This window comes from Hyphomicrobium denitrificans ATCC 51888 (assembly GCF_000143145.1).
Lineage (GTDB): Bacteria > Pseudomonadota > Alphaproteobacteria > Rhizobiales > Hyphomicrobiaceae > Hyphomicrobium_B > Hyphomicrobium_B denitrificans.
Genome location: NC_014313.1, coordinates 2,501,792 through 2,728,125, shown reverse-complemented (window position 1 = coordinate 2,728,125; position 226,334 = coordinate 2,501,792). Strand labels below are relative to the sequence as shown.

208 protein-coding genes, 2 tRNA genes and 2 pseudogenes (1 of these 212 cut by a window edge) are annotated in these 226,334 nt (G+C 61.9%); 107 read left to right on the top strand and 105 right to left on the bottom strand.

Annotated elements, in window-relative coordinates; translation table 11 throughout:
* Nucleotides 1–1,188, top strand: the 3' portion of a protein-coding gene (locus tag HDEN_RS13125) for an outer membrane beta-barrel protein (RefSeq protein ID WP_013216613.1). It extends 480 nt beyond the left edge of the window; only the last 1,188 of its 1,668 coding nucleotides appear in the window; its start codon lies off the left edge, out of view; it ends in the stop codon at nt 1,186–1,188.
* Nucleotides 1,189–1,194: 6 nt separating this feature from the next.
* Here HDEN_RS13125 and galU read toward each other — a convergent pair whose 3' ends face one another.
* Nucleotides 1,195–2,088 (bottom strand): UTP--glucose-1-phosphate uridylyltransferase GalU, encoded by an 894-nt coding sequence (gene galU, locus HDEN_RS13120; RefSeq protein WP_013216612.1) that lies wholly within the window; start codon nt 2,086–2,088, stop codon nt 1,195–1,197.
* Nucleotides 2,089–2,357: 269 nt separating this feature from the next.
* Here galU and HDEN_RS13115 point away from each other — a divergent pair, with 269 nt between their 5' ends.
* From HDEN_RS13115 to HDEN_RS13105, 3 genes are all read left to right on the top strand, one after another.
* Nucleotides 2,358–3,611 (top strand): lytic murein transglycosylase, encoded by a 1,254-nt coding sequence (locus HDEN_RS13115; protein ID WP_013216611.1) that lies wholly within the window; start codon nt 2,358–2,360, stop codon nt 3,609–3,611.
* 105 nt (nt 3,612–3,716) lie between these two features.
* Entirely contained in the window at nt 3,717–5,069 is a 1,353-nt protein-coding gene (locus tag HDEN_RS13110) for an SGNH/GDSL hydrolase family protein (protein WP_013216610.1), read from the top strand.
* A 74-nt stretch (nt 5,070–5,143) separates the two neighbouring features.
* Complete coding sequence (locus HDEN_RS13105; protein ID WP_013216609.1) at nt 5,144–5,977, top strand: EamA family transporter; 834 nt, start codon at nt 5,144–5,146, stop codon at nt 5,975–5,977.
* Between the two features lie 16 nt (nt 5,978–5,993).
* Here HDEN_RS13105 and HDEN_RS13100 read toward each other — a convergent pair whose 3' ends face one another.
* The 3 genes from HDEN_RS13100 to HDEN_RS13085 form a co-directional block, all read right to left on the bottom strand.
* Nucleotides 5,994–7,433 carry a glutamate synthase subunit beta gene (locus HDEN_RS13100; RefSeq protein WP_013216608.1) on the bottom strand — a complete coding sequence of 480 codons (1,440 nt, stop codon included), beginning with the start codon at nt 7,431–7,433 and terminating at the stop codon, nt 5,994–5,996.
* 47 nt (nt 7,434–7,480) lie between these two features.
* The gene (gene gltB, locus HDEN_RS13095; protein WP_013216607.1) at nt 7,481–12,205 is read right to left on the bottom strand and encodes a glutamate synthase large subunit; all 4,725 of its coding nucleotides are present in this window, start codon (nt 12,203–12,205) and stop codon (nt 7,481–7,483) included.
* Between the two features lie 600 nt (nt 12,206–12,805).
* A complete protein-coding gene (locus HDEN_RS13085) occupies nt 12,806–13,258 on the bottom strand; it encodes an Hsp20 family protein (RefSeq protein WP_013216606.1) in 453 nt (150 codons plus the stop codon).
* Between the two features lie 200 nt (nt 13,259–13,458).
* On the opposite strand from HDEN_RS13085, the gene HDEN_RS13080 reads away from it, so the two are divergent.
* Nucleotides 13,459–14,427, top strand: coding sequence for an alpha/beta fold hydrolase (locus HDEN_RS13080; protein ID WP_013216605.1), 969 nt, complete (start codon nt 13,459–13,461; stop codon nt 14,425–14,427).
* Here HDEN_RS13080 and hisN read toward each other — a convergent pair.
* Both hisN and HDEN_RS13070 read right to left on the bottom strand, forming a co-directional pair.
* Complete coding sequence (hisN, locus tag HDEN_RS13075; RefSeq protein ID WP_081446242.1) at nt 14,424–15,236, bottom strand: histidinol-phosphatase; 813 nt, start codon at nt 15,234–15,236, stop codon at nt 14,424–14,426. The genes HDEN_RS13080 and hisN overlap by 4 nt on opposite strands.
* 543 nt (nt 15,237–15,779) lie before the next feature.
* The gene (locus HDEN_RS13070) at nt 15,780–16,676 is read right to left on the bottom strand and encodes an N-formylglutamate amidohydrolase (protein ID WP_013216603.1); all 897 of its coding nucleotides are present in this window, start codon (nt 16,674–16,676) and stop codon (nt 15,780–15,782) included.
* 265 nt (nt 16,677–16,941) lie between these two features.
* Here HDEN_RS13070 and cpdR point away from each other — a divergent pair, with 265 nt between their 5' ends.
* The 4 genes from cpdR (at nt 16,942) to HDEN_RS13050 (ending at nt 18,441) form a co-directional block, all read left to right on the top strand.
* On the top strand, nt 16,942–17,328 hold the full coding sequence (cpdR, locus tag HDEN_RS13065; protein ID WP_013216602.1) for a cell cycle two-component system response regulator CpdR: 387 nt from the start codon (nt 16,942–16,944) through the stop codon (nt 17,326–17,328).
* Nucleotides 17,329–17,417: 89 nt separating this feature from the next.
* Nucleotides 17,418–17,492 (top strand) — tRNA-Val (locus HDEN_RS13060).
* 19 nt (nt 17,493–17,511) lie between these two features.
* Nucleotides 17,512–17,637, top strand: a complete 126-nt coding sequence (gene ykgO, locus HDEN_RS13055) for a type B 50S ribosomal protein L36 (RefSeq protein ID WP_013216601.1) — start codon at nt 17,512–17,514, stop codon at nt 17,635–17,637.
* Between the two features lie 84 nt (nt 17,638–17,721).
* A complete protein-coding gene (locus HDEN_RS13050) occupies nt 17,722–18,441 on the top strand; it encodes a tetratricopeptide repeat protein (protein WP_013216600.1) in 720 nt (239 codons plus the stop codon).
* A 301-nt stretch (nt 18,442–18,742) separates the two neighbouring features.
* Here the strand turns inward: HDEN_RS13050 and pyk are convergent, their stop codons facing one another.
* The 3 genes from pyk to HDEN_RS13035 all read right to left on the bottom strand — a co-directional run bounded on the left by pyk (nt 18,743) and on the right by HDEN_RS13035 (nt 21,996).
* Complete coding sequence (gene pyk / locus HDEN_RS13045; protein ID WP_013216599.1) at nt 18,743–20,188, bottom strand: pyruvate kinase; 1,446 nt, start codon at nt 20,186–20,188, stop codon at nt 18,743–18,745.
* The gene (locus HDEN_RS13040) at nt 20,185–20,631 is read right to left on the bottom strand and encodes a DUF1036 domain-containing protein (protein ID WP_013216598.1); all 447 of its coding nucleotides are present in this window, start codon (nt 20,629–20,631) and stop codon (nt 20,185–20,187) included. The genes pyk and HDEN_RS13040 overlap by 4 nt, the downstream gene beginning before the upstream one ends.
* Nucleotides 20,632–20,700: 69 nt before the next feature.
* Nucleotides 20,701–21,996, bottom strand: a complete 1,296-nt coding sequence (locus HDEN_RS13035; RefSeq protein ID WP_013216597.1) for a glycerate kinase type-2 family protein — start codon at nt 21,994–21,996, stop codon at nt 20,701–20,703.
* 183 nt (nt 21,997–22,179) lie between these two features.
* On the opposite strand from HDEN_RS13035, the gene HDEN_RS13030 reads away from it, so the two are divergent.
* The 3 genes from HDEN_RS13030 to HDEN_RS13020 all read left to right on the top strand — a co-directional run bounded on the left by HDEN_RS13030 (nt 22,180) and on the right by HDEN_RS13020 (nt 24,316).
* Nucleotides 22,180–22,488, top strand: a complete 309-nt coding sequence (locus tag HDEN_RS13030; protein WP_013216596.1) for a DUF1244 domain-containing protein — start codon at nt 22,180–22,182, stop codon at nt 22,486–22,488.
* Nucleotides 22,489–22,792: 304 nt separating this feature from the next.
* Entirely contained in the window at nt 22,793–23,086 is a 294-nt protein-coding gene (locus tag HDEN_RS13025; protein ID WP_013216595.1) for a DUF2312 domain-containing protein, read from the top strand.
* A 300-nt stretch (nt 23,087–23,386) separates the two neighbouring features.
* Nucleotides 23,387–24,316, top strand: a complete 930-nt coding sequence (locus tag HDEN_RS13020; protein WP_013216594.1) for a LysR substrate-binding domain-containing protein — start codon at nt 23,387–23,389, stop codon at nt 24,314–24,316.
* Nucleotides 24,317–24,352: 36 nt separating this feature from the next.
* On the opposite strand, the gene HDEN_RS13015 is transcribed toward HDEN_RS13020, so the two are convergent.
* Nucleotides 24,353–25,897, bottom strand: coding sequence for a peptidoglycan L,D-endopeptidase MepK (locus HDEN_RS13015; protein ID WP_013216593.1), 1,545 nt, complete (start codon nt 25,895–25,897; stop codon nt 24,353–24,355).
* Between the two features lie 224 nt (nt 25,898–26,121).
* Nucleotides 26,122–27,981, bottom strand: a complete 1,860-nt coding sequence (locus tag HDEN_RS13010) for a L,D-transpeptidase family protein (protein WP_245256640.1) — start codon at nt 27,979–27,981, stop codon at nt 26,122–26,124.
* On the opposite strand from HDEN_RS13010, the gene HDEN_RS18390 reads away from it, so the two are divergent.
* Nucleotides 27,968–28,213, top strand: coding sequence for a hypothetical protein (locus HDEN_RS18390; protein ID WP_169305469.1), 246 nt, complete (start codon nt 27,968–27,970; stop codon nt 28,211–28,213). The two genes, HDEN_RS13010 and HDEN_RS18390, sit on opposite strands and share 14 nt — an antisense overlap.
* Nucleotides 28,214–28,414: 201 nt before the next feature.
* On the opposite strand, the gene HDEN_RS13005 is transcribed toward HDEN_RS18390, so the two are convergent.
* A complete protein-coding gene (locus HDEN_RS13005) occupies nt 28,415–29,923 on the bottom strand; it encodes a sigma-54-dependent transcriptional regulator (protein WP_013216591.1) in 1,509 nt (502 codons plus the stop codon).
* Between the two features lie 349 nt (nt 29,924–30,272).
* Here HDEN_RS13005 and HDEN_RS13000 point away from each other — a divergent pair, with 349 nt between their 5' ends.
* From HDEN_RS13000 to HDEN_RS12960, 9 genes are all read left to right on the top strand, one after another.
* The gene (locus tag HDEN_RS13000; RefSeq protein WP_013216590.1) at nt 30,273–32,120 is read left to right on the top strand and encodes a M3 family oligoendopeptidase; all 1,848 of its coding nucleotides are present in this window, start codon (nt 30,273–30,275) and stop codon (nt 32,118–32,120) included.
* 184 nt (nt 32,121–32,304) lie between these two features.
* Nucleotides 32,305–34,215, top strand: a complete 1,911-nt coding sequence (locus HDEN_RS12995; protein ID WP_013216589.1) for a potassium transporter Kup — start codon at nt 32,305–32,307, stop codon at nt 34,213–34,215.
* A gap of 171 nt (nt 34,216–34,386) precedes the next feature.
* Nucleotides 34,387–34,530 (top strand): aa3-type cytochrome c oxidase subunit IV, encoded by a 144-nt coding sequence (locus HDEN_RS12990; protein ID WP_013216588.1) that lies wholly within the window; start codon nt 34,387–34,389, stop codon nt 34,528–34,530.
* Between the two features lie 103 nt (nt 34,531–34,633).
* The gene (locus tag HDEN_RS12985; protein ID WP_013216587.1) at nt 34,634–35,776 is read left to right on the top strand and encodes a Re/Si-specific NAD(P)(+) transhydrogenase subunit alpha; all 1,143 of its coding nucleotides are present in this window, start codon (nt 34,634–34,636) and stop codon (nt 35,774–35,776) included.
* A 104-nt stretch (nt 35,777–35,880) separates the two neighbouring features.
* Entirely contained in the window at nt 35,881–36,309 is a 429-nt protein-coding gene (locus tag HDEN_RS12980; RefSeq protein WP_013216586.1) for a proton-translocating transhydrogenase family protein, read from the top strand.
* Complete coding sequence (locus tag HDEN_RS12975) at nt 36,306–36,860, top strand: hypothetical protein (protein WP_013216585.1); 555 nt, start codon at nt 36,306–36,308, stop codon at nt 36,858–36,860. The genes HDEN_RS12980 and HDEN_RS12975 overlap by 4 nt, the downstream gene beginning before the upstream one ends.
* Nucleotides 36,861–36,912: 52 nt before the next feature.
* Complete coding sequence (locus HDEN_RS12970) at nt 36,913–38,328, top strand: NAD(P)(+) transhydrogenase (Re/Si-specific) subunit beta (protein WP_013216584.1); 1,416 nt, start codon at nt 36,913–36,915, stop codon at nt 38,326–38,328.
* A gap of 119 nt (nt 38,329–38,447) precedes the next feature.
* Nucleotides 38,448–39,827, top strand: coding sequence for a YiiX/YebB-like N1pC/P60 family cysteine hydrolase (locus tag HDEN_RS12965; protein WP_013216583.1), 1,380 nt, complete (start codon nt 38,448–38,450; stop codon nt 39,825–39,827).
* Nucleotides 39,828–39,891: 64 nt separating this feature from the next.
* Nucleotides 39,892–40,710, top strand: a complete 819-nt coding sequence (locus tag HDEN_RS12960; protein ID WP_013216582.1) for an alpha/beta hydrolase — start codon at nt 39,892–39,894, stop codon at nt 40,708–40,710.
* Nucleotides 40,711–40,794: 84 nt separating this feature from the next.
* Here the strand turns inward: HDEN_RS12960 and rpsU are convergent, their stop codons facing one another.
* The 6 genes from rpsU to HDEN_RS12930 form a co-directional block, all read right to left on the bottom strand.
* Nucleotides 40,795–41,187, bottom strand: coding sequence for a 30S ribosomal protein S21 (gene rpsU / locus HDEN_RS12955; RefSeq protein ID WP_013216581.1), 393 nt, complete (start codon nt 41,185–41,187; stop codon nt 40,795–40,797).
* Between the two features lie 201 nt (nt 41,188–41,388).
* Complete coding sequence (locus tag HDEN_RS12950) at nt 41,389–42,483, bottom strand: 5-(carboxyamino)imidazole ribonucleotide synthase (RefSeq protein ID WP_245256639.1); 1,095 nt, start codon at nt 42,481–42,483, stop codon at nt 41,389–41,391.
* Nucleotides 42,484–42,494: 11 nt separating this feature from the next.
* Complete coding sequence (gene purE / locus HDEN_RS12945; RefSeq protein ID WP_013216579.1) at nt 42,495–42,989, bottom strand: 5-(carboxyamino)imidazole ribonucleotide mutase; 495 nt, start codon at nt 42,987–42,989, stop codon at nt 42,495–42,497.
* A gap of 404 nt (nt 42,990–43,393) precedes the next feature.
* A complete protein-coding gene (locus HDEN_RS12940) occupies nt 43,394–45,373 on the bottom strand; it encodes a cisplatin damage response ATP-dependent DNA ligase (protein ID WP_013216578.1) in 1,980 nt (659 codons plus the stop codon).
* 2 nt (nt 45,374–45,375) lie between these two features.
* Nucleotides 45,376–46,395, bottom strand: coding sequence for a ligase-associated DNA damage response exonuclease (locus tag HDEN_RS12935; RefSeq protein ID WP_013216577.1), 1,020 nt, complete (start codon nt 46,393–46,395; stop codon nt 45,376–45,378).
* A gap of 56 nt (nt 46,396–46,451) precedes the next feature.
* The gene (locus HDEN_RS12930; protein WP_013216576.1) at nt 46,452–46,658 is read right to left on the bottom strand and encodes a DUF465 domain-containing protein; all 207 of its coding nucleotides are present in this window, start codon (nt 46,656–46,658) and stop codon (nt 46,452–46,454) included.
* Nucleotides 46,659–46,910: 252 nt separating this feature from the next.
* On the opposite strand from HDEN_RS12930, the gene HDEN_RS18010 reads away from it, so the two are divergent.
* The 3 genes from HDEN_RS18010 to HDEN_RS12915 all read left to right on the top strand — a co-directional run bounded on the left by HDEN_RS18010 (nt 46,911) and on the right by HDEN_RS12915 (nt 48,176).
* Nucleotides 46,911–47,087 (top strand): YdcH family protein, encoded by a 177-nt coding sequence (locus tag HDEN_RS18010; protein ID WP_013216575.1) that lies wholly within the window; start codon nt 46,911–46,913, stop codon nt 47,085–47,087.
* Nucleotides 47,088–47,335: 248 nt separating this feature from the next.
* Nucleotides 47,336–47,692, top strand: coding sequence for an ArsR/SmtB family transcription factor (locus tag HDEN_RS12920; RefSeq protein WP_013216574.1), 357 nt, complete (start codon nt 47,336–47,338; stop codon nt 47,690–47,692).
* Nucleotides 47,670–48,176 carry an SRPBCC family protein gene (locus tag HDEN_RS12915; RefSeq protein WP_013216573.1) on the top strand — a complete coding sequence of 169 codons (507 nt, stop codon included), beginning with the start codon at nt 47,670–47,672 and terminating at the stop codon, nt 48,174–48,176. Before HDEN_RS12920 ends, HDEN_RS12915 begins: the two co-directional genes overlap by 23 nt.
* Nucleotides 48,177–48,243: 67 nt before the next feature.
* On the opposite strand, the gene HDEN_RS12910 is transcribed toward HDEN_RS12915, so the two are convergent.
* The gene (locus HDEN_RS12910; protein ID WP_013216572.1) at nt 48,244–49,224 is read right to left on the bottom strand and encodes a catalase family peroxidase; all 981 of its coding nucleotides are present in this window, start codon (nt 49,222–49,224) and stop codon (nt 48,244–48,246) included.
* A 200-nt stretch (nt 49,225–49,424) separates the two neighbouring features.
* A complete protein-coding gene (gene zigA / locus HDEN_RS12905; RefSeq protein WP_013216571.1) occupies nt 49,425–50,684 on the bottom strand; it encodes a zinc metallochaperone GTPase ZigA in 1,260 nt (419 codons plus the stop codon).
* Between the two features lie 309 nt (nt 50,685–50,993).
* Here zigA and HDEN_RS12900 point away from each other — a divergent pair, with 309 nt between their 5' ends.
* Entirely contained in the window at nt 50,994–51,266 is a 273-nt protein-coding gene (locus HDEN_RS12900) for a hypothetical protein (protein ID WP_013216570.1), read from the top strand.
* A 58-nt stretch (nt 51,267–51,324) separates the two neighbouring features.
* On the opposite strand, the gene HDEN_RS12895 is transcribed toward HDEN_RS12900, so the two are convergent.
* Complete coding sequence (locus HDEN_RS12895) at nt 51,325–52,950, bottom strand: acyl-CoA synthetase (RefSeq protein ID WP_013216569.1); 1,626 nt, start codon at nt 52,948–52,950, stop codon at nt 51,325–51,327.
* A 308-nt stretch (nt 52,951–53,258) separates the two neighbouring features.
* Here HDEN_RS12895 and HDEN_RS12890 point away from each other — a divergent pair, with 308 nt between their 5' ends.
* Both HDEN_RS12890 and HDEN_RS12885 read left to right on the top strand, forming a co-directional pair.
* Nucleotides 53,259–53,579, top strand: a complete 321-nt coding sequence (locus HDEN_RS12890) for a helix-turn-helix domain-containing protein (protein ID WP_041921664.1) — start codon at nt 53,259–53,261, stop codon at nt 53,577–53,579.
* Between the two features lie 50 nt (nt 53,580–53,629).
* A complete protein-coding gene (locus tag HDEN_RS12885) occupies nt 53,630–55,348 on the top strand; it encodes a SulP family inorganic anion transporter (protein WP_013216567.1) in 1,719 nt (572 codons plus the stop codon).
* 9 nt (nt 55,349–55,357) lie between these two features.
* Here HDEN_RS12885 and HDEN_RS12880 read toward each other — a convergent pair whose 3' ends face one another.
* Nucleotides 55,358–56,149 (bottom strand): DUF1013 domain-containing protein, encoded by a 792-nt coding sequence (locus HDEN_RS12880; RefSeq protein WP_013216566.1) that lies wholly within the window; start codon nt 56,147–56,149, stop codon nt 55,358–55,360.
* Nucleotides 56,150–56,401: 252 nt separating this feature from the next.
* On the opposite strand from HDEN_RS12880, the gene HDEN_RS12875 reads away from it, so the two are divergent.
* The 9 genes from HDEN_RS12875 to mutL all read left to right on the top strand — a co-directional run bounded on the left by HDEN_RS12875 (nt 56,402) and on the right by mutL (nt 69,101).
* Nucleotides 56,402–56,839 carry a MaoC family dehydratase gene (locus HDEN_RS12875; RefSeq protein WP_013216565.1) on the top strand — a complete coding sequence of 146 codons (438 nt, stop codon included), beginning with the start codon at nt 56,402–56,404 and terminating at the stop codon, nt 56,837–56,839.
* Nucleotides 56,840–56,897: 58 nt separating this feature from the next.
* On the top strand, nt 56,898–57,824 hold the full coding sequence (locus HDEN_RS12870; RefSeq protein ID WP_013216564.1) for a bifunctional riboflavin kinase/FAD synthetase: 927 nt from the start codon (nt 56,898–56,900) through the stop codon (nt 57,822–57,824).
* 337 nt (nt 57,825–58,161) lie between these two features.
* Nucleotides 58,162–61,314 (top strand): isoleucine--tRNA ligase, encoded by a 3,153-nt coding sequence (gene ileS, locus HDEN_RS12865; RefSeq protein WP_013216562.1) that lies wholly within the window; start codon nt 58,162–58,164, stop codon nt 61,312–61,314.
* Between the two features lie 364 nt (nt 61,315–61,678).
* The gene (lspA, locus tag HDEN_RS12860; protein ID WP_013216561.1) at nt 61,679–62,203 is read left to right on the top strand and encodes a signal peptidase II; all 525 of its coding nucleotides are present in this window, start codon (nt 61,679–61,681) and stop codon (nt 62,201–62,203) included.
* 66 nt (nt 62,204–62,269) lie between these two features.
* Nucleotides 62,270–62,743, top strand: coding sequence for a hypothetical protein (locus HDEN_RS12855; protein WP_013216560.1), 474 nt, complete (start codon nt 62,270–62,272; stop codon nt 62,741–62,743).
* Nucleotides 62,744–62,997: 254 nt separating this feature from the next.
* A complete protein-coding gene (locus HDEN_RS12850) occupies nt 62,998–64,413 on the top strand; it encodes a M16 family metallopeptidase (RefSeq protein ID WP_013216559.1) in 1,416 nt (471 codons plus the stop codon).
* A 4-nt stretch (nt 64,414–64,417) separates the two neighbouring features.
* Nucleotides 64,418–65,830 carry a M16 family metallopeptidase gene (locus HDEN_RS12845; RefSeq protein WP_013216558.1) on the top strand — a complete coding sequence of 471 codons (1,413 nt, stop codon included), beginning with the start codon at nt 64,418–64,420 and terminating at the stop codon, nt 65,828–65,830.
* A gap of 106 nt (nt 65,831–65,936) precedes the next feature.
* Entirely contained in the window at nt 65,937–67,289 is a 1,353-nt protein-coding gene (locus HDEN_RS12840; RefSeq protein WP_013216557.1) for a glucose-6-phosphate isomerase, read from the top strand.
* A 30-nt stretch (nt 67,290–67,319) separates the two neighbouring features.
* Nucleotides 67,320–69,101 carry a DNA mismatch repair endonuclease MutL gene (gene mutL / locus HDEN_RS12835; RefSeq protein ID WP_013216556.1) on the top strand — a complete coding sequence of 594 codons (1,782 nt, stop codon included), beginning with the start codon at nt 67,320–67,322 and terminating at the stop codon, nt 69,099–69,101.
* Nucleotides 69,102–69,347: 246 nt separating this feature from the next.
* Here mutL and bfr read toward each other — a convergent pair whose 3' ends face one another.
* Nucleotides 69,348–69,839, bottom strand: a complete 492-nt coding sequence (gene bfr, locus HDEN_RS12830) for a bacterioferritin (RefSeq protein WP_013216555.1) — start codon at nt 69,837–69,839, stop codon at nt 69,348–69,350.
* A gap of 140 nt (nt 69,840–69,979) precedes the next feature.
* Nucleotides 69,980–70,315 (bottom strand): (2Fe-2S)-binding protein, encoded by a 336-nt coding sequence (locus tag HDEN_RS12825; protein ID WP_013216554.1) that lies wholly within the window; start codon nt 70,313–70,315, stop codon nt 69,980–69,982.
* A gap of 385 nt (nt 70,316–70,700) precedes the next feature.
* On the opposite strand from HDEN_RS12825, the gene HDEN_RS12820 reads away from it, so the two are divergent.
* Both HDEN_RS12820 and HDEN_RS12815 read left to right on the top strand, forming a co-directional pair.
* Nucleotides 70,701–71,996, top strand: coding sequence for a sugar MFS transporter (locus HDEN_RS12820; protein ID WP_041922031.1), 1,296 nt, complete (start codon nt 70,701–70,703; stop codon nt 71,994–71,996).
* Nucleotides 71,997–72,070: 74 nt separating this feature from the next.
* Nucleotides 72,071–72,631 carry a DUF2239 family protein gene (locus HDEN_RS12815; protein ID WP_013216552.1) on the top strand — a complete coding sequence of 187 codons (561 nt, stop codon included), beginning with the start codon at nt 72,071–72,073 and terminating at the stop codon, nt 72,629–72,631.
* Here HDEN_RS12815 and HDEN_RS12810 read toward each other — a convergent pair.
* From HDEN_RS12810 to HDEN_RS12800, 3 genes are all read right to left on the bottom strand, one after another.
* Nucleotides 72,586–73,542: an alpha/beta fold hydrolase gene (locus HDEN_RS12810; protein ID WP_013216551.1), complete on the bottom strand. Its 957-nt coding sequence runs from the start codon at nt 73,540–73,542 to the stop codon at nt 72,586–72,588. The two genes, HDEN_RS12815 and HDEN_RS12810, sit on opposite strands and share 46 nt — an antisense overlap.
* A 140-nt stretch (nt 73,543–73,682) precedes the next feature.
* Nucleotides 73,683–74,240: a 16S rRNA (guanine(966)-N(2))-methyltransferase RsmD gene (rsmD, locus tag HDEN_RS12805; protein WP_013216550.1), complete on the bottom strand. Its 558-nt coding sequence runs from the start codon at nt 74,238–74,240 to the stop codon at nt 73,683–73,685.
* Nucleotides 74,237–75,082, bottom strand: coding sequence for a pseudouridine synthase (locus HDEN_RS12800; protein WP_245256637.1), 846 nt, complete (start codon nt 75,080–75,082; stop codon nt 74,237–74,239). The genes rsmD and HDEN_RS12800 overlap by 4 nt, the downstream gene beginning before the upstream one ends.
* A 63-nt stretch (nt 75,083–75,145) precedes the next feature.
* Here HDEN_RS12800 and HDEN_RS12795 point away from each other — a divergent pair, with 63 nt between their 5' ends.
* Nucleotides 75,146–75,583 (top strand): nucleoside deaminase, encoded by a 438-nt coding sequence (locus tag HDEN_RS12795; RefSeq protein ID WP_013216548.1) that lies wholly within the window; start codon nt 75,146–75,148, stop codon nt 75,581–75,583.
* 140 nt (nt 75,584–75,723) lie between these two features.
* Here the strand turns inward: HDEN_RS12795 and HDEN_RS12790 are convergent, their stop codons facing one another.
* Both HDEN_RS12790 and purD read right to left on the bottom strand, forming a co-directional pair.
* Nucleotides 75,724–76,713: a patatin-like phospholipase family protein gene (locus HDEN_RS12790; RefSeq protein ID WP_245256636.1), complete on the bottom strand. Its 990-nt coding sequence runs from the start codon at nt 76,711–76,713 to the stop codon at nt 75,724–75,726.
* Between the two features lie 47 nt (nt 76,714–76,760).
* Nucleotides 76,761–78,035, bottom strand: coding sequence for a phosphoribosylamine--glycine ligase (gene purD / locus HDEN_RS12785; protein ID WP_013216546.1), 1,275 nt, complete (start codon nt 78,033–78,035; stop codon nt 76,761–76,763).
* A gap of 68 nt (nt 78,036–78,103) precedes the next feature.
* Here purD and xseA point away from each other — a divergent pair, with 68 nt between their 5' ends.
* Together xseA and HDEN_RS12775 are read left to right on the top strand one after the other, a co-directional pair.
* Nucleotides 78,104–79,570, top strand: coding sequence for an exodeoxyribonuclease VII large subunit (gene xseA, locus HDEN_RS12780; RefSeq protein WP_013216545.1), 1,467 nt, complete (start codon nt 78,104–78,106; stop codon nt 79,568–79,570).
* 112 nt (nt 79,571–79,682) lie between these two features.
* Entirely contained in the window at nt 79,683–79,919 is a 237-nt protein-coding gene (locus tag HDEN_RS12775) for a DUF2093 domain-containing protein (protein ID WP_013216544.1), read from the top strand.
* On the opposite strand, the gene lpxK is transcribed toward HDEN_RS12775, so the two are convergent.
* Both lpxK and HDEN_RS17790 read right to left on the bottom strand, forming a co-directional pair.
* Entirely contained in the window at nt 79,916–80,944 is a 1,029-nt protein-coding gene (gene lpxK / locus HDEN_RS12770; protein ID WP_013216543.1) for a tetraacyldisaccharide 4'-kinase, read from the bottom strand. The two genes, HDEN_RS12775 and lpxK, sit on opposite strands and share 4 nt — an antisense overlap.
* A 3-nt stretch (nt 80,945–80,947) precedes the next feature.
* Complete coding sequence (locus HDEN_RS17790) at nt 80,948–82,951, bottom strand: glycosyltransferase N-terminal domain-containing protein (RefSeq protein WP_013216542.1); 2,004 nt, start codon at nt 82,949–82,951, stop codon at nt 80,948–80,950.
* Nucleotides 82,952–83,282: 331 nt separating this feature from the next.
* Between HDEN_RS17790 and HDEN_RS12760 the strand changes: the two genes are divergently transcribed.
* The gene (locus tag HDEN_RS12760) at nt 83,283–83,891 is read left to right on the top strand and encodes a protein tyrosine phosphatase family protein (protein ID WP_245256635.1); all 609 of its coding nucleotides are present in this window, start codon (nt 83,283–83,285) and stop codon (nt 83,889–83,891) included.
* A 27-nt stretch (nt 83,892–83,918) separates the two neighbouring features.
* Here the strand turns inward: HDEN_RS12760 and HDEN_RS12755 are convergent, their stop codons facing one another.
* The gene (locus HDEN_RS12755) at nt 83,919–84,197 is read right to left on the bottom strand and encodes a DUF4170 domain-containing protein (RefSeq protein ID WP_013216540.1); all 279 of its coding nucleotides are present in this window, start codon (nt 84,195–84,197) and stop codon (nt 83,919–83,921) included.
* A 272-nt stretch (nt 84,198–84,469) separates the two neighbouring features.
* A complete protein-coding gene (ubiA, locus tag HDEN_RS12750) occupies nt 84,470–85,432 on the bottom strand; it encodes a 4-hydroxybenzoate octaprenyltransferase (protein ID WP_013216539.1) in 963 nt (320 codons plus the stop codon).
* A gap of 114 nt (nt 85,433–85,546) precedes the next feature.
* On the opposite strand from ubiA, the gene HDEN_RS12745 reads away from it, so the two are divergent.
* The 12 genes and pseudogenes from HDEN_RS12745 to HDEN_RS12685 all read left to right on the top strand — a co-directional run bounded on the left by HDEN_RS12745 (nt 85,547) and on the right by HDEN_RS12685 (nt 99,861).
* Complete coding sequence (locus HDEN_RS12745) at nt 85,547–86,293, top strand: 16S rRNA (uracil(1498)-N(3))-methyltransferase (protein WP_013216538.1); 747 nt, start codon at nt 85,547–85,549, stop codon at nt 86,291–86,293.
* A 106-nt stretch (nt 86,294–86,399) separates the two neighbouring features.
* Nucleotides 86,400–87,782 carry a glutamate--cysteine ligase gene (locus HDEN_RS12740; protein WP_013216537.1) on the top strand — a complete coding sequence of 461 codons (1,383 nt, stop codon included), beginning with the start codon at nt 86,400–86,402 and terminating at the stop codon, nt 87,780–87,782.
* Between the two features lie 627 nt (nt 87,783–88,409).
* Nucleotides 88,410–89,882 (top strand): FAD-binding oxidoreductase, encoded by a 1,473-nt coding sequence (locus HDEN_RS12730; protein WP_013216536.1) that lies wholly within the window; start codon nt 88,410–88,412, stop codon nt 89,880–89,882.
* 14 nt (nt 89,883–89,896) lie between these two features.
* Entirely contained in the window at nt 89,897–91,120 is a 1,224-nt protein-coding gene (locus HDEN_RS12725) for an FAD-binding protein (protein ID WP_041921661.1), read from the top strand.
* A gap of 26 nt (nt 91,121–91,146) precedes the next feature.
* Entirely contained in the window at nt 91,147–92,511 is a 1,365-nt protein-coding gene (glcF, locus tag HDEN_RS12720; protein WP_013216534.1) for a glycolate oxidase subunit GlcF, read from the top strand.
* Nucleotides 92,508–93,548, top strand: coding sequence for a nicotinate-nucleotide--dimethylbenzimidazole phosphoribosyltransferase (gene cobT, locus HDEN_RS12715; protein ID WP_013216533.1), 1,041 nt, complete (start codon nt 92,508–92,510; stop codon nt 93,546–93,548). Before glcF ends, cobT begins: the two co-directional genes overlap by 4 nt.
* Nucleotides 93,545–94,312, top strand: a complete 768-nt coding sequence (gene cobS / locus HDEN_RS12710) for an adenosylcobinamide-GDP ribazoletransferase (RefSeq protein ID WP_013216532.1) — start codon at nt 93,545–93,547, stop codon at nt 94,310–94,312. Before cobT ends, cobS begins: the two co-directional genes overlap by 4 nt.
* A 162-nt stretch (nt 94,313–94,474) precedes the next feature.
* A complete protein-coding gene (locus HDEN_RS12705; RefSeq protein WP_013216531.1) occupies nt 94,475–95,668 on the top strand; it encodes a GNAT family N-acetyltransferase in 1,194 nt (397 codons plus the stop codon).
* Nucleotides 95,669–95,784: 116 nt separating this feature from the next.
* Nucleotides 95,785–97,380, top strand: coding sequence for a histidine--tRNA ligase (hisS, locus tag HDEN_RS12700; protein WP_013216530.1), 1,596 nt, complete (start codon nt 95,785–95,787; stop codon nt 97,378–97,380).
* Between the two features lie 145 nt (nt 97,381–97,525).
* On the top strand, nt 97,526–98,704 hold the full coding sequence (locus HDEN_RS12695) for an ATP phosphoribosyltransferase regulatory subunit (protein WP_013216529.1): 1,179 nt from the start codon (nt 97,526–97,528) through the stop codon (nt 98,702–98,704).
* A pseudogene (gene hisG / locus HDEN_RS12690) lies at nt 98,698–99,405 on the top strand (ATP phosphoribosyltransferase); the annotation flags it as partial. The gene HDEN_RS12695 and the pseudogene hisG, both read left to right, overlap by 7 nt.
* A 123-nt stretch (nt 99,406–99,528) precedes the next feature.
* Entirely contained in the window at nt 99,529–99,861 is a 333-nt protein-coding gene (locus HDEN_RS12685) for a hypothetical protein (RefSeq protein ID WP_013216527.1), read from the top strand.
* On the opposite strand, the gene recQ is transcribed toward HDEN_RS12685, so the two are convergent.
* From recQ to meaB, 4 genes are all read right to left on the bottom strand, one after another.
* Complete coding sequence (recQ, locus tag HDEN_RS12680; protein ID WP_013216526.1) at nt 99,833–102,019, bottom strand: DNA helicase RecQ; 2,187 nt, start codon at nt 102,017–102,019, stop codon at nt 99,833–99,835. The genes HDEN_RS12685 and recQ overlap by 29 nt on opposite strands.
* A gap of 330 nt (nt 102,020–102,349) precedes the next feature.
* Entirely contained in the window at nt 102,350–103,705 is a 1,356-nt protein-coding gene (locus HDEN_RS12675) for a TIGR03808 family TAT-translocated repetitive protein (RefSeq protein ID WP_013216525.1), read from the bottom strand.
* 57 nt (nt 103,706–103,762) lie between these two features.
* Nucleotides 103,763–104,401: a pyroglutamyl-peptidase I gene (locus HDEN_RS12670; RefSeq protein WP_081446241.1), complete on the bottom strand. Its 639-nt coding sequence runs from the start codon at nt 104,399–104,401 to the stop codon at nt 103,763–103,765.
* Between the two features lie 54 nt (nt 104,402–104,455).
* Complete coding sequence (gene meaB, locus HDEN_RS12665; RefSeq protein ID WP_013216523.1) at nt 104,456–105,457, bottom strand: methylmalonyl Co-A mutase-associated GTPase MeaB; 1,002 nt, start codon at nt 105,455–105,457, stop codon at nt 104,456–104,458.
* Here meaB and HDEN_RS18495 point away from each other — a divergent pair.
* The 4 genes from HDEN_RS18495 (at nt 105,456) to HDEN_RS12650 (ending at nt 108,701) form a co-directional block, all read left to right on the top strand.
* Entirely contained in the window at nt 105,456–105,899 is a 444-nt protein-coding gene (locus tag HDEN_RS18495; protein ID WP_245256634.1) for a hypothetical protein, read from the top strand. The two genes, meaB and HDEN_RS18495, sit on opposite strands and share 2 nt — an antisense overlap.
* Nucleotides 105,889–107,286 carry an alpha/beta hydrolase gene (locus tag HDEN_RS12660; protein WP_245256633.1) on the top strand — a complete coding sequence of 466 codons (1,398 nt, stop codon included), beginning with the start codon at nt 105,889–105,891 and terminating at the stop codon, nt 107,284–107,286. The genes HDEN_RS18495 and HDEN_RS12660 overlap by 11 nt, the downstream gene beginning before the upstream one ends.
* A 158-nt stretch (nt 107,287–107,444) precedes the next feature.
* Nucleotides 107,445–107,870 (top strand): hypothetical protein, encoded by a 426-nt coding sequence (locus tag HDEN_RS12655; protein ID WP_013216521.1) that lies wholly within the window; start codon nt 107,445–107,447, stop codon nt 107,868–107,870.
* 165 nt (nt 107,871–108,035) lie between these two features.
* Entirely contained in the window at nt 108,036–108,701 is a 666-nt protein-coding gene (locus tag HDEN_RS12650) for a Spy/CpxP family protein refolding chaperone (RefSeq protein WP_013216520.1), read from the top strand.
* A gap of 117 nt (nt 108,702–108,818) precedes the next feature.
* On the opposite strand, the gene HDEN_RS12645 is transcribed toward HDEN_RS12650, so the two are convergent.
* A complete protein-coding gene (locus HDEN_RS12645) occupies nt 108,819–109,247 on the bottom strand; it encodes a hypothetical protein (protein ID WP_013216519.1) in 429 nt (142 codons plus the stop codon).
* A gap of 317 nt (nt 109,248–109,564) precedes the next feature.
* On the opposite strand from HDEN_RS12645, the gene pip reads away from it, so the two are divergent.
* Nucleotides 109,565–110,506, top strand: coding sequence for a prolyl aminopeptidase (pip, locus tag HDEN_RS12640; RefSeq protein WP_013216518.1), 942 nt, complete (start codon nt 109,565–109,567; stop codon nt 110,504–110,506).
* 9 nt (nt 110,507–110,515) lie between these two features.
* Here the strand turns inward: pip and HDEN_RS12635 are convergent, their stop codons facing one another.
* Entirely contained in the window at nt 110,516–110,974 is a 459-nt protein-coding gene (locus HDEN_RS12635) for a hypothetical protein (RefSeq protein WP_013216517.1), read from the bottom strand.
* A gap of 291 nt (nt 110,975–111,265) precedes the next feature.
* On the opposite strand from HDEN_RS12635, the gene HDEN_RS12630 reads away from it, so the two are divergent.
* On the top strand, nt 111,266–113,173 hold the full coding sequence (locus tag HDEN_RS12630) for a DEAD/DEAH box helicase (RefSeq protein WP_013216516.1): 1,908 nt from the start codon (nt 111,266–111,268) through the stop codon (nt 113,171–113,173).
* A gap of 64 nt (nt 113,174–113,237) precedes the next feature.
* Here the strand turns inward: HDEN_RS12630 and scpA are convergent, their stop codons facing one another.
* Nucleotides 113,238–115,412 (bottom strand): methylmalonyl-CoA mutase, encoded by a 2,175-nt coding sequence (gene scpA, locus HDEN_RS12625; RefSeq protein ID WP_013216515.1) that lies wholly within the window; start codon nt 115,410–115,412, stop codon nt 113,238–113,240.
* A gap of 203 nt (nt 115,413–115,615) precedes the next feature.
* On the opposite strand from scpA, the gene HDEN_RS12620 reads away from it, so the two are divergent.
* The 4 genes from HDEN_RS12620 to HDEN_RS12605 all read left to right on the top strand — a co-directional run bounded on the left by HDEN_RS12620 (nt 115,616) and on the right by HDEN_RS12605 (nt 118,287).
* Nucleotides 115,616–116,554 carry a DUF817 domain-containing protein gene (locus HDEN_RS12620; protein ID WP_013216514.1) on the top strand — a complete coding sequence of 313 codons (939 nt, stop codon included), beginning with the start codon at nt 115,616–115,618 and terminating at the stop codon, nt 116,552–116,554.
* A gap of 75 nt (nt 116,555–116,629) precedes the next feature.
* On the top strand, nt 116,630–116,905 hold the full coding sequence (locus tag HDEN_RS12615) for a hypothetical protein (protein ID WP_013216513.1): 276 nt from the start codon (nt 116,630–116,632) through the stop codon (nt 116,903–116,905).
* 246 nt (nt 116,906–117,151) lie between these two features.
* Entirely contained in the window at nt 117,152–117,352 is a 201-nt protein-coding gene (locus HDEN_RS12610; RefSeq protein ID WP_013216512.1) for a hypothetical protein, read from the top strand.
* Between the two features lie 281 nt (nt 117,353–117,633).
* Complete coding sequence (locus HDEN_RS12605; protein ID WP_013216511.1) at nt 117,634–118,287, top strand: hypothetical protein; 654 nt, start codon at nt 117,634–117,636, stop codon at nt 118,285–118,287.
* Here the strand turns inward: HDEN_RS12605 and HDEN_RS12600 are convergent.
* Both HDEN_RS12600 and HDEN_RS12595 read right to left on the bottom strand, forming a co-directional pair.
* The gene (locus HDEN_RS12600) at nt 118,276–119,676 is read right to left on the bottom strand and encodes a chloride channel protein (protein ID WP_013216510.1); all 1,401 of its coding nucleotides are present in this window, start codon (nt 119,674–119,676) and stop codon (nt 118,276–118,278) included. The two genes, HDEN_RS12605 and HDEN_RS12600, sit on opposite strands and share 12 nt — an antisense overlap.
* Before the next feature lie 52 nt (nt 119,677–119,728).
* A complete protein-coding gene (locus tag HDEN_RS12595; RefSeq protein ID WP_013216509.1) occupies nt 119,729–121,609 on the bottom strand; it encodes a methylmalonyl-CoA mutase family protein in 1,881 nt (626 codons plus the stop codon).
* A 223-nt stretch (nt 121,610–121,832) separates the two neighbouring features.
* Between HDEN_RS12595 and HDEN_RS12590 the strand changes: the two genes are divergently transcribed.
* Together HDEN_RS12590 and HDEN_RS12585 are read left to right on the top strand one after the other, a co-directional pair.
* Entirely contained in the window at nt 121,833–123,269 is a 1,437-nt protein-coding gene (locus tag HDEN_RS12590) for a helicase HerA-like domain-containing protein (RefSeq protein ID WP_013216508.1), read from the top strand.
* Nucleotides 123,270–123,393: 124 nt separating this feature from the next.
* A complete protein-coding gene (locus tag HDEN_RS12585; RefSeq protein WP_013216507.1) occupies nt 123,394–123,690 on the top strand; it encodes a DUF4236 domain-containing protein in 297 nt (98 codons plus the stop codon).
* A gap of 12 nt (nt 123,691–123,702) precedes the next feature.
* On the opposite strand, the gene HDEN_RS12580 is transcribed toward HDEN_RS12585, so the two are convergent.
* From HDEN_RS12580 to HDEN_RS12570, 3 genes are all read right to left on the bottom strand, one after another.
* Nucleotides 123,703–125,052, bottom strand: coding sequence for a patatin-like phospholipase family protein (locus HDEN_RS12580; protein ID WP_013216506.1), 1,350 nt, complete (start codon nt 125,050–125,052; stop codon nt 123,703–123,705).
* Nucleotides 125,053–125,189: 137 nt separating this feature from the next.
* Nucleotides 125,190–127,025: a cyclic nucleotide-binding and patatin-like phospholipase domain-containing protein gene (locus HDEN_RS12575; RefSeq protein WP_013216505.1), complete on the bottom strand. Its 1,836-nt coding sequence runs from the start codon at nt 127,023–127,025 to the stop codon at nt 125,190–125,192.
* An 86-nt stretch (nt 127,026–127,111) separates the two neighbouring features.
* Nucleotides 127,112–127,702, bottom strand: a complete 591-nt coding sequence (locus tag HDEN_RS12570) for a superoxide dismutase (protein WP_013216504.1) — start codon at nt 127,700–127,702, stop codon at nt 127,112–127,114.
* A gap of 483 nt (nt 127,703–128,185) precedes the next feature.
* On the opposite strand from HDEN_RS12570, the gene HDEN_RS12565 reads away from it, so the two are divergent.
* From HDEN_RS12565 to groL, 3 genes are all read left to right on the top strand, one after another.
* Nucleotides 128,186–128,515: an H-NS histone family protein gene (locus HDEN_RS12565; RefSeq protein WP_041921657.1), complete on the top strand. Its 330-nt coding sequence runs from the start codon at nt 128,186–128,188 to the stop codon at nt 128,513–128,515.
* A gap of 410 nt (nt 128,516–128,925) precedes the next feature.
* Nucleotides 128,926–129,240, top strand: coding sequence for a co-chaperone GroES (gene groES, locus HDEN_RS12560; RefSeq protein ID WP_013216502.1), 315 nt, complete (start codon nt 128,926–128,928; stop codon nt 129,238–129,240).
* A 45-nt stretch (nt 129,241–129,285) separates the two neighbouring features.
* Nucleotides 129,286–130,932, top strand: coding sequence for a chaperonin GroEL (gene groL / locus HDEN_RS12555; protein ID WP_013216501.1), 1,647 nt, complete (start codon nt 129,286–129,288; stop codon nt 130,930–130,932).
* Nucleotides 130,933–131,098: 166 nt separating this feature from the next.
* Here groL and HDEN_RS12550 read toward each other — a convergent pair whose 3' ends face one another.
* A complete protein-coding gene (locus tag HDEN_RS12550) occupies nt 131,099–131,536 on the bottom strand; it encodes a DUF7282 domain-containing protein (protein ID WP_013216500.1) in 438 nt (145 codons plus the stop codon).
* A gap of 339 nt (nt 131,537–131,875) precedes the next feature.
* On the opposite strand from HDEN_RS12550, the gene HDEN_RS12545 reads away from it, so the two are divergent.
* Together HDEN_RS12545 and HDEN_RS12540 are read left to right on the top strand one after the other, a co-directional pair.
* Complete coding sequence (locus tag HDEN_RS12545; protein WP_013216499.1) at nt 131,876–132,727, top strand: hypothetical protein; 852 nt, start codon at nt 131,876–131,878, stop codon at nt 132,725–132,727.
* A 179-nt stretch (nt 132,728–132,906) separates the two neighbouring features.
* On the top strand, nt 132,907–133,089 hold the full coding sequence (locus HDEN_RS12540) for a hypothetical protein (protein ID WP_013216498.1): 183 nt from the start codon (nt 132,907–132,909) through the stop codon (nt 133,087–133,089).
* 23 nt (nt 133,090–133,112) lie between these two features.
* Here HDEN_RS12540 and HDEN_RS12535 read toward each other — a convergent pair whose 3' ends face one another.
* The 7 genes from HDEN_RS12535 to HDEN_RS12505 form a co-directional block, all read right to left on the bottom strand.
* The gene (locus tag HDEN_RS12535; protein ID WP_013216497.1) at nt 133,113–133,757 is read right to left on the bottom strand and encodes a class I SAM-dependent methyltransferase; all 645 of its coding nucleotides are present in this window, start codon (nt 133,755–133,757) and stop codon (nt 133,113–133,115) included.
* Between the two features lie 10 nt (nt 133,758–133,767).
* Entirely contained in the window at nt 133,768–135,012 is a 1,245-nt protein-coding gene (locus HDEN_RS12530; protein ID WP_013216496.1) for a BtaA family protein, read from the bottom strand.
* A 44-nt stretch (nt 135,013–135,056) separates the two neighbouring features.
* Nucleotides 135,057–135,869, bottom strand: coding sequence for a UDP-2,3-diacylglucosamine diphosphatase (locus tag HDEN_RS12525; protein WP_013216495.1), 813 nt, complete (start codon nt 135,867–135,869; stop codon nt 135,057–135,059).
* A 128-nt stretch (nt 135,870–135,997) separates the two neighbouring features.
* Nucleotides 135,998–136,231, bottom strand: a complete 234-nt coding sequence (locus tag HDEN_RS12520) for a hypothetical protein (RefSeq protein WP_013216494.1) — start codon at nt 136,229–136,231, stop codon at nt 135,998–136,000.
* A gap of 92 nt (nt 136,232–136,323) precedes the next feature.
* On the bottom strand, nt 136,324–137,580 hold the full coding sequence (locus HDEN_RS12515) for a CCA tRNA nucleotidyltransferase (RefSeq protein ID WP_013216493.1): 1,257 nt from the start codon (nt 137,578–137,580) through the stop codon (nt 136,324–136,326).
* 3 nt (nt 137,581–137,583) lie between these two features.
* On the bottom strand, nt 137,584–137,880 hold the full coding sequence (locus HDEN_RS12510) for a hypothetical protein (protein ID WP_013216492.1): 297 nt from the start codon (nt 137,878–137,880) through the stop codon (nt 137,584–137,586).
* Entirely contained in the window at nt 137,877–138,533 is a 657-nt protein-coding gene (locus tag HDEN_RS12505; RefSeq protein WP_041921656.1) for a CoA pyrophosphatase, read from the bottom strand. Before HDEN_RS12505 ends, HDEN_RS12510 begins: the two co-directional genes overlap by 4 nt.
* Nucleotides 138,534–138,652: 119 nt before the next feature.
* On the opposite strand from HDEN_RS12505, the gene HDEN_RS12500 reads away from it, so the two are divergent.
* Nucleotides 138,653–139,885 carry a hypothetical protein gene (locus HDEN_RS12500; RefSeq protein WP_013216490.1) on the top strand — a complete coding sequence of 411 codons (1,233 nt, stop codon included), beginning with the start codon at nt 138,653–138,655 and terminating at the stop codon, nt 139,883–139,885.
* A gap of 28 nt (nt 139,886–139,913) precedes the next feature.
* Here HDEN_RS12500 and HDEN_RS12495 read toward each other — a convergent pair whose 3' ends face one another.
* From HDEN_RS12495 to hemF, 3 genes are all read right to left on the bottom strand, one after another.
* Nucleotides 139,914–140,984, bottom strand: coding sequence for an alkene reductase (locus HDEN_RS12495; RefSeq protein ID WP_013216489.1), 1,071 nt, complete (start codon nt 140,982–140,984; stop codon nt 139,914–139,916).
* 152 nt (nt 140,985–141,136) lie between these two features.
* Nucleotides 141,137–142,312, bottom strand: coding sequence for a DUF2235 domain-containing protein (locus tag HDEN_RS12490; protein ID WP_013216488.1), 1,176 nt, complete (start codon nt 142,310–142,312; stop codon nt 141,137–141,139).
* A gap of 230 nt (nt 142,313–142,542) precedes the next feature.
* Nucleotides 142,543–143,451 carry an oxygen-dependent coproporphyrinogen oxidase gene (gene hemF, locus HDEN_RS12485; RefSeq protein WP_013216487.1) on the bottom strand — a complete coding sequence of 303 codons (909 nt, stop codon included), beginning with the start codon at nt 143,449–143,451 and terminating at the stop codon, nt 142,543–142,545.
* Nucleotides 143,452–143,593: 142 nt separating this feature from the next.
* Here hemF and HDEN_RS12480 point away from each other — a divergent pair, with 142 nt between their 5' ends.
* Nucleotides 143,594–145,471, top strand: a complete 1,878-nt coding sequence (locus HDEN_RS12480; protein ID WP_013216486.1) for an ABC transporter ATP-binding protein — start codon at nt 143,594–143,596, stop codon at nt 145,469–145,471.
* Nucleotides 145,472–145,484: 13 nt separating this feature from the next.
* On the opposite strand, the gene HDEN_RS12475 is transcribed toward HDEN_RS12480, so the two are convergent.
* Both HDEN_RS12475 and HDEN_RS12470 read right to left on the bottom strand, forming a co-directional pair.
* Nucleotides 145,485–146,141 carry a methyltransferase family protein gene (locus HDEN_RS12475; protein WP_041922027.1) on the bottom strand — a complete coding sequence of 219 codons (657 nt, stop codon included), beginning with the start codon at nt 146,139–146,141 and terminating at the stop codon, nt 145,485–145,487.
* Nucleotides 146,142–146,225: 84 nt separating this feature from the next.
* Entirely contained in the window at nt 146,226–146,702 is a 477-nt protein-coding gene (locus tag HDEN_RS12470; RefSeq protein WP_013216484.1) for a tRNA (cytidine(34)-2'-O)-methyltransferase, read from the bottom strand.
* A 251-nt stretch (nt 146,703–146,953) separates the two neighbouring features.
* Here HDEN_RS12470 and petA point away from each other — a divergent pair, with 251 nt between their 5' ends.
* The 4 genes from petA to HDEN_RS12450 all read left to right on the top strand — a co-directional run bounded on the left by petA (nt 146,954) and on the right by HDEN_RS12450 (nt 150,707).
* The gene (gene petA, locus HDEN_RS12465; protein WP_013216483.1) at nt 146,954–147,526 is read left to right on the top strand and encodes a ubiquinol-cytochrome c reductase iron-sulfur subunit; all 573 of its coding nucleotides are present in this window, start codon (nt 146,954–146,956) and stop codon (nt 147,524–147,526) included.
* Nucleotides 147,527–147,537: 11 nt separating this feature from the next.
* A complete protein-coding gene (locus HDEN_RS12460) occupies nt 147,538–148,851 on the top strand; it encodes a cytochrome b (protein WP_013216482.1) in 1,314 nt (437 codons plus the stop codon).
* A gap of 14 nt (nt 148,852–148,865) precedes the next feature.
* Nucleotides 148,866–149,729 (top strand): cytochrome c1, encoded by an 864-nt coding sequence (locus tag HDEN_RS12455; protein WP_013216481.1) that lies wholly within the window; start codon nt 148,866–148,868, stop codon nt 149,727–149,729.
* 99 nt (nt 149,730–149,828) lie between these two features.
* Nucleotides 149,829–150,707: an S-methyl-5'-thioadenosine phosphorylase gene (locus tag HDEN_RS12450; RefSeq protein WP_041921655.1), complete on the top strand. Its 879-nt coding sequence runs from the start codon at nt 149,829–149,831 to the stop codon at nt 150,705–150,707.
* 97 nt (nt 150,708–150,804) lie between these two features.
* On the opposite strand, the gene HDEN_RS12445 is transcribed toward HDEN_RS12450, so the two are convergent.
* Nucleotides 150,805–151,236 carry a hypothetical protein gene (locus HDEN_RS12445; RefSeq protein ID WP_013216479.1) on the bottom strand — a complete coding sequence of 144 codons (432 nt, stop codon included), beginning with the start codon at nt 151,234–151,236 and terminating at the stop codon, nt 150,805–150,807.
* Between the two features lie 121 nt (nt 151,237–151,357).
* On the opposite strand from HDEN_RS12445, the gene HDEN_RS12440 reads away from it, so the two are divergent.
* From HDEN_RS12440 to HDEN_RS12415, 6 genes are all read left to right on the top strand, one after another.
* Complete coding sequence (locus HDEN_RS12440; protein ID WP_150103260.1) at nt 151,358–151,897, top strand: adenine phosphoribosyltransferase; 540 nt, start codon at nt 151,358–151,360, stop codon at nt 151,895–151,897.
* A 226-nt stretch (nt 151,898–152,123) separates the two neighbouring features.
* Nucleotides 152,124–152,843 (top strand): alpha/beta fold hydrolase, encoded by a 720-nt coding sequence (locus tag HDEN_RS12435; protein WP_013216476.1) that lies wholly within the window; start codon nt 152,124–152,126, stop codon nt 152,841–152,843.
* A complete protein-coding gene (gene mtnA / locus HDEN_RS12430; protein WP_013216475.1) occupies nt 152,833–153,933 on the top strand; it encodes an S-methyl-5-thioribose-1-phosphate isomerase in 1,101 nt (366 codons plus the stop codon). The genes HDEN_RS12435 and mtnA overlap by 11 nt, the downstream gene beginning before the upstream one ends.
* A complete protein-coding gene (locus HDEN_RS12425) occupies nt 153,930–154,604 on the top strand; it encodes a class II aldolase/adducin family protein (RefSeq protein WP_013216474.1) in 675 nt (224 codons plus the stop codon). Before mtnA ends, HDEN_RS12425 begins: the two co-directional genes overlap by 4 nt.
* Before the next feature lie 149 nt (nt 154,605–154,753).
* Nucleotides 154,754–156,229, top strand: coding sequence for a catalase (locus HDEN_RS12420; RefSeq protein ID WP_013216473.1), 1,476 nt, complete (start codon nt 154,754–154,756; stop codon nt 156,227–156,229).
* A gap of 157 nt (nt 156,230–156,386) precedes the next feature.
* Nucleotides 156,387–156,692, top strand: coding sequence for a hypothetical protein (locus tag HDEN_RS12415; protein ID WP_013216472.1), 306 nt, complete (start codon nt 156,387–156,389; stop codon nt 156,690–156,692).
* A gap of 13 nt (nt 156,693–156,705) precedes the next feature.
* Here HDEN_RS12415 and HDEN_RS12410 read toward each other — a convergent pair whose 3' ends face one another.
* The 5 genes and pseudogenes from HDEN_RS12410 to HDEN_RS12390 all read right to left on the bottom strand — a co-directional run bounded on the left by HDEN_RS12410 (nt 156,706) and on the right by HDEN_RS12390 (nt 160,550).
* Nucleotides 156,706–156,948 carry a DUF3297 family protein gene (locus HDEN_RS12410; protein ID WP_013216471.1) on the bottom strand — a complete coding sequence of 81 codons (243 nt, stop codon included), beginning with the start codon at nt 156,946–156,948 and terminating at the stop codon, nt 156,706–156,708.
* A gap of 23 nt (nt 156,949–156,971) precedes the next feature.
* Nucleotides 156,972–158,069, bottom strand: a complete 1,098-nt coding sequence (gene ychF, locus HDEN_RS12405) for a redox-regulated ATPase YchF (RefSeq protein WP_013216470.1) — start codon at nt 158,067–158,069, stop codon at nt 156,972–156,974.
* Nucleotides 158,070–158,183: 114 nt separating this feature from the next.
* Nucleotides 158,184–158,918 carry a hypothetical protein gene (locus HDEN_RS12400; RefSeq protein ID WP_013216469.1) on the bottom strand — a complete coding sequence of 245 codons (735 nt, stop codon included), beginning with the start codon at nt 158,916–158,918 and terminating at the stop codon, nt 158,184–158,186.
* Between the two features lie 238 nt (nt 158,919–159,156).
* Nucleotides 159,157–159,705: pseudogene (pth, locus tag HDEN_RS12395) on the bottom strand (aminoacyl-tRNA hydrolase); the annotation flags it as partial.
* Nucleotides 159,706–159,821: 116 nt separating this feature from the next.
* Nucleotides 159,822–160,550, bottom strand: coding sequence for a 50S ribosomal protein L25/general stress protein Ctc (locus HDEN_RS12390; RefSeq protein WP_013216467.1), 729 nt, complete (start codon nt 160,548–160,550; stop codon nt 159,822–159,824).
* Between the two features lie 283 nt (nt 160,551–160,833).
* On the opposite strand from HDEN_RS12390, the gene HDEN_RS12385 reads away from it, so the two are divergent.
* On the top strand, nt 160,834–161,247 hold the full coding sequence (locus tag HDEN_RS12385; protein ID WP_013216466.1) for a Fur family transcriptional regulator: 414 nt from the start codon (nt 160,834–160,836) through the stop codon (nt 161,245–161,247).
* Between the two features lie 32 nt (nt 161,248–161,279).
* Here the strand turns inward: HDEN_RS12385 and ahr are convergent, their stop codons facing one another.
* The 7 genes from ahr to lgt all read right to left on the bottom strand — a co-directional run bounded on the left by ahr (nt 161,280) and on the right by lgt (nt 168,560).
* Nucleotides 161,280–162,284, bottom strand: a complete 1,005-nt coding sequence (gene ahr / locus HDEN_RS12380; protein WP_013216465.1) for an NADPH-dependent aldehyde reductase Ahr — start codon at nt 162,282–162,284, stop codon at nt 161,280–161,282.
* 105 nt (nt 162,285–162,389) lie between these two features.
* Entirely contained in the window at nt 162,390–163,295 is a 906-nt protein-coding gene (locus HDEN_RS12375; protein WP_210160327.1) for a hypothetical protein, read from the bottom strand.
* Between the two features lie 146 nt (nt 163,296–163,441).
* On the bottom strand, nt 163,442–164,437 hold the full coding sequence (locus HDEN_RS12370) for a ribose-phosphate pyrophosphokinase (RefSeq protein ID WP_244466213.1): 996 nt from the start codon (nt 164,435–164,437) through the stop codon (nt 163,442–163,444).
* A 108-nt stretch (nt 164,438–164,545) separates the two neighbouring features.
* The gene (locus HDEN_RS12365) at nt 164,546–165,592 is read right to left on the bottom strand and encodes a hypothetical protein (RefSeq protein ID WP_013216462.1); all 1,047 of its coding nucleotides are present in this window, start codon (nt 165,590–165,592) and stop codon (nt 164,546–164,548) included.
* 202 nt (nt 165,593–165,794) lie between these two features.
* Complete coding sequence (gene pgeF / locus HDEN_RS12360) at nt 165,795–166,568, bottom strand: peptidoglycan editing factor PgeF (RefSeq protein WP_013216461.1); 774 nt, start codon at nt 166,566–166,568, stop codon at nt 165,795–165,797.
* Between the two features lie 16 nt (nt 166,569–166,584).
* Entirely contained in the window at nt 166,585–167,724 is a 1,140-nt protein-coding gene (locus tag HDEN_RS12355) for a class I SAM-dependent methyltransferase (RefSeq protein ID WP_013216460.1), read from the bottom strand.
* A complete protein-coding gene (gene lgt, locus HDEN_RS12350; protein ID WP_013216459.1) occupies nt 167,721–168,560 on the bottom strand; it encodes a prolipoprotein diacylglyceryl transferase in 840 nt (279 codons plus the stop codon). The genes HDEN_RS12355 and lgt overlap by 4 nt, the downstream gene beginning before the upstream one ends.
* Before the next feature lie 178 nt (nt 168,561–168,738).
* Between lgt and HDEN_RS12345 the strand changes: the two genes are divergently transcribed.
* The 3 genes from HDEN_RS12345 to proC all read left to right on the top strand — a co-directional run bounded on the left by HDEN_RS12345 (nt 168,739) and on the right by proC (nt 170,626).
* Nucleotides 168,739–169,002, top strand: coding sequence for an accessory factor UbiK family protein (locus tag HDEN_RS12345; protein WP_013216457.1), 264 nt, complete (start codon nt 168,739–168,741; stop codon nt 169,000–169,002).
* A gap of 265 nt (nt 169,003–169,267) precedes the next feature.
* Nucleotides 169,268–169,765: a type III secretion system chaperone family protein gene (locus tag HDEN_RS12340; protein WP_013216456.1), complete on the top strand. Its 498-nt coding sequence runs from the start codon at nt 169,268–169,270 to the stop codon at nt 169,763–169,765.
* A gap of 33 nt (nt 169,766–169,798) precedes the next feature.
* Nucleotides 169,799–170,626 (top strand): pyrroline-5-carboxylate reductase, encoded by an 828-nt coding sequence (proC, locus tag HDEN_RS12335; protein WP_013216455.1) that lies wholly within the window; start codon nt 169,799–169,801, stop codon nt 170,624–170,626.
* Nucleotides 170,627–170,863: 237 nt separating this feature from the next.
* Here proC and HDEN_RS12330 read toward each other — a convergent pair whose 3' ends face one another.
* From HDEN_RS12330 to HDEN_RS12320, 3 genes are read right to left on the bottom strand one after another with little or no spacing between them, the layout of a single operon-like run.
* Nucleotides 170,864–172,279, bottom strand: coding sequence for an ATP-binding protein (locus tag HDEN_RS12330; RefSeq protein ID WP_013216454.1), 1,416 nt, complete (start codon nt 172,277–172,279; stop codon nt 170,864–170,866).
* 49 nt (nt 172,280–172,328) lie between these two features.
* Complete coding sequence (locus HDEN_RS12325; protein ID WP_150103258.1) at nt 172,329–173,045, bottom strand: response regulator transcription factor; 717 nt, start codon at nt 173,043–173,045, stop codon at nt 172,329–172,331.
* Nucleotides 173,042–173,623, bottom strand: a complete 582-nt coding sequence (locus HDEN_RS12320) for a MarR family winged helix-turn-helix transcriptional regulator (protein WP_013216452.1) — start codon at nt 173,621–173,623, stop codon at nt 173,042–173,044. Before HDEN_RS12320 ends, HDEN_RS12325 begins: the two co-directional genes overlap by 4 nt.
* A gap of 203 nt (nt 173,624–173,826) precedes the next feature.
* On the opposite strand from HDEN_RS12320, the gene HDEN_RS12315 reads away from it, so the two are divergent.
* Entirely contained in the window at nt 173,827–174,723 is an 897-nt protein-coding gene (locus tag HDEN_RS12315) for a branched-chain amino acid aminotransferase (RefSeq protein WP_013216451.1), read from the top strand.
* A gap of 392 nt (nt 174,724–175,115) precedes the next feature.
* Here the strand turns inward: HDEN_RS12315 and HDEN_RS12305 are convergent, their stop codons facing one another.
* Complete coding sequence (locus tag HDEN_RS12305; protein ID WP_013216449.1) at nt 175,116–175,367, bottom strand: hypothetical protein; 252 nt, start codon at nt 175,365–175,367, stop codon at nt 175,116–175,118.
* 259 nt (nt 175,368–175,626) lie between these two features.
* On the opposite strand from HDEN_RS12305, the gene HDEN_RS12300 reads away from it, so the two are divergent.
* A complete protein-coding gene (locus tag HDEN_RS12300) occupies nt 175,627–177,243 on the top strand; it encodes a phytoene desaturase family protein (protein ID WP_013216448.1) in 1,617 nt (538 codons plus the stop codon).
* 92 nt (nt 177,244–177,335) lie between these two features.
* Complete coding sequence (gene arfB, locus HDEN_RS12295; protein ID WP_013216447.1) at nt 177,336–177,755, top strand: alternative ribosome rescue aminoacyl-tRNA hydrolase ArfB; 420 nt, start codon at nt 177,336–177,338, stop codon at nt 177,753–177,755.
* A gap of 156 nt (nt 177,756–177,911) precedes the next feature.
* Here the strand turns inward: arfB and HDEN_RS12290 are convergent.
* The 3 genes from HDEN_RS12290 to mnmA form a co-directional block, all read right to left on the bottom strand.
* Nucleotides 177,912–177,988: transfer RNA gene (locus HDEN_RS12290), tRNA-Met, on the bottom strand.
* A gap of 137 nt (nt 177,989–178,125) precedes the next feature.
* The gene (locus tag HDEN_RS12285; protein ID WP_013216446.1) at nt 178,126–178,860 is read right to left on the bottom strand and encodes a class I SAM-dependent methyltransferase; all 735 of its coding nucleotides are present in this window, start codon (nt 178,858–178,860) and stop codon (nt 178,126–178,128) included.
* Between the two features lie 34 nt (nt 178,861–178,894).
* Nucleotides 178,895–180,088: a tRNA 2-thiouridine(34) synthase MnmA gene (gene mnmA, locus HDEN_RS12280; RefSeq protein WP_013216445.1), complete on the bottom strand. Its 1,194-nt coding sequence runs from the start codon at nt 180,086–180,088 to the stop codon at nt 178,895–178,897.
* Nucleotides 180,089–180,495: 407 nt separating this feature from the next.
* On the opposite strand from mnmA, the gene sciP reads away from it, so the two are divergent.
* Nucleotides 180,496–180,774 carry a CtrA inhibitor SciP gene (gene sciP / locus HDEN_RS12275; RefSeq protein ID WP_013216444.1) on the top strand — a complete coding sequence of 93 codons (279 nt, stop codon included), beginning with the start codon at nt 180,496–180,498 and terminating at the stop codon, nt 180,772–180,774.
* Nucleotides 180,775–180,857: 83 nt separating this feature from the next.
* Here sciP and HDEN_RS12270 read toward each other — a convergent pair whose 3' ends face one another.
* The gene (locus HDEN_RS12270) at nt 180,858–181,571 is read right to left on the bottom strand and encodes a hypothetical protein (protein WP_013216443.1); all 714 of its coding nucleotides are present in this window, start codon (nt 181,569–181,571) and stop codon (nt 180,858–180,860) included.
* A gap of 210 nt (nt 181,572–181,781) precedes the next feature.
* A complete protein-coding gene (locus HDEN_RS12265) occupies nt 181,782–182,162 on the bottom strand; it encodes a hypothetical protein (protein ID WP_013216442.1) in 381 nt (126 codons plus the stop codon).
* Between the two features lie 676 nt (nt 182,163–182,838).
* On the opposite strand from HDEN_RS12265, the gene ctrA reads away from it, so the two are divergent.
* On the top strand, nt 182,839–183,537 hold the full coding sequence (ctrA, locus tag HDEN_RS12260; RefSeq protein ID WP_013216441.1) for a response regulator transcription factor CtrA: 699 nt from the start codon (nt 182,839–182,841) through the stop codon (nt 183,535–183,537).
* 107 nt (nt 183,538–183,644) lie between these two features.
* On the opposite strand, the gene HDEN_RS12255 is transcribed toward ctrA, so the two are convergent.
* Entirely contained in the window at nt 183,645–185,132 is a 1,488-nt protein-coding gene (locus HDEN_RS12255) for an outer membrane protein (protein ID WP_013216439.1), read from the bottom strand.
* 226 nt (nt 185,133–185,358) lie between these two features.
* Between HDEN_RS12255 and HDEN_RS12250 the strand changes: the two genes are divergently transcribed.
* Nucleotides 185,359–186,021 carry an MBL fold metallo-hydrolase gene (locus tag HDEN_RS12250; protein ID WP_013216438.1) on the top strand — a complete coding sequence of 221 codons (663 nt, stop codon included), beginning with the start codon at nt 185,359–185,361 and terminating at the stop codon, nt 186,019–186,021.
* Nucleotides 186,022–186,125: 104 nt separating this feature from the next.
* Here the strand turns inward: HDEN_RS12250 and HDEN_RS12245 are convergent, their stop codons facing one another.
* Nucleotides 186,126–186,497 (bottom strand): hypothetical protein, encoded by a 372-nt coding sequence (locus tag HDEN_RS12245; protein WP_013216437.1) that lies wholly within the window; start codon nt 186,495–186,497, stop codon nt 186,126–186,128.
* Between the two features lie 47 nt (nt 186,498–186,544).
* Nucleotides 186,545–187,057: a hypothetical protein gene (locus tag HDEN_RS12240; protein WP_013216436.1), complete on the bottom strand. Its 513-nt coding sequence runs from the start codon at nt 187,055–187,057 to the stop codon at nt 186,545–186,547.
* A gap of 449 nt (nt 187,058–187,506) precedes the next feature.
* Here HDEN_RS12240 and HDEN_RS12235 point away from each other — a divergent pair, with 449 nt between their 5' ends.
* Nucleotides 187,507–188,010, top strand: a complete 504-nt coding sequence (locus tag HDEN_RS12235) for a hypothetical protein (RefSeq protein ID WP_013216435.1) — start codon at nt 187,507–187,509, stop codon at nt 188,008–188,010.
* A 21-nt stretch (nt 188,011–188,031) separates the two neighbouring features.
* On the opposite strand, the gene HDEN_RS12230 is transcribed toward HDEN_RS12235, so the two are convergent.
* Entirely contained in the window at nt 188,032–188,721 is a 690-nt protein-coding gene (locus tag HDEN_RS12230) for a SixA phosphatase family protein (RefSeq protein WP_013216434.1), read from the bottom strand.
* A gap of 233 nt (nt 188,722–188,954) precedes the next feature.
* On the opposite strand from HDEN_RS12230, the gene HDEN_RS12225 reads away from it, so the two are divergent.
* A complete protein-coding gene (locus tag HDEN_RS12225) occupies nt 188,955–189,263 on the top strand; it encodes a hypothetical protein (RefSeq protein ID WP_013216433.1) in 309 nt (102 codons plus the stop codon).
* Between the two features lie 11 nt (nt 189,264–189,274).
* Here HDEN_RS12225 and HDEN_RS12220 read toward each other — a convergent pair whose 3' ends face one another.
* On the bottom strand, nt 189,275–189,853 hold the full coding sequence (locus tag HDEN_RS12220) for a type 1 glutamine amidotransferase domain-containing protein (RefSeq protein WP_013216432.1): 579 nt from the start codon (nt 189,851–189,853) through the stop codon (nt 189,275–189,277).
* Nucleotides 189,854–189,957: 104 nt separating this feature from the next.
* Nucleotides 189,958–192,885 (bottom strand): excinuclease ABC subunit UvrB, encoded by a 2,928-nt coding sequence (uvrB, locus tag HDEN_RS12215; RefSeq protein ID WP_049775312.1) that lies wholly within the window; start codon nt 192,883–192,885, stop codon nt 189,958–189,960.
* Nucleotides 192,886–193,167: 282 nt separating this feature from the next.
* On the opposite strand from uvrB, the gene HDEN_RS12210 reads away from it, so the two are divergent.
* Entirely contained in the window at nt 193,168–193,404 is a 237-nt protein-coding gene (locus HDEN_RS12210) for a PsiF family protein (RefSeq protein WP_013216430.1), read from the top strand.
* A 101-nt stretch (nt 193,405–193,505) separates the two neighbouring features.
* Nucleotides 193,506–194,246, top strand: coding sequence for an SDR family NAD(P)-dependent oxidoreductase (locus HDEN_RS12205; protein WP_013216429.1), 741 nt, complete (start codon nt 193,506–193,508; stop codon nt 194,244–194,246).
* 39 nt (nt 194,247–194,285) lie between these two features.
* Here HDEN_RS12205 and HDEN_RS12200 read toward each other — a convergent pair whose 3' ends face one another.
* Complete coding sequence (locus HDEN_RS12200) at nt 194,286–194,771, bottom strand: hypothetical protein (RefSeq protein ID WP_013216428.1); 486 nt, start codon at nt 194,769–194,771, stop codon at nt 194,286–194,288.
* A gap of 97 nt (nt 194,772–194,868) precedes the next feature.
* A complete protein-coding gene (locus HDEN_RS12195; RefSeq protein ID WP_013216427.1) occupies nt 194,869–195,315 on the bottom strand; it encodes a hypothetical protein in 447 nt (148 codons plus the stop codon).
* Between the two features lie 321 nt (nt 195,316–195,636).
* Here HDEN_RS12195 and HDEN_RS12190 point away from each other — a divergent pair, with 321 nt between their 5' ends.
* Nucleotides 195,637–196,839 carry a pyridoxal phosphate-dependent aminotransferase gene (locus HDEN_RS12190; RefSeq protein WP_013216426.1) on the top strand — a complete coding sequence of 401 codons (1,203 nt, stop codon included), beginning with the start codon at nt 195,637–195,639 and terminating at the stop codon, nt 196,837–196,839.
* Nucleotides 196,840–196,938: 99 nt separating this feature from the next.
* Here HDEN_RS12190 and HDEN_RS12185 read toward each other — a convergent pair whose 3' ends face one another.
* Nucleotides 196,939–197,184 (bottom strand): hypothetical protein, encoded by a 246-nt coding sequence (locus HDEN_RS12185; RefSeq protein ID WP_041921654.1) that lies wholly within the window; start codon nt 197,182–197,184, stop codon nt 196,939–196,941.
* Nucleotides 197,185–197,553: 369 nt separating this feature from the next.
* On the opposite strand from HDEN_RS12185, the gene HDEN_RS12180 reads away from it, so the two are divergent.
* Complete coding sequence (locus tag HDEN_RS12180) at nt 197,554–199,638, top strand: elongation factor G (protein WP_013216425.1); 2,085 nt, start codon at nt 197,554–197,556, stop codon at nt 199,636–199,638.
* A 71-nt stretch (nt 199,639–199,709) separates the two neighbouring features.
* On the opposite strand, the gene HDEN_RS12175 is transcribed toward HDEN_RS12180, so the two are convergent.
* The 7 genes from HDEN_RS12175 to HDEN_RS12145 all read right to left on the bottom strand — a co-directional run bounded on the left by HDEN_RS12175 (nt 199,710) and on the right by HDEN_RS12145 (nt 207,853).
* A complete protein-coding gene (locus HDEN_RS12175; protein ID WP_013216424.1) occupies nt 199,710–199,991 on the bottom strand; it encodes a formate dehydrogenase subunit delta in 282 nt (93 codons plus the stop codon).
* Between the two features lie 41 nt (nt 199,992–200,032).
* The gene (gene fdhD, locus HDEN_RS12170) at nt 200,033–200,842 is read right to left on the bottom strand and encodes a formate dehydrogenase accessory sulfurtransferase FdhD (RefSeq protein WP_245256632.1); all 810 of its coding nucleotides are present in this window, start codon (nt 200,840–200,842) and stop codon (nt 200,033–200,035) included.
* 39 nt (nt 200,843–200,881) lie between these two features.
* Nucleotides 200,882–203,779: a formate dehydrogenase subunit alpha gene (fdhF, locus tag HDEN_RS12165; RefSeq protein ID WP_013216422.1), complete on the bottom strand. Its 2,898-nt coding sequence runs from the start codon at nt 203,777–203,779 to the stop codon at nt 200,882–200,884.
* Nucleotides 203,780–203,835: 56 nt separating this feature from the next.
* Complete coding sequence (locus HDEN_RS12160; RefSeq protein WP_013216421.1) at nt 203,836–205,401, bottom strand: formate dehydrogenase beta subunit; 1,566 nt, start codon at nt 205,399–205,401, stop codon at nt 203,836–203,838.
* The gene (locus HDEN_RS12155) at nt 205,398–205,928 is read right to left on the bottom strand and encodes a formate dehydrogenase subunit gamma (RefSeq protein ID WP_013216420.1); all 531 of its coding nucleotides are present in this window, start codon (nt 205,926–205,928) and stop codon (nt 205,398–205,400) included. The genes HDEN_RS12160 and HDEN_RS12155 overlap by 4 nt, the downstream gene beginning before the upstream one ends.
* Before the next feature lie 177 nt (nt 205,929–206,105).
* The gene (locus HDEN_RS12150; RefSeq protein ID WP_013216419.1) at nt 206,106–207,041 is read right to left on the bottom strand and encodes a LysR family transcriptional regulator; all 936 of its coding nucleotides are present in this window, start codon (nt 207,039–207,041) and stop codon (nt 206,106–206,108) included.
* A 65-nt stretch (nt 207,042–207,106) separates the two neighbouring features.
* Entirely contained in the window at nt 207,107–207,853 is a 747-nt protein-coding gene (locus tag HDEN_RS12145) for an SDR family oxidoreductase (RefSeq protein ID WP_013216418.1), read from the bottom strand.
* Nucleotides 207,854–208,196: 343 nt separating this feature from the next.
* Between HDEN_RS12145 and HDEN_RS12140 the strand changes: the two genes are divergently transcribed.
* Both HDEN_RS12140 and HDEN_RS12135 read left to right on the top strand, forming a co-directional pair.
* Nucleotides 208,197–210,242, top strand: coding sequence for an EAL domain-containing protein (locus HDEN_RS12140; protein ID WP_245256631.1), 2,046 nt, complete (start codon nt 208,197–208,199; stop codon nt 210,240–210,242).
* A gap of 133 nt (nt 210,243–210,375) precedes the next feature.
* Nucleotides 210,376–211,230, top strand: coding sequence for a TIGR01459 family HAD-type hydrolase (locus tag HDEN_RS12135; protein ID WP_013216416.1), 855 nt, complete (start codon nt 210,376–210,378; stop codon nt 211,228–211,230).
* A gap of 282 nt (nt 211,231–211,512) precedes the next feature.
* Here HDEN_RS12135 and HDEN_RS12130 read toward each other — a convergent pair whose 3' ends face one another.
* Nucleotides 211,513–212,508, bottom strand: a complete 996-nt coding sequence (locus tag HDEN_RS12130) for an NAD(P)H-quinone oxidoreductase (protein WP_041922025.1) — start codon at nt 212,506–212,508, stop codon at nt 211,513–211,515.
* A gap of 33 nt (nt 212,509–212,541) precedes the next feature.
* Here HDEN_RS12130 and HDEN_RS18385 point away from each other — a divergent pair, with 33 nt between their 5' ends.
* The 3 genes from HDEN_RS18385 (at nt 212,542) to rcdA (ending at nt 213,778) form a co-directional block, all read left to right on the top strand.
* Nucleotides 212,542–212,682 carry a hypothetical protein gene (locus HDEN_RS18385; protein ID WP_013216414.1) on the top strand — a complete coding sequence of 47 codons (141 nt, stop codon included), beginning with the start codon at nt 212,542–212,544 and terminating at the stop codon, nt 212,680–212,682.
* Nucleotides 212,664–212,855, top strand: a complete 192-nt coding sequence (locus HDEN_RS12125) for a DUF1192 domain-containing protein (RefSeq protein WP_013216413.1) — start codon at nt 212,664–212,666, stop codon at nt 212,853–212,855. Before HDEN_RS18385 ends, HDEN_RS12125 begins: the two co-directional genes overlap by 19 nt.
* A gap of 374 nt (nt 212,856–213,229) precedes the next feature.
* Entirely contained in the window at nt 213,230–213,778 is a 549-nt protein-coding gene (gene rcdA / locus HDEN_RS12120) for a protease adaptor protein RcdA (protein ID WP_013216412.1), read from the top strand.
* A gap of 86 nt (nt 213,779–213,864) precedes the next feature.
* On the opposite strand, the gene rpmE is transcribed toward rcdA, so the two are convergent.
* Nucleotides 213,865–214,089 carry a 50S ribosomal protein L31 gene (gene rpmE / locus HDEN_RS12115; protein ID WP_013216411.1) on the bottom strand — a complete coding sequence of 75 codons (225 nt, stop codon included), beginning with the start codon at nt 214,087–214,089 and terminating at the stop codon, nt 213,865–213,867.
* Between the two features lie 265 nt (nt 214,090–214,354).
* On the opposite strand from rpmE, the gene HDEN_RS12110 reads away from it, so the two are divergent.
* Nucleotides 214,355–216,172, top strand: coding sequence for an ABC transporter transmembrane domain-containing protein (locus tag HDEN_RS12110; RefSeq protein ID WP_013216410.1), 1,818 nt, complete (start codon nt 214,355–214,357; stop codon nt 216,170–216,172).
* 218 nt (nt 216,173–216,390) lie between these two features.
* Here HDEN_RS12110 and HDEN_RS12105 read toward each other — a convergent pair whose 3' ends face one another.
* From HDEN_RS12105 to HDEN_RS12085, 5 genes are all read right to left on the bottom strand, one after another.
* Complete coding sequence (locus HDEN_RS12105; protein ID WP_013216409.1) at nt 216,391–217,419, bottom strand: peptidoglycan -binding protein; 1,029 nt, start codon at nt 217,417–217,419, stop codon at nt 216,391–216,393.
* Nucleotides 217,420–217,423: 4 nt separating this feature from the next.
* Nucleotides 217,424–218,488, bottom strand: a complete 1,065-nt coding sequence (locus HDEN_RS12100) for a hypothetical protein (RefSeq protein ID WP_013216408.1) — start codon at nt 218,486–218,488, stop codon at nt 217,424–217,426.
* Between the two features lie 111 nt (nt 218,489–218,599).
* The gene (locus HDEN_RS12095; RefSeq protein WP_013216407.1) at nt 218,600–219,394 is read right to left on the bottom strand and encodes an inositol monophosphatase family protein; all 795 of its coding nucleotides are present in this window, start codon (nt 219,392–219,394) and stop codon (nt 218,600–218,602) included.
* Between the two features lie 118 nt (nt 219,395–219,512).
* Entirely contained in the window at nt 219,513–220,601 is a 1,089-nt protein-coding gene (locus tag HDEN_RS12090) for a tetratricopeptide repeat protein (protein WP_013216406.1), read from the bottom strand.
* On the bottom strand, nt 220,598–221,242 hold the full coding sequence (locus HDEN_RS12085; protein WP_013216405.1) for a thiamine phosphate synthase: 645 nt from the start codon (nt 221,240–221,242) through the stop codon (nt 220,598–220,600). The genes HDEN_RS12090 and HDEN_RS12085 overlap by 4 nt, the downstream gene beginning before the upstream one ends.
* Nucleotides 221,243–221,530: 288 nt before the next feature.
* Between HDEN_RS12085 and HDEN_RS12080 the strand changes: the two genes are divergently transcribed.
* Complete coding sequence (locus tag HDEN_RS12080) at nt 221,531–223,762, top strand: L,D-transpeptidase family protein (RefSeq protein WP_013216404.1); 2,232 nt, start codon at nt 221,531–221,533, stop codon at nt 223,760–223,762.
* A gap of 99 nt (nt 223,763–223,861) precedes the next feature.
* Here the strand turns inward: HDEN_RS12080 and HDEN_RS12075 are convergent, their stop codons facing one another.
* Nucleotides 223,862–224,896, bottom strand: a complete 1,035-nt coding sequence (locus HDEN_RS12075) for a class I fructose-bisphosphate aldolase (RefSeq protein WP_013216403.1) — start codon at nt 224,894–224,896, stop codon at nt 223,862–223,864.
* Nucleotides 224,897–224,982: 86 nt separating this feature from the next.
* Nucleotides 224,983–225,990, bottom strand: a complete 1,008-nt coding sequence (gap, locus tag HDEN_RS12070) for a type I glyceraldehyde-3-phosphate dehydrogenase (RefSeq protein WP_013216402.1) — start codon at nt 225,988–225,990, stop codon at nt 224,983–224,985.
* Between the last annotated feature and the right edge of the window lie 344 nt (nt 225,991–226,334).

The window sequence follows — 226,334 nt, the reverse complement described above, 5'->3', positions numbered from 1 at the left end:
ATCGAGGATCTGAACCCGATCACCGATAACCGGACGACGGCGCGCCTATTTCGCCAGGAGCCTTACGATCCAGTCGGCATCAGGATCGGCAGCTTCGTTCTGTTCCCGGAGCTGGACCTCGGAGCGTCCTACTATTCGAATGTCTTCCACGCTCCCTCGGCGAAATCGGATGTCGCGTTCGATGTCGTGCCATCGGCGCGTCTCGTTTCGAACTGGTCGCGCCATGCACTGGAATTCAGCGCCACCGGCATCTTGAGCTTCTATAACGACTACACGACGGAAGACGATCGCGACTATCAGCTCGAAGCGCGCGGCCGCCTTGACATCACGAGCCGCGCCAACATTCAGGCACTGATCTCGCGTCAGCAATCGTTCGAAGACCGCTCCGCGCTCGACGCGAGTTCGGTCGGCACGCGCGCCAAGATCATCGAAGATCGCGCTGAGGCGGCCTACAATCAGCGGTTCAATCGCCTGTCGCTGCAGCTGCGCGGCAGCATTAGCGACTACACCTACGGCTCGACCCAAGACTTAGGCGTGACGACGAACAACCAGGATCGCGACTACACTCAGTACGAGGAAGCCGCGCGCGTCATGTGGGAGCTGAAGCCGCAGCTTTCGCCGTTCTTCGAAGTCGCCGTCAATCATCGCGACTATGCGGAGGCCGCGCAGTCCGACGGCATCAATCGCACGTCAAATGGCGAGCGCTATCGCTTCGGCATTTCATTCGGCAACGACGGCGATATCGTGCGCGGCGAAGTCAGCCTCGGCTACGGCGTCCAGACGCCGAGCGATCGCCGACTGCATCCCGTTGATGGCCTGATTATCGACGCCAACGCGACGTGGCGCATCACGCCGCTGACGTCGATCCTGTTCAACGCCATGTCGGACGTATCCGAAACGACAACAGCCGACGTCGGCGGCGCATTCTACCGCTCGGCGAGCATCGGCATTCGCCACCAGCTAAGAAGCTATCTCGTCGTCTCCGCCGCCTTCAATTATTCGAACCAGGATTCGCAGGACGGCGTCATCAGCGACAACGAGTTCCGCGAAATCCTTGGTATCGAATACTTCGCCGACCGCAACACCGTGCTCTACGGCCGCTACGAGCACGTCAACTTCGACGGCATCGGCATCCCGAACGACTACGTCGGCGACGAGATCCACGTCGGCGTAAGGCTCCGCCGCTGACCTTAACTAAGCTCCGTCGAGCAACCGCTGAACCTCGCGCTTGAAGTCGCCCGCAAGCTCCTCGCGCTCCAGCGCCAACGCCACGTTCGCGGTCAGGAATCCGAGCTTCGAACCGCAGTCGTAAATCGTGCCGTTGAAGCGCACGGCGTGGAACGGCTGCTTGCCGTCCTGCATCAGCCGGATCATGGAGTCGGTGAGCTGAATTTCGCCGCCCGCGCCGCGCTCCTGCTTCTCCAGCAGCGAGAAAATGTCGGGCTGCAGAATATAGCGTCCCGTGATGTGAAGATTGGACGGCGCCGTTCCGGGCTTCGGCTTCTCGACCATTCCGGTAATCGTGGAAACGTCGGCCTTAGCGTCCTTCACGCCGACGATCCCGTACTGATGCGTCTGATCCTCGGGCACCGGCGCGACGGCGACGAGATTGCCGCCATGCTTGTTGTAAGCCGCTATCATGTCCGCGAGACACGACGTCCGGCCGTGATGGATCATGTCGGGAAGCAAGAGAGCGAACGGTTCATTGCCGACGATCTCGCGCGCGCACCAGACGGCGTGGCCGAGCCCCAACGGCGCTTGCTGGCGCGTAAAGCTCGTCTGCCCTGCAGCGGGAAGATCGCGCGCCAGAGCCTCGAGCTCTTTCGTCTTGTTCCGCGACGCCAGCGTTGCTTCGAGTTCGAACTGATTGTCGAAGTGATCTTCGATCACGGCCTTGTTGCGCCCGGTGACGAAGATGAAGTGCTCGATACCCGCGGCGCGCGCTTCGTCGACGACGTGCTGCAGCACCGGCCGGTCGACGACCGTCAGCATTTCCTTCGGTACGGCCTTCGTTGCCGGAAGAAAACGCGTCCCCAGTCCTGCGACGGGAAACACGGCTTTGCGAATGGGCCTGATCGCGGCGTTCATGTCTTGCTCCGGGAAAAATCAATCTGCTGCCAGCGCGGTCTCATGGATCGAGCGTGCCGGCTGCCGTTAACGCGCGGACGTGCGGAAAACGCGGCGGCGGCGACTGTTAGCGCCAATTTGCCGCCGCGGGTAGACGCAACGGGCCGCTGCAATCAATGTGCCTATAAAACTCGAACGACGGCAGCCGGGCGGAGCCGCAAAAATGCCCTTAAATCCGAGCATCGGGGTCATCATCGGAACAATGCCCGATCAGGGAGAATAACGGCGAGATGCGGCTGAGCAGATTGATCCAGGGTTTTGCCACAACGCTCGCCCTCGGCCTCGCAGTTATAGTCGGGGGTCAGGCGGCCACCGCGCGCCCGGCGACAGACTTCAAGACGTTCGTCGAAGGTGTCTGGCCGGATGCGAAGGCCGCAGGCGTCAGCCGCAAAACCTTCGACGCGGCCTTTAAAGGCGTCGAGCCCGATTACACAATTCCCGACCTCGATCTTCCCGACCGCCCGAAGATCGACAACAGCGGCCAGGCCGAGTTCACAAAAACCGCCGCCGATTATCTGTCAGCGCCCTATCTCGAAAAGCTTGGTGTTCAAGGTCGCGCCTTTCTCAAGGATCACGAAGCGGCGCTGAAGCGCATCGAAGCGCTGACCAGCGTCGACCGCTTTACGCTGGTCGCGATCTGGGGACGCGAGACGGCCTATGGCTCGTATCATCCGCCGAAGGACGCGATCCGCATGCTCGCAACGCTTGCCTACACCGGCAAGCGCAAGGACAAGTTTCGCGAGGAGCTGGTCGCGGCTTTGAAAATGCTTCAGATGGGCGTGCCGCGTTCGGACATGCGATCGTCGTGGGCAGGCGCCGTCGGACTGACGCAGGCGATGCCGACCGAATATCTGCAGTTCGCGATCGACGGCGATGGCGACGGCAAGATTGACATCTGGCGCTCGGTCGCTGACGCGCTCGCCTTCACCGCGAAGCAGCTCGAGGGCAAAGGCTGGGTACGCGGCGCGCGCTGGGGTTACGAGGTGATCGCGCCGGATCACGCCGACTGCTCGCTCGAAGGCCCGCCCGACGCGCGTCCCATCGCCGATTGGGTACGCATGGGGTTCAAACGCGCCGGCGGCAAACCATTCTCGCGCGATGAGCTTCAGCAGGAAGCCTATCTGATGATGCCGGGCGGCGCCTACGGTCCGGCGTTCCTGGCGGGGCAGAATTTCCGCGTCATTCGGCTCTACAACACATCCGACCTCTATGCGCTGTTCGTCGGCAACCTTTCCGACCGCATCCGCGGCGGCGGCAACTTCGTGACGCCGTGGAAGAACTTTGCGCAGCCGCGAACGACGACCGTTCACAATCTCCAGGTCCAGCTGCAGAAACTCGGCTACCCGATGGACAAGATCGACGGCAAGATCGGCTCCAACACGCGCAAGCAGATCGGGCTCTATCAGAAGGCTGCGCGCATCAAAATCGACTGCTGGCCCTCGGATTCGGTGCTCGCCTCGGCAAATGCGCAGGCAAATCGCTGAGCCTCGCGCGCCGAGACGTTGGAGAGTGGCCGCCGACGCGCTATGGTCCGGCAGGAATCGCTGAAGATTGAACCGCGTTTCGGAGAGGCGAAGGCACGCGCACGAATGGCTGATGCTTGGCAGAAACTCCGGCGTTCGTTCGCGGCGATTGCGCCTCTGGTCGCGCTCGTGCTCGCGCTTGGCGCGGCCGTGCCGGTCCCGGCAAACGCCGTCGACATGGAGCAGAACACGACCTTCCTGTCGCCGTTCCCCGACAACGACATCTACCAGGTGACCGTTTTCGGCGACGGCTTCGCGGAAGGCTTGCTCGGCGGCCTCGTGCAGGCATTCGGCTCCGACGTCCGTCTCAACATTCAGCGCCAGATCACGCCGATCGCCAACATCCCGACGTGGGACTTCGAAGGCAAGACGGCCGCGCTGGAACAGAAGATCTCCGAGCAGCCGCTCAACATCGCCATCGTGATGACGGGCGAGGATGACCGCAATCCGTTCCGCAATCCCGACAGCAAGCGCATCCAGGTCGGCACCGATGCCTGGATCACCGAATACACGCGGCGCATCGACAGGCTGATGCGCGCCTTCAAGCGCAAGAACGCCAGCGTCTATTGGGTCGGCCTGCCGAACTTCGCGCGCGGCGACGCCAACGAGCTGGCGCAGCGCATGAACGACGTCATTCGCGAGCGCGCCTATCTCAACGGCTATAAGTACATCGACGTGTATCAGGGCTTCGCCGACGAAAACGGCGCATATTCCGCATACGGGCCTGACCTCGAAGGCGCGATCCGGCTGTTGCGCGTGCGCGATGGGGTGAATTTCACGGCGGCGGGCAATCGCAGGCTGGCGCATTTCGTCGAGAAAGAGCTGCGCTCGGATCTGACGCAAGCCAAGAGCAATCGCAACGTCCCGCTGCTCGGAGCCGAAGCCGAACAGGAAAAGATCAATCCCGGCAACGCGGTCAAAACACCGGCGCCGTCGTCGCCCGTTGCTGACGCCGCGTCTGCGAACGCGAAAGTCCCCGTCGTTCGCAACACCGCGACCGACGGCACGCCGCCGTCTCAAACGAGCGCAGCGTCGGGCGATCAGAAGGCCGACAACGGCAAGATCACGCTGCGGCTCATCGGCAGCAACGGACGCGAGGAGACCCAAACGATCGAAGTTCTCCGCCCGGCGATCCCGGCGTCCGTGGTCGCCTTGATGGCGCGGCGCGAAGGCTCGGTGCCGCGCGGCGATCTCGTCGTCGACCAGATCGGCGGCGGTCTGACATTGATGAGCTCGATCACGCCGCCCGGCAACCGTGATCGCGGGCGTCTGTCACCGACGCAGGCGCCGTACTTCCGCTTGCTCGTCAAGGGCGAGCGCCTGCAGCCGAAGCCCGGCCGCGCCGATGACGTATCCTGGCCGCCGAAGAATGACTCGACCACCGATGCAAAACCGGCGGACCCGGTGCCGCGCGGTTAATTCCGCCGTAGCAGACGAACGTTGCCCCTGCGATGCGCCGCGGCCTCTGCGCGTCGGCGGGTTAAAGTCATGAGATGAGCGCTATCGTCTTCACAGCGGTTCTGTTCGCAGCGTTTCTTCACGCCGCCTGGAACGCACTCGTCAAAAGTGCTGCCGACAAGTTCCTGATGACGATCATGGTCGCGTCATCGGCCGCGTTTTTGGCCGCGGTCGCGCTGCCGTTTCTCCCGCAACCCGATGCTGAAAGCTGGCGATACATTCTGGCCTCGGCGCTGATCCACGTCGCCTATTTCACGCTCGTCGCGCTCGCCTACCACCACGCCGACATGAGCCAGACCTATCCATTGATGCGTGGAACGGCGCCGTTTCTGGTGGCGCTCGTTGGTGCGCTTGCGCTCGGAGAACCACTTTCGCCGGCCGCCTGGATCGGCATCAGCCTGATCTCGTTCGGCGTCTTGAGCATGGTTGGCCTCAGGCGCAGCGGCGACGGCAAGGGCGTCGCGATCGCACTCTGCAATGCTGCAGTCATCGCCGCCTACACGCTCGTCGATGGCCACGGCGTCCGGCTTTCCGGATCACCCGCCGGATATACGCTGTGGGTCTTTATGCTGACAGGAATCCCGCTCGCGGCATGGGTCATGGCCCGGCACGGCAAGACGGCGTTCGTTCGCGCGGGATTGGATTGGCGCGTTGGAATGCTCGGCGGTCTCGCGACGCTCGCCGCCTATAGTCTTGTCCTTTGGGCGATGATGGCCGCGCCCGTCGCAATCGTTGCAGCACTGCGCGAGACGTCAATCCTGTTCGGAACTGTCATCTCGGCTGTGATCTTGAAGGAAAACGTTGGTACGTCGCGGCTGGCCGCGGCGTGCATCATCGTGCTCGGCGCAATCGCGCTCCGTCTCGGGTGAACGAAGCATTCCGCGTTTAGCGCGGAAGCTCCGTCGAACCCATCAGGAACTTGTCGATCGCGTGCGCGGCTTGGCGGCCTTCGCGGATCGCCCACACGACAAGCGATTGCCCGCGCCGAACGTCACCGGCGCAGAACAGCTTCGGCGAAGTCCCAAGCTTGTAATCGCGATCCGTCGCATCGAGACCCTTGAAGCGGCCGCGCGCCACGACCGGAACCTGCAGTTCCTTGACCACGTCGCCCTCGACCGGCCCGGAAAAGCCCATCGCGAACAACACGAGATCGGCGTCGAGCGCGCCTTCGGTGCCCTTGATCGGCTGCAGGTTTCCGTTGACGCGCGTATAATGAAGCTTCTTCACCTTGCCTTTTTCGCCCGAGAAGCCCGTCGTCGAAATCGAATACTCGGTCGTCGCGCCCTCGGCCTGCGACGTCGAGATGCGCAGCTTCAGTGGCCAGTGCGGCCACGACAAAGCTTTGTTTTCCTTCGTCGGCGGAACCGGCATGATTTCGAGCTGCGTGACGCTCTTGGCGCCCTGCCGGAACGACGTGCCGATGCAGTCGGAACCGGTATCGCCGCCGCCGATGACGATCACGTGCTTGCCCTTCGCCGAAATCTCTTCCGTCTTGGGCTTTTGCGGTTCGCCGGCATTGCGCCGGTTCTGCTGCGGCAGGAAATCCATCGCATAGTGCAGGCCTTCGAGATCGCGGCCTGGTGATTGGGCAAAAAGGTCGAACGGCGTTTCCGAGCCGAGCGCGAGCAGCACGGCGTCGTGCTTGCCTTCGAGATACTTCGCGGACAGATCCTGCCCGACATGAATGCCGCAATGGAACGTGACGCCCTCGGCCTCCATCTGCTTCACGCGCCGCGCGATCACGGTCTTTTCCATTTTGAAATCCGGAATGCCGTAAACGAGCAGCCCGCCGGGACGCGCGTTCTTCTCATAGACGTGCACGTCGTGACCGGCGCGCGCCAGCTGCTGCGCGGCCGCAAGCCCAGCCGGGCCTGACCCGATGATCGCGACCTTCTTGCCGGTCTTCTTGTGCGGAGGCTGCGGCTGCAACCATCCTTCCTCGATGGCGCGATCGGCGATCGCGCACTCGATGCTTTTGATCGTCACCGGCTTGTCGTCGATATTGAGCGTGCACGATGCTTCGCACGGCGCCGGGCAAATGCGGCCCGTCACTTCCGGAAAGTTATTCGTCGAATAGAGGTTCTGCGCCGCCGTCTTCCAGTCGCCGTGATAGACCAGATCATTCCAGTCGGGGATCTGGTTGTTCACCGGACAGCCGTTGTGACAATACGGAATCCCGCAGTCCATGCAGCGCGCCGCCTGGCCTTTGATGTTCGCTTCCGCCAGCGGCTCGACGAACTCCTTCCAGTGCTTCAGACGCTCCTCGACCGGCCGGTATGTGCGCTCGGCGCGATCGATTTCGAGAAAACCCGTCGGCTTGCCCATTTCTATTCCGTCTTTCTGTTCGTTCCGTTGACCGGTCGCGATTTCGATTAGGATTTTGCGGCTGCTTCAGCTTCGCGGTTCGTTTCGCGAGACTTCGCAAGCTCGGTGAGCGCGCGGCGATATTCGACCGGCATGATTTTCTTGAACTTCGGCAGGTAAGCGCCGAAATCCTTGAGAATGGCCTGCGCGCGCTGCGAGTTGGTGTAGTGCGCGTGACGCGCGATCAGCGTGTGAAGCCGCTCCGCATCCTGCTCGCGCATGTCGACCATCACGTTGCGAACTGCGATCGCCACGTCGCCGCCTTGCTGGGCGAGCTTTTGCAGCGAGCCCGGATCGGCCGTCAGCGTTTCGAGCTGCACCATCTCCTTGTTGAGATGATTTTCGAAGTCGCCTTTTTCATCGAGCACGTACGCGATGCCGCCCGACATGCCAGCCGCGAAATTGCGGCCCGTCGGACCAAGCACGACGACGACACCGCCGGTCATGTACTCGCAGCCGTGATCGCCCGTGCCCTCGACGACGGCGTAAGCGCCGGAGTTGCGGACAGCAAAGCGCTCGCCGGCGACGCCGTGGAAATAGCATTCGCCCGTGATCGCGCCGTAGAGCACCGTGTTGCCGACGATGATCGAGTCTTCCGGCGTGATGCCGGATTTCGGATCGGGCCGCACGATCAGCTTGCCGCCTGAAAGACCCTTGCCGACGTAGTCGTTGCCTTCGCCGATCAGATCGAGCGTCACGCCGTGCGCCGTCCACGCGCCGAACGCCTGGCCCGCCGTGCCCTTGAGCGACAGCCAGATGGTGTCCTCGGGGAGTCCGGCATGACCGTAGCGCCGCGCGACTTCGCCCGACAGCATGGCGCCGGTCGAGCGATTGACGTTCTTGATCGCGAATTCGGCTTTGACCGGCTTCTTCGCCTCGAGCGCCGGCTTCGCGGCTTCGATGAGCTTGACGTCGAGAACCTTCTCGAGCCCGTGGTTCTGACGCTCGCTGTTATAGATCGCGACGCCCTGCGGAGCGTTCGGCTTATGGAACAGCTTCGAGAAGTCGAGACCGCGCGCCTTCCAGTGTTCGATGGCGCGATCCTTGTCGAGCTGATCCGTCTGGCCGATCATCTCGTTGAACGTATGGAAGCCGAGCTGCGCCATGATCTCGCGCACTTCTTCCGCAACGAAGAAGAAGAAGTTGATCACGTGCTCGGGCTTGCCGGTGAAGCGGGCGCGCAGAACGGGGTCCTGCGTCGCGACGCCGACGGGGCAGGTGTTGAGATGGCACTTGCGCATCATGATGCAGCCCGCCGCGATCAGCGGAGCGGTTGCGAAGCCGAACTCGTCGGCGCCGAGCAGCGCTCCGATCACCACATCTCGCCCAGTGCGGACGCCGCCGTCGACCTGCACCGCGATGCGGCCGCGGAGTCTGTTGCCGACCAGCGTCTGATGCGTCTCGGCGAGACCGATTTCCCACGGGCTACCCGCGTGCTTGATCGACGTCAGCGGCGAAGCGCCGGTGCCGCCTTCGAAGCCTGAGATCGTCACATGGTCCGCGCGCGCCTTCGCGACGCCGGCGGCGACGGTGCCGACGCCAACCTCGGAGACGAGCTTGACCGAAACGTCAGCCTGCGGATTGACGTTCTTCAGGTCATAGATGAGCTGCGCCAGATCTTCGATCGAATAGATGTCGTGATGCGGCGGCGGCGAGATCAGACCGACGCCCGGAGTCGCGTGACGCACCTTCGCGATCGTCGCGTCGACCTTGTGGCCGGGCAGCTGCCCGCCTTCGCCGGGCTTCGCGCCCTGCGCCATCTTGATCTGCATCATGTCGGAATTGACGAGATATTCCGTCGTCACGCCGAACCGGCCGGAGGCGATCTGCTTGATCGCGGAGCGCATCGAGTCGCCGTTCTGCAGCGGCTTGAAGCGATCGGATTCCTCGCCGCCTTCGCCGGTGTTGGAACGTCCGCCGATACGGTTCATCGCGATCGCGAGCGTCGTATGCGCTTCGCGGCTGATCGATCCGAAGCTCATCGCACCGGTCGAGAAACGCTTCACGATGCTCGCCGCTGGCTCGACCTCGTCGAGCGGGATCGGCTTGCGCCCCATGCTTTCCGCCGAGCGGATGCGGAACATGCCGCGCAGCGTCATCAGCTGCTCGGACTGATCGTTGATCGACTTCGAATAGTCGCGGAACTTCTGCGAGACGCGGCCGCTCATCGCGGCGGCATTGTCGGTGCCGCGAACTGCGTGCTGCAGGTCGGCAACCGTCGCCGGACGCCACATGTGCGCTTCGCCGCGCACGCGATAGGCATAGTCGCCGCCGACGTCGAGCGCGTTTTCCAGAACCGGAGAGTCGCCGAACGCCGCCTTGTGCCGCTCGACCGTCTCGCGCGCGATCTCGCGCAGACCGACGCCTTCGACCTGGGTGTGCGTGCCGGTGAAATAGCGGTCGACGAATGTCGACCTGAGTCCGACTGCGTCGAAAATCTGCGCACCGCAATAGGACTGGTAGGTCGAGATGCCCATCTTCGCCATCACCTTCATGATGGCCTTGCCGATCGCCTTGATGAACCGCTTCTTGGCGAGATCCGGCGTCGTGCCTTCCGGCAGATCGGGGATCATCGAGTACAGCGTTTCGAACGCGAGATACGGATTGATCGCTTCCGCGCCGTATCCGGCGAGCGTGCAGAACTGATGAATCTCGTGCGCTTCACCCGTCTCGATGACGAGACCGACTGACGTTCTGAGACCTTGCTTGATCAGATGATGATGCACGGCCGATGTCGCGAGCAGCGACGGAATGGCGATGCGATCCGGACCGGCGCGGCGGTCCGAGAGAATGATGATGTTGTATTCTTTCGCGCGCACGAACTCTTCCGCCTCGGCGCAAACGCCGTCGAGCGCCGGGCCCATGCCCGCCTCGCCTTTGTCAGCGGGGTAGGTGATGTCGATCGTGATCGACGAGAAATCGTTGTCCTTGACGGCACCGATGCCGCGGATGCGTTCGAGATCTTCGTTCGTCAGGATCGGCTGGTCGACCTCGAGGCGCTTCTGCTTCGACGTGCCTTCGAGCTCGAGGATGTTCGGACGCGGACCGATGAACGAGACGAGACTCATCACCAGTTCTTCGCGGATCGAGTCGATCGGCGGATTGGTGACCTGCGCGAAGTTTTGCTTGAAATAGGTGTGCAGCAACTTCGACTTCGACGACAGCGCCGAAATCGGCGTGTCGGTGCCCATCGAGCCGATGGCTTCCTCGCCGCGTTCGGCCATCGGCGCGAGCAGAAACTTGATGCTTTCCTGCGTGTAGCCGAACGCTTGCTGCAGATCGAGCAGCGCGATGTTCGACTTCGCGGGGCGCGCCGACGCGGGCGGCAGCGGCAGCTCCGACGCCTTGATTTGCGTGCGCTTCAGCCACGTTTCGTAGGGATGGCTCGCCGCGATCTCGGCCTTCAATTCTTCGTCCGAGATGATGCGACCCTTTTCGAGGTCGATCAGCAGCATCTTGCCCGGCTGCAGACGCCACTTCTTGACGATCTTGTCCTCGTCGACCGGCAGCACGCCCGACTCCGACGACATGATGACGGTGTCGTCCTTGGTCACGAGATAGCGCGCGGGACGCAGGCCGTTCCGGTCGAGCGTCGCGCCGATCTGGCGGCCGTCGGTGAACGCCATCGCCGCCGGGCCGTCCCACGGTTCCATGAGGCAGGCGTGATATTCGTAGAAGGCGCGGCGCTTCGTATCCATCGTCGGATTGCCGGCCCACGCTTCCGGGATCAGCATCATCGCCGCGTGCGCGAGGCTGTAGCCGCCCATCGTCAGGAATTCGAGCGCGTTGTCGAAGCACGCCGTATCAGACTGGCCTTCGTATGAGATCGGCCAGAGCTTCGAAATGTCTGAGCCGAACAGCGGCGAGGAAACGGACGCTTGCCGCGCCGCCATCCAGTTGACGTTGCCGCGCAGCGTGTTGATCTCGCCGTTGTGCGCGACCATCCGGTAGGGATGCGCGAGCTTCCACGACGGGAACGTGTTGGTCGAAAAGCGCTGATGCACCAGCGCCAGCGCCGAAGTCAGGCGCGGGTCGGAAAGGTCTTTGAAGTAGGCCTTCACCTGATACGACAGGAACATGCCCTTGTAGACGAGCGTCCGCGTCGATAGCGACACGGTGTAATGACCGATGTCGCGCCCCTTATAGGCGTCGTGGATCGCGTTCGAGACGACCTTGCGAACGATATAGAGGCGCCGTTCGAATTCATCCTGGTCCGCGATCGAGGAGGGACGTTCGATGAAAGCCTGCCGGTGCACGGGTTCAGTGGTGCGAACCATCGGCGACAGGCAGCTGTTGTCGACCGGCACCGAACGCCAGCCGAGAAACTTCAGACCTTCTTCCTTGACGCATCGCGCCCAGACGCGTTCGCAATGCGCGCGCAGCCGCTCGTCTTGCGGCATGAAGACATGGCCGACGGCGTAGTCGCCGAACTTCGGCAGATCGAAGTCGAGCGTCTTTGTTTCCGCCGCAAGAAAATCATGCGGGATCTGGATGAGAATACCGGCGCCGTCGCCCGACAGCGGATCGGCTCCGACCGCGCCGCGATGTTCCAGGTTTTCCAGAATCTTGAGCGCGCTCTCGACGATCGAGTGCGATTTCTTACCCTTGAGGTTGGCGATAAAGCCGACGCCGCACGCATCCCGCTCCAGTGCCGGATCAAATAGTCCTTCAGGCGCCGGGCGGCCCTGCGGTCCGATTTCATCTTCCAGCGGGGGTAGGTAGCCTTCGCTCATCTTCTTTGCCTCGTCAGGCCCGTCGGGCCTCTCTGCGAATGTCTGTCGGGGTCGGGTCGCGCGGTTCGCCCATGAGAGCCAGCCGCGCTTGCATTTCTGTGTGAGTGGCGGCGGTGCCGCCGGATTGCGCTCTCATGTGTCGGCGAAACTTTGTCCCAGGCGAAAGGCTGCCCAAGGAGTGCCGGAAAAGTGCGCGAGCGGCCGTGACGATTATCGCGTCGATTTTCGACGCATACGTTTCATCGCGGCCGCCGTGTAGGGCGACCGGACATCTGGCGGACGTGCTTTCGAGTGCAACATCGGCGTTCCAATAAAGGTCAGTAATGCTGACCTATGTGCTGCATCATACAGATTTGCATTCGTCGCACAAGTAGAAAAGCGCACATCTTTTGTACGATGTTTTTTTGGCGTTCGCGCTCCGTCTGGCGACGAGCAATCGCCAGCATCCTGAGCGAAATCTGCCCGATCGCCGTTATGGCGGCGCAGTCGGCCACGACGGCCTGGTCATTGCGTGTTGGCACGACGAAGCAGCCGCGTCCGGGGGGGCGCGGCTGCCAAGCATTTTCAATAACTTCGAACGAATTTCGAAACTCGGCGGGCTTAGGCCGCTTTCGCCTCAAGCTGCTTCGCGTCGCTCGAACCGATCGCGATCGTCCGCGGCTTTTTGCTTTCCGGAACGTTGCGGACGAGATCGACGTGGAGCAAGCCATTCTCGAACTTGGCGCCCGTCACGTCGACGTGGTCGGCAAGCTGGAAGCGCCGCTCGAAGGCACGCGCTGCGATCCCACGGTGCAAGAACGTCTTGCCTTCCGTTTCGGCAGCTTTCTCACCGGAGACAGACAGCGTCTGCTCCTTGACTTCGATTTTCAGCTCCTCAGGCGAAAAACCGGCGACCGCGAGAGAGATGCGATACGCATTTTCGCCAGTCCGCTCGATATTGTACGGCGGATAAGTCGATTCGCTATCGAAGCCCGTCGACTGGTCCAGCATCTGGAACAGGCGGTCAAAGCCGATTGCGGAACGATAGAAGGGAGCAAATTCAGTGTGTCGCATGAACATATCCTCCTAGAGAAGCGACATGTGAGCCGGCCCGGCGATCGAGTCCGGCTCTTTGAGTGCGGCCCCGCTTCGCGGCAACCGCAACAGACAGGTAGGAAGACCAAATTCCACTTCAAGAGGTCCGACGACAGGCTGCAAGCGCGCCCTCGCCGCGCTAGAATTGTTAATGCTGCGTCGGGAATTCAGAGAGCGCCATGAAACTCGTATCACTCTCGATCAATCCAGTGCCGAGCGGCGCGACGGTTTCCGAGTTCGACGGCTACGACGGCCTCAAGCTGCGTTACGCGCTGTGGGAGCCGACGCGGGGTCCGGTGCGCGGCACCGTCTGCATCGTGCAAGGGCGCGGCGAATTCATCGAAAAATATTTCGAGGTCATCGCTGATCTTCGCCGCCGCGGCTTTGCCGTCGCGACCTTCGATCTTCGCGGCCAGGGCGGCTCCGAGCGGCTGCTGTCGAACCCGCGCAAAGGCCATGTGCTCGCCTTCACCGAATACGATCGCGACCTCGCGATCTTCATCGACGAAATCGTCAAGCCGGCGCTGCCGCAGCCGCTGATCGGGCTCGGTCATTCGCTCGGCGGCAATATCCTGCTTCGCAACGCCCAGGACGAGGCGAGTCCGTTCGCCCGCATGGTTCTGATGGCGCCGATGATCGCGATCCACGAAAATATGCTCGGCGTCAGCCCCGGCATCGCGCGCGCCTACGCGAATATCGCATGTCTTTTCGGGTTCGCCGGGACGTATGTCCGAGGCGGCGGCGACGAGCCGGACGACTTCAAGGATTTCGAAACGAACCGCCTGACGTCGGACCATGTGCGCTGGTCGCGCAACAAGGCGATCATCGAAGCCGCGCCGGAACTCGCGACCGGCTCGCCGACGGTCGGCTGGCTGAGAGCCGCGCTCCGAAGCACGGCGATGCTGCTTCGGCCCGAATATCCGAAGTATGTGTGCGTCCCGATGATCCTGTTCGCGGCCGGGGCCGACAAGGTCGTCTCGACCCAGGCGATCGAAGATTTCGCCGTCGATCTGAAGTTCGGCGCGCACATCCTGATGCCGGGATCGCGTCACGAGATCCTGCAGGAAACCGACGCCGTGCGGCAGCGCTTCTGGGCGGCCTTCGACGCCTACATGGGAATTACCACGGCGTCGCCGGAGAAGGCCTAGGCGTTGTTGATCAGCGTCAGCACGGCTTCGTGCAGGCGCGCGTCGCCGCACGCGATGATATCGCCGCCGCTCGCCGGATCGCCGCCCGACCACGTCGTGACACGCCCGCCCGCCCGCTCGATGATCGGGATGAGCGCGACGATGTCATAGGGCTTCAGATTGGTTTCGAGCACCAGATCGATGAACCCCGCGGCAAGCAGGCAGTAATTGTAACAATCGCCGCCGTATCGGGTCAGCCGTGCCGTGGCCTTCACCCGGTTGAGCGCCCCGATCTGCATGTCGCCTTCGAAGAGATCGGGATGCGTCGACGCCAGCACGGCATCTTCGAGGTTTGCGCACGGCCGCGTCTTGAGGCGCTGGGGCCGCCCGCCGCCGACGCTGTGATAGGACGCGCGATCGCCGGACCAGAAGCGCTCCCCGGTGAACGGCTGATCCATCAATCCGAAGAACGGCTTTGCGTCCCGAAGCACGCCAATCAGCGTGCCCCAGAGTGGCGAGCCGATGATGAACGAGCGCGTCCCGTCGATCGGATCGATGACCCACTGATAGGGGCTTGTGCCGGCCTTGGTGCCGAATTCCTCGCCGATGACACCATCGTTCGGCATTTTGGCCGCCAGCGCCTGGACGATCGCCTTCTCCGCACCCCTGTCAGCCTTGGTGACGGGGTCAAAGGCGCCGCCCGCGGCTTTGTTTTCCACAGGGACTACCTTGCGGAAGTGCTTGAGGATCACCGGCCCCGAAATGTCGGCGAGTTCATGGGCCACGCGCACGATGGCCTGAAATTCTGCTGCGGGTAACGACCCGGACACGTGCTCACCCCGTAACTGCGGTTGTTGAACTGTGATTGCGCAAAATGAGCAAATCTATCGAGAACAAGGTACAATATTAAAATAGTTATATCCAAGTAACCTAAGTTGTGGCGCGCTAGATACATCTATTCGTGAATGCGCTATCTCAATACTCGTGGAGATTGCGAGCGGCGCCGAAGCATACCATCTTCGTAATGCGGTTGTGTGAACACGCTTCTATCGCAATCGCTGCCCAATTTGGGCGTTTCCTCCCTAGACTTGGGCCGTTCTTACGAACGGCCTTTCTTTATGCGGCATTGTGCGCCGCGGGGAGGTATGCGAGATCCGCACTTTCCACCTCTCAGACCTGCATAAATCGCAATTGTCGTTGATGCAATGCACCGTTATTTTGTGCAGTGCGATATGCGAGCTTGTGCTCGCGCTTCGCAGCCCTCCTTGGGCGTTTCCTCCCTAGACTTGGGCCGTTCGGATTGAACGGCCCTTTTTTCTTGGCCGGTCGTACGCCAAAGCGTGCGCGGACGGTTAATGCGCGCGCGGAGGCACTTACTCTGCTGCAGCGCGAAAATCGAGCAGCCCCGGCACTTCCGCGAAGAGATGCTGAGCGATCTCCCGGAGCGCGGCAGTGAGCGCGACGTAGCCTTTATTCGGCTGGAACGTCATCTCGTTGATGTAAAGCCCGCGATTGATCTCGAGCTGGATGGCATGCGTGCCATGGGCCGGACGGCCGTGGTGCTCGGTGATGTACCCGCCCGCGTAGGGCCGGTTCAGCTGCACCTTGAAACCTCGCCGCTGGAATTCGTCCCGCACGAGCAGCGTCAGCCGCGGATCGGACGAAGCCCCGAAGCGGTCGCCAATCACGATGTCGGGCCTGAGCGCGCCACCTGGCGCCATCGCTGCCGAGGGCATCGAGTGACAGTCGATCAGAACGGCATAGCCAAACGTTTCGCAGGTCTGAGCAATGAGCCGCGATAGCTCGGCATGGAACGGAAAATAGAGTTGCTCGATGCGCGACAGCACGCTCTCGATGCTCAGCCGGTTCGGATAAATATCTTCGCCGTCGGCGACGATGCGAGCCACGGTTCCGAGCCCGCCGGCGACGCGAACGGATTGCGTGTTGGCGTGCGCGGGAACGTCTTCAACGAGTTCCGGATCGATCTCGTAGGGTTCGCGGTTGAGATCGAGGTAAGCGCGCGGAAAGCGCGCGCTGATCAGCGGCGCACCCATCTCGGCGACAGGCTCGAACAGCTTATCGACGAAGCAGTCTTCCGATCGCCTCAGCGTTTTCGGATCGAGCCGCGAAATCGCAAGAAATTCGGGCGGATAAAGCCGTCCTGAGTGCGGCGAAGAAAAAACGAAAGGCGCAGTTTGCTGACGCGGCGAAAGAACATCGAAAGATGGAAAGAAGGCGGACGGCACGCTGTGAAGGTGGGCATCGGACATTCGGGAACGTGTGCCTTCGATTGCTTCCGCGACAAATTGACGATGAAAGGTTCGACACTCTGCCAACGTGCGACTGGGAAGTCCATGCGTGACTTCGGCTATGCTGCAGCTGATAACGCACTGCGTTCCGAGAAGTTCTCGAATCGCGGCTTGGCTGCAACTCTCCACAATTTCATGCAACGTTTACCAAACTCGGGCCAAGTTTGCGCCAGACGGACTGTGCAGTATTGGTTACGTTCAAGCTCCGCTTCATCACAGAGTTCCCATGCCTGTTAAGCCCTCAAGTCTACCGCTGCGCCGCATCCTGCTTGCTGAGGATGACGATTCGATGCGCGGTTTTCTCGTTAAAGCGCTGGAAAAAGCCAACTACGACGTCGTTGCTTTCGAAAACGGCGAAGAAGCTTACGAGCGTCTGAAGCGCGAGCCGTTCACGCTGCTGCTGACGGACATCGTGATGCCGAAGATGGACGGCATCGAGCTTGCCCGTCGCGCCAGCGAGATCGATCCCGATCTCAAGATTATGTTCATAACGGGCTTTGCAGCGGTGGTGCTCAACAGCGAGAACCAGCCTCCGAAAGAGGCCCGCGTGCTGTCAAAACCCTTCCACCTCAAGGACCTCGTTCGGGAGGTCGATCGCCTGCTTGCGGCATGATCTGCTGCGGCAACCTCAGCATAATTCAAGAAACCCCTCGTTCAGGGCTTGACCAAGAGGGATCAATCCCCCTAGAAGCTCGCTTCTTCGGGCACTTAGCTCAGCGGTAGAGCACTACCTTGACATGGTAGGGGTCAGAGGTTCGATCCCTCTAGTGCCCACCATCTTTTAACCGGTGTCGTTATGAAAGTTAGAAACTCTTTGAAATCCCTTCGTTCGCGACACCGCGATAATCGCGTCGTCCGTCGCAAGGGTCGCGTCTACGTGATCAACAAGACGCATCGCAGGTTCAAGGCGCGCCAGGGCTGATGCCCGTTTTGGCGCCCTTGGACGTTACTGCGAATTCACGAGACTCGTTTTGACCGTTGTGCCGCCGATCGATACGGTCGGCGCATGAGAGCCAACGCGCGCATTTTGGTTGTCGGACTTGCTTTGGCTGCGGGCATCGCGCCTGCGGCGGCTGACGACGAGCTTCTAAAGACCCAGCCTTTCCCCGAAAAGCAGGTGCCGGCACAGCCGCCGCCTCCACCGTCGCAGAAGCGCGAGACGCCGCCACCAACTGCGCCGCGCACGGCCGAACACGGCGATCCCGGCATGATGGGCCTGCCCTGGCCGAAATCTCCCGAGGAAGCCTCCAAGACCCTCAGCAATCTCTATGCGTTCCTCGCGACGACGGACGATCATCGCCTCGGCGGTGAGATCGGCGCCTCCATCGAGCGGCTCTGGCGGCTTTGCGGCGGCGACACGGTCAACCTGCTGATCGATCGCGCCGAGCTGTTCTCTTCCAAGAACGAAAACGACAAGGCCCTGCCGCTGCTCGACGCGGCGGTCGATCTCGCGCCCGACTACGCCGAGGCTTGGAGCCATCGCGCCTACATCGAATATCGCCTGAACAACTATCCGGCGGCGCTGGGCGACTTGCGGCGCGCTCTGGCGCTCGACCCGAACCACTTCCGCGCCCTCGACGGCATGGCGAAGATCCTGACGCAGATGGGCGAGAAGAAAGCCGCGCTCGAAGCCTACGATCAGCTTCTGAAGATCCACCCGAACATCGAAGGCGCCGAAACCGCCCGCGACGAACTTAAGAAAGCCGTCGAAGGGCAAGGGATCTAGGTCACTCCCGGCATCTCCACCGCTTCGGCAGAGGCGCGTCAGAAATCCCGCAGCACCGTCACGCCCCCGGGGACTCGCCTACACGCAATTTCCATCCTCTAACCGTCACGGCCGCGCAGGCGGCCGTCCACGACAACGTGCGAACCGCTCGCTGCTTGCGGCGTGGATGGCCGCCTCCGCGGCCATGACGTGAGTGTGCAGTTGCGGGCAGCTCGATGAAGGCGAGCGGAGATGCCAATCACGACGGCATTGCCGGCCGGCTCGACGAAGGAGAGTCGGCAATGCCAATCAAAAAGTTCTTCTAAACTTCTTCCGCGATCGGCGCGCCGGATTCATCCACGAATGCGATGCGGATCATGTTGGTCGTGCCGGGGCTGCCGAGAGGAATACCGGCCGTGATGAGCACGCCTTCGCGCGCTTTGACGAGCCCTTCCTCGAACGCGATGCGGCACGCTTTGCGCACCATGTGCGAAAGGTTTTCCGGATCGCCGGTCAGGATCGTCTGCACACCCCAGACGAGCGATAAGCGCCGCGCCGTCGACTCAATCGGCGTCAGTCCGATGACCGGAATGCCCGGCCGTTCGCGCGTGACGCGAAGGACCGTCGAACCGGTCGCCGTATAGCACACGATGGCGCCGAGCTTCACCGTATCGGCGATTGCCGAGGCGGCGGCGGCGATGGCGTCGGCGCCGGTCGGCTGCGGCTCGGTCTGCGTCGCATAAAGCATCGGCTCGTAGATCGGATCGTGTTCGACCTCGATCGCGATCTTGTCCATCATCTGGATCGCTTCGACCGGATATTGTCCGACCGCGCTTTCCGCCGACAGCATGATCGCATCCGCGCCGTCGAACACGGCATTGGCGACGTCGGAAACTTCGGCGCGCGTCGGCATCGGCGACGAAATCATGCTTTCGAGCATCTGCGTCGCGATGATGACGGGCTTGCCCGCCGCACGCGCCATGCGCGTCATCTTTTTCTGGATGCCCGGCACGCGCTCGACCGGCATCTCGACGCCAAGGTCGCCGCGCGCCACCATGATGGCGTCGGACGCCGCAATGACGTTCTCGAGATCGGCAACCGCCGACGGCTTCTCGATCTTCGACAGGATCGCGGCGCGCGTGCCGATAAGGTTGCGCACTTCGTGAATGTCTTCGGCGCGCTGCACGAACGACAGCGCCACCCAGTCGACGCCGAGCTTGAGCGCGTGGGCGAGGTCGGCCTTGTCTTTCTCGGTCAGCGGGCTGATCGGCAGAAGCGTATCGGGCATCGAAATGCCCTTGCGGCTCGCGAGCATGCCGCCGGTCGTCACTTCCGCACGGATTTGAACTTTTGAGGCTTCGACGACGCGCATCCGGAGCTTGCCGTCGTCGAGCACCAGCATGTGTCCCGGCTTGATGGCGTCGAAAATCTGCGTATGCGGCAGATAAACCCGCTCGCCGGTCCCGAGCGTCTCATCGAGATCGAATTTGAAGATCGAGCCGGTCTTGACCTGCACGCGGCCGGTTTCGAAATTGCCGATGCGGAACTTCGGCCCCTGCAGGTCGGCGAGGATGCCGATCGGGTGGCGATGGCGTGCCGCGCACGCGCGTACCGTATTGTAAAGCGCCTTCGAGCCGTCGTGTGACGAGTGGCTCATGTTGATGCGGAAAACGTCGACGCCCGCGATGAAAAGACGTTCCACCATCTCCGGAGCGGCAGATGCGGGGCCAAGCGTTGCAACGATCTTGACCCGCCGGTTACGTCTCATTTTTCAGCTTTTCCTTGCCCCGGATCAGTGAGGCGGATGGTCCATTCCTTCGCCTCTCCGGTATCGACTTCAAAAAATCCCGTGCGCTTATATCCGCGTTTTTCGCAATCCTGAACCCCCCGGATGGCGAACGACTTTTCATTGGTGCACATATCGTTCTTGCCGCCCCATTCGCCGCCGCGATCGTAGTCGACGGCGTGAACGTAAACATAGCGGCTTGGCAGCGCACCCTTGAGCAGTGTTTCGCACGTCTGCGAGGCGATGTTCCACCAGCCTTCGGTGGCCCAGCCGGTTTTATCCTGATAGCCGATTGCAACGCCAACTCGGCTCGAAGTGATATTGCATAGCTTCAGATCGGCATGCGCGACATTGGCCGAGAGAAGGAGACCGAACGACAGCGCCAGAAGATGCATAGCGGCGCGCGAATTGAAGTACTGCGGCAAGTTTGCTCTCCGTCTGCATCAGGTCCGTTTCGGAAGCGCGCGAAAAGCGCGCGCCGACGGCGGCCTCGCCTACGGATCGACGAGGATGACCCTGAAATCGTTGACGTTGGTCTGCGTCGGTCCGCACAGGATGAGGTCGCCAAGAGGGCGGAAGAAGCCCGTCGAGTCGTTGTTCTCCAGCATCCTGGCAGCATTGAGGTTGAAGGCTTCCGCGCGTTTCAATGTGTCGGGGAAGACCATCGCACCGGCCGGATCGCCGGCATTGCCGCCGCCGCCATCGATGCCGTCGGTATCGCCCGCGAGTCCGAAAATACCAGGCTCGCCGTCGAGCGCGATCGCAAGCCCGAGCGCGTACTCTTGATTCGGTCCGCCCGAGCCGTTGCCGCGCACGGTGACGGTCAGTTCGCCGCCCGACATGATGGCGATTTTCTCGCCGCGGCGCTTGGCGTCGAGCGCCATTTCCGCGTGCTTGCGCGCAACTTCCCGCGCTTCGCCCTCAAGGTCGTCGCCGAGCATGATGACACGATAGCCGCGTTCGCTGGCGATGCGCCCCGCGGTCTCGATCGACGCTTTCGGCGCGGCGACGATGACGTAGCTGGAATTCGCTAGCTTCGGATCGCCTGCCTTGAGCGTCTCGTTCTGCGCATCGTCCAAAGCGCGCGCGATTTCGGGATCGGGCGTGATTTTCCATTTCGCGAGAACCGCGCGTGCGTCGGCCAGCGTCGAGCGATCGGCAACGGTCGGCCCCGAACCGATTTCGTCCGGATTGTCGCCCGGCACGTCCGAGATCGAAAGCGTCAGCAGCTTCGCCGGATAGACGGCTGCTGCGAGCTTGCCGCCTTTGATTTGCGAGATGTGTTTCCGCACACAGTTCATTTCGGAGATCGGCGCGCCGGATTTCAAGAGCTGCTTGGTTAGCGCCTGCTTGGCTTCGAAGCTGACGCCCTGAACCGGCGCGGCCCAGATCGCCGATGCGCCGCCCGAGAGCAGGCATAAAACCAGATCGTTCGGCCCGGCGCTCTTCGCGAGCTCGATGGCTTTCTGCGCGCCGACGACCGAGTTCGCGTCGGGCACCGGGTGACCGGCTTCCAGGATTTTGATGATCTTCGTCGGCAGCCCAAAGCCATGACGCGTCGAGATGAGCCCCGAAATGCCGTCGGCGGCGCCGGTCGCGATGTAATGCTCTTCGGCTGCGACGGCCATTGCCGCCGAACCCTTGCCGCCGCCGATAACGATGATGCGTCCGCCGGCCGGCACGGGCGGCAGGTGGGGCGGCAGGCACGTCGAGGGATGCGCGGTGGTGTAGGCGGCCTCAAACAGCGCGCCGAGTGTCTGGCGAGCGCTGCCGTTCGTTCCGTCTGCCATATGCATCCCCAGCCATTGGAATTGTGTGTTTATCGTTGTGATTTGCGCAATCGCCTTCCGCCCGTCAAGGCATCATCGGCCGCAGGGTTATAGAAGGCCCGCCAGCCCTGTGCCTCAGCCCGTTTCCGGCCTATCTTCAAGGGCGAGGCCCGGCCGATCCGGCACGTTCGCGAGGAGATCACGATGAAGTCTTTCGATGCTCAGACGACGCTCGAATTGGAGGCGGCAGCCTTCCGGCGTCTTGTCGAACATCTCCGCGAGCGAACGGACGTCCAGAACATCGATTTGATGAATCTCGCCGGTTTCTGCCGCAACTGCCTGTCGAACTGGATGGCTGAGGCCGCGTCCGCCAAGGGCCTCGCGCTGTCGAAGGACGAAGCCCGCGAGATCGTCTACGGCATGCCTTATCGCGAATGGCAGGCCAAATATCAGAAAGAAGCAACGCCAGAGCAAAAGGCGGCGTTGGCGAAATCGCATCCGCACAGCCACTAGTCTGTCCGGTCCCGGCCGGGATGCCCGATGGCGCGTGGATGGCCGCCTGCGCGGCCATGACGATGTGAGGGAAAGTCGAAACAAAAGCTGCGGCGTCGAAGTGAGCCCTGATCCATCAACTCTCCCGCTATGGCCGCGGAGGCGGCCATCCACGACGAGCCGCGAACACTGAGTCGGTGCGCGGCATTCGCGACGTCAAGCCCATCCTCTGACATATCCCTATGGATTGCTTCCGTTATCGCCTTGCTGCGCCCAGTCCGCGCCGATAGCTTCCGGCAAAGCTTGAATTCAGCAAGGAGCCTCCATGAGTACGCTTCAGGCCTCGGCGCAAAATCAGTTGCGGCAGTTCGTCGAGCAGATCGAACGCCTGGAAGAGGAAAAGAAGCAGATCGCAAGCGACATCCGCGACAAGTACACGGAGGCGAAAGCTGTCGGCTTCGACGTCAAGGCGCTCCGCCAGATCGTGCGCCTGCGCAAGAAATCGAACCAGGAGCGCGAGGAAGAAGAAAGCATCCTGGAAGTCTACATGCACGCGCTGGGCATGCTCGAGCAGGCGCCGGCGGAGCACGTGGTCGACGCGATGATCGCCGCCGAATAGGCGGTCTGCCGGGCGCTGCGCCCGGTTTGAATGAAAAATTGAGATATTCGAACGGGCCGCGCGGCAAGTGTCGCTGCGGCTCGTTTTTTCGTGCACTTGGTGACCGGACACAAAACCAGCGCCGCTTGTCCCTATTCGGCGCTAGGGTCAGGCGGCGCTGGACGGCGGCCTCACGGCCACCTTTTCGGCGGATGCGCTCAGAAATGTGATCCTCTCCGCGCGCATCCAATGCTGGCAACATAGGCGCAGCCTATGATAAGGACAAATCGCGATTTCTTGTCCTGGGCATTAGAGTAGCTGATGGCACACGTTACGCTCAAACAGTTGCGGTACTTCGATGCCCTGGCGCGCGAGCAGCATTTCGGCCGGGCGGCGGACGCGTGCGCCGTGACCCAGCCCGCGCTCTCGATGCAGATCCAGGACCTCGAAGCCTCGCTCGGGATCTCGCTCGTCGAACGCACGCGGAACGGCGTCAAGCTGACGGCCAAGGGCGAGGAAATCGCCAGCCGTGCGCAGCGACTGCTGAATGATGTGCGCAACTTGATCGACTACGCCCAACACGCCGGCGGCATCCTGTCGGGCGTGCTGCGTCTCGGCGTCATCCCGTCGGTCGCGCCGTATCTGCTGCCGCCGCTTCTGCCGCTTCTGAAAGATAAATACCCCGACCTTGAACTGCACGTCCGGGAAACGCAGACGCAGGTGCTGACCGACGAACTGGTCGAGGGCAAGCTCGACGTCCTGCTGCTCGCTCTGCCGATCAAAAATCCCGACGTCGAAACGCTGTCGATCTTCGACGACCGCTTTCTGCTCGCGGTTCCGAAATCGAAAAAGCTGTCGGGTCGCGTGCGCGCGACCAAGGACATGGTCGAGGGTGATCGCTTGCTGCTGCTCGAAGAAGGTCATTGCCTCCGCGATCAGGCGCTGACGTATTGCAGCCTGAGGCAGGTCGATGCCGTCAGCACGTTCGGCGCGTCGAGCCTGTCGACGATCGTCGAGATGGTCTCTGCCGGTCTGGGGATCACGCTGCTGCCGGAGATTTGCGTCGGCGTCGAAGGCCGCAATCGCGAAATCAAAGTCATGCGCTTCGTCGAACCGGAGCCGTCGCGCGCCATCGGTCTCGCATGGCGCCGTTCGAGCCCGAGACGCGATGACTTCCTGGCTCTTTCGAAGCTGATTTCCGTCGCGTGGCAGGCGTCTTTGAAGCGCGGCGCGATCGCGATGCAGGCCTGAGCAGGCGCGCATCCGAAGCGCTTATTGTACGGTCATTCAGCGCGCGCTGGTCTGGACGGACCGGTTCTCTATGCCCGCAGGCGGCGGACGTTGCGACAGTTCCATGAGCGCTTCGGCATGGACAGCCTTGCCCTGGAACTGCTGCGCCCACATTTGCTCGGCGACCTGTTGGCCCGGCCGGAACTTCATCGGCGGAATGCGGCCTGCGTCGTCGAGCGCATCGAGCGTCGCCGCCACGTCCGGACGCTGCAAATCCGCCAACGGCGCATCGCGCGCTTCCGCGTTATCGGTCAGCAGCGGCGCCAGCGGGAACGGGCGGTACGCGAGTTCTTCCGGGTGATCGTCGTCGAATGCCGGGGCTTCCGCCCAGCCGTTGCCGAGACCGTTCGGATTCATATCGGTGACGCTCGCTGCGGCCGCCGGATCGAGGCTGGCGACGCGCGCGGTCGGCTGGGCTTTCGGCGCATGACCGGATTCAGCCAGCGCAGCGGCGGCAAGCGCCTTTTGCGGACGCACGGCCCGCTTCGGACCGGAGACGAGTTCCGGCATCGGCATCGAAGCGGCGGCCGTCACAAGGGCATCGAGCTTGGTGCGATCGGCTTTCGACGGGCTCGGCGTAAAGCGCGACGGACGTTCGACGGCGCGCGGCGCGGACACGAGATGCGGTGCGCCTTCGTCAATGGCAGGCGGCGATAGAGACGCGACACGCGCAGGCGCGAACGGCTTCGGATCCTTGACCGCCGGATCAGGCTCCGTCGTCAGATTGACGTTGCGCCGTGTCGATCCGCCACCTCCGAGAGACGCAACGACGGAGAGGCGCTTGCCGCCGCCGGTCCCGAGTTCTGCCGAAGCCACCATCGTGCGCGAACCGGGCGTCACGCGCGCGCGGAAGAAATCCGCGACCTGGATCGCCAGTTCGCGATGCTTGCTTTGCGCAACCTGAACGTCGCTGGGCGTGATCGGGCGTCCGTCGGTCGGCACGTATTTGGAACGGCCGTTGGGGAACAGCAGCGCCAGCTCGTAGCGCGGCATGCGCGGCCACATGCGGACGTTCGCAGTATCGACGTGAACGAAAGGAATGCCCGAGGTCGGATAGTAACCGACGCCGCCCCGCTCGCGGATCAATGCCGAGTAGCGCATTTTTTTCAGCGGCACATCGGGGAAGGTGATGTCGATGGCTTTGCCGGTGATGTGCTGGCTGGCCTTGGCCTGCCCACCGCGCGTCTGCCGCAGCATCTCGTTCGTACCCGACGAGCGAAAGCCGCAAATGATACTGATCGGTTCCTTGGAGCCGAGTTCCTCGTGCATTTCCCAGGCGAGGTCGATGGTCGCCGGAGAAATCTCCTTCACCTCGTTCTTGCGCCAGTCGCGCATGATCCAATTGATCTGCTTCAGTGCCGCGGGATCATATTGTGTGCCGCGCTTGTACGTGACCGTCAGGCGCTCGTGCGTATGAATGTGATAGAATGAGATCGTGCGTTCATTGGCTTGGCCGGCCGCCGTGATGCTATCGGCGTGCAGACAGGCTGCCGCAAAAAGCGCAGCAACACCAAACACGACGCCTGAGCGGCGAAGAACCACGAAATTCCCCCGTCCCTACGCAAAACCCCCGAGCCCGACTGGGGCCGACAATGCTCGGCTCCCAATTGGGTAAACCCCAATTCGTTAAGACGCAGTAACTATGCGATGCTTTGCATCTAACGACGGGGAATGGGCGACAAAAGGGCGGGGGTGCTCGCGCCTAGAAAAAGGGCCGGTCCGATCGCCGGCCGGCCCTTTAGCGTCAGAGGATGGAAGCTCGGCGGTCAGAGCCCGCCTAGAACTTTCTGGAAGAAGTTATTGAGCCCGCCGTCGTACTTCTTGCCGCGCTTCGGGCGATCGTCATTGGAACTCACGCCGAACCAGTCGTCGTTATTGCGGCGGCGGCTGTCGGCGTATTCGTCGAAACCGATATCGTCCGGCGTAACCTTCGGTTCCTTGGTGACGTCGATCTGTTTCCATTTGCCTGCAAGCGCCAGCGTGATGCGCTTCTCGTGGCCGTAGATGTCACCGAAGCTTTCGATGGCGCCGTCGTCACCTGCGCGCGCGGTGAAATAGGTGATGTGCACCGGGATCGGCCGATCGAGCGCGATCTCGTTTTCTTCCGGCCCGTTTTTAAGGAGATCGTTGACGGCGATCTTGTCCCAGCCCTTGTCCTGAGCAAGGACGACTTCGGCAAGCTGCACCGGATTACGCACGCGCATGCAACCGTGGCTGAAGGCGCGGATGCTCTCGTTGAACAGCCCCTTGCTCGGCGTGTCGTGCAGATAGACGGCGTGCGCATTCGGGAACAGGAATTTGACGACGCCAAGCGCGTTTCCGCCGCTCGGCGGCTGATAGACGTGGAAGTTCCGAATATCGCTGCGATACCAGTTTATGCTGGTCGCGCTGATGCGGCGGCCGTTGCGCTCCATCACCAGACCTTGCCGGCGCAGAGGATCGCCACCGGCGCGAAGGCCTGGCAGCAATTCCTTGACCTTGATCGAATCCGGCACGTTCCAGCGCGGCTGGAAAACAATGGTGCGCATCATGTCGGAGAAGACCGGCGTCTGGCGGTTGACGCTGCCGGTCACGATGCGTTCGTCGAAGACGACTTCGCCGTCCTTCACGACGCGGACTTTGAAGTCGGGAATGTTGACCGTGACGTAGAAGTCGCCGAGGTCGTCCGGCATCCAGCGCCACTCTTCCATGTTGGCGAGCAGCTTTGCTTCGCTGATGCCGTCGTCTCCGTTCAGCGAGCGGCGAAGCGCCGTCGTGATCGTCGGTGTCGGCGGATCGATGCCCTTTTCAACCTTGTAGGCTTTGACCGCGCGCGCCAGATCGTCGTCGTAAAAGGTCTCGTCGAAAGGCTTCCCGTCGGGGCCGGCCTGCGGCGGCGTCACCTTCAGAGCTTTACGGATCAGCGCAATCTGCGGACTGCGCTTGCCCGGCGCGATGTTCGCGCCGCCCGGAATGTTGATCGTTTCGCCATTGCCGCCCGATCTCAGCGCCAGCAGCTTCTGCCGCAGCAACTCGAACTGCTTGTGTTTCGGCTGCAGCGACTTGAGATAAGCGCCCTTGTCCGTCGCCGTCGCAAGCGTATCGATCACCGTGCGCGGCGCGATCGGCTGCGGCTTGCGATCGAGATAGGCCGAAAGCTGCTCCGGCGGATTGACGATCCGGCCGCCACGGGCATCGCGTGCATAGGCGAGCGCGCTGAGCGACAGGCGCGTTTCGGCATCGGTCAGATCGTCGAGGCTATAGCTGCCATCCGGCGCAGCCTTGAGATCAGGAATTTTGTAGTCCTGCGAGCGCAGGCCCCAGTTGTCGGCATCCCTCAGAGCCGACATCACGCTCTGTGCGTCCGCCGTATAGCCGTTCTTGTCGACCCAAAGCGCCGCGCCCATCCGAGCCGCATAAAATTGCGTCAGCGCCTCGCGATCGCCGATATCGGCAGAGGCGAACAGCTTCTTCTTGTTCGCCTCCAGGTAGCGGCCGACCTGCGTATAGACCAGATGATCCGTGACCGCGACGGTGGGAGCGGGTTCAGCGGCTCGTTCCGGTTCGGCCGCGATAGGCGCCGGCGCCGTCTCGGCGGGAGCGGCATGCGATTGAGGCTGCATCGCGGTTTCGGTGCCGACCGCCACTGCGGGCGAAGGCTCCGAAGTTTCGTCGGTGTTCGCCGCGTACGCGGTGGAAATGGCACTGCAGCTCAGCAACAGCCCGACTGCAACGAAATACGACACCCGCATTACGAATTTCACCTTCCACCGTCGGAGCTTGCAAATTTTACTGATAGCCGCCGCTTCTATGCCTGACCAGCCCGGCCGCTGGATAACTGTATTGCACGAAGCTATGGCGAAAGTGTTGCGCTTCTGACGCCTGGAAAATGCAAAAGCCCCGGATGCAGCCGAGGCTTTTGCGTCGAGAGCGACAGGGGTTCGCACTCGCTCCGGATCGACAGAGTGATGTCGAGCCTACAGGGGTGTGGTGGTGGCACGGATGCGCTCCGGTTGCGCGCGGCCGTCCCACCGGACCCGCGCACATGCATTTCCGTCCGCTGTTACACGAACAGAAACCTCAGTTCGGCCTCGGTTCGAGACCGTATTCCTGCATTTTACGATAAAGTGTCGAGCGGCCGATATTCAACCTCTTGGCGACTTCCGTCATGTGTCCGCGATAACGGCCGAGCGCCAGGCGGATCATGTCGGCTTCGATCGCTTCGAGCGAACGGATCTCTCCGTCTTCCGCGACGGCCTGAATGCCGAGCGAGCTGCCCGATGCCGTAGATTTTATTTCGACGGTATGCGGCACCGTGTTCTCCGCGCCGATGAGCGCCGGTCCCGTGTAAGCGGGCTGCTTCTGCACAGCGGCCGGTGCTGCCGGAATCTCCGCTTCGAACCCATCGACGTGCGCGGCGATCTGCGGGAATTCCGCGACCGTCAACTCCGGCCCATCGGCAAGAACGACGGCGCGGAAAATCGTATTCTCGAGCTGACGCACGTTGCCCGGCCACGAGTAGGCCTGCAGTAGCGCCATGGCGCGCTCGGAAATCGCGGCGACGCGCTTACCTTCTTCGGCAGCGAAGCGAGCCGCGAAATGACGTGCAAGTTCCGGAACGTCATCAATGCGCTCGCGCAGCGGCGGCACGAAGATCGGGAACACGTTCAGCCGGTAATAGAGGTCTTCGCGGAACTTGCCGTCCTTGACCAGCTGGATCATGTCGCGGTTCGTCGCCGAGATCAGCCGGAAGTTGACCTTCACGGGCTTCTTCGATCCGACGGGATCGATCTCGCCTTCCTGCAGCGCGCGCAGCAGCTTCACCTGCGCGTCGAGCGGCAGTTCGCCGACTTCGTCGAGGAACAGCGTTCCGCCGTCGGCTTCCTGGAATTTGCCGATGCGCTTGTCGACGGCGCCGGTGAAGGCGCCCTTTTCATGCCCGAAGAGAATGCTTTCCACGAGGTTCTCGGGGATCGCGCCGCAGTTGACGGTGATGAACGGACGGCCAACGCGTTCGCTCTCGCCCTGGATGGCGCGGGCGATCAATTCCTTGCCGACGCCGCTCTCGCCTTCGATCAGAACCGGGATGGTCGACGCAGCCGCACGCTTGCCGAGCGAAATCACGCGCTTCATCGCGTCGCCGCGCATGACGAGGTCGCCGAACGTCAGCGTGCCTTCGACCTTCTTCTTGATGCGGTTGATTTCACCCGCGAGCGCTTCAATCTTCAAAGCGCTCTTGATCGAAACTTCGAGCCGCTCCGGCGAGGCCGGCTTGACGACGAAATCGACGGCGCCGCGGCGCATCGCATTGATCGCCGTCTCGATTGAGCCATGAGCGGTCTGCACGATGATCGGAGGCATCCCCTGCGCATGACCGACGCGCTCAAGGACGGCCATGCCGTCGACGCCGGGCATGACGAGATCGAGGATCACCAGCGCGATCGGGTCGCGCTCCTGGGATTCGAGAATTTGGAGGGCCTGCTCGCCCGAGCCGCAGGTCTTGGTTTCAAAACCGAAACGCTTGACCGTCTCTTCGAGAATACGACGCTGGGCGGGATCGTCATCAACGATCAGAACACGCTTGGACATGTGGCACGCAACTTTACAATAACTGACACTGGGTGCCGTCTCCCCCTGGCGCCGAACTGGGATTTGACCCAGCTTCTGACATTCGGTGACCGGCAAATAACGCAACAGGGGCGACAGTGACGTATTTGAGTAAATGGATCGTTTCCGCGTGCCGCATTTTTTGAGCGAGTTAAAACACCATGAAAAGCGTGCGCTCCGGCCGATAATCAGCCGCGCGTGTGGCTTCGAAGACGGGGACGGCCCCCTGTAGGGCCTTGCGCGCCACGCATCCGATCGCCAAATTTGCCTGCGCGCGGGGGCGTGCTGACGCTTCCTCGCTCACGCCACCAGGTCCCCCGAAAGGAATTTCATGAGCCGCGAACCTTCCCGCAAATCGTCGTCCGCGCTGCGCGCCACAACCAGCCGATCGACCAAAACGCCGCGGCTTGGCGCGATGCCGGAATGGGACCTGAGCGATCTCTACGCCGCGCCGGACGCGCCCGAGGTGCAACGTGATCTGAAGGCCGCGGCCAAGGAAGCGGCGCGCATCAAGACGGCCTATCAAGGCCGCCTCGCCGACCTCGCGAAAGACGGCGGCAAGCTTGCGGGCGCGATCAAGGACTACGAAAAGCTGTCGGATCTGGTCGGCAAGCTCGGATCGTACTCGGGACTCTACTACGTGCTCGATCAGACCGATCCGGTGCGGGCAAAATTCAACGGCGACGTGTCCGAGGCGCTGACCAAACTCTACACGGACCTGATCTTCTTCGAACTCGAGCTGAATCAGATCGACGACGCGACGATGGACGGCGCGCTCAAACATAAGGACGTGAAGCGCTACAAGCCTTGGCTCGAGGACCTGCGCAAGGAAAAGCCGCATCAGCTCGATGAAAAGCTCGAACGCCTTTTCACGGAGAAATCGCAGACCAGCCGCAGCGCCTGGAACCGGCTCTTCGACGAGACGATGTCGGCGCTGAAATTCGACGTCAAAGGCGAGAAAACGCCACTGACGTTGGAGCCGACGCTGAATTTCCTGTCGAGCCCCGATGAGAAAAAGCGCAAGGCCGCGTCGGAAGCCTTGAGCAAGGTTTTCAAGGCCAATCTGCCGCTGTTCACGCTGATCACGAACACGCTGGCGAAGGACAAGGAAATCTCCGACCGCTGGCGCAACTTCAAGGACGTTGCCGACAGCCGCAATCTCGCGAACCGTGTCGAAGGCCCGGTCGTCGACGCGCTCGTGACAAGCGTCCGCGCCGCCTATCCGCAGCTTTCGCATCGCTACTACGCCATGAAGGCCAAGTGGCTCGGTAAGAAGAAGCTCGCGTCCTGGGATCGCAACGCGCCGCTTCCCGACAAGCCCGAGCGCACCATCACGTGGGCCGAAGCCGAGAAGATCGTGCTCAAGGCCTACGGCAATTTCGCGCCGGAAATGGCCACGATCGCGAAGCAGTTTTTCGACAAGAACTGGATCGATGCAGCGGTGAAGCCGGGCAAGGCGCCGGGCGCGTTTTCCGCCTCGACGGTCCCGTCCGTGCATCCGTATGTGATGATGAACTATCTCGGAAAGCCGCGCGATGTGATGACGCTCGCGCATGAGCTTGGCCACGGCGTGCATCAGTGGCTGGCGCGCGCCCAGGGTCCGCTCCTCGCGCCGACGCCGCTGACGCTCGCCGAGACCGCATCGGTGTTCGGCGAGATGCTGACGTTCAAGGCCATCCTCGCCGAGACGAAGGATAAGCGCGAACGCAAGGCGATGATCGCGGGCAAGGTCGAGGACATGCTCAACACGGTCGTGCGTCAGGTCGCGTTCTACACATTCGAGCGCAAGGTCCATGAGGAGCGGCGCCAGGGTGAGCTGACGTCCGATCGCATCAACGCCATCTGGCTCGAAATCCAGGGAGAGAGTCTGGGACCGGCGATCGAACTCAAGCCCGGATATGAAGTGTTCTGGACGTACGTCCCGCACTTCATCCATTCGCCGTTCTACGTTTACGCCTACGCCTTCGGCGACTGCCTCGTGAACTCGCTTTATGGCCTCTACGCCGAAGCACACCCGGGGTTCGTCGCGAAATACTTCGACCTGCTCAAAGCCGGCGGCTCCAAGCACCACTCGGAATTGCTCGCTCCGTTCGGACTGGACGCCCGCGACCCGGAATTCTGGAACAAGGGGCTGAAGGTCATCGAGGGCATGATCGACGAGCTTGAAACCATGGCGTGAGTGCAGATTAGGCACGCGGGCGGGGAAATTGAGAAAGCGAGGGAAACGAATCTGAGGCCCGGCGTATTGTCAACCTGTCGCAGGCGGGGAGCGGTCGAATTTGTCGCTTCCCATTCACACCCTGTCGGAGTAGACACCCCGCCACTTTATGCTGCGTTGCAGCTTTTCGACAGGTTTCGCCTGAATGGCACAACCGCAAGCCTCTCTTCCCGCCGTGGATTTTGGTTCGGCAGAGGGCCACGACAACAAGAACTTCTGGGCGTTGGCTTTAGGCTCCGTTGGCGTCGTCTTCGGCGACATTGGAACGAGTCCGCTGTACGCCTTCAAGGAAGCGATTACGGCGGCGTCGCATCACGGCACAGTCGCCGAGGCGACGCTGGGCGTGCTGTCGCTGATCTTCTGGAGCATGACCTTGGTCGTCACGATCAAGTACGTGCTTCTGCTGCTGCACGCCGATAACAAGGGCGAGGGTGGCATGTTCGCCCTGATGGCCCTCGGCCAGACCGTGGCCCGCCGCAGCGCTCCCTTGCTCGGAGCCCTCGGCATCGCCGGCGCCTCGTTCTTTTACGGCGATGCGGTGATCACGCCCGCCATTTCGGTTCTCTCAGCCGTCGAAGGCTTGCGGCTCATCGCGCCGCAGTTAGAGGTCGCCATCATTCCGGCGGCTCTGGTCGTGCTGACCGGACTGTTCTGGATGCAGTCGCACGGCACGGCGCGCGTCGCCCGGTTCTTCGGACCCGTGATGGCGCTGTGGTTCGCGGTGCTGGCGCTCGGCGGCCTGATGCACATCGCCGACAACCTGAGCGTTCTTCTGGCTCTCAATCCGCTCTACGGCATCGAATTCGTTTATTCCAACGGCGTGCTCGGGCTGACAGTCATGGGCCTCGTGTTTCTGGCCTGCACCGGCGCCGAAGCGCTTTACGCCGACCTTGGCCATTTCGGCCGCCGTCCGATCACGGTGTCATGGCTTTATTTCGTGATGCCGGCGCTGATCCTGAACTACTTCGGTCAAGGCGCGCTCGTCATGAACGACGCCAATGCGATCGAAAATCCGTTCTACCGGCTCTATCCGCAATACGCGCTTGTCCCGATGCTGATCCTGTCGACGTTCGCGACCGTGATCGCCTGTCAGGCCGTCATTACGGGCGCTTTCTCGTTGACGCGGCAGGCCATTCAGCTCGGCCTCATCCCACGCTTCGAGATCCGCCACACGTCAGAGAGCGTCGCGGGCCAGATCTATATTCCCCGCGTCAACTGGATACTTTTCATCTTCGTCGTGATGGTCATCTTCGCGTTCCGCACGTCGTCCAATCTCGCCGCGGCTTACGGCGTGTCGGTTACGGCCGCGATGGTCATCGACACGCTGATGGCCTTCTTCGTGATCTGGAAGTGCTGGCGGTGGCCGCTCTGGCGCGTCGCCCTGGTCGTCATTCCGCTGCTGATGATCGAGCAGGCATTCTTCTCGGCCAACCTGCTGAAGCTGTTCGAAGGCGGCTGGGTGCCCCTCGTCATCGCCGCGATGCTGGCGATCATCATGTTCAGTTGGGTCAAGGGCACGAGGCTGCTGGCCAAGCTGACGAAACGCAACGAGGCCGATCTCGATTGGCTCGTCCGCAAGCTGGAAGCCAAGCCTCCGCACCGCGTTCCTGGAACGGCGGTGTTCCTGACCGGCGATCCTTACGCCGCTCCGACGTCGATGATGCACAACCTGAAGCACAACCGCGTCATGCACGAGCGCAATATTCTGCTCTCCATTCGCACGGTGGAAACGCCGCGCGTCGCGCGTCACGAGCGGATTACGATCGAGCGCGTTTCCGATCACTTCATCCGGATCGTTGCCCGCTACGGCTTCATGGAAACGCCCAGCGTGCCGAAGATCCTCGAGCACGCCCGTCGCAAGGACTGCAACATCGACATCGGCGCGACCTCGTTCTTCCTTTCGCGCCGGTCGCTACGCAAGACGCCCAAGTCCGAGTTGCCGCGCTGGCAGGAGCGCCTGTTCATCGTCCTGGCCGCCAGCGCGGAGGACGCGACGACGTACTTCCAGATCCCGACCGACCGGGTCGTCGAGGTCGGGACCCAGGTCGCAATCTAGAATGGCCCGGTATTGAGGGCGTCTATTCGATCCATGGCTGTTTTTACCCCACGTTGACGCCGGACTGGGGTATGGACCGAAAGTCAGGGGCCGGGGCGACTTGAAGCCTACGGTGTCTTAAGGTACCAACCGGATAACAAATTTGGCGAACCGCATCTGGGGAGACGAAACGTGAGTGTCGACTATACAAACGGCCACTCTGCCATGGACTACGCCGAGCATCAGAAAACCTACGCCGGTTTCCTTCGTTTCGCGAAGTATGCCGTCATAGCTGCGGCGCTTGTGCTTCTCGGCATGAAAATCTTCTTGGTGTGAGGCCCATCCGGCCACCCAAGAGAATTCATGCAGGGCAGGCTCTCGCGGGTTCTGCCCTTTTTGATCCCGGCTTCCGGCCACATCACTTCAATTGGGCTGAGACATGGTCACGATAGCTGTCACCAGTGAATCGGCGGACGAACCGCGCATTGCGGTTTCGCCCGATACGGTGAAGAAACTCACCGCTCTTGGCGCCAAGGTGCGTATCGAATCGGGTGCCGGAGCGAGATCGCGCTTCTCCGATGACGCCTATCGGGCCGCTGGGGCAGATGTCGTAACGCGATCGGAAGCCATTCACGGCGCCGACATTCTCCTCGCCGTTCGTCGGCCGAGTATCGAGGATGTCGCCGCATTGAAGCCCGGCGCCATCGTTGCCGCGATGATTGATCCCTACGGAGATCGCTCGGCGCTGGCGGCGCTCGCGGGCACCGGCGCGACGGTCTTCTCGATGGAATTCATGCCGAGAACGACGCGCGCCCAGTCGATGGACGTGCTCTCCAGCCAGGCGAACCTCGCCGGCTACAAGGCCGTCGTCGACGGCGCGGCGATGTTCGGACAGGCCTTGCCGATGATGATGACGCCCGCCGGTACGGTGCCGGCAGCGAAGGCGTTCATCATGGGCGTCGGCGTCGCCGGTCTGCAGGCGATCGCCACCGCGCGCCGCCTCGGTGCCCAGGTGACGGCAACGGACGTTCGACCTGCAACCAAAGAGCAGGTGCAGTCGCTCGGCGCGAAGTTCATCGCGGTCGAGGACGAAGAGTTCAAGCAGGCGCAGACCGCAGCCGGTTACGCCAAGCCGATGAGCCCGGAATATCAGGCCAAGCAGGCCGAGCTCGTCGCGCAGCACGTCAAGAACCAGGATCTCGTCATCACCACCGCGCTGATCCCCGGTCGCCCGGCGCCGAAACTCATTTCGCGTGCCATGATCGAGAGCATGAAGCCCGGCGCCGTGATCGTCGACCTCGCGGCCGAGCGTGGCGGCAACACCGAGCTGACTGAGCCCGGCAAGACGATCGAGACGCCGAACGGCGTCAGGATTTTCGCGCCGCTCAATCTGGCGGGCAGCATCGCCGTCAACGCCTCGAGCCTCTACGCCAAGAACCTCTTGGCCTTCCTCGACGGCACGATGTTCGACAAGAAAGAAAAGACGCTGGCGGTCAACTGGGACGACGAGCTGATCAGGGGCACGCTCGTCGCCAAGGGCGGCCAGATCGTCCATCCCAACCTGCAGACGCAAGCAAGCTAGAACTCGAGCCGCCGCCGTAAGTCCTTCGCTTTCGCGGCGAGGGCTCGGCCAAGGGCTCAAACGCTACGAAACACGCTGTTCGAACGATCATTTGGAGTGTCAAAATGCCGAAGGGACCATCTCTCCAGGCGCTTCACCCAACCCCCAAAGGGCGCGCTTTTCTTCCCGCGCTGATCGCGGCGCTGTTGCTGCCGACCGCGGCCTTCGCATCGGAGGGCGGCGGTCTCGTCAGCCCCGCGGTCTATGAATTCATGGTCTTCGTGATCGCGATCTTCGTCGGCTACTACGTGGTCTGGTCGGTGACCCCCGCGCTGCACACGCCGTTGATGAGCGTCACCAACGCGATTTCTTCCGTCATCGTCGTCGGTGCCTTGCTGGCTGTCGGCGTCTCGCTGACGGCCGCCGACAGCGTGGTAGCCAAGATTTTCGGTTTCCTCGCACTGATGATGGCGTCCGTGAACATCTTCGGCGGCTTCCTCGTCACCAATCGCATGCTCTCCATGTACAAGAAGAAAGACGCCCCGAAGAAATGACCGGGCTCGGCGCGATTTTCCGCATCTTCGGCGCGGCCATCGCCTTCACGCTGGCGCTGGCTGGCGCAAGTCATGCGCGCGGGCTGAACGATGCCGAGAAGGCGTCGCTTTCGGCGACGGTCAGCGATTTCAACGGTGCCATCAAGTCCGCCAACATTGACCGCATTTCGCAAACCGTGCCGCCGAGAATTTTCGACCTTCTCGCCAAGAAGTCCAATGTCGATGCCGCCGTCATTCGCGAAACGATGCTGCAACTGCTGAAATCGGCGCTGGAGGAAGCTCCGTTCGAAGCGTTCAGCATGGACGTCCAGAACGCTGCGTTCAAAGAGACGCCGCAAGGCGAGCCCTATGCTCTGATCCCGACCGAGGTTGCGCTCGCCATCGATGGCAAGCGCTTCAAAGTCTCAACGCACACCCTGGCGCTGATCGACGACGAGACCTGGTATCTCGTGCGGGTCAGCGAACAGCAGCAGATCGCGCTTCTGCGCGAAGCTTACCCGAATTTTGTCGCTGAAGAATTTCCCGAGAGCCGCACGGAGGCGCTGAACTGATGCGCACCTCCGCCATGAACTCCGAAATCCCCTGCCGTCAAAGGATACCGTCATGAGCGCCAACGTCGCCGCATTATCCTACCTCGCCGCGGGCGTGCTCTTCATTCTGGCGCTGAGAGGCTTGTCGAGCCCGGCGACATCGCGACAGGGCAACCTGTTCGGCATCATCGGCATGACGCTCGCTATCCTGACGACGCTCGGTCTCGCGGCGCCGACGGCGACATCCTGGATCTTGATCGTTCTCGGCCTCGGCATCGGCGGCTTCATCGGCGCCAAGACGGCGCGCGAAATCCCGATGACGATGATGCCCGAGCTGATCGCGGCCTTCCATTCGCTCGTCGGTCTTGCCGCCGTGTTCGTTGCGGCCAGCGCCCTCTACGCGCCGTCGGCGTTCGGTATTTTGGTCGATCCGGCCAATCCCGCGCTCGGCATCAAGGGCGGTAGCCTGTTCGAAATGGCGCTCGGTGTCGCCATCGGCGCCATCACGTTCACGGGCTCGGTTATCGCGTTCGCCAAGCTGTCTGGACGTATGTCCGGCAAGCCGATCCTTCTCCCCGCGCGTCATCTCATCAATGCGGCGCTGGGCCTGATCCTGATCTTCGTGATCTACAGCTTCATCCAGTCCGGCGGATCGGCGTTCCTGTTCTGGCTGATCGTGCTGCTCTCCTTGCTGGTCGGCATCCTGATCATCATCCCGATCGGCGGCGCCGACATGCCGGTCGTCATCTCGATGCTGAACTCCTATTCGGGCTGGGCCGCCGCCGGCATCGGCTTCACGCTCGGCAACATCGCGCTCATCATCACCGGCGCGCTCGTCGGCTCGTCCGGCGCCATCCTGTCCTACATCATGTGTAAGGGCATGAACCGCCAGTTCCTGTCGGTGATCGCCGGTGGCTTCGGCGGCGAGACGGCAGCGGCCGCAGGTGGCGGCGAGCAGAAACCCGTCAAGCTCGGATCGGCCGAAGACGCCGCCTACGTGCTCGGCAACGCCGGCAAGGTCATCATCGTCCCGGGCTACGGCATGGCGGTCGCTCAGGCCCAGCACGCCCTTCGCGAAATGGCCGATGCCCTGAAGAAGAAGGGTGTCGAGGTCAAATACGCCATCCACCCGGTCGCGGGACGTATGCCGGGCCACATGAACGTGCTGCTGGCGGAAGCCAACGTCCCCTACGATGAGGTCTTCGAGCTAGAAGACATCAACAGCGAGTTCTCCCAGGCCGACGCCGTCTACGTCATCGGCGCCAACGACGTGGTCAACCCAGCGGCGGAAGAGGACAAGACCTCTCCGATCTACGGAATGCCCGTCCTGCAGGTCTGGAAAGCCGGGACCGTGTTCTTCAACAAGCGCTCGCTGGCGTCCGGCTATGCGGGTATCGACAACCCGGTCTTCTACCGCGACAATACCGTCATGGTCCTTGGCGACGCCAAGAAAATGACGGAAGAGATTGTTAAAGCGCTCGCCCATTAGGACCTTCTGCGCGCCGTCCGGGGCTGATCTGCAACAGGTGTGCAGCCATCGCTGCACACCCTGCGCGACAGCTGTCTTGGTCTGCTATAAGCGCAGCATTCCGTGGTTGAGGGTTTTGCGTGTTGGCTCCCGTGGCGTCGTCGTCATTTGAAAATGATCTTGAGCGAATCGAGATCCTCGCTGCTTCGCCTGTCACCAGTTCGGCGCTCCTCGAACGCAACCTGAACTGCATCTACGAACAGGCCGCCGCCGCCCGCTTCGACGACTATGACGTCGTAAGCATCGCCAGAGTCGCGCCCGCGGTCATGTACCGGATCTTCGACCTGCGCGTCGGCCTGCGCGAGAAACTGGCGCATTACGAAATGCTGGGCCTGATGACGCCCGCCGCCGTCCAGGGCTTTCGCGACGTCTTCCGCGTGCTGCGCTATGTGTCGGACATGCTCGGCGAAATCGCGAGCATGGAGCCGAATACCAGCGATCCGGGCTATCTGCTGCGCGGCTTCACGGGCGAAGAAAACAACACCCTGATCAACTACGCATTCTATCGCGACGGCAGGTCGGTGGCGTTCCAGTCGGGCGACGTCATTCTCGTTCGCGGGCGCGCGCACAACAGCGCCGCCATCGCACGCATCGGCGACGTCGACAGCCAGTTCAGCCATATCGGCATCGTTCACATCGACGAGCAGGGCAGCCACTGGATGGTGGAAAGCCTGATCGAGGACGGCGCGATCATCAACGCGCTCGGCAAGTCGCTCGACCACCACATCGTGCGCGCCGTGCTTTACCGCAATCGCGACGCCGACTTCGCGGCGCGCGCGGCAAAATCGATTTTCGATTACGTCGCGGCCTCGCGCGTCAGAGGTGGCAAGCGCATCCTGTACGACTTCTCGATGCGCACGGACGAGACACGCAATCTCTTCTGCTCGAAGCTGGTGCGGCTGGCGTTTTCGCAGGCGAGCGAAGGCAGCGTTATTCTACCGAAGTATCCGACGCACATCGGCCGCAAGAACCGCGATTTTCTCGATCGCGTCGGCGTTGCAACCGATATGACCTTCGCGCCCGCCGACATCGACATGGAATCGAGCTTCGACCTCGTCGCCGAATGGCAGGACTATCGTGAGACAGCCAACATCAGGCTGCAGGATTTCACGATGGACAAGATTTTCGAGTGGATGGAGCGCTACAACTATCGCTTCGAAGAAACCTCCGCGATCAAGCTTGTGGCGTTGCTCGGGCGCTTTTCCTCGCATTTCTCCGAAGGCGCGAAGCAGACGCTATCGTCGGTGTTCCCGCGCGTCCCCTCGAACATGCCGCGGAAAACCGTCGCCGTCGTCGCGATGCTTCACAAAACCGCCGAACCGATCTATCTCGAACTGCAACGTCAAAATCAGCAACAGGTCATCGAAACCGGCGTACCGATGCATGGTCTCGATATATTTGCGGCACTGGAAGCCATTCGCGAGCGTTGCGGAAACCGCATCGGATATTTGGTGCGCTAGGACACTTTGTGAACACCGACGATCTGAACTTGAATTCCGCGCTGCGACAGCCTGAGGCGCAGTCTTGCTCAAGACCATCATCATCATCGGCGTTGGACTTTACGCGGTCGCCTCTGCAGTGATGTACTATGCCCAACGCCGCTTCATCTATTTCCCGGAGCCATCCCGCACGCTTCCGCAGGCGGCCGGGCTTCCCGATGTTGCAGAGCGCATCCTCACGACGCCTGACGGCGAAAAGCTGATCGCCTGGTACGGCAAGGCGCAGCCCGGACAGCCGACGCTTCTCTATTTTCACGGCAACGGCGGCGCGCTCGAATACCGAAGTGTCAGCATCCGCCGCTATCTCAACCGCGGACGCGGCATCTTCATGCTGTCCTATCGCGGCTATAGCGGCTCGACCGGATTGCCGTCGGAAGTGGCGAACATCGCGGACGCCAAGCTCGCTTACGATGCGCTGCTCAACGAAGGCGTCAGCCCGCGCGACGTCATTCTTTATGGAGAGTCGCTCGGTACCGGCGTCGCCGCGCAGGTCGCGACCGACAAAAAAGTCTCGGGCGTGATCCTCGACAGCCCCTTCACGTCGATGGTGGATCTCGCCGAGCAATTCTATCCGTGGCTGCCGGTCAGCTTGCTGCTGAAGGATCGATACGAGTCGCTGCGCTACATCCGCGACGTCCACGCGCCGATCTTCGTCGTGCACGGCGAAGCCGACGACGTCGTGCCGGTCGGGATGGGCCGGCGTGTGTTCGCGGCCGCCAACGAGCCGAAGGAAATCGTCACGCTTCCGGGTGTCGGACATGCGGTGCACGACGAGACGACGTTTGCGATCATCAACGGCTGGATCGACAAGTTGCGCGCAGCGCAGGCGACCGCCGCGGAATGAGCGCAAAATAATTGAGCGCCAAATGAAAAAGGCCCGCGAAACATCGCGAGCCTTTTCAAATTCCGCACAGAAATACCGGACGTCTTAGAAGCTGCTGCCGCCGCTGCTGCTTCCGCTACCGCTATTGAAACCGCCGCCGCTGCCGCTGTTAAATCCGCCGCCCGACTGGCCGCCGCGGAAACCGCCGCCCGCGCCACCGGCACCCGGACCACGACCGGCACCCGGACCGCCCTTGCCGCCCGGACCACCGCGAGCCGTTGCGGGCTTGCTCGGCAGAAGACCTTCGCGCTGCAGTTTCTTGCGAGCCAGCTTGCGGGCGCGGCGCACGGCTTCCGCCTTTTCGCGCGCTCTCTTCTCGGAAGGTTTCTCGAAATGTCCGCGAAGCTTCATTTCACGGAAGACGCCCTCGCGCTGCAGCTTTTTCTTGAGCGCCTTCAGAGCCTGATCAACATTGTTATCGCGAACGAGAACCTGCAAGCGGTTGTATCCTCTATAGAATTTCGACGGTTTGAATGCACAAAAACACCAGCTCCGGGGCTTCGCCACCAGAGCTAGCGTGGATTTCTTCAGCCCTTCTAGCAAACACGGTGAAGATTGGCAATCGGGCGAAAGGCCGGAGGGCGCAGCGATGACCAGGGCCGTTTTTGCCTGGCCCCGGCTGGCTGGCTGCAGGCTTGCTCAGCCCGGAGCGGCGGTCAGGAGCCTGTTGACGTGCCCCATCTTGCGGCCCGGGCGGACGTCCCTCTTTCCGTAATGATGAAAGAACGAGCCGGGCGTGGCCGCAATCTCCGACCACGCCAGAATGTCATCGCCGATCAGGTTGATCATCTCGGCGCCAGCTGCCTTGAGATCGGTCGCTCCCAGCGGCCAGCCGGCGACGGCGCGGATATGCTGTTCGAACTGCGAGGTTAGCGCCCCGTCGATCGTCCAGTGTCCGGAATTGTGCACGCGCGGTGCCATCTCGTTCACGAACAGACGGTCGCGATCGTTGTCGGAAACGACGAAGAATTCGATCGCGAACACGCCGACGTAATCGAGCCGCTCCGCAATCTTCCGCGTCGTCACGATCGCCTCATCGGCGACATCCGGCGCAAGCCGCGCCGGAGCGACCGAGCGATGCAGGATGTGATTGCGATGCTCGTTCTCGGTGACGTCGAAAGCCGCGAACGTTCCGTCGGCTGCGCGCGCCGCGACAATCGAAACTTCCGCGCGAAAGTCGACGAACGACTCGAGGATCGACGGCGCATCGCGCATCGCGGCCCACGCTGCGGCCGCATCTTTGCGCGCGAGGATTTTTGCCTGCCCCTTGCCGTCGTAGCCGAAGCGGCGCGTCTTCAAAACGGACGGAATGGCGAACCCGCCGTCGAGTGCTTTTTCAAGATCGGCGAGGCTGTCGATCGTTGCGAATTCCGCCGTTACCGCGCCAAGCTCGCGTGCCAGCGACTTTTCGTTGAGCCGGTCCTGCGCACACGCCAAAGCTTTCGCGCCCGGCCGAACAGGGATCTGCCGCGACAGGAACTCGACTGTTGCAACAGGGATGTTTTCGAACTCATACGTCGCGACGTCGATAGCCTTCGCGAATGCCGCGAGTTGGGCTTCATCTTCGTAGGCGGCGATCGTATGCGCCGTCGCGACCTCGAACGCTGGGCTGTCGGCTTCCGGCGCGTAGATGTGCGATCTGAATCCGAGCCGCGCCGCGGCCATCGCCAGCATGCGGCCGAGTTGTCCGCCGCCGAGGATTCCGATCGTCGAGCCGGGAGGAAGTGCAGTCATGGCGTTGGCTGTCATCCTTGCGCCGGCGTCTCGGCAACTTCCGAGGTATGCCGCCGCCGCCAGTCTTCAAGCCGCCCCGCCAGCGCTTCGTCGGCCAACGCCAGAATCTGCGCCGCGAGCAGTCCGGCGTTTTTCGCGCCGGCGTCACCGATCGCGAGCGTTCCGACGGGCACGCCGGCCGGCATTTGAACGATCGAATAGAGGCTGTCCTGGCCTTTGAGCGCCTTGCTCTCGACCGGAACGCCGAGCACCGGAAGCGTCGTCATTGAAGCGGTCATGCCGGGCAGATGCGCCGCGCCGCCCGCACCCGCGATGATCACTTTGAGACCCGCCGCCTTCGCGCCCTTAGCGAACGAATAGAGCCGCTCGGGCGTCCGATGCGCCGACACGATCTTCGTCTCATAGGCAACGCCGAGATCGCCCAGCACGTCGGCGGCGTGTTTCATCGTCGGCCAGTCCGACTGGCTGCCCATGATGATTCCGACTAACGGCTTGGCTTTGGTCATAAGTCACGGCTCGCAAAGGGGAAATTCGGGACCGATTACGTAATCCTAATTACGCATCGGAATTAACGGAATCCGTAAATCAGGGAAAGCGCGTCGGTACAGCAGAAAACCCGTATTTACAAGGATTATCCAGTTTTTCGGCCACCGCGAGGCCCGAAGTGAAGCCCGTCCTGAAGCCCATACGCTTCATATGATGCCTGACGCAGCTAGACGCTAGCGCCCCCCCCGTGTCTTTCCCTCTCCACTCCAATTCCCCTCCCCCTGGCGGGGAGGGGTTAGGGGCGGGGGGAGCGAACCAGGCGTGATTTAAGCGACGGTCGAATTTTTGCGGATCGAGAAGGCTCAATATCGCGCCTTCGACAGGCTTGGCTCGGTGCCGACCTTCGCCGACTATGACGAAGCGATCAGCGTTCCTCGATGTCAGCTGAGCCTTCAGCGGTAACCTCGGCACCGCCACTCACGAGGCGAAGAACCGTCTCCAGCGTGTCGGCTTCCGCCGCGGGCTTATCCCAGCGGATGCGATGAATACGCGGAAAGCGCATCGCCACACCCGACTTGTGCCGCGTCGACACATGCACCGCATCGAACGCCACCTCGAACACGATACCCGGCGCGACGGCGCGAACCGGCCCAAAAGTCTCGACGGTGTTGTTTCTGATCCAACGGTCGAGAAGCAGCAGCTCTTCGTCGGTGAAGCCGGAATACGCCTTGCCGACGGGCACGAGCTGACGCTCTCCGCCGGTATCCTCCTGCCAGACGCCGAACGTGTAGTCGGAATAGTACGACGACCGCTTGCCGGAGCCCCGCTGCGCGTACATCAGCACGCAATCGAGCGTCAGCGCGGCGCGCTTCCATTTCCACCATTGGCCCTTGATCCGGCCCGCTTGATACGCGCTGTCGCGACGCTTCAGCATCAGGCCTTCGATGCCCTCGGCGCGCGACGACGACCAAAGCACGTTGAGATCGTCGAACGTGGTGAAGCCGACGAGCGGCGACACGTCGGTCAATCGCGGATGCTCTCGCGCATGCCACGTCTCGAGCCGCGCCCGGCGCTCGCTGAACGGCAGCGCGCGTAAATCCTCCGGCCCATCGAACAGCAGATCGTACAGCCTGACGTGCGGCGGGAAGGCCGTCATCATTTTCGCCGTCACGACTTTGCGGTTGAGACGCTGCTGCAAGTCGTTGAACGGCGCGATCTCGCCATCGCGCATGATCAGCAATTCTCCGTCCACGACGCAATCGTGCCCTTCGAAGGCGCTGCGAATTTCCGGAAAAGTCCCCGAGATGTCGTCGCCCTGGCGCGAGAACATGCGCACGTCGCCGCCGCGCGCCGAAATCTGCACGCGGATGCCGTCCCATTTCCATTCCGCGATGAAATCTTCCGGCGCGAGCTTCGGCCAATCCTCTTCCTCGACCGGATGCGCGAGCATGACGGGACGAAACACCGGCTTCGAACCGGGATCGGGACGCTCGGCTTTGCCGTCGAGCCACGCGAAGAGATCGAGATACGGCGGCTCCAGCGCGTGCCAGATTTCCTCGATCTCGGAAACGTCGCGTCCGTAGGCTTCCGCCAGCGCCGTGCGTGCGAGACGCGCCGAAACGCCGACACGCGGAGCGCCGCCGAGCAACTTCAGAAGCGCCCATCGCCCAGAGGCATCGAGTGCATTCAGGAACTGCCCGAGACGCACGGTGCGTTCGGCCGCCGTCCCGTTCGCCATTTCGCCGATGATGTTTCCAAGCGAAAGATACGCCGGCTCTCCCGAATTGTGCCCGACGTCGCTCCGCGCCCGATCTGTGATCTCCGAGCGGGGTTGAGAAGCTGAACGGGTGTCGTCTTGCGATCGGCGATCATCCACGTTCACAGCGATCGCGCGACGCTCCTGCTTATGTTCTTTGCGCGCTAAAGGCGCTGTCTCATTTTCCCCTCCCCCTCGCGGGGAGGGGTCAGGGGTGGGGGTGAAATCCAGAGACAGTTGCCGCGATTTATCGTCGAGCTTTTCACGCCGCGCCCGCCCCCTCGTCGTCGAGGGGACAGCGGATTCCTCCTCTCGTTCCACTCCCTGCGGTGAAGGATCGGAGGAGGTAGTTTCAACGCGCATCAAATCCACCGGCTCGTCCGGCCAGAGCAGCGCGACGGTCTCCGCCGTGTCGCCGACGTAATCCCGTGAGAGCTGATACAGAATGGGATCGATGAAACGACCGGTGAGATCGCCCACCATGCGCCGCAGCGGCAATCGGATCGGAATTCCGTCCGTCAGCGCCGCCAAGGCCCAGCCGCGATCCGGATCAGGCGTCGACCGGAAATAACGCGCGAGCAGCGCCGTCTTGCGATTGCGGCTTTGCGTATAGACGAGACAGTCGAGCAGGCGGGCGAAAGCGCGCATGGCTATTCGGCCTCCTCCTCGCGCCCGACCAGCGCCAGCGCGCGGGCCTTGATGCCTCGCGTCGCGAGATAGTGGACGAGCGCATCTTCGCGGCCGTGCGTCACCCAGATTTCTTCCGCGCCGACGTCCGTCACAGTCGCGATCAGCTCCGGCCAATCGACGTGATCGGAAACGACGAGAGGCAGCTCGACGCCGTGCTGGCGCGCTCGCCCGCGAACGCGCATCCAGCCGCTCGCAAACGCGTTGACCGGATCGCCGAAACGCCGCGACCAGCGATCGCCGAGCGCCGACGGCGGACACATCACGATGCCGCCGCTGAGCGATTTCGCATCTTCCGTCGTGGCGGGCCGCACGTCTCCGAGATCGACACCTAGTCGCTTGTACAGCTCGGTCAACGCGATGACGGCGCCGTGCAGATAGATCGGCTCGGAATATCCGGCGTCACGGATGACGCGGATCATGCGCTGGCATTTGCCGAGATTGTACGCGCCGATGAGATGCGGGCGATCCGGCTCCGCCGCCATCGAGCCTAAGAGCTTTTCGACCTCGTGCGCAGCTTTCTCGTGGCGGAACACGGGTAGCGCGAACGTCGCCTCGGTCACGAAGACATCGCACGGCACGAGCTCAAAGGGGGTGCACGTCGGATCGGTCGCGCGTTTGTAGTCGCCCGAGATGACCGCGCGCTTTCCGGCCCACTCGAGGACGACCTGCGCGGATCCCAGAATGTGCCCCGCCGGCGCAAGACGCACGCCGACGCCATTGATCGTGATCATCTCACCGAGCTTGAGCGGCTGGAATGCGCCGGCGCAATTTTCGCCATAGCGCACTTTCATGATTTCGATCGTTTCGTGCGTCGCGAGCACTGCGCCGTGGCCGGAGCGCGCATGGTCGCTGTGACCGTGCGTGATGATCGCGCGATCCACCGACCGGTGCGGGTCGATATAAAAACCTCCGGGCTCGCAAAAGAGACCGGCCTCGCTCGGATAGAGCCAGCTATCAACCGGAGGAAATGTCGAACTCATGAAGAACTAACGCGCAAGGCCTCGAAACTGCCTCGCCAGCCTGACGATCCGGCCGCTTAGGCAATGATGTCGGGAAGCAGCTTGTCTTCGATCTGTGTAATGCGATCCTTCAAGACGAGCTTCTTTTTCTTCAGCCGTTTGACAAGAAGTTGGTCGGCCAGAGGGTTGTCTTCAAGTGACACGATCTCGCAGTCGAGCTTTCTGTGCTCGGCCCGCAAGTTCACCAACTCTTCCCTGAGCTCGCGTTCGTCGCGCCGCTCCATCGCAAATGCCCTACCCCGCCCAGTCGCTCGAAGCGTTTTGGGCGATTGCTTTTGATCTGGCAACTGGCAAACGCGAGATGCCTCAAGGATGACTCTAATCGCGTGAAACTATTTCACAAATCTCTAACGCGCACACGGACGATTGCTATGCAATGGAGTTCAAATCTTCCAAATCAATGCTCCGAGGCGTTGGACAACCTTCGAAACGTGTGGCAGGATTCTTACATCTGCAATCTCTTTTGGAGGCAAATGATGGCGATTACGGCTCATCTTGCAGAACTCGCGGAAAAGCACCGGGTCCTTGAAGAGCGGATCGATCAGGTGGTCGCGGGTCCAGGTTCGGACGACATCGAGATCCGCCGACTGAAACAAGAGAAGTTGAGACTAAAAGACGAGATCGAACGGCTGAGACGCGAAACGCGACACTAGCCAACCGAGAAACCCAGACAATTCATATATGAAGCCCTGCCCGCGGAGCGCTTGTGCGCCCGCCGAGCGGGGCTTTTGCATTTTTACCGGCACGATTTCCCGCGTGTTTTGTCGTGCGAGCACTTGGCTTTGAAGTTTCGCTTCCGATATTGCCAGTCCGGATCGGTGCTTTTCGTTTTGAACCTTTGACGGCAGGGTCACGCGTCCTTATTTAGCTATATAGTTATTTAACTTAATGGATAAGTAAGATGGCCTCCGATCGCCTCAGCGAAACGTTCTCCGCTCTCGCGGACCCGACCCGGCGCGCAATCCTTGCGCGACTGACCCACGGCGAAACGTCGGTATCGGAATTGGCCGAACCTTTCGACATGAGCCTCCCCGCCATCTCGAAGCATCTGAAAGTTCTCGAACGCGCGGGTCTCATCGCGCGCGGGCGCTCGGCGCAATGGCGGCCATGCCGTCTCGAAGCGTCCGCGCTGAAGGATGCCAACGAGTGGATGGGACAATACCGGAAATTCTGGGAGCAAGAATTCGAGCGGCTCGATGCGGGTTCGCGCGAGCCGCAGGCAACGGAGAAAAAGCGTGGTCCAACTAAAAGCAAGTGATCAGCGTGATGAACAACGGTCGGCGCTGTCGGTCGAAATCGAGCGCGTCTATAACGCACCGCGCATGCTCGTTTATCGCATGTGGTCGACGCCGGATCATCTCGCGAAATGGTCGGCGCCGAGGGGTTACGCGATACCGGCGGCTCGAACCGATTTCCGGGAAGGCGGCAGCTGGTATGCCCGCATGCTCTCGCTGGGCGGCGCCGACTTCCGCGTGCAGGGCCACTACGTTGAGATCGTCGAAGGCAGCCGCATCGTGCTGACGCACGCATGGCTCGACGAAAAGGGCAAGCCTGGACACGAAACGCTGATCACCATCGTGCTCGAGGACGAAGGCAAAAACACGAAGATGACGTTTCGCCAGGAAGGCTTCGATTCCATCGCCTCGCGCGATGGAATGGCCGGCGGCTGGAAGGAATGTTTCGACCAGCTCGGCGAACAGCTCGCGCACATCGCAGGGCCGTCGGACCGCCGAAAATCGTAGCCGAGCGCTTTCGGATGACACCCTCGGTCGCGTTGCCGAGGATGTCATCCAATAGGAGTCGCTCGAGCTACTTCGCTCGCCGTCCGAATGAGACGGCATACGCGGCCGAGCGCATCGGAAAGATCGTATCGTTCGCCGGGCCTTCGATGCCATCGACCACAAGCGTCGGATCGAAAATGCCCGCATCGCACGTCTTGTCGTCCTCGGTGCCCGTGATCGAAATCGTGCCGAGCGTTACCGACTTGCGTTGGTCTTCCGGCCATAGCTCCGTCGGATTGTCGACGGGATCGCCGGGCTCTCCGAGAATTGCTGTAAGCGTGAACTGGACCGGCCCCTTCGCCAGCCGCTCGGCAAGTTCGGGGCGATAGAAATCCGGGTCCTTCGCTTTGGCTTCCTCGTCGGTCAGGCCGACTTCGCCGGCAACCGGCAGCGCTTTGTATTTGATGACCTGCGTCTTGCCTTCGGCATTCGTGAACGTGAAGGCGTGGATGCCCCAATAGTTGACCGTCGCGAAGCTCGCGGGAACGGGGCGCGCATTGAGCCACTGCGCTTGCCGCGTCGAATTCGGATTGGCCTGGAAGAATGCGCCGATCTTCTCCTTGTCCTTTGTTGCGACGGCTGTGAGCAACGACAGGAATTGATCCGGATCTTTGGCGACGAAAACCGGAGCCGAAATCATCAGTAGATCTGTCGTATTGCCGTTTCCGATGTCGAAATGCAGCGCGATGCCGCGGACATTGTCCTTCTGGAAATCCGGCGCGGCAGGATTTCCGCCGCCCATCGAAAAGCGGCCGATCAGATTGACCGGTGTCTTGGAATTGAAATGCGGTGCTTTCGACAAGCTCGCCGCCTCGGCTGTCGGCGTAAAGTTGCCTTTGACGCAGAAGCCATGCGTGTGGGCCGCGCGAACGCCATCATGCGCACCGAAGACCGCGTTAAGCGCGTTGACCAGACTTTCCGCGTCCGCTTCCGCATGCGCCGGGACTGCAGCCGGAAGAGAGAAAGCCGCGACGAACATCGCGGCAGGAACGAGCCGTTTGAAGATCATGGTGCGATCCTTCACGTTGCTGTGGTGATGATTGCAGATAGACAGGCCGCCGAATTGTCCTGCCCTTGCGCTTTCGATTTCGCATGCGCAATCGTTACAATTGCGCATTTGGCCAAGCGGCGCAGCAATTTGCTACGCACTTTCTGCAACGGCAAGGTGAAGCTATTGACTAATTATCGGGCAGAGCCCGCGCCACGCGATCAGGCCGCATCGCGCCGCCAATTCGGAAACGGATCCGGAAGATCGCGCCACGCCGTTGTATCGATGGCGGTATTGGGAACTGTATGAAGCAAGCAGGCATCAAGCTGCTCGATAATGGAAGCCTTATCCATGTCGCGCGAGCCGATGAACACGATCTCCTGGCGTCGATCGCCCCACGTTGTGTGCCAACCTTTGTTGATGCGATCGATAAGGCGCTCGTCATCCGGCCAGTTCGTCTTCGGCACAGCCGCCCACCAGTAACCGATCGCCTCGTGCCGCACGAGCGCGCCCGCCTGGCTGACTTCGCCCACCCACTGCGGCCGCGTCGCCAGCCAGAAAAATCCTTTCGCGCGAATGACGCCGGGCCAGGACGTATTGAAAAACGCATGCAGCTTTTCCGGCTCGAACGGCCCGCGCGCCCGATAGACGAAGCTCGAAATCCCATATTCGTCCGTCTCGGGCGAATGCTCCGCGAACCCATTCAATTCCTTGAACCATGTCGGATGACGATGCGCATCGTCGAAATCAAAGAGCCCCGTATCGAGGATATCTCGCGGGGAAACGTGCGCATGGCTTGTCTCGATGATGCGCGCGTCGGCATTAAGCGCGCGAACGATGGCGCGCGCTGCTGCAACCTGGCTTCGGGTCGCGATGTCGACCTTGTTGATGACGACGACATCGGCAAATTCGATCTGCTCGACAAGCAATCCGACAAGCGAACGCTCGTCGTCGTCGCCCGCGACATCGCCGCGGTCTCTCAGGAAATCGACGGATGAATAGTCCTTGAGCAGATGCGCCGCGTCGACCACCGTGACCATGGTGTCGAGACGCGCGACGTCGGACAAGCTCTTGCCCGCCTCATCGCGGAACTCGAATGTCGCGGCAACGGGAAGAGGCTCGGCGATGCCGGTCGACTCGATCAGCAGGTAGTCGAAGCGGCGCTCCGCAGCGAGGCGATGAACTTCCTTCAGCAGATCGTCGCGCAACGTGCAGCAGATGCAGCCGTTCGACATTTCGACCAGAGCCTCATCGGTGCGCGAGAGATCGGCACCGCCCTTGGCGATGAGATCGGCATCGATATTCACCTCGCTCATGTCGTTGACGATAACCGCAACCTTCAAGCCCTCGCGGTTATTCAAAACATGATTGAGCAGAGTGGTTTTTCCGGCGCCGAGAAATCCGGACAGAACCGTTACGGGAAGCCGCTCGTCTTTCTTCGCCGCTTCCGCCCGCAAGTGCGCCTTGATGTTCTCGTCCATCCACATGTCTCCCGATCCGATCGAGCGGTTCAAATAACGGATGTTATAATATCCGTCAATGCAGCTGCGCAAATGGCAATTGAATTGCGAGAGCCGGGAGAAGGAAAGCGACGGACGAGGGCTTCGTCAGCGAACGATCACGACGCGAAATTTTCGCGACGCAACATCCGCAGCGCACAATTGATCTGCAGCATTTCTTTTTAATCTTTGGGGTGATCAATTCTTACGTGTCGCTGGTTCGCGCGCCTTGCCACGCACTCCGGCGCATCTTACCCTTATTGAATAAGGGCCTGTCACACGGTGAATCTGATGACGGAAACCTGCACTCAGCCAATCTCAAAAGCCGAGGTCGATCGCTTCCTGTTCGGCAAGCACATTACCGGTTGTCCGGTTTGTGGCCGCTTTCGCTCGCAATGCGATGTGGACGTTCACACGCTGACGTGCCAACGCGCCGATCCGGATTCGAAGGCGCCAGTCAACGTGCTGATGATCGTCTGCCAGAACTGCGGCGCGATCCAGTTCCACGACCGGAGCGTGATCTCGCATTGGCTCGAATGCCAGAAGCGTGTGCTCGTGAAATAGCGAGCGCCTCTCAACGTCCGATAGTCTCGCGGTCGCGACCGGCGGCGCGCGTCAAACGTCACACGTCCTTGGCCATTTCCCGAAGTTTGAATTTTTGGATTTTGCCGGTCGATGTTTTCGGTACTTCGGCGAAGACCACGCGACGCGGAACCTTGAAGCGCGCCAGCCCCTGCCGACACCATTCGAGGATTTCTTCTTCCGTCGCCGAAGCGCCAGGGCGAAGCTCGATGAACGCGCACGGCGTCTCGCCCCATTTCTCGTCCGGCTTGGCGACGACCGCGCAGAATGCGACGCCGGGATGCTTGTAAAGAACCTCCTCGACCTCGATTGACGAGATATTCTCGCCTCCCGAAATGATGATGTCTTTCGACCGGTCCTTGAGCTGAATGTAACCGTCGGGATGCATAACGCCGAGGTCGCCCGAATGGAACCAGCCTCCGGCAAAGGCTTCTCCCGTTGCCTTCGGGTTCTTGAGGTAACCCTTCATCACGATGTTGCCGCGGAACATGACTTCGCCAAGCGTCTCGCCGTCGGCCGGGACTTCCGTCATCGTCTCCGGGTCCATGACGGTCAGCGCTTCGAGCGCCACGTAGCGAATGCCTTGGCGAATACGTTTCGCGCTTCGGTCCGGCGCGGGAAGATCGTTCCACGACGGGTCCCATTCGTTGATCGTCGCGGGCCCATACGTTTCGGTCAGGCCATAGAGATGCGTCAGCTCGAAACCAGCATCCGTCATCGCCGAGATGACAGCCGCTGGCGGCGGCGCGGCCGCGTGATTGAATGCGACGACATGTGAAATCGGACGCTTCTCCTCGGCCGGCGTGTTGAGCAGCGTCGCCATCACGATCGGCGCGCCGGAAAGATGCGTCACTTTATGATCGACGATCGCGTCATACATCGCTTTCGCGCGCACCCAGCGAAGGCAGACGTGCGTACCCTGCGCCATGGTGACAGACCACGGAAAGCACCAGCCGTTGCAGTGAAACATCGGCAGCGTCCAGAGGTACACGGGGAACCGCGTCATCCCGGTCGAAATCGTATTCGCGTAGCACATCAGCGCCGCGCCGCGATGATGATAGACGACGCCCTTCGGATTGCCCGTCGTGCCTGACGTGTAATTGAGCGAGATCGCCTCCCACTCGTCTTCCGGCCAGCGCCACGCGAATTCGGGATCGCCGCTTGAAACGAACGCCTCGTAATCGTCGGACGACAGCGCCTCGCCCGTCTGCGGAAATTCCGGGTCATCGTAATCGATGATGATTGGCTTCGCTTTCGCGAGCGCCAGGGCAGCGCTCATCGTGGCGGAGAATTCGCGATCGGTGATGAGCAGCTTAGTATCCGCGTGATCGAGCTGAAAGGCGACGATCGCCGCGTCGAGCCGGGTGTTGATGGTATGGAGCACGGCGCCCGTCATCGCCACGCCGAAGTGGGCTTCGAGCATCGCCGGCGTGTTCGCAAGCATCACGGAAACGGTGTCGCCCGGACCGATGCCGCGCGCCGCAAGCGCGCTCGCGAGCTGACGGCAGCGCTTATAGAACTCGGCGTACGAAACGCGCGTCTTGCCGTGAATGATCGCGATGTGCTCAGGGGCGGCGAGCGCCGTGCGGGCGAGAAATGAGAGCGGCGTCAGCGGCTGGTAGTTGGCGGAATTCTTATCAAGGTTCTGCTCGAAAGGATTCGACACGTGTGTTGCCCCGAAAAATTTCAATGTAACGGCCGGCGCTGATCGCGCTTTCGCCGCATGCAATTCGACACCGATGCGACGCTACCGAATGCACCCTGCCGCAGCAATCCCGGATTAGCACCCGCAAGCCGGGGACGCCTTATAGCGCGCGGACCCGCATCAACGGCAGGTAAGCCGCCGCTTTGTACGCTGCATTTGCTGTGTTTCAGCCGGGTCCGGGATACGACTCTCGTATCATGCTTCAAAAGTATATATTGATGTATAAAACATCATAAGTTAAAGCTCACGCTTGCACCCGATATGCGACGATGATCACAGCAGCGCAAATGCGAGCCGCGAGGGCTCTTCTCGGCATCGACCAGCAGACCCTGGCCGAGCTTGCGGGCGTTTCGCTGCCGACCATCCAGCGCATGGAAGCAAGTGAAGGCAACGTGCGGGGCATCGTCGCCACGCTGATGAAGGTCGTCGGGGCCTTCGAAGCAGCCGGCGTCGAATTGATCGGCGAGACCACGCCGAGCACCGGACAGGGCCGCGGCGTTCGCATGAAAGAGCGGGCAGCGGTTCCGGTCGCGATGTCCGCGCCTCCGACGGTCGGCAAAAAGCGGAGCTTGCCGCGAACGGCCGATTGATCGCCGCACCACGCGCATTGACCCCGGCGAACAGATTTCGAGAGAATGAGATGTCTGCGTCCACGACGACTGCAACGAAGCGCGCGACGCCGAGCCTTGCGGAGCTTTTCACGCCGAAGCTCGTGACGGTTCTGCGCGAAGGTTACGGCTTGGCCGCGCTTCGCGCCGACGCAGTCGCCGGTCTCACCGTTGCGATCGTGGCGTTGCCGCTGTCGATGGCGATCGCGATCGGTTCCGGCCTGTCGCCGGAGAAAGGCCTGTTTACCGCCGTCGTCGGAGGTTTTCTGATTTCGGCTCTTGGTGGCAGCCGGTTTCAGATCGGTGGCCCGGCCGGAGCTTTCATCGTCCTGATCGCGTCGATCGTCGAACGCGCGGGTTATGAAGGCCTGGTGATCGCGACCGCGATGGCCGGGATCATCATGATCGCTGCCGGTTATCTACGCATCGGGACATACATCAAATACATCCCGTTTCCCGTCACGGTCGGCTTCACCACCGGCATCGCCGTCATCATCTTCGCCAGCCAGGTGAAGGACATGCTCGGCCTCGACATCGCGCACGAGCCGGCCGCGCTCATCCCGAAAATCGAGGCGATCGCCTCGGCAATCGGCTCGATCCGCCCGTCGACCGTCTTCATATCGCTTCTCTCGATCGCCATCATTCTCGGCATCCGGCGTTTGAGGCCGAATTGGCCTGGCATGCTCATCGCGGTCGGCGTGACGGCGGCTCTGACAGCGTTTCTGCATCTCGATGTCGCGACGATCGGATCGCGCTTCGGCGGCGTTCCGCGCATGTTGCCGGCACCCGCCTTTCCCGAAATCACCCTCGCGAAAATTCAGGCAGCCGTTCCCGATGCGCTTTCGATCGCGCTTCTCGGTGCAATCGAAAGCCTCCTTTCGGCGGTCGTCGCCGACGGAATGACGGGCCGCAAGCACCGGTCGAATTGCGAACTCGTCGCCCAAGGCTTCGCCAATTGCGCCGCTGTCGTCTTCGGTGGAATGTGCGTGACCGGCACGATCGCGCGCACCGCGACCAACGTCCGCGCCGGAGCGCACGGACCCGTATCGGGAATGCTGCACGCGGGCTTCGTCTTGCTGTTCATGCTGGTCGCGGCGCCGCTCGCGATCTACATCCCGCTCGCCGGGCTCGGCGGCGTCCTCGCGGTCGTGGCGTGGAACATGGCCGAAAAGCGCGAATTTCTCAGCCTGATCCGGTCGTCACGCGGCGACGCAGCCGTTTTGCTCGCGACATTCCTGCTGACGATTTTCGTCGAACTGACCATCGCGATCGCCGTCGGCGTCACGCTCGGCGCGTTCCTGTTTCTGCATCGCATGGCCGAAGCCGTCGAAGTCGAGACAGGCAGCGTGCTGATAGCCGACGATCAGGCCGACAGCGCCGAAGGCGACGGAACGGAGATGCCCCGCGTCACCGACGAAGGCGTCATGGTCTACCGGATTTCCGGCGCTTTCTTTTTCGGTGCGACGGCAACCGTAGGCGCCGTGCTCGACCGCATCGGCGCGCACCCGAAAGCATTCATTCTCGACTTTTCCGAGGTGCCCTTCGTCGACAGCACCGCCGCCAAGTCGCTCGAAGGCTTCGCGAAGAAGCTCAATCGTGCGGGTACGACGGTCTACTTCACGTCGACGAGCAAACAAGTCCGGCGCACGCTGTTGAACGCCGGCTTGCGCAGACCGCTGATCCACTACGCGGCGACACTGGAGGACGCGCTCGCCGCAGCCCGCGAGAGCGCTCCAACACAAGAAGGCTAGGCGGGGGCGTTACTCGCCGTCCGGCTCTTTGCTGTCCTCGGGCTTGCTGTCGTCTTCGTCGGTCTCTTCTTCTGCCTTCGGAGACGTCATGCCCTTGAGCTTCGCAAAGACGCGCGCCTGTTCCTGCTCGGGAGTTTCCTCCGGAGCTTCCTCGGCGGCCTTGGGCGCCAGGATCTGAGCCGTCGTCGAGGAGGCCGTCGTTTCCGAAGCCGGCAGCAGCGTTCCGGCCTTTTCCTGATCGAGACCCGAATCCTTGCGATCGCGCTCGGTGCGCTTCGCCGCCTTCTTCACCTCGGCATCGAGGTCGATCTGAGAGCAAAGCCCGAGCGTGACCGGGTCCTGCGGCGTCAGCTGCGCCGAGTTCCAGTGCGTGCGGTCGCGGATCTGCGCGATGGTCGGCTTCGTCGTGCCGACGAGGCGCATGATCTGGCTGTCTTTGAGTTCCGGATGATTGCGAAGCAGCCAGAGCACGGCATTCGGCCGGTCGTGACGGCGCGAGACGGGCGTATAGCGCGGCCCCTTGCGGGTCTGCGGCAGCGGCGGCAGCTGAACCTTGCTCTCCGCGAGCTGCAGCTTGTGCGACGAATCCTTTTCCGCCTTCGCGATTTCATCGCGCGTCAGCTGACCGTTCGTGACCGGGTCCATGCCCTTGATGCCCTGGGCGACCTCGCCGTCGGCGATGCCTTTGACTTCCAGAGGATGCAGCCCGCAGAACTCGGCGATCTGGTCGAATGACAACGCCGTGTTCTCCACCAGCCAGACGGCGGTGGCTTTCGGCATCAGGGGGCGGCGGTCGCTCATGGATAATCCTCTTTCGGTCCCCCGCGCGTCCGCGAGAGCCAGTGCAAAGGTAAATTGAAGGGAATAGCGGCTTATAACGCTTTCGCGTCATCCGACGCAAGGCTGGAATGGTTTCCACCATGCAAGAACGCCGCAGCCTCAAGAGCGGTCATAGAGTTGCGGCAAGCGTTTATGAAGCGTTAGTGTCGCGCGGCAGGTTTGGGGCGACATTACGGCGACCTACGGCCTAGTAAATGCAACGAGGACAATGGGATGCTCGCGACAGCCGGTCGAACCAAATATTTCGAGGACTTGGAGGTCGGTCAGGAAGCCTCGATGTCGCGCATCGTCACCGAGGCGGATATCGTCGCCTACGCGGCGCTGTCGGGTGACTACAACCCGGTGCACCTCGACGCCGATTACGCGTCAGGGACGATCTTCAAGGAACGCATCGCGCACGGCATTCTTTCGGCGGGCTACATCTCCGCTCTGTTCGGCATGAAACTGCCGGGCCCCGGCGCAATCTACGTGTCGCAGTCCCTGTTCTTCAAAGGCCCGGTGAAGATCGACGATCGCGTCGAGTCGCTCGTTCGCATTATCGAGCTGATCCCCGATAAGAAGCGGGCGCGGTTCGATTGTGTCTGCACGGTCGCGGGCAAACCGGTCCTCACGGGCGAAGCCGTCCTGATGGTTCCCTCGCGTCCGAGGTGAGAGCAGGGTAGGCTCGAAGGTCTTCAGGCAGCGTCGGGATTGAAGGAACGCGCGGTGCATGCACGTCATTCACGGCCATAAGCATGTGCCGCCGGAACATCGCGGCGCGTCGATCGCGATCGGCAACTTCGACGGCGTTCATCGCGGTCATCGCGCGCTGATCCGCGAGGCGAAGGCCAAGGCGCGGGAGAAGGGCACGGCATCGGCGGCGATGGTTTTCGAACCGCATCCGCGCGAGTTCTTCCAGCCGAACGAAGTGCAGTTCCGTCTGACGACTCTCAACCGCAAGCTCGCGATTTTCGAGAAGCTTGGCCTCGATCTGGTGTTCGTCGAGCCTTTCGATGCCGATTTGGCAGCGCTTCCCGGCGAAGCCTTTATCGAGCGCGTGCTTGTTGCCGGCCTCGGCGCGGCGCACGTCGTCATCGGTTACGATTTTTATTTCGGCCACAAGCGCGGCGGCAATCCGGAGCTGATGGTAAGGTCGGGCGAGGAGCTTGGCTTCGGCGTCACTGTCATGCCGCCGATTGCCGAAGACGGCGCGGTCTTTTCATCTTCGGGCGTTCGCCTGCATCTGGCGCAGGGCGACGTCAAAGGCGTGACGCACATGCTTGGTGAGCCGTGGCGCGTCTCCGGCCGCGTGATCGGCGGCGCCAAGCGCGGCACCGGCATGGGATATCCGACCGCCAACATTCCGATGCCGAAAGGCACGACGCTCGGCCACGGCATTTACGCCGTTCGCACGCATCTTGACGACCAGACGTACGACGCAGCGGCGTATCTCGGTACGCGCCCGACGTTCGACGACGGTCATCCGGTGCTGGAGGTGTTCCTGTTCGACTTCAACGGCGACATCTATGGCCGCGAGATCGAAGTCGAGTTCATCGACTTTATCCGGAGCGATCGCCGGTTTCGCTCGGCCGAAGAGCTGGTCGTGCAGATGGAAGCCGATATCGCGCAGGCGAAAGCGGTGTTGTCGGCCAACTGAGCCGACATCCGCCCGCGTGTGCTTGCGTTAAGCTTGGTTGCGCTCGCGCTTTGCGATCTTCGCGGCGCGCTTTGCTGCGTTCTTGGCCTTGCGCTGCCGTGCCTGGATCTGGCGGCGGCGGGAATCTGTCATCTGCATGGGAAATCTCCGTTGTTCGCCCCGCGTCTAGCATAAATGGGCGGCTGATAAAGACGAAAAATCCGCTTCCCGCGGACCGCGCCGGTTTGTCCTCCCGAAACGGCGCTCCGCCGGTGTGGCAAAGGCTCCCCATGCCGCTTTGCTAAGGCGCGGCGCAATTGCTAGAACGCCCGCTGATTTTGAAGGAAAGATTCATCCGATGTCGAAAGACCAGAAGGCCGCCACCAAGCCGGGTGCCGCCAAATCGGGCGCTGCCAGCGCGCCAGCCGCCGAAGCCACGGGCCGCGACTGGAGCAAGACGCTGTTTCTGCCCCAGACCGACTTTCCCATGCGCGCCGGATTGCCCGAGCTTGAGCCGAAGCTCCTGAAGCGCTGGGCCGACATCGGTCTCTATGAAAAGCTGCGTGCGGAATCGAAAGGCCGCGTGAAATTCACACTGCACGACGGCCCGCCCTATGCGAACGGCAACATCCACATCGGGCACGCGCTGAACAAGATCCTGAAGGACCTTGTCGTCAAATCGCAGCAGATGCTCGGCCACGATTCCAACTACGTGCCCGGCTGGGATTGCCACGGCCTGCCGATCGAATGGAAGATCGAGGAGCAGTATCGCGCCAAGGGCAAGGAGAAGCCGAACTTCCTCGATCCGGTCGCGATCAACGCCTTCCGCGATGAATGCCGCAAGTTCGCCGCGCACTGGCTCGACGTGCAGCGCGAGGAATTCAAACGTCTCGGCGTCGTCGGTGACTGGGCGCATCCCTATTCGACGATGGCCTACAACGCCGAAGCCATCATTGCACGCGAGGTGATGAAGTTCGCGGAAAGCGGCTTGCTCTATCGCGGCTCGAAGCCGGTGATGTGGAGCGTCGTCGAAAAAACGGCGCTCGCCGAGGCCGAGGTCGAATACCAGGACCACCAGTCCGACATGATCTGGGTGAAGTTTCCGGTGAAGCCGCTGTCGCCGAACGAGGAGCCGGCAACGAAAGATATCCCGCCGGAACTGCACCCTGAATTGACGCCGGAAAACTTAGAGGGCGCGTCGGTCGTCATCTGGACGACGACTCCGTGGACGATCCCGGGCAACCGCGCCATTAGCTTTTCCTCGCGCATCGCCTACGGTTTGTATGAAGTCACGGCCGCGCCCGAAAACAATTGGGCGAAGGTTGGCGATCGCTACATCCTCGCCGACAAGCTTGCCGCCGACGTGATGAAAGCGGCGAAGGTCGAAGCCTACGAGAAGCGCTGGAGCGTCAACGCGTTCGAGCTTCGCCACCTCGTCTGCGAGCACCCGCTCGCATCGCTCGGCTACACCTTCGACGTTCCGCTGCTCGACGGCGATCACGTCACCGACGATACCGGCACGGGCTTCGTGCACACCGCGCCCGGTCACGGCGCCGACGACTACAACATCTGGACAAAAAACCAGAAGGCGCTGCGCGACCGCGGCATCGACACGGAGGTTCCGTTCACTGTCGACGCCGACGGCGTGCTGACGAAGTCCGCGCCGGGCTTCGAAGGCAAACGCGTGCTGAAGGAGAACGGCGACAAGGGCGATGCCAACGACGCGGTCATCAAGGCGCTGGCCGAAGCGGGCAACATCATCGCGCGCGGACGCTTGAAGCATCAGTACCCGCATTCGTGGCGCTCAAAGAAGCCGGTCATCTTCCGCAACACGCCACAGTGGTTCATTTCGATGGACACTAAGTTGGCGCTCGGCGACTCCCCTGCGGGGAGCCGGCCGCCGAGCGCAGAGGATAATTCTCCGACGCTCCGCCATCTCGCCCTCGATGAAATCAAGCGCGTCGAATGGGTGCCGGCGGCGGGCGAGAACCGCATCACCGGCATGATCGAGAACCGCCCCGATTGGGTCGTGTCGCGCCAGCGTGCGTGGGGTGTGCCGATCACTGTTTTCCGCAATGTCGAAACGGATCAGGTCATCCCGGGTCCAGAGTTCAAGAAGTCCAACGAACTCGCCGCGCGCATCGAAAAAGCGTTCGCCGAAAAGGGCGCCGACGTCTGGTTCGAGGAAGGCGCGAAAGAGCGCTTCCTGAAAGGCCTCGTCGCCGACAAGGATCTGGCGAAGTGGGAACAGGTCAAGGACGTGCTCGACGTCTGGTTCGATTCAGGATCGACGCACGCCTTCACGCTCGAAGATCCGGTTGCGTTTCCCGGCTTCAAAGGTCTGCGCCGCAAGCGCGACGGCGGCCAGGATCGCGTCATGTATCTCGAAGGCTCGGACCAGCATCGCGGCTGGTTCCATTCTTCGCTGCTCGAGTCGTGCGGTACGCGTGGCGACGCCCCCTATGACGTCGTGCTGACGCACGGCTTCGTCCTCGACGAGAAGGGGCAGAAGATGTCGAAGTCCCTGGGCAATGTCGTCGCGCCTCAGGATGTGATCGCGAAGTCCGGCGCCGACATTCTGCGCCTTTGGGTTGCGGCCTCGGACTATTCCGACGATCTCCGCATCGGACCGGAAATCCTGAAGACGTTTTCGGAAACCTACCGCAAGCTGCGGAATACGCTGCGCTGGATGCTCGGCGCGCTCGCGCACTTCAAGCCAAGCGACGCGGTCGCGTTCAAGGACATGAAGCCGTTCGAGCTCGAGCGTCTGATGCTGCACCGGCTTGCCGAACTCGACCACGACGTTCGCAGAGCCTACGAGACTTACGACTATCGCAAGATCGTGGGCTTGCTCACGCAGTTCATGAACACGGAGCTTTCCGCGTTCTATTTCGATATCCGCAAGGACACGCTTTATTGCGAGCCGCCGTCAAGCCTGAAGCGCAAAGCCGCGCTGACGGTCATCGACAAGCTTTGCGATACGCTGCTCAAATGGCTTGCGCCGATCCTGTCGTTCACGGCGGAGGAAGCGTGGCTGCAGTATCGCCCGAACGGCGGCGAGAGCATCCACCTGTTGCCGTTCCCGAAAATCCCGCGCGAATGGCGTGACGACAATCTCGCCGCCAAGTGGGATCGCGTGAAGGAAGTCCGCAGCGTCGTGACGGGAGCGCTCGAGATCGAACGCGCCAACAAGAAAATCGGCTCATCGCTCGAAGCGGCGCCCGAAGTCTACGTCACCGATGCCGATCTGATGTCTGGCCTCGAAGGCGTCGACATGGCCGAGGTCTGCATCACGTCGGATATTTCGATCTCGGATAAAGCTGTGCCTGCCGGAGCGTTCACGCTGCCGAACGAGGACGGCGTCGGCGTCGTCGTCAAACGCGCGGAAGGCAAGAAGTGCGCGCGCTCCTGGCGCATCACGAACGACGTCGGGTCCGACCCCGCCTATCCCGATCTCTCGGCCCGGGACGCCGCCGCAGTCCGCGAACTCGACGCCGAGGCCGTCGCGTGATGGCATCCGCCGTCACCCCACCCCTAACCCCTCCCCGTCAAGGGGAGGGGAACGCGCGCGCTGCCCCTCATTGTTTGCACGCACCGATCGACCACTCCGCACACGATCTCGTTGCGAGTGAGCACTCCACGTCGCCAATCAAGGCGATGCATTCCCCCACGTCTCCCCTCCCCCTCGCGGGGAGGGGTCGGGGGTGGGGGGATCGCACCAAGCGCGATCGCGCGCTTTATCGCAATCATCGGCCGGGCATATTCCGAACTCTGCCATTCTCCCGGCGTGAAATCAGCTTAGCCGGTCGCCTCGCGCGCAGCATCTCCGCCAGCGTGCGACGGCAAAACAATGTCGAGCCAGCAGGAGCAGCATCATGAACGTCGAGCCTGTTCCTCAGGTGCAGCGTCCGAACAGCTTTATCTGGGGCCGCACCGCGCCGCTGGCGCTCGCCATCATCGTCGCGATCGTCGCCATCGACCAACTCCACAAGTGGTGGATGCTGTCCGTCTACGACATCGCCAATAAAGGCCGTGTGCAGATCTTTCCGTTCTTCGACATCACGTATGTCAAGAACATCGGCATCAGCTATTCGCTGTTCAATCAGGAAAGCCCGATCGGCCAGTATTTGTTGACGGGGTTCGCGCTCTTCGCGAGCACATGTCTCTGGCTTTGGCTCAATCGCTCCGGCGCCAGCCGCCTGATGTCGATCGGACTCGGACTGATCATTGGCGGTGCGGTCGGTAACGCCATCGACCGCCTGCGTCTCGGCGGCGTCGCGGACTTCTTCTCGCTCCACGCCTATGGCTACTACTGGTACGTCTTCAACATCGCTGACGTGGCCATCGTTGCTGGCGTTCTGGTCCTGTTGTATGAGTCCTTCTGGGGCGAGTCGCATTAGCGCCGCAAATGTCGTGATACTGCCGCATGTTCGGGCGTAGCGGCCGCTGGGGTTACGGGGATCTGTATGCCTTTGAAATCATACGCAAAAGCATTGCTGCTTGCGCCTCTTGGTGTGGCTGTGCTTGCGGTTTCGGGCTGCGGATTCGATGGCGTCCAGCTCAACGGCAAGATCTTCGACGCCGTCGGCCTGAACGATACCTCGGCGCCGAAAGAGCCTAAGCTGGCCGCTCGTCAGCCGCTCGTGGTGCCTCCGGGCCTCGAAGCGCTCCCGCCGCCGGGAAGCGGCAAGCCCAATCAGCCGGAGTTGGCGGTTCAGGACGTTGACGCCAAGAGAGGCGTCTCGAAGGCCGAACTTCAGAGGCAGCAGGATGCCTACTGCAAGGTCAACTACACCGACGCCAAAGCCAGAGGTGACTCGACCGCCGATTCGGCGTCGGGCCCACTCGGATCATGCCACCCGTCCATCTTGACCGGCGTCAAGAAGTGGATGGCGTCGGGCAGTAGCGACGAAGGCGACGACGATACGCAGACGCAGTAATCGTCGCGCCGCGATCAAAAGTTGTTGGCGAATATAAACGCCTGAAACATCCGCATCTTGCTCACGTCAGATGAACGCCTTGTCATTTGACTTTTAGACTGCCGAACCCGCTCATGGGCCCGGCTTCGCGGACCGTCGTTTCACTCACCGGAATGCACGACGCGAAAAATAGTCCCCGCATATGGGGACGCCGCTATCATCCGAAAAAGGTAGGCAACCCGCATGCCGTTGCGTACCGTCGAAGGACCCACGATATGCGTCTTGTGACGTTCCCCCGGTTCCGCTTCTTAACCATTTTGGCGCTCTCCATGCTCGCATTGACACCTGAAGCTTACGCCGTCGACACCGCCACCCGCGCGACCGAGTTCAAGCTCGCGAACGGCATGGATGTCGTCGTCATTCCCGACCACCGTTCGCCGGTCGTGACGCACATGGTCTGGTACCGCGTCGGCGCCGCCGATGAAGTGCGCGGGAAATCGGGCATCGCGCATTTTCTCGAGCATCTGATGTTCAAGTCGACCGATAAAATTCCAGTCGGCGAATTCTCGAAAATCGTGAGCCGTCTCGGCGGTCAGGACAACGCCTTCACCGGCCACGACACGACGGCTTACTTTCAGCGTGTCGCCAAGGATCGCCTCGGCAAGATGATGGAGATGGAAGCTGACCGCATGGTCAATCTCCGTCTCGACGAAAAGGAAGTTCTGACCGAGCGCGACGTGATCCTCGAGGAGCGCCGCTCGCGCATCGACAACAATCCGTCCGCGCTGCTCGACGAGCAGATGAACGCCGCGCTGTATCTGAACGATCCCTACGGCACGCCGGTCATCGGCTGGTATCATGAGATGCAGAAGCTTTCGCGTCAGGACGCGCTGACGTTCTACAAGCACTATTACGCGCCGAATAACGCCATCCTGATCGTGTCGGGCGACGTCACGCCGGACGAGGTCAAGACGCTGGCGGAAGCATCCTACGGCAAAATCCCGAACAATCCGGACGTCACGACCGTTCGTCATCGTCCGAGCGACCCGCCGCCGCTCGCGCCGCGCCGGCTCGAAATTAAAGATCCGCGCGCCGGCAACTATTCGCTGCAGCGCTATTATCTGACGCCAAGCTACGTGACCGCGAAGCCCGGCGAAGCCGAAGCTCTCGATCTGCTGATGAAGATCACCGGCTCCGGCACGACCAGCCGCATCTATAAAAAGCTCGTCGTCGAGTCGAAGCTCGCGACCAGCGCCGGCGGCGACTATTCGGGCTCCAATCTCGATAGTGGCAACATCTCGCTCTACGCGGTCGCAGCCGACGGCGTACCGCTGCCGAAAGTCGAAGCCGCGATCGACGACGTGCTCGCCGAAGTCGCCAAGAACGGCGTGACCGAAGCCGAGCTGGCACGCGCGAAGCGCAGCTATCTCGCCGACTACATTTACGAGAGCGACAATCAGGCGACGCTGGCACGCCGCTACGGCTGGAACCTCGCGATCGGACGCACCGTCGCCGACGTCGAAAATTGGCCGGCCGCGATTTCCAAAGTCACCGCCGACGACATCAAAAAGGTTGCGGGCGAATACCTCAATCTCAAGGCTTCCGTGACGGGCTACCTGATCCCCGACCAAAGCGGCGTCGCGCAGGCGCAAGACGCCCCTCCGCCGTCTGCAAACAGCGAACTGAGGTGATTTGATGCAGATCCTGTCCCGTGGGATTGCTACGGCGGGTCGCGCCGTGGCACGTCACAACATCGCTTTGACCTTGGCGATGGTGACGTCTATCGCGCTTCTTTCATTCACTCGTCCGGCGGCAGCAATGAACATTCAGCAGATTACATCGCCGGGCGGCATCCAGGCCTGGCTCGTCGAAGAGCGCAGCGTTCCTCTCATCTCGATGCGCTACGCCTTCGACGGCGGCAGCAGCCAGGACCCTGAAGGCAAGCCGGGGGTTGCCAATTTCATCACCGCGATGATGGACGAAGGCGCCGGCGATCTGACTTCGGAAGAGTATCAGGAGCGCGTGGAAGATATTTCCATGCGCATGAGCTACGACGATACGAAGGACTCGCTGTACGGCTCCTTCGAGACGTTGAGCGCCAACCGCGACAAGGCCGTCGAGCTTCTGAAGCTTTCGGTTCAGAAGCCGCGCTTTGACGATGACGCCGTCCAGCGCATCCGTCAGCAGCTGGTCGCCAATATCATCTACTCCGATAAGGACCCGACGAAGGTCGCGATGCGCGAATGGTACGCGCAGGCGTTCGCGGGCCATCCGTATGCTCGTCCGTCGAGCGGCACGGCGGAAACCGTTTCGAAGATCAATCGCGACGATCTCATCGCCTATCACAAGCGTATTTTCGCGCGCGATAACTTGAAGATCGTCGCCGTTGGCGACATCACGCCCGCCGAGCTTGGCAAGCTCATCGACGATGTGTTCGGCAATCTTCCGGCGAAAGCCGAGCTCATGCCTGTCGCCAAGACGGAGCCGACGGGCGGCAGTCAGCGCGTGATCGAGATGGGCGTGCCGCAATCGGTCGCGATCTTCGGGCTCGGCGCAATGCCGCGCAAAGACCCCGACTTCATGGCGGCTTTCATCATCAATCACATCCTCGGCGGCGGCGGCTTTTCCGCCAAGCTGATGGAAGAGGTGCGCGAGAAACGCGGTCTCGCCTACTCGGTTTACAGCTACGTTCAGCCCGACAAGATCACGTCGATCCTCGTCGGCAGCGTGGCGACCAAGAACGCGTCCATGAGCGAAAGCCTCGACATCATCCGCAACGAGATGAAGAAGATGGCCGAGAACGGACCGACGGAAGCCGATCTCGACGCCGCGAAATCGTATCTGACCGGCTCGTACGCGCTGCGCTTCGACACGAACTCGAAAATCGCTTCGCAGCTTCTGGGTCTGATGCAGGAAGGCTTCGGCCCGGACTACGTCGAGAACCGCAACAAGATGATCGATGCGGTAACGTTGGCCGATGCCAAGCGCGTCGCCGCGCGCCTTCTGAAATCCAACGACCTGATCGTCACGGTGGTCGGCAAGCCGGATGGAATGAAGTCGGAAATTCCGGCGGCTCAAAGCCGCGTCGCAGCGCCGACGCGCGGCTGAATTAAGGCCCCGCCGAATAAATTTGGTGGGGCCTTCCGCCTCTTGGCCGTGCTCCTGAAATGGGCTACGCGGGAACCGGTTTTCAGCCGGGAGCGTTTGAAGCGCCATGCAGGACGTGCAGCACGACGGAAGCAATTTCCAGCAGAACATTGGCGGATGTCTTGAAGCGGCGATCGGCGAGCACGGTCTCGCGCCGTCCGCGTACGCCGCTTGGCTGCAGCGCATCGAGCCGCACGTCGCGACGCTGAAGGACGACTATCGCGAGAATCGGCTGGCGCTGCTGCGCATCGTCGAGGACACCGCCGACATCGACGCCGCCGAAGCCGCGCTTGCCCGGTTGAGCGAGGGCGCGGAGAAGCTGATATTTTTCGGCACCGGCGGATCGAGCCTCGGCGGGCAGACGCTGGCGCAACTCGCCGGGTGGAAAATTCCCGGCGTCGTGACCGAAGCCCAGAAGTTGCGCCCGCGCACACGCTTCTATGACAATCTCGATGGCGAAACGCTCGCAGGAGTTTTGAGCACCGTCGACCTCGCTAAGACGCGCTTTATCGTGACGTCGAAATCGGGCGGCACCGCTGAAACATTGGCGCAGGCCATCGCAACGCTCTCCGCCGTGAAGGCAGCCGGCCTCGAAGCGCAGATCCCGAACCTGTTTCTCGGCATCACCGAGCCGGAAAAGCCCGGCAAGGCGAACGGCCTCCGCACGCTCTTCGCGAAATTCAACATTCCGATGCTCGAGCATCACACCGGCATCGGCGGCCGCTTCTCGTGTTTGACGAACGTCGGCCTGATGCCCGCAATCGCGCGCGGCCTCGACGTGCGCGCCATTCGCGCCGGAGCCAAGTCGGTCGTGGATGCGCTTCTTGCTTCGAAGAACGCTGAAGATTTTGCGCCCGCCGTCGGGGCTGCGACCGCCGTCGCGTTGTCGAAAGAGAAAGGCATCAAGACGCTCGTCATGATGCCGTACGCAGATCGCCTTGGCCGTCTCGCCGCCTGGTTCGTGCAACTCTGGGCGGAAAGCCTGGGCAAAGGCGGCGAGGGCACATCGCCCATCGGCGCGCTCGGCCCCCTCGATCAGCACAGCCAGTTGCAACTGTTCATGGACGGCCCGCGCGAGCACTATCTGACGATCATTCGCGTCGCGAGCCAGGGCGTCGGCCCGAAGATCGACGCCAGTCTCGCGAAGCTGGCGGGCGCCGATATGCTCGGCGGCCACACCATCGGCGACATCGTTGCCGCGCAGGCGCACGCGGTGCCCGAAGCGCTGGCCCGCGCCGGCCGGCCGGTGCGCACAATCGACCTTGCAAAACTCGATGAAAAAACGCTCGGCGCGCTGCTGATGCACTTTATGATCGAAACGATTCTCGCAGGCCGCCTGCTTGGGCTCGATCCGTTCGACCAGCCCGCCGTCGAGCTTGCCAAAGTCCTGACCAGGGAGCGCCTCGCCAAGGGCGCTTAACGCGCCCTTTGCATCGAGGAGACGGTCGCCGTGGCGATCCGCCAGCTCAGTCCCGAGACGGTGAACCGCATCGCAGCGGGCGAGGTGATCGAGCGCCCGGCGAGCGTCGTCAAGGAACTCGTCGAGAACGCCATCGATTCCGGCGCGACGCACATTGAAATCGTCGTGACCGACGGTGGCTTATCGCTGATCCGCGTAACCGACGACGGCTCCGGCATGAACGCAGACGATCTGGCGCTCGCCGTCGAACGTCACGCCACCTCGAAGCTCGACGAGGAAGATCTTTTCGACATTCGCTCGCTCGGCTTTCGCGGCGAAGCGCTGCCATCCATCGGCTCGATTGCCGAACTGGAAATTCGCTCGCGTCGGCGCGACAGCGAACAGGGGTTTTCAATCCGCGTCATGCGCGGCGCGAAGGAGAGCATCAAACCGGCAGCGGCCAATTCCGGAACGATCGTCGAGGTTCGCGATCTTTTTTCGGCGACGCCTGCGCGTCTCAAGTTCCTGAAGTCGGAACGCGCCGAGACGATGGCCGTCACCGACGTCGTTCGCCGTCTCGCGATGGCGCATCCCGAAATCGGATTCACGCTGCAGACCGGCGAGAAGCGACCAGTCGTTTATCCGCGCGGCGAGCGTTCGTCCTCGGCCTGGCTCGAACGCCTTGGCGCAATCATGGGGCATGAGTTCATGGCCGATGCGCTGGAGATTTCTGGCGGCGGCAGCGGCGCGCTCGGGCCGATGCGCGTGTTCGGCTTCATCGGTCTGCCGACGTTGCACCGAGCAGACAGCATGCAGCAATTCCTGTTCGTCAACGGCCGCTCGGTGAAGGACAAGCTGTTGATCGGTGCGATCCGCGCCGCCTATGGCGATTTGATTCCGCGCGGGCGCTCACCGCTGCTGGCGATTTTTCTCGACGTCGCGCCGCCCGATGTTGACGTGAACGTGCACCCGGCGAAAGCCGAGGTCCGGTTTCGCGACGCGGGCCGCGTGCGCAGCCTGATGATCGGCGCAATGCGACAGGCATTGGAAGCAGCCGGGCATCGCGCTTCGGCACAAGGCGGTGTGCTGACGATCGAGACCTTTTCAGCCGGCGTGCTTCCGAGTGCGCCGCCCGCGCTTCCGCCGCAGACTGCGGCTTTCGCGGAACCCGCACCCGTTGCCTTCGCGGAAATAGATACGCCAAGCGCCGACATGCGGGCGCCGGAACCGGAACGGCACGAGCAGACGATCGACAAGCCGCTCGGCGCGGTGCGTGCGCAAGTGCACGAGAATTACATCGTGGCGCAGACGCGTGACGGCCTCGTCATCGTCGATCAACACGCCGCGCACGAACGTCTGGTTTATGAGAAATTCAAAGTCGCGCTGACGAACGGCGGAGTGGCGACGCAGGGGCTTCTCATACCCGCGATCGTCACGCTCGATCCCGACGATGCAGAGCTACTGTGTACTCGCGCCGATGAACTCGCCGAGCTCGGACTGGTGCTCGAAAGTTTTGGGGAAGGCGCCGTCGCGGTCCGCGAGACGCCCGCGCTACTCGGCGATACCGACATCGACGGGCTCGTGAAGGATCTCGCCGCTGAGCTTCGCGCCGACGGAACGGCGCGCGCGTTGAAGGATCGTCTGGAAGCCGTCGCGTCGCGCATGGCGTGTCACGGCAGCGTGCGCTCGGGGCGGCGCTTGACGGTCGAGGAAATGAACGCGCTTCTCCGCCAGATGGAGGCGACGCCCTATTCCGGCCAATGCAATCACGGCCGCCCGACCTACGTCGCGCTCAAACTCTCCGACATCGAACGACTGTTCGGGAGACGATAGGCGCTTGCGGCCGGCTGCGCGGAGCGCAGTCGCAAGCGCCAACAAAAAAGGCGTTAGCCGCCCGCTGCGTGGAGCTATCACCCTTGCCGTCATCCTCGGCCGAGCCGCGTCTTGCGCGGCGAAGGCCGGGGATCCAGCGCAAAATGCGCCGAAGGCTCAAAACAAATGAAGATGTGCGATGCGATGTGCGCGCAAATCCCCGAGCAGGTCTAACAGGTCGCCCGCTCGAGGATGACGTGCAGTTACTTAGTGATCGCCGCTTTCGTCCGCGCTTTCCGCGTTGAGCTGGCCGTAGTTCTCGATGCCGATGCGCGACAGCAGATCGAGCTGCGTCTCGAGGAAGTCGATGTGGCCTTCCTCATCCTTCAGCAGGCTTTCGAACAGGTCCATCGTCACGTAGTCGCCGAGGTCGCGACAGATCTCGCGCGATTTCTTGTAGTGATCGCGAGCGATGTTCTCGCCCTTGAGATCGCATTCCAGAACTTCTTTCAGGTTCTCGCCGATCATCAGCGGCGCGACGTGCTGCAGGTTGGGATGTCCGTCGAGGAAGATGATGCGGTCGATCAGCCGGTCCGCATGCTCCATTTCCTCGATCGATTCCTTGCGCTCTTTCTTGGCGAGCTTCTTAAATCCCCAGTTGTCCAGGAGGCGATAATGCAACCAATACTGATTGATAGCGCCCAGCTCGAGCTTCAATGCCTCATTGAGCCGTGTGATGACTTCTTTGTTGCCCTTCATGTGCCGCTCCAAGCCGAAATGCGCCAGCGCTCTGGCTAAACCAGAACTGTTCTAAACTAGACCGGTATCGGATTGGAATAAAAAAATCCGCGGCCGCAACGTGTGTCGCAGCCCCTGACGGTTTTTCCAGCTTTTTTGGATCAGGCGACGGCGGTCGCTGTGGAAAGCCGACGATTGGCGTAGGCGTCGTCGATGCGGCGCTGACGGCGCTCGCGGCGTTCTTCGATGCGGATCAGCTTGGCGCGCGCTTCGGCAAGAGCGAACGGGCATACGCGGGTGGTTTGTTCGAGGCGGTCCATCGCGGCGTAAATCGTGCTCACGGCAACGGGAGCGCAGCGGCAGCAGTTCATTTTCTTGTTGAGATGGCGGAAAACGACGCCTGGCGTCGGCAGCAGTCCGGGGTCCGAACTCATGATTTCCGAGACGGCAATCTCGATATCCCGATCAGAGATAACGGCGCACGAACAAATGATCACGTTTCGGCTCCAATCAATCGGGGTTCAAGGCCCCGGCATCGGATACCCGCGAGGGTAACTTGGCTCTTAGTTGCGCGAAAAAGTATACATTAGTCAAGTCAACTTTTAACATCTTAGACATAGTGCAAAAAGCCACCAAATTAAAGCGTTTCCGGCGATTGTTGGGGCCGTAATTACACGGGGAGGATGCACGTAGATCGCTGTTCGCCTAAGGTTGATCCAGGCGGTGGGAGGCGAATGCGGCATCGATGAAAATAGCTCTGATTTTACTGCGAGATTCGGCTTGGCTCCGCCGCCCGATGAGTCGTGCAGCCCACGTCAGGATGCCGCAGCGTGCGGAGCAGGCACAGGCGCACCGTCCGTCAGCGGAACGGCCCGCGTCGCTGTGACCTCCCAGACCTCAAACCGCGATGCCGAATCCAGCCTATTCGGCCCCATCGTCACAATCGGCGTCCTGTTCTTCATCTTCGGCTTCGTGACCTGGCTGAACGGGCCTCTGATCACCTTCGTCAAGCTCGCCTTCGACCTCGACGATGTGAACGCCTTCCTGGTGCCGATGGCATTCTACCTCTCGTATTTTTTCCTGGCGCTGCCGTCGTCCGCAGTGCTGCGCCGGACGGGCATGAAGAAGGGCATGGCACTCGGTTTGTTCGTCATGGCTGCCGGAGCCGTCGTCTTCGGTCACTTCACCACAGCGCGGCAATACCCTGGCACGCTCACAGGATTGTTCGTGATCGGCGCGGGGCTGTCTCTGCTGCAAACGGCGTCCAATCCCTACGTTTGCATTCTAGGGCCAAGCGAAAGTGCGGCGCGGCGCATCGCGGTCATGGGCATCTGCAATAAATTCGCGGGAGTCCTCGCGCCGCTCGTTTTCGGCGCGCTCGTCCTTTACGGCCTCGATCACTTCGATGCGCGTGTGAAAGCCGCGCCGACGCCGGCCGCACGCGAGGCTCTGCTCGATGCCTTCGCCGCGCAGGTCTATGGCCCGTACATGATCATGGCGGGGCTGCTGGCGGCGCTGGCGATCTGGATCGCGCGCTCCAATCTGCCGGACGTTCGCACCCAGGACGCAGGCAGTAGCAGTGCGACGGAAATCTCCGCGCAGCATCAGAGCATCTTCCGCTTTCCCCATCTCTGGCTCGGCGTGTTGTGCCTGTTTCTGTACGTCGGCCTCGAGGTCTTGGCGGGCGATGCGATCGGCATCTACGGCGCAGGCTTCGGCCTCCCGCTCGATGCGACGCGGCTGTTCACGTCCTACACGTTGTTCGCGATGCTCGTCGGCTACGTCGCCGGACTGCTGCTGATCCCGAAGTTCGCGTCACAACAGGCTTATCTCGCCATCTCGGCGGCCCTTGGCGTCGTCCTGGCGATCGGAGCGTATCTGACGACCGGCTACGTCTCCGTCGGCTTCATCGCCAGCCTCGGCTTCGCTAACGCAATGATGTGGCCGGCGATCTTCCCGCTCGCGATCCGCGATCTTGGGCGACATACGGAAACCGGCTCGGCGCTGCTGGTCATGGGCGTCGTCGGCGGCGCGCTGATGCCCTACGCCTTCGCGCTTTTGAAGCAGCACATCGATTTCCAGCTCGCGTATCTCATCCTCGCCGTGCCGAGCTACCTGTACATCCTGCACTACGGTCTGAGCGGTCACAGCCACGCGCCCGCCCCGGCTGCCAAATAATTTAACCCGGGTAGTATTGCTATTTATATTTTACCCGGGTAAATAGCCTCCAGTCAAAACTGGAGCGGTGGCCGATGCAGGAACCATCTCAATTCACGGCCTTCGACGGCGACATGAAGTTGGCGACCGGCTCCAGGTCCGAGTTGACCGTCGCAATCAACGCGCGCCTGTCGCGCCAGCCTGACGCAGCCATCCTGATCTTTGATGATACAACCGGCACCCAGGTCGATTTCGATCTGCGAGACACCGGACAGCCGACCTCGCGACCTGCAGCAGACGAGACGCGTGGCCCGGGACGGCCCAAGCTCGGCGTCGTTGCGCGCGAGGTAACGCTGCTGCCGCGCCATTGGGACTGGCTGGCGAAACAGCCGGGCGGCGCCTCGGTAACGCTACGCAAGCTCGTCGAGGACGCGCGTCGCGCGAACACCGGCGTCACAAACGCACGTGACGCGCAGGAACGCGCCTACAAGTTCATGTCGGCGATGGCGGGCAATCGTCCAGGCTTCGAAGAGGCGATGCGTGCGCTGTTCGCGAAGGACCGCCCGGCCTTCGAGAAACTCATTCGCGATTGGCCGCCGGGCATCCGCGACTATGCCGATACGCTCGCAGCTGGAGCATTCGCAGCGGCCGGTTGATAGACACGATTTTCGGCGGGCTGCCGCTGCACCGTTCGTTTGAGGTACGAGGTCACGGTCCGCGCCACCGGCGACGCAAACAGAATGTTGCGATGGCCTAGCCCGTTGAACGAGTGAAGTTCCATATCCGGCACGCTGTCGACGATTTCTTCGGCGCAACGGAACGGCACGTCGGCATCATCCGGCGCGTGAATGACGAGGCCGCTGAGGCCGCTCGCCGGAAGCAGTTTCGCCGCCGCAAAACAATTGAGCGAGCGTCCGCCAAGTCTTTCAAGCCGATGCTCGAACGCGCGGCGGCCGTCAGGATCCAGTTCCCAATGCCGCGAGAAATGATCCGTGACATCCGAGAGATGGTTGGGACTGGCGATCAGCGCGATGTGCTTTGTCTTCAGCTTGCCCTGCATCGGCGCGTGGCCTTCGGCAGCGACGAGTGAGATCAGTCCGCCGAACGAATGCGTGACGAGCGCGTGAACGGGGCCGAGTTGCTCGGCAACAGAAACTGTCGCGCGTGCGCAGTCGATGAGGTTCGTCGAACGGCCGCTGCTCAGCCCATGCGCAGGCAGATCGAATAGCGCGACGCGAAAACCTCTGCGCCGTATCGCTTCGGCCATCGCCGTCATGAAGGAAGACTCGCCCGTCCATCCGTGCACGATCAGGACGATGTCGTCCGCAATCTGCTCGTCGGGCTCGAAGACATACGTCTGCACCTCGCCGACGGGCGTCTCGAGGCGCTCCCAATGCGCATTGCGCAGATGATAGCGCGCCCGCTCGGTAAGCTGATGATGGTTCACGGCGCGTCGTTCGGAAATCGCAGGCGTGCAGAAAACGCGAAACGCAGCGTCGCCTGCGACAGCGGACGGCAATCCGCGGAAACGCCTCTCACTCCAGATTTCGCTCGGCAGCCAGACCATGACCTATCATCCGATCACGTCCCAATTACCGCAAGTCACACACAAAAGGATTGGAAACGGTTCGTTCAAGATAGGCCGGATGGATAAGGTGTCCTTAACCAACTCGCGATGCGATGGATCAATCGGCCGAATCCGCCGCGCTATGTGAGCCGGAGAAACCGGACTTCCGTTTCGCCCCAGCTTCGCGAGTCGATCTGTTCCAGCCTCGAAGGCAGCGCGAGAGCCAGTCCCGCCTTTTCTTCCAGAATGCAGATCGCGCCGGGCTTCAGCCAGTTTCCATCGACAAGGCCCGCAAGTGCCTTTTCGCCCAAGCCTTTGCCATAAGGCGGATCGAGAAATGCGAGCCCGTAAGGCTCCATGTTCCCGGCCGGTCCGAGATCGGTGGCGTCGCGGCGGAAAATGCGCGTCTCGCCCGTGAGCCCCAGAGCTTCGACGTTGCGGCGGATGAGTGCTCGCGCGTCTGCCGCTTCTTCGACGAACAGACAGAAAGCCGCGCCGCGCGACACCGCCTCGATGCCGAGCGCGCCCGTACCGGCAAAAAGATCGATGACCCGCGCACCGGCGAGCGTGAAATCTTCGATGCCGTGCATCAGAATATTGAACACGCTTTCGCGCACACGATCAGACGTCGGACGAATACCCATGTCGTCCGGCGCGACGAGTGCCCGGCCGCGAAAACGTCCTGCGACGACTCTCATTCGTCGCGGCTCCCGCTCGCCGCCTTGCCGCGCGCATGGCGTTCCTTGCGCTCTTCCTGGCTCTCGGAAAGTCCGAGGCTCGCGGCAGCTTTCGGCCCGAGCTGCGCGACGAGCACGCGGCGGCGCACGGCTTCCACCGCGCCCGGCGCAAGGTCGAGCAATTGGAACGGTCCGAACGACACGCGGATCAGCCGGTTCACCGTCAAACCGAGGTAAGCCAGCACGTTGCGAACCTCGCGGTTCTTGCCTTCGCGGATCGAGATCGACAGCCACGAATTCGCGCCTTGCACGGTATCGACGGAAGCTTCGATCGGCCCATAGCTGACGCCGTCGATCTCGACGCCGTCCTTGAGCTTGGCGAGGTCGGCGGGCGTAACCCGGCCCTTGGCGCGCACCCTGTAACGCCGCACCCAGCCGTTGGCGGGAAGTTCGAAATGCCGCGCCAGCGCCCCATCGGTCGTCAGCAGCAGCAGTCCTTCCGTATTGAAATCGAGGCGGCCGATCGAAATCACGCGCGGCATTTCCGGCGGCAGCTTTTCGAACACCGTCGGGCGCCCCTGTGGGTCCGAATGGGTGGTGACGACGCCCTTTGGCTTGTGATAGCGCCAGAGCTGGGGCGTCGACGCGGCCGGCAGCGGTTTGCCGTCGACGATGACCTTGTCTTTCGGGCCAACCTCGCAGGCGGGCGTTTTCAGCAGCTTACCGTTGACGCTGACACGCCCATCGGCGATCCAGCGTTCGGCCTCGCGGCGCGAGCAAAGCCCGGCGCGCGCCATCGCCTTGGCGATGCGCATCGGACCGTCGCGCGTTTCTGCGGTATTGGAAGTGATCGGTTTGGCCATTTCGATGGATTCGATGTGAGCAAAGAACGCGAGCTTATGACATCGACCGGCGCGCGAAGCCATATGTCGTTAGCGCTCGATGAGGCGCGGGCGGCGGCCGAGCGCGGCGAGGTGCCCGTCGGGGCGGTCATCGTATCCGCCTCGGGCGATGTTTTGGTGCTCGCGGGCAACCGTACGCGTGAGCTTAACGACCCGACGGCCCATGCCGAAATTCTGGCGATCCGCGCCGCCTGCTCGGTTCTGGAAACCGAGCGTCTGGTCGATTGCGATCTCTACGTGACATTGGAGCCCTGTCCGATGTGCGCGGCCGCGATCTCCTTCGCGCGTATCCGGCGGCTCTATTACGGGGCTGGCGACCCGAAAAGCGGCGGTGTCGAGCACGGACCGCGCATCTTCAGCCAGCAGACCTGCCATCACGCGCCCGAGGTCTATCCCGGCCTCGCCGAACCCGAGTCCGCCGCACTCCTCAAATCCTTCTTCGCCGCAAAACGCGAACAATAATTTCCCTCGCCCCATGCCCTGCACTTTGCATGGGGAGAGGGTTAGGGTGAGGGGCAGCCGCTTGCTCTGCTGTTGCCGCACTTGACCCCAACCCGCTCCCCCTAAGGACGGGCGAGGAAGGAAGCTTTCGCAACCGCCGTCTAATCGCGCGCCTTCCGGGTGCGCGAAAGCAGACCGCGGCGTTTGCGCTTTGGCGCTTCGAGCACAGTCAGTGGAGCCTCAGCCGGGGCGGTAAGCTCCGGCAGCGTCTCGACCGACAGAACGCGCGTCAGCTGCTGCTTCAGCTTCTCTTTCGCGGGCGCCGCCGCTTCCAGAATTTGATCGAACTTCAAAAAGTCGAGCACCTGATAATGGCTCGTGCCCGCGTTGATCAGAATATCGGGTTGCGCCGATTTCAGCTTTTCCTTGATGATCGTGTGCTCGAACAGAAACGCGCTCGAAAACAATGCTTCGAACGCGGTCGGGTCGGGCCTCCGCGAATTCGGAACCGGCACGCCTGAAACGTCGATTGCGACGACGATGTCCGCTTCACCCATCAAAAGATCAAACGGCAGCGGATTGGTCAGCCCGCCGTCGATCAGCGCCTTGCCCTTATCCATCACAGGCTGAAAAATGACCGGCAGCGCCATGCTCGCCGCGACGGCCGGGCGAAGCGCGCCTTCCGTGAAAACCCGAGGCTCCTGATCGTAAAAATCGGAAGCGACAATCTTGATCGGGATCTGGCATTCGGCGAAATCGCTCTTCACGTCCTTCGGCAGAATGACTTCGAGCATCGTGAGCGGATCGAGGATCGCGTTCCGCCGCCCGAACACACCGATCAATCTTTGAAACGGTTGCGCCGTCGCATTGAACAGATCGCGGATGAGACCGAAGCGCTGCCCAAGGATAAGGCGCGTATGATCGCGCAGATCCTTGCCTGAGATGCCCGACGCATAGGCCGCGCCGTAAAGCGCGCCGATGGACGTGCCCGCGATGACGTTCGGGCGGATGCCCAACTCGTCGAACGCTTCGAGCATCGCGATGTGCGCGAGCCCGCGCGCGCCGCCACCGCCGAGCGCCAGGCCGATCCTGGGCGTCCGCGCCAATTGTTTCCCGTGAATCGGCGGCAGATCGGACGTTTCACCGGTCAAGGGCTTCTCCATCCGCTGTCCGTCCTGAGGACATTCGTTGCTAAAGCTTACCCGCGCCTTTGCAGGGCTCGCCAGCCAATGTCGCTGCGATAAAAGCCCCCGGGCCAATCGATCTTCGCAATGGCCGCATAAGCGGCATCACGCGCTTCCGCGACCGTCCGGCCACGGCCCGTGACGTTCAGAACGCGGCCACCGTCCGCAAGGAGGCGATCGCCGTCGCGACGCGTCCCCGCGTGGAAGATCTCCACATCGGGAATGAGCTTGGCGGCTTCAAGACCCTTGATCTCGGTTCCCTTCGTCGGTGTTCCCGGATAGCCGTTCGCCGCCATGACGACCGTCAGCGCCGCGTCCTCGCTCCAGCGCAGGTCAAAATCTTTGAGCACGCCGTCCGCCGTCGCGAGAAGCGCGGCAAGCAGATCGGATTTCAGCCGCATCATCAGCACCTGCGTTTCGGGATCGCCGAAGCGCACGTTGTATTCGATGAGCTTCGGGCCACTCGCCGTGATCATCAGGCCCGCGAACAGGACGCCTTTGAACGGTGTGCCGCGCTTCGCCATCGTCTCGACCGTCGGCACGATGATCTCGCGCATGACGCGGTCGGTGATCTCCGGCGTCATCACCGGAGCTGGCGAATAGGCGCCCATGCCGCCGGTATTCGGACCTGTGTCGCCCTCGCCGACACGCTTGTGATCCTGCGCGGAAACGAGCGGCAGCGCGGTCTCGCCGTCGCACAGCGCGAAGAAGCTCGCTTCTTCGCCGTCGAGAAATTCCTCGATGACGACTTCGCTTCCGGCCGCACCGAACGCGCCGGAAAAGCACGCGTCGATAGCGGCCTCGGCTTCCTCACGCGTCGTCGCGATGATGACGCCCTTGCCTGCCGCGAGCCCATCGGCCTTGACGACGATTGGCACGCTTTGCGCCGCGAGATACGTTTTCGCCGACGCCGCATCGCTGAAGCGTCCATAAGCGGCGGTCGGAATGTTGGCTTCGCGGCAGAGGTCTTTGGTGAAGCCCTTCGAGCCTTCGAGCTGCGCCGCGGCCTTCGTCGGTCCGAAATAACGGATGCCCGCCACGCCGAGCGCATCGCCAAGCCCCGCGACCAGCGGCGCTTCCGGCCCGATCACCACGAGTTCGATGTTATGCTCTCTGCAGAACCCGATGACGGCCGCATGATCCGCCGGATCGAGCCGCACGCATTCGGCGACGTCGGCGATCCCCGCATTGCCGGGTGCGCAATAAAGTTTGTCGAGCAGAGGACTGGCGCTCAAAGCCCACGCAAGCGCATGTTCCCGGCCGCCCGAGCCGATCAGGAGAAGGTTCATCAGGGTGCCCTATTGCATTTCGGGCCTTGGTGTATCATCGAACCGCAAACAGACAAGACGGCAGACAATTGGCTTCAACACCCCCGACCAGCGACGCCCGCCCCGGCGCCAACGCACCGGAATTCTCGGTCTCGGAGCTTTCGGGCGCCATCAAGCGTGCCCTCGAAGACGGATTCGGCTACGTCCGCTTGCGCGGCGAGATCTCGGGCTATCGCGGCCCGCATGCCTCCGGCCATTGCTATTTCGCCCTGAAGGACGACCGCGCCAAAATCGAGGCCGTCATTTGGAAGGGCAGCTTTGGACGCCTGCGCTTCAAGCCCGAGGAGGGCATGGAGGTCGTCGCCCAGGGCAAGATCACGACGTTTCCAGGCTCATCGAAATATCAGATCGTCATCGAACAGCTCGAGCCTGCGGGCGCCGGCGCGCTGATGGCGTTGCTCGAAGAACGCAAGCGCAAGTTCGCCGCCGAAGGCCTGTTCGAGGAAGCACGCAAGAAGCCGCGCCCGTTTCTGCCGAAGGTCGTGGGCATCGTCACCTCGCCGACTGGCGCCGTCATCCGCGACATGCTGCACGGCTTCAATGAACGCTTTCCGACGTGCGTGCTTTTGTGGCCGGTGCGCGTACAAGGCGAAGGCAGCGCGGCGGAAGTCGCGGCAGCCATTCGCGGTTTCAATGCGCTGGAAATTGGCGGCAAGATCCCGCGACCCGACGTGCTGATCGTGGCGCGGGGCGGCGGCAGCCTCGAAGACCTCTGGAGCTTCAATGAGGAAATCGTCGTGCGCGCCGCTGCCGAGAGCCGCATCCCCCTGATCTCCGCCGTCGGCCACGAAACCGACTGGACGCTGATCGATCTCGTCGCCGATGCGCGCGCGCCGACGCCGACGAAAGCCGCCGAATGGGCGGTGCCGAAATACTCCGAGCTGATCGAAGCGCTCGACAAGTTTCAGCTGCGCAAGCGCACCGCTATTCGCCGCGTGCTGGCCGATACGCGAACGCACCTCAAGGCATCCTCGCGCGGCCTGCCCAAGCTGCAGGACTTGATCGCGCTGCCGCGCCAGCGGTTCGATGCCGTCGACCGCCGCCTGTCGCGCGCGTTGCTCGCCAATACCCGTGCGCACGGCACCCGGCTGGCGCGCGTCAGCGGTCGCCTGAGCGCGCAGCCGATCGTTCAGAAGCATTCCAGATGCCGTGAGAGACTTGACGTTTTGGAGCGCCGCGCCGGGCAGGCGCTGATCAATCGCGTGGCGGTCCGTCGCAGGGATCTGGATGGCAAAAGCGCGCTGCTCAAGTCGTTGGGCTATCAAAGCGTATTGTCGCGAGGCTTCGCGCTGGTTCGCGACGAAACAGGCGTAACCGTCCGTCAGGCGAGGTCGGTTTCCCCAGGTGCGGCGCTGTCCGTTCAGTTCTCGGACGGCCGGATCGGCGTTGTCGCAGACGGCGATCCGGCGACCGGCACCGGGGCAGAATCTGCCGCCGGGACAAAGCCGCCGCGTCAAAAGACCCGCACACGCGGAGGGCAGGGCTCTCTTTTTTAATTCGCCTGAAGTAGGTTAAAAAGATTATGCACGCCGGATTGATTGGATGCCGGGCGGAACACAGCCGCTCACCGTAACATTATGAAGTGTCGAAACCGCACATCGGTACAGAATGAACCGTATTGAGAAATTCTTCGGCGTCCGCAACGAGGCGAAGCTCCGTTATCTCGATGGAGAGTTCGAGGTGTTGACCCCCGGCGAGTTCGTGCGCTGCGCGGTGACGGGCCAGCCGATCTCGCTCGCCAATCTGCGTTATTGGAGCGTCGATGCTCAGGAGGCGTACGCGTCGGCTGAGATTTCGGTGAAGCGCTACCTCGAACTCAAGGCGCAGGACGAGACCCGCTCTTAAGTTCGGATCGCCTCGCGGATCTTCTGTCTCAGGATCGCGAGATCGACGTTTTCAATCACGGTTTCGATTTTGAGCACGCGCGAGCGATCGCGAAGTTCCGCGCTTGCGCCGCTCGCACCTGACAACCGCGCCAGATCTTTTTCCGTCGTCACGAGATCGGCGCTCATGCGCCGCGCGGTATCGACGAGTTCGCGCGCCTCGCTGTCGCTGAACGCATAATGATCGCCGAATGCGCGACGCTCGACAATTATCGCACCGAGACTTTCCAGCATCGCGAAAAAACGCTGCGGATTGGCGATGCCCGCATAAGCGACGAGACGCCGTCCACGCAGGCTCGAGGCATCTTCCGACGCTCGTGTTGTGGCGGAGAGAAGCGGAGCCTGCGTAAGCTTTTGCAACGTCTCTCGAACAGCGCCGTGCGCCGCGTTCGTCTGGCCGGTGATGACGATGACATCCGCAAGCCCAATCTGCGACGCGAGCGGTGCGCGCAGCGGACCTGCCGGAATAACGTGCCCATTTCCGAGACCGCGATCGCCCGATACCACGGCAATCACGAAGTCTTTCGCAAGCGATGGATTCTGCAACCCGTCATCCATGATGATGACGGCGTTGGAGGGGGCTGCTGTCTCGATGAATTGCGCGCCTTTTGCGCGGTCGCGCGAAATGACGGTCGGCGCGGAGCGTGCGAGCAGCAGCGGTTCGTCGCCGACGTCGGCGCTACCATGCACGCCAGGTTCGACTTGGATCGGACCAGGAAGACGTCCGCCATATCCGCGCGACAAAAACCACGGCACGCGTCCCTCGTCGGCGACAAGTCGCGCGACCAGCAACGCCAACGGAGTCTTGCCCGATCCGCCGACCGTGAAATTGCCGATGCAGACGACCGGCAGCCGCGAAGTATAAGAATTTGTCTTGCGAAGGCGCGCGGCGGCGATGCTTCCGATGATGTGCCCAAGCGGCGAAAGCAGCGTCGCTTGCCAATGCCAACCGGCGCCATACCACCAACGCGGTTCACGGCCGGGCAAGGCTCACACCCTCTGTTTCTCGAGAAACGGCTGGATCGCGCCGAGCGTTTTGTCGAGCGCGCCTTTCATGGAATCGAGCGAGCGCTGGGCGCTCGAGCGCATGGCCGCCGCAGCCTGCCGATCGGCATGAAGCCGGGTGACGTGGCGCGCGATGTCGTCGGACGATCGGACCTCGACGGCGCCGCCGTCGCGGATGAGGCTGCGATACGCATCCTTGAAATTGTACGTGTAGGGACCAGTCAGCACGCACGCGTCGAGACGGATGGCTTCGATTGGGTTCTGTCCGCCGTGTTTGACGAGCGAACCGCCGACCAGAGCTACGTCCGAAATCGCGTAAAACGTTCCAAGTTCGCCGATCGTATCGGCGATATAGATTTCCGTTTCCGGAAGAACATCCGCTGAGCGGCTGCGCAGTTGCGTCTTGAGCCCGAGCCCGCCGAGCGACGCTGCGAGGTTCGTCCCGCGCTCGGGATGACGCGGCACGATGATCGTCAGCAGCCCTTCGATGTCGGCGCGCATCAGCGAGTGCGCGGCCGCGATAATCGTGTCTTCGCCGGGATGCGTGCTGGCGGCAAGGAAGACCGGCCGCTGACCGATCGACGCGCGCAACGCTGCTTCCGCTGCGGCGTCGACATGCGGCGGCGGCGAGTCGATCTTGAGGTTGCCCGCCGTGATGACGTGCGGCGCACCAAGACGCTTGATTGCGCGTTCGATGAGTTCGTTCTGAGTGAGAATGGCGGCAAAGCGCGAGAACAGCGGTCGCCCCACACGCGCAAAGCGCCGCCAGCGACTGATGCTTCGCGGCGACATGCGCGCATTGACGAGCACGAGCGGAATGTCCCGGTTTGCCGTTCCAAGCACGAGGTTGGGCCAGATATCGGACTCGGTAAAAATTGCGATCGTCGGCTTCCAGTGATCGAGGAAACGGGCGACATACTGCGGCACGTCGAGCGGCACGTACTGATGAATTGCACGCTCAGGCAGACGGCGCGCCGCGACTTCCGCCGACGTCGTCGTCCCGGTCGTCAGCAGAACCTGGACGCGGGGATTGTCCGAAAGGATGCGCTCGATGAGCGGCATCACGGCGTTCATCTCGCCGACGCTCGCCGCGTGCACCCAGACGACATCGCCCTCTGGCCGCGGCCGTCCCGCGAAACCGAGACGCTCGCCCCGGCGCGGCGCGTCTTCCTTGCCCTGTCGTCCGCGTATGTTGAGCAACATCGGCACGGCGGGCCGGAGCAGGGACGTGCCGGCGCGATAAATATTGAGCACCGGACCAGGCGCTGGCGGTGAGGCGGCCGCGAGAACTTCGAGCGGCGTTGCGCGATTGATATCGCCGCCCGCAAGTTCATACGCTCTGATCGTCGCCGCATTGAGCGATGTTTCGAGTTCGAGGCGCTTGGATTCGAGCACGTCGGCATCGGCGTCGGCCGGAACCTTGATCGGATCGCCCGCGACGAACGCCAGCCGCGAGTACGGCAGATTGAACGTCAATCGGCTCCACGTATCGAAGGACGCGAAATGTTTCGACGCGACCGCCACGGGTACGATGGGCCGTCCCGACATCCGGCCGATGGCGATAATCCCGCCGCCTGCGACGCGCGCTGGGCCGGGCGGAATGTCGGCCGTCATGACCAACGAATAATCATCAGCCAGCGCATTGAGAGACGCGCGCAACGCTGAGGCGCCGCCCCGGTCGCGCCGCCGCGTACCGGCGCCCGCCCCCCGAATCAGTTCGACATCGAGCGCGCGCATCGCTTCGCCGATGAGTTCGGCGTCGCCATGTTTTGCGACCATGGCTGCGACTTTGACATTCTCGGGCCGAAAGCCCGCGACCATCATGAATTGGCCGTGCCAGCAGGCGACGACGCAGGGATGGACGTCCGCGAGCCTCTCCAGAAGGTCTTCCGGCTCGTAGGTTCGCTTGGATGTCCGCTGCACGAGCTGAATGAATCTGGCAAGTGTGCTTCCGCCAAGTCGCACAATCGTCTTCTTCGTCTCGGCCATGCGGCGCGGCTGCCCCTTGCAAATGTGCGGCGAAAGCTCTTCAAGCCGGTAGCCGTTGATCCCCTTGCGGGTCGTAGCTATAGCGAATAACTAGCAAGTTCAATCGAGAACGGTTTCGGCCTTCAGTGAACCAACAAATACATGGACTCTTTCGCGGGAGCATGCATCCGGTGCTGAAAATCGGTCATTCCTCCGCGTTCTGATGGCGAGCCTTCTCAAACGTGTCAAACGCCGTCTGCGGCGGCAAAGCGGTGCACTGCTTGAAAGTGCGACCACCGCACCCCCAGGCTGGCTGCATTCCAAATTTGCCCCCGCATTATGCTATGCGGAAATGCTGTTCGTCGATTATGGAATTGCTCGAATAGCTTATAATAATCGGCACCGCATCTCGAAGGACGTCTGGCGCTCTGCGCAGCCGGCGCCGCATCATGTCGGCTGGCTCGCGCGCCGTGGCGTCAAAACGATCATCAATTTGCGCGGCGAGCAATCCTTCGGAACGCGCTGGCTCGAGCAGCAGGCGTGCGCCCGCCACGGCATCACCCTCGTCGATCTCGCGTTGAAGTCTCGCGCTCCGCCGACGACGGCAGACTTGCGAGCCATGCGCGACGTTCTGAAAAACGTCGAGTACCCGATCCTTCTCCACTGCAAGTCGGGGGCCGATCGCGCCGGCATCATGAGCGTGATCGTCCGGCATGAGCGCGATGGCGTACCCATCGAGGAAGCCAAGAAGCAGCTGTCGTTGCGCTATGGTCATATCCGCAGCGCCGATACCGGCGTGCTCGATGCCGTGTTTGAGCGCTATCTGGACGACAAGGCAAAGACCGGAATCGAATTCTGGGATTGGGTCGAAACCGTTTACGATCCGGAAGAGGTCCGCCGCTCGTTCAAGGCGCGAGGCTGGGCCAACAGATTGACCGACGGCCTTTTGCACCGCGAGTAGCAGCGCCGCGCTCTGAAACCAACGTTGTTACGAAGTCGGGAGCGCCGAGTGCAGACCGGCCAGACCTTTCGGCTCGAGCAGCCGATGCAGGTGCACGATGAAGTAGCGCATCATCGCATTGTCGACGGAACGCTGCGCGGCGCCCTTCCAGGCAACGTAGGCCGATTGATAGTCCGGGAAGATGCCGACGATATCGAGCGTGGACAGATCATGGAACTCGTGACTGTCGAGTGTCTTGAGCTCGCCGCCGAAAACAAGGTGCAGAAGCTGCGGCTGCTTATCCGGAGAATGTGCGCGCTGGGTCATGGGCGAACGAGAGATCCTGAAAGGCGAAAAGCTGAAATTCGCAAAAAGCGCAAGCGGCGTGCGGCGTCAATCGCGGCGTAAGGATTTGAGACGCCGGGAAGCTGATTTTTAGGTCTGCGTTAAACGTATCGGAACGCAATTCTGCTAGAAAATATGAAAATAGCCGGGAACACCGGCCGCTCGAAAAGACGACAGTGAGGCACAACGGCGCGGCGCGAAGGGAAGCCCTTTCGCGCCGTTGTCGTGCCTGCGACCCGCGCGGTCAGCCACGCTCAGCTCAGCCCGGCGAACCACGACAGCGACATGTCGGCGATGAGGCCGAGGAACACCGCGATCCCGACGTCGCGATTGGATTTGAACCGCCTGAGGCAGTTCGAAGGATCATCGATATCGAGCGTCGCGACCTGCCACGACATCTGCAGAAAGACGAGCGTCACGGAAAGAAAGTAGACCAGATGGGCGCCGGCCAGCGCACCGGCAGTCAGCCACAGAATGCCGGCAAGGCCGTAAAACGCGCCGACATACGAGACCGTGTTGTCTCCGAAATGCAGCGCTGTTGATCCAAGTCCGAGCAGCGCGTCGTCTTCTTTGTCCTGATGCGCGTAGATCGTGTCGTAGCCGACGGTCCAGAGCACGCATCCGGCGTAGAGCGCGACTGCGGGCCAATCGAGCGAGCCTTTCTCGGCCGCCCAGCCGACAAGCGCGCCCCAGTTGAACGCAAGCCCGAGAACGATCTGCGGATAGGACGTCACGCGCTTGGCGAACGGATAAACTGCGACGATAAGCAGCGAGGCGATGCCGAGCCAGACCGTAAACCAATTGAACTGCAGTAGGACGGCGAGGCCGACCAGCGCCATGACGACGACGAATTTCAACGCGCCCGCGGGTGTCACCTGACCGGACGGAATAGGACGGCTCGCGGTGCGCTGCACCTTCGCGTCGATAAACCGGTCGACATAATCGTTATAGGCGCAGCCCGACGCGCGCATCGCGAACGCGCCGATAGTGAAGAGCAGAATAGAGCGAAAATCCGGAAACGGCTCGCGCGACGCAACCTGCGCCAGCGTCAGCGACCACCAGCACGGAAAGAGCAGGAGCCACGCCCCGATGGGCCGGTCGAAGCGCCCGAGCCGGAGATAGGGCCGCCATGAAACCGGCGCCCAACGGTCGACCCAGTTGGAGGGCGACGCATCCGCCACGCGCGAATCGGAATTGGTGGAAACTTCGGCTCCCATAGTATGCTCGTTCTCCGACAGCCTGTCCGACGCTATAGAGCCCGGCGGCATGGGGCAGCAAGGCCCTCGCGCCATGCTGTTTGACGCAATTCGAGGCCCGGTTAAGACCGTAACATGGCAATTCGTGACCTGACATCCGAGCGGCTGTTCATCGCTGACGATCTCGCCGCCGGAGTGTCCGTCGAGCTTGCCCAGCAGCAGGCCCACTATCTGACCAATGTCCTCAGGCTCCGGCCCGGCGCCAAACTGTTGGTCTTCAATGGCCGCGACGGAGAGTGGCAGGCGTCGCTGATTGAAAGCCGCAAACGAACCACCGTTCTCGGCATTGAGGAACAAACGCGTCCTCAGGAGCAGGGACCGGACATCGACTACCTGTTCGCCCCCCTGAAGAGGTCGCGCCTGGACTACATGGTCCAGAAGGCAACCGAGATGGGCGTCCGCCGGTTGCGTCCCGTCATCACCGAGCGCACGATTGCCGAGCGCGTCAACAGCGAGCGGATGCTCGCCAACGCCATCGAGGCCGCCGAACAATGCGGCATCCTCCGCGTGCCGGAAGTCGAACCGCCGGTTTCGCTCGAAACCGCCTTGGCCGCCTGGGATCCTGCGCGCGCGTTGATCTACTGCGACGAGCACGAGACGGCCGCTGATCCGATCGCGACGCTCCGCAAAGTCCCTGCTGGGCCTGTCGCCGTGCTCATCGGCCCCGAGGGCGGCTTCTCAAATGGTGAACGAAGCCGGCTTCTGGCGAACTCCTACGTGGTGCCCCTGCCGCTTGGGCCGCGCATCATGCGGGCCGATACGGCCGCCGTCGCCGCCTTGACGCTCGTCAATGCCGTCCTGGGAGACTGGCAGCGGTTGTGAGACAGGCGTTCGCACCACCTTGCCGATCCGATTTTGCCCCTCCATAAGGCTCCAGCTGTGCGGAGTCCGCTTCGCGCTTAATTCAGATTGACCAGGCTACTCGAGTATGTCGACGCGGGAACAGATTGCCGAAAGCGCACGGATCGAGTCGCGTGACGATCTCGTGCGCTGGATCGCGGCAGGCGAGAAGCCGAAGTCCGATTGGCGCATCGGCACCGAGCACGAGAAGTTCGTCTTCCGCACCGTCTCGCTGGCGCCTGTGCCGTACGGCGGCAATGATGGCATCCGCGCCCTGATGGACGAGCTCATCGTGCGCTACGGCTGGGTCGCCATCAAGGAAGGCGACAACGTCATCGCGCTGAAGCGGCCGGATGGCGAAAAGGGCGGCACGATCAGCCTCGAGCCCGGCGGCCAATTCGAATTGTCTGGAGCCCCGCTCGACGACGTGCACGAAACCGCGGTCGAGACGGACGGGCATCTCCGCGAAGTCCTCGATGTCGGCGAAGATCTCGCGATCGGATTTCTCGGTGTCGGCTTCTCGCCCAAGTGGCGCCTCGACGAAGTCCCGCAGATGCCGAAGAAGCGCTATCAGGTGATGACGCGCTACATGCCGTCGGTCGGCAGTCGCGGCCTCGACATGATGTACCGTACGGCGACGGTTCAGGTGAATCTGGACTTCGGCTCGGAAGCGGACATGGTCAAGAAGCTGCGCGTTTCGCTCGCGCTGCAGCCGATCGCGACAGCATTGTTTGCGGCTTCGCCGTTCACCGAAGGCAAGCCGAACGGCTTCCAGTCGCTACGCAGCGAAATCTGGCGCGATACCGACAAGCGGCGTACCGGCATGCTGCCGTTCGCGTTCGAAGACGGTATGGGATACGAGCGCTATGTCGAGTACGCGCTCGACGTGCCGATGTACTTCGTCTACCGCGACGGCAACTACATCGACGTTGCGGGATCATCGTTCCGTGACTTCATGGCGGGCCGTTTGCGCGGCTTCGAAGGCGAATATCCGACGATCGACGATTGGTCCGATCACCTGACGACGCTGTTTCCCGAGGTTCGCCTCAAGCGATTTCTCGAAATGCGCGGCGCTGACGGCGGGCGCTGGGGGTCGATTACGGCACTTCCCGCATTCTGGTCCGGCATCCTCTATGACGAGACGGCGCTCGACCATGCCTGGCAAATGGTTCGCGATTGGACTGCCGAGGAACGCGAATACCTCCGAACTGAAGTTCCGAAATTGGCGCTCGCAACTCCGTTCCGTACGACGACAGTCGGCGATCTTGCGCGGCAGGCGCTGTACATCTCTCGCCTCGGCCTGAAGAACCGCCGCCGCATCAACGCGATGAGCGAGGACGAGAGAATCTATCTCGCCCCTCTCGAGCGCATCGCCGGAGAAGGCCGCACGGTTGCCGACGACCTGCTGCACCGCTACGCGGGCCGCTGGGGTCAGAACATTGACCATATTTTTGAGGAGTTTGCGTTCTAGCATCCGCCTGCGGTATGGGCCGGCTGCGGACGCCAGACTTGCAGTTCAGCCATTGTTCAGGGTTATGGACTTAGTCTCCCGCGTTGGTTTTTGGCCCGCTGTCCCGCATCTCGGCTTGGGACCTGGGGACGGAAGTATGGTGCAGACCGCAGGGAGCAAAAAAGGATTGGCGCGCATTGTCATCCTGCTGGGCCTGATTCTTGCGGCCGTGTCTGGACCGGCCTTCGCAGACCCATGCGCTGACGGCTGCCGCGCTCAACATAACGCCTGCCGCATGAACACGAAGCTGCTGTACTCGCCGCGCTGCGATTCCTCGCTGCAATCGTGCTTGAGCGGATGCTTTGCACAGGATCGGGTCCGTGGCCGGGAGCGAGAAGGACACGCGCCGAAAGAGTTTCGCGGTGCCCCGGAATTTCGCGGGCCTCCGGAGTTTCGGTTGCCAAAATTCCAAGGCCGCTCCGATCATCGCTGAGCGTTCGCCGAAAAGTCTATCTCTACAACATGATGCAACCGGATATTGCTCGCCACACCGCCGCGTGCAAGGATGCTTAACAGCCGCTGCAGTGAGCTTTAAGGCTGCGTGGCGCACGGCCGATTACGGGGTGGTCGCTGAGGAGATGTTTGGCGATGCCACATATCGAGCTGCCTGAACCGGATGCCGGCGTGATCCGTCGCCGCCCGATTTTGATCGAAGATTTGAAAGCCCGTGTCGGCGCGGACCTTCTCATTCTCGACGAGGACGGGCGCCGCGCCTACGAGACCGACGCCTTCACCGCATATCGCAACGTCCCGATGCTCGTCGTGCTGCCGCGCACGACCGAAGACGTTTCGAAGATTCTGAAGTTCTGCCACGAGAACGACGTCAAGGTCATTCCGCGCGGCGCGGGCACGTCGCTCTGCGGCGGCGCGCTGCCGACTGAGGACGCCATCGTCCTCTGCGTTTCGAAAATGAATCGCGTGATCGAGGTCGACTACGTCAATCGCTTCGCGCGCGTCGAAGCCGGTATCACCAATCTCGAAATCACCTCGCGCGTGGCGCCGAAAGGTTTCTTCTACGCGCCCGATCCGTCGTCGCAACTCGCCTGCACCATCGCCGGCAATCTCGCGATGAATTCCGGCGGCGCGCATTGCCTCAAATACGGCGTGACGACCCACAACGTGCTTGGCGTCAAGATGGTGCTGATCGACGGTACGATCGTCGACATCGGCGGCACCTCGCTCGAACGCAACGGCTACGATCTCTTGAGCCTGATGATCGGCTCGGAAGGCCAGCTCGGCGTCGTCACCGAAGCGACCGTCAAAATCCTTCCGTCCGCCGAAGGCGCGCGCCCGCTGATGATCGGCTTCCGCTCGCCGGAAGCTGCGGGCAGTTGCGTTGCCGCGATCATCGCGGCTGGCATCATTCCGGTAGCGATCGAATACATGGACCGAGCCGCAATCGAAGTCTGCGAAGCCTTCGCCGGAGCCGGTTATCCGCTCGATGTGGAAGCCTTGCTGATCGTCGAGGTCGAAGGCTCGGAAAACGAAATCGGCATCCTGCTCGCCCGCATCGCCGAAATCGCGGCGGCGCACGATCCGAAAACCGTCGTCATGAGTTCCGGACCCGAGCAGAGCGCGCGCATCTGGGCCGGGCGCAAGGCCGCCTTCGGCGCCATCGGGCGCATATCCGATTACCTTTGCATGGACGGCACGATCCCGCTCGCGCAGCTTCCGCACGCGTTGACGCGCATCAGCCAGATTTGCGCCGAGCACGATTTGAAAGTCGCCAACATCTTCCACGCGGGCGACGGCAACCTGCATCCGCTGATCCTCTATGATGCGAACGACGACAGCCAAGCCGATCGCGCCGAAGCTGCCGGCGAAGCGATCCTCAAGCTTTGCGTCGAGCTGGGCGGCTGCCTCACCGGCGAGCATGGCGTGGGCATCGAAAAGCGCGAGCTGATGGCATCGCAATTTTCTGCGACCGATCTTGCAGTTCAGATGCGCATTAAAACCGTGTTCGATCCGACGTGGCGTTTGAACCCGGCAAAAGTTTTCCCGCTGGCGGCGACAGAGACGATGCGCTCGGGCCGCGCCGCGAGCACGCCTGAGGCCGCCTAGCACATGGTGCGTTCGTGACCGAACTTTTGCGACCAGCAGCCGAATGGGAGTTGCAGTCGATGATCGCGAAGCTCGCCGCGCAGAAACGGCGTGTCGAGATCGTCGGCCACGGCGCGTTGCGGAACGCCGGCCGCGTCGCGCGCTCCGATGTCGTGCTGTCGACGGCGGGCCTCAAAGGCGTCACGCTTTACGAGCCGACCGAGATCGTGATGTCGGCGCGCGCCGGAACACCGGTCTATGAAATTGAATCGCTGCTCGCCGCACGCGGCCAAATGCTCGCCTTCGAGCCGATCGATCTCGGACCCGCAACCGGCGCTCCGGGTGGCGCGTTGTCGATCGGCGGCGTCTTCTCGACCAACTTCTCCGGCTCGCGCCGCATTCTCGCAGGAAGCGCACGCGACAACCTTCTCGGCGTTCGGGCCGTCAACGGCCGCGGCGAACTCTTCAAGTCCGGCGGCCGCGTGATGAAGAACGTCACCGGCCTCGACATCGCGCGCGGATTGACCGGCAGCTGGGGCACGCTCGCGGTGATGACCGAAGTGACGTTCAAGGTCGCCCCGTTGCCGCAGACGATGCTGACGCTCGCTTATACCGGCTTGCCCGACGATCTTGCGATCGAAGCGCTGACGACGACGATGGCGACGCCGCTCGAAGTCTCCGGCGCCGTGCATCTGCCGAAAGGTAGCGCCGCGCGTCTGAGGCAGGCAAAACTGAAGGGCATCGATCAGCCCGTCACGCTGTTGCGACTGGAAACGTTCTCGGCCGCAATCGAAGGCCGCAAGGAAAAGCTCAAGGCCGCATTGAAGGTCTACGGCACGCCGATCGAACTCGACGCCGAGGAAACCTGGAGTCTGTGGAGCGAATTCCGCACGCTGTCGGTCATGCCGTTCTCGACCGAAACGAGCCTCTGGCGGATTTCGACGCTGCCGACGAAGGCCGCCGAAATCGTATTCGCGATCGAAAAATTCATGGACGCCACGGCATTCTATGATTGGGGCGGCGGGCTGATCTGGCTCGAGGTTCCCGCTGCCGCTGACGCCGGTGCCGCCGATGTCCGTCGCGCGGTATCCGTTCGCGGCGGCCATGCGACGCTCATTCGTGCGCAACCGGAAGTCCGCGCCAGCGTCGATGTATTCGAACCGCTGAAGCCCGAAATCGAACGATTGACACGCGGGGTCAAGTCCGCGTTCGATCCCGATGGACTTCTCAATCGCGGGCGCATGTACGCTAATCTATAGGCTCTTCTGTCTGACAGTCAGGCGCAATGCACACCAGCTTTTCAAAAGCGCAGCTTGAGAATCCCGAAATCGCGCGAGCGGAGCGCATTCTGCGCCGCTGCGTCCATTGCGGGCTCTGCACGGCGACGTGCCCGACGTATGTCGTACTCGGCGACGAGCGCGATAGTCCGCGCGGGCGCATCTACGCCATCAAGGACATGCTCGAAAAGGGCATCGACGCGAAGCCGGAAGTCTCGAAGCATATCGATCGCTGCCTCACGTGTCTGTCATGCATGACGACGTGCCCGTCTGGCGTCGATTACATGCATCTCGTCGAGATCGCGCGCGGTCACATCGAAAAGACCGGCAATCGCAGCCTGAAAGATCGCCTGATCCGCCGCGCGCTCGCGGAAATCATTCCTTATCCGCGCCGCTTCCGCTGGGCGATGCGCGCCGCGCCGCTGGGACGCCGAATGGCTCCCGTCTTTCGCGCGCTCAAGATGCCGGAGCTGGCCGCGATGGTCGATCTCGCACCGGCCGACGCGCCTCATGGCGGACGCTTTCGCGGCCCCGGAACGGCGTCGCCGACAGGAGTTCGCACGGGCCGCGTGCTTCTTCTCGCCGGTTGCGCGCAACAGGTTCTGCGACCCCAGATCAACGACGCGACGATCCGGCTTTTCGCGCGCGGCGGCATCGACGTGATTGTCGCGAACGGCGCCGGATGCTGCGGAGCATTGAGCCAGCACATCGGACGCGAGGAGGAGGCAGTCAAGTTCGCCCGCGCCAACGTCGCGGCCTGGAGCAAGGAAATCGCCAAGGGCGGTGTCGATGCCATCATCATCAACACCTCGGGCTGCGGCACGACGGTGAAGGATTACGGCCATCTGCTGCGCCACGAAACCGAGTTCGCCAAACGCGCCAAGGACATCGCGGCAATGGCGAAGGACGTGACCGAATTTCTCGACGGCCACGATTTCGGAGCGCCGAAACGCTGGTCGAGTCTCAAGGTCGCGTATCACTCGGCCTGCTCGCTGCAGCACGGACAGCGGGTCACGTCTCAGCCGAAATCGCTTCTGAAAAAAGCGGGCTTCACGGTCCTCGATATCCCCGAAAGCCATCTCTGCTGCGGCTCGGCGGGGATTTACAACATTGTGCAGCCCGAGATCGCGGGTGCGCTACGTGACCGCAAGGCGGGAAATATCAAGACGCTCCGCCCCGACGTCGTGGCAGCAGGGAACATCGGCTGCATTCAGCAATTGCAGTCGGGGTTGGACATCCCCGTCGTTCACACCATCGAGCTGCTCGACTGGGCACACGGCGGTCCCGTGCCGCCCGGCCTTGAAGGTCTCGCGCAATATTCGACGGACGTTCCGCAACCCAAGCGCAGTGTTGAGGACTATATCGGAGCATGAACGTCATCGATAAGGACACGGCTGCGCGTTCAGCGCTCGAGGCTGAGCTTCGCGCACGCATTCGCGGCAAGGCCAAGCCCGTCGGCTCGCTCGGCCGCATCGAAGATCTTGCGCTGCAGGTCGGCATGGTGAGCGGCTCGCTGCGCCCGGATCTCGGCCACGCGAAAATCCTCGTCTTCGCTGCCGATCACGGTCTGACCGCGGAAGGCGTGACCGCGTACCCCTCGGCCGTCACGCGCGAGATCGCGAAAATGGTTCTGGCGGGCAGCGCCGGCATCAATGTCTTCGCGCGCGCTTCCGGCATCGATGTCGTGCTTGTCGATGCGGGCATGATCGAACCGTTGCCCGCGCATGATCATTTGATCGAGCGCCGCATCGCAGCCGGAACAAAAAATTCAAACGTCGAACCGGCCATGACGCCGGACGAATGCACCAGAGCGCTCGAAGCCGGACGCGCGATCGACGCCGGGCTTCAAGGCGTCGGCATCGTCGGATACGGTGAGATCGGCATTGGCAACACCAGCGCCGCCGCGCTCGTCGCGCACGCGCTGACCGGGATCGATCTTGCCCTGCTCGTCGGCCCGGGTGCGGGCGCACCGGCGCTCGGCCTCGACCACAAACGCAAAACGCTTCAGTCTGTAGTATCGCGCGCCAACATCCGCGAAGACGATCCGCGCCAGCGCGCCCGCGAAGCGCTCCGGCAATTCGGTGGATTCGAAATCGCGATGATGGCAGGCGCGATGACGGCCGCTGCGGCCGCACGCCGGATCATCGTCGTCGACGGCTTCATCTCGACGGTGGCGGCGCTCGCGGCAATCGCGCTTCATCCCGAAACACGAACGTGCTGTGTCTTCGCACACTGCTCCGCCGAACCCGGTCACAAGGCGATCCTTGAATACCTCGGCGCGAAGCCGCTGCTCGCGCTCGACATGCGTCTTGGCGAAGGAACCGGCGCGGCGCTTGCGATCCCGCTCGTCCGCGCGGCGGAATTGATGTTGCGCGACATGGCCGATCTGCCGGGCGAGCATCCGGCATGATTGCCCGCGAAGTCCGGTTCTTCAAAATTGCGTTGCAATTCCTGACCCAGCTGCCGGTTGGGTCGATCGGCGACTGCCCGCCGGATTGGCTCGCGCGGTCCGCGAAATACATGCCGCTGGTCGGTGTCATCGTTGGTGCCATCGCCGGCGCGGCCATCGTCTTGAGCGCAGCATTCCTGCCCGCGCCGTTGCCGACGGTCATTGGCATCGTCGTCGCCATCGCGATCACCGGCGCATTGCATGAGGACGGCCTCGCCGATACGACGGACGCCTTCGGCGGTGGACGCACGCGCGAGCGCCGCCTCGAAATCATGCGCGACAGCCGCATCGGTACGTATGGCACTCTCGCGTTGATCTCCGTGCTCGCTTTGAAAGGCGCGGCGCTCGTTGCGCTGACCCCGTGGAATGCGGCGCTCGTCATGGTCGCCGGACATGCGGGCGCCCGCCTCGCCACCATCGTTACGATGTCGAGGTTGCCCCACGCCGGCGGCGGCGTCGCCAAGGTCAGCCAGAAGATCTCCGAGTTGACGGTATCCGAGATCGCCGTGGCGCTGGCTTTAGGGTTAATTCCGGGGTTTCTACTCTTGGGCGCGACGACGTTCATTGCTGCGGCGCTGTTCGCATTCGCTGCTGCGAGCATCATCGCTTTGATCGCCCGGCGTAAAATCGCTGGATATACAGGCGACGTTCTGGGCGCGGTCGAACAGGTTTTCGAAGCGGCCTTCTTCGTCGCCGCAACGGCGCTCATCGTCGGGCCGCACTGACCGCGTGCGCTTGCAGCGCAAACCCCTCGCGTCTTGCCAAATGTCAAAGCGCCAGCCGGTCAAATTGCGATTTGATCCCGAGCGAAACGATGCAATGATTGCCTCGCGGCAGATGCGACTGGGCAGAGGGTAATCAGAAATCGCCTGTTGAGTGTAACGCGTATGGCGACGGCTGATGTTGGGAACGGCGTGGCGTATGTAGCCGCAGACCGCGTTGACGCGCGCCTGTCGCTATGGCCCGCATCCCGCTACATAACGGAAGTTTTCGACGGTGCCGACGAAGCGCTGGCCGCGCTCGATGCGGTACAGCGCGGTCTCGTCTCGACCGGCTTTCAGACGCTCGACTGGCTGACGGCATTCTACGAGGAGATCGCGCCCGCACAACGTGCGATGCCGCGCCTCGTCGTCGTCACGGAGCGCAGCAGCGGCGACGTCGCGCTCGTCCTTCCGCTGCTCATTCAAAAGAAACGCAGGCAGACGGTCGCCCGCTTCGCGAACCTCGGCGTTGCGGCTTATGGCGGACCGATCGTCGGACCGGCCTGTCCCGTTCGGCGGAGTGCGATAAGGCGCATCTGGCGCTCGGCAATGCGTGCAATGCGAGACGTCGATCTCCTTCGCCTCAATCGCATGACGGCCGAGATCGGCGGCGCGCCTAATCCGCTAATGGTTTGCAGAGGCGTTGCGAACGCGCGTTCCTCCACAAATCTGCTGACCATTCCGGAAAGCGTCGACGCCTACCTGAACGGACTTGGAAAAAAATATCGCAAGGACGTCGAGCGCTGCTATCGCCTTTGGGAAAAGCAGGGCGCGCCGCGTTTCTTTCGTGCCGAGACGCCGGAGCAGGCCGCGCATATCTACGCCGTGCTCGAGGAACAGATGTCGCCGCGTCAGGGCGCGACGGGGAACAAGCGCGCATTTGACGAACCGTCCTATCGCGCCTTTTGCGAACGGCTCGCCATCGATGGATCGGAGGCCGGTCTCGCAACCCTGTTCGCGCTCGAAGCCGATGGCGAGATCGCAGCCACGCTGTTCGGCATCGTCCACGAAGACACGTTCACGATGCTGCATCTCGGGACAGGCACGGCGTGGAGCCATCTCTCGCCCGGTCGCCTCGTAATGATCGAAGCCATGAAGTATTTTGCCGCCCGCGGTGTCCGGCGATTTGATCTCGGACCAGGCGATCATCCGTTCAAGCACGGCTTCGGGGTCGAGTGCGTCCCGCTCTACGATCTGATCGTTGCCCGCAATCTCGCGGCGTCCCCATACGCGATGTACCATCGTCTGAGCGCGCGCCTGCCGAAGCCTCTCAGCCTCAAGGACGCCTATCGCCTTCTGAAGTCGCGTTTTTCCCGTTAAATCGGACCCTTGAACCCGGCTTTCGCCAGCGCGGACGATCCGATATAAGGCGGGCTCGCCCAGCGGGCGCTTCAGATGATACGGCAACTATTACAATCACGGTTCCCATAGCCCTTATGTCCAAAGACTCCACCAGCGCGCGTCCCGCGCCGCAGGCATCCGCCGCACCGGCGCCGCGTCTCGCGAAAGGCTTCCGCGATATCGAGGCGGCCGAGTTGCGCGGCCTGAACGAGATGATCGCGAAAATCCGCGAGGTGTACGAGCGCTATGGATTCCAGGCTCTCGAAACGCCCGCGATCGAATACACCGACGCGCTAGGCAAGTTTCTTCCCGACCAGGACCGGCCGAACGCCGGTGTCTTCTCCTTCCAGGATGAAGACGAGCAATGGATGAGCCTGCGCTACGATCTGACCGCGCCGCTCGCGCGTTATGTTGCGCAGAATTTCCAGGTTCTGCCGAAGCCGTTCCGCCGCTATGCATTCGGCAACGTCTATCGCAACGAGAAGCCCGGCCCCGGCCGCTTCCGCCAGTTCATGCAGTTCGACGCCGACACCGTCGGAGCCGAAAGCGTCGCCGCCGATGCCGAGATGTGCATGCTCGCCGCCGACACGCTGGAAGCCTTGGGCGTCAAGCGCGGCGATTACGTCATCAAGGTCAATAACCGTAAACTACTTGACGGTGTGTTGAACAGTGCCGGAGTGCTCCCTGACCAGCGACTGACAGTCTTACGAGCAGTAGACAAGTTGGATCGGTTGGGTGTGAAGGGTGTTCGCGAATTGCTGGGGAAAGGCCGCACGGATGAGAGCGGTGATTTCACCAAAGGCGCTGGCCTAGACGAGAAGCAAATCGAAATCCTCGAGAAGCTTTACGCCCACCAAGAAAATAGTACTCAAGATTTTTTTCTGGCCGAACACAGACTGGACGATGCGTCTGACGATGACCGCATCATGGTTTCGGACAGTGGCCATAAGTTTGTTTTCGCACATCCTCGTTTCCTGGATACTTACGCTAGCGTTTTTGCCGACAGTCCGAGCGCGCTCGAAGGAATCGAGGAACTCCGTCAAATTTCATCGTTAGTGAGACGAGCGGGATATGGCACGAAGCGCATAAAACTTGATGTTTCGGTCGTCCGTGGCCTTGAATACTATACCGGCCCCGTCCTCGAAGCCGAGTTGACGTTCGAGGTCAAAGGCGACGACGGCAAGCCTGTGCGCTTTGGCTCCGTCGGCGGCGGTGGACGTTACGACGATCTCGTCGCGCGCTTCACCGGCGACAAGGTCCCTGCGACCGGCTTCTCGATCGGCGTCTCGCGCCTGCAGGCGGCGCTATCGCTCATTGGCGACAAGAAGACGAAAGCCCTCGGTCCCGTCGTCGTGCTCGTGATGGATAAGGGCGAGATCGCGCGCTATCAGAAAATCACGCAGGATTTGCGCAACGCCGGAATTCGCGCCGAAATGTATCTCGGGTCGTCCGGCATGAAGGCGCAGATGAAATACGCCGACAAGCGCAACGCGCCGTGCGCGATCATTCAGGGCTCCGACGAACGCGCCAAGGGCGAAGTCACGATCAAGGATCTGATCGAAGGCGCCAAGGCCGCCGCCGCGATCAAGGACAACAAGGAATGGAAAGCGGCGCGCCCGGCGCAGTTCTCCGTTTCCGAAGCAAACCTGATCGACGAAGTCAAAAAACTCGTCGCGTTGCATCAGGATTGATCGCGATGCCGATTGCTGCACGCTCAGTTAAAAATCGTATTCACCCCCTTCTTCCCCTCCCCCAACGCGGGGAGGGGTTAGGGGTGGGGGGGCCGCGCGTGCGTGATCTATCGCGCGGACACTCAGCACCAGAAAAGATCAACCCATGAGCGCGGAAACGACGCGAGAGTTCGAGGCGCTTGAAGCGCAAGCGCAGACGTTGATGTCGGTCTTCACGAAGGCCGGTTATGAAGCCGTCGCGCCCGCGATCATTCAGCCCGCCGATGTCTTCCTCGACGTCATCGGCGAAAGCCTGCGCGCGCGCACGTATGTCTTCACCGATCCGGATGGCGCCGAGCTTTGCCTCCGGCCCGATATCACCGTGCCGACGTGCCGGCTGCACCTCGCGCGCCACGTCGATCCGGCAACGCCTGCGCGCTATTGCTATCGTGGCGCCGCGTTCCGTTTTCAGCCTCAGGGCGCCGACGCTTCGCATCCGCGCGAATTCCGGCAAGCTGGCATCGAGCGTTTCGGGGATGCCGAACGCGAGGCGGCGGAAGCCGACGTCATTGCCATCGTCATCAAGGCGATCGAAAAACTCGGTCTCAAAGATTGGACGCTGCGTCTCGGCGACCTCGGACTGTTTTCGAGCATCCTCGATGTCGCCGGAATTTCGCCGCGCTGGAAGAAGCGCCTCGACGACGCATTCCTGAAACCGCAATCGTTTCGCGAAGCTCTGAAGGCATTTGCCTCGGGGGCGAGCGCGACACGCTTGTCCGTGCCCGCAGCGCTGCTGGCGTCGCTCGATAGCGCCAATCGCGCCGCCAGCGAAACGGCTGTTGCGACCTACCTCGACGACAATGCGATCGAGCTGATCGGTACGCGCCCGCTCGCCGATATCACCGAGCACCTGATCGGCATCAAGGAGAGCGGCGATGAAAAACCGCTCGCTGCGGATGCCGCCGCGCTCATCGGGCGTTACACGGAAATCTCGGGTCCCGCGCGTACCGCTGGCGCGAAAATCGCCGAGCTCGTCAATGGAGCACCAGTCGGTTCGAGCGCGGCGCTGGAAACCTACGATCGCCGCCTCGCGCTGCTCGCAAACGCCGGCATCGATCTCGACCGCGTGACCTTCTCCGCCGAATTCGGCCGCTCGTTGGAATACTACACCGGCCTCGTATTCGAAGTTCGCGCCAAGACGCTCGGACCGCAAAGCCCGCTCGCGACGGGTGGACGTTACGACGGCCTGATGCGCGCCGCCGGAGCGGACGCCGATGTTGCGGCCGTCGGCGCCGCGATCCACACCGAGCGCCTTTTGGCAGCGCTGCAGGGAGCCGCATCATGAGCAGGCTGACGCTGGCCATTCCGTCCAAGGGCCGTCTGATGGAACAGACGACCGACATGTTCGCGCGCGCCGGGCTGATCGTCCGCAAGGTCGGACACGCGCGCGGCTATCGCGGCGAGATCGAGGGACTTCCCGACGTCGACGTCGCTTATGTGTCGTCTTCGGAAATCGCGGAGGCGCTGAAGGCGGGCAGCATTCATCTCGGCATCACGGGCGAGGATCTGATCCGGGAAAACATCTCGGACGCGGTGACCCGCATTGGCTTCGTGCACAAGCTCGGCTTCGGCTTTGCCGACGTCGTCGTCGCAGTGCCCGCGTGCTGGATCGACGTATCGACCGTCGCCGATCTCGAAGACATCGCGATGCCGTTCCGCAGGCGGCACGGGCGCTGGCCGCGCGTCGCCACCAAATACATGAATCTCACCCGCCGCTTCTTCGCATCGAAAGGCTTCGGCGATTATCGCATCGTCGAAAGCGCCGGCGCAACCGAGGGCGCTCCCGCCGCCGGTACGGCCGAGCTGATCGTCGACATCACGACGACGGGCGAAACGCTGCGCGCCAACGGGCTGCGCATTCTCGACGACGGGGTCATCCTGAAATCCGAGGCGAACCTGTTGGCGTCGAACGTCGCCGCCTGGACGCCGGAAACGCGCGCCCTATGCGACGGCATCGGCGAACGCCTCGCGCGTGCGCCACGTGCCTGAGCGCGTAAACCTTTCGTTAGGCAATCCGTATCGAGCCAAACGTCGCGATGCCTCGGCCGCGCCAATGGCTGGCATTCGTTTTGCCTATCGCCTCATGACTTATCGATCCGTGAGGCTTCCGTGTCCAAGATCAGCACGTATAGCGGCAAAACGACGTTCGGCAGACGGATGTCGCTCGCCCACGCCCAATTGCAGGTTGGGAATGCTGCACCAATTCGGTGCACCGTCCAGCATGTGGACGAAGCCGGTGCCGTGATCGAATTGAGCCGGCCGACGATCCTACCTTCGCGTGTCCGCCTGCACTGGGACCAGTATGGCGACAGCGCCGAATGCGAGATCATCGGAACCGAAGGCCCGGCCGTGCGAGTTGCGTTCACGTCGGACAAAGGCCCGGAAATCCTGCGTCGCTTCGAAGCCGACCGCGCTAGCCAGCGTCAGCGAGTAGGCATTTGAGAATGCCGTAATTGTAGCGGCCGTCGAGTGCGCCGAACGCCGGGCCAAGCTTGCCGGTATCGCGCGTTTCGCAACGATCGAAGGCCGCTTCGATCTCGTCGCGCTCGGCAGGATCGAGACGAACCGCGTCCTCTGCGCTGATCAGACCCGCTTCGATCGCCTCTGCGAGGTGGCCGTAGATCGTCCCGACCTCGAGTCCTCGCTCGGATGCGATCTGTTCCGCGTCGAGACCCCGGAGATGCGCCGCCAGCGTCGCATTCACGCTTGCCGACAAGCGGTTAGTGAGCGCCGGATGCGCTGCGAATTGCGAGATCACCTGCATGAATGCTGCGCCGTAGCGCGCGATCTTGCTCGCGCCGAGCCCGAGAATGTCGTGCAGCGCCGATTCCGATTTCGGCCGCTTCTCCGCAAGCTCGATCAGAGTGCGATCCTGCGCCACGACGTAAGGCGGAAGTTTCGCCGCCGTCGCGAGTTTCAGGCGCACGGCCTTGAGCGCATCGAACAGCGGCTGGTTCTGCGCCGCAACTTTCGGAGCGAGCGACGCGCCGCGCTTCTTGGCAAGCTTCGACTTCGACTGCGTAACGCGCATCAGAAAACGCTCTTCGCCGCGCAGCAGCGGCCGAGCCCGCTCGGTCAGAACGAGCGACCCCATGCCTTCGTCATCGCCCGTCAGATAGCCTTGCGCGGTGAGCTGCCGAAAAAGCCCTTTCCACGTCGCCGCTGGCAGGTCCTTGCCGATGCCGAAAACCGATAGCCGGTCATGGCCGTTGCGCAGCACGCGCTCGTCCGCCGTTCCGATCAGCACGTCGGCGAGATAGGTGACGCCGAACCTCTGCCCGGTGCGATAGACGGCCGATAATGCCTTCTGCGCCACGACAGTGCCGTCCTCGGTGTGCGGCGGGCTTAAACAGTTGTCGCAGTTCCCGCACGGCTCGGAATTCATCTCGCCGAAATAGGCGAGCAGAGCTTGCCGCCGGCAGCCAGGCATTTCCGCCAGCCCGATGAGCGCGTCGAGCTTCTGCCGTTGCACGGTCTTGAAGGCTTCCGAGCCCTCCGACTGCCCGATCCATTGGCGAAGCTGCACGATGTCCTGCAGCCCGTACGCCATCCAGGCGTTCGCCGGTTCGCCGTCGCGACCGGCGCGGCCGGTCTCCTGATAATAGGACTCGATCGACTTCGGCAGATTGAGGTGGGCGACGAAACGCACGTCGGGCTTGTCGATGCCCATGCCGAAGGCGATCGTCGCGACGATGATCAGCCCTTCTTCCGTCAGAAACTTGGTCTGCGCGCCCGCGCGGATGTGTGCATCGAGACCGGCATGATAGGCGAGGGCTTTGCGGCCCTTCGAGCTGAGCCACGCCGCCGTTTCCTCAACCGACTTGCGCGACAGGCAGTAGACGATCCCGGCATCGGTCGGATGTTCCGCTTCGATGAACTGCCAAAGCCGCTCGCGCGTGCTGCCGCTGCCAAGCTCCGCGATCGTGTAGCGAATGTTCGGCCGGTCGAAGCTCGCGACGAAACTCGCGGCGTTTTCGAGCGACAGCTCCGAAATGATGTCCTGTCGCGTGCGTTCGTCCGCGGTCGCCGTCAGCGCGATGCGCGGCACGCGCGGAAACCGCTGCGCCAGAATTTTCAGCTGCCGGTACTCGGGCCGGAAATCATGCCCCCACTGCGAAACGCAATGCGCTTCGTCGATCGCGAACAGGGCGATGTCGCTGAGCTCCAGGAGGCTGAGCGTGCGCTCCTGCACCAGCCGCTCGGGCGCAACGTAAAGCAGATCGAGCGCGTCCGCCGCGAACTGCCGTTCGATCTGGTCCTGCGTGCTGCGGTCCTGCGTCGAATTCAGAAACGCCGCCTTGACGCCGAGATCCTTCAACGCGTCGACCTGATCCTGCATCAGCGCGATGAGCGGCGACACGACGATTCCCGTGCCGCGCCGGACGAGCGATGGGATCTGATAGCAAAGCGACTTGCCGCCCCCGGTCGGCATCAGCGCCAGGCAATCGCCGCCACGCAGAACGGTATCGATGATATCGCCCTGCAGCGGGCGAAATCCCTTGTAGCCGAAAACGTCCTCGAGCTTGGCGCGGGCGAGGGACATGGCGTCGCCGGTATCGGACGCAAACGGCAGAGAGAGCGGCGCGGCGTAGGCCGGCATCACGAAGTCCTATGCGCAAGTCATCGGGACCCGGACGCTAATATGATTCGATGCGCAACTCGGCCGGCGCATAAAAAAAACCGAGGGCAAACGCCGAGTTAGCGGAATTATCGAGCTATTGGGCGAAACGTTGCGGCAATTTAACGTCACGTTCAGAATGAGTTCATCTTATTGCGCTTAGATATGACCTCAAGGCTGGTGTCACCTCCCCCCGTGCACACCAGATGCTGCCGCCGCCCGGCCAAGTCCTGACTCCCCCCGTCTTCCCCTTGGCCGGGCCGCGGCGCTCTCAATAATCCCAGGATATTTTTCTGTTCGTCCGGCGTCGCGTCACACCGCGACGTTCGCCATTACGTGAATGCGGTCCGATGCGCCGGGCTCGCGCGCGAGGTCCGGACCTTGGAAGACGCCCCGGTCCATCTGGCGGATCGCGCCGTCTTTGGCGTTTGAAATCAGATTGTTCGCGATCAGGCATTTGCCGGCGTCCGCAGCATTCGTAACGGAGATGCCGACGCGCGCATCGCGCACGACGTTCCCGGTCACGGCGACATCGCGCATGTACGCGCCCCAGCCGATCTGAATGCCAACGGTCGGCGCGTTTTCGATCGTATTGCCGGAGACGACAGCGTCCGCCTCGACAGCGATGCCTTCGCCGCGCTTGTCGTCGGGCTCCTGCTCGCGCCGAACGAGATTGCGAATGAGATTGCCTTGCACGACGGCAAGACGGCCGCCTTCGTTGAAATTCGTAACCGAGATTCCGCTCGCAGCCGTATCGACGAGATTGTTCGCGACGATCGCGCCCTGGAATCCGAATTCGGCATAAAGCGCGACCTCGCCAAGCCGTTCGCAGCTATTGCCGATGATTTGGATATTGGATGCCGCGTTGCCGCGCACCGCCGTATAGGCGCAATCGGAAATGCGATTCCCCGAAACGAGCACGCTTCCGGCGCGAAACACGTTGATGCCGTTGCCGTACTCGCCGGTTCCGCCCGCCGCGTTGCGAATTTTCGAGATGCGATTGCCCGCGACGACGCTACCGTCCTCGTCCTGTTTGGAGCGCCAGATCAGAATGCCATTGTTGCCGCAGTCGGTGACGGTGTTGTCTTTGACGTCGAGCCCGAGCGAGTCGAGACTCTTAAATCCCGCATCGAGAACATTGCCGATGACAAGACCTTCGACCCGCCCGCCGCACTCTGTCAGCGACACTCCATTGCCGCTGCTGTTCTGAATTTCGAGATCGAGGAGATGCAAAGTCTTGGAGTTCGAAAACGTCAGTAGGCCGTCGCCGCGAGCCGTGTCGAATGCTTTGTAAGCGCCGTCGAATGCTAGTCCGTCGAGAACAAGACCGTCCGCCTTGTCGCCCGTGACGAATGCATTGCCGCCTGAGAATACCAGAGTCGTCGTCCGCGCCATGCCGAAGACGCGCGAGCCTCGCCGCAGCCTCAGATCGCTGACGAGGAACTTGCCCGGCGGCAGCACGAGCGGAATGTCCTTCTCCGCTGCACTGTCGACCGCCGCCTGCAGAGCTTCGGTCTGATCCCGACCATCATCGGGAACGAGAGCTGGCGCGAAGTCCGAAGCGTTGGGCGCAGTAGGTGATGGCTTGCGCTCGCTCGCATGTGCGGCGCTCACGGCGGCGCCGAGGCCAAGGCTTGCACCGATAAGCGAACGGCGATCGATGGTCATTGATGGACTCCGGTTTGCTCCCCGTATGAATCAAGGACCGAGCCAGCGTGCCAGACATTAAACCGAGGTTAAAGTCGCCACCTGTGGCGCGTGGTGAAGCGAGAATTTCAAAACTTCCAGCGCACCGGCAACGGTGCGGTCTACGGCTTCGGGCTCGCCTGCTTCGACCGGTATGTGAATGAACCCGACCCTGCAGCGGTCGCGGCGCGTGCTCGCTTCAAGCAGCGAGTGATAAAAAACGGCGTTGCAGAGATAGCCGCCTGCATCATCGGACAGCCTCGCCTCGAACCCTTGCGCTTCGAGGTGCTGCGCGACTGCGGTCGCGGGAATGCTTGTTGAAAGCGCGGACGCGCCACCCTCGCAGATGCAGTTCGAAGCAGGCAGGCCACCCGCTGCATCCGGCGACATCCGGCAGAAATTGCGCGCTTCCGTTTCGATGCGAAAGCCGCGCATGCTTGTCGCAACTCCGAAGTGCAGCGCCAGAACAGGATCGTGCCGCTCATGGAGTTCGGAAATAAGTCCGGGAGCCCGCGCCCAGTCGGTCGGCAGAACCGCGACCGCGAAGCGAACATGCGGCAGCGCAAGCCGTGCTTCGCGCGCCAGCCTTTTGACGATCACGGCAGACGCGTTCCTCGGTACGTTCGGAAACGGTCCGAAGCCGGTCAGCAAAACGGTCGGGCGGGAATTCGAGCGCATGGATCAATATAGGGCGCAGCCGACGCGATCCAAAAGCCTGCTTACGCGCCGGAACTAAAGCCCCATCAGCCCCATAAGCCGGTCGACCGCCAGCGTCGGCAGCAGCGTGCCCTCGCGCACCGATGCTTCGATCTTCGGAAGTTCGGCCGCGACTTCCGGGTGCGCCTTGAGCGCGCCCATCAGACGGTCTTCGAGCATGTCGCGCATCCACGACACCGCCTGCGCCTGCCGTCGCGCCTGGAACTGCCCCGTCGCCGACATCTTCTCGCGATGCTCGAGAACTTTCGCCCAGAGGTCTTTCAGCCCGCGATTTTCCTGCCCCGACACTGTCAGCACCGGCGGAAACCACGTCGCGTCGTGCGGCGTAAAAATCTGCAACGCGTGCCGGTAGTCCGCCGCCGCCCGTTCCGCCCGCCGGACGTTGTCGCCGTCGGCCTTGTTGATGGCGATCATGTCGGCAAGCTCGATGATGCCTTTCTTGATGCCTTGCAGGTCGTCGCCGCCGCCCGCCAGCAAAAGCACGAGAAAGAAATCGACCATATCGGAAACGGCGACCTCGGATTGCCCGACGCCGACCGTCTCGACGATGATGACGTCGAAGCCCGCCGCCTCGACGAGCGCCATCGTCTCACGCGTTTTGCGCGTCACGCCGCCGAGCGTGCCGGAGGAGGGCGAAGGACGGATGAACGCATTCCGCTCCTGCGCCAGAGAACTCATGCGCGTCTTGTCGCCGAGGATGGACCCGCCCGATCGCTTCGACGTCGGATCGATCGCCAGCACGGCCACAAGATGACCCTCCGCGATCAGGTTCATGCCGAACTGATCGATCGTCGTCGATTTGCCGACGCCGGGCACGCCGGTGACGCCGAGGCGCACGGCTTGTCCCGTCCTCGGCAGAAGCTCCTGCAACACTTGCTGAGCAAGCCGCCCGTGCTCGGGATTGGTGCTCTCGACAAGCGTAATCGCGCGGGCAAGCAACGCCCGATCGCCGGCGGTGATGCCGGCCACGTAATCTGCGACGGGAATGCGGTGTGCGGACAGGGTGGCAGTCGCCATGGCTCGCCTGGATATCCTTTATCTTTCAATGGCCGACCATGGTCAGGAACGGCGCGCGCCGCAAGTCCGGATTTCGTCGCTGAAATCCACGACAATCCTGCTGACACAATTTCACGGCATGCACATCGTGTTGCCCAACGGGCGGCAGGCTCGTAGGATTTCTTGGGGTCAAGGGGTCAAAGACGGTAATGCGGGGAGGGAACGCGATGTATTCGCTTGCCAAGCGTTGGCTGCAGCCACGGCGGTCCGTAGCAGCTATTGCGGCGATCATGGCCTGCGGTTTGGTGGCCGCCTGTACGCAAGCGCCAAAGCTCGCAAAAGCGCCTGCGGAAACGGATTCCGCGAAGACCGCTACCGCGCGTCCGGCGCCCGCGCCGAGCACGGCTGGCTCCCCGGCGCCGACGACTTCGCCTGCCGAAGAAGAGGCGCCTGTGGCGTCTGAGGCTCCTGAGGAGCCAGCGGGTGGCGCAGCGCCCCCGCCTTATCCGCAAGCATCCGATCCGGAAGGCGGCTCTGGCCGGTCATATGAGACGGCCGAACCGGCGCCCGCTCCGCCGCCGCCTGCGCTGCGCCCGTCCGCCGCGAGGCCGAGTCCTCCGGCGGTCGCGCCGGAACCGCCCATGCCGAACGCCGCACCTGGAGCCGCGGCCAACGCCAGCGCCGAAGCCGCCGCAAAGGCCGCAGCCGCTCGCCGCGCCGAAGAGGAGGCGCGAGCCGCCATGGCTCAGCGATACGACAACGCGAAAAAATCCGCGGCAGCCGCACCCGCCGAGGATCCGGCCAAAACCTACGACGTCGTGCCTGTGTTCTATGGCACCGATCGCGCCGTCGAGGCCGATCCGAAACGGCTGCAATTCGGCGCCGAGCGCGGGCACCAGCTCCAACTCGGCCGGGCACTGGTGACGGTGCCGCTGATCCACAAGGTGCCGCACATCGAGCGGCCCGTCGTGATCGAAATCCCGTACTTCAAGGTCAAGGTCTACGAGGAGAAGGAAGACCCGCAGAAGCACTTCACGGTGCAGGAAATCAAAGGCCTGACCGAAGCCGAGATGCTGGCGCTCGTCAAACAGCGGCTCGCAACGTCGTCGACCTTCAAGGACCACGCCTTCGTCTTCGTCCACGGCTTCAACACGTCGTTCGACAACGCACTCTACCGCACGGCGCAGATCGCCTACGATCTACGCTTTGATGGCGTGCCGTTCCTTTATAGCTGGCCTTCGGGCGGCAAGGTCGCGAGCTATACGTACGATCACGGCAGCGTCGAGCAAGCCGAGCCGAGGCTCGCCGAATTCCTCGACATGGTGATCCAGAAAAGCGGCGCGAAATCCATCAGCCTCATCGCGCACTCGATGGGGAATGAGCTGCTGCTGCGCGTGCTCGAACGCATGAAGACCAAAGTTCCGCGCGGCGTCGTTATCAGCCAGGTCATTCTCGCAGCGCCGGACGTCGATCGTGACAAGTTCAACATTCTGGCGCGTGAGGTCATCAAGTTCGCCAAAGGCGTCACGCTCTATGCCGCCTCGAATGATCGCGCGCTGAGTTATTCGGCACGGTTCTGGGGCGGCGTGCCGCGTGCGGGCGACGTTCCCGCGACGGGACCGCTGATCATTCCTGGTCTCGATACGATCGATGTCACTGCCGTCTCCACCGACGCGCTGGGACTCAACCATTCGGGCTATGCGGAAAATCCCGCTCTGCTCAACGATGTGAAAGCGCTCGTCGCATCCGGACTTCGTCCGCCCGACAAGCGCTTCAAGAGCATCCTCGCCGTTGACTCGGCCGCGGGCAAATATTGGCGGTTCCAGGCGGAAACGGCGGCAGTGCCCTAAACGCCGGCAAGGAAGTTGGCCGTAAAATTCGACGCAAGCCCTCCGACGGTGGCGCGCATAGCGCCGCCGCGTCGCGGGTTTGAGCAAATCTCGTAAGACTTCCTTTACGCGCGTGCGGCACAGTTCTTTCGAGTTTGTTCAGTATTCGAAGGTCCGTCATGCGTTCCGCGTTTGCAAAGCCGCTCGCGTCGGCTGCTGCTGTTCTTTTTGCTTTGGCGTCGGCAAACGGTGTGTTCGCCGAGGACGCCCAATTCGACGATGTGGAATCCGACGGCACACAGATCGTCGCCGCTGGCGCCGCGCCAGACCAGCGTCCGGCAAAAAATCTCAACTCGGTTCCGCTCGATGGCTTCGGTGTTCAAGCAGGAACGGGATCGAGCGTGCTCGTCCGCCAGCTGAGCGCGGCGCGGCCCAACGAGGATCTGGTGATCTGTGTCGCCGGCTGCTTCAGCGGTCGCGACCGCGTCGTCTACGCCCAGCCGATCGATCGCCAGGCGCGCGCCAACATGGCTTCCGCGGCCGCCACGGGTGCGTCGGACGGAACCAGCGGTTCCAGCCCGCACGGACTGCGCGGGACCCAGTAAAAGCGGCCAAAAATAGGCATTCGCAACGCCCGCGGAAAACGCGATAACCGTTCCATCGTGAACAAAATTTCACGACGGATCAAAGCCGCTGCGTCGTTCCTAATCCGACGGCCAGCGAAACTTGCTCCCCCTTCGATCTCTGAGCTGGCCGAAGGAGATGATCACATGAATAAACTTTCGCGCGGTGCCTGGCTTGCGATTGCGGCCGTAGCCGCTGTTCCGGCGACCGTTGCCATTGCCAAGTCCGTCGATCGCGCTGGCGGCTGGCACAACATGACGCCGGAAACGCGGACCCGCCTCGAGGATGGCCGCATCGCAATGGCCAAGGCGGCGCTACAGCTCAACGCCGACCAGGAAAAACTTTGGGCGCCTGTTGAATCGGCAGTGCGCGATGGGTTCAAGGCTCGCGAGGCAAAGCGCGCCGAATGGGCGAAGAAGCGCGAGGAACGCCGGTCTGACAAGTCGGACGGCGCATCCAAACGCCCCGATCTTGCGGAACGTTACGAGCGGATGAGCAACAATCTCGCTGAACGCGCCGATCGCTTCAAGACGTTCTCGACCGCATTCAAGCCGTTCTACGCGTCCTTGAGTGACGAGCAGAAAGACGTGTTGCGTCCGCTGATGCGCCAGCTGTCGCCCGGCTTCGGTCATAGCGGCGGTCACGGACCGCACTGGGCCGTAGGCGGCGACTGGGGTCCGGGCGGTCCGGGACACCACGGGCATCACGGCTGGCAGGGCGGTCCTGACGGCAAGCGCGGTCCCGGCATGCAGAACGACACGCCCGACAATGACGGCGGTCCTGCTCCGTCTGAACCCGACGACAAGGGCTGATCGTTCAGCGTCGCTTGTGAGTTTGAATAGCCGGGCTTCAGGGCCCGGCTATATTTTTACGAGACGCCAGCTGGGATCACGACGCGCTGCGCGCAAGTCGCCCTGCCGGACGGCCGTTCAGAGCTTCCGTAGTTTGAAAATCGCGCTGCCGGCTTCACCGGAGAGGCGCACGCTCTGCGTACGTCCTGAAACCGTGATGCGGATCGAACCGCCGGTATTGTACTGCTGATTGAAGAAGCTGCCCGTGTAGCTGTTGGCGCCGGATTTATAGAGCGTCGCCGATTGATCGACTTTCGCGGACGGCGTCGCGCACGTCGCCGACATCGCGTAGCTCGATGCGCCGGTCTTCGCGAAGCGGGCACGGCATCGCGCTCTTTCCTTCGATCCCGATGAAAACGAGATCGAGCCATTGCCGCTCCATGAGCCGGTCAGCGACGCAGGTTCTGCGTTTGCGCTGCTGACATTCACGCAGCTCACGCCAACAGCAAGGGCAAATCCTCCGGCGGCGACGGCGCGTAGCATTTGCGAAACGGCAGTGCGAACCATTGTCGAGCTCCTATGAACAGAAACCGTCATGTCCGATACGGCTATATTAGCGAGTCTTGCGATGAGTGTGCAGGTGGGGTTCGAAAACTGTTTCGTCAATTCCGATTGAGTGAACCAAGAGTTTCCGATCATGCGCGGATTTTGCTAAAGCCTGCACTTGTCAACGTCGATCGCCGGCTCCCGGTTGCCGTCGAACTCGGCGCATGTCGTCGAGCCGGTCTGTGACGCGGCCATGACGGCGGCAAGCGGCCGGGCTATGCGTACCCACGGTGCAGCCGCCTTGCCCGCAGCCAAATTCCGTGCTCAGCAGAACGGCCATGAAAACATTGCCCGAAGCCTTCCGACCTTTCGACGCACGCATGCTCCATGTCGGCGACGGTCATTGGATCTATGTCGAGGAAGTCGGCCTCAGAGGCGGCCGCCCGATTGCGTTTCTGCACGGAGGACCGGGAAGCGGCTCGCAGCATTTGCACCGCACGCTGTTCGACCCGGCGCGTGATCATATCTTCCTGATCGATCAACGCGGCGCCGGTCGCAGCCACCCCTATCTCTCGTGCGACGCCAACACGACCGCTCATCTCGTCAGTGATCTCGAAGCCATCCGCGAACATTTCGATATCGCCAAATGGCTGCTGGTCGGCGGCTCCTGGGGTTCGACGCTGGCGCTCGCTTACGCCGAAAAACACCCTGAACGCGTCTCGGGGCTTGTTCTGCGCGCCATTTTTCTGGGTACCGCGGAAGAAGTCGAATGGGCGTTTCTCGAAGGGCCGAAAATATTCCGGCCCGAGCTTTACGCCGACTTCCGCGATTGGCTTCCGGCCGCCGAGCGCTCCGAGCCGCTCCAAGCCTACGTGAACCGTCTCTGCAATCCCGATCCAAACGTGCATACGCTTCCGGCGCTGCGTTGGTTCGCTTACGAACGCGCGTTATCCGAAATCGCCGCCAAGCCCGGAAAACTTCCGGCGGAAGTCGATGCCGCGTCGCGCCTGCCGCCGACACCGTTCGTCGAAGCGCATTACATCCGGAATAATTTCTTCCTGGAGCCCGGTCAGCTTCTGCGCGACGCGCGAAATCTTGCAGGCATTCCAGGGCACATCGTGCAGGGCCGCTACGACTTGCTCTGCCCGCCGCGAACGGCGCACGCATTGGCGTCTGCGTGGCCGGACGCGCGCCTCGAATTTATCGAGACAGCCGGCCACGCCATGAGCGACCCGGGCGTCATGGACGCCATGCGCCGCGCGATTTCAGAGATCTCTTGAGGTGAGCTGTTACTCGACGATGAGTTCGCTGACCATCGTCGGCTGATGCTTGGAGCAGATGATCTGGAATACGCCGGGCTTGTCCGCAACGAAGCTGATGTCGGTCACTTCCCCTCGTTTGAGAGTGAACGATTTGTCGTAGCCCTCGATCGTCGTCGGATGTTCGGAGCCATTGAGGCCGACGAACCGCAACGTCACTTCGTCGCCTGCTTTGACGTGATACTGCGGCGCGCTCCAGAGATAGGCCGAGACCTGCCAGCGGCCGTCGTCACCGGGCTTTTTGAGTTGAAGCCCACCGCCATCGGGGAGCGCAGCGGCCGGAAACGGCTCCTTTGCGACCTCGGCGGTTCCCTTCGGCTCTACCGCCGCAATTGTGAAAACCCGCTTCGAGGCGGCGGCAGCGGCGGTCACGCCCGCATAGCCGACAACTGCCGCAGCCAGCGGCAAAAAGAGGTGTCGCATCATCATCGTAGTCTTCCCCTTTACCAGTTCGATATCCCGCGTCTGACCGACACAGCACCCCTTAAATTGGCGCTTATGCCTTGACTTCAAGGCCGAACATCGCCACTAGCAGGCCATTGCTCTTCGATGGCGCTCGGGTCCTCGTGCCACTCCAAGCGGCTCAACTGCCGCGCTCGACCCTGCATTGAGATCAATCTTTTATAGCAAAGGCCACACCCCGAAAGCGCCGGTGTGGGCCATGGGACGACCCGCACGCAAGGACGTAGCGGTCTCGAAGCCCTTGGGAAACTCTTCACTTTGACAATCGAAAATTTCGAGGCGTTCGGATTTGCCGAGCCTCTTTCGCGTGCCCTGACGCAGTGCGGGTACGTAACGCCGACGCCTATTCAGGTGCAGGCGTTGCCGCCGCAGCTCGAGGGTCGCGACCTTCTCGGCATGGCGGAGACGGGTTCAGGCAAAACGGCAACCTTCGTTCTTCCGCTCTTGCAGAAGATCGCCTCACAAAACAGCGAACCGGCACCGAAGCAGGTGTTGGCGCTCGTGCTAGCGCCGACGCGCGAGCTTGCGATTCAGATCGACCAGGAAGTCGCAAGCCTGGCGCGCAACATGCGCATCCGCCGTGCTGTCGTTCTCGGCGGCGTGAGCAAGGGTCCGCAGATCAACGCGCTGAAACGCGGCGTGCACGTGCTCGTCGCGACGCCCGGCCGTCTGCTCGATCTCATCAACATGCGCACCTGCGATCTGTCGCGCGTTGAGACGCTCGTGCTCGACGAAGCCGACCGCATGTTCGACATGGGCTTCATTCGCGACATCAAGAAAATCGTTGCGATGCTTCCCGAAGCCCGGCGCACGGCGCTCTTCTCCGCGACCATGCCGGTCGAAATCAAGAAGTTCGCTTATGACATTCTGAAGGAACCGTATCGCGTCGACCTCTCGTCGAAGTCGGTCGTCGTCGACCGCATCGATCAGAAGGTCATGATCGTCCGCACAACGGAAAAGCAGAGCCGGCTGCATACGATCCTCGCTGACGAAGCCTGCAAGCGCGTCATCGTTTTCACGCGCACGAAGCGCGGCGCGGACCGTGTCGCCGAACGCCTCGGCATGGCGGGCATCAGTGCTTCGGCATTCCACGGCAATAAGGCGCAGAACGCGCGCCAGCGTGCGTTGAACGACTTCATGATGGGGCACATTCGCGTGCTCGTCGCGACCGACATCGCGGCGCGTGGCATTGACGTTTCCAACATCACGCACGTCGTCAACTTCGACATGCCGCTCGATCCGGAAACCTACGTGCACCGCGTCGGCCGCACGGCCCGCAAGGGCAACAGCGGTATCGCGATTTCGCTGTGCGATCCGGGTGAGCGCCAGGAAATCACCGCCATCGAACGCATGATGAAGCAGAAGCTTGAAGTCATCGCCGACGTTGGCGGCGAGGCCCTGCCGATGCCGGAACGGCGTCAGCATCACCGCGCCGAGACCGGACCCCGGCGTGACGGCGATCGCCAGCACCATCATGCGGGCGGCCGCCGCGACGGACGCGAAGGCGGACAGCGCGGCGAACGGCCCGCACGGCCGCATCGCAATGGCGACGAGCGTGCCAACGCATCGCCGGCACGCAACGGCGAGAACCGTCGTCCGTATGAACCGCTTGCGATTGCAGCGGACGGCGACGCCGTGTTCGGTGTCGGCGAGCGTCGAGAGAGCAGGGGCGACGGGCATCGTCCCAATCGCGCTCCGGGCGATCGCCCGCATCGCGGCGAACGCAGGCATCACGAGCGCAACGGCGGCGGTGAACAGCGCGCCAACGGCCATCCCGCTCGCGAAGGCGAACCCGCAAAGCGCGAGCAGGCGCATCGCGATCATGGCGACCGGCCGCATCGCGGCGAGCGCCAGCATCACGAGCACAAAGCCGGCGGCGAGGCTCGGGGTAGCGGACACCGTTCCGCAACCGGACAGCGCTCTCGCGATGGTCAACCCGCGCGCCACGCGGATTCATCGCGATCTCAGAACGCGCACTCTGGGCATCGCCATGAAGGCGGGCATGCATCGGAGCGGCGTAATGATGAGCATCGCCAGAGCCCGGCCCGTCAGTCCGAGCGCGGCGACAAGCGGCCCGCATGGAGCGGCACCCAGGCACCGAAGTTCATGAAGCCGCGCCGCGACGACGGCGGTCGTGGCCGTCAGAGCCGTAACCCGGCTTCGTGAGCTCCGCGCTTCCTGAAATCTCGAGAAAATAAAAATGGCCGGGTTCGCCCGGCCATTTTCGTATCTATTCCGCCGCCGCTTTGTCGGCGTAGCCGAGCTGAGCGTTGAGCTTTTCGACGAGATCCGCTGCAGCCTCTGGGATGTTCGTGCCGGGGCCGAACACCGCTTTCGCGCCAGCGGCGTAAAGCGCGTCGTAATCGGCGGGGGGAATGACGCCGCCGACGACGATCATGATGTCGCCGCGCCCTTCCTTGTCGAGCGCCGTCTTGAGTTCCGGCACAAGCGTCAGGTGACCCGCCGTCATCGTTGAGACGCCGACGACGTGCACGTCGTTTTCGACGGCCTGGCGAGCGGCTTCATCGGCGGTCGCAAACAGCGGCCCGATATCGACGTCGAAGCCCAAGTCCGCGAAGGCCGACGCGATAACCTTCTGTCCGCGATCGTGGCCGTCCTGGCCGAGCTTGGCGATCAGGATGCGCGGCCGGCGGCCATCGTTCTTGTCGAACGCCTCGACGAGGGTCTTCACCCGATCGACGCTCGGATTCATCGCCGCTTCCTTCTTATAGACGCCGCTGATGGCGCGAATCTCGGCTTTGTGCCGCGTGAAGACTTTTTCGAGCGCGTAGGAAATTTCACCGACCGTTGCCTTCTGGCGTGCGGCCTTGACGGCAAGGTCGAGCAGGTTTGCGTTGCCCTTCGCGCCTTCCGTCAGCGCGTTGAGGGCGGCCTGCACGTCGGACTCGTTGCGCTCTTCCCGAAGCCGTTTCAGCTTCGCGAGCTGCGCCTCGCGCACGGCCTGGTTGTCGACCTTGAGGAAGTTGATTTCCTTGTCGCCCTTGATCTGGAACTTGTTGACGCCGGTGATCGTCTGCCGCCCGGAATCGATGCGGGCCTGCGTGCGTGCGGCGGCCTCCTCGATGCGAAGCTTCGGGATTCCGGCCGCGATGGCCTTCGCCATGCCGCCTTGCTCCTCGACTTCCTCGATGTGCGACAGCGCCTTTTTCGCGAGATCGTAGGTCAGGCGTTCAACATAGTGGCTACCGCCCCACGGATCGATCGTCCGCGTCGTCCCCGATTCCTGCTGCAGCAGAAGCTGCGTGTTGCGGGCGATGCGCGCCGAGAAGTCCGTCGGCAACGCGATCGCTTCGTCAAGACCGTTCGTGTGCAGCGATTGCGTATGACCCTGCGTCGCCGCCATGGCTTCGAGGCAGGTGCGGGTGGCGTTGTTGAAGATGTCCTGCGCCGTCAGCGACCAGCCGGACGTCTGCGAATGCGTTCGGAGCGATAGGGACTTGTCGCTCTTCGGCTTGAACTCTTCCTTGATGAGCTTCGCCCAGAGCAGGCGCGCGGCGCGCATCTTGGCGATTTCCATGAAGTAGTTCATGCCGATCGCCCAGAAGAACGACAGGCGCGGCGCGAACGCGTCGATATCCAATCCGCCGGCGACGCCTGCACGCGCATATTCGATGCCGTCCGCGATCGTGTAGCCGAGTTCGAGGTCGGCCGTCGCACCGGCTTCCTGCATGTGATAGCCGGAGATCGAGATCGAGTTGAACTTCGGCATCTTCGCGCTGGTGTAGGCGAAAATATCCGAGACGATCCGCATCGAAGGCGCGGGCGGATAGATATACGTGTTGCGCACCATGAACTCTTTCAGAATGTCGTTCTGAATAGTTCCGGCGAGCTTCTCCGGCGGCACGCCCTGTTCCTCGCCCGCCACGATGAAGAGCGCGAGGATCGGCAGCACGGCGCCGTTCATCGTCATCGACACTGTCATGTCTTGCAGCGGAATGGCGTCGAACAGCACGCGCATGTCGAAGATGGAATCGATCGCGACGCCCGCCATGCCGACGTCGCCCTTGACGCGCGGATGATCGGAGTCATAGCCGCGGTGGGTCGCGAGATCGAAGGCGATCGACAGGCCCTTCTGGCCTGCCGCGATATTGCGCCGATAGAAGGCGTTTGAATCTTCCGCCGTCGAGAAGCCAGCATACTGGCGGATGGTCCACGGCTGCAGCGCGTACATCGCCGGGTAGGGGCCACGCAGGAAGGGCACGATGCCCGGCAGCGTGTCGATGAAATCAAGCTCCGCCGTGTCGGCGCCGGTGAAAACCGGTTTCACCGGAATGCCCTCGGGCGTATCCCAGACCGGCGCCTCGGGCGCGGCCGAACTCTTGCCTGCTTGGCTCGCGGCCGGCGCTTCGAAAGGCACGTCTGCAAAATTCGGAATAACAGTCATCAGGCGCGATTAATCCGGTAAAATGATATGTCGCCGCAACGGTAATGGAACGCGGCCGCAACGACAATCGCCGTGCGACATCGAATTCGTATAGGAGACGGTGATTGCGCCAAAAAATGCCTGCGTTTTCAGGCATTGGCCCGAGCCCGCCACAAACGCCCGCATGATGGGCGACCCAAGCCGAATGTCCCCAGGGGTAAGATATGCAACGCAAGGTCGCGAACGAGACCCGCCGGGACGGCGCGGCCGGTAGCGCCGCACGCCTCTGGGCGCCGCTGGCGCGTTTCATCACCTGGGAAAGCAATCTGGGCGAGCGTGCCGAGGCGAGGGGACCCGCCGCGCACTTCGCCTACGAGTTCATCCGCTTCGGCGTTAAGCAAGCCTGGGCCTGCCTCTTCGGCGCGCTGATGCTGGCGCTCCTCGTCGCGACATTCCTTTTCTATCCCAAGGGCGCCGCGCTCGCGCGCTACGATTTCCTCGTCATCGCCGCCGTGGCCATTCAAGTTCTGATGCTGGCCTTTAGGCTCGAAACGATCGAGGAAGCCAAAGTCATCCTGATTTTCCACGTCGTCGGCACGATCATGGAGATCTTCAAGACCTCGGTCGGATCATGGATCTATCCGGAGCCGAGCCTGCTGCGGATCGGCGGCGTGCCGCTGTTTACAGGCTTCATGTACGCAGCGATCGGCTCCTATATCGCGCGCTGCTGGCGACTGTTCGATTTCCGCTTCACGCGCCATCCGCCCGTGTGGGTGCTGGGACTGTTGAGCGCCGCGATCTACATTAATTTTTTCGCGCATCACTATACGTGGGACGTGCGCCCAGTTCTGTTCGCGGCCGCCTTGCTCCTGATCGGACCCTGTACGATCTACTATAAAATCTGGAAAACGCACCGGCATATGCCGCTTTTGCTTGGGCTCGTGCTGGTCGCGTTGTTCATCTGGTTCGCGGAGAATATCGGCACGTTTACCGCGGCATGGGCCTATCCGCATCAGAAGCACGGCTGGCAGATCGTCGGCATCGGCAAGCTCGGATCGTGGTTCCTGTTGATGCTGATTTCCTACACGCTGGTCGCCGCCATCAACCGGCCGCAGCCGATGCTGCCGCGCGATGATCAGGATACTGAATTTTTACCTCGATAGCCGAGCGGCAGGGCGTTTTTCACGCGATTGCGGTAGAGTGCACACGTTGAGGCGCGGGCCCGGAGCGCGACTGTCATGACGAACGCGGTTTATTTCGGTGTTTTCGGCTTTGCCGTGGCTGCGTTCAGCGGAGCGACCATGTGTCTGCCCGGCGACGAACCGACACCCGATCTTCTCGCCTCGCAAGCTCGAGATCAGGGCTTTGCCTGCAGCCAGGCGAAAAGCGCCGAGCGCGAAGTCAAAGCGTCGAGGCCGAACGAAGCAGTCTGGATCCTGAAATGCGAGAATGACACCTATCGCATGATCGTCATTCCCGACATGGCCGCCAAAATCGAAAAGCTCCAGAAGTAACGCGCTGCGGCCGGCTCTCCGCCGCCGCTCCTCGGAATCTCCCATCGCTGCCTCAACAGGGCCGCGCTGGCGGCCGGCTCTCCGAAGGAGAGTCGCCAGCGCCAATCAAAGACACCCGCGCTGGCGGCCGGCTCCCCGCAGGGGAGTCGCCAGCGCCATCAACACTGTCACCCAAGGAACAGCGGCCCCGCCTGACATCGCGCATTCTCTCCTCAAGACGACGGCCAATTGAGAGGAGAGGTCACCATGTCGTGCATCATCGCAGCGTCCGCCACAGCCGCAGTCACGACGGCGGCGACCGTCGCCCTCGCGACGCTCCCCGACGCGCAGGCTCTTCTCGCGCCGCTGCTCGACGGTAACGAATACGCGCTGTCGACCGTATCCATTCTCGCATCCGCTCCGATCCTCGCCGTCATGACGGTTCTGGCGGTGTCCGGCCGCGAATAGTTTCTTCACGCATCGTTTCCCTCCCCCGTGCCTGGGCCAGCTCTCCTCACCCCCCGAGAGCTGGCCATTTTTTTTGTGCCGCGATCACCGCGACGCGTTCCGCGAATTGTCATCGTCGCGAGAAAAACTAAGCCTTTCTCTCGCCTTGTTGAGCGGCAATTTTTGTTTCGGGAGCGGGAACCGGAAGCGCGTTTTCGCCAATCGTTGAGTTCAGATGATCGCGCGTGGCGGAGTTCGCGCAAGGACCCGTAGTCCGTTTGTATTGCGTCGGGGGATGCGTTTTGAGATTGAATGCTGTTGCGCTCGTTTTCGTCGGGCTCGCTTCTGTGACGTTTCCGATTCATGCGGAACAGAAGTACACGCCGCAAGCTCAGCCTGTGCTGGCCGGTTCTGGCATGCACTCGGCGATCAGACTTCCAGATTACGTGCCGGTGCTGAATTACGATCAGTTCCTGCTCGCGTCTCGCGGCGACAACTTCGGCAATGACGGCGAGCTTTCGTCCGCGACGCGCTCGGCGGCAGAAGCCCTGAGCGCCAAGTTCGCCGCGCCTCTGGAAGGCTCGCACGTCGCCGCTGCTCCGGACCCTCGGAGCGCCGACAGTCTTGACGTATCGTCAGACCCGAAACAGCTCATTAAAGTCGCGGAACTCCTGCAACAGCCGGATTTGACAGACCCGGCCAAGGTCGCGCGCGCTGCGATCCGTGCGGAAACGCAACGCGTGGAAATTCCGCGATCCGTCGCGCGCAATGCCGAGCGTGCCAGCCGCCGCGAGCGTGCTTCTCATTCACGCGTTGCGAGACGTGGTAACGCGCGTCAGCAGCGCAATCGCGTCGCGACGATCGAACCTCAGCAGAAATCGACAGGGATCAGCGCCACACTCGACCGGCTCGTCGGCTTCGGATCCTTCACGCCGGATCATCGCCTAACGCCCTGACGGCGATCCGGGCGAGACGTCAGGTGTTCCGTGAATGCGAAAAACCGAAGCGTAATACCCGCGTGCCAACGCATGGTAGATCGGCTCACGGCTGATAAGCCGCGAAATACCCGCTGCAAAAAGCGATGTCGCCATCAACGGGATGACCATATTCTTGTCGCTGGTCATTTCCATCACGATGACGACGGCCGTTAGCGGAGATTGAACGACACCGGCAAAATATCCAACCGTCATCAGCAACATGATTACGCGCGGATCGGCGAACGTGAAGATCGGCGTGATCATCGAGCCAATCCCCGCACCGACGGCGAGCGACGGTGAAAAGAGCCCGCCGGGAATGCCGCTTGCAGAAGACAGCAGCGTCGAACCCAGCTTCGCCAGTCCGAACCACCACGGGATGGCTTGCCCATCAATCAGCGACGCGCGTGTTTCAGCATAACCGTTCCCGGATGCATATCCGGCCGTTGCGATACTCAAGATCGCGACGAGTAAGCCGCAAAGCGCTGCAAATATGATCGGTTGCCGTTTGATGACGGCGACGATGCCGAACGGCTTGCGCAGCAGGGATACCAGCGCGACGCTGAAAAGCCCGCCGAGCACGCCGCCGAAGAGTGCGCAGATCGGAACCGCGACCCAATCCTGCATGCGCACGATGTCCGCATCGACCCGGCCGAAATAATCGTAATTGCCGAGGATCGCCCAACTGACCGCGCCGGCGATGACGACGGAACCGATGACGATGTCGTTGATGCGCCCGGCGAATGCTTTCGCCAGTTCTTCGATCGCGAAAAGAATTCCGGCGATGGGTGCGTTGAACGCTGCTGCAATTCCGGCTGCCGACCCGGCGAGAACGAAGCCGTTCCGGCGCCCGAGACCCGCGACTGTCGCCACGGCAAACATGACGGATGCACCGACTTGAACGGTCGGACCCTCGCGGCCGACCGACGCGCCCGCCGCGAGCGCCAGCGCTGTCATCACGATTTTGGCAACGGTCGTCTGCCAGCCGAGCAATGCGCGAACATGAAGCTGGTCCGAACTCTTGCGCGCCGCGATCACTTGCGGAATGCCGCTGCCGGCCGCCGCCGGAAACCAGCGCATCGTCACGTACGCCAAGACCGCGAAGCAGGCCGGGGTCATGACGAGCGGCAGCATCGGGTAGGTCGTGAGGATGTAGCTGTAAAGATCCTGCGCGCTGTTCGCGATTCCGGCGAACCCGACGGCGGCCAGGCCGACGAGCAATGCACCCGCGATGAAGACGGCGCGGCGCATCCAGACGCGGCGCGACAGGCTCACATACCGATACCGGCGCATGCTGCCGCGCAAGCGGCGTGTGCGCGACAGTCCCCGCACGCCCATCTTCGGCTTGTCGTCTGGAGTTTCGTCCGCCATCGTCGCGTCACCGCATATTTGGTTGCCGCATTCGCGATGTGGCGGACCTCATTTATCGCAAGTGCTCTTGCAGCCCTTTGAGCGTCGCGACGGCGTCGGCGCCGGCGAACAGGAACTGATCCACGCCCGCAGCCTTGAGAGCGGCTTCCGCGTCGCCCGGCCGACCGGCCATCAGAACGAGCTTCGCACCGGCCTTTTTCAAAGCCTCCGCAGTCGGCTGTGCGAGCGCCGCATTGACGGCATCGGACGAGCAGATGCACGCGGCCGTCGCACCCGATGCCTTGAAGGCGGCGGCAGCGTCTTCCGGCGTTTTATAACCGTCGCTGATCAACGCCGTGATGCCGCCCGCGGCGAGATAGTTTTTGATCCACGTCGTGCGAATGTTGTGATCGGCAATCTCGCCGAGGCTTGCCGCGAAGACCTTGAATCCGCCATGCGCATCCGCGGCATCGCGCAAGGCTTCGAACGCTTCGCCGAGACGATGCGGCTTCAGCGGCTTGACCTCGACGGCCGCCTTATTGGACTGCGCCGCCACCGCTGGCCAAGCCTCAGCATGAACGCCGTCGTCGCCGAGAAGCGGAAACGCGCTGACGCCCGTCAACTCCTGCCGCAACGTCGCGATGTCTTTCGCGCGTGCGTCCGCAGTTTTTGCGATGATGTCCTGAATGTACCCGGAGGTGAGCGCCGCGGCCATGCCGCCACGGCCTTCGATGTCCTGGAAAATGGCCCAGGCCTTTTTCGCCATGTCCTCGGTCAAATTCTCGACGTACCACGAGCCGCCGGCCGGATCGGTGACGCGGCCGAGATGGCTTTCCTCCTGGCAGACGATCTGGATGTTGCGCGCGACGCGGCGTGCGAATGCATCCGGCTTGCCGAGCGCGAACGTGAACGGCAGAACAACGATCGCATCGGCGCCGCCGAGCGCCGCGCCCGTGCACGCAATCGTCGTGCGCAGAATGTTGGTCCACGGATCGCGCTTCGCCATCATGCGATAGGACGTTGGACAATTGATCGTCACGCTTGCGGCAGCGTCGCCCGCACCGCAGGCGTCGGCGACGCGCCAGATGAGACGGCGTGCGGCGCGGAGTTTTGCGATGGTCGAGAATTCGTCGATGTCGGCTGCAAGCGACACGTTGATCTTCGGCAGCGCTTCAGCCGGCGTCAGCCCGCCTTTCTCGGCCGCGCGAAGATACGCAACGAGCGTCGAGAGCATGACGGCCAGTTCCTGCGCTTCGCTCGCACCGGCGACGTGAGCGACAACGCCGTCCGCGGTCATCGCCTGCACGCGCGGGCTTGCCGCCGTGATCTTCATCAGCGCGACGGCGCGCGCGAGCGACGTATCGAGCGACTCGGACAGGCGTCCGGTCATCGCCAGCGTACCGATCGGATCGGCGCCGAACGAACCCTGCCGCTCGGCGGCTTTGACGCCGCGCGCATCCCAGACGCCGGTCAGCGCCAGTGCCGCATCGAAGAACGCGTCGCCCGCGACGAGCACGATCGGGCAGACGTCCAACAGCACGCCGTCGAGCGCAGCGCCGAGCGCTTCTTTCGTCGCCGCGAGCCCGTTGCCGAAGCCGACTTGCAGGCCGATCGACGTCACGCCACCAGCCAGATCTTCAAGGATGGCGGTGTTCGCTGCCTTGGGATCGCTTTCGATGTGGAACGTCCGGATGTCCCAACCGCCGCTGACCGCCTTCGTGCCGCGCGTGAACGGCGCCTGCCCAGGTAGCGCCTCGGCGGCGCTCGCAAGCGCGTCGGCGCGTGTATAGAGCGGATCGATCTTCAGCCCGTCGGCCGTCCGCCGGACGAGCCGCTTCTCGAAATCGGCACCTTTGAGTGCCTTATCGACGAGCGCGCGCCATTGTTCGACCTTGGCGGCGGGAAATCCTTCCGCAAGGTGCGTTTCGTTCGTCTCGGAGGGCGAGCGGCTCATTCGATCGGGCTCCTGGAGCGCAGTGGACTAAGGTGAAAATATTCGCCCCGGTATACCCGGTCGAGAGCCCCGCGCGAGCCCGAATTTTGGCCTCCGGCGTGGCCCAATTGCCGCGCGCGCTCCGTCGCCACCTCCTATCGCGTTTGCCTCGATCCGGATGCCGTGGCATCTGGAGCCAGCTGGCCCGCGAGTCGGCGCCATTTAGGGATTGCGAGGGTCGCACATGACTGGAAAGTCCGGCACACCGGGGTCTCAATCGGCCATCGCCGATCCCCGCGACTACGTGCAGGATGGGGCCGTCCTCATCGGTGTCAGCAAGTCCGGCCACGAGCCGGCGGCCGAAACCCTCGAACTGTCGCTCGCCAACCGCCACGGCCTCGTGACAGGCGCCACCGGCACCGGCAAGACGGTAACTCTGCAGGTCCTGGCTGAGGGCTTTTCCGCCGCCGGCGTGCCGGTCTTCGCTGCCGACATCAAAGGCGATCTGTCCGGCATCGCGATGACGGGCACTCAGGCCCCGAAGCTCGTCGCGCGCGCCGCCGAAATCGGCATCAACAACTACGGCAACGCAGCGTTCCCCACGGTGTTCTGGGATATCTTCGGTGACGCTGGCCATCCCGTGCGCGCCACGGTGCAGGAAATGGGACCGCTACTCCTCTCGCGCCTGATGGAGCTGACCGAGCCGCAGGAAGGCGTCTTGAACATCGCCTTCCGCTGGGCGGCCGACGAGCGCGAAGCCGGCGATAGGAACATGACGATCCTCGATCTCAAAGATTTGCGCTCCGTCATCGATGAGATGGGCAAGCGCGCCTCGGAGATCAGAAGCAAATACGGCCACGTCGCGACGTCGACCGTCGGCGTCATCCAGCGCCGCCTTCTGGTGCTCGAAGAACAGGCCGCCGACAAATTTTTCGGCGAGCCGGCGCTCGACATCATGGATTTCATCAAGACGACGCCCGATGGGCGCGGCGTCGTCAATATTCTTGCCGCCGAGAAACTGATGGACACGCCGCGTCTCTATTCGACGTTCCTGCTCTGGCTGCTGACAGAACTGTTCGAAAAGCTGCCCGAGGTTGGCGATCTCGACAAGCCGAAGCTCGTGTTCCTGTTCGACGAGGCGCACCTTCTCTTCAACGAGGCGCCGAAGGCCGTGCTCGAACAGATCGAGCGCGTCACGCGCCTCATCCGCTCTAAGGGCGTTGGCGTTTACTACGTGACGCAGAGCCCCGCCGACGTGCCCGACCGTGTTTCGGCTCAGCTCGGCAACCGCATCCAGCACGCGCTTCGCGCCTTCACGCCGAAGGAGCAGAAGGCGATTCGCGCTGCGGCTCAGACCTTCCGCTCCAACCCCGCCATCGACACCGAACGCGCGATTCAGGAGCTTAAGGTGGGTGAGGCCCTCGTCTCTCTGCTTCACGGTAAGGGCGAGCCGTCGATGGTCGAGCGGACCCTGATCCGCCCGCCGATGTCGCGGGTGGGTCCGCTGACGCCCGAAGAGCGCGCGTCCCTCGTGGAAGCGGATAAAGCCAATTTCAGCAAGTATCGCCAAACTCTCGACCGCGAATCGGCTTACGAGCGGCTTCAGTCCCGCAATACGTTCGGCGGCCAGATCAAAGAGAAACTATCGAAATTCCCTAATATCTTCGGTTTCAAGAAATGACCTGCCAACTCTGTTGAAAGTAACAGTTGGACTCATTAGTTTTTCTTAGATTCGCGGATTTTGGGCCGCCCGCGGCGTGGGCCGAGAATTGAAGCGCCGGTTCCGGCGACGAGGAGAGCAGCACATGGGCTATTTCCGCTTCCGCAAAACATTCAGCATTTTGCCTGGCGTGCGCATCAATCTCAGCAAGACCGGCGTCAGCTCGAGCATTGGCGGCAACGGCGCGACGGTCAACGTCGGCAAGAACGGGCCGATGGTGACGCTCGGCATTCCCGGCACTGGCCTCAGCTATCGTACCCCGGTCGGTCTCGCGCTGGTGCTCATTTTGCTGGCGGTCGCAGCCATCGCGGGCCTTGCGTATCTCTTCGCTCCCGAAACGGTCCGCACGCTCCTGCACTGGTGGCAGCCGCGATGGTTCTGAGCGTTGCCGTCCTTACGGTGCTGACTGTACTGAGCTTTGCCAGCCGGAATTAGCAGCCACTTTATTCGCGCTCGCCTTGCTCGCTTGGGGCTTCGCCAAGGAAGGCGCTGCGCCGAGTTCGGGAATTCGCGCCTTCGCAGGCGCGTTGGATTGATAACGGACGCCGACCGGCGCCTGCCCCGGCGGCGATTTCAGCCAGATGTTTCGGCGGCCTTCCCGGATACCTTCCTCGTAAAGGGCTGTCTGGTACTTCGGATCGTAAATCTGGGTCGTCTTGAAGTCGAACGATGCCGGAACCGACATGAAGTTGAAGTCTGCACCCGCGTCGAGCGCGATCCGATAGATATGATACAGCTCGCCCTGGTTCTGGCTCTTGATCAGCGTCGAAATCGCCCGTGACGCGATTTGCAAGGTCGTCGCCTTGACGACTTCCTGCTCCGGCGATGCCTTGCCATTCTTGATGATGAAAAATCTGCGGATCGGCGGCTTGGGATAAAGGGAGTCGAATGCCTGCAGCGGCGCTTCCGCGGGCAGGACGAAAACCTCGCGCGTCGTGCCGCCGTCGACGTGCAGCTCGTCGTACATCTTGCCGTCCGCCTCGACCTCGATCTTGACGGGTGGGAATGCCGCCGGAATGGCAGCCGATGCCAGGATCACACTACGGAACAGCTCGATCGCGCGCGGCGATCTGCTGAGCGCGATTTCGCCCATGTTCCAGACCACGGGCCGCTGCGCGTCGAGATTCGTCGTCAGCACCATCAGGATGCGGCCGCGTCTGTACTGCGCAGCGATACGGTCGAGAAATTCGCGGTCGACGTAATGCGCGATCAGTTCCTGCAGCGGCGTCGTATCGGCGAGCGCCGGGCCGCCGAACAGCGCCGGCAGCAGTTGCGTGGTGATGACTTCGTTCTGCTTGTACTGCGTCCAGATCGCTTTCAGCTTTTCGTCTTCCGACGGTCCGAGATACGCGAACGGAGCGATGATGGCGCCGGCGCTGACACCGGTGACGATCTCAAATTCTGGACGGTCGCCGCGCTTGCTCCATCCCGCGAGAACGCCCGCGCCGAACGCTCCGTCGGAACCGCCGCCGGAAAGTGCGAGCGTTTCGATCAATGGACGACCGTCGATGCGCTTGGCGCTGCGGGCGATTGGCGGCATGTGCGCCGTGCGGCGCTTGATTTCCGCAATCGGATTTTTGGGAACTTCATCAGCCCAGAAACGCACGCCGTGCATGTTGGGGATTTCGGCTTCCAGTGCGAGCCTGGCGTCGCTGATGCCGTTACGCGGAATGGTCGCCGCGCAGCCCGTCAGGCAAAGCGAGAACGCCAACACCACGCCGACACAGAGCCTCGCCCTGTACACTGAATACCTCCGGACCCGAAAAACCCTCTAATAGCGCAAATGTTTTAAGGCACCCTCAAGGCCGGGGCAACGCGCGAGTGCCGCCGTGAGTACAACCTCTTGGCGCTGTGGCGTTCCGACGACGGTTGGAGGCTGCTTCAGTGTCCGGAGGACAAAAAGAGCGGCAAACCCCGCGTTTCGATCGCGTTTCGAGTGTACGTGTACGCCCCGGTCATGATCTCGGAGTGACGCCGCCAGTCGAGCGCGCCCATTCCGGGAGGGGTTGGGGGCACGAGAAGCCAATCGTCGGCCGTCAGGTGCCGTTCGAAATGCCCGCGATTGGCCATCAGGCTCCGCACAAGGACGGTCGCGGCCGAAGGAGCGTGCGGCGTCCTGCCGGTGCTCCGCGGATTCAAAAGCTGCCAGATCAGCTCGCGGCGCTTTGGAAGCGACGCGTAGTCGACCGGGAACTGCTGCCTGTCACCCGTGTCAAAACTCACGACGACGTTCGGCCCGCGCTTCAGACGGTGCATCGTATCGATCGGCACGTTGGCAATCACCGACCCATCGACGAGCATTCGTCCATCGTCGGTGTAAAATGGTGGCAGCAGGCCAGGGATCGCCGCGCTCGCGCGAATGGCCTGCCAAAGACTGCCCCGGCGATGAACTTCCGGTTCGTAGGCGGTCAGATCGGCCGAGACAGCGAAATACGGCTTCCACAAATCCTCGATGCGGACGGCGCCGTATTCCTTTTCGAGGTGATGATCGAAGTGCGCATGATCGAGCAGGCTGTAGCGAGGCACCGTATAGCGCGCCATCGCGCGGCCTTCGATGAACATGCGATGCACGCCTGCGTCGATGTCCAGGGGATCGGCATCCTGCGCGATCGCCGCCGCCATCGCCGCGCCGCCCGACGTTCCGCCGATGAGATCGAAACCGACGCCGGCTTCGCGAAACGCCTGGTAGATTCCAACGTGTGCCGCGCAGTACGCACCGCCGCCGCAGGCGACGAAGCCCAAGGCTTCGCCAACGATGAACCGCCAGAGGCGCGCCACGTCTTCGCTGTCGCCGAGCGCAACATGATGGTGCATGGCGGGCTCGCGGCCGACGAGCCAATGCCGCGTGCCTTGCACGATCCCCTTGCGGCGATGAACGATGGCCATTCGTCGTGAGTGCGGCGGGTGCAGCGTCAGCGCGAACGCTTCCAACGCGCCGAGCGGCACGGCGCATCCGATCGGATCATCCGATGACGCCGCGACGAGCAGCAATTCGTCGGCCTGGCGAATGCATTTCGCGCTCCACGCGGTCGGTTCGCGATCAGCGATGAAAACGACTGTAGAATAGCGGGTTTCGAGTTCGTTCAACGCCGCCGTCAGATCCTCATCGTCGCGCGGATCGCGTCCCAGCACATCGCGCAGCGTCTCGCGTGTTGCGATGACCGTGCCGGGACGTGCAGCTGCGATGCTCGCGAAATCGCGTAGGAATTGAGGATCGATTTGCACATCCGCGCATCCGACGACAGCAAGCGTTCGAGGCCGCGGGCGCGGAACATTAACGCCGATGTCGCGACGGAGATCGGCGTGCAGTCGCGTTTGCATAGCAAGACGCTCTGCGAGCGTCGCGGTGAGCGCGGCCCAGATCGCAGGCGACGCCTCGGATATCGAATTGAAGTCATCGCGCGTCAGTCGCACGACGACACCGTCGCGGATCGCTCGCACGGTCGCTGTTCGCGCGCCGCCGGTAAAAAATGCGATCTCGCCGATCGTCGATCCGTGCGTGATTTCCGCGACCGGTTCGTCATGCCCGTCGATCTCGACGGCAAATCGGCCGGATACGACGACATGCAGCGCGTCGGCGATTTCGCCTTGCCGGACGACGCAGTCTCCATGCCTCACGGATACGGGCTGCAGCCGTTCCTCGAGCGAACGCAAAACGTTCGGAGGCAAATCCCGAAACGTGGTGACGCTCGAAAGAGAGAAGGGCTTAAACGACATCGGGGCGCCGCATGGCAGACCTTTTGAGCCTTATACCATACCGGCGCCCCGGGAATCATAAGAAGCAAATGAGAACGCGAGGGGAGTTAACCCGCCAGCGCTTCGACATGCTCCCAATTCACGAGATTGTCGAACCACGCTTCGAGGTATTTCGGGCGCGCATTGCGATAATCGATGTAATAGCTGTGCTCCCAGACATCGACGCCGAGGATCGGCTTCGCGCCGTGCATTAGCGGATTCTCGCCATTGGGAGTCTTCTGAACGTTGAGTTTTCCGTCTTTGATAACAAGCCAGGCCCAGCCCGATCCGAATTGGCCTTTGCCGGCCTCGATGAAATCGCCGCGAACCTTGTCGAAACCGCCATAGCCGTCGACCAGCTTTTCAATCTTGCCGGGAAGCTTTTTACCGCCACCACCCTTCTTCATCCACTGCCAGAAGTGCAGGTGGTTCCAATGCTGGCCGACGTTGTTGATGATGCCTGCATTCTTATCGGCATACGCATTCTTGCAGATATCTTCGAGCGACTGGCCCTCGTATTTGGAGCCGGCCAAAAGCTTGTTGCCGTTATCGACGTACGCGAGGTGGTGCTTGTCGTGGTGAAATTCGAGCGTTTCGGCGGACATGAACGGCGTCAGGGCGTCGTAAGCATACGGAAGATCGGGAAGTTTCAGTGTCATGAAAGGCCACTCATCCATTGGGTTAAAGGTAGCGCGACGCAGGAAAGTAGCTTTTGAGAGGAGTCAACACAAGCTAGCGATAACGCCTGCATCCGCCCTCGGGTTCCACGGATCGAAATTTTTTCCGATCGCAGGTCCATATGGTCGTTAGTCGGTCATTTTCCAGGATTCAGGCAATAGATTTGCGCACCGCAGAGCGCCGAACGAACGCAACGCTGTTTAATTCCGATTTTAGAAATTAGATCTTATGAACCAATAAAGCTTGCCCGCATTATAAAATGCTGCGACGTAGTAATGCCGGTTCTGATGTTTAAATTGGTAAGCACCATCAATTGCCGATAATTCATCGCTGTCCCGGAAGTTCGTATAATATGTATATTGACTTTGCCGCGGGCGTATGAGTTTTCTGCGCCACTTTTCAGACTCCACCATTGGCGGTGGATTTACCAGAGGTTTTGTTTTGTGATGCGAAAGGTAAAAAAAATGGCCGCCGTCAATGTCGACAAGCTTTCACTGAAAGAGCTTATTGATCTTGATGGAAGAGTAAAAAAAGCTCTGGCAATGGCGCGCGATCGCGAGCGGATGGAGATCAAGAAGCGGGTCGCAGATCTCGCGGAGACCCACGGTTTCTCGGTTGCGGAATTGTTCGGCGGAGCCCGCGGCCGCGGACCCGGAAAAACAAAGTCAGTAGGCGTTGCAAAATACGCCAACCCGGAAAACAAACTCGACACCTGGACCGGCCGCGGACGCAAACCCAATTGGGTCGTCGAACGACTGAGGAAGGGTGCCAAGCTCGCCGACTTTGAGATCTGACCGAGCGTCGCACGAGCGGACCGCCGATCTCCCAGAAGGTCGGCGGTCGCTGCCATCACTTCTATATTATCTCTATAGAAACAAAAGCCGTCAGCCGTCTGAATATTTGCGTGCTGCGGCGAAAATTTCCAAAAAATTATCGTTTGCCGGCCACGTTGCGGCCAAGTTGACGGCCGATGCGCTGGGCGCCTGCGCGAACAGTATCTGAAGCGGACGCTAACCCTTCGCCGCGCTGACCCTCCCGAAATTAGCACTCGATCCTTGACAGTGCTATCAACCGCTTCCATATAACCAGCGCGCAGTCACGGGGCGTCGCCAGCCGGGTTCACAAGCTGGGTTCGTCCTGCATGCAACTCCCCGTCGCTGCAAGCATACATCGAATCATCAAGCCAAATCATGAGGTTAGACCCATGGCGTTCCGTCCTCTCCACGACCGCGTGGTCGTGAAACGTATTGAGGAAGAAGCAAAGACTGCAGGCGGGATCATCATCCCCGATACCGCCAAGGAAAAGCCCCAGCAGGGCGAGATCGTTGCCGTCGGTCCGGGTGCCCGTGACGAGGCTGGCAAGGTCAACGCCCTCGACGTCAAGGTCGGCGACCGCGTTCTGTTCGGCAAGTGGTCGGGCAGCGAAGTGAAGATCGACGGCGAGGACCTCCTCATCATGAAGGAGAGCGACATCCTCGGAATTCTCGAAGTGACGGCCAAGAAAAAAGCCGCCGCTTAATTTCCTTCCCCTCCGAAGCATCAGTTAAATTCAGGAGTTGCTTAGATGGCAGCTAAAGACGTCAAATTTGCTCAAGACGCACGTGAGCGCATGCTCCGTGGCGTCGACATCCTCGCCAACGCGGTGAAGGTCACCCTCGGTCCGAAGGGCCGCAACGTCGTCATCGAAAAGTCGTTCGGCGCCCCGCGCATCACGAAGGACGGCGTGACGGTCGCGAAGGAAATCGAGCTCGAAGACAAGTTCGAGAACATGGGCGCGCAGATGCTCAAAGAGGTCGCGTCGAAGACGGCCGATCTCGCAGGTGACGGCACGACGACGGCAACGGTTCTCGCTCAGGCCATCGTCCGCGAAGGCGCGAAGTCGGTTGCAGCCGGTTCCAACCCGATGGATCTGAAGCGCGGCGTCGATCTTGCCGTTCAGGCCATCATAGATGACCTCAAGACCAACTCGAAGAAGGTCACGAAGGATCAGATCGCTCAGGTTGGCACGATCTCGGCCAACGGCGACGAAGTCGTCGGCAAGAAGATCGCTGAAGCGATGGACAAGGTCGGCTCGGAAGGCGTCATCACGGTCGAGGAATCCAAGACCCTCGATTTCGAACTCGATGTCGTCGAAGGCATGCAGTTCGATCGCGGCTATCTCTCGCCGTACTTCATCACCAACGCTGACAAGATGATCGCTGAACTTGAGAGCCCCTACATTCTCATCCACGAGAAGAAGCTTTCGGGTCTGCAGGCGATGCTTCCGGTCCTCGAAGCCGTCGTCCAGTCGGGCAAGCCCCTCCTGATCATCGCTGAAGACGTCGAAGGCGAAGCGCTCGCGACGCTCGTCGTCAACAAGCTGCGCGGCGGCCTCAAGGTTGCAGCCGTCAAGGCTCCGGGCTTCGGCGATCGCCGCAAGGCCATGCTCGAGGACATCGCTGTCCTGACGGGCGGCACGGTGATCTCGGAAGATCTCGGCATCAAGCTTGAGACCGTGACGCTCGACATGCTCGGCCGCGCCAAGAAGGTGACGATCGACAAGGAGAACACCACGATCGTCGACGGTTCGGGCAAGAAGGGCGACATCGAAGCCCGCGTGAAGCAGATCAAGGCGCAGATCGAGGAAACGACCTCGGACTACGACCGCGAGAAGCTGCAGGAGCGTCTTGCGAAGCTGGCTGGCGGCGTGGCCGTCATCAAGGTCGGCGGCGCAACGGAAGTTGAAGTCAAAGAGCGCAAGGACCGCGTCGACGACGCGCTGCACGCAACCCGCGCAGCCGTTGAAGAAGGCATCGTTCCTGGCGGTGGCGTTGCACTGCTTCGCGCCGCGAAGTCGCTCGACGCCTTGAAGCCCGAGAACGACGATCAGAAGGTCGGCATCAACATCGTCCGCAAGGCGCTGCAGGCTCCGGCCCGCCAGATCGCTACGAACGCGGGTGAGGATGGTTCGGTCATCGTCGGCAAGATCCTCGAGAACTCGAAGTACGCGTACGGCTACAATGCGCAGTCGCACGAGTACGGCGATCTCTACGCCCAGGGCGTCATCGACCCGACGAAGGTCGTGCGTTGCGCGCTGCAGGACGCAGCCTCGGTTTCGGGCCTTCTGATCACGACGGAAGCCATGATCGCCGACGTGCCGAAGAAGGACGCCGGCCATTCGCACGGCGCGCCTGGCGGCGGCATGGGCGGCATGGGCGGAATGGACTTCTAATTTGATTGCGCCGGGCGACTCCCCTTCGGGGAGCCGGCCGCCCGGCGCGTCGATCCTCGCCTACGCAATATTTTCGCGCCTTCCGGCCGGCTCTTCGGAGAAGAGTCGGAAGGCGCAAATAAAAAAGCCCCGCAGTCGCTGCGGGGCTTTTCTATTTTAAGGTCTGTTATTGGACGACGAACTCGTTCGTCGAGGGAAGAGGCCCTTTGCCCCAATAAGACGTCGCGTTCGCACGATCGAACGTCGCGCCGTCGCCCTTGGCTTGATAGAGCGAGACCCAAAGCGGGCTGCCTTGCTTCACTTCACCCGAAATCGGGATTTTCACGTCGCGATGGTCGCCCGCGGTGAGGGCCATCGATCCCAACACCGTATTGTCGGGTTTGCCGTGCTGATCGCTTCCGTAGACGACCGCGAAGCTTTTCTGCGGAGCGTAGGCGTAGGTGAGCTTTACGTTCGAACCGTCGAGCTTCTGGTTGAATACAATGACGGATGCGGGAGCGATGGTCGCGTTGCCTCCCTGTTCCTGCATCGCGAAGGCGGGCGCGGTCAGGCTCGCAAGTCCACAGGCAAGCGCAATCACGGAAACACTCAAACGTGCCGGCATAACAGGCTCCTTGTCTCCTGCGGCGTCTCCCATTGAGACTGCCGATACATTCGACTTGGGCGTACCTGAGGCGCGTTCAATCGACGCCGTTGCTGAACTTTCCTCACGATTGCGAGAGTTTTTGTGAGAGCGCTGCGGACCGTCACGCGGCCTCGGCTCGGCGCGACCGCAATTTATAGCTGTGTACAGTTCGCCGCACCTGTTCGGTTTAGTAAATAATTCCTGTACATTTATTCTTGCGCATTACTGCAAAATTCGAAGACGAGCATCCGCATGAACAGTCATGCGCTGATGAAGGGGCGACTTTTTCTCAAAATCCAAGAAGAAAGGGAAGACTAGATGTCGGAAGATATTCTGTCCAAGCTCAAGGAGTTACATCAGGGCGTTCAATCGCGCATTGAGGCCACCTCGGACTGGAAGGCGATGAAAGCGGTCGAACGTGCGATCGGCGATCTGTCAGCCGCTCTGGCACCCGCGGAAGCTGCAATAGTCGAAGAGCAAGCGCCGGAGCAGGCCATTGCTGCTGCGGAAGCAGAAACTGAAGCTCCCGCAGCCGATGAGCCTGCGCCACCTGCAGAGGAAGCGACGGCGGAAGCTACTGCCGAGACCGCCGTCGTCGAAGAACCGGAAGCGGTCGCCGCAGAAGCAACAGCCGAAGAAGCTCCTGCGGAAGCCGCGGCGGAACCAGTGGCGGACGACACAGCATCCGAACAAGCCGCAGCTTCCGAACCGGCAGGGGACGCGACCGCAGACGATTCGGCGCCTGCTGAAGTTGCTGCGGAGGCGGCTGACGCCGAAGCGGTTTCCGATGCGGCGGCTGCTGAAATCGAAGCCGATCCTGTGTCTGAACCGGCTGCGGACGACACGGCATCTGCCGACTCGGCCGAAGCCGCTCCGATAGAGGCAGCGTCAGAGGAGGCAACGTCAGCCGACGATGCACCAGCAGAAGCTTCAGCCGAAGCCGAAGCTCCAGCATCGGCGGAGCCCGTAGCGGAAGCTGCACCGGAATCCGAGGCTGCTCCCGCCGAAGAGGCAGCGGCGGAATCGGATCAGCCTGCGACCGAGCATTCGGCGGAGGCCGACGCACCAGCCGTGTCCGAAATTCCTGCCGAGGACAAGGCTCTCGTCGCTGAGATCGTCGCGAATGGCGCCGGCACTCCGAAACCGGAAGCACCCGCAGCAAATCCTTGATGCACCGCATCTCATTCTGACGCATCCGCTAGGAGCACGCAGAAAGCCCCATCCCGCGGGGCTTTCTTTTATGTCCATCGCGACTCATCGATCACATTTTACTTTCGGGACTTTTCAATCGCGGCTCTAGGAGCCAACCTAAAAGCACTCCGGGACGTCAACCAGAGAGAGGCAAAGCGATGGATGCCGTCGAAATTCAAGCGCACGCGCGACAGCTCTACGAAGCTCATGGTGCAAAAGCGCTGGCAGAGGCCGCACACAGAGTTCGCGAATTCGAAGAGCGCGGCGACAAGCGTCTCGTTGATGACTGGCGGAGAATTCAGTCGGCGCTGCAATTGATGCGCGGTCCGCACGTTAGCTGACGGGTGCCACGCGTCGAAATTTTTCAGCGATTGATCTTCGCCATCGCCGCGTAGCCAAATCGGCCCTGATGGAAAGAGGACACTAAGCCGTGCCGCTCGGCCACGGCGCGTACAACGTCGTGCAAGTTTCGACGCGGCGTCACGCTGAAGTGCGCGAGCCACGCAAGCATTGCCTTGCGCGCGACGTTCGGCATCTCGTCCATCGTTCCGAAGTCGACGACGTGCAACGCGCCGCCCGGCGCCAGCGTTGCGGCTGCCCGATCCAGCACAGCTTCCCACGTCGGAATCATCGACACCGCATATGAAATGAAAATTCGATCGAACGACGAAAGGCCGAACAGTGACTGCGGGTCGAACGCCGTCGCGTCGGCTTGTGCAACTTTGATCCTGTTGCTCTCGCCGCTTTTTGCGATCGAGGCGCGCGCGGTTTTCAGCATCTCCTCCGAGACGTCGAGCCCGAAGAAGCGCGCGTTCTGATAACGCCGCGCCGCGCAGATCAGATTGCGCGCCGTCCCGCAGCCGACTTCCAGCACGGTTCCATTCGCGGGCGGCGTCAGGTCGGCGATCATCTGATCGCGTCCCAGAAGATAATGCCGACGCGTCAGATCATAAATAAAGCGCTGGTGCCGATAGATGACATCCATGGCGCCGGCAGCAGTGTCCGACATCGGCGCTCCGTCAGTCGCGTTTCAGATAAAGGTGGAAGCCGCCGTAGATCGCCGAGCGATCCTTCGCGTGAATTTCAGCGGAGCGCGCCGCATCGTACGTCCAGCGCTCGAGCAGCGCACTCGAAACGCGTCCCGGCAGAATGCTCGGCTCGCCAGCGGTACGGAAAATGACGCGGGCACCCGGACGCGACGTGCGCGTGATCTCGCGCCACAGTGCGTTGAGCGTCGCATCGTCCATCCAATCCTGCGCATCGAGCAGGACATAACGATCGAGGCTTTCGGCGGGTTCGTTCGACAGAAAGCGGATCATGTTGTCATGGACGACGGTCACGCGGTTCGTGCGCGTTTTGACAGCCAGGAAGTTTGCCTTGTCGAGATAAGGCGGGCAGGGACCTTGTCCTTGCGGAGCGTAACGCCGCCCGAACGCCTGCCACGCAAAATAATTGTCCTTGAGATCGAAGCCCGTCGCGAGGCGCTGGGCGCGTTCCTTCAGAACTTCCGACATCGGCCGCGCGCCGTTGTCCGACAGCGCATCGTACTGCACGGGCGGGATGCCGAGCCCGAACAGCGAAGCCCGGTTGGACGTGATCCAGCGCAGCAGTGGATGGTCGAACGCCGGACCGATCTCGCGATCGAAAATCTCGCGCTGCTCGTCGATCGATTGTGCGTCTAGAATGCGCTTCGGATTGGCCCCGAGCATGCGCGCCATGACGTGTCCGCTCGTGATGAAGCGGCCGAGCAGTCCATAGCGGTAGAAATTGCGCGCGAAGCGCGAGATCCGCCGCCGTCCGCTGATGTCGCGGCCGTCCCAATAGGCGCGCGTCTCGGCGTCGAGATGCTGCGCGATCAGATCGCGATAGAGATGCACGTTACGGCGATCGTCGGCGGCGCCGAAAAAGCGATAGAACGTTGCGTGGTTCGGAAGATGCTGAGCGGCGGCGAGCTTCAATTTCAAAAGCGCGATATGCGTCTCGTTGAGATCGATCGCGATGATGCGCGCCGGGTTTCCGGTCAGGTAGCTCATCACGTTGCAGCCGCCGGACGCGATCGTCATCACACGGCTTTGCGGCGTGAATTCCAACGCCTCCATGTCCGCGCGTGGGTCTTCCCAGATCTGCGGATAGACCATCGAGCGGAAAGCAAAGGTGAAAGTTCGTTCGAGAAAGCCCGCCGCGCTCAATGCGCGGTTCTGGTGCACAGCCTCGCTGAGCAGGTCGACGCTGGTCGGTTCGAAGACTTTCGCGGATACGTTCACACACGATCTCCCTGATCGCCGCTTTCGCTACGGCATTTGAATTCTTAGGCGGCCTCGATCAGCCAACGTCCCGACGCGGCCTGCGTCGCGCGCTGACCGATGTGCTCTTTCCATCGGATGATTTCGAATTGGCCGTCGAAGCGCTCGCCGATCGCGGTGCAGCTTTCGACCCAATCCCCGCAATTGAGATAATGAATGCCGTCGATCATACGATTGTTCGCATGATGGATGTGGCCGCAGATGAGACCATCGGCCTCGCGGCGGCGCGCTTCGGAAGCGAGCGCATCCTCGAATTCGCCGATGAAGTTGACGGCGCTTTTGACCTTGAGCTTCAGGAACGCCGATAGCGACCAATGCCCAAGGCCCAGCATGCGCCGCGCGTAATTCAGCGGCACGTTCAAGGCCAGCGCCGCATCGTAAGAACGGTCGCCGAGGAACGCGAGCCAGCGCGCATAACGCACCACGACGTCGAATTCATCGCCGTGCAGAACGAGGTAGCGCTTGCCGTTGGCGCCTTCGTGGATAGCGTCGCGGCGAAGTTCGACGCCGCCGAAGTTCATGCCCGCATAGTCGCGCAGACCGTCGTCGTGATTGCCGGGAATGAAGACGACGCGCGTTCCCTTGCGCGCCTTGCGCAGAAGCTTCTGCAGAACGTCGTTATGACTTTGTGGCCAGTGAGGGCCGCGACGGACTTTCCAGAAATCGACGATGTCGCCGACGAGGTAAAGTTGCTCGCTCTCGACGTAGCGCAGGAAATCGAGAAGGGCTGGCGCTTGCGAATTGCGCATTCCGAGATGGACATCGGAAAGGAATACGGCGCGGTAATTCAGTTCCCCGGATGCGGTCGCGGCGCTCAAGTTCGGCCCCCAATCGCCAAGCTTTTCATGCCAAGCGAAGGACCGGATTCATGTTACACGCGTATGACGGCAGCCTGCGACGCGTCGCGACTGGAGCGGTTAATTTCACTCATATGTGGCGGCGCGACCTAAAATTCAATGCGCTGGAAAATGTGTTCCCAGACGAACAAGAGCGCGGTGTCGACAACGGCAACCATCAGAAATGCGAGAGAGATCGGGTAGGTCGACGATTCGGGCAGCCCGAGTTCAGATCCTCGGGTGGCGACGGCGAGAGCCGCAGTGAGACTGAAAAGTGCGAGAACTGCGAAAACGATCTGAACGTATTTTAGCGAACGAGCACGTTCGTGACGAAAATCATCCATCCGGGCATTCCCCTCGACGCGGTACAAACGAAACCCCGGGCTGGGACCATAAGCACTGTGCTGAGCAGTTTGAAGTAAAATTTAATGCTTTGTTAATGAACTACGTTTGTCGCAAAAGCTTTAAACTTTTCTAATTGCAAGGCGCGATCGGCCGGAAACGCGGCCGCAATCCACCACGTCTCGAACGCCCTCAGAATCTCGCCGACGGACGGGCCCGCTGGTATCCCGAGGGCAAGAACGTCGCTGCCGCTGAAGGGCATCTTCGGCGGGCTCCAGCGGTCCACCAGAAGCGCGCGCTTGCGCCAGGCTGCATCGGTGGCGGCAGCATTCGAGCGCGCCCACGCGACGACTGCGGCCCGTCTAAAGGCCTCGGAGCCGAGACGGTAGAGCGCGGCGCAGGCAGCGGCTTCGGGCTGCGCGGGATCGAGACCCGGATCAAAGCTTGCCGCGGACCGGAGCGCGGACGCTTCGCTGTTGGAAAGGCGAAGCCTCTGCGCCAGCTCATCGACGTCGCCCGGGCCCGAAACGGCGAGCGCCGCCAGTCCGCAGATCACGTCTGGCGGCTGACCGAGGCCGGCTTCGATTGCCTGCAGCCGCGCCAGCCTCTCGGGATGCAAAGTGCCGGGAAGCACGAGCGCCAGAATTTCGCTCTCGTACATGGCCCGAACGACCTCAGCAGCATAGGGCGCCGCGAGCAGCTTCAGGAACTCGGCGCGAATGCGCTCGGCTGCGAGCTTGCTTAGACCTTGCTTGAGCTTGATCGCGGCCGCCAGTCCGTCGACGTCGAGATGGCCTTTGCCGTATTCGGCGCTGAAGCGAAAAAACCGCAGAATACGCAGGTAGTCTTCGCGAATGCGTGCTTCACCATCGCCGATGAAGCGCACGCGCCGCCTGCGAAGGTCGGCAATCCCGCCCATCGGATCGTAGATCGCCCCATCCGGCGCGCAATAAAGCGCGTTGATCGTGAAGTCCCGTCGCTGCGCATCCTCGTCCCACGACTGGGTGAATGCGACGGTCGCATGGCGTCCGTCGGTTTCGATATCGCGCCGAAGCGTCGTGACCTCAAATCCGACGCCATCGGAAACGAGCGTCACCGTGCCGTGCTCGATGCCCGTCGGATGCGCGCCGAGCCCCGCGCGTCGCGCAAGCTCGATGACGGCGTCCGGAACGGCCGGCGTAGCAAGATCGACGTCGATGACTGGGCGATCGATCAGCGTATTGCGAATTGCGCCGCCGACAACGCGAACCTCCGCCTGAGCCGCATCGAATGCCGCGAAAACGTTGCGAAGTGGTTTGGCGTCGAGCCATCCTGCAATGAGGCGCGGACGGGTCGCGGTAAGCTGCGTCATGACTCAAGGTTTTTCGGGTTGCGGTTCCTGCGCGCGAATTGTGCGGTCGGGTTCGAGATTTCTATCGTGCATCGATTGCGGAACATAGACGTCATTCGGCGCATTGGAGGTTCGCGTTGAGAAAGCCACGAGCGTCGTCAGCATGAGCGCAGCACCCGCGATGAACAGCTTGAGCAGCGGCGCATTGCGCATGATTTCGCCGAGCCCTTTCCATTCATCGTCCCGGAATGCCACCCACGCGATGTAGAACAGCGTCGGCAGCAGAAAGAAAAAGATGTTCTCGAAAACGATGCGGATCATGCGCTGAACAGTCTCCGATAAAGCGCGCGGATGATTCCGGCGGTCGCGCCCCAGATATAGCGTTCGCCGTAAGGCATGGCATAGAACCTCCGCTCGTTGCCGCGCCAGGTCCGGCTGTCGATTTTATGGTTGGCTTCGTTCATCAGAAACTGAAACGGCACTTCGAAGATGTCGGCGACTTCCGCCGGATCTGGAACGAGATGAAATCCCGGTCGCACCAGCGCGACGGACGGCGTGATGATGAAACCCGTGCCAGTGCGATACGTCGGGAGATATCCGAGAGGCTCGATGAACGATCCGTCGAGCGCGATTTCCTCCCGTGCCTCCCTGACCGCAGCGGCCATCGGACTCGCATCATCGGTCTCAACCTTTCCTCCTGGGAAAGCGATCTGCCCGGCATGTGAGGAAAGATGTCCCGTCCGCTCCGTCAAAATGATGCTCAACGGCGCGTGCGCGACGATTGGAATGAGCACGGCCGCATGCCGGACGTCGGAGGAAAAAATTCCGGCATCCGGATTGAGATCGTCATCGCCCGACGCATGCGTTCCATTAATCACCGGCGGCTCCGCCAGCAGACGCGCACGGGCGAGCTTTTCGAAAACTTCGGCGTTTAGGTCCGTTGACGTCACATTCGGGGCGGAAAGAGAGGACATTTTACGAATTGTAACCATATGTCTGGCGTGATCCGCGACTGGCCGGTTACCGCTGAATCACGATACCTTCTCGAACGTACCGCAAACAGAAGCCCGTCTGTCAGGAAAATTGGAACCGCGTGGCAACGAATGGTGTGACAGGGGCGCTTCGGGCGCTGGCTTTCTCGGCAGCCCTCGTGGCCATTTGGCTCGCCGCGAGCGTTGCGCCGGTCAGCGCTGCCTCGACGATCGATTTCCTCGCGGCACTCTCGGATTCCGAAATGGACGAGTTTCGGGCGTGGAAGGACGCGCGCAACGTCTTTAACGATCGGACCGACGCTTATTGGGACGCCGTCGAAGCGAAGCGGCAGGGGCGGCGCAAGAAGCGCGCCGCGAAGATCCCGTTCGAGCCAACCGATTACGTGATGAGCTTGGCGCCGAAGTATACCGGACCAACGCTCTCGGCGGAGCTTGCGAAAAAATACTACAGCTTCGTCGAGCGTCAGAAGACGGCGGAGCCTGCGCAGCAGCGCGAGCTTGCGACCGTTGCCGATTATCTGGAAGCCGCCAAGCGGGTCTACAACTTTACGCCCGAGCGCGTCAGCGAACGCGAATTCAAGCAGCGCTACGCCGAGGAGGCGCACGCCTTGGGATTATCCAAGGAACAGGTCGTGCGCGTCTATGCGCTGGAGACGGGCGGCAACGGCACCTACGACATGCAATCGGGCATTCACCCGATCAAGAAGACGGGACGCGCGATATCGAGCGCGCTCGGCTATGCGCAGCTTCTCGATGCAAACTCGATCAATGAGCTTGCGCGCAGCGGCGAGACGTTCATCTCGCTGCTGAACCGGAAATTGCGCGATCCCGAAAATACGCCCGAGCGGACGGCCGCGCTGAAACGCAAGCTCGCCGTTCTGAAGCGCATGTACGCCAACGTGAAGCGCCTGCCGTTCGAATGGAGCGTGCAGCAGCGCTACGCCAAGACGGACAACGGCATGGGCATTCACACCCTGAACATCGACGCGGATATCGGTCCGATGCTCCAGGCTATGAAGCTCAGGACGCTGAAGGACACGGCCGCAAAGCAAGGTCGCCGATCTCTGACGGGGGCCGAACTCGAGCTGATGAACCTCGCAGGCCCGATGACGGGCCTCGAAATGATGGAAGAGCCGGGCGCCTCTGCGCCGACGACGAACTTCTTTGCCCGGCGTGCCTATTACGTGAACAAAATGGTCAACGGCTTGACCGGCGCCGAGCTGCAGGTCGAGCTTGACCGCCGCATGACGCAGTCGATCACGAGGCCGGGCGCGCAGGAATTCGCCGAAGCGTTCGATCGCCTCTACGCGCGGCGCAGCACGGCGGAGCGCTGAACCCCGCCGCGCGCTTCAATGCCTGACGTTACGCTTCGGTTTCGGCGCGCTCCAGGTATGGATAGTCCGTGTAGCCTTTCGGGCCTTGCGCGTAGAACGTCGCCGGATCTGGAGCATTCAGCGGCGCGCTGAGCTTGAAGCGTTCCGGCAGGTCGGGATTGGCGATGAACAGCTGCCCGAATGCGACGGCATCCGCACGACCGGAAGTGATCGCGGCTTCCGCCGTTTCCTTCGTGAACTTCTCGTTCGCGATGAAAACGCCTCCGAAAATCTTCTTGAGCTGTGGACCGATCGAGTCCGCCCCTTCGTGTTCGCGCGCGCAGAGAAACGCAATTCGGCGTTGGCCGGTCTGCTCGGCGACGTAGCCGAAGGTCGCGAGCGGATTGCTGTCGCCCATCGTGTGCGCGTCCCCGCGCGGAGCGAGATGCAATCCGACGCGATCCGCGCCCCAAACGTCGATGCAGGCATCGACGACTTCGAGCAGCAGCCGTGCGCGATTTTCGATGGGGCCGCCGTAAGCGTCGGTGCGCAGGTTGGTGCTGTCCTGCAAGAACTGGTCGAGCAGATAGCCGTTGGCGCCATGAACTTCGACGCCGTCAAAGCCTGCACGCTTCGCATTCTCCGCGCCGCGGCGGTATTCGGCAATGACGCCCGGAATTTCGCTGAGTTCGAGCGCGCGCGGAACGACATAATCGGTTTTGGGGCGGATCAGGCTGACGTGCCCCTGCGGCGCGATCGCGCTTGGCGCTACCGGCAGCGCGCCGTCGAGATAGCTCGGATGCGAAACGCGTCCGACATGCCAAAGCTGCAGAAGCATCGTGCCACCCGCCGCGTGCACCGCATCGGTGATGCGCTTCCAGCCCGCGACCTGCTCGTCCGACCAGATGCCGGGTGTATCGGGATAACCGACGCCCATCGGAGTGACCGACGTCGCTTCGGACAGGATCAGACCCGCAGCCGCGCGCTGAACGTAATAGTCGCGCATCAAATCGTTCGGCACGCGTCCTTCGCTTGCACGGCAACGCGTCAGTGGCGCGAGAACGATACGATTTCTAAGCGTAAGGGCACCGGCGCGAAGCGGATCAAAGAGCGTTGTCATTTTGAATTCCCGGATTGGCTAGGAAGGATATGGCGGAACGCGAGCATTGAGATTTGGTGCTGGGTAAGATGTGGTACGCCAATCAAGGCGGCAACTGTGGCGATGCGGCGCCCCATCATTATGAGATCGCTGCGTTTCGGCCAGCGCAATGCTCACGCGACGTTCGCGGAAGCATTTCTGTCCTTCACCTCGTCGTCCGCTGAGAATGCGACGGCGGATAGGAGGCTCGGCGGCCGGTAGTATATTTCCTTTACGGTGCTGCCGCGAGATTCACGCACTGTTTGGCCGAAACGCGCCAGCGCACTCTTATGGATCGTTTCATTGAGAGACACGAGTTCGGGAGCGAGCTTGCTCGTTCGCCATGTCCTGAACCATCGCCGCCGTCCCTTGGCGATGGCGCGGAGATCCTGGCCGACGAGCCGCATGTAAGGCACCAGCCGCGAAAATGCGTAGACCCAGCCCGATGCTGAATGGTGCTGCAGCCCGAGCGGATCGGGCTTCGTCGAGCGCTTCAACTGACGCATGTCGATCGCGAGGCCAGTCAAGGCGCTGACGCGCTCCGCCATCCAGAGCAGCGCGATGTCAGAGAGTTCACTCTCGGGCCAGCCGCCGCCGATATCGGAGTGCGTTCCTGAGAACCATGTCTGCTCGACGTGCTGATGCGCCGCGAGCGTCGCGCCTTCGGGCAGAGTGAAGAATGTCGGACGGAACGGCCCGCGCGTTTCGTCGATCGACAAACCATGAAGCGCGACGTCGATTGTGTCGTGCAAGCGCATGTCGTGATACGCGAGACGCCGGCTGATGCGCGACGCGCCGGAAAAAGGATTTCCGATGTTGCCGACGGTATCCCAGACGCCGACGCATCGGATGCGAACCGGATAGTGGCAAACAGCACTCAGGCGCGCCAACGTATCGACGTCGCGTTTATGTTCGCTCTGGCGATAGAGCTTCCAGGCCTCATCGAACGAAAAATCGCTTTGCGCGGGCGCGATGCCGAACAGCGTTACGAAACTCGCAAGGCTGCGCGCTTCGAAAGCGCCGCGCGAAAATCCGAAGAGATAGATTTCGTCTCCCGGCTCGTAGACGTCGCGCAGGAATTGATACGCGAGCTTGATGCGCGCGCCGACCTCGATGCCGATGGCGCCCCTGAGAAACGCGAAGCGCAAATTCTCCGTCGTCGCGATGCCCGCGATATATCGCACGAGCTGGCGCACGCCTTTGCGGTCTCTCGGCAGAATGGCGTTATGGAGCTTCGCGACGTTCGTCTGCGGAGACGGGCCGCCACCTTCGTTCCAGGTGCCGTCGAGCGAGCAGACAAGACGTTTCATTCTGCCTCCCCGGCAAAGGCCGTTTCCGGCGCACGCAAGACACGACGGGGTATGCATTACCCACGCGTCACCAGTCCGATTTCAGGCACGGGTGACGAGCTATTTCTAGCCAGCGTTATAAGGCTCTGGCGTCGGCGGTCCAGAATGGCCGGGCGGGCGCTCGGGTTGTGGCACGAGCGGCTGGCCAAATGGCAACAGGACTAGGGGTTGCCTGTGAGGAAACCTTGCGTCTACGGCCACTTCACGACGGGGGGCATCGACGAGAGAATGCTTTCGACATTGCCGCCGGTTTTCAGCCCGAACATCGTGCCGCGGTCATACAGAAGATTGTATTCGACGTAGCGTCCGCGCCGGATGAGCTGCTCTTCGCGCTGCTCCTCCGAATAGGGCATCGAATAGTTCCCGCGAACCAACATCGGATAGACGCTGGCGAACGCCTTGCCGACATCCTGCGTGAACGCGAAAGCTGCGTCCCAACCGCCTTCCGCGTCGGCAGGCGTGAGGTGATCGTAGAAAATGCCGCCGATGCCACGCGCCTCGTTACGGTGCGGCAGAAAGAAATACTCGTCGCACCACTCTTTGAGCTTTTGATAGTCGGCGACGGAATGCGGCGCGCAGGCGCCATACATCGCAGCGTGAAAGGCCATCGTGTCTGCGTCCGACTGCGTTCGGCGCTTGTCGAGCACGGGTGTGAGATCAGCGCCGCCGCCGAACCACCATTTCGACGTGACGATCATGCGCGTGTTCATGTGAACAGCAGGCACGTTCGGGTTTCTGGGATGCACGATGAGCGAAATGCCCGATGCCCAGAACGCGGGCGATTCCTCGGCACCCGGAATCTGCTTGCGGAACTCGGGAGAGAATTCGCCGTAGACTGTCGAGGTGTGAACGCCGGCCTTCTCGAACACGCGGCCGTGCAGCATGCTCATGACGCCGCCGCCGCCGTCGTTTCCAGCCGCATCCTTACGCGGCCACGGCGTCGCGACGAAGCGGCCCGGAGCATCGCCACCATGCGGAGCGGTTTCCGGCAAGCCGGCTTCGAGTTTCTCGAATGCCGCGACGATGTCGTCGCGAAGGCGTTCGAACCAGGCGCGCGCCTGCGCTTTGTGCTGTTCCAAGGCGGTATCGGATGCGTTCATCAGCTATTCTGCATAAGGTCTTGTTTTTGACTGAAAGGACCCTTAGCCCTAACGGGCATCCACGATCAACATCCGGTCGCCGCCGCCAGTCGGATTTCCGCACTTGCGACGACGCGCCGCTTTTGCGTTTGCGATAGACACCATGTTTCGCCGCCTCCTGCATTGGGGAGAAACCCGCATCAAGCCGTTCGACGAGCGCGAAGTCACGCGCCCGCCGGATACGCTGTGGGCGTTCTACTGGTTCTTCATCAAGCCGCTGTGGCCGTTCTTCGTGCTCCTGCTGATCGCCGGCTGCTTGGGCTCGACGATCGAAGTGGCGCTGATGGGCTTCGTCGGCGCCATCGTCGACAGAATGCGCACGCATTCCGATCCCGCGACCTTCGTCTCGACCTACAGCTGGATGCTGGCGCTGATGGCCTTCGTTGCGCTGATCCTGCGGCCGCTGGTCTCGACCGCGCACGACTTCATCAAGAACCAGATGATCTCGGCGGGAACGACGTCGCGCATCCGCTGGCAGACGCACCGCTACGTGCTGCGCCAGAGCCTGGGCTTCTTCCAGAACGATTTCGCGGGCCGCGTCGCCAACAAGATCATGCAGACCGGCACGTCTCTGCGCGAAAGCGTTGTGCAGTTGATCGACGCGCTCTGGTACGCATCGGTGCAGTTCATCGGCTCGGCGCTGCTGTTCGCGGCCTCCGATTGGCGCTTGACGATCCCGCTCATCATCTGGCTCGCCGCTTATATCGTGGCGCTGCGTTACTTCGTGCCGCGCATCAAGGAGCGCTCGACGAAATCGTCCGAGGCGCGCTCGATGCTCGTCGGCCGCATCGTCGACAGCTACACGAACATCATGACGGTGAAGCTCTTCGCGCACGCCGAACGCGAGGATACCTACGCGCGCGAAGCTCTGACCGAGCAGATGCAGGCGTGGCAGGCTTCGCTGCGTCTGATCACCGGCATGGAGCTCGTTCTCTATACGCTGAACGGCATCCTGCTCGTCGCGACGACCGGCGCGGCCATCGTGCTCTGGACGATGGGCCATGTGACCGTCGGCGATATCGCAGTCGTCAGTGGCCTGGTCATCCGCATCGTCACGATGTCCGGCTGGGTCATGTGGACGATTGCCGACGTCTTCGAAAACATAGGCGTCGTGCATGAGGGCATGGAAACGATTTCGCTGCCGAACCTGTTGCAGGACACGCCGGATGCGAAGCCGCTCGCGGTTCCGCATGGCGAAATCCGCCTCGATCATATCCACTTCCATTACGGAGCTGGTCGCGCCGCGTCCGACGATGCGCCCCCGCGCGTCATCGAGGATCTGTCGTTGACGGTGAAGCCCGGCGAAAAGGTCGGCCTCGTCGGCCGGTCCGGCGCGGGCAAGTCGACGCTCGTCAATCTGCTGCTGCGCTTCTACGATCTTGAAGGCGGTCGCATCCTGATCGACGGCCAGGATATCGCGCATGTCACGCAGGACAGCCTGCGCGCCGAAATCGGCATGGTGACGCAAGACACCTCCCTGCTACATCGCTCGGTGCGCGACAACATCCTGTATGGCCGACCGAATGCGTCAGACGCCGAAGTCATCGCGGCCGCACGGCAAGCCGAAGCGCACGACTTCATCGCCCATCTCGAGGACATGAAGGGCCGCAAGGGTTACGATGCGCATGTCGGCGAGCGCGGTGTGAAACTCTCCGGCGGCCAGCGCCAGCGCATCGCGATTGCGCGTGTGCTGCTGAAGGATGCGCCGATCCTCATTCTCGATGAAGCGACCAGCGCGCTCGACTCCGAGGTTGAATCGGAAATCCAGGCGAGCCTCGAAAAGCTGATGCGCGGCAAGACGGTCATCGCGATTGCGCATCGTCTATCGACGATTGCGGCGATGGACCGGCTGATCGTGATGGAGGAAGGCCGCATCATCGAGGAGGGCACGCACGCCGAGCTGTTGCTCCGCGACGGACTTTATTCTCAGCTGTGGCAGCGGCAGTCCGGCGGCTTCCTGGCGCGCGAGGCGGCCGAGTAAACGCGAACGATGGCTAGCGGCCGTTGCGCCGCTGGCCGGCGAGTGGCTGCGGCTTGCGGGCGGCGAGCGCCGCAAGTTCGACGACCGCATGACGGAAGTTGAAGAAGCGCGGCACCTCGGCCCGGTATTCGGCATAGGCGCGTCCGTAGCGCGCTTCGAGCCAAGGTTCTTCCGCCACCGCCATCAGCGCATAGACGAGCACGAGCGTCGCCGCGAGCGCTGTCGCTTCGGGCGACCAAGCCGCAAGCCCGAGCGCGCCGAACGCCACGATGGCCGTCGCGTACTGCGGATTGCGCGTCCAGCGATAGAAGCCCTCCGTGTTGAGACCGCTGGCCCGGCAATAGGTGGCATCCCGGCCAAGAACCCAAAGCGCGTAAAGGTAGGCTGCGAACGCGACGATGGAGATTACCAGCAACGCCAGTCGCAGGATCGCTGTCGGTGCCACCGCCGCTAGCGCCAGAAGCCGCTCGATGCAGAGAACGAGAACGACGACATTCAACGTGCGGAAGAGCGCCCAGAACGTAAAGCTCTTCAGCGAACCTGCCGGCGGCGCTGGCCAAATCCGCCAAGCACTTTGATCGTTGGGCGCTGCGATGCCGGCGATGAGTCCCGCAATCAGCAGGAATGCGGCAATGCCGCCGGCAACGGCGAGATAATTATTGAGAAGCATGCTGCGCGGAAACTTGGTTGAGAATGGCTCGCCCAAAATTGCCGGACTCGCATGTCACGTCTGCGACAGAAATTTAATTCCGAGTCACGGACTCGGAAATTGATTGGTCTGTCGCAACGCCTCGCCGAGAACGATTGCTGCAGTCACCGCCACGTTGAGCGACCTGAGGCCCGGCCGCATCGGGATCGTAATCCGCGCATCGGCTTGTGCGTGAACGCTCTCCGGACATCCCGCGCTTTCGCGGCCCAGCATCAGAATATCATTGGGTTCAAAGGCAAAATGGATGTGCGGCGTCTCGGCGTGCGCACTCAACAAGATGAGCCGGCCGCCATCGGCGCGCCGTTCCGACAATGCGCGCCGGTCCATGAATTCGGAAAAACTTATATGCCGCTTCAGGTCGACATGATCCAGATAGTCGAGGGCGGAGCGCTTGAGCGCTCTGTCGCTCATGTCGAATCCGGTGGGACCGATAACGTCCACCGGAACGCCGAGGCATGCGCAGAGACGAAGGATCGTGCCGGTATTCTGCGCGATGTCCGGTTGATAGAGCGCCAAGCGCATTTATAGAAATCCCGCGATAATTGTGAATTGAGCTACCGAGATTGAGAGTTTTATCACGATGCGCCAAATTGCCCCTTACACTGTTGCTCGGCCGAGCTTGAGAGCGGGACGAAACGCTGTCAGAACGACCGCAAGGGATGAAGTAGACTGGGGTTTGATGCGGACGGTTGTGAGCGGGGGACGCGAGTCTCGCCGCCTGCCCATGTATCTTGCCGCCAGTTTCGCCCAATCGCTTCGAACTGGAGGCATCCGTGACCACTGACGCAGTAGAACCAAATCGCCGCGATTTTCTGGTGGTTGCGGGCAATGCGTTCGCCGCTGTCGGCGCCGCTTCTCTGCTTTGGCCGTTCATCCAGCAGATGAACCCCGACGCCAGCACCAAGGCCCTGTCGTCCGTCGACGTTGACCTGTCGCCCGTCAAAGAGGGTCAGGCCATCACAGTGCTGTGGCGCGGCAAACCGATCTTCATCCGCAACCGGACGAAGACCGAAGTCGAAGCCGCCGTGAACGTCGACGTGAAGACGCTTCCCGACAGCCTCGCGCGCAACGAAGCTCTCCCTGCTGACGATCCTGCGACGGACGCCAACCGCACCGTGAAGGGTCACGAGAACTGGATCGTTCTCGTCGGCATCTGCACGCATCTTGGCTGCATTCCGAAGGGTCAGGCGATGGGAGACGAGCGTGGCGAATACGGCGGCTGGTTCTGCCCGTGCCACGGCTCAGTTTACGACACGTCCGGCCGTATCCGGAAAGGTCCCGCGCCCAGAAACCTCGACGTTCCGCCCTACACTTTCTCGGCGGATACGAAAATTAAGATCGGCTAGGGAGCAGAATAATGAGCGGTCACAATTCGACCTATGAGCCGACCTCGCGCTGGGGCAAGTGGTTCGACGAGCGCCTCCCAATCGGGCGCATGATGCACGGCCAGTTCGTGGACTTCCCGACGCCGCGCAATCTCAATTATCTCTGGACGTTCGGCGGCATCCTGACGTTCTGCCTCGTTGCGCAGATCGTTACCGGCGTCATTCTCGCGATGCACTATCAGCCGAGCGCCACGGGCGCCTTCGACTCGATCGAGCACATCCGTCGCGACGTGAACTACGGCTGGATGATCCGGAACTTCCACGCCGTCGGCGCGTCGATGTTCTTCTTCGCTGTCTTCATTCACATTTTCCGCGGCCTCTACTACGGGTCCTACAAGGCGCCGCGCGAAGTGCTTTGGGTCCTGGGCGTCGTGATCATGCTTCTCATGATGGCGACGGGTTTCATGGGCTACACCCTGCCGTGGGGCCAGATGAGCTTCTGGGGCGTGACCGTCATCACCAACCTGTTCTCGGCTCTCGATACGATCATTCCGGGTCTCGGAACGGCCATTGTTGAATGGCTGTGGGGCGGTTTCTCGGTTTCGGGCGTGACGCTCAACCGCTTTTTCTCGCTTCACTACCTGCTGCCGTTCGTGCTGACGGGCGTCGTTGGCCTGCACCTTTGGGCGCTGCACGTCGTCGGTCAGAACAACCCGACCGGTATCGATCTGAAGCAGCCGAGCGATTCCGTTCCGATGCACCCCTACGCAACCTCGAAGGATGCGGTCGGCCTTTTCGCCTTCCTCATTATCTTCGCCTGGTTCGTGTTCTTCGTGCCGGACTACCTTGGTCACGCCGACAACTACGTCGAGGCCAACCCGCTGGTGACGCCGCCGCACATCGTGCCTGAATGGTACTTCCTGCCGTTCTATGCGATCCTGCGCGCCTTCACGAGCTCGTTCCTCGGAATTCCGCTCGGCCAGTTCGCCAAGCTGATGGGCGTCATCGCGATGTTCGCAGCCGTGCTGATCATCGCCTTCGCGCCGTGGCTCGACACCTCGCGCGTGCGTTCGGCGAAGTATCGGCCGATCTTCAAATGGTTCTTCTGGCTCTTCCTGTTCACCTGCGTGGCTCTCGGCTACCTCGGCTCCAAACCGGCCGAAGGCGTGTACGTCACGTGGGCGCAGATCTTCACAGTCTATTATTTCCTGTTTTTCCTCGTCATCATGCCGGTCGTCGGCTTGATCGAGACGCCCAGGAAGTTGCCGCGTTCGATAACCGAATCCGTGCTCGGCGGCAGTTCGACATTGCCTGAGGGTGCCGCAGCCGCCCCTGAAAAGCGCTGAGAGGAGCGAGACAAATGAAAAGACGTTTCTCTCACGCCCTTGCCGGTGCCATCGCCGCACTCGTTGTGGTTCCGGCTGTCGCGCATAGCGCAGAAGGCGGCCATCCGGAGATCGCTCGTCAGTCGTGGGCGTTCTCGGGCTTCACCGGTCAGTTCGACCGTGCCCAGTTGCAGCGCGGCTTCCAGGTCTACAAGGAAGTCTGCGCGGCCTGCCACGGTCTGAAGCGGGTCGCATTCCGCAACCTCGTCCAGCCCGGCGGCCCGGAGTTCCCGGAAGCCTCCGTGAAGGCGTTGGCTGCTGAGTGGCCGAACCAGATTACCGATGGGCCGAACGACGAAGGCAAGATGTTCGAGCGTCCGCCGTTGCTATCGGACACCATCCACGGGCCGTTCAAGAACGATCAGGAAGCCCGCGCTGCCCAGAACGGCGCGCTGCCGCCGGATCTTTCGCTAATCGCCCGCGCCCGTGGCATCGAGCGCAACCCTGCCTGGTACGTTCATCCGTTCCTGATGCTCGGCGATATCTTCAAGAGCTATCAGGAAGCCGGCGCCGATTATCTCGTCGCGCTACTGACGGAATACACGGACGCGCCTGCGAGCTTCCAGCTTGCGGAAGGCAAGTATTACAACAAGGCCTTCGCTGGTCATCAGATCAGCATGCCGCCGCCGCTGTCGGAAGGCGTCGTGACCTATCAGGACGGCACGCCCGGCACGGTTGAGAACTATGCCCATGACGTCGCGGCCTTCCTGTCGTGGACGGCGGACCCGCATTTCGATCAGCGCAAGCAGATCGGCTGGCAGGTTATGCTGTACCTGATCATCACGACGATCCTTCTCTACATCGGCAAGAAGCGCATCTGGGCGGCGATCAAGCACTGATCCGGCAGCCCGCCGATCGAACATGATTACGAAAAGGCCTCGCTTGCGGGGCCTTTTTTATTGTAAGTGGCGCCCGGAGTATCGATGGGAGAGAGGACTATGACGCAATCCGTTCTCGGCATCGTCGGCGGCAGCGGCTTCTACAACTTGCCGGGCCTGGCGCATGCGGAATGGCGCCGCATCGAGAGCCCCTGGGGCGCACCCTCCGATGACATCCTCTTCGCTGACATCGATGGCCTGCCCATCCGTTTCCTACCGCGCCACGGCCGGGGGCATAAGCTGTCGCCGAGCGACATCGACTACCGCGCCAACGTCGACGCCTTAAAGCGCGCAGGCGTCACCGATCTGGTTTCGGTCTCGGCGTGCGGCTCGCTGAAGAAGAAATACAAGCCCGGCGATTTCGTACTTCCCGACCAGTTCATCGATCGCACCTTTGCCCGCGAGAAATCGTTCTTCGGCAAGGGCTGCGTCGCCCACGTGGCGATGGGCGACCCGACGAGCCCCCTTCTGCACAAGGCGCTCGAGAAAGCCGCCAAGTCGGAAAATATCAAAGTTCATCGCGGCGGAACCTACCTCGCGATGGAAGGTCCGCAGTTCTCGACGCGCGCCGAAAGCAATCTCTACCGTTCATGGAATTGCGACGTCATCGGCATGACGAACATGCCGGAAGCCAAGCTCGCTCGCGAAGCCGAGATCTGTTACGCGAGCGTCGCGATGGTGACGGATTACGACTGCTGGCACGACGATCACGCCCACGTCGACGTCGCGGCGATCATCGAGGTGATGAAGGAAAATACCGGCAAGGCGCAGCGGCTGGTGGCCCGTCTCGCTCGCGACTTCCCGCGTGAGCATCCGGCATGCCCGATCGGCTCGGATCGCTCACTCGAAGTCGCGATCATCACGCCTCCGGAGGCGCGCGATCCCGAACTCCTGAAGAAGCTCGATGCCATCGCCGGACGTGTCCTCGCGAACGCCTAGAGTGCTTCTGGAAAAGTTGAAACCGGTTTTCCGATACGAAGCACGACAAGACGAAGACCCGGAGCCGATCCGCGATTCAACGGAAAGCGGAAAGGCTCTAGTTGAAGCCGATCAGGATCTTCATCTTGATGAGTTGCGGGAACGCCATTTCCAGGCCCGCGCCGACGAACCAAAGGATGACGCCCAGAAGCAGCACACCTGGCACGGCCGCGATCGCAGCCTTGAGGAAGAACGTGACGAGACGTGCGAACGGCACGTCGAACGCGCGGACCGTGGCGGCGACAGGGGCGTTGCCGATACATGGCTCGGTTTCGGCGGTGCGATAGATCTGCGGCTGCGGACGGGAATAGTCGTCGTCGATGCCGGTCGAGAGTGTGGGCGCTGCCGCACGCTCGCGCGCGGCGCGTTCCCGAGCTTCGCGGGCGCGGGCTTCCTTTTCACGCCGGAGCGTCCGGGGAAGATCGTCAGTGTCGTCCGAGAACGAGCCGAAGTCGGGGCCGGCCATCGCGGGCGAGCCTTGTGCTGCCATCTCGTTGTACCTCAGCAAACTATTATTTAGCCACGTCACGGAACAATCGTCCGCGCTGGGCTACGCTGCTTCTACCTAGACGCCAGCGATATTGCTATTTTGCGCCGTCAATTGGGCGGGAGTGCAGCACGTGCAAGAACTCGAAGATCTCATCCGGACCATCCCCGATTATCCGAAACCCGGAATTATGTTTCGGGATATCACCACGCTCCTCGCCGATCCCAAGGGCTTGAAGAAAGCCATCAAGCACATGGCGAAACCCTTCGAGAAGGAAAAGATCGCAGCCGTCGCGGGCATTGAAGCGCGCGGCTTTATTCTCGGAGGCGCGATTGCCGATCGCCTCGAATGCGGCTTCATTCCGATCCGCAAGAAGGGCAAACTGCCGTGGAAGACCATCGGCCAGGAATATACGCTCGAATACGGCGTGGACGTCATCGAGGTGCACGAGGATGCGATCGCCGAGGGTACGCGCGTGCTCATCGTCGACGACCTGATCGCAACCGGCGGTACGGCGGAAGCCGCCGCGAAGCTCGTGCAGCGCTCCGGCGGTAAAATCGTCGGCGCGACGTTCATCGTCGATCTGCCGGATCTCGGCGGCATGAAACGATTGGCGGACCTGGGCGTCGAGAGTCATGCACTCGTCTCGTTCGGAGGTCATTAGTCACGGCTGTGTCCCTGTCCGGCGATCAACTGAAGACAGCGCTGGCCACCATCGCCGCGTGGCGTTCGGATCCGGACGAGCCGTGCCGCTGCCCAGTGTGCGGAGTATCGGGTCTCGCAATCGCCGACCACTCCGCGCGTCCCTATGCGGAATGGTACGTGCTAACGTGTGAAAGCTGCGGCCTCGACGAAACCGTGCACATCCCGATGGCTGGGGTGCCGGAGACGTGAACGCGAAGCCCGCAGATGAGATCGTCCTGCTGCCCGGTCTCGATGGCACCGGAGACCTGTTCGATCGTCTGGCGGCCAGCCTTGCGGACGAATTCACGGTAAATGTCATGCGCTATCCGAATGATCCAAGTCTCGGATATGCCGGATACGCAGAGCTGGCGCGGAAGCTGATCGGAAAACGCCGCGTCTTTCTTCTCGGCGAATCCTTTTCCGGCCCCGTTGCCGTGCGCGTCGCGGCTCAGCTCGGCCCGCAGATCAAAGGTGTAATCCTGGCGGCGACGTTCCTGCGAACACCCTTGCCTGCCTGGTTCATGCGGCGGGCTTCGCACACCGAACCCGAGGCGACGCCAAAGAGGATCAGGGATGCGATATTGATGGGTTCCTATGGCGACGACGAACTGAGAAACAAGGTTGACGAAATTGTTCGCGGCCTGTCGCGTCCCGTTCGCGCGGCGCGCCTACGTGCCATCGCGGAGGTCGACGTGAGAGAAGACTTCGCCAGGCTCCGCTGCCCGGTCCTCGTCCTGCACGGACGCAAGGATTGGCTGGTTTCGATTACGCCCATGCAGAAAGCCGTGTGCGAGAAAGGCGGAGTACGGATCGTCGCGTTTTCCGCCGCGCATATGCTGCTGCAGACGCGCGCGGCCGAGGCCGCAACAGAAATATCCGCATTCGCGAAATCGAAGACGTTATGGGAGGCGCAGAATGAAAATTGACGGCGTCGCATCGCGTACCATCTGGCTCGAGCCCGACGGCTGGTCGGTCGGCATTCTCGATCAGACGATGCTGCCGCATACCGTTGTTCGAAAAACTTTGCGAACGCCGGAAGACGCAGCCCTCGCGATCAAGACGATGCAGGTTCGCGGCGCGCCGCTGATCGGCGTCACTGCGGCGTACGGAGTGGCGCTCGCGATGCGTGCCGATCCGTCAGACGCGTCGCTCAAGCACGCGCTCGCGTTTCTTGCTGAGCAGCGGCCGACGGCGGTGAACCTGCGCTGGGCGCTGAACGATCTTCAAGCGACGCTCGCGTCGCTCCCGCCAAAGTCACGCGCAGCCGCTGCTTATGCGCGTGCCGCCGAGATCGCGGACGACGACGTCGAGACGTGCCGGCGCATCGGCGTCAACGGACTGCGCCTGATCCAGGAACTCTCGAATGAGCGGCCGGGCGAACCCGTCAACATCCTCACGCACTGCAACGCCGGCTGGCTGGCGTGCGTCGATTGGGGAACGGCGACGTCTCCGATCTATCAGGCGCATGACGCCGGAATTCCCGTGCACGTCTGGGTCGATGAAACGCGGCCGCGCTGCCAGGGCTCTGCATTGACCGCATTCGAACTGGCACAGCACGGCGTGCCCTACACGCTGATCGCGGACAACGCGGGCGGACATTTCATGCAGCGCGATTGCGTCGACATGGTCATCGTCGGCACCGACCGCGTCACCGCATGCGGCGATGTCGCCAACAAGATCGGCACCTATCTGAAGGCGCTCGCTGCCCACGACAACGGCGTGCCGTTCTACGTCGCGTTGCCCTATTCGACGATCGACTGGAGCATCGAGCGCGGCGCCGACATCCCGATCGAGGAACGCGGCGCCGACGAAGTCCTGCGCGTGCAAGGCCGTCTTCCCGACGGCGCCGTCGCATCCGTCGCGATATCCGCCGATGGAACGCCCGCACGCAATCCGGCATTTGACGTAACGCCCGCCAAACTTGTGACGGCGTTCATCACCGAGCGCGGCGTCTGCGAAGCCTCGCGCGATGGCCTGCTGTCGCTCTATCCGGAAAAGAAAAGTTGCGCCGCATGAGCAAAGGCAAGTCCAGGCGTCCGAGTGAAAAAAGCCTGAGGAAGGCTGTGCTCGACACGGCGCTCGCGATGAGCTCTTCCGGCCTTTCGCCAGGACGATCCGGAAACGTATCCTGCCGCTTCGACGACGGCATGCTGATCACACCATCCGGCGTGCGTTATGACGACATAGATCCCGACGACATCGTTTTCGTTTCAGCCGACGGCAGCGTTCCCGACGATCGCCAGACGCCGTCGACCGAATGGCATTTTCATCTGGCCGCCTATCGCGCGCGTCCCGATCGCTTCGCCGTCGTCCACACGCACTCGATGCACGCGACGGTTCTCGCCTGCGCGCACCGCGCGATCCCGGCATTTCACTACATGGTCGGCGTCGCGGGCGGGAAGGACATCCCGTGCGTGCCTTACGCCACCTTCGGCACCGCGGAGCTGGCGCGTCACGTCGCGACCGGATTGCAAGACCGCGACGCGTGCCTGATGGCGAACCACGGACAGATCGCGATCGGCCCGACGCTCGGTCATGCGCTGGAGCTTGCCGCCGAAGTCGAGGCACTTGCTGAGCAATACTACAAGGTGCTGACCCTCGGCCCCGCGAACATCTTGAACGACGACGAGATGGCGCTGCTGCTCGACAAGTTCAAAACCTACGGCCGCAACGTCGCCGAAAAGTAATTCGCCGTATGCGTCATGCTGATCGCGTCGATCAGCTCCTCTTATCATAATAAGATTTTGTTATCAGAAACCCTGAGCAAACGGATTGGTCTTTAAAATCTTTCTGATGTTTGGTCGCCCTCGTTGGAAATTCGAGGATGACGTTACCAATGACAGACACGACCAAGCTCACGACGTCCGCTGGCGCGCCCGTCGCCGATAATCAGAACTCTCTGTCCGCCGGCGCACGCGGCCCGTTGCTGCTTCAGGATTATCAGCTGCTCGAAAAGCTCGCGCACCAGAACCGCGAGCGCATTCCTGAGCGCGTTGTTCACGCCAAAGGCTGGGGTGCATTCGGCTCGCTCACCGTAACGCAGGATATCTCGAAGTATACGCACGCCAAGCTGTTCGATGCGATCGGCAAGAAGACCGACCTTCTAATCCGTTTCTCGACCGTTGCCGGTGAACTCGGCGCCGCCGACGCGGAACGCGACGTGCGCGGCTTCTCGATCAAGTTTTACACCTCCGAAGGCAACTGGGATCTCGTCGGCAACAACACGCCGGTCTTCTTCGTGCGTGACGCGCTGAAGTTCCCGGACTTCATCCACACGCAGAAACGCCATCCGAAAACCAACCTTCGCTCGCCGACCGCGATGTGGGACTTCTGGTCATTGTCGCCGGAAAGCCTTCACCAGGTGACGATCCTGTTTTCCGATCGCGGCTGCCCGACCAGCGTGCGCCATATGAACGGCTATGGCTCGCACACGTACTCGTTCCTGAACGCTGCCGGCGAGCGCCACTGGGTGAAGTTCCACTTCAAGACCCTGCAAGGCCATCAGCATCATACGAATGCCGAAGCCGCGGAGCTCATCGGCAAAACGCGTGAGAGCTACCAGGAAGACCTGTTCGGCTCGATCGAAAAGGGAGATTTCCCGAAGTGGCGCATGTTCGTTCAGATCATGCCGGAAGCGGACGCTGACAAAACGTCCTACAATCCGTTTGACCTGACGAAAGTCTGGCCGCACGCCGATTATCCTTTGATCGAAGTCGGCATCGTCGAACTGAACCGCAACGCGGACAACTATTTCGCTGAGATCGAGCAGGCCGCGTTCTCGCCGTCGAACATCATTCCCGGCATCGGCTTTTCGCCGGACAAGATGCTTCAGGCGCGCATTTTCTCGTACGCGGACGCGCACCGTCATCGCCTCGGTACGCATTACGAGGCATTGCCCGTCAACGCTCCGAAATGCCCCGTGCATCACTATCATAAGGACGGCGCGATGCGGTTCTTCCGCAACGACACCGGCAATCCCGACGCCTATTATGAGCCGAATTCGTTCGGCGGACCGAAGGAAACGCCCACGTACAGGGAGCCGCCGCTCAAGATCTCGGGCGATGCCGACCGCTACAATCATCGTCTCGGCAACGACGACTACACGCAGCCGGGCAACCTGTTCCGCCTGTTGACGCCCGATGGCCGCGAACGCCTGATGGATAACATCGCAGCCGCAATGCAGGGCGTTCCGGCGTTCATCATCGAGCGCCAGGTCGCGCACTTCGCGAAATGCGATCCGGCGTACGGTGCGGGCGTCGCGAAGCGAATGGGCGTGTCAGTGCCGTCGGCGCGAGCCGAAGCGGCGGAGTAACGCGCCGCTGGTTTCGCGAGCAAAATAGCCGAACTTGAGTTGTCGCCTCGGTCCAAAGCCGGGGCGACCGCTTTTAGTGAGTGCGATGCTGCGAAACTTCCGATGCGCTTGCGCGTTGCTCCGACGAGGTTCGATGGAATCTTCAAGGAGACAGGCAATGCCCCGAGGCGATAAATCCTCATACACCGCAAAGCAAAAACGCAAAGCCGAACACATCGAGGAAGGCTACGAGAAGCGTGGCATCGGCGAGAACGAAGCCGAACGCCGGGCCTGGGCGACCGTGAACAAGGAAAGCGGCGGCGGCAACAAGAGCGGTTCGGGCCGCGGAAAAAAGGACACGAACGTCTCGTCGAAACGCGGCGGTAAAATCGGCGGCAAGGCGGCAGCGTCTCGTCCGGCCGCAGCGCGCAGCGCCTCGGCACGCAAGGCCGCCGCGACACGCAAACGCCGCGCCGCGCGATAGGTACGCGAGTTAGTTACTCGGCAGTTCTGAAATACGGTTCGACCTTGCCCTTGAGCTTCAAGGTCATGGGTCGGCCGGATCGGTCCTTGGCGTTCCCCGCTGCGACACGAACCCAACCTTCGCTGACGCAGTATTCTTCGACGTTCGTCTTCTCGACGTCGTTGAAGCGGATTCCGATATCGCGCTTCAAAAGCTCCTCATCGTAGAAGGGGCTTTTCGGGTCGTTGGACAGGCGATCGGGCAGCGTGTCGGTCATGGCCGATTATCCTAGGAAGTATCTTAGTTTGCGAACCTGAAGTGCATGACGTCGCCATCCTGGACGACATACTCCTTGCCTTCCAGGCGCATTTTTCCCGCATCCTTGGCCCCCGCTTCGCCGTTTCCGGAAACATAGTCGGCGTAGGCGATCGTTTCCGCGCGGATGAAGCCTTTTTCGAAATCGGTATGAATGACGCCCGCAGCTTGCGGGCCTTTCGTGCCGCGCGTGATCGTCCAGGCGCGCGCTTCCTTCGGCCCGACAGTGAAATACGTCACGAGATCGAGCAGGGAGTAGCCGGCGCGGATCAGTCGATTGAGGCCAGGCTCGTCAAGACCCATTTCCGCAAGGAACGCATCGCGATCTTCCGGAGCAAGCCCCGCGAATTCGCTTTCGATCTTGGCCGAGATGATGACGACGGCCGCGCCTTCGGCCTTCGCGCGCTCTTCGACTTGCTTCGAATAAGCGTTGCCGTGTGCCGCCGCGCTTTCCTCGACGTTGCAGACGTAGACGACCGGCTTCGAGGTCAACAGTTGCAGCGCGCGAAAAGCGGGCATCTCTTCCGGCGTCATGGTGGCAAGGCGCGCAGGCTTGCCTTCGCGGAGCAGCAGCAGCGGCTTCTCCATGACGGCGAATTGCGCTTTCGCTTCCTTGTCGCCGGTCTTGGCCTTCTTCTCGATTTGCGAGACGCGCTTTTCGAGGCTTTCGAGATCGGCGAGCATCAGCTCGGTTTCGACGACATCGGCGTCGGCCAACGGATCGATACGATTTTCAACGTGCGTGATGTCGTCGTCGACGAAGCAGCGCAGCACGTAGGCGACGGCGTCGACCTCGCGGATGTGCGAAAGGAATTTATTGCCGAGACCTTCGCCTTTCGATGCGCCGCGCACGAGGCCCGCAATATCGACGAAGGTCAGGCGCGTCGGAAGGATCTCTTTGCTGCCCGCGATCTTGGCAAGCGTTTCAAGCCGCGCATCGGGAACCGCGACTTCGCCGACGTTCGGCTCGATTGTGCAAAACGGATAGTTCGCAGCTTCCGCCGCAGCCGTCTGCGTCAGCGCATTGAAGAGGGTCGACTTGCCGACGTTCGGCAGGCCGACGATACCGCATTTAAAGCCCATAGTTCGGAGAATTCCGCCCGAGTGAGTTGCGAGGTGATGGAAGGTGATGGCCGTGGGTTAAGCGAGACACGCCGCCTTGTGAAGCGAAATCGGCCGCCCGTGCGGCCCTTTGGCTCACTTCTTGTACTTGGCGAACGCAAACGTCGAATAGCGGTCGGGGCTCGGCAGGTTGATTGTGTCCGACATGGCGTCCGCAAGCGCCTCGGAAATGTGTGTTCCGTCGTCCGCCTTCCGCACCGCGATGACGATGAACGGCCGCTGCCAGCTCGTATCGGCGTCTTCGCACTCGAGGCACGGCTCGATGTAGCGGCCGAGGTTCAGCGTCCACATCGGAACGTCGCCGCCAAGCGCCTCGCGCACCCATTGCGCGATCCGTTCGGCTCGCAACCCGCCACGCTGTTCCTCGCGCTCGACTGCGCCTTCCTGACTGGCGAGACCGACCGCGATCAGCCCGCGCGCCGAGCCGAGACCTTGCCGAAGCTGAGGCGCCAGAACTTCCGTCTGAATGTCGTCCGGCGACAGGCGGCGATCGAACTTCTCAAGCTCCGTCGTCGAGCCGCGAACCCAGCCATAGTCTTTGGTCAGCACGACGACATCGAACAGCGCGCGCCGTCCGGCACGGTCGGCGCCTTCGACGGGAAACACCAGCGTGCGTTCGTTCCACCGCTTCGCGATGATCCGCTTCACGCCGCTCTTGTCTTTGGTGTTCGAACGATAGGCATCCCATACGACGTTGCCGAAGACGCCAAGTGTGAACAGCAGCGCCAGCGCGCCGATCGCAAGATTGAGGCGGCTGCCGAGAGGCGACGCGAGCCAGCCCGGACGGGCTTCCGCTTGGTAATCGGTCATCGGCAAACCTCAACGCTCGAACTTGTGCCCCGGGCGAAACGCGTTACGCGTCGCCATCTCCCGACTTTCGCGCACCGAGCCATTTTTTCAAGTTCTCGGCAAGCGCCGATTGCCGTTTGGAGGAGCGTTCTCCGGACGGGTGTGACGTGGAGGCCGGCTTTTTGACGGGCGGCCGAGCCTCATCCTCGGATGCGTCCTTGGTTTTCTTGGGCGCTGGCTCGGCATAAAGCGTTTTCGCGACGTCGCTCAGGAAGCGCGAGTCATCGCCTTTTGCGAGATAGGGCGCGGCGTCCGAAACCGCGTCGAGGAGATCCGACAGCCACCCGCGTTCCGATTTCGCGAAATCGTTGAGCACGTAATGGACGACGGCATCCTTGGCGCCCGGATGGCCGATGCCGAGACGCACGCGTTTGTAGTCATTTTCGAGGTGTGCCGAGATCGAGCGCAGGCCGTTGTGACCCGCGTTGCCGCCGCCCGCTTTCACCTTCACCTTGCCCGGCGCGAGATCGAGTTCGTCGTGGAAGACGTAGACGTCGGATATGGGAATCTTGAGAAAGCGCTGTGCTTCGCCGACTGAGCGGCCGCTTTCGTTCATGTACGTTTCGGGCTTCAGCAGCAGAACGCGGTCCGTGCCGATCGTGCCTTCCGAAACGAGTCCTTGGAATTTCTTCCGCCACGGCGCGAAGCCGTGACGCTCCGCGATCCGGTCGAGCGCCAGGAAACCGATGTTGTGGCGGTTGGCGCTGTACTTTTCACCGGGATTTCCGAGACCGACGAAGAGCTTCATTTTTGCTTGCGCCTTCCGACTCGCCTCCGGCGAGCCGGCCGGAAGGCGCTACAAAGACTTTGCCTTCCGCCTCAGGCAGAAACGGCGCGATCTGACGACCGCGCCGTTCGTTTATTTTACTTCTTCGCGGCAGGCTTTGCGGCAGCAGGCTTAGCAGCGGCCGGAGCCGCGCCCTTCGCTGCAGGCGCAGCGGCCTTGCCGGCAGCGGCGGGAGCCGCACCCTTCGCATCGGCAGGAGCAGCAGCGTCAGACGTCGACGACGCGGAGTCGTCATCGCCCTTCAGCGCGCCTGCGATCGTTGCGATCGTGAAATCGCGGTTCTTGATCACCGGCGTCACGCCTTCCGGCATGTTGACGGCCGAAATGTGGATCGAGCGTCCGATCTCGAGGCCTTCGAGGTTGATCTCGAAGAAGCGCGGAATCTTGTCGTACGGCGCAAAGACTTCCACGTCGTGGCGCACGATGTTGAGCACGCCGCCGCGCTTCAAGCCGGGCGAGAGCGTCTCGTTCACGAAGTGCATCGGAATCGAAACCCGAATGACGCCGTCCTTGCCGACGCGCTGGAAATCGACATGCAACGGCGTGTCGCGAATGGGATCGACCTGCACGTCGCGAGCAAGCACGATGTGCTTCGTGCCTTCGACGTCGAGTTCGATCGCGGTCGAGGTGAAGTGGCCGCGCAGGACCTGCTTCCACAGCTCGTTGTATTCGAGGTTGATCGTTTCCGGGGTTTCTTGGTTGCCGTAAATGACGGCGGGTACATTTCCATCGCGGCGAGCTTGGCGTGCGGCCCCCTTGCCTGCACGCGGGCGCGCCGTAGCCTTGAGCGTGATGAGCTCAGACATGGCATCGTCTCCGAGTGTTATGCTCTCTCCGCCTATCGGAAAGAGCCAAAAGCCGCGAACCGGCCTCCAAGGGTGCCGTGCGGCGTCTCAGGAATGTCTTCATGAGATGGCGGGTGTATAACCGGGCTTGGCGGCACGCGCAATGCTTGCCGGCCGGGTCCCTGCGTCAGCCTTTACTTCGAGCAGACTGGAAAGTTACCCCGGAAATCAGCATATTAGTCCGGCGCCGTAGAAAATGTGGACGATTCGTCCGGCAGGTCGGGGTCTGGAGATGCCGCAAAGTATGGTCCGAAAGCCTTCCAAGCGCCGGAGTGCGGCCGATCAGGACAAGATCATCGTCGAAGCCCTGCGCGACGTCGGCCGCCCGCTCAGCGCCTATGAGTTGATCGAAAAGGTCCGCGTCAAAGGCGTCAGCGCCCCGCCGACCGTTTATAGGGCTCTACAACGCTTGATCGACGACGGCCTCGCGCACCGGCTCGAAAGCCTGAACGCGTTCGTCGCTTGCGAGCACCCGCACCACCAGGGCAAGGCCGTGTTCGCCATCTGTGACGCCTGCGGGACGGTTAAGGAATTCGACAGCCCCGCCGCCGTCAAAAGCCTGCAGAGCTGGGCGGGCAAGAACGACTTCAAGGTGCGTTCGATGACGATGGAATTGCGCGGCCGTTGCGCGGCTTGCGTGTCGGGCGGCATCGACTGAGCGCCGCCCGCTCTGTACGTTTCCACCAAGCCTTACATGTCGAGCACGATGCGATAGCGCGCCTTGCCGTCGAGCAGGTGCTGCATCGCGTCGTTCACCTTCGCCAGCGGGAAGTGCTCCGTCTGCGGCAGGATGTTGTGACGCGCAGCAAAGTTCAGCATCTGCGCAGTCGTCGTCGGCGCGCCGTTGGGCGAACCTGAAACGCTCCGCTGCGTCATGATGATGTCGAACGCGTGAACCGGAATGGGTTCGAGAACCGCGCCGACGAAATGCAGCCGGCCTTTCGGCCTGAGCGTCGCCAGCATGGCGCGCCAGTCGAGCGGCACGTTGACGGTCACGATCAGCAGATCGAGCGTGCGCGCCGCTTTCTTGATCGCATCTTCGTTGCGCGAGTTGACGATGTTATGCGCTCCGAAACCGCGCGCTTCATCGGCTTTGGAATCGTTGGAGGTGAAAGCGGTCACTTCGCAGCCCCACGCCTTGGCAAACTGCAAAGCGAGGTGCCCGAGACCGCCGATGCCGACAACGCCAACGCGATCCGTCGGACGCACGTCAAAGGCGCGGAAAGGCGTGAATACAGTGACGCCGCCACACATCAGAGGTCCCGCATCTCGGGCGCTGAGCCCATCCGGAATGGGAGCCGCCCAAGGCCACTGCACGCGCACGCGATCGGCAAAACCTCCATGCCGGCCGACGATGGTCGCCTGACCTTGCGGACAAAGATTGCCATCGCCCGAAACGCATTGTTCGCAGTGCATGCAGTTGCCGGATGCCCAGCCGATGCCGACGCGCTGGCCGATCGTCAGTCCTTTGGCGTTTGAGCCGAGAGCGACGATTTTGCCGATCACCTCGTGTCCCGGAATGATCGGATACGTCGTGATGCCCCACTCGTTGCTCATCATCGACGCATCGGAATGGCAGATGCCGCAATGCTCGACGGCAACTTCGACGTCGTCGGCGCCGAGAGGGCCCGGATCGTATTCGAACGGTTCGAGAGGACGGTTCGCCGCTGTCGCGGCCCAGCCTTTGATTGTCATGTATCGATCCTCATTTCACGACTTGCGATTGGGATTGATTGCAGTGCGAGCGATATCAATTCGCTCCGCTTGGCGCCGGTCTTTTTGCGAAACGGCCTGAAAAATTCAGTAATCTATCTCGACGCTAAGTTTCAATGTTGTGGCAGGCGTGTCTTTATTGAGACCGAAGAGCAGCCCCGTGCCGATCGTAGTCTCGACGTTGCGCTCTGCCTCTTCTTTTTTATTGCCGGACGACGCCTCGTCATCGTCATCGTCACCAAATGTCCAATAAAAAACGGGTCCAAGACGATACTGATTGAATTTTCCGAAAAGACGTTCCGCTTCGCCGATGTTGCCGCCGCTGATGCGCTCGATCCCGCCATACGATTCCAGCGCCAGGGCATGTTCTTTCGAAGACTGGTACATGACGCGCACCGCGTAACCGAAATCGATCTTGTGCTTGTCCTCGGGTTCGCCTCCGAAATACTGTATGACGGTTGGATTGAGCGACGCGCTCCACGCGCCCTGCTGCCATTCGAAGATCGGCCCGATTGTCAGCGTCGATGCTTCATCCGAATGCGCCGACTGTTCCCACTGGACGAGAAAGCCCGCGCCGATGCCATCGCCTTTTCTGGGAATGACAGTCCAGATGGATTCCGCGCCGTAGCCGTCGAATTCCAGCGGCCCTATCCGCTGCGCATCGCTGAACGATTTCGGATCGTCGATCCGGCCCTGCTCGAATTCGACGCCGAGGCGTATTTTCACGAACGACGTCAGCCCAACCTCGATCTCCAGCCCCTCGCGTTGTCGAGTAATCGTATTCGGATCTGCGATGATGCCGGAGCCATCCGGCAGGACGCGGCGTCTCGGATTGCCCGACGAAAAATCGTTCTGGCTCTGGATCTCGATGGCGCCCGGTACAGACTCGAGGTTCTTGATTTCAAATTGGTCGAGGGATGGACCGGCGACAGCAGCGGTCGCGCACGCGCTCGCGGCGATCGAAACTGCGAGCGCGATAAGGCGTCTGATCAATATGCGCGCCGAGTCCCGATGCACGCTTCCCCCGCGGGAATTGAATCCCCGTCATTTTTGCTGAGGAAGCTATGGCATGAGGAATTTTTCCCGGCCATCACAAACACGGCGGCGGGCAATTTTCCGATCGCAGCGTGATTTTGGGATCAGTAGAAGAGGCTTGAGACGCTCTCTTCGCGGCTCGTGCGCAGGATCGCTTCGCCGATCAGCGGCGCGATCGAAATAACGCGAATGTTCTTGGCGGCTCTGACGGCTTCCGTCGGCAGGATCGAGTCCGTAATGACCAGCGATTTCAGACGCGAATTCTGAATTCGGCTGACCGCGCCGCCCGAAAGTACACCGTGCGAGATGTACGCGGAAACTTCCGTCGCGCCGTTCTTCAGCAGCGCTTCGGCGGCATTCACCAGCGTGCCGCCGGAATCGACGATGTCGTCGATCAGAATGCAGCGCTTACCATCGACGTCGCCGATGACGTTCATGACTTCGCTCTCGCCCGGACGTTCACGGCGCTTGTCGCAGATCGCGATCGGAGCGCCGATGCGCTTGGCGAGCGCGCGCGCTCTGACGACGCCACCGACGTCCGGCGATACGACGACGATGTCTTCCGTGCTTCCGAAATTCTCTTCAATGTCGCGCGTCATGACTGGCGCTGCGAAGAGGTTGTCGGTCGGGATGTCGAAGAAGCCCTGGATCTGACCAGCGTGCAGATCAAGCGTCAGCACGCGCTGGGCGCCGGCGCGCTCGATGAGGTTGGCGACGAGCTTCGCTGAAATCGGCGTGCGCGGGCCGGGTTTGCGATCCTGGCGCGCATATCCGAAGTAGGGAATGACCGCTGTGATGCGCCGCGCCGACGAGCGCTTCAGCGCGTCCATCAGGATCAGCAGCTCCATCATATTGTCGTTGGCGGGAAACGACGTCGACTGGATGACGAACACGTCCTGGCCGCGAACGTTCTCCTGAATTTCGACGAAGACTTCCATGTCCGCGAAGCGCTTCACCTGGCCCTTGGCCATCGGCAGCTTCAGGTACGCGCAGATCGCATCTGCTAGTGGCCGATTGCTGTTACCCGCGACGATCTTCACGCCCAGCTTTCCTCGACCCGCCAAGCTCCGGGCGTCATCACCTTTGATGTCGAAAGGCATGTGCACTCCAGAACCGTTGTTATGGGCGGGCTTGTAGCAATTGGGCCCGGACGATTCAACCGTCCGAGCCCTGATTTATGACGAGATGTTGTCACGCCACCCGGTTGCTTAATTTATGCTTTTATCCGGCAGCAACTTGATGATGCCTTGTGCAGCAGCTGCGGCGGCGGCATCTGCCGTTTTGCCCCAGGCACCGTCGAGCGAGCCTTGCGGCACTTCGTTCTTCTGCGAAACCGTGCCGAGCTTCTTGCCCGACGGATCGAGCACGTTCCAGTCGATCTGGATCGGCTGCTTGCCGTCTTTGGTTGCCCCAAGCGCGACCTTGCCTTCGACCTTGTAGGAGCGGGCGTCAGGCGTGTTGGCGAGGCTCATACCGTGCTTCGAAAGCTCGCGCTGGATCGCCAGGGTCAACGAGCTTCCGCCATCGCCCGGCGCACCCGTGACGGCCGGAACGATAGCCGTGACCGGACCCGAGGTCGCGATGCTTCCCGTCGTCGGCGACGGCTGTTGCGTGGATGCCGTTTCGTAAGTCGCTCTCGGCGCGGCCGGCACAGCGGACTGCGACGTGCCTGCGGCCTGCGTGTTCGACGCGACGATGGCACCGGCGCCCGGCAGCCAGCTTGCAATCTGCTTCGCGGTCTTGTCGGAGATGGCTTGGATGACAGGCGGCGTCACGGCAGCCCACGGATCTTTGCCTGCGCCCGCGACGACTTCTTCACCCGTGATGCGATGGACGCGTTTGCCCGTCTGATCGGTCACGTCCCAGATGTAGGAAATCTTCGCTTTCGTCTTTTCGCGCGCCGCAACGATGTAGCCGCGCAGCACATACTCGCCCGTGGCATCGGTCGACGCCGCGACGGTCAGGCCGTTACGCCCGATCGCGGAGGAGAGCTCGGTCTGCAGATCGCGCGCGACATTGTCGGGCGAGCCGATGATCGGAGCGATCTGAATTTTCGCCGTTCGAGACGAGACGGGCGTCGCCGCGCTCGGCTGTGTCAGCGAAGCCTGTGGCGCTGAATCGCCGCCGCCGAGGATGCTCGGTGTCGACGAGCAGCCGCCGAGTCCGAGAGCGAGAACCGACGCGCAGAGCGCCGATTTAATCGAAACAAGATATCTTCCGCGCGCGCGCGTCCGAGCAGAGCATAAGGTCGCCACGTGACGTCCCCCCTTGACCAACCGCAACTTCCCGGCGGCCGGAATTACTATACCCCGCGGCCTGAACTCCCTCAGATACTACCGGACTGACATAACCCCTCTAGATCAGCCCGCCTCTGCCCGTCCAGACGTCAGCCCAGCGAAAGTGTGATCAGCCCGCGAAACACGGGCGTCAAGTCGGACTCCGCTGTGGATTATGCGATTAGGCCACGACGATGGCGGAGATTTGACGGCCGTAATCGGGTTCTTCGAGCTTCGTTTTGCGCCGGTAGCTGAAGAAAAGCGATTCGTTCTCGGCAGTGCAGGTCGCGAGAGTGACGGCCTCCGCGATCTTCGCGTCATGAAGCCGTCGCAAGACAAAGCCGGAGAGATCGAAGTGCGGGCGTGCCGTCTGGCTCGGCCGCGAAAAGAACTGCTGGTTTGCCGGATCGGCTTTCAGAAACTCGGCTTCGAACTCCGGCCCGACCTCATAGGCGTCTTGCCCGATGCACGGTCCGACCGCGCCCCGGATGCGGTCGCGCCGGGCGCCCAGACGCTCCATCTCCCGGATCGCGCTTTCGACGATGCCGCCGAGAGCCCCGCGCCAGCCCGCATGCGCGGCGGCCACGACCCCCGCCTCAGCGTCCGCGAGCAGGACCGGTGCGCAATCTGCCGTCAGCACGCCGATGACAAGTCCCGGCGTCGCAGAGACCACGGCATCGGCGTGAGGAAGCGCATCGCGCGCGGGAAAGCTCGTGACCTCGCGCGCCGTCGTGCCGTGCTCCTGATAGAGCGTGACGATTGCGCCGCCCGAGCCTCCAAGATGATCCGCTATGCGGCGACGGTTTTCGAGCACCAAGGCGGGCTCGTCATTCGATCCGAGGCCGCAGTTGAGGCTCGCGTAGATGCCTTGCGACACGCCGCCCTGCCGCGTGAAAAATCCGTGCCGTATGCCCGGCAGCGCACTGAGGTTTTCCGCTACGAGAGGCGAAAGCATGACGCGCGCGGCTCCTTCAGGTTTGTTGTGGCGCGCCGCTAGCGACTTTCGACGCGCGGAATCCCGGGAGCGGCGGCAAATCCGGAGACCGAGCCGCGAGCACCTTGAAGCGCGATCCCATGCCGTTTGGCGCAAGAAGACGTGCGACGCCTGCCTCGATCTCACCCGCCCGCTGCGGATTGGCCGACATCAGCCGAGACGCGCGTTCGACGATGCCGACCGCGCCGAGAAACTCGGCCTGCGTCACCGGACCGTCGAGAGCGAGCCCGGCGCGATGCAGCGTCGACGCGAGATCGTAGAAATTGACGTGCACGGTGAGATCGGCCTCGCCGGGCGACGCGAGCGGCGATTCATATTTGTGCTCGCGGACGGCTTGCAGCGTATCGCCCGCGGCGGCGGCGGTGTGCCCATAATCGATCAGCAGCATCACGACCGGCCCGCGCTGCATCAGGCTTTGCAGGGCGTCTGCCAGCCGGTCAAGCCGTTGCGTTTCGACGACGGCGCCAACCTGCGCATCGGGCAACAGGGCATCGAAGGCCTCGTGCGGACAGTCGCCGTCGACCGCGGTGAATTCCAGATGCCCTGAAGCATTCAAACCCACGCCTCGAATGCGCCAGCCGTCAACCGTCTTGACCCACTGCGCGACCGGCCAGGAATCGAGGAACTCGTTCGCAACGATGATCGCGGGCGGTGAAAACTCATCGAGCTTGGCGCCCCACGTCGCGCGGCTGCGGAAATCCGCGAGCGTCGTCGCCTGAAGTTGCGAAAGCGTCTGGCTCGCTTCGATCAGATAGGGATGTACCGCCTCGATAAATCCCGGCACGACGCGGGCAGCGCGCAGCGCGTCGCGCATCATGGTTCCGCGCCCCGGTCCGTATTCCGCAAGCGTGATGGTGCCCGGCGCGCCGAACACAGTCTGCCAGACGACACCCGTCCAGACCCCGATCAGCTCGCCGAAAACCTGGCTGATGTCGGCGGCCGTGATGAAGTCGCCAGACGCCCCGAAAACCCGTTGCCTGCGATAATAACCGAACGGCTCGTCCCAGAGGCATCGCGCCATGTACGCCTGGACCGTCATCGGTCCATCGCGCTGGATGCCCTCCTTGATCAGCCGCCCGAGCGGCGTATCGCGGTGCGTGCTCGGATCGTCGCTCAAGCGGACACCTTTGCTGAGGCCTCCGGTTGCCGCGCCGACCAGACCATGTAGAGGCCGAGCAGCAGCATCGGCAGACAATAGACCTGACCCGCCGTGAACGGACCGATATTCAGAATATGATCGGGCTCCGGCTCGCGGAAGAATTCGCACGTCGCACGCGCGATGGCGTACCAGATGAGCCAGATGCCGGTGACGAGACCCGGTCGTTTCAGCGCCAGCAGGCGATGCGTCGCGAAGCGGATGATGATCCACATCACGAGGCCTTCGAGCGCCGCCTCATAAAGCTGGCTCGGATGGCGCGGATCGGGTCCGCCGTTCGGAAACACCATGCCGACGGCCGCCGTCGTCGTGCGTCCCCAGTGCTCGGCATTGATGAAGTTCGCGATGCGGCCGAAGAACAGCCCGATCGGAACAGCCGCACAGCACAGGTCCATCACGGATCGTGCGGAGACTTTGAATACGCGCGAAAAGAGCAGAATGAAAAGTCCGGCCGCGATCAGCGCGCCGTGGAAGCTCATGCCGCCCTTCCAGACCTTCACGATTTCCGCCGGGTTCGCGAAGTAGAACTCGGGATCGTAAAGGAGCACCTGCCCGAGGCGGCCGCCGATGATCACCGCGCCGGTCATGTACAGAAGCAGATCATCGACGCGCTCGAGCGTCATGGGCGGCTTGTCTGCGAACCAGAGCCTCGGCGTCGAGATCAGGCGGCGAATATACAGCCAGCCGAGCACAAGGCCCGCGAGATACGCGATGCCGTACCACTTGATCGAGATCGGCCCGTACTCGATCGCGATCGGATCGATGTTCGGATACGTCAGAAGGGCGAGGGGTGTCATCGATGCTCCAAAATCAGGTCCGGCCCTTCATGAACAAGCCCGCCGAGGTTGTTTGGGAAGGCAGGGTTAATGTCAAGCACGGCCAAGGCCCTGCGGCTGCCACGGATATCCGCTCTCTTGCGGTCCGCACCCGCAATGGCCATAGTCGATGCGAGCCCTGAAGTCTTTGAGACCCGATATGACCCAGACGACAAACAAACTGTTCGACGACTTTGCCAAGCTGATGACGGAAGCCGCTGGTGCGGCAGAGGGCGTCCGGCGCGAGACGGAAACCGTGATCAAGGGGCAGGCCGAGAAGTTTCTTCGCGACATGAATGTCGTGACGCGTGAGGATTTCGAGGCCGTGCGCGAAATGGCGCAAAAGGCGCGTCAGGAGAACGAAGCGCTCGCCGCCCGCATCGCCGCGCTCGAAGCCGCGATCGCCAAGCCGAAGACGGTCTGACGCATCCCGCCGTTCGGCGCTCCGCTGCATCCACAGATTAGACGGCGTTTTCTACAGTTCACTGCGCGACACGCATTGCAGACGCGCATATGCCCGCGCTTCGCCACTTTCACCGTGGACAAGGTTCGCGCGCCAAAGGCGTCAGCTTGCGACTCGTCGAGCCGTCTGGTTTTGTCCGGCGCAGCGAAAAACGGCGAATTTGCTGATTTGATAGAGCCGTTTCGCAAAACCCATTCGTCTCGCGGCAGACTGGAGATCGATACACATGGCAGTTGCGGAACAGAAAACTGACCGCGTCCTGAATCCGATCGATCTCATCGAGCAGCTTGCGAACGGCCATGATTGGCCACACGACCGCGCCAGCGACGAAGAAATGACCCTCATCGTTGCCGGGACCTGGGCCGACTATCACATCTCGATCAACTGGCGCGAAGACCTCGAGGCTTTGCATCTCGCCTGCGCCTTCGACTTCCGCGTTCCGGAAAATCGCCTGACGGAAATGTACCGGCTCGTCGCGCAGATCAACGAGCAGCTTTGGCTCGGCCACTTCGATCTCTGGACGCGGGAAGGCCTCGTCATGTTCCGCCACGCGCTGCTGCTCAACGGCGCGGTCGCGACGGTTGCCCAGTGCGAGGCCATGCTGAAAGCGGCGCTGGAAGGCTGCGAGCGCTATTACCAGGCCTTCCAGTTCGTCGTGTGGGCGGGTAAGGAGAGCCGTGAAGCCCTGGTTTCGACCATGTTCGAGACGCAGGGACAGGCTTAATCCGGGTGTTTCTCGCCCAAGGTATATCGCGTTATGTCCTTTAAACTGGATGGCCCGGTCGTGCTCGCCGGCGCCGGCAAGATGGGCGCCGCGCTGCTCGCGGGCTGGATCGCTCGCGGGCTTCAGCCTCGCGACGTCATCGTTCAGGAACCCAATCTCGCAGGCGACGCGGCCGAGCTGCAGCGTCAGCACGGCTTCAGCGCCGTGGCGAACCTTGAAGACTTGCCATCGCCGCCGTCCGTGATCGTCGTCGCGGTCAAGCCGCAGGCGATGGATTCGGTCTTTCCCGAGCTTGCTAAAAGCGCTGGGCCGGCGACGGTCGTGATGTCGATCGCGGCAGGCAAGTCGATCGCCAGCTTCGAGCGCCATCTGCCATCGGGAACGGCCGTCGTCCGCGCCATGCCGAACACGCCGGCAGCCATCGGTCGCGGTATCACGGGAGCCGTTGGCAACGCCCACGTCACCGAAGCGCAGAAGGATCTCTGCGCAAGCCTGCTGAGCGCGGCGGGCGAGGTGGTCTGGTTGAACGATGAAGCGTTGATCGATGCCGTGACCGCCGTGTCCGGATCAGGTCCGGCTTACATCTTCTTGCTCGCCGAAACCTTGGCGCGCGCAGGCGAGGCGGCTGGTCTCGACGCCGCGACGTCGATGCAACTCGCGCGCGCGACTGTTTCGGGCGCGGGCGAACTTCTGCATCGCTCGCAATCCGATCCGACGACGCTTCGGCAAAACGTGACCTCGCCCGGTGGAACGACGGCCGCGGCTTTGTCGGTCTTGATGCGGGAGAAGGGCGGTCTGCAGGACTTGCTGACCGAAGCCGTGCTGGCTGCAAAAAAACGAGGCCGCGAACTCGGAAGCTGACGGGGCTGGGTAGTCCGTCAAAATCCATGTTCGCGGCCGATTTCTCCCGAATGGGCTGGCGACCCACGGCGATCGGGATTTCGGATCCGGAGACTGAAGGCTTGGAGGACACCTTGCCGAAGTCGAAGAAACGCCAGAACCGATAAGCTGATGGTGTAATATCATAACATAACGGTCAACTCACAAGGCTGTGTTCCAGCCAGTGAAGAAACGTAAGACATTGAGTTAGTTAGAGTATTACTGTGGAAGCGAGATGATCGCGCGTAGTCCGCCGATTGAGCTCTGCCCGAGCGCAATTTCGCCGCCGTGGCTTTTCGCGATGTCGCGCGCGATGGCGAGCCCAAGGCCGCTGTTGCCTTCATCCTGATTGCGCGCGTGGTCGAGCCGGTAGAACGGCCGGAACACGTTCTCGCGCTCCGACTCCGGAATGCCGGGACCATTGTCGTCGACTTCGATCCGCACCCACTGCCCCTCGGGCGCGACGCGGATGATGATGTGATCGCCGAACCGTGCGGCGTTGGTGACGAGGTTCGTGATCGCGCGCTTCAGGGCCTGTCGCTTCAGCGGCAGCACGATATCGCCCTTGCTCTTGCGCACCTTGAGATCGATGGTCGCCGCGTAGATCGAAGCTTCGTCGACGATCTCCTGCAGTAGCTCCGGCAGATCCGTCGGCTTCGCCTCCTCGCCGCCGTCGCCCTTCGAGAAGGCGAGGTAATCCTCGAGCATGTGCTGCATCTCGTTGACGTCGGTCGAGAGCGCGCGCGTTTCCGGCGTATCCTCGAGCAGCGCGAGTTCCAGCTTGAATCGCGTCAACACCGTTCGGAGATCGTGACTGACGCCGGCCAGCATGGTCGTGCGCTGCTCGACGTGCTGCTTGATGCGGTCGCGCATTTGCAGAAACGCGACGGCGGCCTGCCGGACTTCGCGCGCGCCACGCGGCTTGAAGTCTTCCGAGATCGCGCGCCCCTTGCCGAATGCGTCGGCCGCATCGGCGAGACGCAGAATCGGACGGATCTGGTTGCGAAGGAACAGGATCGCAACGGTCAGCAGAATGACCGACGATCCGACCATCCACAGCAGGAAGATGTGCGAGTTCGAAGCATACGTCTGGCTGCGCGTCGCGACGAAGCGCAGGATGGCGTCGTCGCGCTTGACGCGGATTTCGACGTTCTGGGATTCCCCGACGGTATCAATCCAGAACGGCAGCTGCACATGCTTTCGAAGCTCATTCGACAGAGCCTTGTCGAGCAGACGGAAAAACGGCTTCGGTCCGGGCGGCGGCAGATCCCCCGGCGGCAGGATTTCCATTTTGAGGTTCAGCCTGTCGCGCGCGAGATCGACGATTTTCTGCGCGTTGTCGGCTTTCGGCAGATCGCTGTAGACATCGATCAACGCCGCGATATCGCGCGCCGTCGCCTCCGAAAGACGTCGCGTGACAGCCTGCCAATGGCGTTCCATGAACGCGAACGCGATGACGCCTTCGAGCACGACGATGGGCGTGATGATGATCAGCAGCGCCCGCGCATAAAGCCCTTTCGGCAGCATCTCACCGGCAATGTTGGTGAGACGCAGGACATGGGGATGCTCGCGGATGCGCCGGTAGAGCGACAGGTCCTTTTGGGAGTCGGGCGTCGTTTCGTTGATAACCGCCATCGCCGTTTCGATTTGCCTATGCTTTGGAGACGACGAAGCGCATCACGCGTCAATCGGTATAAAGAATATAGCCCTTGCCGCGAACCGTTTGCAGATAGACCGGGTTCGATGGGTCGGCCTCGATCTTGCGACGAAGACGGTTGATTTGCACATCGATCGCGCGTTCGCTGCCCGTGCTGTCGTCGCTCGAAAGCTCATGCCTGGGAACGGCGACGCCGATGCGCTGGGCAAACAGCCGCAACAGGTCGCGCTCGCGCTCGGTCAGCTTGATCGTATCGTCGTCGCGCCGGAGTTCGCCGCGCGTCGTGTTGAACACGCAGCCGCCCATGCGGATCTCGTCTCGCGTCGCGGTAGGCGTCTGGCCGCGCCGAAGAATGTTGCGCAGTCGAAGCAGCAACTCGCGCGGTTCGAACGGCTTCGAGACATAATCGTCGACGCCGGCTTCGAGACCCGAGATGCGATCCTCCGCATCGGCGAGCGCCGTCAGCATGCAGATCGGAACGGGGCGGGTCGCCTTGAGATCGCGCGCAAGGGTCAGGCCGCATTCGCCGGGCATCATCACGTCGAGCAGCACCAGGTCGAACGAAAGCCCGCGCATGAACGAACGCGCTGCGGCGGCATCCTGAGCTTCGGTGACGCGGAATCCGTTGCTCTTCAGAAAACGCCCGAGCAAGGCTCTGATCTTCTGGTCGTCGTCGACGACGAGAATGTGGGGAGCGTTATCAGCAAGCAGTTCGGCGCGATCCTGCATAACTGCACCTCTCATCCGTGGCTTTCGGTTTCCGCCGCAATGTCGGCGTGCGGGCCTTTGATCAAAACTTCAACGAGCGGGCGATCCTTTTCGGTAATCATAGCGAAAAGGAACTTGCGCGCGAGTTGATCCGCTCCGGGACCAAGCGTCGCGAGCGCTTCGGCAACGCGTTTGACCTGAATTTGTGTCAGTTTATCGGTCAAGCGCGTGCCTTTCGCCGACAGATAAAGCCGCCGCTCCCGCCGATCCTCGCTGCCGGCGCGCTGAATGACGAAGCCCTCGTCGATGAGCTGCTTCAGAACGCGCGCCAGCGACTGCTTGGTGATCTTCAGAATATCCAGCAATTCCGCGACTTTCAGGCCGGGATTGCGATGAATGAAATGCAGCACCCGATGATGCGCCCGGCCGAAGCCGTACTGTTCCAGCATCGTGTCGGGGTCGCGGGTGAAATCGCGGTAGGCGAAGTAGAACAATTCCACGCAGGAAATGATCTCGGGGTCGATGCCTTGCGCCCCGCCGTCAGGGGGGGCGCCGGCTGAGCCCCGGGCTTTTGCGCGACGGGCAGCGATGCCTTCAGAATTTATGTCAGTCATGTTGACTTATTGGTCCCAATCGTATTCTGTTTCAAGCCAAATCGCGGGATAGCAGCAGGTCTTGTGCCCTTGCGAGCGACGCGCCCAAGGACTAAGCGTCTTCCAAACGATCGGGCAGCCGCCGCACGCCACGAGGCCGCGGAACAGACGATAGCGCCGCGATTCCGCCAAACGATAATAACCAGCGAAGGACTCTGACGGGCATGGCCGACCTCGTTCCTTATCACGATCGCGATGGGCTGATCTGGATGGATGGGGCTTTGCTCCCCTGGCGCGACGTCAAGGTCCACGTCCTGACCCATGCCCTGCATTACGCCAGCGCGGTCTTCGAGGGCGAGCGTTCATATGAGGGTGAAATCTTCAAGCTCACCGAGCATTCCGAGCGCCTCGTCGAAAGCGCCAAGATCCTGGATTTCGACATTCCCTATTCGGTCGCCGAAATCGATCAGGCCTGCCGCGATACCGTCGCAGCCAACAAGCTGTCCGATTGCTACGTCCGGCCGCTCGCCTGGCGCGGCAGCGAGCAGATGGGCGTTTCCGCCCGCCAGACCAAGATTCATCTGATGGTCGCAGCGTGGAATTGGGGATCGTATTTCCCAATGGAGCAGCGCCTCAAAGGCATCCGCATCACGCATGCGCAATACCGCCGTCCCGATCCGGCCTGCGCGCCTGCGAAAGCCAAAGCCGCCGGTCTTTACATGATCTGCACCATCGAGAAGCACCGCGCCGAGCGTGCGGGATATTCCGACGCGCTGATGCTCGACTACCGCGGCCGCGTTGCCGAGTGCACCGGCGCCAACGTCTTCCTGATCAAAGACGGCGTCATCCACACGCCTGAGCCGGACTGCTTCCTCGACGGCATCACGCGCCGCACCGTCATCGACCTCGCGAAGGCGCGAGGCATCGAGGTCATCGCGCGCGCCATCATGCCCGAGGAACTCGGCAGCTTTACCGAATGCTTCATCACTGGCACGGCGGCGGAAATCACGCCGGTGTCCGAGATCGGCGAGCATCACTACAAGCCGGGCAAGATCACCGAAACGTTGCTCAATGATTACACGGAGCTCGTGAAACCGAAGAAGCGCGTAGCGGCCGAGTAACCACGCGCCCGTTTTCACCCGTCGCCATCTTGCACAGTCGCTCATATGGGCCGATGCTCGGTCCATGTGTGCAACGGGCGGTGCTCGGATGTCGAAAGTCCTGTCTGCTGTAATGCTCGCCTTCGTGGCCGTCTCGTTCGGCGGCGGAGGCTTGCGCGCTCAGGAAGGCCCGGGCGGCGCCATCAATCCCAACCGCGACTGCCAGACAATTCTCACATGCAACTTCCGCAAGGGCGGAAGCTGGCGCGGCTGCGTCTCATCCTATTCCTGTCGCAAGTGCGAATTCGTCCCCGCACCGTGTTCGATTGTCGGTGGAAAGAAACGCCGGCTCTGCCGTCAGCTCCAGTGCGATTGGAACGGTACGTAAGCTTCAGGGATGGAAAGCTGGAAGCCTAGTTGCGATCTCGCAGGATCAACGGCGCGCACACGATAGCGAGGAACACCGCAATCGTGACGCCGATAATAGCGGTCGTGAGAGCCGAAAGCGGACCGCTGATCCACATCGCGACGACATTGATCAGCACGCACCATACCGCTGCGGGCACGATCGAAGCGACGGCAAGCCCGATCAGTTGTGCACGGCTGACCTGCTGCCGTTTCTCCGGCGCAAATCTCGCAACTGCACTTGTCACGACGGCTCGCATTTTCGCGTGTGCTCCATTTGCAGCCAGAGCCCGATCCCCGATTAGCTTGAGTTTTTTAACTAAGCTAGGAACGCGCGATAAACTGCTGGTTAAAACTCACGAACAAATTGTACGAGACGTTGTCTCTATTGAAAAAAACCGGCGCACTTGTCTCTACTTTGGGTTTAACGCTCTCCGATGGTGGTTGTTTCCAATTCGGAGGCGAATCACCAAGCAAGCCTAACGCAGATTCTGGAATTCATCAGCTTGGGTACAATTAATGATCCCCGACATTTTTGACGTCGCGATAATCGGCGCCGGTCACAATGGTTTGACCAGCGCGGCCTATCTCGCAGGCGCGGGATTGCGAGTCGTCGTTCTCGAGCGCAATGGCGTTGTGGGCGGCGCCGCCGTGACCGAGGAATTTGCTCCGGGGTTTTCTAACTCAGTCGCCTCGTACACCGTCAGCCTACTCAATCCAAAAGTCATCGCCGATCTCGATCTGCATCGGCATGGCCTTGAAATCATCGAACGCCCTGCCGCGAATTTCTGGCCCGTGGACGATACGCGGTCGCTGCTTGTGCCGTACGATCCAGTCGCGCGCCGCAACGCATTCGCATCTTTCTCATCGAAGGATGCAGACCGGCTCGAGTCCTACGACAACGAACTCACACGCGCGGTCGACGTCTTGCGCGACCTCATCACACGCACGCCGCCGAACGCTGGCGGCGGCATTCTCGAATTGATCAAGGCCGGAACGATCGGCCGTCGGGTTCTCAATCTGTCGCTTGCCGATCAACGTCTCCTGCTCGAATTGTTCACGGCAAGCGCCGCCGATTTTCTCGATCGCCGCTTCGAGAATGAAACCGTTAAAGCGGCGTTTGCCTTCGACGGTATCGTCGGCGCCTATGCCGCGCCATCGACGCCGGGCACGGCCTACGTGCTGCTGCATCACTGCTTCGGAGAAGTGAACGGCAAGCCCGGACGTTGGGGTCACGCAAAGGGCGGCATGGGCGCCATCACGCAGGCGATGGCGCGGGCGGCGCAATCGCGAGGCGCGATCATTCGCGTCAATGCACCGGTCGAACGCGTGCTTGTCGAAAGAGGACGTGCGGCGGGACTCGTGCTGAAGTCAGGCGAGATCGTGAAAGCGCGCGCAGTCGCGGCCAATGTCGGACCGAAGCTTCTCTTCCGCGATCTCATCGCAGCCGGCGATGTCGATCCCGAAACGCGCGAAACGTTTCTCGCGATCAAGACAGGATCTGGAACGTTCAGGATGAACGTGGCGCTCGCGGAACTTCCGGATTTCACGAGCAGGCCAGGGAAAGATTTGGGTCCGCATCACGGCTCCGGCATCGTCATCGGTCCGACGCTTTCCTATCTCGAACGTGCCTATCTCGACGCCCGCACGTATGGCTGGTCGCGCGAGCCGGTCGTCGAAATGCTGATATCGTCAACGTTCGATCCATCGCTCGCGCCGCCCGGACGCCACGTCGCGAGCCTCTTCGTGCAGCACGTCGCGCCGAAGCTGCCCGACGGTCGAAGCTGGACGAATGCGCACGAGAGAGAAGCCTTCGCCGATCTCGTCATCGAGACGGTGACGCGGCATGCACCGAATTTCAAATCTTCCGTAGTGGGCCGCCAGGTGCTTTCACCGCTCGATCTCGAACAACGCTTCGGCCTCGTCGACGGCGACATCTTTCATGGACAGCTCGGCCTCGGGCAGCTCTTTTCGGCGCGCCCCGTTCTGGGCTATGGCAATTACCGGATGCCGCTGCCGGGCCTTTATCTGTGCGGGTCCGGCGCACATCCGGGAGGCGGTGTCACCGGCGTGCCGGGCATGAACGCCGCGCGGGAGATCGTCAAAGACATGAAGCGCTGGCGCTCGAAGAGGTGACGAGATGCACGTTGCGACGTGTGTGATTGCGAGTGTCGGCGGTCCTGATGCTGACGGTCTGACGGTCGCTGCGGCGGTCGAGGGGGCGTAGCGTGCGCATTACACCGGCGCTGGAGATCGACGAAGCCGAGATCGAGGAACGTTTCATTCGCGCCTCGGGACCTGGCGGACAGAACGTCAACAAGGTTTCGACCGCAGTCGAATTGCGCTTCAATCTCGCGGCCAACCGCTCGATCCCGGATTTCGCGCGCGGCAAGCTGAAGCGTCTCGCCGGGCGTCGCCTGACGACCGAAGGCATCCTCGTCATCCAGGCCGATCGTTTTCGAAGCCAGGATCAGAACCGGTCCGATGCGCGTGCGCGTCTGCAGGAACTGATCGTCGAGGCGCTCGAACGTCCCAAACCGCGCATCAAAACCAAGCCGTCACGCGGTGCGCGCGAGGAGCGCGTCAATTCCAAAACCGCGCGCGGCAAGGTCAAGAAAATGCGCAGCCGCAAAGTCGATTTCGATTGATCCGCACCAGACATTACAGCCGAAAGCGGATCGCTGACCTGCGCACGCGCGACCTCGCGCATGCCGATGGTAAGCGTTGTTCGCTTTGTTCGCCGCCCGTTCAGTTCCGGCGCGGCGCTCTCGCCAGAGAAATACTGTTATTTCAAAGGAGTTTACTGGTAGCGGGAGGCGGACTTGAACCGCCGACCTGCGGATTATGAGACCGCCGCTCTAACCACCTGAGCTATCCCGCCACACTGTCCGTCATGCGGACATCGAGCGCCCGTCTATAGGGAGCGTAATATCATCCTGTCAACCGGCGCTTCGCGCGCCGGCGACCGAAGTTGAAGTGATCAAACCATCTTACCGGATTCGGAGCGATCCGCGCCGTTTACTCGGCCGCAACCGGCTGCTCGGCAGCCGACGTCAGCTTGCGGAAGCGCATCATCGTGAACAAGCCCAGCGGACGCAGGGACTTGCGATCCACGAGCTCTAGGTCGTCGCACACCATCACGCGCGACACGTCGAACACCGAATGCCAGCCAACGAGATCGGCGAACGGCGCCATTTGCCGCTCGACCCAGCCGCGGACGCCTTGCTCCTGGCTGAAGTGGTTGACGAGCATGACTTCGCCGCCAGGCTTCGTCACGCGTGCCAGTTCCAGCATGACCTGCCGGGGATCGGGAACGACGGTGATGACATACATCGCAACGACGGAATCGAATGAATTGTCCGGGAAGCGAAGGCTGCCCGCGTCCATCTCGTACAGACCCGAGACGTTGACGAGCTGCTCGTTCTTGACGCGCTCACGCGCCTTTTCGAGCATCTCCGGCGCGAGGTCGATGCCGACGATGTCGAGATGCTTCTTGTAGGAGGGAAGTGACAGCCCGGTTCCGACGCCGACTTCGAGCACCCGTCCCGAGCCGCTGTTGATGATCTCGACCGCATGCCGGCGACCGGCTGTCGACACGGCTCCGAACGTGTAATCGTAAACCGGTGCCCAGCGGCGATAGGCATCGCGAACGGCGCCTTCATCGAGTTGAACGGCTTTTGGCTCGAACCGCCTTTTCGCAACACCGGCTTGAGCGCCAGCTGCGCGCCGAAAATCCGATCCGTTATCGCCCACCGCCTTCTCCATCACTGTGTAACGCGCGTCCCGACTATCTCGGCGCCTCGGCCAGAGTATGGCTTTGTGCGCGATAGTCCCCTTGATTTGCAGCTTTCACCGTCTTTGCGATCCAACCGCCGCCGAGCACGCGGGCTCCAGGCTCCTGGCTGGCATAAAACACGCAGGCTTGCCCGGTCGCAATACCTTCTTCCCCGTCGTGCAGCTCGACTTTGCCGCCCGTCTCGCCATCGGCCGTCACCAGCGCGGCGCGAAGCTTTTGCGAGGAGCGCATGCGCACGAAGAGTTCCAATCCGTTTCGGGCGCTTTCCGCGAACGAATTTTCCCCGAGCCAGTTGACGTCGCGCAAGATCAGTCCGGTCGTCGTCAGCGCCGAGCGCGGCCCGACCACGACTTCGTTTTTCGCTGCATCCAGCCGCACGACGTACAGCGGCTCTGCCGCTGGGATCTTGATGCCGCGCCGCTGACCAACGGTGTAATGGACGATGCCTTCGTGCCGCCCGAGCACGCGCCCGTCGAGATGAACGATGTTGCCGGCGTCGAGCGCATTCGGCTTCAGGCGTTCGATGACGTCCGTGTAGCGGCCCGTCGGAACGAAGCAGATATCCTGGCTGTCGGACTTGTCGGCGACCGGCAGATTGAACGAGCGCGCGAGATCGCGAACCTCGGACTTTTCCAGCGCACCGACCGGAAACCACAGCGCCGCAAGCTGCGCCTTGGTGATGCCGAACAGGAAATAGCTCTGATCGCGATCGGTATCGACGGCGCGCGCAAGCTCTGGTCCGTGCTCGGTATCGCGCCGCTGCACGTAGTGCCCCGTAACCAGCACCTCGGCACCGAGATCCTTTGCCGTTTCCAGCAAGTCGCGGAACTTGATTTCGTTATTGCAGGTGACGCACGGGATCGGCGTCTCACCGTGCACGTAACTCTCGGCGAATGACTCGATCACCTTCTGGGCGAAGCGGGCCTCATAATCGAGGACGTAATGCGGGATGCCGAGAGCATCAGCAACACGACGGGCGTCGTGGATGTCCTGGCCTGCACAGCAGCTGCCTTTGCGCCCGGTGGCGCTTCCATGATCGTAAAGCTGCAGCGTCACGCCGATGACGTCATGCCCGGCCGCCTTCATGATCGCAGCCGCAACCGAACTGTCGACACCGCCGGACATAGCGACGACGACGCGCTTCTTGGCACTCGGAACAGTGGCTGGCGTCTTAAAATCGGTCATCTGAGGTGGCAAAAAACCCTAAACTGCTGACAAACGGCAATGCCAGGGCCGGAGCCAGGATCTAGCCCCGGCGCGGGCGGGCATCAAAAGACCAAATGTATTCAGCGAGTTATCTTGGTCTTGGCGGCAAAACTCGTCGGATCTTGCCACACACTCTAATTCCTTAGTTCATTAAATGGGTGTCCTGCAAGTCGGCGGCAAGCATTTAACCGGACTGGCCCGGTATTCGCTGTGAGCGGTCGAGGTTAGCGGCGTGACTCGATCCGGAACGGTGAGGAACGCGCCGAAGTTTAACCACGTTGAATTGGCACGTCTATTTAAGCACTGTTCACTCAAGGGCTTAGTGCTAATTTAATGGCAACCCGCTATAAGTATCCCCTGTGGTCAGAGAGTGTGTATCGAGTATCATGACCGAACAACAGATGAGAGCGCGCGGGCGCTACGTGATCGGACCCGATGGGTCGCCGCTCACGGTCGCCGATCTTCCCCCGCGGGACACCAAGCGATGGGTGATCCGTCGCAAAGCCGAAGTCGTCGCCGCCGTGCGCGGTGGCCTTCTCAGCATTGAGGAGGCATGCGAGCGATATACGTTGACCGTCGACGAATTCCTGTCGTGGCAGCGTTCCATCGACAAGCATGGGCTTCCGGGTCTGCGCGCCACGCGCTTGCAGGACTATCGAGAGTAGTCGCGACGAGCGATCGATGATGCGAGGGGCCGATCCGTCGGCCGCTCCGCATACTCGCGCCGGCAGGTCCGCTGATGTTTCAGCTAAGGACTTGCGGTCGCTTTGGCTTGCGCCGGAGCAGCGATCGCCTTTGGTTTTGAGCTGTCTTTCGGCTTGGCCCCAGGCTTCTTGCTCGTTTTGGCTTTCGCCACCGGTGCTGCGTCAGCGATCGGCTGCGGAGCCGATGGCGTCCAGCCCGCGACGGCCGACGACGAACTGCATCCGCTCTCGCCTTTGGTCCAGCGCGTAATGTCGCCGGTCATGGCGGACGCGAAGGCGTCCGTCATTTTCATGTTTTCAACCCTGACGGTTGCCGACGTATCGCCGGTCGGATCGATGTCGACGCGGTAGGCTTTCGGGCCGCGCGGATTGGCCTGCGTCGGATCGCGACGATGGATGACGATCTCAGCTTTACCGCCGCGTGACGGCGGCGCTGCCGTCGCGTGATAGACGTAATCCGGCTTCAACGGTCCACCGACGGCAAACCAGCATTTCATCGCACCGGTCGCGACGCGCGAATAGATATCCGTCGCCGATCCGCCCTCGCCACCGATCTGATCGACGACAGTACCTGCGTCCTGCGCAGCCCCCGGTGCGGACGCCGGTCGCGGGGGAGTTCCCTCAGCCGAGGCAGCTTCCACGGACGGTGCGCTCGGCAGGCTGAGCGTCGGCAATTGCGGTGCGCTTCCGGCGCATCCCGAAAGAAGCACGCCGGTGATGAGTGCAAGCAGCGCCTTGGATAAGCAACTGTCCGCCATTGTGCTCCGCTGGATGACGCGCACGAGAAGCCCTGATGAGGGATCGACTGAGAACCCCTTTGCCCGGCAAGCGTCCATCCGGCAAGAGGGTTACCCACCGGCCAAACGGCGCGATCAGGAATGGACACAAGAAAAAGACGGCGCCTTTCGGGCGCCGTCTGCTTTCGCTCGTGTCTGTGATTTGCCGGATACGGATGATTCGCTGGCCGTCTAGCGCAGCGCGCTCAATCCGAACGGTCTTTCCCGGCGCCCGCGCGGATCGTGCTGACCCTCGATCTGCTGGCTGGCGCGGGAAAACTGTTCCATCGTGTCGTCGCGTTCGCGGACGGCAGCGGCGAGCTTCTCGCGCAGACCTTCCGTCGACTGCCGGAGGTTGTCGCGGCGAAGCGCTGCAGCCTTGGCGAATGTCGAATACGAAAAATGTCCCCGGTCGCGAACGCCGGTTCGGTCTTCTTCGAGTTGGATCTGCCGCTCCAGATCGGACGCCATCTGATCGAATTCGCGAATGATTCTTTCGAGATCCTCGACCTTCCTCGATTTCTCCTCGACCTCGCGACGCTTGAGGAGAATGGTCGTTTCACGTGATTTCATCGTTCGATACCCTGCACACATTCGAACTTACGTGGCCGATCAATCAAAAAACGTGCCAAAGGCGCGAAAAGATTTCGTGGCCGAAGCAACATGAACATCAGCGGTAATCGCGACACGTTAACCGCGTTGCATCGCCTCGTTGCTACTTCAATACTAGATGTAACATGTTACGCTTAAGTTGCGGTAAAGCAACGCGTAACCTTTTCTGACGTACCGTCCCGTTCAGGGGCAGATTTTCGCCATAAGCAATCTAGGGGCTGGCTGCGAATTCTGTTAGCTCTTGATTCGAACCGAATGCGGGTCGCAAGGCGGTCGAGAAACAAGCCGGAAGGGTGGGCGCCCGGACGGCAGGTTTCCGCGGCGGGATCTGTTAGGCGGTCGAGAGGGGCGCAGTTCTAATATTTAGATATTTTGGCGGGCCATCTTTGGCGCGAACGGGCACCTGTGTCCGCGAAGCGAGAACGATGTTCCGTCCCCGAAGGCCAAAAGCGGTCTGGATATGCCGTTAATACACGGCAGCACCCATTCTGCAGAAATGGCTAACGCGGAATTAGGGTTTGTTAACCTCTCGTCGCTAACTTCCTAACGATCGCTTAGCTCGAACTGTAGTGCGTTTCTTTGGGCGAACAAGCAGACATGGCGCGGAGTCATTGGATAGGGCACCAGAGGAACGGTCATGAGGGTTCTACTCATAGAAGACGACAGCGCTACGGCGCAAAGCATCGAGCTGATGCTTCAATCTGAAGGTTTTAACGTTTACACGACCGACCTCGGCGAAGAGGGTGTCGATCTCGGTAAGCTTTACGACTACGATATTATTCTTCTCGATTTGAATTTGCCGGACATGAGCGGCTATGAGGTTCTGAAGACACTCCGTGTCTCGAAAGTCTCAACGCCGATCCTGATCCTGTCGGGCCTCGCCGGCATCGACGACAAGGTTCGCGGCCTCGGCTTCGGCGCCGATGACTATATGACGAAGCCGTTCCACAAGGACGAGCTCGTCGCCCGCATCCAGGCGATTGTCCGCCGTTCGAAGGGCCATGCCCAGTCGATCATCGAAACGGGCGATCTGCGCGTCAACCTCGACACCAAGACGGTCGACGTCAACGGCCAGCGCGTGCATCTGACGGGCAAGGAATACCAGATGCTGGAGCTTCTCTCGCTCCGCAAGGGTACCACGCTCACGAAGGAGATGTTCCTCAACCATCTCTACGGCGGCATGGACGAGCCTGAACTGAAGATCATCGACGTGTTCATCTGCAAGCTGCGCAAGAAACTGCAGACGGCAACCGGCGGCAAGCACTACATCGAGACGGTCTGGGGCCGTGGCTACGTGCTGCGCGATCCGGGACACGAAGGTTCGGAAGCCGCATAAAACCGCGCGCTGGCCCTCTCCAAAACTCTATCCACGCGTACAGGGGCCATGATGGCCCCTGTGGTGTTTTTGGATGCCGCCGACATCAGCGCCGCGATCGGCGAACCTTATTTCAGGGGCGCCGCGGATTCTGACGGCGTTGCGCCAAATCGATAATTGATCGAGAGACGCCCTGTCTGAATTTCCGGATCGAACTTCGTCGACACGATCTCGTTGATCTCGGGCAGATCGTTCGGAAGCAGTTTCACCGTCTCGCTGCCGAGATCGATGTAGCGATACTCGGCCTTGAGAGAGAGCGAGTCGTTCAAGCGCGTTTCGATACCGCCGCCGATGAACCCGCCGCTCAAGCGCCGCCCGGATATGAGCGTCGTTCCGCCGCCTGCGACCGTCTCGCCGTCGACGCTGATGCCGAGCGCGAGGTTCGTGTCGTCGGCTTCGACGTTGGCGTAACCGCCGCTGAGGAACAGCAGCGTGTCCGGGCGTGCCAGATAGCCGATGCGGCCGCCGACCATGAGCATGTTCTTCAACTGCGTTTTGGTGCCGGCGCGGATTTCCGCATCTTCGTCGATAGCAAATGACAGGCTGTTGCTCTGCTTCAGATGCGAATAGTCGGCATCGCCGAACGCGCCGATCACGAAGCGCGGGCTGATCTGGTAATCGTAACCGGCCGTGGCGAACAGAATGCCGCCGTCGTGTCCGAAGGGAATTCCCGCGCTGAAAATGGAACCGGGCTCGGAAGAGCGATCGCTGAGTTCCAGCGTGTTCTTGGCGACTCCATAGCCCCCGCCGACGCCGAGGTATGCACCGGTCCAGCTGCTGGTGACCGGCGGAATGGAATCGTCTGGCGCTTCCGTCTTGCCGTCGCCGAAGCGATAGTTCAGCGAAATACGGCCTGTTTGGATCTGCGGCTTGATCGATCCCGTGATGAACTCGTCCGCGCCTGAGCCCGGCAGGATATCGAGCCTCTCCGCTTGCAGTGACGTGTAGCGATACTCTGCCTTGATGCTGAAACCGTTCGAGATCAGCGTTTCGACACCGCCGCCGAGGAAATACCCGTCAAAGCTTCCCACGCCCGCAAGCGTGCCGCCGCCCGAGCCACCGCCGATATTGAGGTTGGCTTTGATGTCGCTTGATTCGGCGTGTGCGTATCCGAACGTCGAAAAGAACAGCGTCGTCGGCGCGATGAGATAGCCGATGCGTCCGCCGATCGAGAGCTGATTCTCGATCTTGAATTTGATGTTTGCATCGATTTCGCCAAGCTCGCTGCCGGCGCCGATGTTCGTGCTGATGTCGGAGAAGTCGTAGTCGATGAAAGCGCCGACAACCAACGGTCCGAACAGGACATGATCATACCCGGCGCTGAGCGTTGCAAAGCCGCCCGATCCGCCGAAGCCATTGATACCGATGTTCGCGTCGATGAATGACGAGATCGCGGGCCCGGTGCCCAGATTGAGATCGTTCTTCGTCATGCCGTAGCCGCCGCCCACGCCGAGCGAAATACCTTCCCAGTCATTGGCGGAAGCCGGAGTGGCAAAAGCCGAAGCCGACACCGCGGCGCTCGACGCAACAAGCAACCCTGCGAATATTTTTTTCATGGGTCCCCGCCATATTAATAAATTGGTTGTGCTCAATCAGTGCCCTGATATTCCCGATTCGGCTCGAGCACACGCCCCCGGACCAGAGATTCTCCTGTACGTGGTTTTCTATCCACATCAGCCGTTTGGCCGACGAAGGCGATCCGCTATGACAAGTTGGATCATGTGAGCTTGCGGTGACGCGGAGCAATGCTCTAAGACCGCAGCTTGCCCGCAGGAGCATTCAATGAGCGACGCGACTACCCCGCCTCAATCTCCACTTAAGGCCGCGATCGTGCGCGTCACGCCGTTCGAGCAGAACTGCACGCTGATCTGGAACGAGGCGTCAAAGCGCGGCGCCGTCGTCGATCCGGGCGGCGATCTCGACCGCATTTTCCGTGGCATCGATGAAGCCGAAATCGAGATCGAAAAGATTCTGCTGACTCATGGCCATATCGACCACGCGGGTGCTGCGGCCGAACTGCGCCAGGAGCTTGGCGTCAAGATCGAAGGGCCGCACAAGGCCGACGCGCTCCTGCTCGACAACCTCGAGAAGCAGGGCGAGATGTACGGCATTCCCGACGTGCGCAACGTCAAACCCGACCGTTGGCTTGACGATGGCGACGTTGTCACCGTCGCCGGTCACACGTTCAATATCTTCCATTGCCCGGGGCACTCGCCGGGATCGGTCGTGTTCTTCGACGCGGCGCAGCGGTTCGCACTCGTTGGCGACGTTCTGTTTCGCGGCTCGATCGGCCGCACGGATTTTCCCTACGGCGACCACGATGCGTTGATCTCGGCAATCAAGACGAAACTTCTGCCGCTCGGCGATGACATCGCCTTCATCTGCGGACACGGGCCCCCAGGCCAGTTCGGGCAGGAACGGCTGACGAATCCGTTTTTGGTCTGACCTGCGGTATTGCCGTAGAGCCGGTCTTCCCGATGAGAAGCGCGGCGAAACAAAGACCTAGAGCCGATCCGAGGTTCCGCGATTCAACGGAAAGCGGAGAGGCTCTAGAACGACCATTCCCAGTGCAGGCATCCGAACACGCCGCATTCGCGTGCCAGCGTGCCGTATCCGCCGTTCGATAGCGTGTTGGTACCGTCCCCGAAAATGTCAACGGTCTGCACGCGCAGGGTTTCTTCGCAGCTCCGGCGGCAATCGACCCAGCCGCCGCGAGGCAGCTTAACCTGCCAGCCGTATCGGCCCGGCCGCACAACGCTTTGCACCGAACCGTTGCCATAGTGGCTGCGCGCCGTGATGATTTCGCCCGGCTCGTAGTTCGAGCGCAGCCGGCGTGCCAGCGCATCGGCCGGAGTCGGCATCGAGGCAACCGCGAGCAATGCACCGATCACCGGAAGGGCAGCCCAAAGTCTGGAGCGCATGATCTCGTATCCTTTTTCGGCTAACCGCCGGGCTGCCTGTGACGAACTCAGCGCGACATGGAAATGTTGATGCCCTTGAGAGACGGGCCACTGGTCAGCACGGCGACCGAATGAGAGCCGTGGCTGACGGTCACCATCATGGAGCCAGCGATGCCGCCGCTGATCGCCAGGTTCAGCCGGTTGGCTGACGCGCGCCCCGTCACCAAACCCGACTGATTGTACGTCCGCTCTTCCCAATTGCCGCTCACGGTGCCGCCGGCATCGACCAGATTGGCGCGCAGTTCCACCTTCGCCGAAGCGTTGGCGCAGCGGATCGAGATCCCGAGATTATGCGGGCCGCCCGTGTTCGTGTAATAGCCCTTGCAGCGCAGGCTTTCCGTCTTGCCGCCATCGAACTTCGCGACCCCGGAGCCGCTCCACGTGCCGACGAGGTCAGGGAATGGACCGTCTGCGGAATAAGCCTTCGGCGTGAACGACAGAGCGCCAGCCATTGCCGCCGTCGCGGCAAGCGCGCCAAGATAACGGGAAAAGCGCCCGAAATAGTGCTGATGGCGAGACACGAAGCCCTTCCTTCCTGCGTATCGCGAAACGGCGCGCATTATTGTCTGACGCCCCTGATTTGGCGAGCCATATGGACAAAGTTGAACGAGATGCGCCGGAGTGTTGCCCTCGAACGACAGTCCAATACTACGCTGCACGCGCGAACATTCTAAGGCCGCTTTCCGTTCCGGTGCTTATGGGGAGAACGCACGCGTCGCGCAAGGCCTTGCTTCGGCTCCGCAGCAAGGAAGCCCGTTTTGCTCGCTGCACAGCTGAGCAAAGTTTGAACTCGCGATATCTCCCCAATACGGCCCACAAACAGTCGAGATCGGCGATCAGTTTTCTCTCGTCGCCGCCGGATCGCCGAACGCATGACGGCTCAGCTGACAGGCGACGGGGTTCTCGAAAGATCGGGCAAGCGCGGGGGTGCTTGAAGCCGGACAGGCTTGACGAGGGAGTCGAAAAATCAATGCGTCAATCGTATCGCGTCGCCGTGTATGTCACGGTTGCAGCTGTTTCCAGTTTGATTGCCAGCCAGAACCAAGCCGCACCGCCCGCCGACCCGTTAGCGGGCCTTGCCGGGCGCTGGGTCGGCATGGCGACGATGACGTCGGTGTCCGGACCGGCCTCGAACTTCAAATGCATCGTCACCTATGTCGCCCGCAAAGGCACGCCGGGAATGCGTCAGACCTTGCGCTGCGAGGACGGCGCGACGAATTTCAAGCTTCACGCTGCTACCGACCTGACGGTCGAGGGCGAAAAACTGACCGGCGCGTGGACGGACAAGATCAACGACATCGGCGGCACGGTCGACGGCACGATCACGCCGACAGGATTCGACGTGCAACTTTCCGGACAGTTCTTCGCGGCGCATATGGCCGTTGCGGGGCAGGGCTGCGACCAGTCCGTCAGAGTGCTGCCGCAGAACTCCGACGTCTTCGTTGAACTGGCCGCAAACCTGAAGAAGTGCTGATCCGCGCGCCGCGCGACATCCTTAAAACGGCTCGGTGACGCGCGTCACGGTCGGCGCGCTGCCCGAGTTCGGATCGTATCGGAAATCCAGGATGAGATTGTACGCATCCTCGGGCCAGGGATCGGGGTAGCTGCCTTGCGCCGCCCCGAGCAACGCTGCGATGGCTGGCAGCTTGCCGTGATGCCAGCAGATGACGAGCGTCTTCCCCTTGTATTCGGGATTTGAGAAAATCTCGTCGACGAGATCCTCGAACTCGTCGTTCTCGTAATCGTGCTGAACTTTGAGGCCGAGAGCATTCGCAAGCGGAGCAACCGTTTCGCGTGGACGGTTCGAGTGTTTCGAATGCGACGTCGCGATGATGTAGTCCGGCTTTCCGAGCGTCTCCGGGATGTACGTTGCGAGACGCTCGGCGCGCGCCATCCCGGCCTCCGACAAATCCTCGTTATTCGGATCGTCGGTCTTGTCCGCATGACGCATCAGGATGATGCGGCTCGGGCCTCCGTTCGCGTGCTCGAGCGGCGCAAAATTGGCGCCCGACTCCCGTGTGCGCCAACATAACGTGCAACCGCCCTTCAACGCCGGCACACCGGCAGTCAGGGCAAAGACAAAATTTGCGTCGGCGATCGCAGCATCGGGAGCCGCCGCGCACGCGAGGAATCCCGCGATCAGTGAGCCGAGCATGATGCGACGTGACGTCAGAAGCGTTGTCATGAACGTCTCCTCCGAAGGGAACGCAATAACGCGCGGGACGCCACCTCCGCCGCACAACAGCCCTTGCTAAAAATATTAATAAGACCTTAACGCTCAATCGATAAAGAAGCACGCATACCGGCGCGATTTGCGCGGCCTTATATATCGGAACGCGCGATCCTATTTTTCTGGCACGTGCCTGAGTAGCTTTTTTCCAGACGCGCATGTGTTTCGATCGGGAATGCGGCAGAGCGATGAACCGCGCGGCGCCAGATGCTGAGCTGCTGAGACAGCTCGGGGATATACCCGAGGTCGGTCTAAGCGGCTTTGCCGTGCGCGAAGGATTGGCGGGTACAGGCGTAACCGTCCTCAAAGGACGCGACTACTTCGGCAGCTGGCGGGCAACCCAACACGGCGAACTCGTCTGGACTTTCGCTGACTTGTCCGAAGAAGGCCGGACCGTCACAACGGTGGACGACGCGCTCCGCTACACACTGCTTTTGATTTTGGCGAGCGTTGCGAAATCTCACAACAGCTCGCCAAGGTTTACGCGGACAGGCTGAACGGGTGCTGCTCAGGCAGCGAGAACGGCGCGCTCGTGCTTGCCCTCTTCGACTTCTTCGATGATCTTCGCGACGAACGCTTCGAGATCGCCCGGGTTGCGGCTCGTAACGATGCCCTGATCGGCGACCACGGGTTCATCGAGCCAATTCGCGCCCGCGTTGATCATGTCGGTCTTGATCGAGTCGTACGACGTCGCGCGCCGGCCGCGAACGGCGTTCGCTTCGATCAACAGCCACGGCGCATGGCAGATCGCAGCCACGACTTTCCCTTCCGCGAGGAAAGCTTTGATCAACGCCAACGCTTCTGGGTTTTTCCTGAGCGTGTCAGGATTCATTTGTCCGCCGGGAAGCACGATCGCGTCATAAAGCGACGTCGATGCGTCGGACAATTCCACGTCGACCGGCACGGGATCTCCCCAATCGTGATCTCGCCAGCCGAGAATGGAGCCCTTTTCCTTTCGCTCCTTTGGCGCCGCGACATGAACCAGTTGCGCGACCGCCTTGAGCTTTTCGCGCGGAACGTCCAGTTCCGATTGTTCGAAACCATCCGTCGCGAGAATGAGAATTTTAGCGTTCTTGATTTTCGGCATGTTCGCACTCCTTGACCGCAATTCAAGGAGCAACATTTACGGCGCATGGAGGTTCCGAACGACGCTCGCATGCGTCCTTACGCGCAAGCCCTGAAACGCATGAGCTACTGCCCGGGCCGTCCCGTTTTGCGCGGACGCCCTCGGCGGCCTTTCTTCTGTGACGGATCGTCGAACTCGCGCGTTCGCGTCGGCATCTGAAGGCGCGACGGCTTCTCGCCTGATTTCACCGGCAGCGACGCGTGCGGTCCCATTTCGTCGAGCGTCGGCTTATGCGGACCTGCAATCTTCTCGCCGAACGCACCGGCCTTGGCGCGGCTATCGACACTCGGCGCGCGCGCCGGCACCGGCCGATCCGTTCCCGGCCCCATGTCGTCGAGCGACGGCTTCTTGATCCTTGATCCCGCGCCTGGCGGCCGGCTCGCGGAACGCGAGTCGCCGGGCGCAATCAAAGAAGTCGACTGCGCATATGTCGGCTGCACCGGCTCGTATTCGGTCTTGATGCGGGAGCCGCCGTTTTCCTTCTCCCCGTCCTTCTTGCGCGACGGCGGAACGTTCGCGCTCGGGCCATACTTGCGGTCGCCCTTGAAACTTCCGGCGCGATCTTCGACTTCGCTTTGCCGGGCCAGCGGATCATCCGAAATCGCAAGCTCCGTCTCGCGCAGCCGCTTGATCTCGTCACGCAAGCGTGCGGCCGTTTCGAACTCGAGATCGGCTGCTGCTTCTTTCATGCGCCGCTCCATGTCGGCGACGACGGCCTGCAAATTGTGCCCGAGCGATTGCACGGCGTCGCCATCGGCGAGCCCGGCATCGACGGTGACGTGATCCTGCTCGTAGACCGACTGCAGCACGTCGTGAATGTTGCGCTTGATGCTCTCCGGTGTGATGCCGTTGGCTTCGTTCCATGCCATCTGCTTCTCGCGACGGCGGTTCGTCTCCGCGATGGCGCGGTCCATCGAGCCGGTCATTTGATCCGCATACAGAATGACTTTGCCGTCGACGTTGCGCGCGGCGCGTCCGATGGTCTGCACCAGCGACGTTTCGGAGCGCAGAAAACCTTCCTTGTCGGCATCGAGAATGGCGACGAGCGCGCATTCCGGAATGTCGAGACCTTCGCGCAGCAGGTTGATGCCGATCAGCACATCGAAGGCGCCGAGCCGCAGATCGCGGATGATTTCGATGCGTTCCAGCGTTTCGATGTCGGAGTGCATGTAGCGCACGCGCACGCCGCTTTCGTGCATGTATTCGGTGAGGTCTTCCGCCATGCGCTTCGTCAGAACCGTGACGAGCGTGCGGTAGCCTTTGCGCGCGACCTGCCGCACTTCGTCGAGCAGATCGTCGACCTGCGTTTTCGCGGATCGAATTTCGACGACCGGATCGATAAGCCCTGTGGGCCGGATGACCTGCTCCGCGAATGCGCCGCCGGTCTGCTCCATTTCCCAGCTTGCGGGGGTTGCCGAGACGAACACCGACTGCGGGCGCATCGCGTCCCACTCTTCAAAGCGAAGCGGGCGATTGTCCATGCACGAGGGCAAGCGGAAACCGTATTCCGCAAGCGTCGCCTTGCGCCGGAAGTCGCCGCGGAACATGCCGCCGATCTGCGGAACGGTGACGTGGCTCTCGTCGGCGAAAACGAGCGCGTTGTCGGGCAGATATTCAAACAGCGTCGGCGGCGGATCGCCCGGATTGCGCCCGGTGAGATAGCGCGAATAGTTCTCGATGCCGGCGCACGAACCCGTCGCCTCCATCATTTCCATGTCGAACGTGGTGCGCTGTTCGAGGCGCTGCGCTTCGAGCAGCTTGCCTGCGTCGTACAACTCGTCGAGCCGCTGCTTGAGTTCGATCTTGATCGATTTGATCGCCTGCTGAAGCGTTGGCTTCGGCGTGACGTAGTGCGAGTTCGCGTAGAGCTTGACCAGCGCCAGCTCGTCCGTCTTCGCGCCCGTCAACGGATCGAACTCGACGATGCTTTCGACTTCATCGCCGAACAGCGAGAAGCGCCACGCGCGATCTTCCAAGTGAGCCGGAAAGACTTCGACCGTATCGCCGCGCGCGCGGAATGAGCCGCGCACGAAGTTCTGATCGTTACGCCGGTAATGCAGCGCGACGAGATCGGCCAGCAATTGGTCGCGCGAGATCTGCTCGCCGGCGCGCACGGTGAACGTCATCGCCGTATAGGTCTCGACCGATCCGATACCGTAGATGCACGAGACCGACGCGACGATGATGACGTCGTCGCGCTCGAGCAGAGCGCGCGTCGCGGCGTGACGCATGCGGTCGATCTGTTCGTTGATCGACGCTTCCTTCTCGATGTACGTGTCGGTGCGCGGGACGTAGGCTTCCGGCTGGTAGTAGTCGTAATAGGAAACGAAATACTCGACGGCGTTGTCCGGAAAGAAGCTCTTGAACTCGCCGTAGAGCTGCGCCGCCAGCGTCTTGTTCGGCGCCAGGATCAGCGCCGGACGCTGCGTCGCCTGAATGACGTGCGCCATCGTGAACGTCTTGCCCGAACCGGTGACGCCGAGCAGCACCTGATTGTGCTCGTGCTTCGCGACGCCGTCGACGAGTTCGGAGATCGCTTGCGGCTGGTCGCCCCGCGGCTCGTAGTCGGATTCGATTTTGAACCGGATGCCGCCTTCGCTTTTTTCCGGACGCTCCGGACGATGCGGCATGAACATCGGCATGCCGCCGGAGACGATCGGATGCGACGCCATCAAGGGCTGGCGCGACAGAATTTCCTTCGCGCGTTCGGAGCGTTCGTCCGGCCGCGTCAGCAGCGCGGTCAGACTGTCGGTCAGGCTTTCGCCGCCCATCGGCGGACGCGGGCCCGATGCGCGTAACGCGGGCAAGCTCGGTAGTCCGCTGCTCGTCGTCTTTCCGGAGAAATCGGCCGGCGCGAAATAGGCGTTCGTTTCGGCAAAGCCCGGCGTCCCGGCCGACGTTTCGGCGGGAGGCTGGATCGGCTTACCCGACTTGCCGCGCGAGGATCGCGGTCGGGACGATTTGCCGGAGGGTGTTTTCGGAGAAGATGCCACGCTGCAAATATAGAGACGGGAAGCCGAAGCATAAATGCTGTTTCGGGGCCACAGTGTCACGCCGGGACACGCATTAACGACGGCGGCTTAGAACCGAGCGCGCCTGAGTTACCGGCAAAAGCTCCTTACGGAAGAGTAAGTTCGTCGCCGCTCGGCGGAGTGATAGCCAATCGTTCGCCGATTCCGAAGTTCGACGCACTCGATGCGGATCGGTCCAGCGGGGCCGGGGCAACCAAGTTGGCCAACAGACGTTTGAACGACTGATAAAACGGAGCACACACGATGACTTCTATGAAACTGGTTGCGGCAGCGGCGGCCGCCATGATGGCAATCGGCAGCGGCGTGGCCTTGGCGAAGGACGCGAAAAAGCCCGGCACCCCGGTCGTCCATTCGCCGGAATCGATCCAGTGTTCGAAGGATGCTGACGCGAAGGGCCTGCACGGCAAGGACCGCAAGAAATTCCGCGCCGAGTGCAAAAAGAATCTCGCGAAGCAGAACAAAGACGCCAAGAAGTCCTGATCTGCTGAGCAAGCGAAATTAGGAAACCCCGCCGCTATCGGCGGGGTTTTTTATTTCCCGTCCGTCGCGTCTAGGAGGTACGTTTGTCGGGGACTATCTCAATGGGAGATACGCTCGTGCCTGGCCCTCAAACGAACAAGACCGCTCTTGTGACGGGCGCCAACCGCGGCATCGGCTTTGCGATCGCGCGCCAGCTTGCTGAGCTTGAGATTACCGTTCTTGCCGGAGTTCGCAACGACGCCAGCGCCGCCTCGGCCACAGCCGCGTTCGGCAAAATCGGCGTCAATGTCCAACCTGTGATTTTGGACGTCGCGAATGTTGCGGCGTTGCCGTCCGCGTTGAAGGACATCGAGCAACGCCACGCCCCGATCGACATCCTCGTCAACAACGCAGCAATTCTGATCGACGGGCCGGGCGGCTTCGACGCCAGTCTGTTCGACATGACCGATGAAACATTCCGCCTGACGTGGGAAACGAACGTGCTCGCCCCGGCGGCAATCATCCGCACGCTTCTGCCGGGCATGATCGCGCGTGGATATGGACGGGTAGTCAATGTATCGTCGCTCGCGGGTCAGCTTGCCGGCATGGGTTCCGGCTTTCCGGCCTATCGCATCTCGAAAACGGCATTGAACGCGTTGACGCGCATCGCGGCTGCCGAAGCCGGTCGCGGCGACGTCAAGGTCAATGCTTGTTCGCCCGGCTGGGTCAGAACGGGGATGGGTGGACCGGAAGCCTCGCGCTTACCTGAGAAAGGCGCCGAGACGCCGGTTTGGCTCGCAACGCTGCCATTGGACGGGCCGACAGGCGGGTTCTTCGAAGACAAAAAAGCCGTTCCGTGGTGAGCAGAACGGCGATTGGTCTGAGTCCGGCAGGCTTCGCGACTACAGCGTCCGGCCGCCGCGGCTGCCGACGATCGTCGCGTTCGCGCCGTCGATTTCCATAACGAAGCGGATCGGTCGCTCATGCGGGTTCTTCACGTCGCGGGCGGTCACCAGGACGAAGCGTTCCGGTCCGGCGGACGTATCGATTTCCGTGATCTGCGGCGAGAAGTCGGACACCGACGCCACAGCGAACGTGCGGTTATGGCCGCCGAGCGTCAGCGAGATCTGGTCGCCGACCGCAACTGCCTTGGTGATCGGCGTGCTGTCATCGCGGCGCATGGCGGTCAGCCAGTAGTCTTCCGATCCGGAAATGGGTGTTATCGAAGCGACGTCCTTGGCGGGTGAAGCGGCTTGCGTGAGCGCGGTCGCGAAGCTTTTTCGCAGAACCGTCTCGCTGTTGGCGAAGAAGGACGTCGCGGCGACGACGGCCACGGTCGCGCCAACGGTGAGGCCAAGCCAGAACGGCCGGGTAGGTTGCCTCGTCATGCTCCGCACCTCCAAGAGTCGCGACGGATATAATGCCGCTTTTCGACAGATCGAAACCTACAAACGCGTCAAAACCTACAAACGCGAATGCGGCAATTCAATAGCCTCGTCCGCCGCGCGTTGCGGATAACGCCGCGCGATGCGTCTTTGGCTTGACGTAAACGCGCCGCAAGTGCCTGATAATGCTAAGGTTCAACGCAGTTAGAAGCGACAGCGACAGCCCCAGCAGGACCCAGGCTGTAGTACTGCTGGTTCTGCGAAATACGGCATCCGGATTGCGTGGCGAACTCGTCGTCGCGATCTCGATGATCGGCGCCGGACGATCCTCCGCAATAGCTTTCATCGTGTGCGACGTAATCGTGCGCTCGATCCCGCCGGCAGCAACCGCAAATGGGTAAGCCTTGACCGGCGCGCTCGTTCCGACGGAGGTCAGCATGACAAAAAGCAAGGCCGCTCCGGCCGCATCCCGAAACGGACGGCGCAGGCGATGTCGGCGCCGGGAGGCGCGTGCTTGCGAATTTCGCTTGATCCCGCTGGCAGCCATTGTCCCAAATCCCTCCGCACGAAACCGATTTCGTAATGACGAGCCGTTAAGGCTGAGTTGACCGGTGGTTCTTGGCGGTCATGGGCCCGCAATGTGGCGCTGGCTGGCCGATTTGGTGCTGGTTGATTTCCGGCCGTTTGAGTTGCCGGCAGGCATCACTGGCCCAACAGATGATGTCGTACGTTGGTCCTGCGGCGGTGGCGCAGCCGTATTGTCAAAACGTCGGCTTGCGGTCGCGAATCATTGGACTTAGGGTCCGCGCCGTTCGTTTCGCAGCCGCGAGATGAACAGTCTGCACCTCCTCCGAATGACAGGCGCATCATGGGCTTCATTGCCGACAGTTTGAATCGCATCCAGCCGTCCGCCACCATCGCCGTTTCGACCAAAGCTCGTCAGCTTGCGGCGCAGGGCCGGGACATCATCTCGTTGTCGGCGGGGGAGCCGGATTTCGACACGCCTGACAACATCAAGGAAGCCGCGAAACGCGCGCTCGACGCAGGCAAAACCAAATACACCGACGTCGACGGCATTCCGGAGCTGAAGGCCGCGATCGTCGCGAAGTTCAAGCGCGACAACAACCTCGATTACAAGCCGAGCCAGGTCTCCGTCGGAACCGGCGGCAAGCAGGTGCTCTACAACGCGCTTCTCGCGACGCTCAATCCGGGTGACGAAGTCGTCATTCCCGCGCCGTGCTGGGTCTCGTATGCCGACATCGTCCTGCTCGGCGGCGGCACGCCCGTTTTCGCACCGACGACGCTGGAAGACGGTTACCGGCTGAAGCCCGAAGCGCTCGAAAAGGCCATCACGCCGAAGACGAAGTGGTTCATCTTCAATTCGCCGTCGAACCCGACGGGCACGGCCTATTCGCACGACGACATCAAAGCCCTGACCGACGTTCTGCTTCGGCACGAGCAAGTCTGGGTTCTGACCGACGATATGTACGAGCATTTGCTCTATGACGGCCTGAAGTTCGCGACGCCCGCAGCCGTCGAGCCGCGCCTCTATGGGCGCACGCTGACGATGAACGGTCTCTCGAAGGCCTATTGCATGACGGGCTGGCGGCTCGGGTATGCGGCGGGTCCGGAACAGCTCATCAACGCGATGCGCAAACTGCAGTCGCAGTCGACGTCCAATCCGTCCTCGATCACGCAATGGGCCGGCGTCGAAGCCTTGAACGGACCGCAGGACTTCATTGCGCACAACAACAAGATCTTCGTCGGGCGCCGCGATCTCGTCGTCAGCATGCTGAACCAGGCGAAGGGCATCAAATGCCCCAACCCGCAGGGCGCGTTCTACGTCTATCCGAGCATCAAGGCTCTGATCGGCAAGACGAGTAAGAGCGGCGTCAAGATTGCCGATGATGAAGCGTTCGTGACGGCGCTTCTGGAGGAAGAGGGCGTCGCGGTCGTCCACGGCGCGGCGTTCGAAGGCTCACCGTCCTTCCGCGTGTCTTACGCGACCTCGACCGAGGCATTGAAAGATGCCTGCACGAGAATCCAGCGCTTCTGCGGAAATCTCAGCTGAACGCTGTCTTGTGCTCCATCGGTTGGACAACCCCGGTGAATCAAAAAGCGCGCAAAAGCATTTGCGCGCTTCACACGTTCGCAGTGTTGAGGGTCTCGCTTAGGCCGTCGCGCCATTACCCGCGAAGCGACCGGTAAACCAGTCCCAGGCGTGTGCGATATGTCCGGTGAGGGGACGACCGTCGATGTCCGGAACGACCGGACGCCAAATCGCGATTGCAGTCGTGGGCTGCGACTTGAACTCGAATACCGTCGGCTCGGCACCGAAGGCATCGGGAAGTTCATCCTCGACCGCCATAACATACCCGGCAGCGTTTGCCGCGGACATCAGTGTCTCGATACTCATAACCCAGCCTCGCATTCCTGAGCCAAATCCCTCTGGCCCTTCCGAATTGTGCGCTCGTACCCCTTAAAACGCGCCAAACGCGGATGAGTTCATGATGAGCCAAGTTTAAAGTTATTCAAGCGATATTTGCAATTTGAGCCTCCGCTTAGCCCTTTGAGCGGAAAGTAGTTTCGGCGGCGCAAAAAACAAATCAGCGACTCTTGCGTACTACTGCATCGCAATATGAAAGTTTCACGAAACTGTGCGGCGGAGCCCCGTTAAGACGGTTGTGCCGCGACGCCTTTCGAGCGAGCATGATCCCCGCCGTATCCTTCGAGGTGCGGGGTGCGGCCAAGCGTTGGTCTGCGCCTCGCAATGTCGGAGGCAATCATGACGAGTTCAGATGGCCCGAAGGGCAGAAGTGGCGCTCAGGGAGGCAGGGGTGGGGTCCGAGGCGCACGTTGCGTCGCGTTGATCGGACCCTTCGCAAGCGGCAAGACCACACTTCTCGAAGCAATTCTCGCACGTACCGGCGGCATCTCGCGAGCCGGCTCCATCGCCGCCAAGTCAACGGTCGGCGACAACACCCCCGAAGCCCGTGAACACGCAATGAGCGTCGGCGTCAACGTCGCGGACGTATCCTTCCTCGAAGACAAGTTCACCTTCATCGACTGTCCAGGATCGGTTGAATTCGCCCACGAAGGCGCCCTCGCGCTCCCCGCCTGCGATATGGCGGTCGTGGTGAGCGAAGCCGATCCGAAACGCGTCGCGGCGCTGCAGGTGATCCTGAAGCAGCTGGAAGACGCCAAAATCCCGCATCTCATTTTCCTGAACAAGATCGACTCGTCGCAAACACCGCTGCGCGACATCATTCCGGGCTTGCAGCCCGCGAGTTCGAAACCGCTCGTCCTTCGCCAGATTCCGATCTGGGAAAACGGCATCGCGACCGGCTTCGTCGATCTGGCGTCCGAGCGCGCCTACGTCTATCGCGAGCACGCCGAGAGTAAGATCATCGAACTGCCGTCGGCTGTGGCGGCGCGCGAGAAGGAAGCCCGCTTCGAGATGCTTGAGAAGCTCGCCGACTACGACGACGAGCTGATGGAGCAGTTGCTCGCCGACATTCCCCCGCCCAACGATCGCGTGTTTGAAGATCTGGCGAAGGAATTCAAGGACGGCATGATCTGCCCGGTGCTGCTGGGTTCGGCGCAGGAAGGGCATGGCATCATGCGCCTGCTGAAGGCGCTCCGGCACGAATGCCCGTTCGTCGAGGACACCGCGCGGCGGCACAAGCTCGAAAACGTCAAGTCGGCGGCTTACGTCTTCAAAAGCCTGCATACCAAGTCGGGCGGCAAGCTGTCGTTTGCCCGCGTTCTTGCCGGAGACATTCCCGATAACGCCACGGTGACAGGCGGCGAGGGCCAGGAAGTTCGCGTCGCCGGCATATTCACGATCCGCGGCGAGGAAACGGCGAAGTGCAGCGGCGCCAAGGCCGGCGATACCGTCGCGCTGGGACGCCTCGACGCCATTCATTCCGGCGAGACGATCGGCGTCGGCAAATCGTCGGTGACGCAAATCCCCGTCCCGAAGCCGCCGCAACCTGTGCTGGCCATCGGCCTCGGCCTCAAGGATCGCAAGGACGAAGTGAAACTGTCCTCCGCCGCCGCCAAGCTCGTCGACGAGGACCCCTCGTTGACGCTTGAGCACAACGCCGACATGCATCAGATCCTGCTGCACGGGCAGGGCGAGATGCACCTGCGCGTCGCGCTCGAACGGCTGCTGCGCAAGTACGGCATCGAAGTCGTGCGCGAAAAGCGGCGCGTCGGCTACAAGGAGACCATACGCTCGGCAACCGAAATTCGCGGCCGGCACAAAAAGCAATCCGGCGGTCATGGGCAGTTCGGCGACGTCAAGCTCGACATCAAGCCGCTGCCGCGGTCAGCCGGCGTCACGTTCTCGGAAACGATCACCGGCGGCGCAATTCCGCGCAATTTCATTCCGTCGGTCGAGATCGGCGTGCGCGATTATTTGACGGAAGGCCCGCTCGGCTTCCCCGTCGTCGACGTCGCCGTGACGCTGACCGATGGCTCCTATCATACGGTCGACTCGTCCGACATGGCGTTCCGGCAGGCCGGTCGCCTCGCGATGTCGGAAGGCTTGCCGAAGTGCAATCCGGTTCTGCTCGAGCCTGTCATGGCGGTTTCGATCGCGGTGCCGTCCGAAGCGAACGCACGCATCAACGGCATCATCTCGCAACGGCGCGGGCAGATCCTTGGGTTCGACGCGCGTTCGGGATGGCCGGGTTGGGACGTGATCGAAGCGCACATTCCGGAAGCGGAGATGGATAATCTGATTATCGATCTACGATCCGCAACCGCTGGCGTCGGCTCGTTCACGTTCGGCTTCGATCACCTGGCGGAAGTGTCGGGCAGATTGAAAGACCAGGTGCTGAGCGCCAACCGCGCAGCAGCGGAGTAGCGCTGGAAGGAAAGCGCGAGATCAGATGCGGAAAGGGTGGCTTTCGCCACCCTTTTTTGTGAAGTCCGAAATTACGATGCCGGTGTGCCGGCTTTTGGCTTGGCCTGCGGAGCGGATGGAACGGGCTTTGCCGGAGATTTCGGACCGTTGAAATAGTCCTTCATCGTCTCGATGAAGAGCGGCGACAGGCCTTCACCGCCATCGTCGATGATCGTCTTCATCTGGTCACGCATGCGCGGATCCCAAAACGTATGGATGTGTCGCGCGATGCTCTCCGTCGCCTCGGTTTTCGGATAGGGGGACCAGAAATCCGTGATCTGGTTGGCCATCTGAATCAGAACTTCTTTATCCATCTTCCCTACCGAATTGAATTTGCGACCAGCACTGCGCTGCGTCAGGAGTTAAAGACAACGGGCTTCCCCTTGGCGAGCGCCGCCAGGAAAAGATTCGATTTGCGTGCAAGCTCGAGCGCCAGCGATGTCGGGGCGGAAACAGTCACGAGCGCGCCGATGCCGGCTGTTACGGCTTTCTGCACGAGTTCGAAGCTGCATCGGCTCGTCATCAAGACGAAGCCGTCGCGCACGTCGAGATCATCGCGCACCAGCGCGCCGATCAGCTTATCGAGTGCGTTGTGACGTCCGACATCTTCGCGCACGAGCCGGATCTCTCCGTCGCGCGAAACCCACGCCGCGCCATGCACCGAACGATTGTGCTGGTTCATCGGCTGATGCTGAAACAGGTTCGCTGCCGCCCGCTCGATGGCATCGACCGAAGGCGCCCAGTTCCGATCGAGAAAAGGCAACGGCCGAACGGCCGACGCGATATCTTCGATGCCGCACAGTCCGCAGCCGGTTCGGCCTTCAATCGAACGGCGCGCGAGGCGCGACACTTCAAGAGCCGTTTCCGGAACCGCCACGTCGATGGTGATGCCTTCGTCGCCCGGCATCTCGAGCACGCCGCGAATTTCTTTCGGGTCCTTGAGAATACCTTCGCCGATCAGAAATCCGAACGCGAAGTCGCGCAGATCCGAAGGCGTCGCCATCATGACGGTGTAGGGCTCGGAATTGATCTGCAGCGCGACCGGCGTCTCTTGCGGCAATTGCCAAGTGACCGGCTGCGCCGTCCCGGCGACGACGGTCTCGCCCAAGGCGGGGTACGAGCAAAGAGACTCGTTCCCGCCCTGTCGAGAAATCACGTTCGCCATGACGCCCATTGCAGATGATTTCGAGGCAGAGCCGCGGATTTACTCCGCCGGCTCCAGCTTCTTCTCCGTGCTGATACGCTTGCTTTCCACGTTGCGGATGTTCCACTCGGACTGCCAATCGGAAGGCTGGTTCGACGGCATCACCTGCACCGCAGTTACCTTGTATTCCGGGCAGTTGGTTGCCCAGTCGGACGCGCTGGTCGTGATCAGGTTTGCGCCCGTGCCCGGATGATGGAAGGTCGTGTAAACGACACCTTGCGGCATGCGATCGGATATCTTCACGCGGATGGTCGTCGCACCCGCGCGGCTGGTCAGGGAAACGATCTGGTCGTCCTTGAGGCCGCGAATTTCCGCATCGTACGGGTGCATCTCGAGAACGTCCTCGGGATGCCACGCCATGTTGTCCGTGCGCCGCGTCTGCGCGCCGACGTTATAATGCGAGAGGATACGGCCCGTCGTGAGAATGAGCGGGAACGTGTTGCTCGCCTTTTCATCGGTCGCCATGTACGCGGTCAGCATGAAGCGGCCCTTGCCACGGACGAACTCTTCCGTGTGCATGATCGGCGTGCCGGTCGGATGCTGGTCGTTGCACGGCCACTGGATCGAACCGAGTTCGTCCAGACGGTCGTACGAAATACCGGAGAACGTCGGCGTCGTCCGCGCGATCTCGTCCATGACCTCCGAGGCCGTCGCGTAGTACATCGGGAAGCCCATCGCGGTCGCAAGCTGCGCGACGATGGCCCATTCCGGCATGCCCTGCTTCTCTTGGAACACCTTGCGCACGCGATTGACGCGCCGCTCGGCGTTGACGAACGTGCCGTCCTTTTCAAGGAACGACGTGCCGGGCAGGAAGACGTGCGCGAACGCTGCCGTCTCGTTCAGGAATAGGTCCTGCACGACGACGATGTCCATCGCCCTGAGAGCGGCCTCGACGTGATGCGTGTCGGGATCGGACTGCGCGATGTCTTCGCCGTGGATGAACATGCCGCGATACGATCCATCGAGAGCCGCATCGAACATGTTCGGAATGCGGAGGCCCGGCTCGGGATCGAGCTCGCGGTTCCATTCCTTCTTATAGATATCGCGCACTTCCTGGTTGGAGACGTGGCGGTAGCCGGGGAACTCGTGCGGCGCGGAGCCCATATCGGACGAGCCCTGCACGTTGTTCTGGCCGCGCAGCGGGTTCACGCCCACGCCTTCGCGGCCGAGGTTGCCCGTCGCCATCGCGAGGTTCGCCAACGCCATGACCGTCGTCGAACCCTGCGTGTGTTCCGTGACGCCGAGACCGTAGTAGATCGCAGCGTTGCCGCCGGTCGCGTAAAGGCGCGCAGCCTCGCGGATCAACTGTGCCGGAACGCGGGTGATGTGCTCGACAGCCTCAGGCGCGTGCTGCGGCTGACGGATGAACTCTTCCCAGCGATGGAAATCGGTCTTCTCGCAGCGACGGTTGACGAACTTCCGGTCGATCAGATTCTCGGTCGCGATCACGTGACCGATGGCGTTTGCCACCGCGACGTTGGTGCCGGGCATCAGCTGCAAGTGATAGTCGGCCTTGACGTGCGGAGAGTCGACGAGCTCGACTTTGCGCGGATCGATGACGATCAGCTTGGCGCCCTCGCGAATGCGCTTCTTCATGCGCGAACCGAAGACGGGATGCGCGTCGGTCGGGTTGCAACCGATGACGAGCATGACGTCGGTCTTGTCGGTGCTCTTGAAGTCCTGCGTGCCGGCGGCTTCGCCGAAAGCAACCTTCAAGCCGAAGCCGGTCGGCGAGTGGCAGACGCGCGCGCACGTGTCGACGTTGTTGTTGTTGAACGCGCCACGAACGAGCTTCTGCACGGAGTAGATTTCTTCGAGCGTGGTCCGCGAAGACGTGACCGCGCCGATCGACTTGCGGCCGTACTTGGCCTGCGTTTCCATGAAACGCTTCGCGGCATAATTGATCGCTTCGTCGAACGTCACGACCTGCCACGGATCGGTGATCTTCTCGCGGATCATCGGCGTCAGCATGCGATCCTTGTGCGTCGCATAGCTGAATGCGAAGCGGCCCTTGACGCAGGAATGACCTTCGTTGGCGCCGCCATCCTTGTAGGGCACCATGCGAACGAGTTCATCGCCGCGCATCTCCGCCTTGAACGAACATCCGACGCCGCAATACGCGCACGTCGTGATGATCGAATGCTCCGGCTGGCCCATGTCGACCACCGACTTCTCGATGAGCGTCGCCGTCGGGCAAGCCTGTACGCAGGCGCCGCACGAAACGCATTCCGATGCCAGGAACTGCTCGTCCATGCCGGCCGAGACGTGCGAAGCAAAACCGCGTCCGTCGATCGTCAGCGCGAACGTGCCCTGAACTTCTTCACAGGCGCGGACGCAGCGCGAGCAGACGATGCACTTCGACGGCTGGAACTGGAAGTAGGGGTTCGAAACGTCCGTCTGCTTGAAGCGATCGTTCGCCGAGCCGTCGGCGCGCTTCGCGAACACGTGGTTTTCGCCGTCATAACCATAGCGCACTTCGCGCAGACCGACCGCGCCGGCCATGTCCTGCAGTTCGCAGTCGCCGTTCGCGGCGCAGGTGAGGCAGTCGAGCGGGTGGTCGGAGATATAAAGCTCCATCACGCCGCGGCGCAGCTTCGCCAGACGTTGGTTCTGGGTCGCAACCTTGATGCCCTGCGCAACCGGCGTCGTGCACGACGCGGGCGTTCCGCGGCGGCCTTCAATCTCGCAAAGGCAAAGCCGGCACGAGCCGAACGGATCGAGACTATCGGTGGCGCACAGCTTCGGGATCTGAATGCCGAGCTGCATCGCGGCGTTCATGATCGACGTTCCTTCCGGAACGGTGACTTCAAACCCGTCGATCTCGAGCGTGACCATCTTGGTCGTCTCATGAACTTCCGGAGTCTTGGTGCCGTAGTCCGTCTCTTTGATGAGCGTCATCGGCTTAACATGCTGGTTCATAATCCGTCCTCATGGAGGTCGTTGAAGCTGAGCGTTTATTCTGCTGCGTCGGCTAGAAATTTATTAGGCGCCGGCTTGTGAAAATCTTCCGGAAAACCGCGCAGGGCGCTTCTCACGGGATAGGGCGTGAGGCCGCCGAGCGCGCAGAGAGATCCGTCTGTCATCGTTTCGCAAAGATCTTCGAGAAGCTCGATATTCCGCTCGCGATCGACGTCCGCGATGATGCGATCCATCACCTCGACGCCGCGCGTCGAGCCGATGCGGCATGGCGTGCACTTACCGCAGCTTTCGATAGCGCAGAATTCCATCGCGAAGCGGGCCATTTTCGCCATGTCGACCGTGTCGTCGAACACGACCAAACCGCCGTGGCCGACCATCGCGTCGACCTTCGCGAATTCCTCGTAATCCATCGGCACGTCGAACTTCGACTCCGGCAGATACGCGCCGAGCGGTCCGCCGATCTGCACCGCGCGCACCGGCCGGCCGCTGTAGGTGCCGCCGCCCCAGTCCTCGATCAGCTGTCGCGTCGTGACGCCAAACGCCTTCTCGACCAGACCGCCCTGCTTGATGTTGCCGGTAATCTGGAACGCCAGCGTTCCGCGCGAGCGACCGATGCCGTAATTCTTGTAGAACTCGCCGCCCTTCGCGAGAATGATCGGGACAGCCGCGAAGCTCATGACGTTGTTGATGATCGTCGGCTTGCCGAACAGACCCTCGATCGCAGGGATCGGCGGCTTGTAGCGCACGAGACCGCGCTTGCCTTCGAGGCTTTCGAGCATCGACGTTTCTTCGCCGCAGACATAGGCGCCAGCGCCCATGCGCACGAAGAGGTCAAATGAATATCCCGAGCCCTGAATGTTATCGCCGAGCCAGTTCGCTGCGCGCGCGATTTCGATCGCCTGCCGCAGGTTATGGACCGAATGCGGATATTCCGAGCGGACGTAGATATAGCCCTTGGTGGCGCCGCCGGCGACGGCCGCGATCGTCATGCCTTCGATGAGGCAGAAAGGATCGCCTTCCATGAGCATGCGGTCGGCGAACGTGCCGCTGTCGCCTTCGTCGGCGTTGCAAGCGACGTACTTTTGATCAGCCGCAATGTCGTGGACTGTTTTCCACTTTATGCCAGTCGGGAAGCCGGCGCCGCCGCGACCGCGCAAACCCGAAGTCGTCACTTCGGTGACGATGTCGATCGGCTTCATCGCGAGGGCCTTGGTCAGGCCGTCATAGCCACCGTGCTTGCGATAATCTTCGATCGAAAAAGGATCGGTGATGCCGCAGCGCGCGAACGTCAGCCGTTCCTGATTCTTGAAGTAGGGAATTTCTTCCGTCAGGCCGTGGCCGAGCTTGTGGTCCTTGCCGTCGAGAAAACCGGAATCGAAAAGGCTCGGAACGTCCTTCACGCTCACAGGCCCATAGGCCACCCGGCCTTTGGACGTCTCGACTTCGACGAGCGGCTCCAGATAAAGCATGCCGCGCGATCCGTTGCGGACCACGCGAACGTCGAGCTTACGCTTGCTGGCTTCGTTGATGATGGCGTCTGCGACTTCGTCAGCGCCCATCGAAAGCGCGGCGGCGTCCAGGGGAACGAATACCGTGGTCATTCCGCGGCCTCCTTCTCAAGGCCGGCGATGATTTCATCAAACCGTTTGGGATCGACCCTGCCGTAAAGCTTCTCTCCCACCATAACGGCCGGCGAGAGAGCGCAGTTCCCGAGGCAGAAGACCTGCTCGATCGTCACCGCGCCGTCAGCCGTGGTGCCGCCGAGCGGCACGTTCAGCTTGGATTCGGCGTGCTGGCAAAGCTCATCGGTTCCCATCGACTGACAGGCCTCGGCGCGGCAGATCTTGACGACATGCTTGCCGACCGGATGGCGATGGAACTCATGGTAAAAGGTCAGAACGCCATAGATTTCGGCGCGTGAGCGATTGAGCGCCTTGGCGATGATCGGCAGCGTCTCTTCCGGGACATAGCCCAGGTCGTGCTGCATCTCGTGAAAGATCTCGAGAAGCTCGTCAGGCTTATTGCCATGACGCGCACAAATAGCCGCCGCCGCGATCTGCACGGGCGTCGTAGGGGTGATTTCGGGCTTGGTATCGCCCTTTGGTGAACGTCCAACTTTTTTCGCCATGTGGCGCGCTTCCTCGCACGGCCCGACGGCAATTCTAGGCCGAACTTGTTATTTAGATGCGCACTTGCCGCGATTTTTCTAGTGTTTTATTTCGCGGCCCCAATCAAATCGGTATCTCCGATCCGGTCATCGACGCCATCAATGCTGCAATGCGAAAACTAATGGTAGGCCCACAGTTTAAGTATTTTTCTGGTTTGCCATCTGCACCGCAGAAATCCCATGCGTCGAAAAGGACGCGGCCGCTTCCCGGAAAGCGCGAATAAGCGGAGCAACAGGATCGCGGTCGGCGGTGATCATGCCGACGCTTTGCGCGACATTGGGCGAGGTCAGCGAAATGGCCTGCACGTCCGGGTCTTCTCCGAAAATGCCGACGATGTATTCCGGCATGATGCTCGCGAGACCCATCAATTTGACGCTCGAATAGAGATTAACGACCGAATTCGTCTCTAATGCCGGGTTCGGACGACTCTCCGCAATCTTGAAAGCCCGGTCGATGATCCGCCGGTTCTGCATGTTCGACGTCGGAAGGCCGAGCGGCAGCTCCGCCGCTTGGCGCCAGGTAACCGATTGCTCCTTCGCGAGAGCATGCCCCGCCGGAACGAAAAGGCTGTAGCGCTCAGTGTAAAGCGGGGTCGCCATCAGTCCGTTGATAGGCTCATTATCGAGATAAGTAATGCCCGCATCGAGCGAATAGTCGTCGAGGCCCCGTAGGATTTCCTCGGAACTCATCGACATCACGGTGAAGTCGATATGCGGGTGCAACTTTCTGACCGCCTGGGTCAGGTAGGGGATCATCGGCAGCGCCGAGGGAATGGCGCCTAACGCCAGCCTTCCGGTCAACCCGAAATCGCTAGTCGCGAGATGCGCCAGCTCCTGATGCATCGACGCCCAGTTGTTCAGGATGAGCTGCGCCCACTTCAGAACGCGGGCGCCTTCCTGCGTCAGCCCCTGATACCGCTGACCGCGCTCGACGATCGGAACGCCGAGCTCAAGCTCGAGCTGCCGGATGCGGCCCGAGAGCGTTGGCTGCGTGACGTGACAGGCATTCGCGGCACGCGTGAAATGCTTTTCACGCGCCAGCGCGACGAGATACTGAAGCTGACGGATATCCATAAACGCTCTCTGCGGCGAGAGCTGTAATCTTCAATGTTTCCCTAGCGGAAAGCAATGGCGCGGTTTCAGCACGCCATGCCGTCGGCATCGAAGACATGCCCCGAGAGGCGACGCCCCCGATGTGATGCGAGATAGAGCGCAAGCGTCGCGACATCGGGCTCGTTCGTGAGGACTGCGCCGTCATTGAAGCCGCTGTCGCCGACCACGCACGGCCCAACCGCGTTGATGCGGATGCCCTGGCCAGCCCAGCCCTGCGCTTCGTTCGCCGTCATCGCCGCCAGCGCCGTGCGCGCGTAGCCGGCAACGGCCGTATCGCGGGCGCTCGTCGGCCGCGGCATTTTCAGGACGTTAAGGATGAGGCCTTCGCTCAGAACCAGGTTCATGCGATTGGCGACGATGCGTGTCAGCTGCGCGAGCGGCGAAAGCTTCTCGGTGATCAGCATTTCCAGATCGCTGTCGCGCTTCACCGCCGCGAGTTCATCCGAGGAAATGGATGCCATGTTGACGGCGGCGTCGAGCCCGCCATAGGCCTGCGCTGATGTCTGAGCAAAAGCAGCGGCGCTGTCGGCGCTCGAGATATTCTGCGTATGCAGGCGAATATCGCCAGCCGTCTGCGTCAGAACAGCCGCAAGTTCGATCAGCTCAGGGGAAAGCTCGGCCGTGTGCACGATCAGACGCGCCTGCAAGTCGGCGAACGAACGCGCAATGTCGATGCCCGACGTTGCGGTAAGACCAGTTATAAGGATGCGCGCCTGCGCGAACTCACTCGTTACATACCCATCGGCACTCGTACTGACACGATCCATGTACATGGCGCTTGATCCCCTGCTCAACAGATAACGCAATACCGGCACACGCGAGAGGCGCTGTCGGTCGTACGATACCACGGCGATTCGCCTAACGAGACCTAAACAGCACCCCGATTCGGGTGTGCCGGCGACAGGTCAAGGGCGGATTTGCGGCTTTGCACCGAGACTCGCAACGTGCACGCCGATCCTGATGTGTGACTGACGCGCGCCGCATGCGCTGGGAATCGAGCCGATAGAGGCTTAGGCTACGGAAACTTGGTGATAGGTCCCGCGCTCTGCATTGCATCTCGCTTCGCGAGCCTGCGAAGCTTGTCAGAGACACGAATCGATGGGCGGCCTGAAGACCATGAGAAGACAAGACGAAACGAAGCCTTCGGCAGCACCTGCAACATCAGGGGCGGCGGGCGCGGCGGGTGCGCAAAGCGCGCCCCATACGCCCGGCCCGGACGTCGCGTCGAAACCCGATGCGGCCGCCGAACCGAAAAAAGAGTCAGGGCTGCGAGACGGCTTCGTGCTTCTGAGCATTGTGGTCGTCGCCGCTGCGATCGCGACGATGCTTTACGCGCAGTTCGGTTTGCCGCTGGGCGCCTCGATCGGCGCGGGGGTCGGCGCCTGGATGCTGTTCATGCTGATCCACAAGCAGGTGCAGAAATCGACGCAGATCGCAGAATTGAAAGCCGAGTTGGCGCGCACACGCTTTCAAAGCGCTAAACCGCAACGCCCGGCTGCGCTTCGCGGGATGAAACTTTCGCCCGCGACCGGCGCAGGCAGCGAATCGCGCCAGCCGGAATTCCCGTCGGCCACGACCGCTTCCGATGCGGCGAAAGCTGCGGCCGCTGTCGCACGCTCCGCGCCGTTGGGTGCGGCCCCGCATCGCCCCGCCGCAAATGCAGATGTCGCGTCTACGCCCGTCTCGGCGCCCGTTCATGGCCGTTTGTCCGTGCCGCCGCTGCGCGGCGCTATGCCGACGCCAGAACAGGAGGCTGCCGAAACATCGCTGAACGACACATCGAACGATCTGACTGCAATGCGTTTCCCGGCATCGGGAATCGAAGCCGCGCGCGACGAGCGTTCGTCCACGGGCGGCGCCGAGTTGATCCGCGACCAGTGGTCGTTCCGCCCGCGCACCGAAGCCTCGGCACCGGGTTCGCCGGCCGCTGCTCGCAGCGCGACGACCGTCGAAGGTGATCTGGAACTCGTGCAGCGCAAGATTCGCGAGCTAGCCGATGAGGTGAACTTCGTCGAAGCCGCGCGCGCGCCCGCAAAACCAATGCGTCCTGAGATGCGTTCGACACCAACGACCGACGCCATCGAGCATTCGATCGGTGCGCTGAAGGCCGCTGCCACCACGATGCGCGAGCGCCCGGGCGGCCTCGGCGACTTCATCCCGAAATCCGTTATTCCGGAGCCTGCGCCGTCGTCGTCGTCGCCCAAGCCGGCGTCGCTGCCGGACCTCGGCGAGCTCGTCATTCCCGCAACGGCCGAACGTATCGCGGGCGCCGACCATAGTCCGAAAAAGGCCGAGCCCGAGCTTGAGGCATCGCAGCACGAGCCGCACCATGAATTGCCGCTTCCTGAACGGCCGCTGGTCGACTTCGGCATGAACAGCGCTCCGCCTGCTGCACCGGCGCCGAACAGTCGCGAGCTTGCTCAGGCGATCGATACCGCCGCGATCGATGTCTTCCTTGCGCCGATCGTGACGTTGTCCGAGCACGCCGTGAATCACTATGAGATGACGGTCGCGCTGCGCACGCCCGATGGCACACGTCTCGACTCGCGCGAGGAAGAGTTCGCGCACGCCGGTCCGGATCTCGCCGCCAAGTTTGACAGCGAGCGGCTTCAGCGCGCCGCAGCTCTCTCGCTTCGCATGGAAGCGCGCGACAAGGATGGTTCGCTGCTTGTCGAAGTCATGGGCGGCTCGCTGTCGGAGCGCGCTTTCCTCGAAACCATCGCGCAGGTGTACGGCACCCGCCCCAAGGTTGCGACGCAGCTCGTCGTTCTTCTGACGCAGCGCGCGATCGACGCGTTCACGCCTTCCGTCTGGCAGGCCATTCGCGACATGCACGCCTATGGTTTCCGCTTTGCGCTCGACGGCATCGAACATATGCGTACCGACTTCGCAGCGCTGGCTGTGGCGGGCTTCCGCTTCATCCGCCTGCCGTCACACGTCGTTTTCGATGGCTTCACCGCGTCCGATCGCTTCGTTGCAGCTGACGAAATCTATCAGCGTGCGACGCTCGCGGGCCTGTCGATCATCGCCAGCGGCATCGCGGATGCGAAAACGCAGAAGCGTCTTCTGGAGATCGGCGTCGATCTCGGACAGGGCGCGCTGTTCGGCGTTCCGCGGCAGGTGATGCTGACCGGACCGTCAAACCAGTCGGCCGCCGCCTGAGACGCAATTGAAGCGGACGACGCATCGCCGCGCCGTCCGCCAAACCCGCTCACGCCGATGACAGGTTGATCTCCTGACGCTATAGGGCACTCCGCGTGCCGACGCATGGCGCGCGGAGACACCTGGATCATCAATGACTGCAATTCCGGTTCTGCAATCGATCGCACCGCTCGCTGCAACGGCGGATCTTTGGTTCGTCGATATCTGGGGCGTCATGCACAACGGCGTGCGCCCCTATGCGTCTTCCGTCGCCGCATGCGAAGCATTCCGGCAGCAAGGCGGCACGATTCTCCTCGTCACCAACTCGCCGCGCCCGCGCGAAAGCGTTGCCCGCCAGCTCGACGGCATCGGAGTCGCGCGCTCCGCCTACGACGGTATCGTCAGCTCCGGCGATGTCTCGCGCAGCCTCATCGAAGATTGGGCGGGCGAGCCGATCCTCCACATCGGCCCCGAACGTGATTTGCCGGTATTCGCCAACTTGCAGGCAACCCCCGGAGCCGGCGTCGCCGACGCGGTCGTCGCCGTCTGCACCGGCCTTTATGACGACGAGAAAGAAACGCCGGCCGATTACGCAGAGATGCTCGCAAAACTAAAGGCGCGCGACATACCGATGATCTGCGCCAATCCGGATCAGAAGGTCGAGCGCGACGGACGCCTGATCTATTGCGCCGGTGCGATCGCGCGCGCCTACAAAGCGCTGGGCGGCATCGTGAGTTACGCGGGCAAGCCGTTTCAGCCGATCTACGATCTAGCGCTCGAGATCGGCAGTGACACGCGCGGCAAATCGATAGCGAAAGACCGCGTGCTCGCGATCGGCGACGGCGTTTCAACGGACATCGCGGGCGCAAGCAATTTCGGCATTCGTTCGGTTTTTATCGCGAGCGGCGTCGACGTGAACGCGAACGAGAATGTCGGTGCCGCCGCCGCACGCCTGTTCGCGAACTCGTCAGCTCAGCCCATCGCTGTCATGAACGGCTTCAACTGGTAATCGCATCGCGCGACACGCATCCGGCAAGCTGTTCCGCCTTCTTCCGTCATGGCCGAGCAGCATCCACGGCAAACGCGCCCTCAGGCAATTCGCGCGACCGGTCGTGGCCGCGCAATAGTGCGCGGCACACCGAACGTAGATGGCTGCCTTCGCGGCCATGACGGGAGAAGGTGGTCGTCCGCCGATTTTCTGTCACGCTGCATGCCAGAAAATTTCGAAGGCTGGCAAAGCGCAGCCTTTCAATACCATCGTCATGGCCGCGCAGGCGGCCATCCACGGCAATTAGATGGTCAGCACGATCTTGCCGATGTGTTCGCTCGACTCCATGCGCGCGTGAGCTTTCGCCGCGTCCGCCAACGGAAATGTGCTGTCGACCGGGATCTTGATTTTCCCCGACGCCACCAGCGGAATAACCTTTTCCTCCAAAGCGCGCGCGATGCCGCCCTTCACGTCGTTCGAACGGATGCGCAGCGTCGATCCGGTGATCGTCAACCGCTTCAGCATCACGCGGATGAAGTCGATCGTCGCCGTCGAACCTTTCTGATACGCGATATTGACCAGACGTCCGTCATCCGCCAGCGCGCGGATGTTCTTGTCGATGTAGTCGCCGCCGACCATGTCGAGAATGACATCGACGCCGCGTTTGCCCGTTTCGGTTTTGACGACTTCGGAAAAATCCTGGGTCCGATAATTGATCGCGATGTCCGCGCCGAGCGCGCGCGCGGCCTCGCACTTCTCGTCGGAGCCGACCGTGGTGATGACGCGCGCACCGAACGCCTTCGCAAGCTGGATCGCCGTGACGCCGATACCGCTCGTGCCGCCGTGCACGAGAAACGTCTCGCCCGCTTTCAGCGCGCCGCGCTCGAACACATTGTGCCAGACCGTGAAGAACGTTTCCGGGATCGCGGCCGCGTCGATGAACGAAAGGGCTTCGGGCTTGCGAATGCAGCAGAGCGCCGGCGCAATGGCATATTCCGCATACCCGCCGCCGGGCGTCAGTGCGAGCACCGCATCGCCGACGGCAAGTCCATTGACGCCCTCTCCGAGTGCCGCGACGAGGCCCGCGACCTCGAGTCCCGGAAGCTCGGAATGGCCTTTCGGCGCCGGGTAATTTCCTTGACGCTGCAGCACGTCCGGCCGGTTGACGCCTGCCGCTGCAACTTTGATCAGCACGTCACCCGCGCCCGGCGTCGGCACGGGAAGGTCGCGCACCTGCAGAACTTCGGGCCCGCCTTTTCCTTTGATGACAACGGCTTTCATGGAGGTCTGGGCGCTCATCTGCTGATCTTTCATTGTGGGAGTGCGCGAGCAATGCACGCTCCGATCCTGCCTCGCAAGCCGCGCCAACGCGTCACGAAGGCTCAGCGCCTCGACCGCGCGGGCCCGCTTGGCTACTGTTACGTTGGGATGAAGCTCAGCATGGAGGTGCGCCAGTGGACCTTGATGACCTGATGCCGGCAAAGAAGCCGAGCGGTGTCGTGATCGGAGAAAACCTGTCGACGTTGTCCGTCGCAGAACTCGAAAAGCGGATCACGGATCTCAATTCCGAAATCGAACGCGTGCGTATCGAACTCGACAAGAAGCGAAAGCATGAAGCCGCAGCGCAGGCGCTTTTTAAATCATGAAGCGCGCGTTAATTTGGTTCGTCGAATGCCGAATATCGCGCTTAAGAAAAAGCGCGTGATCGAGAAAGCTCATGCGCGCGGCAATCCTGAATTTCGCGTCGCGCGCGAGCAACGTCCGCTTAACCCGAACTTAAGCATATCGCGGCAAAGTCACCACCGATCCGGGCCATCTGGATTGAAGCGGCCCCTCTGCCGCTTGTTTGACGCCTCCTGTTGACTTTCGAGCTGTCCATAAAAGTGGGCGGCTCTTTTTTTGCATTGTCCACAGCATCGAAAAAAGTGCCCCGTTTTGGGCGTTCTTATTAACTATGGTGCCCTACTGTCAGTTCGTGATAGCAACAGCGGACGGGTAAGCGTTTGTATCGTTGAGGGTCATGAGTAACGTATTCAGCGTCGACGGCGCGCAGCAAAGCGGCGCCATAACGGTCTCGTTCGGAGAACGCTTTCAGTCCTCCGAGCAGTTTGACCACATCTTCCGCGAAGGCATGGCGCTGGTCGAGCGCACCGCGAGCTATCTCGATGGCCCGGGCCGCAAGGAAGCAAAGAATCTGAACGGTTCGGCGGGTGTGCTCTATGCAACCGAGAGCATGCGCCTGACGACCCGTCTCCTGGATCTCGCGTCGTGGCTCCTGATCCGCCGCGCTTTGCGCGAGGGTGAGATCACCGACGAAGAGGCGCAGAAGAAACGCCGCCGCGTAAAGCTGCAGGCGTTCGGTCGCCCCTCGCACGTCAAAGGTTTTCCGGATCTCCCGAACGGCCTCAGAGGCCTGATCGAGGAAAGCTTCGCGCTGCACGACCGCATCTCTCAGCTCGACCGCGCGATGTCGAAGCCGGACGATAGCGAAGCACTGACCGGCGCAGCAAACCCCGTCGCGCAGCAGGTCGGACTGCTCGAGCGCGCTTTCGCGAGCAAGCTCAGCTGAGCACCGCCAATATCGAAATCAAAAAAAGGCCCGGTCATCGAACCGGGCCTTTTTATTGCGGAAATCTATAAGTCGCGAAGCCGCGATCAGAACATGCCTTCGAACTTCTTCTTGAAGCGCGACAGACGGCCACCGCGGTCCATCAGCTTCTGATCGCCGCCTGTCCAGGCGGGATGCGTGTTCGGATCGATGTCGAGCGTCAGCGTGTCGCCCTCTTTGCCGTAGGTCGAATAGGTGGTGAATTCCGACCCATCGGTCATCACGACTTTGATCTGGTGATAATCGGGGTGGAGATCGGCGTCTTTCTTCATGGCGGTAGTCCGTCTTGAAAATGCGTTGCTGGCGGCGAAGCTCCAGAAAGCTCCGGCCCTTTAGATTGAAAAGGGACTGAATTGGCTGCTGTGTACCCGGAAAGAGGGCACTGCACAAGGCCGGAAAGTCGCACGTGGAGCGCGCGCGAACGGCCTGGCAGCGGCCCATTGTCTCTTGAGCCGGGGCTTAGGCTCAGGCATGGTCCCGGGCGGCTTTAAGGGTTGAAACGGCTATGTTTCCCCGAGCGTTGGATCAGAAAAGCCGATGAGCAGCGAAACGACTGATTTGGGCCGCCGGGAAACGTCGACGGGCGAAAACGCCTCGAAAGGACGTGCCTCGCTGAAGCCGCTCCTCGCGTTGAAGCCTTTGATACTGGCTCATAAAGGCGCGCTCTGGGGGGCCGCGATCGCGGTCGTCATGTCGGCGGTTGCGATGCTGGCGGTGCCGATGGCCGTCCGGCGCATGATCGACAACGGCTTCGGTTCGCACGACTCTCACCTGATCAATAGCTACTTCCTGACGCTGATCGGCATCGGCCTGCTGCTCGCGATCGCAAGCCCGGCCCGGTTCTATTTCGTCAACTGGATCGGCGAGCGGGTGGTCGCCGATCTCCGCACGAAAGTTTTCGCGCAACTTTCGACGCTCGGACCGGCCTATTTCGACGTCAACCACTCCGGCGAAATCATGAGCCGCCTGACGGCGGACACGACGCAGATCAAGGCCGTCGCCGGGTCGTCGCTCAGCCAGGCAGCGCGCAACTTCATCATGCTGATCGGCGCGCTGGTGATGATGTTCGTCTCGAGCGCCAAGCTTTCGCTGCTCGTCTTCATCGCGATCCCGGTGATCGTTCTGCCGCTTGTCGGCTTCGGCCGCCTCGTTCGGCGCTTGTCGCGAACGGCACAGGACACGCTTGGCGATGCCTCCGCCTACGCGGCTGAAAACCTTGCCGCGCATCGCACGATGCTCGCCTACGTCAACGAGAAGGCCGTAACGGCGCGCTTCAGCAGCGTTGTCGAGCGCGCCTTCGATGCCGCCCGCCAGCGAATGCGGGCGCGCGCCGCGCTGACAGGCGTCGCGATCTTCCTGACGGTCGCGAGCGTCACGGGCGTGCTCTGGTACGGCGCATCTGACGTCATCTCAGGCAACATGACGGCCGGACGCCTCGGTCAGTTCGTTCTCTATGCGCTGTTCGCGGCCGGAGCCCTCGCAGAACTCTCCGAGGTCTGGGGAGAGATCACGCAGGCGGCCGGCGCCGCCGAACGGCTTTCGGAAATGATGGCGACGATCCCGGAAATCCGCTCGCCGGAGAAACCCGTCCCGCTACCTCAGCCGCCGCTCGGCACCGTGGCATTTGAGAACGTCACGTTCTCCTATGCGACGCGCCGCGATGAAAAAGCGCTCGACGGCGTTTCGTTCAACGTCAAGCCCGGCGAGACGATCGCGCTGGTCGGGCCGTCGGGCTCTGGCAAAAGCACGATCTTCAATCTGCTTCTGCGTTTCTACGATCCGAGCGCGGGACGCGTCGATGTCGATGGCGTCAACGTCGCCGATGCCGATCTTGCCGAGCTTCGCGGCAGGCTCGCGCTTGTCCCGCAGGACGTAGCATTGTTCGCCGACACCGTCGCCGAAAACATTCGTTACGGGACGCCGAACGCAACGCTGGCGGACATTCGACAAGCGGCGATCGCGGCCCAGGCCGACGGCTTCATCAGCGCGTTGCCCGGTGGATATGACTGCAAGCTCGGCGAGCGCGGCGCGCTGCTGTCGGGCGGCCAACGCCAGCGCATCGCCATCGCCCGCGCGATTTTGAAGAATGCGCCGATCTTGCTCCTCGACGAGGCGACGAGCGCGCTCGATGCCGAAAGCGAGCATGCCGTGCAGCACGCTCTCGACGGCTTGGTGACCGATCGCACGACGCTGGTGATCGCCCACCGCCTCGCGACCGTGCAGAAGGCCGACCGCATCCTGGTCATGGAAAAAGGCCGCATCGTCGAGGCCGGCACGCACGCCGAGCTGGTCCGCCGCAACGGCACATACGCGCGGCTCGCCGAGCTTCAGTTCGGACGCGAAGCCGCAGAATAAGCGGTCGCCGCTCGCGAGGCCGGCGGCACTCTTAACTGCCGGTTAATGCCTCGCCACTCATGATGGCCGCATGAGAGGATTGCTCGCCATCGTCATCCTGTTCGCGGCCTTTGCTTACGACATGTCGTACAACGGCGGCGCAGGCATGGATTGGGTTCTGACAACCTTGGGCGTGCGATAGCGCGCGCTCGACGTCTGCGCCTCGACGCCCGCTGCGCTCAGCGGCTGGTCAGCTTCAGCTCGATACGCCGGTTGCGCTGGTAAGCCTCTTCCGTGTTGGAAGCATCCACCGGCTGAAATTCTCCATAACCCGCCGCAACGAGCCGGTCTGCCGGAACGCCCCGCAACACCAGATATTTGACGACGGAGGCCGCGCGCGCCGTCGACAGTTCCCAGTTCGACGGATATTGCGGATTTGAAATCGGGCGCGCGTCGGTATGACCGTTGATCTGCAGCGCCCAGTCGATGTCGCCAGGAATTTCCTTCTGGAGTTCCAGGATCGCTTCAGCGATCTGATCCATCGCCGCCATGCCTTCCGGCGTCAGCGAGGCGGAGCCGGATGAAAACAGAACTTCCGATTCAAACACGAAGCGGTCGCCGACGACGCGGATATCCTTGCGATCCTTCAGCAGCTCCCTGAGGCGCCCGAAGAAGTCCGAGCGATAGCGCTTCAGCTCCTGCACCTGCTGAGCCAGCGCCGCATTGAGACGCGCTCCGAGATCCTTGATCGTCTTGTCGCTTTCAGCGCCTTTCTTCTCTGCCGCGTCGAGCGCGTCGCTCAAGCCGGCGATCTGCCGGCGCAACGCAATGAGCTGCTGATTTAGAAGATCGACTTTCGAGAGCGCTTCATCCGAGATGTTCTTTTGCGACTGCAGATCGGAGCTGAGCCCGGCAAGCTTGTCCTCAGCGGACTTGGCGCGCTCATCCGCTCCAAGGCCGACGCCTGTCAGCTTCTCGTTTTCCGTCTTGAGACTCGAAAGCGTCGCCTGCAGTGCTGCAAGCTCATCCTGCGAGGACTGCGCCTTTCCCTTTTCGAGAGAGAGCATCGACGTCAGCTCGCTGATCTGCCGCGTCAGGCGCTTCAACGCGGAGTCTTTTCCTGACGCTTCCTCGGCGGAAAAATATTGCGCGATCATGAAGATCGACATCAGGAGCGTGACGACGAGCAGCAGCGTCGACAGCACGTCGACGTAGGCTGGCCAGAACTCTCCGTATTCTCCGCCGCGGCGGGAGCGTCCGCGCGCCATGGCTCTAGTCTCCGCGCTTCATTGCGTCAGCGAGGTTCTTCAGCATGCTCGCGACTTCCGCCTGCTGTTGCGCCTGCTCGTCGACCCACTCGCGAACGACCTTCTGTTCCGACCGCATCTGCGTCACGAGTTGATTGACGCCGCGCGCGAGGTCGCGAACCTCTTCCGGATTGGCGCCCTGCGGCTGCCCCAGCATGCGCGGCGGAACGACGGGCTGTTCGCCGAGGCGAGCCGTGAAATCTTCCAGTGCCTTCTGCATGTCGACGATCGCGCCGAGCAGCTGCCGGTTGACGTAATCGCTGGAACCGACCGCCGTGCCGCCCGGCGTCAGCTCGGTGATGCCCGACAGCCATTCTTCCAGTTCGTTATAGAAGCGATTGTGCGCGTGGCTCGCCTGCAGTTCGAGGAAACCCAGAATGAGCGATCCCGACAACCCGAGCAGCGAGGATGAAAACGCCGTGCCCATGCCTGCGAGCGGAGCGGAAAGACCTGCTTTCAAATCGCTGAAGAGTTGGACATTGTCCGACGCTTTTGTGTCGAGTGTATCGATGGCGCGGCCGACGGACTGGATCGTCTCAAGCAAGCCCCAGAACGTTCCGAGCAGGCCGAGGAACACGAGCAGCCCGACCATATAGCGGCCGGTATCGCGCGCTTCGTCCAAGCGCGAGCCGATCGAATCCATGAACGAGCGCATCGCCGCCGTCGACAGTGAGATCGTTCCCGTCCGGTCGCGCAGCATCGTCGCCATAGGTGTGAGCAGCACCGGCTTGGCGCTGATCGAGAGTCCAGGGTCGGCGATGCGAAACGCGTTGACCCAGCGGATTTCAGGATAAAGCCGGAAGACTTGCCGGTAGGCGTAGATGATGCCGAGCACCAGCGTGCCGACGATCAGTCCGTTAAGGCCCGGATTGTTCAGAAACGAATGCTTGAGCTGATCGAACAGAATGGCGGCGAGAAAGCCGACCAGCGTCAGGAATATCGTCATGCGCAGCAAAAAGACACCGGGCGGTGTCAGACGGCGCGAAACCGGTGCGAGTGCCGCGGTATCGCCCGGGCGGATCTTGGCCATTGGTGGTCTCCCCGAACGTCCCCCGCGGACTATCACCAAATCTTAGCGCAAGCGTCTCCCATCGAAAACCGGCAACATCATGCCGAAATGGCGTTGCATTCCGATCTCAGGTCACGCTTTCGTAAAAAGCAGTCCACCGAATGCCTTATGAAGCGTCGTATTCGCAGCAAGAATGTCTCCGCTTTCGAGGAATTTGTCCCCGCCGCTGAGATCGCTGACCAGCCCGCCCGCTTCCCGCACCATGACGATCCCGGCCGCGATATCCCAGGGCTTCAGGCCATGTTCCCAGTAGGCGTCGAAGCGTCCCGCTGCCACGAACGCGAGATCCAGCGCCGCTGAACCGGAGCGCCGGATGCCGGCGACTTCCTGCATCAAGGTTCCCATCTCTTGCAGGAACCGGGAATGATTGGCACGGCCCCGGTGCGGAATGCCGGTCGTGACCAGCGAATCCGCCAGCGTCTTGCGCGACGCGACGCGCAGGCGCCGGTCGTTCATGAACGCGCCTTTGCCCTTCTCGGCGGTGAAAAGCTCGTCGCTGGCCGGGTTATAGATGACGCCCGCGATCAGCTGGCCTTCGCGTTCGAGCGCGATAGAAATCGCGAACAGCGGATTGGAGTGCAGGAAGTTCGTCGTGCCGTCGAGCGGATCGACGATCCAGCGATGCGTCTTGTCGGCGCCTTCGATTTCGCCGCGCTCTTCCATCAGGAAGCCGTAGCCCGGACGCGCCTTCGACAGCTCCTTGAAGATGATGTCTTCGGCTTTGTGATCCGCCGCCGACACGAAATTCGCCGGACCCTTGATCGAAACCTGTAGCTGCTCGACCTCGCCGAAGTCGCGGGACAGGCTGCGTCCAGCCTTGCGGGCTGCCGTAATCATGACGTTGAGGGTAGGCGATACGTTGATCATCGGGATGAAGGTCCGGGCGCGCTGCGCAAATGGCGAGAAAGGGCGGCTCTAGCCCCTCTCTAAACAACAAGCAAGGCTTGCAATGGCTTAGAGGTTTACACGGGCTTTGCGAGCGGCGTTAGGGCGCGGACCCGACCTCAATCTGGTCATGCCAGGCCGACGCCGCAGCTTCCGCTTTCTGGCGCTGGGCCTTGGGCAGATTGGCAACCATCGCGTCGAGTTCTTTGTCTTCAAAGCCGTTTTTCTTGGCGATCAGCCGCCATGTCGCCGCTTCGACCGGGTCTTTGTCGACCTTGATGCCGTCGCGATAGAGATAGGCCATGCGGTTCTGCGCGCCCGGAACGCCTTTGTCGGCCGCCGCCTTCATCAGCACCGCGATCTTGGATTCATCCTTCGAAAGTCCGAAGCCCTGCAACAGTTTGACCGCGTAGTCATATTGCGCCGGTGTCAACCCTTGCTCGGCCGCGCGTGACAGCCATCGGGCCGCCTCGAGCGCATTGGCTTCGGTCCCGGTGCCCGTCTGATAGAGTTCGGCGAGATCGTATTGCGCCTCCGGAACGCCTTTCTCCGCCGCGTAACGGATGTGCTGAAACGCGCGGATCGGGCTCTGCGGTTTGCCGTCCCCTTTGAGGAACAGCATTCCGAGATTGTAATTCGCTTCCGCGTTTCCGGTGAGCGCCGCCTTCTCGAAAAGCTCCGCCGCGACCTTGCGGTCTTTCTTGACGCCGCGTCCCTCGGCAAGCGCCAAAGCCGCGGCGAACGATCCCTGCACGTCGCCGAGCTGCGCCGCCTTCATGTAGTAGTCGTAGGCTTTCCGCTCGTTCTTCTGGACGCCGAGACCTTCGCCGTAGATACGGCCGATCAGCGTATTGGCCTGCGCTTCGCCGCGTTGGGCCGCTTCCTCTGCGAGCTTCAACGCGGTCAGGTATTGCCCCTGATCGAACGCGAGGTAAGCGGCGTTGTCGCCGGTCGCGGGCACCAGCGATGGGATCGCTTTCTTGATCCCCGTCGCACCGGAGTCCTGCGCGGCTGCGGGCGAAGGCGCTCTGGGCGGCGGCAGTGGGGACGCTGACGGCGCCGGAGACGATTTTGGCACCGACGTTTCGCGCGCCGACCATGAACTCGTCTCGGCGCTGAGCGGACTTGCCGCGCAGAGCAGCAGCGCTGTCGTCCCAAGGCGCAGAATAAGGTTCGGATTGCGCGTCACGTTGCATCCTCGTGGGCCGAAACCGCTTCGCTGTAGGCGCGAACGCGTGCTGCAGCCTCGGAAGCCGATTGGTCCGCCGCGATCGTGATGCCGACGAAATCCGCCCCGGCAGCGCTGAGGGCGCGTGCATGCTCGGCATTGGCAACGTCAAGCGCCACGCACGGAATCTCGAAGACCTCGCTCCACCATGTAACAAGATCGAGCTGCCGTTCGGCGGCGCGGCTGCGGTCGTCCACATGCGGCGGAATTCCAAACGCAACGTAATCGGCATCCGCTTCGCCGATCTGCATGGCGTCGTCGCGCGTTCGACCTGCGTCCGCTCCGACGATCAAGTCCCGGCCAGCGGCTTGCCGAACGCTTCTGTAGCGTTCGACGACGTCGGCGGACCACGCGACGTGAACGCCGTCTGCGCCGACATCGCTGGCAATGCGCACGTCATTGACGAGAACAGCGACCCCTTGTTTCTGCGCGAGCGCCGTCAGCTCTCGAACGACTTGCGCATCGTACGCCGCGCCGGGGCCCGGACGGATCAAAAGGCTCGCGACCGGCGACGCTTCGAGTACCGCAGACAACACGGGCCGAGACTGCGCCGATGGCCCGGTAATCACATAGTCCAGATAAAGCTTCGACCCGCTCGACACGCTCAATTCTCCGCATTTGCGTTCGCTCTTCGAAGCCGATTGCGGCGGAAACAAGAACGACTTTTGCTGCCTGGGACTTCTCGTTACACTCAAATAGGGTTTTCCGGGACACAGCACTGTTTTTTCGCCGGATTTTTCATGGCCGACGGTTTACCAGACTATGCGAACGGGCCATGTTCCGCTTAAGCCCCATTTTTTCGGCGTTTTTCCGCCAACATGAGGGCTCACCAACTGTCAGACGGGTACCTGACGTCGGCGTGCTTCTCGCCTAACGGAGCCATTTGGGAAATGAACAAGCTTTCCGCTCTGCGCGCTTTCAGCTTTGGAGTGTTGGCGTTCTGTTCGGCTGGGAGTGTAGCGGCGCTCGCTGAAACAAGTTCCGGGACGTCGGAAAGCGGCGCGACGACGACATACTTTCCGCCTGCGACCAACTCCGCAGCACCGGTTCCGCAGACGACGAGCGCGCTTCCGGAGGCTGCTAGGCCGCCTGCGCCGATAACAGAGCCGGCTCCGGCAACCGCTGTTGCTCCGTCTGATGCTGCTCCTGCAACTGAAACGCAGCCTGCGCCCTCAACGGCCGCCGTGACGCCGCCCGCAGAGTCGCCCTCGACATCCACACCCGCTGCGACGGAATCTGCAACCGCGCCTGCGTCGGGGGCTCAGCCAGAGGCTCAACCGGCATCGCCGGCTGCTGCCGCAGCAGCCCCGGAGACGCTTGTCAGTCCGGTCGTCGAAGCGGCACGCACAAAACTTACAGACAAATCGCTTGGCGGCAGAAACAACCTCTCGTCGGACATTGCCGCGGCCAGCGACTACTACAATTCGCACAAAGAGCCGCTTTGGGTTCACGACGGCAGCTTCAACGACAAAGCCAAGTCGGTGATCTCGGAACTTCGGAAGGCGGACGATTGGGGCCTCGAGTCCTCAGATTTCGTTATTCCGGCTCTTGCGAGCAACGCCGATGCCGATGCGCAGGGAAGTGCAGAAGCGCAGTTGACGCTCGCGGCTTTGAAGTACGCGCGCTTCGCGCGTGGCGGCCGTCTCGATCCCGCCTCGCTGAGCAACATTCTCGACATGAAGCCGCCGGTTAAAGATCCCAAGACAGTGATGCGCGAACTCGCGGATGCATCGCACCCCGGTCCCTTTCTGCGCGGGTTCAATCCGAAGCATGACGGGTTCGAGAAACTGCGCCAGGAACTGCTCAAGGCGCGCGGCGTGACCGTCGAGGAGGAAGCGCCAACCGATCCCGCTGAAGAGGTGAAGCTCCCGCGCGGTAAGGTGCTCCGGCTCGGAACGCGAGACGATCAGGTCGCACTGCTTCGTCAGCGCCTGAAAGTCCCGTCCGAAAGCCCCGATGCCAACGATCTTTATGACGACGCTCTGCTCGATGCGGTGAAGGATTATCAGCGCGCGAACGGGTTGACGCCAGACGGTCTGGTCGGAAACGGCGTGCGCAATGCCTTGAATGGCGGCGGCAAGTCGAAACGCATCGATCCGGCACGCAACGTCGATCGCCTGATCGTCAACATGGAGCGCTGGCGTTGGCTGCCTGAGAATCTCGGTTCATTCTATGTGATGAACAACATTCCTGAGTACACCAGCGAAATCTGGAGGGGTAAGGAGCGCGTTCTCAACCAGAGAATGATCGTGGGACAGCCGTCGTGGCCGACACCCGTTCTCACCGCCAGCATGCAGTACGTCATCTTCCGGCCGAGCTGGGGTATGCCCGACGGCATCAAGGCGAAGGAGCTTGCGCCGCGTCTCAAGCAAGCGTCGAATACCGGCTATGATTTCTTCGATCAGCTTTTCGGCGGCGGTGGCGGCGGAAACAGCGGTGGCGCGCGCGTTCTGCAAGCCTACAAGCTCCAGGTGTCTTTCAATGGCCGCCCGGTCGATCCCAATTCGGTCAACTGGAACACGGCGGATATCCGCCGCTACAGCTTCGTTCAGCCGCCGGGCCCCGATAACCCCCTCGGAATGGTCAAGTTCCGTTTTCCGAACAAGCACGATGTTTACATGCACGATACGCCCGAGCGCGGCCTGTTCGGACAGGCCAATCGCGCGCTGAGCCACGGCTGCCTGCGCGTCGGTGATCCGCGCCGCACGGCGGAAGTGATCTTGCAGGAAGACAAAGGCTATTCAGCCGAAAAGGTCGGAGAGCTTTGGAACGGCGGCGCGGACGTCACGCTCAGCAAGCCCGTTCCGGTCTACCTCGTGTATTTCACGGCGCGCGTTGACGAGGACGGCAAGCTGCGGACTTACGGCGATATCTACGGCAACGATAATCGGGTCATGTCGGCGCTTCGCGGACACCCTGTTCGCTACAACGCGCCGGAAGCCATCGACCCGACCGAAGCTGATGCGCCCGGCGCCATCAGCGACGGCTCGGACTCGATGAGCGATGCGCCGCCTGTTGCCCGCAACAATCGCAACAGCAAGAAGACCGCGTCGTCCAAGAAAAACCCGATCACGCCGGCAACGACGCTGCAGGATGCGCTTTCGAGCATCTTTCTGAACTAGCCCCGGTTGCCGGATCGCCGGACAAGAAAAAGGGCGGCTTTGAGCCGCCCTTTTGATTTTCAAACACGCGACGCCGCGTGGCGGCGAAAGCCGCGTTGATTACGCGGCCTTCTCCAGGGATTGGCTCCATTTGCCGAGCGCTGCCAGTCCGTTCATCTTTGCGCGATGCGCGAACGCGCGCTGGCCGGCGGCGACGTTCTCCGGCTTCCCGGCCCATGTCTTGATCGCAGCCGCCTGCAATGCGCGGCCGTAAGAGAAGGTCAGCGCCCACGGCAACGGACCCGACGCGTTCATCAGCGACAGATGCTCTGTCGCCACCGCGTCGGATTGTCCGCCGGAGAGGAACGCGATGCCCGGAACCGCCGCAGGCACGGTTTCCTTCAGCACCTTCACGGTCTTTTCCGCGACCTCGGCCGCGCTCGCCTGCTTCGGCGACTTCTGGCCCGCGATGATCATGTTCGGCTTCAACACGATGCCTTCGAGATTGACCCGCGCGTCGTAGAGTTCACGGAACACGGTGCGCAGCGTCCACTCCGTCACGCGATAGCATTCGTCGATGTCGTGCGAGGAATGCGGGCCGTCCATCAGCACTTCCGGCTCGACGATCGGAACGATATTGGCTTCCTGCGCGAGCGCGGCATAACGGGCGAGCGCGTGCGCGTTGGCCTTGACGCAATTCCACGTCGGATAGCCGTCCGCGATCGTGATGACCGCGCGCCACTTCGCAAAGCGCGCGCCGAGCTTGTGGTATTCCGCGAAACGCTCGCGAAGTCCGTCCAGGCCTTCGGTGATCGTCTCGACCTTCGACGTCGGCCCCGCCAGCGGCTTCGCGCCCGTGTCGACTTTGATGCCCGGGATCGATCCTGCCGCCTTCATGATGTCGACGAGCGGCGTGCCGTCCTTCGCCTTCTGGCGGATCGTCTCGTCATAGAGAATGACGCCCGAGACGTGATTTTTCATGGCTTCGGTCGAGCGGAAAAGCATTTCGCGATAATCGCGGCGGCTGTCCTCGGTCGAGGCGAGGTTGATCGTGTCAAACCGCTTCTTGATGGTGCTGGTGCTTTCGTCCGCAGCCAGAATGCCCTTGCCGGGCGCAACGAGAGCGCGGGCGATATCTTCGAGTTTCTCGCTCATAAATGCCTCCGAATGGCCTTTGAGGTTTTTTTTCTTTAAACAAAGACGGGCGCCGATCAGGGCGCCCGTCCGAGTTTCATAAAGAGTTAGATCAGTTTTCCCATCGCGACGGCGGTGTCCGCCATACGGTTCGAAAAACCCCACTCGTTGTCATACCAGGCGAGAACGCGAACGAGTTTGCCGTCCAGAACCTTGGTCTGATCAAGGTGGAAGATCGACGACCGCGCATCGTGGTTGAAGTCGATCGAAACGTTCGGCTGGTCTGTAACCCCGAGAATGCCCGAGAGTTCCTGCGACGCGGCGCGCTGGATCGCGGCGTTGATGTCGTCCTTCGTCGTCTCGCGCTTGGCGACGAACTTGAAGTCGACGACCGAGACGTTCGGCGTCGGCACGCGAATCGACGTGCCGTCGAGGCGTCCGTTGAGTTCCGGCAGCACGAGGCCGACGGCCTTGGCGGCGCCCGTCGACGTCGGGATCATCGACATCGCGGCGGAGCGGCCCCGATAAAGATCCTTGTGCAGCGTATCGAGCGTCGGCTGATCGCCCGTGTAGGCGTGGATCGTCGTCATGAAGCCTTTGTCGATGCCGACGAAGTCATGGAGCACCTTGGCGACCGGCGCCAGGCAGTTCGTCGTGCACGACGCGTTCGAGACGACGAGATGATCCTTCGTCAGCTTATCGTTATTGACGCCATAGACGACGGTCAGGTCGGCGCCGTCAGCCGGAGCCGAAACGAGCACGCGCTTCGCGCCCGCATCGAGATGCGCCTTGGCTTTTTCTTTCGACGTGAAGATGCCCGTGCATTCGAGCGCGATATCAACGCCGAGAGCTTTATGCGGAAGTTCGGCGGGGTTCTTGATCGCCGTCACCTTGATCGGTCCGCGACCGGCGTCGATCGTATCGCCAGAAACTTTCACTTCGTGCGGGAAGCGGCCGTGGACGCTGTCGAAGCGCAGAAGATGCGCGTTCGTTTCAACCGGACCGAGATCGTTGATGGCGACGACTTCGATATCCGTGCGTCCGCTCTCGATGATTGCGCGCAGCACATTGCGACCGATGCGGCCGAAACCGTTGATCGCGACCTTCACTGTCATTCTTAGGAATCCTCCAGATCAGGAAGAAAGATCGGGCTCAAACAGCAAACGGGGTTTGACCAGACCGTTTCTCGTGTTCTCTCGATATTTAAGGGGTCTTAAACGTGACGGTATAGGACTCTGTCAATGTGGCAAGGTCCGACTCCACGTGGCCGCTCTTCAAATTTTCATTGGAATGCGCCCAAACACGCTGTCGTTTATTGACGTCGTTTACGATACGCACGTAACGTAGGAAACGAGACTTTGGTGATACGCGTGTCAATCGTGTCGCCCGAAAGGGCGTAGAGAGGCCATGACTGTACGCAACACCGCGAAGCGGGCTGATAATATTAAGCCTGCCAGGA

What these genes read in the sequence shown, in the direction of transcription:
- glcF (WP_013216534.1), top strand. Translation starts at nt 91,147, where the DNA reads ATGCACACCAGCTTTTCAAAAGCGCAGCTTGAGAATCCCGAAATCGCG.
- HDEN_RS18010 (WP_013216575.1), top strand. Translation starts at nt 46,911, where the DNA reads ATGGCGATTACGGCTCATCTTGCAGAACTCGCGGAAAAGCACCGGGTC.
- HDEN_RS12220 (WP_013216432.1), bottom strand. Translation starts at nt 189,853, where the DNA reads ATGCCGAAAATCAAGAACGCTAAAATTCTCATTCTCGCGACGGATGGT.
- HDEN_RS12730 (WP_013216536.1), top strand. Translation starts at nt 88,410, where the DNA reads ATGCCACATATCGAGCTGCCTGAACCGGATGCCGGCGTGATCCGTCGC.
- HDEN_RS12205 (WP_013216429.1), top strand. Translation starts at nt 193,506, where the DNA reads ATGGGAGATACGCTCGTGCCTGGCCCTCAAACGAACAAGACCGCTCTT.
- fdhF (WP_013216422.1), bottom strand. Translation starts at nt 203,779, where the DNA reads ATGACGCTCATCAAAGAGACGGACTACGGCACCAAGACTCCGGAAGTT.
- HDEN_RS12475 (WP_041922027.1), bottom strand. Translation starts at nt 146,141, where the DNA reads ATGCTTCTCAATAATTATCTCGCCGTTGCCGGCGGCATTGCCGCATTC.
- HDEN_RS12850 (WP_013216559.1), top strand. Translation starts at nt 62,998, where the DNA reads ATGCGTCTTGTGACGTTCCCCCGGTTCCGCTTCTTAACCATTTTGGCG.
- HDEN_RS13100 (WP_013216608.1), bottom strand. Translation starts at nt 7,433, where the DNA reads ATGGGCAAGCCGACGGGTTTTCTCGAAATCGATCGCGCCGAGCGCACA.
- HDEN_RS12545 (WP_013216499.1), top strand. Translation starts at nt 131,876, where the DNA reads ATGTCGGAAGATATTCTGTCCAAGCTCAAGGAGTTACATCAGGGCGTT.
- HDEN_RS13020 (WP_013216594.1), top strand. Translation starts at nt 23,387, where the DNA reads ATGGCACACGTTACGCTCAAACAGTTGCGGTACTTCGATGCCCTGGCG.
- fdhD (WP_245256632.1), bottom strand. Translation starts at nt 200,842, where the DNA reads ATGGCGAACGTGATTTCTCGACAGGGCGGGAACGAGTCTCTTTGCTCG.
- HDEN_RS12875 (WP_013216565.1), top strand. Translation starts at nt 56,402, where the DNA reads ATGCTCGCGACAGCCGGTCGAACCAAATATTTCGAGGACTTGGAGGTC.
- cobT (WP_013216533.1), top strand. Translation starts at nt 92,508, where the DNA reads ATGAACGTCATCGATAAGGACACGGCTGCGCGTTCAGCGCTCGAGGCT.
- HDEN_RS12400 (WP_013216469.1), bottom strand. Translation starts at nt 158,918, where the DNA reads ATGACCGATTACCAAGCGGAAGCCCGTCCGGGCTGGCTCGCGTCGCCT.
- HDEN_RS12080 (WP_013216404.1), top strand. Translation starts at nt 221,531, where the DNA reads ATGAACAAGCTTTCCGCTCTGCGCGCTTTCAGCTTTGGAGTGTTGGCG.
- HDEN_RS12190 (WP_013216426.1), top strand. Translation starts at nt 195,637, where the DNA reads ATGGGCTTCATTGCCGACAGTTTGAATCGCATCCAGCCGTCCGCCACC.
- HDEN_RS12590 (WP_013216508.1), top strand. Translation starts at nt 121,833, where the DNA reads ATGACTGGAAAGTCCGGCACACCGGGGTCTCAATCGGCCATCGCCGAT.
- HDEN_RS12900 (WP_013216570.1), top strand. Translation starts at nt 50,994, where the DNA reads ATGACGGAAACCTGCACTCAGCCAATCTCAAAAGCCGAGGTCGATCGC.
- HDEN_RS12995 (WP_013216589.1), top strand. Translation starts at nt 32,305, where the DNA reads ATGGCACAACCGCAAGCCTCTCTTCCCGCCGTGGATTTTGGTTCGGCA.
- recQ (WP_013216526.1), bottom strand. Translation starts at nt 102,019, where the DNA reads ATGCCGGCCTACGCCGCGCCGCTCTCTCTGCCGTTTGCGTCCGATACC.
- pyk (WP_013216599.1), bottom strand. Translation starts at nt 20,188, where the DNA reads ATGAGACGTAACCGGCGGGTCAAGATCGTTGCAACGCTTGGCCCCGCA.
- HDEN_RS12450 (WP_041921655.1), top strand. Translation starts at nt 149,829, where the DNA reads ATGACGCAATCCGTTCTCGGCATCGTCGGCGGCAGCGGCTTCTACAAC.
- zigA (WP_013216571.1), bottom strand. Translation starts at nt 50,684, where the DNA reads ATGGACGAGAACATCAAGGCGCACTTGCGGGCGGAAGCGGCGAAGAAA.
- purD (WP_013216546.1), bottom strand. Translation starts at nt 78,035, where the DNA reads ATGAACCTTCTCCTGATCGGCTCGGGCGGCCGGGAACATGCGCTTGCG.
- HDEN_RS12250 (WP_013216438.1), top strand. Translation starts at nt 185,359, where the DNA reads ATGAGCGACGCGACTACCCCGCCTCAATCTCCACTTAAGGCCGCGATC.
- HDEN_RS12975 (WP_013216585.1), top strand. Translation starts at nt 36,306, where the DNA reads ATGACCGGGCTCGGCGCGATTTTCCGCATCTTCGGCGCGGCCATCGCC.
- HDEN_RS12610 (WP_013216512.1), top strand. Translation starts at nt 117,152, where the DNA reads ATGTCGTGCATCATCGCAGCGTCCGCCACAGCCGCAGTCACGACGGCG.
- gltB (WP_013216607.1), bottom strand. Translation starts at nt 12,205, where the DNA reads ATGAGCGAAGGCTACCTACCCCCGCTGGAAGATGAAATCGGACCGCAG.
- HDEN_RS12890 (WP_041921664.1), top strand. Translation starts at nt 53,259, where the DNA reads ATGATCACAGCAGCGCAAATGCGAGCCGCGAGGGCTCTTCTCGGCATC.
- HDEN_RS12175 (WP_013216424.1), bottom strand. Translation starts at nt 199,991, where the DNA reads ATGGATAAAGAAGTTCTGATTCAGATGGCCAACCAGATCACGGATTTC.
- HDEN_RS12670 (WP_081446241.1), bottom strand. Translation starts at nt 104,401, where the DNA reads ATGCGCTCGAATTCCCGCCCGACCGTTTTGCTGACCGGCTTCGGACCG.
- HDEN_RS12635 (WP_013216517.1), bottom strand. Translation starts at nt 110,974, where the DNA reads ATGATGATGCGACACCTCTTTTTGCCGCTGGCTGCGGCAGTTGTCGGC.
- ileS (WP_013216562.1), top strand. Translation starts at nt 58,162, where the DNA reads ATGTCGAAAGACCAGAAGGCCGCCACCAAGCCGGGTGCCGCCAAATCG.
- HDEN_RS12505 (WP_041921656.1), bottom strand. Translation starts at nt 138,533, where the DNA reads ATGTCCTCTCTTTCCGCCCCGAATGTGACGTCAACGGACCTAAACGCC.
- HDEN_RS12075 (WP_013216403.1), bottom strand. Translation starts at nt 224,896, where the DNA reads ATGAGCGAGAAACTCGAAGATATCGCCCGCGCTCTCGTTGCGCCCGGC.
- HDEN_RS12775 (WP_013216544.1), top strand. Translation starts at nt 79,683, where the DNA reads ATGAACCGTATTGAGAAATTCTTCGGCGTCCGCAACGAGGCGAAGCTC.
- HDEN_RS13050 (WP_013216600.1), top strand. Translation starts at nt 17,722, where the DNA reads ATGAGAGCCAACGCGCGCATTTTGGTTGTCGGACTTGCTTTGGCTGCG.
- HDEN_RS12305 (WP_013216449.1), bottom strand. Translation starts at nt 175,367, where the DNA reads ATGCGAGCCGTCGTGACAAGTGCAGTTGCGAGATTTGCGCCGGAGAAA.
- HDEN_RS12100 (WP_013216408.1), bottom strand. Translation starts at nt 218,488, where the DNA reads ATGGCCAAGATCCGCCCGGGCGATACCGCGGCACTCGCACCGGTTTCG.
- HDEN_RS12230 (WP_013216434.1), bottom strand. Translation starts at nt 188,721, where the DNA reads ATGACAACGCTTCTGACGTCACGTCGCATCATGCTCGGCTCACTGATC.
- HDEN_RS12540 (WP_013216498.1), top strand. Translation starts at nt 132,907, where the DNA reads ATGGATGCCGTCGAAATTCAAGCGCACGCGCGACAGCTCTACGAAGCT.
- HDEN_RS12155 (WP_013216420.1), bottom strand. Translation starts at nt 205,928, where the DNA reads ATGGCGAAAAAAGTTGGACGTTCACCAAAGGGCGATACCAAGCCCGAA.
- HDEN_RS12675 (WP_013216525.1), bottom strand. Translation starts at nt 103,705, where the DNA reads ATGACCATCGATCGCCGTTCGCTTATCGGTGCAAGCCTTGGCCTCGGC.
- HDEN_RS13025 (WP_013216595.1), top strand. Translation starts at nt 22,793, where the DNA reads ATGAGTACGCTTCAGGCCTCGGCGCAAAATCAGTTGCGGCAGTTCGTC.
- gap (WP_013216402.1), bottom strand. Translation starts at nt 225,990, where the DNA reads ATGACAGTGAAGGTCGCGATCAACGGTTTCGGCCGCATCGGTCGCAAT.
- HDEN_RS12245 (WP_013216437.1), bottom strand. Translation starts at nt 186,497, where the DNA reads ATGCGCTCCAGACTTTGGGCTGCCCTTCCGGTGATCGGTGCATTGCTC.
- lspA (WP_013216561.1), top strand. Translation starts at nt 61,679, where the DNA reads ATGAACGTCGAGCCTGTTCCTCAGGTGCAGCGTCCGAACAGCTTTATC.
- HDEN_RS12620 (WP_013216514.1), top strand. Translation starts at nt 115,616, where the DNA reads ATGCAACGCAAGGTCGCGAACGAGACCCGCCGGGACGGCGCGGCCGGT.
- HDEN_RS12095 (WP_013216407.1), bottom strand. Translation starts at nt 219,394, where the DNA reads ATGATCAACGTATCGCCTACCCTCAACGTCATGATTACGGCAGCCCGC.
- HDEN_RS13105 (WP_013216609.1), top strand. Translation starts at nt 5,144, where the DNA reads ATGAGCGCTATCGTCTTCACAGCGGTTCTGTTCGCAGCGTTTCTTCAC.
- HDEN_RS12510 (WP_013216492.1), bottom strand. Translation starts at nt 137,880, where the DNA reads ATGATCCGCATCGTTTTCGAGAACATCTTTTTCTTTCTGCTGCCGACG.
- HDEN_RS12460 (WP_013216482.1), top strand. Translation starts at nt 147,538, where the DNA reads ATGAGCGGTCACAATTCGACCTATGAGCCGACCTCGCGCTGGGGCAAG.
- cobS (WP_013216532.1), top strand. Translation starts at nt 93,545, where the DNA reads ATGATTGCCCGCGAAGTCCGGTTCTTCAAAATTGCGTTGCAATTCCTG.
- HDEN_RS12135 (WP_013216416.1), top strand. Translation starts at nt 210,376, where the DNA reads ATGACTGCAATTCCGGTTCTGCAATCGATCGCACCGCTCGCTGCAACG.
- lgt (WP_013216459.1), bottom strand. Translation starts at nt 168,560, where the DNA reads ATGACACCCCTCGCCCTTCTGACGTATCCGAACATCGATCCGATCGCG.
- HDEN_RS12565 (WP_041921657.1), top strand. Translation starts at nt 128,186, where the DNA reads ATGGCCGCCGTCAATGTCGACAAGCTTTCACTGAAAGAGCTTATTGAT.
- HDEN_RS12470 (WP_013216484.1), bottom strand. Translation starts at nt 146,702, where the DNA reads ATGCGCTTGGCGCTCTATCAACCGGACATCGCGCAGAATACCGGCACG.
- HDEN_RS12160 (WP_013216421.1), bottom strand. Translation starts at nt 205,401, where the DNA reads ATGACCACGGTATTCGTTCCCCTGGACGCCGCCGCGCTTTCGATGGGC.
- HDEN_RS12930 (WP_013216576.1), bottom strand. Translation starts at nt 46,658, where the DNA reads ATGGAGCGGCGCGACGAACGCGAGCTCAGGGAAGAGTTGGTGAACTTG.
- HDEN_RS12760 (WP_245256635.1), top strand. Translation starts at nt 83,283, where the DNA reads ATGCTGTTCGTCGATTATGGAATTGCTCGAATAGCTTATAATAATCGG.
- HDEN_RS13035 (WP_013216597.1), bottom strand. Translation starts at nt 21,996, where the DNA reads ATGGCAGACGGAACGAACGGCAGCGCTCGCCAGACACTCGGCGCGCTG.
- HDEN_RS12315 (WP_013216451.1), top strand. Translation starts at nt 173,827, where the DNA reads ATGGCCGACCTCGTTCCTTATCACGATCGCGATGGGCTGATCTGGATG.
- HDEN_RS13110 (WP_013216610.1), top strand. Translation starts at nt 3,717, where the DNA reads ATGGCTGATGCTTGGCAGAAACTCCGGCGTTCGTTCGCGGCGATTGCG.
- HDEN_RS12140 (WP_245256631.1), top strand. Translation starts at nt 208,197, where the DNA reads ATGAGAAGACAAGACGAAACGAAGCCTTCGGCAGCACCTGCAACATCA.
- HDEN_RS12650 (WP_013216520.1), top strand. Translation starts at nt 108,036, where the DNA reads ATGAATAAACTTTCGCGCGGTGCCTGGCTTGCGATTGCGGCCGTAGCC.
- HDEN_RS12800 (WP_245256637.1), bottom strand. Translation starts at nt 75,082, where the DNA reads ATGGCCAAACCGATCACTTCCAATACCGCAGAAACGCGCGACGGTCCG.
- HDEN_RS12415 (WP_013216472.1), top strand. Translation starts at nt 156,387, where the DNA reads ATGCCCCGAGGCGATAAATCCTCATACACCGCAAAGCAAAAACGCAAA.
- HDEN_RS12645 (WP_013216519.1), bottom strand. Translation starts at nt 109,247, where the DNA reads ATGGTTCGCACTGCCGTTTCGCAAATGCTACGCGCCGTCGCCGCCGGA.
- HDEN_RS12855 (WP_013216560.1), top strand. Translation starts at nt 62,270, where the DNA reads ATGCCTTTGAAATCATACGCAAAAGCATTGCTGCTTGCGCCTCTTGGT.
- HDEN_RS12840 (WP_013216557.1), top strand. Translation starts at nt 65,937, where the DNA reads ATGCAGGACGTGCAGCACGACGGAAGCAATTTCCAGCAGAACATTGGC.
- HDEN_RS12880 (WP_013216566.1), bottom strand. Translation starts at nt 56,149, where the DNA reads ATGAGCGACCGCCGCCCCCTGATGCCGAAAGCCACCGCCGTCTGGCTG.
- HDEN_RS12390 (WP_013216467.1), bottom strand. Translation starts at nt 160,550, where the DNA reads ATGTCTGAGCTCATCACGCTCAAGGCTACGGCGCGCCCGCGTGCAGGC.
- HDEN_RS12495 (WP_013216489.1), bottom strand. Translation starts at nt 140,984, where the DNA reads ATGACAACGCTCTTTGATCCGCTTCGCGCCGGTGCCCTTACGCTTAGA.
- HDEN_RS12410 (WP_013216471.1), bottom strand. Translation starts at nt 156,948, where the DNA reads ATGACCGACACGCTGCCCGATCGCCTGTCCAACGACCCGAAAAGCCCC.
- HDEN_RS12445 (WP_013216479.1), bottom strand. Translation starts at nt 151,236, where the DNA reads ATGGCAGCACAAGGCTCGCCCGCGATGGCCGGCCCCGACTTCGGCTCG.
- meaB (WP_013216523.1), bottom strand. Translation starts at nt 105,457, where the DNA reads ATGGCGACTGCCACCCTGTCCGCACACCGCATTCCCGTCGCAGATTAC.
- HDEN_RS12920 (WP_013216574.1), top strand. Translation starts at nt 47,336, where the DNA reads ATGGCCTCCGATCGCCTCAGCGAAACGTTCTCCGCTCTCGCGGACCCG.
- purE (WP_013216579.1), bottom strand. Translation starts at nt 42,989, where the DNA reads ATGACCAAAGCCAAGCCGTTAGTCGGAATCATCATGGGCAGCCAGTCG.
- HDEN_RS12740 (WP_013216537.1), top strand. Translation starts at nt 86,400, where the DNA reads ATGTCGACGCGGGAACAGATTGCCGAAAGCGCACGGATCGAGTCGCGT.
- HDEN_RS12200 (WP_013216428.1), bottom strand. Translation starts at nt 194,771, where the DNA reads ATGACGAGGCAACCTACCCGGCCGTTCTGGCTTGGCCTCACCGTTGGC.
- pip (WP_013216518.1), top strand. Translation starts at nt 109,565, where the DNA reads ATGAAAACATTGCCCGAAGCCTTCCGACCTTTCGACGCACGCATGCTC.
- HDEN_RS12575 (WP_013216505.1), bottom strand. Translation starts at nt 127,025, where the DNA reads ATGTCGTTTAAGCCCTTCTCTCTTTCGAGCGTCACCACGTTTCGGGAT.
- HDEN_RS12570 (WP_013216504.1), bottom strand. Translation starts at nt 127,702, where the DNA reads ATGACACTGAAACTTCCCGATCTTCCGTATGCTTACGACGCCCTGACG.
- HDEN_RS12615 (WP_013216513.1), top strand. Translation starts at nt 116,630, where the DNA reads ATGACGAACGCGGTTTATTTCGGTGTTTTCGGCTTTGCCGTGGCTGCG.
- scpA (WP_013216515.1), bottom strand. Translation starts at nt 115,412, where the DNA reads ATGACTGTTATTCCGAATTTTGCAGACGTGCCTTTCGAAGCGCCGGCC.
- HDEN_RS12950 (WP_245256639.1), bottom strand. Translation starts at nt 42,483, where the DNA reads ATGACTGCACTTCCTCCCGGCTCGACGATCGGAATCCTCGGCGGCGGA.
- HDEN_RS12515 (WP_013216493.1), bottom strand. Translation starts at nt 137,580, where the DNA reads ATGACGCAGCTTACCGCGACCCGTCCGCGCCTCATTGCAGGATGGCTC.
- HDEN_RS12210 (WP_013216430.1), top strand. Translation starts at nt 193,168, where the DNA reads ATGACTTCTATGAAACTGGTTGCGGCAGCGGCGGCCGCCATGATGGCA.
- HDEN_RS12105 (WP_013216409.1), bottom strand. Translation starts at nt 217,419, where the DNA reads ATGGCGCGCGGACGCTCCCGCCGCGGCGGAGAATACGGAGAGTTCTGG.
- rcdA (WP_013216412.1), top strand. Translation starts at nt 213,230, where the DNA reads ATGAGTAACGTATTCAGCGTCGACGGCGCGCAGCAAAGCGGCGCCATA.
- pgeF (WP_013216461.1), bottom strand. Translation starts at nt 166,568, where the DNA reads ATGCTTTCGCCTCTCGTAGCGGAAAACCTCAGTGCGCTGCCGGGCATA.
- sciP (WP_013216444.1), top strand. Translation starts at nt 180,496, where the DNA reads ATGACCGAACAACAGATGAGAGCGCGCGGGCGCTACGTGATCGGACCC.
- HDEN_RS12345 (WP_013216457.1), top strand. Translation starts at nt 168,739, where the DNA reads ATGACCCAGACGACAAACAAACTGTTCGACGACTTTGCCAAGCTGATG.
- mnmA (WP_013216445.1), bottom strand. Translation starts at nt 180,088, where the DNA reads ATGACCGATTTTAAGACGCCAGCCACTGTTCCGAGTGCCAAGAAGCGC.
- HDEN_RS12795 (WP_013216548.1), top strand. Translation starts at nt 75,146, where the DNA reads ATGTCGTTAGCGCTCGATGAGGCGCGGGCGGCGGCCGAGCGCGGCGAG.
- HDEN_RS17790 (WP_013216542.1), bottom strand. Translation starts at nt 82,951, where the DNA reads ATGGCCGAGACGAAGAAGACGATTGTGCGACTTGGCGGAAGCACACTT.
- HDEN_RS12885 (WP_013216567.1), top strand. Translation starts at nt 53,630, where the DNA reads ATGTCTGCGTCCACGACGACTGCAACGAAGCGCGCGACGCCGAGCCTT.
- ctrA (WP_013216441.1), top strand. Translation starts at nt 182,839, where the DNA reads ATGAGGGTTCTACTCATAGAAGACGACAGCGCTACGGCGCAAAGCATC.
- HDEN_RS12600 (WP_013216510.1), bottom strand. Translation starts at nt 119,676, where the DNA reads ATGGCGGACGAAACTCCAGACGACAAGCCGAAGATGGGCGTGCGGGGA.
- HDEN_RS12270 (WP_013216443.1), bottom strand. Translation starts at nt 181,571, where the DNA reads ATGGCGGACAGTTGCTTATCCAAGGCGCTGCTTGCACTCATCACCGGC.
- HDEN_RS12385 (WP_013216466.1), top strand. Translation starts at nt 160,834, where the DNA reads ATGGTCCGAAAGCCTTCCAAGCGCCGGAGTGCGGCCGATCAGGACAAG.
- HDEN_RS12480 (WP_013216486.1), top strand. Translation starts at nt 143,594, where the DNA reads ATGTTTCGCCGCCTCCTGCATTGGGGAGAAACCCGCATCAAGCCGTTC.
- HDEN_RS18495 (WP_245256634.1), top strand. Translation starts at nt 105,456, where the DNA reads ATGGCTCGCCTGGATATCCTTTATCTTTCAATGGCCGACCATGGTCAG.
- HDEN_RS12265 (WP_013216442.1), bottom strand. Translation starts at nt 182,162, where the DNA reads ATGAAATCACGTGAAACGACCATTCTCCTCAAGCGTCGCGAGGTCGAG.
- HDEN_RS12340 (WP_013216456.1), top strand. Translation starts at nt 169,268, where the DNA reads ATGGCAGTTGCGGAACAGAAAACTGACCGCGTCCTGAATCCGATCGAT.
- HDEN_RS12585 (WP_013216507.1), top strand. Translation starts at nt 123,394, where the DNA reads ATGGGCTATTTCCGCTTCCGCAAAACATTCAGCATTTTGCCTGGCGTG.
- proC (WP_013216455.1), top strand. Translation starts at nt 169,799, where the DNA reads ATGTCCTTTAAACTGGATGGCCCGGTCGTGCTCGCCGGCGCCGGCAAG.
- HDEN_RS13080 (WP_013216605.1), top strand. Translation starts at nt 13,459, where the DNA reads ATGAAACTCGTATCACTCTCGATCAATCCAGTGCCGAGCGGCGCGACG.
- HDEN_RS13000 (WP_013216590.1), top strand. Translation starts at nt 30,273, where the DNA reads ATGAGCCGCGAACCTTCCCGCAAATCGTCGTCCGCGCTGCGCGCCACA.
- HDEN_RS12145 (WP_013216418.1), bottom strand. Translation starts at nt 207,853, where the DNA reads ATGTACATGGATCGTGTCAGTACGAGTGCCGATGGGTATGTAACGAGT.
- groL (WP_013216501.1), top strand. Translation starts at nt 129,286, where the DNA reads ATGGCAGCTAAAGACGTCAAATTTGCTCAAGACGCACGTGAGCGCATG.
- bfr (WP_013216555.1), bottom strand. Translation starts at nt 69,839, where the DNA reads ATGAAGGGCAACAAAGAAGTCATCACACGGCTCAATGAGGCATTGAAG.
- HDEN_RS13005 (WP_013216591.1), bottom strand. Translation starts at nt 29,923, where the DNA reads ATGTCCAAGCGTGTTCTGATCGTTGATGACGATCCCGCCCAGCGTCGT.
- hemF (WP_013216487.1), bottom strand. Translation starts at nt 143,451, where the DNA reads ATGAACGCATCCGATACCGCCTTGGAACAGCACAAAGCGCAGGCGCGC.
- cpdR (WP_013216602.1), top strand. Translation starts at nt 16,942, where the DNA reads ATGCCTGTTAAGCCCTCAAGTCTACCGCTGCGCCGCATCCTGCTTGCT.
- HDEN_RS12745 (WP_013216538.1), top strand. Translation starts at nt 85,547, where the DNA reads ATGGCAATTCGTGACCTGACATCCGAGCGGCTGTTCATCGCTGACGAT.
- HDEN_RS12935 (WP_013216577.1), bottom strand. Translation starts at nt 46,395, where the DNA reads ATGAGTTCGACATTTCCTCCGGTTGATAGCTGGCTCTATCCGAGCGAG.
- HDEN_RS12940 (WP_013216578.1), bottom strand. Translation starts at nt 45,373, where the DNA reads ATGCGCGCTTTCGCCCGCCTGCTCGACTGTCTCGTCTATACGCAAAGC.
- rpmE (WP_013216411.1), bottom strand. Translation starts at nt 214,089, where the DNA reads ATGAAGAAAGACGCCGATCTCCACCCCGATTATCACCAGATCAAAGTC.
- HDEN_RS13085 (WP_013216606.1), bottom strand. Translation starts at nt 13,258, where the DNA reads ATGCGACACACTGAATTTGCTCCCTTCTATCGTTCCGCAATCGGCTTT.
- HDEN_RS12325 (WP_150103258.1), bottom strand. Translation starts at nt 173,045, where the DNA reads ATGAGAGGTGCAGTTATGCAGGATCGCGCCGAACTGCTTGCTGATAAC.
- HDEN_RS12185 (WP_041921654.1), bottom strand. Translation starts at nt 197,184, where the DNA reads ATGAGTATCGAGACACTGATGTCCGCGGCAAACGCTGCCGGGTATGTT.
- HDEN_RS12815 (WP_013216552.1), top strand. Translation starts at nt 72,071, where the DNA reads ATGCAGGAACCATCTCAATTCACGGCCTTCGACGGCGACATGAAGTTG.
- hisS (WP_013216530.1), top strand. Translation starts at nt 95,785, where the DNA reads ATGTCCAAAGACTCCACCAGCGCGCGTCCCGCGCCGCAGGCATCCGCC.
- HDEN_RS12655 (WP_013216521.1), top strand. Translation starts at nt 107,445, where the DNA reads ATGCGTTCCGCGTTTGCAAAGCCGCTCGCGTCGGCTGCTGCTGTTCTT.
- HDEN_RS12870 (WP_013216564.1), top strand. Translation starts at nt 56,898, where the DNA reads ATGCACGTCATTCACGGCCATAAGCATGTGCCGCCGGAACATCGCGGC.
- HDEN_RS12520 (WP_013216494.1), bottom strand. Translation starts at nt 136,231, where the DNA reads ATGGATGATTTTCGTCACGAACGTGCTCGTTCGCTAAAATACGTTCAG.
- HDEN_RS12755 (WP_013216540.1), bottom strand. Translation starts at nt 84,197, where the DNA reads ATGACCCAGCGCGCACATTCTCCGGATAAGCAGCCGCAGCTTCTGCAC.
- HDEN_RS12970 (WP_013216584.1), top strand. Translation starts at nt 36,913, where the DNA reads ATGAGCGCCAACGTCGCCGCATTATCCTACCTCGCCGCGGGCGTGCTC.
- HDEN_RS13070 (WP_013216603.1), bottom strand. Translation starts at nt 16,676, where the DNA reads ATGTCCGATGCCCACCTTCACAGCGTGCCGTCCGCCTTCTTTCCATCT.
- HDEN_RS12195 (WP_013216427.1), bottom strand. Translation starts at nt 195,315, where the DNA reads ATGGCTGCCAGCGGGATCAAGCGAAATTCGCAAGCACGCGCCTCCCGG.
- HDEN_RS12425 (WP_013216474.1), top strand. Translation starts at nt 153,930, where the DNA reads ATGAGCAAAGGCAAGTCCAGGCGTCCGAGTGAAAAAAGCCTGAGGAAG.
- groES (WP_013216502.1), top strand. Translation starts at nt 128,926, where the DNA reads ATGGCGTTCCGTCCTCTCCACGACCGCGTGGTCGTGAAACGTATTGAG.
- HDEN_RS12455 (WP_013216481.1), top strand. Translation starts at nt 148,866, where the DNA reads ATGAAAAGACGTTTCTCTCACGCCCTTGCCGGTGCCATCGCCGCACTC.
- HDEN_RS12535 (WP_013216497.1), bottom strand. Translation starts at nt 133,757, where the DNA reads ATGTCGGACACTGCTGCCGGCGCCATGGATGTCATCTATCGGCACCAG.
- HDEN_RS12420 (WP_013216473.1), top strand. Translation starts at nt 154,754, where the DNA reads ATGACAGACACGACCAAGCTCACGACGTCCGCTGGCGCGCCCGTCGCC.
- HDEN_RS12150 (WP_013216419.1), bottom strand. Translation starts at nt 207,041, where the DNA reads ATGGATATCCGTCAGCTTCAGTATCTCGTCGCGCTGGCGCGTGAAAAG.
- ubiA (WP_013216539.1), bottom strand. Translation starts at nt 85,432, where the DNA reads ATGGGAGCCGAAGTTTCCACCAATTCCGATTCGCGCGTGGCGGATGCG.
- HDEN_RS12845 (WP_013216558.1), top strand. Translation starts at nt 64,418, where the DNA reads ATGCAGATCCTGTCCCGTGGGATTGCTACGGCGGGTCGCGCCGTGGCA.
- HDEN_RS12330 (WP_013216454.1), bottom strand. Translation starts at nt 172,279, where the DNA reads ATGGCGGTTATCAACGAAACGACGCCCGACTCCCAAAAGGACCTGTCG.
- HDEN_RS12320 (WP_013216452.1), bottom strand. Translation starts at nt 173,623, where the DNA reads ATGACTGACATAAATTCTGAAGGCATCGCTGCCCGTCGCGCAAAAGCC.
- HDEN_RS12110 (WP_013216410.1), top strand. Translation starts at nt 214,355, where the DNA reads ATGAGCAGCGAAACGACTGATTTGGGCCGCCGGGAAACGTCGACGGGC.
- HDEN_RS13030 (WP_013216596.1), top strand. Translation starts at nt 22,180, where the DNA reads ATGAAGTCTTTCGATGCTCAGACGACGCTCGAATTGGAGGCGGCAGCC.
- HDEN_RS12235 (WP_013216435.1), top strand. Translation starts at nt 187,507, where the DNA reads ATGCGTCAATCGTATCGCGTCGCCGTGTATGTCACGGTTGCAGCTGTT.
- HDEN_RS12695 (WP_013216529.1), top strand. Translation starts at nt 97,526, where the DNA reads ATGAGCGCGGAAACGACGCGAGAGTTCGAGGCGCTTGAAGCGCAAGCG.
- HDEN_RS12595 (WP_013216509.1), bottom strand. Translation starts at nt 121,609, where the DNA reads ATGAGCCGCTCGCCCTCCGAGACGAACGAAACGCACCTTGCGGAAGGA.
- HDEN_RS12180 (WP_013216425.1), top strand. Translation starts at nt 197,554, where the DNA reads ATGACGAGTTCAGATGGCCCGAAGGGCAGAAGTGGCGCTCAGGGAGGC.
- rsmD (WP_013216550.1), bottom strand. Translation starts at nt 74,240, where the DNA reads ATGAGAGTCGTCGCAGGACGTTTTCGCGGCCGGGCACTCGTCGCGCCG.
- HDEN_RS12980 (WP_013216586.1), top strand. Translation starts at nt 35,881, where the DNA reads ATGCCGAAGGGACCATCTCTCCAGGCGCTTCACCCAACCCCCAAAGGG.
- HDEN_RS12910 (WP_013216572.1), bottom strand. Translation starts at nt 49,224, where the DNA reads ATGATCTTCAAACGGCTCGTTCCTGCCGCGATGTTCGTCGCGGCTTTC.
- HDEN_RS12370 (WP_244466213.1), bottom strand. Translation starts at nt 164,437, where the DNA reads ATGCCTTTCGACATCAAAGGTGATGACGCCCGGAGCTTGGCGGGTCGA.
- HDEN_RS12130 (WP_041922025.1), bottom strand. Translation starts at nt 212,508, where the DNA reads ATGAGCGCCCAGACCTCCATGAAAGCCGTTGTCATCAAAGGAAAAGGC.
- galU (WP_013216612.1), bottom strand. Translation starts at nt 2,088, where the DNA reads ATGAACGCCGCGATCAGGCCCATTCGCAAAGCCGTGTTTCCCGTCGCA.
- HDEN_RS12705 (WP_013216531.1), top strand. Translation starts at nt 94,475, where the DNA reads ATGGCGACGGCTGATGTTGGGAACGGCGTGGCGTATGTAGCCGCAGAC.
- HDEN_RS12490 (WP_013216488.1), bottom strand. Translation starts at nt 142,312, where the DNA reads ATGAAACGTCTTGTCTGCTCGCTCGACGGCACCTGGAACGAAGGTGGC.
- mtnA (WP_013216475.1), top strand. Translation starts at nt 152,833, where the DNA reads ATGAAAATTGACGGCGTCGCATCGCGTACCATCTGGCTCGAGCCCGAC.
- HDEN_RS18385 (WP_013216414.1), top strand. Translation starts at nt 212,542, where the DNA reads ATGCACGCTCCGATCCTGCCTCGCAAGCCGCGCCAACGCGTCACGAAG.
- HDEN_RS12550 (WP_013216500.1), bottom strand. Translation starts at nt 131,536, where the DNA reads ATGCCGGCACGTTTGAGTGTTTCCGTGATTGCGCTTGCCTGTGGACTT.
- HDEN_RS12225 (WP_013216433.1), top strand. Translation starts at nt 188,955, where the DNA reads ATGAACCGCGCGGCGCCAGATGCTGAGCTGCTGAGACAGCTCGGGGAT.
- HDEN_RS12300 (WP_013216448.1), top strand. Translation starts at nt 175,627, where the DNA reads ATGATCCCCGACATTTTTGACGTCGCGATAATCGGCGCCGGTCACAAT.
- ykgO (WP_013216601.1), top strand. Translation starts at nt 17,512, where the DNA reads ATGAAAGTTAGAAACTCTTTGAAATCCCTTCGTTCGCGACACCGCGAT.
- HDEN_RS12810 (WP_013216551.1), bottom strand. Translation starts at nt 73,542, where the DNA reads ATGGTCTGGCTGCCGAGCGAAATCTGGAGTGAGAGGCGTTTCCGCGGA.
- ychF (WP_013216470.1), bottom strand. Translation starts at nt 158,069, where the DNA reads ATGGGCTTTAAATGCGGTATCGTCGGCCTGCCGAACGTCGGCAAGTCG.
- HDEN_RS13115 (WP_013216611.1), top strand. Translation starts at nt 2,358, where the DNA reads ATGCGGCTGAGCAGATTGATCCAGGGTTTTGCCACAACGCTCGCCCTC.
- HDEN_RS12255 (WP_013216439.1), bottom strand. Translation starts at nt 185,132, where the DNA reads ATGAAAAAAATATTCGCAGGGTTGCTTGTTGCGTCGAGCGCCGCGGTG.
- HDEN_RS12985 (WP_013216587.1), top strand. Translation starts at nt 34,634, where the DNA reads ATGGTCACGATAGCTGTCACCAGTGAATCGGCGGACGAACCGCGCATT.
- ahr (WP_013216465.1), bottom strand. Translation starts at nt 162,284, where the DNA reads ATGACAATCAAAGGCTGGGCCGCGACAGCGGCGAACCGTCCTCTCGAA.